This window comes from Hoeflea prorocentri (assembly GCF_027944115.1).
GTDB lineage: Bacteria > Pseudomonadota > Alphaproteobacteria > Rhizobiales > Rhizobiaceae > Hoeflea_A > Hoeflea_A prorocentri.
Map to the genome: position 1 here is coordinate 2,860,947 of NZ_JAPJZI010000001.1, position 230,686 is coordinate 3,091,632.

General features: G+C 57.7%; 197 protein-coding genes, 1 tRNA gene and 2 pseudogenes (1 of these 200 running past the window's edge). 83 read left to right on the forward strand and 117 right to left on the reverse strand.

The features are described from left to right. Positions 1 to 17: 17 nt before the first annotated feature. The 4 genes from OQ273_RS13425 to OQ273_RS13440 are packed head-to-tail and all read right to left on the reverse strand — an operon-like array spanning position 18 to position 3,493. Positions 18 to 821, reverse strand: a complete 804-nt coding sequence (locus OQ273_RS13425) for a 3-methyl-2-oxobutanoate hydroxymethyltransferase (RefSeq protein WP_267991006.1) — start codon at positions 819 to 821, stop codon at positions 18 to 20. A 27-nt stretch (positions 822 to 848) separates the two neighbouring features. After that, positions 849 to 2,054, reverse strand: a complete 1,206-nt coding sequence (locus OQ273_RS13430) for an NAD(P)/FAD-dependent oxidoreductase (RefSeq protein ID WP_267991007.1) — start codon at positions 2,052 to 2,054, stop codon at positions 849 to 851. 18 nt (positions 2,055 to 2,072) lie between these two features. Next, the gene (locus OQ273_RS13435) at positions 2,073 to 2,390 is read right to left on the reverse strand and encodes a MocE family 2Fe-2S type ferredoxin (RefSeq protein ID WP_267991008.1); all 318 of its coding nucleotides are present in this window, start codon (positions 2,388 to 2,390) and stop codon (positions 2,073 to 2,075) included. Between the two features lie 23 nt (positions 2,391 to 2,413). Beyond that, on the reverse strand, positions 2,414 to 3,493 hold the full coding sequence (locus tag OQ273_RS13440; protein WP_267991009.1) for a fatty acid desaturase family protein: 1,080 nt from the start codon (positions 3,491 to 3,493) through the stop codon (positions 2,414 to 2,416). Positions 3,494 to 3,678: 185 nt separating this feature from the next. Here OQ273_RS13440 and OQ273_RS13445 point away from each other — a divergent pair, with 185 nt between their 5' ends. Beyond that, positions 3,679 to 4,716: a LacI family DNA-binding transcriptional regulator gene (locus tag OQ273_RS13445; protein WP_267991010.1), complete on the forward strand. Its 1,038-nt coding sequence runs from the start codon at positions 3,679 to 3,681 to the stop codon at positions 4,714 to 4,716. Further along, the gene (locus tag OQ273_RS13450; RefSeq protein ID WP_267991011.1) at positions 4,713 to 5,810 is read left to right on the forward strand and encodes a hypothetical protein; all 1,098 of its coding nucleotides are present in this window, start codon (positions 4,713 to 4,715) and stop codon (positions 5,808 to 5,810) included. The genes OQ273_RS13445 and OQ273_RS13450 overlap by 4 nt, the downstream gene beginning before the upstream one ends. Before the next feature lie 6 nt (positions 5,811 to 5,816). Here the strand turns inward: OQ273_RS13450 and OQ273_RS13455 are convergent, their stop codons facing one another. From OQ273_RS13455 to OQ273_RS13510, 12 genes are all read right to left on the reverse strand, one after another. Continuing rightward, entirely contained in the window at positions 5,817 to 6,797 is a 981-nt protein-coding gene (locus tag OQ273_RS13455; RefSeq protein WP_267991012.1) for an ABC transporter permease, read from the reverse strand. Next, entirely contained in the window at positions 6,794 to 7,768 is a 975-nt protein-coding gene (locus OQ273_RS13460) for an ABC transporter permease (RefSeq protein WP_267991013.1), read from the reverse strand. The genes OQ273_RS13455 and OQ273_RS13460 overlap by 4 nt, the downstream gene beginning before the upstream one ends. Positions 7,769 to 7,775: 7 nt before the next feature. After that, positions 7,776 to 9,290 (reverse strand): sugar ABC transporter ATP-binding protein, encoded by a 1,515-nt coding sequence (locus OQ273_RS13465; protein ID WP_267991014.1) that lies wholly within the window; start codon positions 9,288 to 9,290, stop codon positions 7,776 to 7,778. 86 nt (positions 9,291 to 9,376) lie between these two features. After that, positions 9,377 to 10,405, reverse strand: a complete 1,029-nt coding sequence (locus tag OQ273_RS13470; RefSeq protein ID WP_267991015.1) for an ABC transporter substrate-binding protein — start codon at positions 10,403 to 10,405, stop codon at positions 9,377 to 9,379. Positions 10,406 to 10,461: 56 nt separating this feature from the next. Then, positions 10,462 to 11,376 carry a sugar phosphate isomerase/epimerase family protein gene (locus OQ273_RS13475; RefSeq protein ID WP_267991016.1) on the reverse strand — a complete coding sequence of 305 codons (915 nt, stop codon included), beginning with the start codon at positions 11,374 to 11,376 and terminating at the stop codon, positions 10,462 to 10,464. A gap of 32 nt (positions 11,377 to 11,408) precedes the next feature. Then, a complete protein-coding gene (locus OQ273_RS13480; protein WP_267991017.1) occupies positions 11,409 to 12,572 on the reverse strand; it encodes a Gfo/Idh/MocA family protein in 1,164 nt (387 codons plus the stop codon). Next, a complete protein-coding gene (locus tag OQ273_RS13485) occupies positions 12,565 to 13,293 on the reverse strand; it encodes an SDR family NAD(P)-dependent oxidoreductase (RefSeq protein WP_267991018.1) in 729 nt (242 codons plus the stop codon). Before OQ273_RS13485 ends, OQ273_RS13480 begins: the two co-directional genes overlap by 8 nt. A 144-nt stretch (positions 13,294 to 13,437) precedes the next feature. Continuing rightward, positions 13,438 to 14,304, reverse strand: a complete 867-nt coding sequence (locus tag OQ273_RS13490) for a MurR/RpiR family transcriptional regulator (RefSeq protein ID WP_267991019.1) — start codon at positions 14,302 to 14,304, stop codon at positions 13,438 to 13,440. Between the two features lie 77 nt (positions 14,305 to 14,381). Beyond that, positions 14,382 to 15,167 (reverse strand): SDR family oxidoreductase, encoded by a 786-nt coding sequence (locus OQ273_RS13495; protein ID WP_267991020.1) that lies wholly within the window; start codon positions 15,165 to 15,167, stop codon positions 14,382 to 14,384. A 229-nt stretch (positions 15,168 to 15,396) separates the two neighbouring features. Then, the gene (locus tag OQ273_RS13500; RefSeq protein ID WP_267991021.1) at positions 15,397 to 16,641 is read right to left on the reverse strand and encodes an HlyD family type I secretion periplasmic adaptor subunit; all 1,245 of its coding nucleotides are present in this window, start codon (positions 16,639 to 16,641) and stop codon (positions 15,397 to 15,399) included. A gap of 117 nt (positions 16,642 to 16,758) precedes the next feature. Then, complete coding sequence (locus tag OQ273_RS13505) at positions 16,759 to 18,531, reverse strand: type I secretion system permease/ATPase (RefSeq protein ID WP_267991022.1); 1,773 nt, start codon at positions 18,529 to 18,531, stop codon at positions 16,759 to 16,761. Positions 18,532 to 18,568: 37 nt separating this feature from the next. Further along, entirely contained in the window at positions 18,569 to 27,931 is a 9,363-nt protein-coding gene (locus OQ273_RS13510) for a tandem-95 repeat protein (RefSeq protein ID WP_267991023.1), read from the reverse strand. 370 nt (positions 27,932 to 28,301) lie between these two features. On the opposite strand from OQ273_RS13510, the gene OQ273_RS13515 reads away from it, so the two are divergent. After that, a complete protein-coding gene (locus tag OQ273_RS13515) occupies positions 28,302 to 28,964 on the forward strand; it encodes a response regulator (protein WP_267991024.1) in 663 nt (220 codons plus the stop codon). Here the strand turns inward: OQ273_RS13515 and OQ273_RS13520 are convergent. Both OQ273_RS13520 and OQ273_RS13525 read right to left on the reverse strand, forming a co-directional pair. Next, positions 28,952 to 30,901, reverse strand: coding sequence for a sensor histidine kinase (locus tag OQ273_RS13520; RefSeq protein ID WP_267991025.1), 1,950 nt, complete (start codon positions 30,899 to 30,901; stop codon positions 28,952 to 28,954). The genes OQ273_RS13515 and OQ273_RS13520 overlap by 13 nt on opposite strands. A 265-nt stretch (positions 30,902 to 31,166) precedes the next feature. Further along, positions 31,167 to 32,054: a hypothetical protein gene (locus OQ273_RS13525; RefSeq protein WP_267991026.1), complete on the reverse strand. Its 888-nt coding sequence runs from the start codon at positions 32,052 to 32,054 to the stop codon at positions 31,167 to 31,169. A 474-nt stretch (positions 32,055 to 32,528) separates the two neighbouring features. On the opposite strand from OQ273_RS13525, the gene OQ273_RS13530 reads away from it, so the two are divergent. Beyond that, positions 32,529 to 33,041 (forward strand): DUF3592 domain-containing protein, encoded by a 513-nt coding sequence (locus OQ273_RS13530; protein WP_267991027.1) that lies wholly within the window; start codon positions 32,529 to 32,531, stop codon positions 33,039 to 33,041. Positions 33,042 to 33,178: 137 nt separating this feature from the next. On the opposite strand, the gene OQ273_RS13535 is transcribed toward OQ273_RS13530, so the two are convergent. Continuing rightward, a complete protein-coding gene (locus tag OQ273_RS13535; protein WP_267991028.1) occupies positions 33,179 to 34,486 on the reverse strand; it encodes a type I glutamate--ammonia ligase in 1,308 nt (435 codons plus the stop codon). Next, positions 34,483 to 35,373 carry a MurR/RpiR family transcriptional regulator gene (locus OQ273_RS13540; protein WP_267991029.1) on the reverse strand — a complete coding sequence of 297 codons (891 nt, stop codon included), beginning with the start codon at positions 35,371 to 35,373 and terminating at the stop codon, positions 34,483 to 34,485. The genes OQ273_RS13535 and OQ273_RS13540 overlap by 4 nt, the downstream gene beginning before the upstream one ends. A gap of 104 nt (positions 35,374 to 35,477) precedes the next feature. On the opposite strand from OQ273_RS13540, the gene OQ273_RS13545 reads away from it, so the two are divergent. Continuing rightward, entirely contained in the window at positions 35,478 to 36,242 is a 765-nt protein-coding gene (locus OQ273_RS13545; protein ID WP_267991030.1) for an N-formylglutamate amidohydrolase, read from the forward strand. Here OQ273_RS13545 and OQ273_RS13550 read toward each other — a convergent pair. The 6 genes from OQ273_RS13550 to OQ273_RS13575 are packed head-to-tail and all read right to left on the reverse strand — an operon-like array spanning position 36,226 to position 44,598. Next, a complete protein-coding gene (locus OQ273_RS13550) occupies positions 36,226 to 39,264 on the reverse strand; it encodes an aminotransferase class III-fold pyridoxal phosphate-dependent enzyme (RefSeq protein ID WP_267991031.1) in 3,039 nt (1,012 codons plus the stop codon). The two genes, OQ273_RS13545 and OQ273_RS13550, sit on opposite strands and share 17 nt — an antisense overlap. Next, positions 39,261 to 39,926: a cysteine hydrolase family protein gene (locus OQ273_RS13555; RefSeq protein ID WP_267991032.1), complete on the reverse strand. Its 666-nt coding sequence runs from the start codon at positions 39,924 to 39,926 to the stop codon at positions 39,261 to 39,263. Before OQ273_RS13555 ends, OQ273_RS13550 begins: the two co-directional genes overlap by 4 nt. Positions 39,927 to 39,936: 10 nt before the next feature. Then, positions 39,937 to 40,824: a branched-chain amino acid ABC transporter permease gene (locus OQ273_RS13560; RefSeq protein ID WP_267991033.1), complete on the reverse strand. Its 888-nt coding sequence runs from the start codon at positions 40,822 to 40,824 to the stop codon at positions 39,937 to 39,939. Between the two features lie 9 nt (positions 40,825 to 40,833). Continuing rightward, positions 40,834 to 41,553 (reverse strand): ABC transporter ATP-binding protein, encoded by a 720-nt coding sequence (locus OQ273_RS13565; protein ID WP_267991034.1) that lies wholly within the window; start codon positions 41,551 to 41,553, stop codon positions 40,834 to 40,836. A gap of 17 nt (positions 41,554 to 41,570) precedes the next feature. Further along, a complete protein-coding gene (locus tag OQ273_RS13570) occupies positions 41,571 to 42,719 on the reverse strand; it encodes an ABC transporter substrate-binding protein (RefSeq protein ID WP_267991035.1) in 1,149 nt (382 codons plus the stop codon). A gap of 1 nt (position 42,720) precedes the next feature. Then, the gene (locus OQ273_RS13575) at positions 42,721 to 44,598 is read right to left on the reverse strand and encodes a branched-chain amino acid ABC transporter ATP-binding protein/permease (RefSeq protein ID WP_267991036.1); all 1,878 of its coding nucleotides are present in this window, start codon (positions 44,596 to 44,598) and stop codon (positions 42,721 to 42,723) included. 179 nt (positions 44,599 to 44,777) lie between these two features. Here OQ273_RS13575 and OQ273_RS13580 point away from each other — a divergent pair, with 179 nt between their 5' ends. Both OQ273_RS13580 and OQ273_RS13585 read left to right on the forward strand, forming a co-directional pair. Further along, positions 44,778 to 45,083, forward strand: coding sequence for a hypothetical protein (locus OQ273_RS13580; RefSeq protein WP_267991037.1), 306 nt, complete (start codon positions 44,778 to 44,780; stop codon positions 45,081 to 45,083). 131 nt (positions 45,084 to 45,214) lie between these two features. Next, positions 45,215 to 45,394, forward strand: a pseudogene (locus tag OQ273_RS13585) (aldehyde dehydrogenase family protein); the annotation flags it as partial. Between the two features lie 221 nt (positions 45,395 to 45,615). Here the strand turns inward: OQ273_RS13585 and OQ273_RS13590 are convergent. Beyond that, positions 45,616 to 46,272, reverse strand: a complete 657-nt coding sequence (locus OQ273_RS13590; protein ID WP_267991038.1) for a GntR family transcriptional regulator — start codon at positions 46,270 to 46,272, stop codon at positions 45,616 to 45,618. Positions 46,273 to 46,416: 144 nt separating this feature from the next. Here OQ273_RS13590 and OQ273_RS13595 point away from each other — a divergent pair, with 144 nt between their 5' ends. The 7 genes from OQ273_RS13595 (at position 46,417) to OQ273_RS13625 (ending at position 54,314) form a co-directional block, all read left to right on the forward strand. Further along, on the forward strand, positions 46,417 to 47,181 hold the full coding sequence (locus OQ273_RS13595) for a class II aldolase/adducin family protein (protein WP_267991039.1): 765 nt from the start codon (positions 46,417 to 46,419) through the stop codon (positions 47,179 to 47,181). A gap of 52 nt (positions 47,182 to 47,233) precedes the next feature. Continuing rightward, positions 47,234 to 48,784, forward strand: coding sequence for an ABC transporter substrate-binding protein (locus tag OQ273_RS13600; RefSeq protein WP_267991040.1), 1,551 nt, complete (start codon positions 47,234 to 47,236; stop codon positions 48,782 to 48,784). A gap of 77 nt (positions 48,785 to 48,861) precedes the next feature. Beyond that, positions 48,862 to 49,839 (forward strand): ABC transporter permease, encoded by a 978-nt coding sequence (locus OQ273_RS13605; protein ID WP_267991041.1) that lies wholly within the window; start codon positions 48,862 to 48,864, stop codon positions 49,837 to 49,839. Further along, positions 49,836 to 50,675: an ABC transporter permease gene (locus OQ273_RS13610; RefSeq protein WP_267991042.1), complete on the forward strand. Its 840-nt coding sequence runs from the start codon at positions 49,836 to 49,838 to the stop codon at positions 50,673 to 50,675. The genes OQ273_RS13605 and OQ273_RS13610 overlap by 4 nt, the downstream gene beginning before the upstream one ends. After that, complete coding sequence (locus tag OQ273_RS13615) at positions 50,638 to 52,329, forward strand: ABC transporter ATP-binding protein (RefSeq protein ID WP_267993100.1); 1,692 nt, start codon at positions 50,638 to 50,640, stop codon at positions 52,327 to 52,329. Before OQ273_RS13610 ends, OQ273_RS13615 begins: the two co-directional genes overlap by 38 nt. Next, the gene (locus OQ273_RS13620) at positions 52,326 to 53,273 is read left to right on the forward strand and encodes a 2-hydroxyacid dehydrogenase (protein WP_267991043.1); all 948 of its coding nucleotides are present in this window, start codon (positions 52,326 to 52,328) and stop codon (positions 53,271 to 53,273) included. Before OQ273_RS13615 ends, OQ273_RS13620 begins: the two co-directional genes overlap by 4 nt. A gap of 15 nt (positions 53,274 to 53,288) precedes the next feature. Beyond that, complete coding sequence (locus OQ273_RS13625; RefSeq protein ID WP_267991044.1) at positions 53,289 to 54,314, forward strand: histone deacetylase family protein; 1,026 nt, start codon at positions 53,289 to 53,291, stop codon at positions 54,312 to 54,314. A 19-nt stretch (positions 54,315 to 54,333) separates the two neighbouring features. On the opposite strand, the gene OQ273_RS13630 is transcribed toward OQ273_RS13625, so the two are convergent. The 3 genes from OQ273_RS13630 to lhgO are packed head-to-tail and all read right to left on the reverse strand — an operon-like array spanning position 54,334 to position 58,421. Then, entirely contained in the window at positions 54,334 to 55,770 is a 1,437-nt protein-coding gene (locus OQ273_RS13630) for an aldehyde dehydrogenase family protein (RefSeq protein WP_267991045.1), read from the reverse strand. Positions 55,771 to 55,785: 15 nt separating this feature from the next. Continuing rightward, on the reverse strand, positions 55,786 to 57,141 hold the full coding sequence (locus OQ273_RS13635; protein WP_267991046.1) for an aspartate aminotransferase family protein: 1,356 nt from the start codon (positions 57,139 to 57,141) through the stop codon (positions 55,786 to 55,788). 17 nt (positions 57,142 to 57,158) lie between these two features. Beyond that, positions 57,159 to 58,421, reverse strand: a complete 1,263-nt coding sequence (lhgO, locus tag OQ273_RS13640; RefSeq protein WP_267991047.1) for an L-2-hydroxyglutarate oxidase — start codon at positions 58,419 to 58,421, stop codon at positions 57,159 to 57,161. A 126-nt stretch (positions 58,422 to 58,547) separates the two neighbouring features. Between lhgO and OQ273_RS13645 the strand changes: the two genes are divergently transcribed. Then, complete coding sequence (locus OQ273_RS13645; RefSeq protein ID WP_267991048.1) at positions 58,548 to 59,462, forward strand: LysR family transcriptional regulator; 915 nt, start codon at positions 58,548 to 58,550, stop codon at positions 59,460 to 59,462. Between the two features lie 337 nt (positions 59,463 to 59,799). Here the strand turns inward: OQ273_RS13645 and OQ273_RS13650 are convergent, their stop codons facing one another. The 16 genes from OQ273_RS13650 to OQ273_RS13725 form a co-directional block, all read right to left on the reverse strand. Further along, on the reverse strand, positions 59,800 to 60,855 hold the full coding sequence (locus tag OQ273_RS13650) for a hypothetical protein (RefSeq protein WP_267991049.1): 1,056 nt from the start codon (positions 60,853 to 60,855) through the stop codon (positions 59,800 to 59,802). Next, positions 60,855 to 61,607, reverse strand: a complete 753-nt coding sequence (locus OQ273_RS13655; RefSeq protein WP_267991050.1) for an SDR family oxidoreductase — start codon at positions 61,605 to 61,607, stop codon at positions 60,855 to 60,857. Before OQ273_RS13655 ends, OQ273_RS13650 begins: the two co-directional genes overlap by 1 nt. Before the next feature lie 3 nt (positions 61,608 to 61,610). Then, positions 61,611 to 61,904 (reverse strand): fumarylacetoacetate hydrolase family protein, encoded by a 294-nt coding sequence (locus OQ273_RS13660; protein WP_267991051.1) that lies wholly within the window; start codon positions 61,902 to 61,904, stop codon positions 61,611 to 61,613. A 200-nt stretch (positions 61,905 to 62,104) separates the two neighbouring features. Further along, complete coding sequence (locus tag OQ273_RS13665; RefSeq protein ID WP_267991052.1) at positions 62,105 to 62,977, reverse strand: SMP-30/gluconolactonase/LRE family protein; 873 nt, start codon at positions 62,975 to 62,977, stop codon at positions 62,105 to 62,107. Beyond that, positions 62,974 to 63,705 carry a GntR family transcriptional regulator gene (locus tag OQ273_RS13670; RefSeq protein WP_267991053.1) on the reverse strand — a complete coding sequence of 244 codons (732 nt, stop codon included), beginning with the start codon at positions 63,703 to 63,705 and terminating at the stop codon, positions 62,974 to 62,976. Before OQ273_RS13670 ends, OQ273_RS13665 begins: the two co-directional genes overlap by 4 nt. Further along, positions 63,702 to 64,583 (reverse strand): carbohydrate ABC transporter permease, encoded by an 882-nt coding sequence (locus OQ273_RS13675; protein WP_267991054.1) that lies wholly within the window; start codon positions 64,581 to 64,583, stop codon positions 63,702 to 63,704. The genes OQ273_RS13670 and OQ273_RS13675 overlap by 4 nt, the downstream gene beginning before the upstream one ends. Beyond that, positions 64,583 to 65,422 (reverse strand): carbohydrate ABC transporter permease, encoded by an 840-nt coding sequence (locus tag OQ273_RS13680; protein ID WP_267991055.1) that lies wholly within the window; start codon positions 65,420 to 65,422, stop codon positions 64,583 to 64,585. The genes OQ273_RS13675 and OQ273_RS13680 overlap by 1 nt, the downstream gene beginning before the upstream one ends. Positions 65,423 to 65,544: 122 nt before the next feature. Continuing rightward, positions 65,545 to 66,768, reverse strand: a complete 1,224-nt coding sequence (locus OQ273_RS13685; protein ID WP_267991056.1) for an ABC transporter substrate-binding protein — start codon at positions 66,766 to 66,768, stop codon at positions 65,545 to 65,547. Positions 66,769 to 66,801: 33 nt separating this feature from the next. Next, positions 66,802 to 67,905 carry an ABC transporter ATP-binding protein gene (locus OQ273_RS13690; protein WP_267991057.1) on the reverse strand — a complete coding sequence of 368 codons (1,104 nt, stop codon included), beginning with the start codon at positions 67,903 to 67,905 and terminating at the stop codon, positions 66,802 to 66,804. Beyond that, positions 67,893 to 69,140: an enolase C-terminal domain-like protein gene (locus tag OQ273_RS13695; RefSeq protein ID WP_267991058.1), complete on the reverse strand. Its 1,248-nt coding sequence runs from the start codon at positions 69,138 to 69,140 to the stop codon at positions 67,893 to 67,895. The genes OQ273_RS13690 and OQ273_RS13695 overlap by 13 nt, the downstream gene beginning before the upstream one ends. 12 nt (positions 69,141 to 69,152) lie before the next feature. Next, complete coding sequence (locus tag OQ273_RS13700) at positions 69,153 to 69,911, reverse strand: SDR family NAD(P)-dependent oxidoreductase (protein ID WP_267991059.1); 759 nt, start codon at positions 69,909 to 69,911, stop codon at positions 69,153 to 69,155. 866 nt (positions 69,912 to 70,777) lie between these two features. Continuing rightward, the gene (locus OQ273_RS13705; protein WP_267991060.1) at positions 70,778 to 72,331 is read right to left on the reverse strand and encodes an ABC transporter substrate-binding protein; all 1,554 of its coding nucleotides are present in this window, start codon (positions 72,329 to 72,331) and stop codon (positions 70,778 to 70,780) included. 57 nt (positions 72,332 to 72,388) lie between these two features. Beyond that, positions 72,389 to 73,363: an ABC transporter ATP-binding protein gene (locus OQ273_RS13710; protein WP_267991061.1), complete on the reverse strand. Its 975-nt coding sequence runs from the start codon at positions 73,361 to 73,363 to the stop codon at positions 72,389 to 72,391. Beyond that, positions 73,360 to 74,346 carry an ABC transporter ATP-binding protein gene (locus OQ273_RS13715; RefSeq protein ID WP_267991062.1) on the reverse strand — a complete coding sequence of 329 codons (987 nt, stop codon included), beginning with the start codon at positions 74,344 to 74,346 and terminating at the stop codon, positions 73,360 to 73,362. The genes OQ273_RS13710 and OQ273_RS13715 overlap by 4 nt, the downstream gene beginning before the upstream one ends. Beyond that, on the reverse strand, positions 74,346 to 75,248 hold the full coding sequence (locus tag OQ273_RS13720; RefSeq protein ID WP_267991063.1) for an ABC transporter permease: 903 nt from the start codon (positions 75,246 to 75,248) through the stop codon (positions 74,346 to 74,348). Before OQ273_RS13720 ends, OQ273_RS13715 begins: the two co-directional genes overlap by 1 nt. Before the next feature lie 10 nt (positions 75,249 to 75,258). Further along, positions 75,259 to 76,200: an ABC transporter permease gene (locus OQ273_RS13725; protein WP_267991064.1), complete on the reverse strand. Its 942-nt coding sequence runs from the start codon at positions 76,198 to 76,200 to the stop codon at positions 75,259 to 75,261. Between the two features lie 201 nt (positions 76,201 to 76,401). On the opposite strand from OQ273_RS13725, the gene OQ273_RS13730 reads away from it, so the two are divergent. Then, positions 76,402 to 77,442, forward strand: coding sequence for a LacI family DNA-binding transcriptional regulator (locus OQ273_RS13730; RefSeq protein WP_267991065.1), 1,041 nt, complete (start codon positions 76,402 to 76,404; stop codon positions 77,440 to 77,442). Positions 77,443 to 77,537: 95 nt separating this feature from the next. Next, the gene (locus OQ273_RS13735) at positions 77,538 to 78,845 is read left to right on the forward strand and encodes an amidase (protein WP_267993101.1); all 1,308 of its coding nucleotides are present in this window, start codon (positions 77,538 to 77,540) and stop codon (positions 78,843 to 78,845) included. Positions 78,846 to 79,294: 449 nt separating this feature from the next. Here the strand turns inward: OQ273_RS13735 and OQ273_RS13740 are convergent, their stop codons facing one another. Continuing rightward, positions 79,295 to 80,197 (reverse strand): LysR family transcriptional regulator, encoded by a 903-nt coding sequence (locus tag OQ273_RS13740; protein ID WP_267991066.1) that lies wholly within the window; start codon positions 80,195 to 80,197, stop codon positions 79,295 to 79,297. Positions 80,198 to 80,372: 175 nt separating this feature from the next. Here OQ273_RS13740 and OQ273_RS13745 point away from each other — a divergent pair, with 175 nt between their 5' ends. The 5 genes from OQ273_RS13745 (at position 80,373) to OQ273_RS13765 (ending at position 87,400) form a co-directional block, all read left to right on the forward strand. Beyond that, entirely contained in the window at positions 80,373 to 81,374 is a 1,002-nt protein-coding gene (locus OQ273_RS13745) for a TAXI family TRAP transporter solute-binding subunit (RefSeq protein WP_271292108.1), read from the forward strand. Positions 81,375 to 81,448: 74 nt separating this feature from the next. Further along, the gene (locus OQ273_RS13750; protein WP_267991068.1) at positions 81,449 to 83,392 is read left to right on the forward strand and encodes a TRAP transporter permease; all 1,944 of its coding nucleotides are present in this window, start codon (positions 81,449 to 81,451) and stop codon (positions 83,390 to 83,392) included. Between the two features lie 21 nt (positions 83,393 to 83,413). Then, positions 83,414 to 84,292 (forward strand): MBL fold metallo-hydrolase, encoded by an 879-nt coding sequence (locus OQ273_RS13755; protein WP_267991069.1) that lies wholly within the window; start codon positions 83,414 to 83,416, stop codon positions 84,290 to 84,292. A 309-nt stretch (positions 84,293 to 84,601) separates the two neighbouring features. Then, positions 84,602 to 86,104 carry an L-piperidine-6-carboxylate dehydrogenase gene (gene amaB, locus OQ273_RS13760; protein ID WP_267991070.1) on the forward strand — a complete coding sequence of 501 codons (1,503 nt, stop codon included), beginning with the start codon at positions 84,602 to 84,604 and terminating at the stop codon, positions 86,102 to 86,104. Between the two features lie 12 nt (positions 86,105 to 86,116). Next, complete coding sequence (locus OQ273_RS13765) at positions 86,117 to 87,400, forward strand: NAD(P)/FAD-dependent oxidoreductase (protein ID WP_267991071.1); 1,284 nt, start codon at positions 86,117 to 86,119, stop codon at positions 87,398 to 87,400. Between the two features lie 752 nt (positions 87,401 to 88,152). Here the strand turns inward: OQ273_RS13765 and OQ273_RS13770 are convergent. Together OQ273_RS13770 and OQ273_RS13775 are read right to left on the reverse strand one after the other, a co-directional pair. After that, entirely contained in the window at positions 88,153 to 89,709 is a 1,557-nt protein-coding gene (locus OQ273_RS13770) for a GMC family oxidoreductase (RefSeq protein ID WP_267991072.1), read from the reverse strand. A gap of 84 nt (positions 89,710 to 89,793) precedes the next feature. After that, on the reverse strand, positions 89,794 to 90,486 hold the full coding sequence (locus tag OQ273_RS13775) for a FadR/GntR family transcriptional regulator (RefSeq protein WP_267991073.1): 693 nt from the start codon (positions 90,484 to 90,486) through the stop codon (positions 89,794 to 89,796). 127 nt (positions 90,487 to 90,613) lie between these two features. On the opposite strand from OQ273_RS13775, the gene OQ273_RS13780 reads away from it, so the two are divergent. The 9 genes from OQ273_RS13780 to OQ273_RS13820 all read left to right on the forward strand — a co-directional run bounded on the left by OQ273_RS13780 (position 90,614) and on the right by OQ273_RS13820 (position 99,465). After that, positions 90,614 to 92,272, forward strand: coding sequence for a GMC family oxidoreductase (locus OQ273_RS13780; protein ID WP_267991074.1), 1,659 nt, complete (start codon positions 90,614 to 90,616; stop codon positions 92,270 to 92,272). 66 nt (positions 92,273 to 92,338) lie between these two features. Continuing rightward, positions 92,339 to 93,487, forward strand: coding sequence for a cupin domain-containing protein (locus OQ273_RS13785; RefSeq protein WP_267991075.1), 1,149 nt, complete (start codon positions 92,339 to 92,341; stop codon positions 93,485 to 93,487). Positions 93,488 to 93,557: 70 nt separating this feature from the next. After that, complete coding sequence (locus tag OQ273_RS13790; RefSeq protein ID WP_271292109.1) at positions 93,558 to 94,685, forward strand: LVIVD repeat-containing protein; 1,128 nt, start codon at positions 93,558 to 93,560, stop codon at positions 94,683 to 94,685. Between the two features lie 7 nt (positions 94,686 to 94,692). Next, positions 94,693 to 95,085 carry a RidA family protein gene (locus OQ273_RS13795; RefSeq protein WP_267991077.1) on the forward strand — a complete coding sequence of 131 codons (393 nt, stop codon included), beginning with the start codon at positions 94,693 to 94,695 and terminating at the stop codon, positions 95,083 to 95,085. Between the two features lie 37 nt (positions 95,086 to 95,122). Further along, positions 95,123 to 95,722, forward strand: coding sequence for a glutathione S-transferase family protein (locus tag OQ273_RS13800; RefSeq protein ID WP_267991078.1), 600 nt, complete (start codon positions 95,123 to 95,125; stop codon positions 95,720 to 95,722). 27 nt (positions 95,723 to 95,749) lie between these two features. Beyond that, positions 95,750 to 96,664, forward strand: coding sequence for a 5-formyl-3-hydroxy-2-methylpyridine 4-carboxylate 5-dehydrogenase (fhmpcd1, locus tag OQ273_RS13805; RefSeq protein WP_267991079.1), 915 nt, complete (start codon positions 95,750 to 95,752; stop codon positions 96,662 to 96,664). After that, on the forward strand, positions 96,661 to 97,161 hold the full coding sequence (locus tag OQ273_RS13810) for a TRAP transporter small permease (protein ID WP_267991080.1): 501 nt from the start codon (positions 96,661 to 96,663) through the stop codon (positions 97,159 to 97,161). The genes fhmpcd1 and OQ273_RS13810 overlap by 4 nt, the downstream gene beginning before the upstream one ends. Next, a complete protein-coding gene (locus OQ273_RS13815) occupies positions 97,158 to 98,432 on the forward strand; it encodes a TRAP transporter large permease (protein ID WP_267991081.1) in 1,275 nt (424 codons plus the stop codon). The genes OQ273_RS13810 and OQ273_RS13815 overlap by 4 nt, the downstream gene beginning before the upstream one ends. Positions 98,433 to 98,451: 19 nt before the next feature. Next, on the forward strand, positions 98,452 to 99,465 hold the full coding sequence (locus OQ273_RS13820; protein WP_267991082.1) for a TRAP transporter substrate-binding protein: 1,014 nt from the start codon (positions 98,452 to 98,454) through the stop codon (positions 99,463 to 99,465). A 2-nt stretch (positions 99,466 to 99,467) separates the two neighbouring features. Here the strand turns inward: OQ273_RS13820 and OQ273_RS13825 are convergent, their stop codons facing one another. Beyond that, positions 99,468 to 99,980 (reverse strand): hypothetical protein, encoded by a 513-nt coding sequence (locus OQ273_RS13825; protein WP_267991083.1) that lies wholly within the window; start codon positions 99,978 to 99,980, stop codon positions 99,468 to 99,470. Here OQ273_RS13825 and OQ273_RS13830 point away from each other — a divergent pair. The 9 genes from OQ273_RS13830 to OQ273_RS13870 all read left to right on the forward strand — a co-directional run bounded on the left by OQ273_RS13830 (position 99,972) and on the right by OQ273_RS13870 (position 109,999). Beyond that, positions 99,972 to 100,988, forward strand: coding sequence for a putative B6 ABC transporter substrate-binding protein (locus OQ273_RS13830; protein ID WP_267991084.1), 1,017 nt, complete (start codon positions 99,972 to 99,974; stop codon positions 100,986 to 100,988). The two genes, OQ273_RS13825 and OQ273_RS13830, sit on opposite strands and share 9 nt — an antisense overlap. Before the next feature lie 4 nt (positions 100,989 to 100,992). After that, a complete protein-coding gene (locus OQ273_RS13835; protein ID WP_267991085.1) occupies positions 100,993 to 102,561 on the forward strand; it encodes a putative B6 ABC transporter ATP-binding protein in 1,569 nt (522 codons plus the stop codon). Further along, positions 102,558 to 103,646, forward strand: a complete 1,089-nt coding sequence (locus tag OQ273_RS13840; protein ID WP_267991086.1) for a putative B6 ABC transporter permease subunit 2 — start codon at positions 102,558 to 102,560, stop codon at positions 103,644 to 103,646. Before OQ273_RS13835 ends, OQ273_RS13840 begins: the two co-directional genes overlap by 4 nt. Positions 103,647 to 103,649: 3 nt before the next feature. Then, positions 103,650 to 104,585, forward strand: a complete 936-nt coding sequence (locus tag OQ273_RS13845) for a putative B6 ABC transporter permease subunit 1 (RefSeq protein WP_267991087.1) — start codon at positions 103,650 to 103,652, stop codon at positions 104,583 to 104,585. Between the two features lie 27 nt (positions 104,586 to 104,612). Further along, a complete protein-coding gene (gene pldA / locus OQ273_RS13850) occupies positions 104,613 to 105,419 on the forward strand; it encodes a 4-pyridoxolactonase (RefSeq protein WP_267991088.1) in 807 nt (268 codons plus the stop codon). An 11-nt stretch (positions 105,420 to 105,430) separates the two neighbouring features. Further along, entirely contained in the window at positions 105,431 to 106,609 is a 1,179-nt protein-coding gene (gene ppaT, locus OQ273_RS13855; RefSeq protein ID WP_267991089.1) for a pyridoxamine--pyruvate transaminase, read from the forward strand. Positions 106,610 to 106,636: 27 nt separating this feature from the next. Continuing rightward, positions 106,637 to 107,380, forward strand: coding sequence for a pyridoxal 4-dehydrogenase, SDR-type (pldH, locus tag OQ273_RS13860; RefSeq protein WP_267991090.1), 744 nt, complete (start codon positions 106,637 to 106,639; stop codon positions 107,378 to 107,380). A gap of 100 nt (positions 107,381 to 107,480) precedes the next feature. Beyond that, a complete protein-coding gene (locus OQ273_RS13865; RefSeq protein ID WP_267991091.1) occupies positions 107,481 to 109,016 on the forward strand; it encodes an acyl--CoA ligase in 1,536 nt (511 codons plus the stop codon). A gap of 2 nt (positions 109,017 to 109,018) precedes the next feature. Further along, positions 109,019 to 109,999, forward strand: a complete 981-nt coding sequence (locus OQ273_RS13870) for a 2-dehydropantoate 2-reductase (protein WP_267993102.1) — start codon at positions 109,019 to 109,021, stop codon at positions 109,997 to 109,999. Positions 110,000 to 111,276: 1,277 nt separating this feature from the next. Here the strand turns inward: OQ273_RS13870 and OQ273_RS13875 are convergent. Beyond that, positions 111,277 to 112,338, reverse strand: a complete 1,062-nt coding sequence (locus OQ273_RS13875) for a GntR family transcriptional regulator (RefSeq protein WP_267991092.1) — start codon at positions 112,336 to 112,338, stop codon at positions 111,277 to 111,279. A gap of 334 nt (positions 112,339 to 112,672) precedes the next feature. On the opposite strand from OQ273_RS13875, the gene OQ273_RS13880 reads away from it, so the two are divergent. The 8 genes from OQ273_RS13880 (at position 112,673) to OQ273_RS13915 (ending at position 119,175) form a co-directional block, all read left to right on the forward strand. Beyond that, positions 112,673 to 113,038 (forward strand): DUF1330 domain-containing protein, encoded by a 366-nt coding sequence (locus tag OQ273_RS13880; RefSeq protein WP_267991093.1) that lies wholly within the window; start codon positions 112,673 to 112,675, stop codon positions 113,036 to 113,038. Positions 113,039 to 113,386: 348 nt separating this feature from the next. Beyond that, a complete protein-coding gene (locus OQ273_RS13885; RefSeq protein WP_267991094.1) occupies positions 113,387 to 113,509 on the forward strand; it encodes a hypothetical protein in 123 nt (40 codons plus the stop codon). Between the two features lie 50 nt (positions 113,510 to 113,559). Next, complete coding sequence (locus tag OQ273_RS13890; RefSeq protein WP_267991095.1) at positions 113,560 to 113,709, forward strand: hypothetical protein; 150 nt, start codon at positions 113,560 to 113,562, stop codon at positions 113,707 to 113,709. Then, positions 113,706 to 114,695 (forward strand): aldo/keto reductase, encoded by a 990-nt coding sequence (locus tag OQ273_RS13895; RefSeq protein WP_267991096.1) that lies wholly within the window; start codon positions 113,706 to 113,708, stop codon positions 114,693 to 114,695. The genes OQ273_RS13890 and OQ273_RS13895 overlap by 4 nt, the downstream gene beginning before the upstream one ends. A 78-nt stretch (positions 114,696 to 114,773) precedes the next feature. Continuing rightward, positions 114,774 to 115,688 (forward strand): amidohydrolase family protein, encoded by a 915-nt coding sequence (locus OQ273_RS13900; RefSeq protein WP_267991097.1) that lies wholly within the window; start codon positions 114,774 to 114,776, stop codon positions 115,686 to 115,688. A gap of 92 nt (positions 115,689 to 115,780) precedes the next feature. Beyond that, on the forward strand, positions 115,781 to 116,308 hold the full coding sequence (locus OQ273_RS13905) for a 2,4'-dihydroxyacetophenone dioxygenase family protein (protein WP_267991098.1): 528 nt from the start codon (positions 115,781 to 115,783) through the stop codon (positions 116,306 to 116,308). Between the two features lie 201 nt (positions 116,309 to 116,509). Beyond that, positions 116,510 to 118,747: a propanediol/glycerol family dehydratase large subunit gene (locus OQ273_RS13910; protein ID WP_271292110.1), complete on the forward strand. Its 2,238-nt coding sequence runs from the start codon at positions 116,510 to 116,512 to the stop codon at positions 118,745 to 118,747. Then, a complete protein-coding gene (locus tag OQ273_RS13915; RefSeq protein ID WP_267991099.1) occupies positions 118,744 to 119,175 on the forward strand; it encodes a diol dehydratase small subunit in 432 nt (143 codons plus the stop codon). The genes OQ273_RS13910 and OQ273_RS13915 overlap by 4 nt, the downstream gene beginning before the upstream one ends. Positions 119,176 to 119,467: 292 nt before the next feature. Here the strand turns inward: OQ273_RS13915 and OQ273_RS13920 are convergent, their stop codons facing one another. The 7 genes from OQ273_RS13920 to OQ273_RS13950 form a co-directional block, all read right to left on the reverse strand. Next, on the reverse strand, positions 119,468 to 120,544 hold the full coding sequence (locus tag OQ273_RS13920) for a glycerol dehydrogenase (protein WP_267991100.1): 1,077 nt from the start codon (positions 120,542 to 120,544) through the stop codon (positions 119,468 to 119,470). 943 nt (positions 120,545 to 121,487) lie between these two features. Beyond that, complete coding sequence (locus OQ273_RS13925; RefSeq protein ID WP_267991101.1) at positions 121,488 to 123,026, reverse strand: sugar ABC transporter ATP-binding protein; 1,539 nt, start codon at positions 123,024 to 123,026, stop codon at positions 121,488 to 121,490. Further along, a complete protein-coding gene (locus OQ273_RS13930) occupies positions 123,019 to 123,987 on the reverse strand; it encodes an ABC transporter permease (protein ID WP_267991102.1) in 969 nt (322 codons plus the stop codon). The genes OQ273_RS13925 and OQ273_RS13930 overlap by 8 nt, the downstream gene beginning before the upstream one ends. A 12-nt stretch (positions 123,988 to 123,999) precedes the next feature. Continuing rightward, the gene (locus OQ273_RS13935) at positions 124,000 to 125,097 is read right to left on the reverse strand and encodes an ABC transporter permease (RefSeq protein WP_267991103.1); all 1,098 of its coding nucleotides are present in this window, start codon (positions 125,095 to 125,097) and stop codon (positions 124,000 to 124,002) included. A gap of 18 nt (positions 125,098 to 125,115) precedes the next feature. Further along, a complete protein-coding gene (locus OQ273_RS13940) occupies positions 125,116 to 126,126 on the reverse strand; it encodes a sugar ABC transporter substrate-binding protein (RefSeq protein ID WP_267991104.1) in 1,011 nt (336 codons plus the stop codon). A gap of 129 nt (positions 126,127 to 126,255) precedes the next feature. After that, entirely contained in the window at positions 126,256 to 127,404 is a 1,149-nt protein-coding gene (locus OQ273_RS13945; RefSeq protein WP_267991105.1) for a glycerol dehydrogenase, read from the reverse strand. Positions 127,405 to 127,428: 24 nt separating this feature from the next. Then, positions 127,429 to 127,764, reverse strand: a complete 336-nt coding sequence (locus OQ273_RS13950) for a DUF1330 domain-containing protein (protein ID WP_267991106.1) — start codon at positions 127,762 to 127,764, stop codon at positions 127,429 to 127,431. 179 nt (positions 127,765 to 127,943) lie between these two features. Between OQ273_RS13950 and OQ273_RS13955 the strand changes: the two genes are divergently transcribed. Next, positions 127,944 to 128,948, forward strand: coding sequence for a GntR family transcriptional regulator (locus OQ273_RS13955; protein ID WP_267991107.1), 1,005 nt, complete (start codon positions 127,944 to 127,946; stop codon positions 128,946 to 128,948). A 137-nt stretch (positions 128,949 to 129,085) separates the two neighbouring features. Here the strand turns inward: OQ273_RS13955 and OQ273_RS13960 are convergent. The 4 genes and pseudogenes from OQ273_RS13960 to OQ273_RS13975 form a co-directional block, all read right to left on the reverse strand. After that, positions 129,086 to 129,337, reverse strand: a pseudogene (locus OQ273_RS13960) (integrase core domain-containing protein); the annotation flags it as partial. 815 nt (positions 129,338 to 130,152) lie between these two features. Continuing rightward, complete coding sequence (locus OQ273_RS13965; RefSeq protein WP_267991108.1) at positions 130,153 to 131,562, reverse strand: carbohydrate porin; 1,410 nt, start codon at positions 131,560 to 131,562, stop codon at positions 130,153 to 130,155. 235 nt (positions 131,563 to 131,797) lie between these two features. Next, the gene (locus OQ273_RS13970) at positions 131,798 to 133,327 is read right to left on the reverse strand and encodes a hypothetical protein (RefSeq protein WP_425493380.1); all 1,530 of its coding nucleotides are present in this window, start codon (positions 133,325 to 133,327) and stop codon (positions 131,798 to 131,800) included. Between the two features lie 18 nt (positions 133,328 to 133,345). Next, on the reverse strand, positions 133,346 to 135,037 hold the full coding sequence (locus OQ273_RS13975; protein WP_271292111.1) for a multicopper oxidase family protein: 1,692 nt from the start codon (positions 135,035 to 135,037) through the stop codon (positions 133,346 to 133,348). 602 nt (positions 135,038 to 135,639) lie between these two features. Between OQ273_RS13975 and OQ273_RS13980 the strand changes: the two genes are divergently transcribed. The 3 genes from OQ273_RS13980 (at position 135,640) to OQ273_RS13990 (ending at position 138,527) form a co-directional block, all read left to right on the forward strand. Then, the gene (locus OQ273_RS13980; protein ID WP_267991110.1) at positions 135,640 to 136,671 is read left to right on the forward strand and encodes a helix-turn-helix transcriptional regulator; all 1,032 of its coding nucleotides are present in this window, start codon (positions 135,640 to 135,642) and stop codon (positions 136,669 to 136,671) included. Positions 136,672 to 137,773: 1,102 nt separating this feature from the next. Continuing rightward, the gene (locus OQ273_RS13985; RefSeq protein ID WP_267991111.1) at positions 137,774 to 138,163 is read left to right on the forward strand and encodes a DUF3592 domain-containing protein; all 390 of its coding nucleotides are present in this window, start codon (positions 137,774 to 137,776) and stop codon (positions 138,161 to 138,163) included. 118 nt (positions 138,164 to 138,281) lie between these two features. Next, positions 138,282 to 138,527 (forward strand): transposase, encoded by a 246-nt coding sequence (locus tag OQ273_RS13990; RefSeq protein ID WP_267993105.1) that lies wholly within the window; start codon positions 138,282 to 138,284, stop codon positions 138,525 to 138,527. Positions 138,528 to 138,642: 115 nt separating this feature from the next. Here OQ273_RS13990 and OQ273_RS13995 read toward each other — a convergent pair whose 3' ends face one another. The 29 genes from OQ273_RS13995 to OQ273_RS14135 form a co-directional block, all read right to left on the reverse strand. Continuing rightward, positions 138,643 to 139,284, reverse strand: a complete 642-nt coding sequence (locus tag OQ273_RS13995) for a class II aldolase/adducin family protein (RefSeq protein WP_267991112.1) — start codon at positions 139,282 to 139,284, stop codon at positions 138,643 to 138,645. Continuing rightward, positions 139,277 to 140,575 (reverse strand): four-carbon acid sugar kinase family protein, encoded by a 1,299-nt coding sequence (locus OQ273_RS14000; protein WP_267991113.1) that lies wholly within the window; start codon positions 140,573 to 140,575, stop codon positions 139,277 to 139,279. The genes OQ273_RS13995 and OQ273_RS14000 overlap by 8 nt, the downstream gene beginning before the upstream one ends. Before the next feature lie 36 nt (positions 140,576 to 140,611). After that, positions 140,612 to 141,877 (reverse strand): aminotransferase class III-fold pyridoxal phosphate-dependent enzyme, encoded by a 1,266-nt coding sequence (locus tag OQ273_RS14005; RefSeq protein WP_267991114.1) that lies wholly within the window; start codon positions 141,875 to 141,877, stop codon positions 140,612 to 140,614. Positions 141,878 to 141,936: 59 nt separating this feature from the next. Further along, a complete protein-coding gene (locus OQ273_RS14010; RefSeq protein WP_271292112.1) occupies positions 141,937 to 143,064 on the reverse strand; it encodes an ABC transporter ATP-binding protein in 1,128 nt (375 codons plus the stop codon). Positions 143,065 to 143,166: 102 nt separating this feature from the next. Next, entirely contained in the window at positions 143,167 to 144,474 is a 1,308-nt protein-coding gene (locus tag OQ273_RS14015; RefSeq protein WP_267991115.1) for an ABC transporter substrate-binding protein, read from the reverse strand. Positions 144,475 to 144,627: 153 nt separating this feature from the next. Beyond that, positions 144,628 to 146,040, reverse strand: a complete 1,413-nt coding sequence (locus OQ273_RS14020; protein ID WP_267991116.1) for an aminotransferase-like domain-containing protein — start codon at positions 146,038 to 146,040, stop codon at positions 144,628 to 144,630. Positions 146,041 to 146,141: 101 nt separating this feature from the next. Beyond that, complete coding sequence (locus OQ273_RS14025) at positions 146,142 to 146,993, reverse strand: phosphoenolpyruvate hydrolase family protein (RefSeq protein WP_267991117.1); 852 nt, start codon at positions 146,991 to 146,993, stop codon at positions 146,142 to 146,144. Continuing rightward, on the reverse strand, positions 146,962 to 148,221 hold the full coding sequence (locus tag OQ273_RS14030) for a Tm-1-like ATP-binding domain-containing protein (protein WP_267991118.1): 1,260 nt from the start codon (positions 148,219 to 148,221) through the stop codon (positions 146,962 to 146,964). Before OQ273_RS14030 ends, OQ273_RS14025 begins: the two co-directional genes overlap by 32 nt. An 18-nt stretch (positions 148,222 to 148,239) precedes the next feature. Next, positions 148,240 to 148,656 (reverse strand): cupin domain-containing protein, encoded by a 417-nt coding sequence (locus OQ273_RS14035; protein ID WP_267991119.1) that lies wholly within the window; start codon positions 148,654 to 148,656, stop codon positions 148,240 to 148,242. Between the two features lie 46 nt (positions 148,657 to 148,702). Next, entirely contained in the window at positions 148,703 to 149,734 is a 1,032-nt protein-coding gene (locus tag OQ273_RS14040) for a Gfo/Idh/MocA family protein (protein WP_267991120.1), read from the reverse strand. A gap of 19 nt (positions 149,735 to 149,753) precedes the next feature. Continuing rightward, entirely contained in the window at positions 149,754 to 150,569 is an 816-nt protein-coding gene (locus OQ273_RS14045) for an SDR family NAD(P)-dependent oxidoreductase (protein WP_267991121.1), read from the reverse strand. A 19-nt stretch (positions 150,570 to 150,588) separates the two neighbouring features. Continuing rightward, positions 150,589 to 151,506 carry a carbohydrate ABC transporter permease gene (locus tag OQ273_RS14050; protein WP_267991122.1) on the reverse strand — a complete coding sequence of 306 codons (918 nt, stop codon included), beginning with the start codon at positions 151,504 to 151,506 and terminating at the stop codon, positions 150,589 to 150,591. Continuing rightward, positions 151,503 to 152,444 (reverse strand): carbohydrate ABC transporter permease, encoded by a 942-nt coding sequence (locus OQ273_RS14055; RefSeq protein ID WP_267991123.1) that lies wholly within the window; start codon positions 152,442 to 152,444, stop codon positions 151,503 to 151,505. Before OQ273_RS14055 ends, OQ273_RS14050 begins: the two co-directional genes overlap by 4 nt. A 25-nt stretch (positions 152,445 to 152,469) precedes the next feature. Beyond that, the gene (locus OQ273_RS14060; RefSeq protein WP_267991124.1) at positions 152,470 to 153,774 is read right to left on the reverse strand and encodes an ABC transporter substrate-binding protein; all 1,305 of its coding nucleotides are present in this window, start codon (positions 153,772 to 153,774) and stop codon (positions 152,470 to 152,472) included. A 245-nt stretch (positions 153,775 to 154,019) separates the two neighbouring features. Beyond that, complete coding sequence (locus tag OQ273_RS14065; protein WP_267991125.1) at positions 154,020 to 155,018, reverse strand: ABC transporter ATP-binding protein; 999 nt, start codon at positions 155,016 to 155,018, stop codon at positions 154,020 to 154,022. Continuing rightward, positions 155,015 to 155,989: an ABC transporter ATP-binding protein gene (locus OQ273_RS14070; RefSeq protein WP_267991126.1), complete on the reverse strand. Its 975-nt coding sequence runs from the start codon at positions 155,987 to 155,989 to the stop codon at positions 155,015 to 155,017. Before OQ273_RS14070 ends, OQ273_RS14065 begins: the two co-directional genes overlap by 4 nt. Then, a complete protein-coding gene (locus tag OQ273_RS14075) occupies positions 155,986 to 156,798 on the reverse strand; it encodes an ABC transporter permease (protein ID WP_267991127.1) in 813 nt (270 codons plus the stop codon). The genes OQ273_RS14070 and OQ273_RS14075 overlap by 4 nt, the downstream gene beginning before the upstream one ends. Then, entirely contained in the window at positions 156,798 to 157,730 is a 933-nt protein-coding gene (locus OQ273_RS14080) for an ABC transporter permease (protein WP_267991128.1), read from the reverse strand. The genes OQ273_RS14075 and OQ273_RS14080 overlap by 1 nt, the downstream gene beginning before the upstream one ends. Before the next feature lie 66 nt (positions 157,731 to 157,796). Next, positions 157,797 to 159,302 (reverse strand): ABC transporter substrate-binding protein, encoded by a 1,506-nt coding sequence (locus OQ273_RS14085; RefSeq protein WP_267991129.1) that lies wholly within the window; start codon positions 159,300 to 159,302, stop codon positions 157,797 to 157,799. A gap of 105 nt (positions 159,303 to 159,407) precedes the next feature. Then, a complete protein-coding gene (locus OQ273_RS14090; RefSeq protein ID WP_267991130.1) occupies positions 159,408 to 160,616 on the reverse strand; it encodes an enolase C-terminal domain-like protein in 1,209 nt (402 codons plus the stop codon). Positions 160,617 to 160,625: 9 nt separating this feature from the next. Beyond that, entirely contained in the window at positions 160,626 to 161,819 is a 1,194-nt protein-coding gene (locus tag OQ273_RS14095; protein WP_267991131.1) for an enolase C-terminal domain-like protein, read from the reverse strand. Positions 161,820 to 161,963: 144 nt separating this feature from the next. After that, on the reverse strand, positions 161,964 to 162,632 hold the full coding sequence (locus OQ273_RS23735; RefSeq protein ID WP_425493418.1) for a GntR family transcriptional regulator: 669 nt from the start codon (positions 162,630 to 162,632) through the stop codon (positions 161,964 to 161,966). Positions 162,633 to 163,315: 683 nt separating this feature from the next. Next, positions 163,316 to 164,359: a M42 family metallopeptidase gene (locus OQ273_RS14105; protein ID WP_267991133.1), complete on the reverse strand. Its 1,044-nt coding sequence runs from the start codon at positions 164,357 to 164,359 to the stop codon at positions 163,316 to 163,318. Between the two features lie 36 nt (positions 164,360 to 164,395). After that, positions 164,396 to 165,400, reverse strand: a complete 1,005-nt coding sequence (locus OQ273_RS14110) for an ABC transporter ATP-binding protein (RefSeq protein ID WP_267991134.1) — start codon at positions 165,398 to 165,400, stop codon at positions 164,396 to 164,398. After that, the gene (locus tag OQ273_RS14115) at positions 165,393 to 166,406 is read right to left on the reverse strand and encodes an ABC transporter ATP-binding protein (RefSeq protein WP_267991135.1); all 1,014 of its coding nucleotides are present in this window, start codon (positions 166,404 to 166,406) and stop codon (positions 165,393 to 165,395) included. The genes OQ273_RS14110 and OQ273_RS14115 overlap by 8 nt, the downstream gene beginning before the upstream one ends. Further along, entirely contained in the window at positions 166,403 to 167,257 is an 855-nt protein-coding gene (locus tag OQ273_RS14120; protein ID WP_271292113.1) for an ABC transporter permease, read from the reverse strand. The genes OQ273_RS14115 and OQ273_RS14120 overlap by 4 nt, the downstream gene beginning before the upstream one ends. Then, entirely contained in the window at positions 167,254 to 168,183 is a 930-nt protein-coding gene (locus tag OQ273_RS14125) for an ABC transporter permease (RefSeq protein ID WP_267991137.1), read from the reverse strand. The genes OQ273_RS14120 and OQ273_RS14125 overlap by 4 nt, the downstream gene beginning before the upstream one ends. A gap of 84 nt (positions 168,184 to 168,267) precedes the next feature. Continuing rightward, positions 168,268 to 169,833 carry an ABC transporter substrate-binding protein gene (locus tag OQ273_RS14130; RefSeq protein WP_267991138.1) on the reverse strand — a complete coding sequence of 522 codons (1,566 nt, stop codon included), beginning with the start codon at positions 169,831 to 169,833 and terminating at the stop codon, positions 168,268 to 168,270. Continuing rightward, a complete protein-coding gene (locus tag OQ273_RS14135; protein WP_267991139.1) occupies positions 169,827 to 170,840 on the reverse strand; it encodes a GntR family transcriptional regulator in 1,014 nt (337 codons plus the stop codon). The genes OQ273_RS14130 and OQ273_RS14135 overlap by 7 nt, the downstream gene beginning before the upstream one ends. 187 nt (positions 170,841 to 171,027) lie before the next feature. Between OQ273_RS14135 and OQ273_RS14140 the strand changes: the two genes are divergently transcribed. Continuing rightward, positions 171,028 to 172,029 (forward strand): asparaginase domain-containing protein, encoded by a 1,002-nt coding sequence (locus OQ273_RS14140; protein ID WP_267991140.1) that lies wholly within the window; start codon positions 171,028 to 171,030, stop codon positions 172,027 to 172,029. Between the two features lie 35 nt (positions 172,030 to 172,064). Further along, positions 172,065 to 172,640, forward strand: a complete 576-nt coding sequence (locus OQ273_RS14145; protein WP_267991141.1) for a peptide deformylase — start codon at positions 172,065 to 172,067, stop codon at positions 172,638 to 172,640. 210 nt (positions 172,641 to 172,850) lie between these two features. On the opposite strand, the gene OQ273_RS14150 is transcribed toward OQ273_RS14145, so the two are convergent. Next, the gene (locus OQ273_RS14150; RefSeq protein WP_267991142.1) at positions 172,851 to 173,606 is read right to left on the reverse strand and encodes a DeoR/GlpR family DNA-binding transcription regulator; all 756 of its coding nucleotides are present in this window, start codon (positions 173,604 to 173,606) and stop codon (positions 172,851 to 172,853) included. Between the two features lie 163 nt (positions 173,607 to 173,769). Between OQ273_RS14150 and OQ273_RS14155 the strand changes: the two genes are divergently transcribed. The 3 genes from OQ273_RS14155 to OQ273_RS14165 are packed head-to-tail and all read left to right on the forward strand — an operon-like array spanning position 173,770 to position 177,918. Then, on the forward strand, positions 173,770 to 175,230 hold the full coding sequence (locus OQ273_RS14155; RefSeq protein ID WP_267991143.1) for an NAD(P)/FAD-dependent oxidoreductase: 1,461 nt from the start codon (positions 173,770 to 173,772) through the stop codon (positions 175,228 to 175,230). Continuing rightward, positions 175,220 to 176,467, forward strand: coding sequence for an FAD-dependent oxidoreductase (locus OQ273_RS14160; protein ID WP_267991144.1), 1,248 nt, complete (start codon positions 175,220 to 175,222; stop codon positions 176,465 to 176,467). The genes OQ273_RS14155 and OQ273_RS14160 overlap by 11 nt, the downstream gene beginning before the upstream one ends. Next, positions 176,467 to 177,918 carry an FGGY family carbohydrate kinase gene (locus OQ273_RS14165; protein ID WP_267991145.1) on the forward strand — a complete coding sequence of 484 codons (1,452 nt, stop codon included), beginning with the start codon at positions 176,467 to 176,469 and terminating at the stop codon, positions 177,916 to 177,918. The genes OQ273_RS14160 and OQ273_RS14165 overlap by 1 nt, the downstream gene beginning before the upstream one ends. A 523-nt stretch (positions 177,919 to 178,441) precedes the next feature. Here OQ273_RS14165 and guaA read toward each other — a convergent pair. The 5 genes from guaA to OQ273_RS14190 form a co-directional block, all read right to left on the reverse strand. Further along, a complete protein-coding gene (gene guaA, locus OQ273_RS14170; RefSeq protein ID WP_267991146.1) occupies positions 178,442 to 180,004 on the reverse strand; it encodes a glutamine-hydrolyzing GMP synthase in 1,563 nt (520 codons plus the stop codon). A 79-nt stretch (positions 180,005 to 180,083) separates the two neighbouring features. Beyond that, entirely contained in the window at positions 180,084 to 180,722 is a 639-nt protein-coding gene (locus OQ273_RS14175) for a 5'-methylthioadenosine/S-adenosylhomocysteine nucleosidase (RefSeq protein WP_267991147.1), read from the reverse strand. Next, the gene (locus OQ273_RS14180) at positions 180,719 to 181,177 is read right to left on the reverse strand and encodes a PaaI family thioesterase (protein ID WP_267991148.1); all 459 of its coding nucleotides are present in this window, start codon (positions 181,175 to 181,177) and stop codon (positions 180,719 to 180,721) included. The genes OQ273_RS14175 and OQ273_RS14180 overlap by 4 nt, the downstream gene beginning before the upstream one ends. Before the next feature lie 9 nt (positions 181,178 to 181,186). After that, on the reverse strand, positions 181,187 to 182,476 hold the full coding sequence (locus OQ273_RS14185; RefSeq protein WP_267991149.1) for an RsmB/NOP family class I SAM-dependent RNA methyltransferase: 1,290 nt from the start codon (positions 182,474 to 182,476) through the stop codon (positions 181,187 to 181,189). A gap of 103 nt (positions 182,477 to 182,579) precedes the next feature. Then, positions 182,580 to 182,996: an MAPEG family protein gene (locus OQ273_RS14190; RefSeq protein WP_267991150.1), complete on the reverse strand. Its 417-nt coding sequence runs from the start codon at positions 182,994 to 182,996 to the stop codon at positions 182,580 to 182,582. A 229-nt stretch (positions 182,997 to 183,225) separates the two neighbouring features. Between OQ273_RS14190 and OQ273_RS14195 the strand changes: the two genes are divergently transcribed. Then, on the forward strand, positions 183,226 to 183,597 hold the full coding sequence (locus OQ273_RS14195; RefSeq protein WP_267991151.1) for a hypothetical protein: 372 nt from the start codon (positions 183,226 to 183,228) through the stop codon (positions 183,595 to 183,597). A gap of 12 nt (positions 183,598 to 183,609) precedes the next feature. On the opposite strand, the gene OQ273_RS14200 is transcribed toward OQ273_RS14195, so the two are convergent. Next, on the reverse strand, positions 183,610 to 184,749 hold the full coding sequence (locus OQ273_RS14200) for a hypothetical protein (protein WP_267991152.1): 1,140 nt from the start codon (positions 184,747 to 184,749) through the stop codon (positions 183,610 to 183,612). A 221-nt stretch (positions 184,750 to 184,970) separates the two neighbouring features. Here OQ273_RS14200 and OQ273_RS14205 point away from each other — a divergent pair, with 221 nt between their 5' ends. From OQ273_RS14205 to OQ273_RS14215, 3 genes are all read left to right on the forward strand, one after another. Next, a complete protein-coding gene (locus OQ273_RS14205; protein ID WP_267991153.1) occupies positions 184,971 to 187,259 on the forward strand; it encodes a glycoside hydrolase family 2 protein in 2,289 nt (762 codons plus the stop codon). A gap of 171 nt (positions 187,260 to 187,430) precedes the next feature. Further along, positions 187,431 to 188,681: an ABC transporter substrate-binding protein gene (locus OQ273_RS14210; RefSeq protein WP_276562325.1), complete on the forward strand. Its 1,251-nt coding sequence runs from the start codon at positions 187,431 to 187,433 to the stop codon at positions 188,679 to 188,681. A 95-nt stretch (positions 188,682 to 188,776) separates the two neighbouring features. After that, positions 188,777 to 189,892 carry a LacI family DNA-binding transcriptional regulator gene (locus OQ273_RS14215; RefSeq protein WP_267991154.1) on the forward strand — a complete coding sequence of 372 codons (1,116 nt, stop codon included), beginning with the start codon at positions 188,777 to 188,779 and terminating at the stop codon, positions 189,890 to 189,892. Positions 189,893 to 189,914: 22 nt separating this feature from the next. Here OQ273_RS14215 and guaB read toward each other — a convergent pair whose 3' ends face one another. After that, positions 189,915 to 191,417, reverse strand: coding sequence for an IMP dehydrogenase (gene guaB / locus OQ273_RS14220; RefSeq protein WP_267991155.1), 1,503 nt, complete (start codon positions 191,415 to 191,417; stop codon positions 189,915 to 189,917). A gap of 1,211 nt (positions 191,418 to 192,628) precedes the next feature. Here guaB and OQ273_RS14225 point away from each other — a divergent pair. The 4 genes from OQ273_RS14225 to OQ273_RS14240 all read left to right on the forward strand — a co-directional run bounded on the left by OQ273_RS14225 (position 192,629) and on the right by OQ273_RS14240 (position 197,107). After that, complete coding sequence (locus OQ273_RS14225) at positions 192,629 to 192,901, forward strand: hypothetical protein (protein ID WP_267991156.1); 273 nt, start codon at positions 192,629 to 192,631, stop codon at positions 192,899 to 192,901. 504 nt (positions 192,902 to 193,405) lie between these two features. After that, positions 193,406 to 193,735, forward strand: a complete 330-nt coding sequence (locus tag OQ273_RS14230) for a hypothetical protein (RefSeq protein ID WP_267991157.1) — start codon at positions 193,406 to 193,408, stop codon at positions 193,733 to 193,735. 220 nt (positions 193,736 to 193,955) lie between these two features. Next, positions 193,956 to 196,400 carry an ATP-binding protein gene (locus OQ273_RS14235; protein ID WP_267991158.1) on the forward strand — a complete coding sequence of 815 codons (2,445 nt, stop codon included), beginning with the start codon at positions 193,956 to 193,958 and terminating at the stop codon, positions 196,398 to 196,400. Next, positions 196,397 to 197,107, forward strand: a complete 711-nt coding sequence (locus tag OQ273_RS14240) for a response regulator (protein WP_267991159.1) — start codon at positions 196,397 to 196,399, stop codon at positions 197,105 to 197,107. The genes OQ273_RS14235 and OQ273_RS14240 overlap by 4 nt, the downstream gene beginning before the upstream one ends. A gap of 345 nt (positions 197,108 to 197,452) precedes the next feature. Here the strand turns inward: OQ273_RS14240 and OQ273_RS14245 are convergent, their stop codons facing one another. Beyond that, a complete protein-coding gene (locus OQ273_RS14245; RefSeq protein ID WP_267991160.1) occupies positions 197,453 to 198,148 on the reverse strand; it encodes an RlmE family RNA methyltransferase in 696 nt (231 codons plus the stop codon). Then, the gene (locus OQ273_RS14250; RefSeq protein WP_267991161.1) at positions 198,145 to 199,650 is read right to left on the reverse strand and encodes a Ppx/GppA phosphatase family protein; all 1,506 of its coding nucleotides are present in this window, start codon (positions 199,648 to 199,650) and stop codon (positions 198,145 to 198,147) included. Before OQ273_RS14250 ends, OQ273_RS14245 begins: the two co-directional genes overlap by 4 nt. Before the next feature lie 206 nt (positions 199,651 to 199,856). Between OQ273_RS14250 and OQ273_RS14255 the strand changes: the two genes are divergently transcribed. After that, positions 199,857 to 199,930 (forward strand) — tRNA-Gln (locus OQ273_RS14255). Between the two features lie 4 nt (positions 199,931 to 199,934). Here OQ273_RS14255 and OQ273_RS14260 read toward each other — a convergent pair. Further along, positions 199,935 to 200,225 carry a hypothetical protein gene (locus tag OQ273_RS14260; protein ID WP_267991162.1) on the reverse strand — a complete coding sequence of 97 codons (291 nt, stop codon included), beginning with the start codon at positions 200,223 to 200,225 and terminating at the stop codon, positions 199,935 to 199,937. A gap of 86 nt (positions 200,226 to 200,311) precedes the next feature. Between OQ273_RS14260 and OQ273_RS14265 the strand changes: the two genes are divergently transcribed. After that, positions 200,312 to 200,962, forward strand: a complete 651-nt coding sequence (locus tag OQ273_RS14265) for a TetR/AcrR family transcriptional regulator (protein ID WP_267991163.1) — start codon at positions 200,312 to 200,314, stop codon at positions 200,960 to 200,962. Positions 200,963 to 201,776: 814 nt separating this feature from the next. Continuing rightward, positions 201,777 to 202,358, forward strand: coding sequence for a hypothetical protein (locus OQ273_RS14270; RefSeq protein WP_267991164.1), 582 nt, complete (start codon positions 201,777 to 201,779; stop codon positions 202,356 to 202,358). A gap of 131 nt (positions 202,359 to 202,489) precedes the next feature. Here the strand turns inward: OQ273_RS14270 and OQ273_RS14275 are convergent, their stop codons facing one another. The 10 genes from OQ273_RS14275 to OQ273_RS14320 all read right to left on the reverse strand — a co-directional run bounded on the left by OQ273_RS14275 (position 202,490) and on the right by OQ273_RS14320 (position 212,533). Next, the gene (locus tag OQ273_RS14275; RefSeq protein ID WP_267991165.1) at positions 202,490 to 203,578 is read right to left on the reverse strand and encodes a lactonase family protein; all 1,089 of its coding nucleotides are present in this window, start codon (positions 203,576 to 203,578) and stop codon (positions 202,490 to 202,492) included. Positions 203,579 to 203,598: 20 nt separating this feature from the next. After that, positions 203,599 to 204,543: an ABC transporter permease gene (locus OQ273_RS14280; RefSeq protein WP_267991166.1), complete on the reverse strand. Its 945-nt coding sequence runs from the start codon at positions 204,541 to 204,543 to the stop codon at positions 203,599 to 203,601. Between the two features lie 7 nt (positions 204,544 to 204,550). After that, entirely contained in the window at positions 204,551 to 205,501 is a 951-nt protein-coding gene (locus OQ273_RS14285; protein ID WP_267991167.1) for an ABC transporter permease, read from the reverse strand. Then, positions 205,498 to 206,259 carry an ATP-binding cassette domain-containing protein gene (locus OQ273_RS14290; RefSeq protein WP_267991168.1) on the reverse strand — a complete coding sequence of 254 codons (762 nt, stop codon included), beginning with the start codon at positions 206,257 to 206,259 and terminating at the stop codon, positions 205,498 to 205,500. Before OQ273_RS14290 ends, OQ273_RS14285 begins: the two co-directional genes overlap by 4 nt. After that, positions 206,252 to 206,992: an ATP-binding cassette domain-containing protein gene (locus OQ273_RS14295; protein ID WP_267991169.1), complete on the reverse strand. Its 741-nt coding sequence runs from the start codon at positions 206,990 to 206,992 to the stop codon at positions 206,252 to 206,254. The genes OQ273_RS14290 and OQ273_RS14295 overlap by 8 nt, the downstream gene beginning before the upstream one ends. A 24-nt stretch (positions 206,993 to 207,016) precedes the next feature. Next, a complete protein-coding gene (locus OQ273_RS14300; protein WP_267991170.1) occupies positions 207,017 to 208,195 on the reverse strand; it encodes a substrate-binding domain-containing protein in 1,179 nt (392 codons plus the stop codon). Between the two features lie 326 nt (positions 208,196 to 208,521). After that, the gene (locus tag OQ273_RS14305; protein WP_267991171.1) at positions 208,522 to 209,652 is read right to left on the reverse strand and encodes a CaiB/BaiF CoA transferase family protein; all 1,131 of its coding nucleotides are present in this window, start codon (positions 209,650 to 209,652) and stop codon (positions 208,522 to 208,524) included. Further along, positions 209,649 to 210,767: an extracellular solute-binding protein gene (locus OQ273_RS14310; protein ID WP_267991172.1), complete on the reverse strand. Its 1,119-nt coding sequence runs from the start codon at positions 210,765 to 210,767 to the stop codon at positions 209,649 to 209,651. The genes OQ273_RS14305 and OQ273_RS14310 overlap by 4 nt, the downstream gene beginning before the upstream one ends. 62 nt (positions 210,768 to 210,829) lie before the next feature. Further along, positions 210,830 to 211,648: an IclR family transcriptional regulator gene (locus OQ273_RS14315; RefSeq protein WP_267991173.1), complete on the reverse strand. Its 819-nt coding sequence runs from the start codon at positions 211,646 to 211,648 to the stop codon at positions 210,830 to 210,832. Positions 211,649 to 211,696: 48 nt separating this feature from the next. Next, positions 211,697 to 212,533: an amidohydrolase family protein gene (locus OQ273_RS14320; protein WP_267991174.1), complete on the reverse strand. Its 837-nt coding sequence runs from the start codon at positions 212,531 to 212,533 to the stop codon at positions 211,697 to 211,699. A 121-nt stretch (positions 212,534 to 212,654) separates the two neighbouring features. Here OQ273_RS14320 and OQ273_RS14325 point away from each other — a divergent pair, with 121 nt between their 5' ends. The 11 genes from OQ273_RS14325 to OQ273_RS14375 all read left to right on the forward strand — a co-directional run bounded on the left by OQ273_RS14325 (position 212,655) and on the right by OQ273_RS14375 (position 221,948). Beyond that, positions 212,655 to 213,962 (forward strand): ABC transporter substrate-binding protein, encoded by a 1,308-nt coding sequence (locus OQ273_RS14325; RefSeq protein WP_267991175.1) that lies wholly within the window; start codon positions 212,655 to 212,657, stop codon positions 213,960 to 213,962. Between the two features lie 103 nt (positions 213,963 to 214,065). After that, complete coding sequence (locus OQ273_RS14330; protein ID WP_267991176.1) at positions 214,066 to 214,962, forward strand: carbohydrate ABC transporter permease; 897 nt, start codon at positions 214,066 to 214,068, stop codon at positions 214,960 to 214,962. A 2-nt stretch (positions 214,963 to 214,964) separates the two neighbouring features. Further along, positions 214,965 to 215,831, forward strand: coding sequence for a carbohydrate ABC transporter permease (locus OQ273_RS14335; RefSeq protein ID WP_267991177.1), 867 nt, complete (start codon positions 214,965 to 214,967; stop codon positions 215,829 to 215,831). Positions 215,832 to 215,834: 3 nt separating this feature from the next. Beyond that, entirely contained in the window at positions 215,835 to 216,923 is a 1,089-nt protein-coding gene (locus tag OQ273_RS14340; protein WP_267991178.1) for an ABC transporter ATP-binding protein, read from the forward strand. A 4-nt stretch (positions 216,924 to 216,927) separates the two neighbouring features. Continuing rightward, the gene (locus OQ273_RS14345) at positions 216,928 to 218,040 is read left to right on the forward strand and encodes a mandelate racemase/muconate lactonizing enzyme family protein (RefSeq protein ID WP_267991179.1); all 1,113 of its coding nucleotides are present in this window, start codon (positions 216,928 to 216,930) and stop codon (positions 218,038 to 218,040) included. A 19-nt stretch (positions 218,041 to 218,059) separates the two neighbouring features. Then, entirely contained in the window at positions 218,060 to 218,389 is a 330-nt protein-coding gene (locus tag OQ273_RS14350; protein ID WP_267991180.1) for an L-rhamnose mutarotase, read from the forward strand. A 2-nt stretch (positions 218,390 to 218,391) separates the two neighbouring features. Then, a complete protein-coding gene (locus tag OQ273_RS14355) occupies positions 218,392 to 219,447 on the forward strand; it encodes a Gfo/Idh/MocA family protein (RefSeq protein ID WP_267991181.1) in 1,056 nt (351 codons plus the stop codon). Further along, positions 219,444 to 219,893, forward strand: a complete 450-nt coding sequence (locus tag OQ273_RS14360; protein ID WP_267991182.1) for a MaoC/PaaZ C-terminal domain-containing protein — start codon at positions 219,444 to 219,446, stop codon at positions 219,891 to 219,893. Before OQ273_RS14355 ends, OQ273_RS14360 begins: the two co-directional genes overlap by 4 nt. Further along, on the forward strand, positions 219,893 to 220,195 hold the full coding sequence (locus OQ273_RS14365; RefSeq protein ID WP_267991183.1) for a UxaA family hydrolase: 303 nt from the start codon (positions 219,893 to 219,895) through the stop codon (positions 220,193 to 220,195). The genes OQ273_RS14360 and OQ273_RS14365 overlap by 1 nt, the downstream gene beginning before the upstream one ends. Next, entirely contained in the window at positions 220,188 to 221,390 is a 1,203-nt protein-coding gene (locus OQ273_RS14370; RefSeq protein ID WP_267991184.1) for a UxaA family hydrolase, read from the forward strand. Before OQ273_RS14365 ends, OQ273_RS14370 begins: the two co-directional genes overlap by 8 nt. A 48-nt stretch (positions 221,391 to 221,438) precedes the next feature. Next, entirely contained in the window at positions 221,439 to 221,948 is a 510-nt protein-coding gene (locus OQ273_RS14375; RefSeq protein ID WP_267991185.1) for a MaoC family dehydratase, read from the forward strand. Between the two features lie 29 nt (positions 221,949 to 221,977). Here OQ273_RS14375 and OQ273_RS14380 read toward each other — a convergent pair whose 3' ends face one another. Continuing rightward, complete coding sequence (locus OQ273_RS14380) at positions 221,978 to 223,108, reverse strand: CaiB/BaiF CoA transferase family protein (RefSeq protein ID WP_267991186.1); 1,131 nt, start codon at positions 223,106 to 223,108, stop codon at positions 221,978 to 221,980. Positions 223,109 to 223,261: 153 nt separating this feature from the next. Between OQ273_RS14380 and OQ273_RS14385 the strand changes: the two genes are divergently transcribed. Then, on the forward strand, positions 223,262 to 224,290 hold the full coding sequence (locus OQ273_RS14385) for a zinc-dependent alcohol dehydrogenase (protein WP_267991187.1): 1,029 nt from the start codon (positions 223,262 to 223,264) through the stop codon (positions 224,288 to 224,290). Between the two features lie 4 nt (positions 224,291 to 224,294). Beyond that, the gene (locus OQ273_RS14390; protein WP_267991188.1) at positions 224,295 to 225,062 is read left to right on the forward strand and encodes an SDR family oxidoreductase; all 768 of its coding nucleotides are present in this window, start codon (positions 224,295 to 224,297) and stop codon (positions 225,060 to 225,062) included. Between the two features lie 350 nt (positions 225,063 to 225,412). Here the strand turns inward: OQ273_RS14390 and egtB are convergent, their stop codons facing one another. The 4 genes from egtB to OQ273_RS14415 form a co-directional block, all read right to left on the reverse strand. Continuing rightward, a complete protein-coding gene (gene egtB, locus OQ273_RS23695; RefSeq protein WP_333781690.1) occupies positions 225,413 to 227,674 on the reverse strand; it encodes an ergothioneine biosynthesis protein EgtB in 2,262 nt (753 codons plus the stop codon). 299 nt (positions 227,675 to 227,973) lie between these two features. Beyond that, positions 227,974 to 228,321, reverse strand: coding sequence for a hypothetical protein (locus OQ273_RS14405; RefSeq protein WP_267991189.1), 348 nt, complete (start codon positions 228,319 to 228,321; stop codon positions 227,974 to 227,976). After that, positions 228,318 to 228,875 (reverse strand): RNA polymerase sigma factor, encoded by a 558-nt coding sequence (locus OQ273_RS14410; protein WP_267991190.1) that lies wholly within the window; start codon positions 228,873 to 228,875, stop codon positions 228,318 to 228,320. The genes OQ273_RS14405 and OQ273_RS14410 overlap by 4 nt, the downstream gene beginning before the upstream one ends. 17 nt (positions 228,876 to 228,892) lie before the next feature. Further along, entirely contained in the window at positions 228,893 to 229,336 is a 444-nt protein-coding gene (locus OQ273_RS14415) for a hypothetical protein (RefSeq protein ID WP_267991191.1), read from the reverse strand. A gap of 125 nt (positions 229,337 to 229,461) precedes the next feature. Here OQ273_RS14415 and OQ273_RS14420 point away from each other — a divergent pair, with 125 nt between their 5' ends. Both OQ273_RS14420 and OQ273_RS14425 read left to right on the forward strand, forming a co-directional pair. Beyond that, entirely contained in the window at positions 229,462 to 230,370 is a 909-nt protein-coding gene (locus tag OQ273_RS14420; protein ID WP_267991192.1) for a DMT family transporter, read from the forward strand. Between the two features lie 221 nt (positions 230,371 to 230,591). Then, a protein-coding gene (locus OQ273_RS14425; RefSeq protein ID WP_267991193.1) for an SDR family oxidoreductase crosses the window boundary here: on the forward strand, positions 230,592 to 230,686 show its beginning. Its footprint extends 652 nt past the window's final position; only the first 95 of its 747 coding nucleotides appear in the window; its start codon is at positions 230,592 to 230,594; the stop codon falls past the right edge of the window.

The following is a 230,686-nucleotide window of genomic DNA, read 5'->3' on the forward strand; positions in this document are numbered from 1 at the left end:
CCGTTGTGCCCGCGTTATCAGCCGGTTCTTTTCATCTCTTCAAGGAACGCCTTCAGTTCCGTCTCGTCCATGGGAACAAGGTTTTCAGAGCCGGGGAACTGCGCCGATGCCACATCGGCTGCATATTCCCTGAAGGCCTCGACCCTCATCTCCTGAAGCCTTGCATATTCGCTCATGAGATCCCGGTATTTTCGCGCATGGCGCGGATAGTGCCCCTCATGGGTGCCCAGAATATCGCAGGCAAAGAGATATTGCGCATCGCATCCGCCGCCCGCACCCATCGATATCATCAGCATGCCCGTCTCAGCAGAAATGGCCGAGGCGACATCGGGCGGCACCACTTCAATTTCAGCAGCAAAGGCGCCCGCCTCTTCAAGCGCCTTTGTCTGCTCCCAGACCCAAAGAGCGCTTTTTGCCGTCTTGCCGACGGCCTTGAACCCGCCTGTCCAGGTGCGGCGCGACGGGATCAGCCCGACATGGCCGACAACGGGAATGCCCTCGTCCCGCAGCCTGCGGACGATGGGCAGGCTTGCGCCGCAATAGACGGCGTTTGCTCCCGCATTGAGCAGTTTGAAGGCGATGCGCAGATAATCCTCCTGCGTAATGAAGAGGCCGGGCTCCAGCCCGCCGACAACAAATGGCGCCGGACAGGCATCGCGAAATCCGTCCTTAAGGATAAGTTCCGGCGGAACCGACAGCATGTCGATCGAAGCAGCGTTTGCGGCGGCGGCTTCATCCATGGTTTCAACCCGCAGCTTCGTCAGTTGGCGCTTGCCTTTGGCGGCAAGCATGTCCGCGACGGTTGGCGATCGGTCTGTCATAATTCCTCCCTTGAATGCGTTGCCACGTCAGGCGGCGAGCAGCGCCTTCAAACGCCTATCGGCAGCAGCCAGAAACGCAGCGTCCGGTTTGGCCGATGCCGCGATCAGACGCTGTGAAACCAGCATGTCCTTGGCCAGCGTGCGCAGATACCCATAGGCGGCAGCCCCGACCAGCGTTCCGTTCTTCGAAAGATAAAAATAAAGGATGGTCTCGCTATCCAGCCTGCGCTCGACAACCGTTGCACCGAGATCAGGCATGCCGGCAACCTGAAGCTGGCAATCATATTGGTCCGACCAGAACCAGGGGACGGCGCTTTGCGGCACTGGCGGCAGCACCATGTTACGGCCGACCAAGGCGCCCTGATCCCGGGCCACCTGCCAGCTTTCCATGCGCCGCGGCCTGTCGCCGAATAGCGGATGTTTGGCGCAGGCGCAGTCGCCACAGGCAAAGATATCAGGATCGCTCGTCCTCAGGAACGCATCGGTCAGGATGCCGTTATCCACCTCGATATCCGCATCCTCGGCCAGTGCGACATCGGGCTGCGCACCGACAGCAGCGACAACCACGTCACCCTCAATGCGCTCACCGTTTGTCAGCGTCACGCTGTCACGCTCGATACTCTCGACGTCCACGGCGAAACGGAACCGGTTGCCGCGTTGTGTGTGGGTTTTCTGGATCGTTTCGGCGATCTGCGCTTCCACGCAGCGGGTCAAAAGCCTTTCGCGGTTTTCAATGATCGTCGCACATGCCCCAAGCTCATTGGCGCTGGCGGCGAGTTCCAATCCGATGAGCCCGCCGCCGACGATCAGCACATGCCGGCCCTTGCCGAAGAACTGACGCAACGCCCAGACATCTTCATGCGATCGCAAGGTGAGCGCATATTCTCCGCCGCCGACAAGGAGAGGCCTTGCCTGTGCGCCGGTGGCCAGAAGAAGCTTGTCATAACCGATCGTCTCACCGTCAAGCGTGTGGATTTGTTTTGACGCCCTGTCGATCCTGACGACACGCGTATCGGATTTATGGACGATACCGAGCGCATCGAAACGCAACGCTTCGGCGCTTACCCGCACCTCCGGCTGCTCCTCATCCGTCAGGGCCGATTTTGAAAGAGGCGGGCGCTCATAGGGACGATGGCGCTCCTCTCCGACGATCGTGATGGCACCCGTCCAGCCGGCATCGCGCATGGCTGCCGCCGCGCATGCGGCGGCCTCGCCGGCTCCTATGATCACCATTCCCGAGGCCATGACGCTCTAGGCCGTCTTGACGAACAGGCGTCCGTCTCGGACTTGTGTCTCATAGGTTTTGAGGTGTTCGCAGACCGGGCCTCCGCGTGTCTCACCGGTGGTGAAATCAAACCGGCCATTGTGCTTGGGGCATTCGATGATCGTGCCCATGACCAGCCCGTCAGCCAGTGATATCTGCTCATGGGTGCACAGACCGTCGGTGGCGAAGAAGCGGTCATCCTCGGTGCGGTAAAGGGCAAACGCGTGCCCGTCATGCTCGAATGCGATGACGTCTTCCTCGTCGATGTCGTCGGTCGCGCATGCGTCGATCCACTGACCTGTCATTTATCCCTCCCAAACAGTTCCAGTTATTGTGCCGGTTTGAAGACGGCTCCTGGATTATGCGGCACCGCGTCGACGCCCTCGGGCAACTTGCGGTGTATATAAAAACCCGGGTCCTTTACCTGTTTCAGCAGTGTCGGAATAATCTCGCGATAGGCCGCGGCAGTGCTCGGATAAGGCGGCGGACAATCATGTTTGATCGCCTCATGCAGTTGCGGCAGCGCGTGATAGGGAACCATCGGGAACATGTGGTGTTCGATGTGGTAGTTCATGTTCAGGTAAAGGAAGCGGAAGATCGGATTCATGTAGATGGTGCGGCTGTTCAGCCGGTGGTCGAGCACGTCTTCTGCAAGTCCGGCATGCTGCGTCAGACCGAAAAACACGGTCATGAAGCCCCCATAGATGGTGGGAAGTCCAATGAGCATGGCGGGCAGGATCGAACCGGTCGCAATGCATGCCAGCACGACAAGCGCAATGATTGCGATGTAGATCCGAGCGATCAGATAGACCTTCGGGCGCTCGTTCTGCGGAACGAACGTCTCCTCATCCGGGCTGAGGCTGCCGCCGGCATGGCGAAGGAGGCTGCGGATCGTTTTCCACGTGCTGACCAGAGCAAAAAGGTTGAGCAGGAGTGTTTTGATATCCGGTGGACGCGGCGCGGCTATCTCCGGATCGCGCCCGACAATAATCGTATCAGTATGGTGCCGGGTATGACTCCACATCCATATGGTGGGCTCACGAAAAATCATGAAGCTGGCAATGTAATAGAGCGCCACATTCATCCAGCGGGTCTTGAAGGCCGTTCCATGTCCGCTCTCATGCCAGCGGCTATCGGACGAGGACCCATATAAAACGCCATAGACCAGGAAGAACGGAACGCACCAGAGCGTTCCCCAGAAATAGACACCGCCCGCCCCCGACAGCAGGAGCGCGGCAAACCAGATCAGCGTGTCGCGAATTGCCGGCCCGTCCGACCTGCGCATCAGGCGCTTGAGTTCTTTCCTGTCGATCTTGACCGCATACCATTCAGCGGCCACCAGGCCGTTCTCTTCCGCCAATGTGCTGTCGCGGCCTACCAGACTGTAGTCTCTCGGTGTCGGCTTCATCTGCAATTCCATCAATGGTGATGCAACAGGTCAAATAGTGGCGGCAGGTTAAAATGAGTCAAGATTTTATTGGGCAAGAATGCCTCATCTTGATCTATTATTGTATCAACACGTTGATTATTTGATCTGTATGCATCAAATTGATGCAATACATCGGCCCGATCCACCCTCAATGGAAATGCTTCATGCCCGGCTCACCGCCCCGCCGCCCGAAAGTGAAAGACATTTGCGAACTGTCCGGCGTATCGCGTGCGACGGTTGACCGGGTCATCCACAACAGAAGCGGTGTGCAGAACCACACAAGGAGTCATGTGCTCGCCGTCATCGAGGAACTGACCGGCAAACACGGGGCCGGCATGGGCAGGCCCGCGCAGGAAACCCTGCCTATCGATTTTATCATCCCGGATCAGGGCAACGCTTTCCTGGCAGACCAGAGCCGATATCTTGCCGACTATGCAAAACGGTCCGATGCGGTGAGCATAACCATTCACCGGCCGGCGGCGGCCACGGAAGGCGAACTTGCCGCGATGCTTCAGGAGCTGTCAGCGACAACCCGGGCCGTCGGCATCGTCGGGGTGGACAGCCATAAAATCCGCGAATTGCTGCGCGGCCTTTGCCGAAGAGGTATTCCCGTTGTCACGCTCGCTTCCGACATCCGCAACGTTCCCAAGGCCAACTATGTGGGCATTGATAATCATGCAGGCGGCCGACTTGCCGGCTATCTCACCGGGAGGCTTTTGGGTATAGCGAAGGGCAAGGCGGCCCTCATTCTCGGATCGCGGGCCTATCGCGGCCATGAGGAACGGGAGATGGGATTTCGAAGCGTTCTGCGAGAGATGTTTCCCGGCCTGCGCATTGTCAATGAGCTTGAAGTGCAGGAAAATGCCGATCGCGCGCGTGAAGCAACGCGCGCCTTGCTGGAACAGTATGACGATCTCGACGCGATCTACTGTATCGGCGCCGGACAGGCCGGCATCGCCGAAGCTCTCATGGAGGCAGGACGCGAGAAATCGGTCCTTTTCATCGGGCATGGCCTTTCGTGGGACACCCGCGCCTATCTGACCGATGGAGTGATGGATGTGGTGATCGACGAAGATGCAAAATCCGAAGCCGAGACTGCCGTAGATATTCTCGTTTCCCGGCTTAAGGGTGCAGCCGTGCCGTCCTCTCCGACCTTTACAATCAACCCGATCTTTCGTGAAAACCTGCCACCTGAATCATGACCGGACATCTCGACCACATCGCTTCCGACTGCATTGCCTTGGATTTCAACCGGTTGGGCGGCAACTTTCAGAACGTTGTTTTCACGTCAACAAACGGAGAAGTCGTTCGACCGCTCCATACCGCACCCTGGGCTCAGGATGCCGCTTTGCATGCGGACGACATCGCGCTTGTCGAAGGGCAATTGTCCGGCGACTTTTTCTGCGCGCCCTTCGGCGCCAGTCAAGGCCAGCCCATTCATGGCTGGACAGCAAACGGAACATGGCATGCCGGTGAAAAAACGGGCGATACGGACGGTGCGCGTAGACACACATACAGGCTGAGGGAAACCGTTCAGGGTGCAAGTGTGACGAAAACACTGACCGTTCGCCCCGGTCACCCGTTCATCTATCAACGTCACACGTTCAACGGCGGAACCGGCCACCTGCCGGCCGGCCATCACGCCATGATCCGGACGCCCGGTGGTGCAAGGCTGAGCTTCTCACAAAAGCTCTACGGCATGACCCCGAATGCAGAACTGGAATCGGATCCGACACGGGGCCGCTCGATCCTGACATACCCGCAGAGGATAACACGCCTTGATCAGGTCGAAGGCAAAGGCGGGGCGACGCATGATATTCGCGACTACCCGTTTTCAAGCCGCCACGAAGATATTGTCCTTCTGGCAGGCGATCCGGAACTCAAGATCGGCTGGTCGGCGGCGCTGGCCAAGGCCGACGGCTTCCTGTTCTTCGCCGTCAAGGACGCCACCGCCCTGCCGGAGACGGTTCTTTGGATGAGCAATGGCGGGCGCGACTACGCGCCATGGCTCGGCCGGCATACGCATGTGCTCGGCATCGAGGAGGTCGTCTCAAGCTGCCACGAGACGGGAGAGTTCTCCAGCACAGCCGATGTTTCGCGTGCCGGTCTGGCGCAGGGTCTTTGTCTTGGCGAAGATCGCACCAGCGAGATCGCCTACGGTTTCGGCGCCATCCCGGCGCCCGACGGCTGGCGCGACATTGCCGATATCGCGGTTGATAGGACCTCACTGACGCTGTTGGATGCCGGCGGTGACAGCGTCACGTTGCCCTTCGATGGCGCGCATTTCGGTCTTTGAGACCCGTCAGTTTTCCTCGGTGATGCGCACATAGATCGCGGTGACCGCCAGAATGATCAGGCCGAAGAAGATGCGTCTTGTACCCTCGGGGATCTGCATGACGGTGAGCATGGTTGTCAGGACGGTCAGGATCAGCGCGCCGACAATGGTGCCCGAATAGGTGCCCCGCCCGCCGAAGATCGAGGTGCCGCCGATAACGGCCGCCGCCACGGACGGAAGGACCCTTGGCTCCACCAGGGAGAGTGACGGCGCCTTGATCAGCCCCAGATAGATCAACCCGGTGATGCCGGCGATCAGGCCGGACAGGACATAAAGGGCAATCAGCACCTGCCATGTGCGCACTCCCGCCAGGCGCGCGGCATCTTCGTTTTCGCCGATGGCGTAGAGCAGACGGCCGAAGCCGGTACGGCGAAGGCCGACGATAATGACAATCGCAAGCGGGATGAACACGATCAGCGAGTTGGGAAACCCACCGGTCCGGCCGGTGCCGAGCCAGGCCAGTATCTCCGGAACGGACGATCCTGACGCAATCACGGTACGCTGATAAACCTGCAGGCATCCCGCCGCGATCAGACCTGTTCCAAGGGTCATGATCAGCGGATGAACCCTGAAAATCCCGACGCCGATGCCGTTGGCAAGACCGACGAGGAGCGGCGGGACGAGCGCAATCAGGATTGCCCCGGCGGGACCAAGGCTTGAAAGCTGGGTCGCCGCGACAAAGGCGCTGACCGTCGCCGCAACACCGACGGACAAGTCGATGCCGCCGGTCAGCATGGTCAGCGTCTGACAGGCAGCAAGCATGGCAAGCGGAATGGCGAATTTGATCGTATTGCCGATCCAGCGTTCGTTGACGATACCCGGACGCATGATCTCCAGCGCAACGACAAGGGCGATCAGCAAGATAATCAGCGGCACCAGCGGATAGTCGCGCAAGAACCGTCTTATGATGTTGCCGGTGTTGGGTTTTGGCTGCGTTTGCGTTGTCATTTGTGTCGCGACCTTACCGCTATCAATCCTCCGGCCATCACGACAACGACCATGATTGTGCCTTCAACAATGGCTGTGACATTGGGATCGACCGACAGCAGCGCCAGATCCGTGCGCACCAGGCGCAAGATGATGACCGCGATGATCGGGCCGATCAGGCCGCCACGCCCGCCTCCCAAGGTGACGCCGCCGAGAACGACGGCCGCGACACTGGCCAACAGATACGGCCCTGGAATGGGCGCTCCGATGCCGGTGCTTGCCGTCAGCACCAATCCGCCCATGGCGGCGAACAGCCCGGCCATGGCATAGGCGGCGATCTTCGTTCTGTTGACCGACACCCCGGAGCGGAACGCGGCGAGGCTGGACGAGCCGATCGCATAGACCGACAGGCCGAAGCGGGAGCGGCGAAACGGCCACCACACCACGCCGATGCACACAACAAGCAAAATGAAAGATTTCGGAACAAACTGCGTGATGCTTTCCGGAACCCCGTAAATCGAGACGGAACCGACCAGAAGGCCCATCAGCCAGTCAGCCGCCCCGCCGCCAGGCGCCTTCAGGATCATCAGCGCAACACCCTCCCAGACGAAGAGCATGGCAAGGGTTACGACAATGTCCGGCACTCTGGTGAAGACAATCAGCATGCCGTTGATCGCACCCATGCAGACCCCGACCAGCAGTACGAACGGAACCACCCAGAGGGCCGCCTGCTCGCTTGCTCCGTCCATCAGCACTGCCGCCGTGACGCTGGCGACAGCCATCATCGAGGCAATGGACAGATCGATGCCGCCGGCGATCACCACAATCGCCTGTGCGGCCGTCGCGAAGGCGAATGGCAAAGCGGCGCGCGCCAGTGCTTCAAGCCCGGAGGCGCCGTAGTTCGGCTGGATGATCTTGGTGAAAACAAAGAGCATTGCGAGGATGACGCAAAGCCCGATATTCCAGTAATGGCTGCGAAGAAATTTCAGCACCGCGCGCTCACACTACAGTTTCTTGTTCTGGGGAAGGCGAGGCCCTGCTCAAGCCATAAGCGGCGCGCATGAGGGTCGGCTCATCGGCGTCCCGGACATGCATCTGATCAACAACCCGGCCTCCGAAGATGACAATGGCCCGGTCACAGGCCAACTGGATCTCCTCAAGCTCCGAAGTATAAAGCAGGACGGATGAACCCTGCTCGGCGAGCTCGCGCAAGAGCGGGTAGATTTCACGCTTGGTCCTGACATCGATGCCGCGGGTCGGATCGAAACACAACAATGTGCGGACACCGAGGGCGATCCAGCGCGCAATGGTGACCTTTTGCTGATTGCCGCCCGAAAGCCGCTGGACCTCGCCCTGCGCACGGGTATCGATCTGCAGCCGCTCGATGGCGGCGTCCACCTTGTTCTTTTCAGCGGACATATTGATCAGCCCCCATTGCGAGGGGTGCGTATGGAAGGGCATCGCGATGTTCTCACGCACGGAGCGCTGCATCAGCAGGGCGTCCGCCCGATCGCCCGGCACATAGACATGGCCGGCTGCGATTGCATCGGCGGGATGGTGAAATTCCTGAATCGCGCCGTCGATTTCGATGGTTCCGCCCGTCGGGCGGATCATGCCGGCGAGGGCTTCGAACAGTTCGTCCTGCCCCTGCCCTTCAAGCCCGGCAACACCAAGAACCTCGCCCGCGTTGAGGTCAAAGGAGACATCAACCAGCTTGCTGGCAGCCGCGAGGTTACGCACACTCAGGCGCGGCACTGCGTCGGAACCTGCGAGTGCCTCCGGCTTTGAAATAGCCGAGGCCTTTCTTGCCGCTTGTACCGGTGCGCCCAACATCAACTCAACGATGTGATCTTCAATGCCATCCTCGATGGCGACATCACCCACCGTCTCTCCGTCGCGCAACACGTTGGCGCGATCACAAACGGCGGAGATTTCCGGGAAGCGATGGGAAATGTAGATCACCGAACGATCAAGCTCTTTCTGCTTGCGCACCACATCCAGAACCTTGTCCACCATGTCGGTGGGCAGAGCTGCGGTCATCTCGTCGAGCAGCAGAACGTCCGGCTCGCTGGCAAGGGCACGCGCCAGATCCAGCACGCGCTGGATGGCCAGCGGCAAACGATAAGCCGCTTCGCTCATATCCAGTTTCTGGACGCCCAATTCATTGACCCAATGACGGAAGGCCTCAACCGGCGTGTTGCCGAGACGCAGATTGTCGAGGACATCCAGATCGGGAATGAGGGAAGGCTCCTGGTAGACGGGAACCAGGCCCGCTGATCGCGCATCCGCAGGTGATCTGACGGCATGTTTCCTGCCCTTGATCAGAATGTCGCCGGAACTAGGCGCGATCGCACCGGTCAGGATTTTAACGAGTGTCGATTTTCCCGCTCCGTTGGCTCCCATCAGGGCAACGATCTCGCCGCTCGCCAGCTCCAGCGAGGCGTTGCTCAAAGCCACGACAGCACCATAGGTCTTGCTCACGCCCTTGGCACTCAAGAGGGGGCTGTTTGCCATGGAGCCGGCCGTCCTTGTCATAGAGGGAAAAACAGGACCGGGCCGGCGGGTTCTTCGGCCCGCCGGTCCGTGTTTTTTCTATCAGCCTACTCGCCGGGGCCCTTACAGGCGATGATCTGTTCCTTGGTGTAGTTCGTCCATCCGGGGATGAAGATCGAAACAGGCCACTCAGGGTCCAGCGACGGATCGGCAGCAGCCATGAGCTGCTCCTTGCCTTCCTTCGTTGCGTTCTGCCAGAGTTCCGGGTCCACCAGAACCGTACGTGCAGCCGGTTTTTCGCCTTCAAGCAGCTTGATGGCCAGCGCCACACCGGCACCGCCGACCGAGCCGGGGTTCGTGACGGCTGCACCGACAAGACCATCGACACTGTTCAACTGGCCGACAAAACCGGCGTTGTCGGCACCGACAATCGGAACCAGCGGCGTATCGGATTCGACGAAAGCATCGACGATCACATTGTCGATGCCGGACGTCCAGACGCCATCAAACGGGATGCCTGTGGCGATGTAGTCGAGGATCTGCTGCTTTCCCTGATCCTGCTGCCATCCGGTGAAGACCTCATGGGCAACCTTGACATCCGGAAACTCCGCCAGGGCGCGCTTGAAGCCCTTGTCGCGATCATCATCCGCCGATGCGCCCGCAGCGCCGCGCATATAGACGACCGAACCCTTGCCGCCGATCTCCTCGAACAGCCATTTGGCGCCAAGATAGGCATATTCTTCCTGGTTGTTGGACAGCACATAGGCCGATTCCTCGGATACCGACTGGTCAACGGCGACGACAACAATGCCCTTGTCCGTGGCAGCCTTGATCGCCGGGCTCACGCCGTCCGGGTTTGCCGGATTGATAACGATTGCATCGACGCCCGCCTGGATCAGGTTGTTGATGTCCTCAATCTGACCAGCGGCATCGGTGTTGCGATGCGCAATGTTCAGAGACTTCACCTTGCCCGATGCCAGCGCTTCGGCCTTCATGGCGCAAACCATTTCCTCGCGCCAGCCATTGCCCTGCACGGTGTTGGAAATGCCGATCGTGTAGTCCATCGCCATTGCCGAACCCATCAGGCTCATTGTGAACGCCCCCAACAGGGTGGCTTTCAGAATTTTCTTTTTCATCTTGGTCTCCTCCTTGTCATATCCCTAATTTCGGCCGGCCCGGGACGGGCCTGTTTTCATTTTACAAACGGCCGCAATACATCCCGCGCGAGCAGGAATCCTCTTTTCACCAGTTCCTCCGTTCCTTCAAAATCGCGATCTTCGTGTTCGATGATGACGGGGCCGTCATAGCTAGCCCGATAAAGTCCGGCGAAGAAGTCGGCCCAGTTCACATCGCCGAGGCCCGGCAGGCGCGGCACCTGCCAGCCCATGCCTGCCGACAGGATTCCACGATCATAAAGACCGTCGCGGTCGATCATCAGATCCTTGGCGTGGACATGGAACATATGGCCACCGAATTCGCGGATGAAGCGATCCTGATCGATCATCTGCAAAATCAGGTGGCTCGGGTCGAAATTCATGCCGACCTCGCCGTCCCAGCTCTCGATGATACGGCGCCAGATACGTGGCGAATAGGCAATGTTGTGTCCGCCCGGCCATTCATCGTAGCTAAAGATCATCGGGCAGTTTTCGAAGGCGATCTTCACACCGCAATCGCGGGCGTGGGCAATGATGTCAGGCCAGACCTGAAGCGCGCTTTCCCAGTTTTCGTCAATATTTCTGGACGCATCGCCGCCGCAAAACGTGTTGACGACGGAAAGCCCCATATGACCGGCCGCGGCAATCACCAGCTTGAGATGCTCGATGACCGTGTTGCGGTGATCCTCGTCCGGGTGGAGCGGGTTGGGGTAGTAGCCCAGAGCCGACACTGTCAGACCCTTGTCGGACAGCGTCGCAACAATATCGCTTGCCTCTGACTTGCCGATATTGGCGACATCGATATGGCTGGTGCCCGCATAACGCCGCGTCGGGCCTTTGGATACCGGCCAACAGGCAATCTCCAGCGCCTCAAAACCCGATGCGACGGACCAATCGGCAACGTCCATCAAGGGCACATCGGGAAAAGGTGCTGTCAGTAGTCCAAGTTGCATGCTTCCTCCATCGGTCTGTGCATGACGTTTTCCTAGTGGCGGATGTCGACCCAGCGCCCCTGGCGCGCGCTTTCAAGAACGGCATCACATACGAGCATCTCGTAGTGGCCGTCGGCAAAACTGGCGTAGCCCGCTTCGGACGGCGCATGCCCCGCAGCAACCGCCGCGTAAATCTCGCGGAAAAGGGCGAAAAATGAATCGGCAAACCCCTCGACATGACCGCCCGGCAAGGCCGCTGCCGCCGCTCCCCTTGCATTCATCAAGGCGGCATCGCGCTGCAGGATCTGGTTGGGTTCATCCCTGTGACCGATCCACAGATGATCGGGCGTTTCGGAATTCCATGCGGCAGAGGACTTCGATCCATCGATCTGCCATTGCAGCGAGTTCTTTCTGCCCGCGCTGACCTGGCTGATCACAACAGAGCCGCGGGCGCCGTTTTCGTAACGCAGCAACAGCAGCGCCGTATCATCCGTCGTGATTTCTGTCGGTTTTGTGTTGGTGGAGCGCTCCTTGGAAAAGGTCTCGACCGGCCCGAGCGGTTGCTGCCTTGTCTTCAAGAATGTCGACAGTTCGGCCATTACGGATGTGACTTTCAGACCGGTGATATAGCTCGTCAGGTCGATCCAGTGGGTGCCGATGTCTCCGACTGCCCGCAAATGGCCGCCCTTGTCGGCCTCCAGCCGCCAGTTCCAATCGGTGTCGTGCAGCAGCCAATCCTGCATGTAATGGCCGGAAATCAGCCGGATATCGCCGAAAGCGCCAGTTGCCGCCATCCCGCGTGCATGCTGATTGAGCGGATAGAACCTGATGTTGTAGTTGACCGCGGTGATCAGATTGCCGGCCTGTGCCAACTCCACGAGTTCGGCGGATTCCGCTGAGGTCATGGTCAGCGGTTTTTCACAGACCACATGCCGGCCCGCCGCCAGGATCTGCTTGACCTGCTGATGGTGAAACTGGTTGGGGGACGTCACATGAACGACCTGAACCGCCGGGTCTCTCAACAATTCGTCCAGATCCGCATAGGCTTTTGCAACGCCTATCGCATCCGCCGCCGTCCTGCCCCGCTCAGGTGAGGAACCGAGCAGGCCGACCACGTTCACACCCAAACGGCGCAAAGCCTGAGCATGCACCGTGCCGATAAAACCGGTGCCGATCACCGCCGCTCCAATAGCGCCGATATCACTCCCCTCACGCAACCGAATAGCCTCCGTCTACACTCAGACATGTGCCGGTCATGAAAGACGCGGCGGGCGACGCCAGGAACAGTGCCGGGCCGGCCAGATCTTCCGGCGCGCCCCAACGGCCCATGGGCGTGCGGGCATTCACCGCTTCAACATGGCTGGAATTGGTTCTGCTTTTTGCCGACTGCTCGGTGATGATGAAGCCCGGTGCGATGCAATTGACGCGAATATTGAACTGCGCCCAGGCCATCGCCAGGGATTTGGTCAGCTGTCGGACAGCGGCTTTCGATGCGCCATAGGCCGGGTTCATCGGGCTGCCGAAGGAGGCATACATCGACGCGATGTTGATGACGTTGCCCTGGCTGCGTTTGAGATGTTCAAGAAAGGCCGACGACATGCGGAAAGTGCCTTCCAGATTGACATCAATGACCTTGCCGAAGAACTCCGGGTCCATTTCCTCGCCCCGGGAGGTTATGGCTGCGCAGTTGACCAGAACATCCAGCTCATCCGTCTCGGCTGCCAGATCTGCGATGTCGGAGGCATCGGTGACATTGATCTGCATGTAGCGATAACGGCCACGGTCCGCCTCGGCGGGCTCCGGCTCCACCCCGGTAATCGTGACATCCGCACCGCCTGCCTTGAACGATGCGGCAATCGCCGAACCGATCCCCGCGCGGCTTGCGCCGACAACCAGAACATTGCGTGAGGAGAAATTAAAAACACTGTCGGGGTTCATGTCCGTCTCCGTTTTCGCTTTCACTCTTCCACGCAAAAAAAGCTTATGCAACAATATTTTCATTTTTACGAATATGAAAATATCCGTGTCCCCTCCATTGCTCCGCCGCTGCTGATTTCCTTTTATTTTCAAAATTTCAAACTGTTACGCCAGTTTCCTGCTAAGACTCACAATCAGGCTCTGGCACAAAACAAAAGCCGGAACCTGTGAACGAAAGTGCCCGAGATGCGCTTCCTTGACGTAGAGAACATGATCAGCAAGTCCGACCACCGGGCTCAGTTCATTGTCGGTAATCGCGAGCACCGGAATTTGTCTTTCCGCCGCCATTTCGGCGACATCGACCGTTTCTGCGGTGTAGTCGTCGAACGTCAAAAGCAGGACAGCATCGTTTTTCCTGATGGCCCTGACCTGCTCAACGCGCATGGCCCCTAGATTATCAATCAGGTGAACAGGCTTGCCGACCTTGGCGAGACCGTAAAAGGAATAGGCACCAATGCCGAAGGCACCGCGCGCCGCGCAGATATGGATCGCCTCACAGTCGGCCATCGCGTCAACAAAGGATTGCAGCGCGCCGTCATCGACATCCTCTCTCAGCCGCAGCAGTGAATCGACAGCCGTCTGGACGAAGGTATCGAATATGGCCCGTGGCTGCTCGAGATCGAGTTCGTTCTCGCCGCTCTTTATGCGCGCGTCTCCAAGCGCCTTGATGCGATCGGCGTAGGTCATGCGCGGTCCGACGAGTCGCTGACGGAAAACGTCCTGCAGGTCCGCAAAACCGGCAAACCCCAGTTCCTTTGCGAAACGGGTGATGTTGGCGGCTGGCACGCCGGCGAGTTTCGATAGTCCGACAATGTTGTAAATCGCCACGTCCTCGGGATTGTTCAGAAAGAACTGGGCAATCTGGTTGAGGCGTTTGGGCAGGCTCTTTTGCCTGACCATCAGCGTTTCGACGAGGGACGCATAGTCCTCGATCGGTTTTTGGCTTTTCGGTGCCTGTTTTGTCTTCGGCATATTTGCGCCTGTCTCCTGCGGCGAACAATCGCTGCTTCAATCTTGTTTCCGGGGGGCCGTTACCCGGCTGGCGGGTCTCAGCTGTCCACACCTCCTAACACCCATTGTTCCTGGTCCACGATGGATCCGGTCATCGGCGACGATACGTCGCTGAGGAGAAAAACGGACAGGCTGGCCACATCTTTGGGCGACAGCAGGCGTTTGAAAGGCTGCTGCGCCGCCGCCTCGTCAAGCCAGCCGGGCCCTTTGCCAAGCAACTCAGCCTGCATCGTGCGTTCGGCGGGGGTATCGGTCCATCCGACGTTGATGCCGTTGATGCGAATGCGGTCAAAACGGTGCTGGTGCGCTGCGTTTTTCGTGATCAACGAAAGCGCGGCCTTCGTTGCCGAATAAACCGTCAACTCGCCGCCACCGCCATGGGCGTTCATCGAAAGGATGTTCAGGATTTCGCCCGGACGCTTTTGCCTGCGCAACGTTCCGATCATGCGCTGCATCAGAAAAAACGGTTCCTTGGCATTGATCTGAAACAGTTCATCCCAGAGCTTGCGGGTGGCATCGAGCGTTGATCCGCGAGTCGTCAAACCGGCGCAATTGACCAAGGCGTCGATCCGGCCAAACCGGCTGGAGGCCTGATCGAACACGCGATCGGCCCCGCCTTCGATGGTCAGGTCTTCCACAACCAGATACGCCTCGGACCCGAGATCCGTCAATTCGGACACCGTCTGCTCTCCAGCACCGGTGTCGAGCCCCGATACGACAATTGCCTCTGCACCGCTTTTTGCGCATTCGACGGCAATCGCCCGGCCAATGCCCTGCGTTGAACCGGTAACAAGAACGATCTTGCCGTCGACACGTGCTTCCATCGGCTGCCACTTCCTCTCGCTTCACGGGTCCGAGCAATAGTAGATGAAAATTTTCAAAATTATCAATATGAAAATTTCTGCGTATAAGACAGTGTGTCCGGACGGGATGGAGCCGCCGTCCGGTACGTGCCTGGCGCCAGTGGTTTGAAAGCCGGTGAAATACGCCGTGCCGTAATTTAAGACACCGGCACGCCGCGCTGCGCAAAAGCCTTAAATATGGAGCGCCATTTTACCGCTCGCGGAGCGCGTTCTGGAAATTGTCCGTCAGCGGCTTGAGGACGTAGCTGAGGGTTGTTCGTTCTTGTGTGCGAATGTGAGATTCAACGGGCATTCCGGGCACCAATCGCACATCTCCAAGTTTTACGAATTCCCCCTCGGTGAACGTAAAGCGCACCTTGTAGTAGCTCAGCCCGGTGTTTTCATCCACCGTCGTGCTGGGTGAAATCGACGCCACCTCACCCATCAGTTCCGGGGTGGTCCGCTGGTTGAATGCTGAAAACCGCGACACGACCTCCTGACCGATCCAGATCTGATCGATGGAACTCGGCTCCACACTGGCTTCGACATTCAAGTCACTGGTTTGAGGCACGATCTGCATAACAGGCGCGCCCGGCGCCACGACCCCTCCAACCGTAAACATCGAAAGCTCGTGCACCATACCGCTGACCGGAGCCCGGATATCCGTACGCGCGATCTGCGAACGGGTTGCGATGAGCTGTTGGACCATGTCACGGATTTCGGTTTCGGTCTGTGACAGTTCGGCAAGTGCGTTCTGTACGAATTCCCGCCGGGTCTGAGAAATCTTGATTTCAGATTCGGTGATGGCGTTTTCGATCCGCGCCAGTTCAGCGACCATTTCGCCGGACTGGCCTTTCATTTCCGCGATCTGTCGGCGCAGGGCGCGAACTTCGGACGCCGAGATGAAGCCCTGTTTGTCCAGCTTTTCAAACCCCGCCAACTCTTCCTCGAGGAGTGCGATTTGCTCGTCTGCAGATTGTTTTTGAGCCTCAGTCCCAAGCAGCTGATTTTTGTATTGCGCGATCTGCTCGCGATACTGATTGGCCTGCCCTTCCAGCGTATTCCTGCGTGCCGCAAACAATGATGCGTGGTCCTCCTCGACGCTCGCCGAGACCGGAATATCGTGCTCGTGGAGGACGCCATGGTCCCAGGAAATCCGATCGAGGCCGTCACGCTCGGCAATCAGCCGGCTGCGCTGCGTTGCCGCCTCCTGCAGCCTGTTGGTGTAAATGTTCAAATTCGCCCTCAGCAAGGTATCGTCCAGCCGGAGGAGAAGATCGCCCTCTTCAACAAAGCTGCCGTCATTGACCAGCAATTGCGTGACAACGCCGCCGTCGGGATGCTGAACAGTTTTCGCATTGCCCGCGACGGTGACGGAGCCTGACGCAAGGACTGCGCCGGACAACGGGACGGTGGCCGCCCAGTATCCGCCGATGCCGAACAAGAGCGCAAGCATGAGCAAACCCGTCACCAACCATCTGGTTCCGCTGGTCTTCACGCTGATAGAGGGCGGTACAGTTACAGTTGCTGCAGCCTTCGTGTTCATGGTGTTCTCCAACTCCGCTTGACCGCGCTATTCAGCAGGTGCCGCTTTTGTGTGTGGTTTGAGGACACGCACCTCGTCTGCGCCGGGATTGACGCGCTCGGAACTCACCGCCCGCGTCGCGCGCTGCAGAACCTCCTGCTTGTCACCGAAATCGACCTGACGTCCCCCTTTGAGCATCAGGATCTTGTTGACCGAAGCGATCGCGCTCGGACGATGCGCCATGACAATCACGGTCGAACCCGATGCGCGCAGCGCCTTGATGCAATCGGACAATGCCGCATCGCCTTCGGTATCCATGTTGGAATTCGGCTCGTCCAGCACCACCAGCGCCGGCTGCTTGTAGACTGCCTGCGCAAGGGCAATGCGCTGCGCCTGCCCACCGGACAACATCGTGCCGCCCTGCCCGATTGTGGTGTCGTAACCTTCGGGCAAGGCAAGCACCATGTCGTGCACGCCCGCCAGTTGCGCAGCGGCAATCACATCATAATCCTGGGCTTCCGCATCAAAGCGGGAGACATTTTGCCGGATGGTGCCGTTGATAAGGCAGACATCCTGCGGCAGATAGCCAATATGCCTCCCAAGCGCTTCCTGATCCCACAGGCTAAAGCCGGCACCATCCAGGGTGACCGAGCCGCGATCCGGCAACCAGATGCCAGTCAAGAGGCGCGCAAGACTGGATTTGCCTGCGGTACTCGGCCCGATCACCCCGAGGCCGTCACCGGGCCTCAGCTTGAAGTTGATGTCCTGCAAAATGGGCGGTCTGTTGTTTGCCCCAGCCTGTTCGGCCTCGGGCATGAGCTTGATCAGCCCGCTGACGTCGACGGTTCCCTCAGGCTCCGGCAGTTGGGTACGCGTCTCTTCGAGGCCGATATCGCCGATCGCTTTTTTCAAACGTGAAAACGCCAGCCGTGCGCGCACAAAACCCTTCCATTGACCGATGGCCTGATCGACCGGTGCAAGGGCGCGACCGGCAATGATCGATGCTGCCACAATGGCGCCGGCGGAAATCTGCTGATGGATGGCAAGGTAGGCGCCCAATGCCAGGATCGAGGATTGCAAAAGCAATCTGAAGGCCCGCGAGGACGCCGAGACCATTTCGGCGGTGCCCGTCGCCCTTTGCGTGTGCGCCAGGGCAAGGCGACGGATTTCACCCCATTTGTCCGTCATGCGCCCCGCCATGCCCATGGCGACCAGCGGCTCCGAATTGTCGTGAACCTGCTGACCGATCAGGCTGGCGGAAAACTCGTGCCCAGCGCCCTCGCGAATGGCACCGCGCGTCGCAAACTCATTGATCAGGGCCAGGGTGATCACGATCAACGCACCGGCCAGAGCCAGGAACCCCAGCCACTGATGCAGCAAGAAAACCAATGCGAGGTAAAACGGCACCCAGGGCAAATCCAGCAGCGCGACCGGCCCGTTGCTTCCGACAAACTGACGCACGGCGCTCAAATCCTGCTCGGGACGAGAGGATAAACGACCGGCTGCAAGACCCTGATATATCAATGTTTTTTGCGCCAGCGGCATCAACTCAAGATCAAAGCGATGGGCGGCGCGTGACAAAAGCCGCACGCGAATGAAGTCGAAGACCGCCATGAACGCATAGAGCACGCCAACCAGCACAACCAGCGCCACGAGCGTCGGCACCGAACGGCTGGACAGGACCCGGTCGTAAATCTGCAGCATGAAGAGCGGGCCGGTCAGCATGAGAATGTTCACGGCTGCGCTGAACAGGCCGACACCAATGAATGACGAACGCAGGCGCCGCGTCGCTAGCTGAAACTGGCTGTCTTTGATGCTCATTGGCGCGTACTCCGAAATGCCACGTTCTCACCCCGCATCAGAAGAAGCTGAACGCGTCGCCGTCCAGCGCGGAAAGCCTGGTGTGGTTGAGCACGAGCAGATCGCCATTACCGAAATCAAACACCGTGTGACGGCCAACCTGGCTGGCATGGGCCAACAGGGCATCAAAGCTGTCGACGCCGTCGACATCGATGGTGATCCTGTCGCCACCGGATGAGAACCAGCGTCGGCCGGTGTCGAAGTCGGCAATAATGTCGATACCCGCGCCGGAGGCGTAATTGAACGTGTCGCGCCCGGCTCCACCGATGAGGAAGTCCCGTCCGGCGCCGCCCGTGATGTCGTCATTGCCAAAGCCACCGAAGATCAGATCGTTGCCATCGCCCCCGGCCAGTTCGTCGGAGCGGAAACCGCCTATGATGAGGTCGTTGCCGTCGCCGCCATAGATCTGGTTTTGCGCAAAGAGACTACCCAGCAGGACGTCATTGCCATCGGTGCCCTGCCGCCAGCCCTCATAGGGATCGGTGGCCGTGCCGATGACATTGATCTGAATTTCGCCCTCACTGGTTTCGGTTCCGTCGAAAACTTCATAGGTGAGCGTTTCAACGCCATCAAAATCAGCGGCCGGCGTATATATGATCGTTCCGTCGCTCGCCACCTGCAGGGAGCCGTTTTCGGCGCCGGTGACGGAAACCACGCTGAGCGCGTCACCATCGGCGTCCGTATCATTGGCAAGGATATCGGCGGTTGAGAACACAAGGCTCGCACCGGCATCCACCTCGAAACCTGTATCCGTGTTTGCAACGGGTGCATCATTGACCGGCGTGATTTCGAGCGAGAAGGCACTGCGGGCTTCCAACTCGCCATCACTGGCAATGACTACGACGTCCAGATTTCCGTTGAAGTTGAGCGGCGGTTGGCCGGAGAACGTGCCGGTTGAGGCTTCAAAGCCCAGCCAGCCTGGAAGTGCTTCACCATTTGCAAGCTCGACGCTCAGGGCCAGCGTATCGCCGTCCACATCGTCGAAGGCATCCGCCGGGAGAGTGAAGCTTACAGCCGTATCTTCATCGAAGGACTGATCGGCCAGTTCCTGCCCCGTGACCGGCTTGTCGTTGACCGGGGTGATGTCGAGCGTGAAGTCGTCGCTGACCGCATGTTCTCCGTCAAATGCGGTGACACGCACATCGACCGGGCCGTTGAAATCCTTTGGCGGGAGGCCGGAAAACGTTCCGGTTTCCGCATCGAAATCGAGCCAATCGGGCAAATCGGACGCATCGGTCAGCGTTGCCGAAAGCGCCAGTTCAGTACCCTCGATATCCGCAAAAGCGTCGGGCGGAATTGAAAACTCAAGAGGTGTGTCCTCGGCCGAGGAGACATCGGCCAGCGGCGCCTCAAGCGTGGGGGCATCATTGACCAGATCAATGGTGATTTCGACGGTCGCCGTGTCCGTCAGCTGGCCGCCATCGGTTGCCAGCGTGACGCGATAGGTGAAGCTGTCCGTGCCGAAGAAGTTCGCATTGGGTGTATAGGTATAGCTTCCGTCGGTTTCCATCACCACATGGCCATTGGCCGGATCCGTCTCGACGGCGAAGGTCTTTGCATCGCCGCCGATCTCGGACACATTGTCCGCGACTGTGCCGGAAATCTCGGTATCCTCGTCGCCCCTTGCACCGTCTATCCCGGCGTTCAATCCTTCCGGCAAGGTAAAGCGCGCGAGCTGCTCAAGGACGGGCGGCTCGACGTCTCCGATGAGGTCGGGATTGCCCCAAAGGGTCAACACGCCGTCCTCATCCCTGGTGATCGACAGGCGGTCCGTCGCCATCGTGCCGTCATCGTTGATGTAGGCGGGGATGGAGATGGCGATCCGGTCGCCATCATAGGGATTGAAATCCTCCAGCACGGTGTCCGTGCCGGCCGCGCCGATCACAAAGAGGTCCGCATCAGCGCCACCCTGCATGGCGGCGGCACCAAGAGCGATGATTGCGTCCTCGCCAGCGCCGCCGGACGCGGCGGCGCCCTGCGTTTGAACGACATCGTCACCGCCCTCGCCTGCAACCTCCGTGTTGGCTTCACTCGCCTGCAAATCGTTATCGTTCGGCGATCCGTTCAGCAGTGGGTCAGGACCGGTGGTCGGCTTATAGGAGATGGCGACATTGCCTTCAGGGGTGTTAACGGCTTCGAACGTGCCCAGATAGGCGCCGTTGAGCACGATCGTGCTGACCTCTGTGCCGGTGCTGATTTCCAGCATCGTGTTGCCGACAAAGGCCGACCGGAGCTCTTCCACGGTCACACCGCCAAAGAGGCCTGCAACGGACGGGATTTCCGTCAACGCCGCGACAGAAATCACCGGCGGCTTTTCCGTGCGGATGCGGCTTGTGGTGATTGTGATGTCGTCGGCAGACAGGCCTTCCACAATCAGCGTGTCGTCGGGATCGAAATCGTAAATCTGGTCGCCGTCCAGATTTATCAGTGTTCCCTGAACGCTGTCCGCGCCGGCACCGAGGAAAAACTCTTCATTGCTTTCCCGAGCCGCAACGTCATCGGCGTCATTCGTTCCGAGCCGCAGGGCAGGCGCTTCAGGTGACGTCAGTTCGATAAAGACAGCAGCGCGCGAGGTCGTGCCGTCATTATCCTGCACTTCGTAGTAGAACACATCGGTCTGGCCGAACAGGGCAGGATCGGTCGGCGCCGTATAGATGAACGCACCATCGGCAACGGACCATTCAACGCTCCCCAAGAGCCCGGGCGCTGCGTTGGGGTCCAAGGTCTGTTGCGGATCAAGCGCCTGTGGCAAGCCGTCCGGCCCGAGTACGTAGCTGACATCGCCGTCGCCATCGGTATCGTTGGTAATTGCGTCGATCAGGATGCGCTGCCCCGGCGCTGTGATGATCGCATTGTCGTCCACCGCTTCGGGCGGCTCGTTGACATCAAGATAGACTGTTCGGGTTTCGGACCGCAGGCCGGCTTCGTCCGCGACAGAATAGGAGAACTGAGTCGGTCCGCTGCCGACACCGGTTATCGTCGCGGTGCCGTCCGGTGAGACGGCAATGGTTGCAACAAGCGGATCGGGCGCATTTTCGATGACCACCGAAGCCGGGTCGACATTTCCGTCGACATCGGTGACGTCGTCCAGAAGGTTCAGTTCCAGGTCACTGGCGACATCCAGCGTTTCCGGCGCATCGGATGTTGGATCGTCGGTCGTGAATATGGGCGCGTCATTGATGCCGGTCACATCGATATCCCAGACCACCGATCCGGTTGTGCCATCCGGGGCGACCCAATCGATGGCGACGCTGTCCGAGCCCTCAAAATCAGCGGCCGGCGTATACTCGTAGCTATAGACCAGCGGCGAAGCAGACGCGGTAAGCTGGAAGGAGCCGCCCTGCGTCGTCACAATTGGTCCCAGATCGGCCGGCGCCAGGACCTTGTCCGCGATCAGTGCCAGATCAGCCGGATCAATCAGTTCGGGCGTGTTGTTGCGCAACGCTTCGGCCATATCGAGCGCTGTCTGAACGCCGAGGACCGCCGGATCGAGTTCGTCGAGATCAAAGAGGGTTACAAGACCCTCTACGGCTGTATCCTCGTCGGTCGCTAGGCTGTTTGCGCCGCCGGTCGCCGAGAGGTTGCGAACCTCGGGCGCATCCTCGCTTGGCGTGATCTCGATGCGCACGGGGATCGTCTCGGTGCTTCCCAACTGGTCGGCCACAACGACGTCGATCAGCGCGGTGACGCCGAAGATATCAGGGCTCGGCGTGAAGATGATGCCGTCGCCATAGATTTCGACGGTTCCGACTTCTGTCGTCGTGCCTTCGCCAAGGGCGGCGGATGCAGACAGGATTTCAACATCGCCGAAGCCGCCGCTGCGGCCGGATACGATATCGAGAGCGATGCTGGCGTCTTCAGCAACACTGACAGTGCCGTTGGGGGCAAGAGCGAAGTCTGCTGCGACAAATACCTCAACATGCGCTTCGTTCGAACGGCCCGCTTCGCCCGCATCCTCCAGCGTATAGGTGAAACTCGTGCTGGCGCCTGTCGTGCCTGTCGGTGACGTCGCCCCGGCGCTCAGCGCATCGATCAGGGATCCGCGCAGGAAGACGCCATATTCGCCGTTGCCCGGATAACGTCCGAAGGCAATGTCTGTGCCGGCCCTTATGTCTTCGAACGGGTCTTCACCGAAGGGCGGTCTGATGAATGAAGCACCCGTCACGTCAAAACTCTGGGAGTTCAAGGCTTCGGCCAGATCCGGATCGACATCGTTTGCGGTCAGAACGCTGAGCGGAATGAAACGCGTGCCGCCGGGCAATAGTTCGGCACTGCCAACGGCATCGGAATTGGCTTTGAGCACGATGCGATCATCACCCAGTACGGGAGCCAGTCCGGTAACATTGATGCTGACCGACTGTGCCTCGCTTTGATATTCGCCGTCGGTGGCGATGTAGGAGAAGTTCACATCGCCGATATAGTCGGGGGCGGCAACATAGGTGACGATACCGGTTCCAAAGCCGGTATTCGGATCGGTTTGCAGGATCAATTCGCCATTGGATGTGTCACCATCCAGCAGGTCGGCCTCCTGCCCGGCGCTCTCGAATTCGATGTCGAACAGTCGCAGCACGTCGCCATCCGCATCGGTGTCGTTGGCCAGCAGGTCAAAGGTGACCGCCCGACCGCGCGCGAGCTGCGCGGTGTCAGCGACGGCGACCGGCGCCGAGCTGTCGTAACGGATCGACAGGGCGATGTTCTTGCCGAGGGCTTCTGCGGCGCTGATTTCGTCATCCGTCACATACTCATAGGCATAGGGTTGATCGGAAAAATGCGTGCCGAGGTCGGTGAAAATCAACGGCGCTTCGCCGGCACCGCCGGCCATGCCGCTTGTCACGTCAAGCACGAACCGGTCCTGATAGGCGCCATCCAGGATCATCGAGAATGAGACGTGAGCTCCGGGGATCAGGTCTGTCGCTCGCGAGATATTGGTGTGGAAAAACGGGTCATTGTCCAGATTGAACGGATCAAGCAGTTCCGGGTCTTCTATCAGGTCTGCATAGATGTGGGACTGCAGCCTGTTTTCCACGTCAAAGCGGAAACTCTTGAGCGAAATCGTCAGCTCTGTCTGGGGCGCGGCGGCACCATTCTCATCGATCGCAACCGCCTCGATCGCGTAGCTTACAATTTGCGGAAACCCATCGAAGCCGGGCTGCTCATACCAAAAACTGCCCTGACCTTGTGGACCGGACAGGGCAAAGTCGAATGTTGTCTGGAAATCATGGCCTTCGAAAAAGCCGTTCTCGTTGATAAACCGGCTTTCACCGATGATATCTTTGTTCCGCTTGCCGAGTTCGGACGTCATGTCCAGTTCCGTAAGGATCATCCCCGTACGCAGCGGGATGAACACGTTCGGCGCGACATAGGCCTGCGATGTGAACCCGACACCCGTCAGCGTGTCGTCCGACAGGGCGAGTGCGATCTGGTCGTCATTGTCGAAGCCGATAATCCGGTCGTCCTGAAGGGCCGCGGCGCCCATTTTTAATCCGAAGAACGGGTCAAAATTTACCCCGTCGCCCGATCGAGACGTAAGCGGGGTTCCGCTGATGGTCTCGGCGCCGCCATTGAGAATATAGGTCGTGTCACGGGGCGCTTCGACCAGCCATTGCGTCTCACCGGCAGTACCGCCTGAACTCGCGCTGTAGACATTGTTGCCGCCATTGCCGATCAGGATATTGCCCTGTTCGGGGGCATCACCTTCTGCGCGCATGGATTGCGGATTATAGCTGTCGCTGTAGCCGCCGCCACTGAGGAGATCGTCGAAATCGCCTCCTTCCACCCAGTCGGCGCCTGTGCCGCCAAAAAGCCTGAGCGCCCCGGTCGCATCCCGGCCATCCATGACATCGGTGCCGCCCAGGCCCTGATAGCTGCCTGGGTCGGTGATGTAAAAATAGTCATGTCCGACGGCGTGATTGGAGGAGTCGGCGTCGCCGGAACTATCGATCAGATCCTGCCCGATATTCTGTCCGGTCTGGTCCGTGAGGGTGGCCACATAATTTCCCGGGTTCGCCCCGGTGGCCGTTATGCCGACACTCGGCAACGCACGTGTTCCATCCGCAAGCGTCACGCGGTCGGGCCGGATCAAAATGTCGACATTTGCTGTGTTCGACAGCTCTCCGTCCAGATCGAACACTTTGTAGCTGATCCGGTCCCACCCGAAGAAAGGCAATGCTTCGGAGGTGTCGTAGAACCCTTCTACGCCGAAAAATCCCAAAAGTCCGGCGTCTCCTGCCTGGGAATCGCGGAATGTCACGCTTTGCTCCGGCGCCTCGTAGACAATGCCGTCCGCCGTGAAGATCAGCTTGTTGCCGGCCTCGGTCAGCAGTTCCGTGCCAATGGCAACCGGCGTGATCCCGTCCGCAAAGGCTTGCCGGGCAGCGTCCTCATCGTCGATATCGATCGTGCGGAAGAGTGCCGCGAGACTTTCGGTGACGGCAATCTGGCGGCGCACGATACCCTCGGACGGATCGGCCGGTGTATCCACGTCAAAGTCATTGGCAAACGGATCAATGACCTGCGGTGTATCGCCTTCACCCTGGTATCTGGAGACAACAAGATCATTGACCGCGGTGGGAGGCACATTGTTGTTGAACACCTCCACATAGGAGGTTTCCGTGCCGTCTTCGGCGATGTAGCTGCCGCCTTGCGAGAACAGTTTCGGGTAGTCGCCTTCAAGCGTGAAGCTGCCGAGCGCGGCGTCTCCGGCATCAAAGGCAGCCTGAGAAAGATAGACTGCAACGATGGTCTGACCCGGCTGCGTGTCGAAGGTCAGATGGTAGTCTTCGCTGCCCTCGATGCGGACCTTGTCAACGCGGTTTGACAGATTGCGGATGGTATCGCCGTTAAGTTCCTCGACCGTGCCAAGAATGACATCGCCAACGGCACTCTCAAGGTCGAACCGGTCTCCGGTATCGCTGCTGCCACCGTCGAGTATGTCGGCCCCAAGGCCGCCGCGAATGACATCGCTGCCGGCACCGCCGACAATCAGGTCGTCCCCGTCGCTCCCCTCGAACACCATGCCGAGCTTGGTGCGCTGCGAGCCGATGACCGTGCCGCCTGTTTCTCCCAGATTTCCGTTGAGCTGGAAGGTGACCGGAGCAAGCAGGCTGATGGGACGCCCGCCCTGACCTGCGGACGGGCCATTCTGTGCGTTGCTGACAGGTGTCAACGAAGACCAGTCGATGAGCAGGGACTGATCGGTAAACATCATGTCGGTGTCGAAGGTTCCGCCGCGTATGTCGAACCTGAAGGCGCCCTCGCCCAGCAACTCCACCTGATCGAAGGATCGCAGGCTTTCTGCCTGCAGGGCTATGGTTTTTTCTTCGCCTGTCTGCGCGGTGACCTTCAGGGTTTCAAAGTTTTCGAGCACGGCCGAAAGCCGGTCGAGATCGATATTGCCCACTTCAACGATATCGGTGTTCGCGCCGCCATCGAAAAAGGCACCCGGCGTGGCGTCCGACCCAACGGCGAGAGCATCGCCGAACTGCAGGATTTCGCGACCGGCACCGCCGCGCAGCACGGCCGTTGTGTCCAAAATGGTGTTGACAGCGCTTACATCGCCAAGGGTGCGGATTTCATCCAGCCCCTCACCGCCATCCAGAATATTGTTGCCTGAGGTGTCGATCAGGATGTCATTGTCGGCCCCGCCGTTCAGGATGTCGTCGCCAAGGCCGCCTTCGAGCGTATCCTCGCCGTCTTCCCCATCAAGCAGGTCGTTGCCATCATCGCCGAAGATCTGGTCGTTGCCGGAATCGCCATATATGGCGTCGTTTCCGGTGCCGCCGATCAGGAGGTCATTTTTGTTCGAGCCGAAGATCGCATCGTTGCCGGCGCCGCCACTGATAATGTCGCCCTCATCGCTGAGCGGGTCTTCGCTGCCCGTGCCGCCGAAGAGTTTGTCGTCACCCGCAAGTCCGGAAATGATGTCCGAGCCGGCGCCGCCATTGATGATATCGATGAGGGACGTTCCGGTAATACGGTCATTGCCGTCGCCGCCAAGCGCCATGCCCCCGTGGCCGTCCGAGAAACGGCTGTCGAGTTGCAGCATGATGATGTCGTCTCCGGCACCTCCCGCAGCCATGGCTTCACCATTCAAAACATCATTGGAGATACCCTGGCGGTCGCCGACCTCGATACCCGGATTGAGAGCGAGATCAAGCAGTTGGTCCTTGATATCGACAAACTGATTCAACAGGTCCGACATGGCGTTGACGATCGAACCGGTGATTTCATCCACCGCGTCGTCGATCTTGTCACGAATGGGCTGCGTCAGGTCGTCGATCTGATCCTGAATAAGTTCCTTGATCTTCGCCTCAAGCGCGGACAGGCCGAGCGCGTCTGACAGACCATCAATCACCTTGTCGATGATGCTGAGAACCGGACCGAAGAAATCCAGCACGGGCTGGATCGCTTCCTGAACCGCTTCCAGAACACCGACGATATCGTCCAGCGGCTCGAGTATCTCGGCGAACTCATTGATCGCATCAAGCGGCAGATCGGTTTCCAGGATAGAGGAAGCCCGGTCGATGGCCGCGATAATCTCACCTTCCAGATAGGCGGCCGGATTGTCGAGATTGGCCTCTGGCACCAGGTTTTTGATCGTCTCGATCAAATTCGCGAAGGACTGGTTGAGATCGTCCATCTTGTTGGTGTGAACTTGCAGCCGGGCGCTGAACACATCAAAGGACTGGCCGACCTCATCGGCAACATTCTGGTTGGCATCGGCAACCGGTAGCGCCACCCCCGGCTCGCTGCCGCCTTGCGCTGTCGGATCAGGGATTTCAAATCCGAAAGTGGGAATGAACGTATTGAGAAACACGCCAAAGACGGTTCCTTGTTCTTTGACGACGGCGTTGTAGAGATCGTAGATGAGCTCGGCCACACCTGCGACGCTGCCCACATTGTCAACGACCTTGAGCACCTTTGCGAGTTTTGTATCAAGGACCTTGAGCCCGGCATCGAGCTCCTTCAACGCGAACTGGAATTGATCTTCTGTGGTACTGAAGGTTTTTTGTCCGGTGACAATGGCCGTGGCCAGCTTGTTGATCAGCGGATTGGGTATCTTGCCGATTTCAACCAGGGCACGCCCGAAGGCCTCCCCGGCTTCATCGGCCTCCTTCAGTATTTTGATTGCCTTTTGCAGCTCCTTGCGCGTGTCCTCGGTCAGCCCCTTGTATTCGCGTATGGTCGCGGCAATGGCGCCGAAGGTGGAAAGGATTTCAAGCGTCGTGCCAAGCGGATCGGGATCGTCCTCCGACAGCGTGCTGACGGTGCCGGCGACTGCGCTGGTCGCATCGACCAGGTTTGCCGCGTTGTCGAATGTCGACCCCACCTTTCCCAAACGACTGACGATGCGTACGGCCATGCCCTACCTCCAGGCTCATGCGCCGCGAGCATTTGCTCCACAGCAGCGGATAAATCTCTCACCAAGGTCACGCCTGCAGCCGCCAAAGCGGCCAACAGTGCACGCGCAGCATGTTCCGGGCACAGTCCCGCAACCGGACGCTGTCAACCTTTTGTTCACAATCATGCCGGTCAGGCGTTGAATTCCTATGGGGTGAATCCCCCAATTGCCGTATGACGGTTAACCGGAATGAGAGGGTTGATGTTTCATGGACCGCGCGACGGAGGGACCGGCATTGGAAAGTCGGGGGGCGGCGCTAATTTGGTCTCACGGACATTGCTCTTAACCGGCAGTTCATGCCAGCCAGTGAAAGCTCGACGCCGGAGACCGTATGACGACTAAATCACCGCAGTTCACCGCACTCATCGCGGACGATCATGACCTGATCCGATCTGCGTTGCGCCTGGCGCTGGAAAAACCCGGGTCAATCGAGCCCGATGGCATTGGTGTTGTCGCAGAAGCATCCAACGGTATTGAGGCCGTATCGGCAGCCAAACGTTTCAAGCCCGACCTGATTATTCTCGATATTTCCATGCCGCTTGCCTCCGGCGCGGAAGTGTTTGAGGACATACGCCGCTGGTCGCCTGATTCGCGCATTGTCATTTTGACCGCGGTTACCTCGCCTGGCCTTCTGGCCAGCATAAAAGATGGCGGTGCTGCCGGCCTCTTTTCAAAGGCAGGCAGCAATGAGGAACTGTTTGCCCAGCTTCCCCACATCCTGCGCGGCGGCACATATTTTGCCGAGAGCATGACAAGAATCATCAGCAGGAGTGAAAAACACATAAACCTGACCGCGCGCGAACGGCAATATCTGACAATGGTTCTGCGCGGCAAAAGCAATGCGGACATTGCCGACGGGATGGGCATCAGTGCAAAAACTGCCGAAAAACATCGCGCCAGCATGATGAAGAAGCTCGGCGTGCATTCGGCCGCGCAATTGTTTCACCGGGCCAACGAGCTTGGGATGATTGAAGCCTCCGATCAGCCTGACTGACTGACCGGGACCGGCATATTCAAGGAAATCGCGGCCCCCTTTCCCTCCGGCGCGAGCAATTGCAGATCAAAGTTCAAGGACTCCGCCAGGTCGTGGGCAATTGCCAGGCCAAACCCCTGCCCCTCGATGCCGTCAGAATGACGCTCGAGGCGCACCTTGCGTCTGATCGCCAGCTGGAATTCTTCCTGGGTCAGGCCGGGACCATCATCACGCACTTCTACCGCAATCGTTTTGCCTCTGCGGCTCGCATGCAGGCGTATGGCGCCCTCGGTAGAATATTTGATGGCGTTGGCAACCAGATTGCTCAGTATGCGCATGACCTGCAAAGCCGGCACCTCGACATCCGGTATATCCGGATCAAGCAAAAGGTTCGTGCCTTTTTGCTGAGCGTCTTCAATAAACATCGCGTGGATCGTATTGAGCAGTTCGGGCAGGCCTATCATTTCGGAACTGGCTGGCGCTTCGTTGTTTGCCGACACATGCTCCGCCAAAAGGTTCTCCAGATAGTCCAGCGTCGTCTCGGCCGTTGCCCATCCATCGCTGAGTCTGTCGTCGCCGGTCAGCGAGTTCACCGTCAGGCGCAGGGCATTCAGCGGTTGGCGTAGATCATGCAGTGCATTCTGTGAGGATATATCCCGGTCGCGGGCCGCCTCTTCCGCCTCAGCATATTTGTTTTCCAGCGCCTGCAGGCGGCGGCTCAAATCAAGGTTCTCGCGCGTCTGGGCGAGGTTCTCCTGCAGGACCTCCTGCTGCAGTGTACGTTCCTGGAGATACCGGTCGGCGATGGCAAGGCCCATCAAGCCAGCGTCCAGGACCATCACAAGCCGCATGAAGTCGAGTTGCGCTTCCTGCGAAATGTCCAGGCCGATCCAATGCTGCAAGGTCATGATGAGCGCCGCGAACGCGCCGCCAATCCAGGCAAACATGAAAAACCGGACCATCTTGAAACGTTCAATGGCCGCGACGACACCGGCGGAAATACAAGCAATGATGGATATCAGAGCAAACAGCACCATGAGCTTCTTGGCCATCTGCGTGTCAATCAGCGCATAGATATCAAGGCCAATGGCGGCGGCGATCACCGCGTAGAGAACCTTGTTCATGACCGGGTGGTACTTCGCCGTTTCCAGAAAAAGCCGCGTATATATCGCGCCGCAGATAATGAAGCTGCTTCCCCACACGAGGCTCGCATTGGTGTTGAACCATGGGGCGTTTGGCCACAGATATTGGAACCCGGTTCCATCGGAATGCACGATGTACATCAAAATGCTGCCGGCATAGGCGGCATAGGCCGGAAAAACACTGAGCCGCAATATCGCAAACGCGATCAAGGCAGCCACGACCATGATCGTCATCATGCCGTAGAATACGAACTTCTTGGCCGTATTATTGGCTGCCTGTCCTGCAAATGACTCTCGGCTTTCGAGGGTCATTTTCGCCTCCGACGAACCGCCGGATGCATAACGGACCAGGATGGTGGCTGTTTCGTTCGGTTGGAGATTGAGCGGTGCGACCAGTTGGGCATAGGGGACGGGCCGTTCGGAAAATGTGCTTTGCGGCGTCAAATCCTCAACGGTGTCAACGCGGCCATCCTCGTGGACAACGAAAACAGCGAAATACTGGAAGAAATTCTCGCGAACCCAAAGACGGGTTTCCCGTTCCCTGTCCTCCAGATTCTGGACTTCAAAGCGCAACCATATGCGCGCACGGGTATAACCAAAACGCGGAAACGGATCCTCGACCTGCTGAAAATTGATTTGAGGCCCGAGGACATCTTCAACGGACAGGTCCCGGTCTTCGTCCAGGAAATAGCTGATTTCCCCGATCAGGTCGCTGCTTGTGAAGTCCGGCCCCACTTCAACGGCTGCCTGGGCCGCTGCGCCAAGCAGACAAATCTGCAGCCAAATCGAGGCGATCGTCAAGCCAAATCTAGACATTCAGTATGACGTCGCGCCCCCAACCAAGATCCCAGTATTGTGTGTGTCCAATCCCGGGTTCACCGCTCTTTTTACTGTCAGCTTGGCACTTTAGACAACAACTGACAATCCGTGTTGAAAAGCTCTTATCATTGTTGGGCGGTGAGGTTCTCTCTTGATCCGTTTGCAGACGGCTGTTCAACCAACGCCTTTTTCATCGCGGCACAAACAGACAGAGGCGCACCGGGGGACGGTGCGCCTGTGTTGATTGATGTTCGCGAAGAATTCAGCCAGCGAAATTCTTGGCGCCCTTTGTGCAGTTCACCTTGAGCGGGATCCACTGCGTTGACCCCTTATGCCCGATGGCGACCACTTTGTACTTGCGGTTTGTGGTCTTGTTGAACTTGTAGGTTTTGGCCCAACGTTTTGAGAAACCTCCGCCACCTCTGGAGGTTGTGACGCTCGCTTTCTGCTTTTCGCCGTCGCCGCGATAATAGAGGAACTCAACCTTGCCCGGGCGGGTGGTGTGAAACTCCGCCACCATCTTGACCGGCTTGCCGCATTTGGGTCTTGCGGGGATGGTGTAGAGCTTCAGGCCCTTGAGCTTCATGGCAACGGTCGAATTGCCCGTGCGCTTGGGACCTTTCCCGTGGCAGACAACTTTTGCCGTCATGACCGAACTGCGCTTAACGGTCTGCTCATGCTTTCCAAAATGCGTATGCTTTACGGAGAGCTGACCTTTCAGGCCCAGGTCCCTTACGACTTTCTGGCCGCCGCCATGGGCGTTGCATGCAGCGCGGGCTGCCTTTTCCTGGCCTTTCATGACATTGCTGCCGATGTTGAGCGTAACGAGCTTTTCGCTCTTGTTCTTGATGTGTGACAGTGAGCCGATCAAAACACCTTCAAGCAGGAACTCGGCATCGACAACATGGTGCGCAATGCCGCCCTTGTTTTGCCTGATCCGGTATTTCATGCGCGGCTTGAAGGCCCTTCCCTTGTTCGCCCACACCCATTTGCCATTTTGAAACTTCATCTCGTAAACGGGATAGTCTTCATAAGCGCTCTTCACGAAATGAAATTTGACTTCCTTGATCTTGGCGCTTGCCTGCGTGGCACCCAAAGCAGATACCAGCACAATTGCCGCCAATGCGGATTTAAAGATCTTATTCCTCATTTTGCGTTTCCTCTTGTCTCCAACCAGGCCACGGGGCCTGACGGTTTCAATCATGGCGACGGTGAACGTTTTCGTGTCCATCGCGGTGACATCCGACAGGTAGGAAGCGTTTGTTTCGATACATTTTCAGAAATAGGCGAACGTGTTTCAGTCATGTTTCAAATCATATGACGGAAGAGCCATGTCTGCCTTGGACAGTGCTTCGGCCCTCGCGCAGCCTTCCGTCACACAGCCGCATTCAGTCATTTTGGGCGGGTTCAAATCGCAAGCTCGCAGCCACCGGGACGAGCACTCGACAACAGAATCCATCCAATAGTTTGGACGGTAGGATACAACCGGTCGAAACCCCTTCCGCCAAGGATAGCGGCCCTGACGGTCGCGACGCCTTGCGCCCAGAAGCGGGAACGCGCCGCGTTCACAGTCGCTGCCAACCCGCTTAAACGATTATTTACGACTTTCTGACAGCTCTTGCATATGATGGTGAATACAACGTCAGGTAGGTCTGGAAGGCCTTTCAGAGACCGCAATTGGCCGGGCGTCCTGATCGCGGCCGCAATTGTCAGCCTGTTTTCCCATTGGTTCTGGCACTATTCTCATTTGAAGGCTCAGTTTTCCGGCGAAACAGCGCAAGCTTCAGCGACAATCAAGGAGATCTCCTCACGTGGATGCCGTGTCCTTGATCGTTGCAATGGCGCGCAGGCGCGGGTCTTTGAGGCGCGCATTCAGTACCAAACAACACATGGTGAAGCGGTTACCGCATTGATGAAATTCGGGTCGCGGTTTTGGAGTGAAGGCGACACAATCGACATCGTCTACCCGGTCGCTAATCCTGACGTGGTGACCTTCGATCTGGATAGCACTCTAAGGTATTGGACTTTTCGGCAAATTGAGGCTCTTGTGATCCTTTTCATTGGTATCGGTATTGGATTGCATCAATGGTTCAGTCCAAACAGTAGCGACAGCAGGATCGCGTTTCGCTCTGATTGAACCGGAAGGGATTGAACGAACCCTGTCGCTTTCAGCAGATCCTCTTTGCCATCCAAGGTAAATGTCGGTAACGGCCTGTAATGAACATTCGCCCGCCACTCCGGATGCTGCCGATCAGTCCCATCTGGGTGGGATGATCAGTAACTCTCGCGATAAAGCGTGAATACGTCTTCCGCTGGCATGCCGTCGACATGGGCCATTTCGCTGGACTTGTGTGCGGCATAGACTTTCACAAAAGCTTCGCCAAACCATTTTACAGCAGAATCTGAGCTGGAGAACCGCCCAAGCGCCGCACCCAGGGATTGAGGGAGCCGTTCCACCCCAAGCTCTGCCAGTCCGGCGCTGTCAAGTTCGGACAAATCTTCTTTCGTTGGCAGCGGCGTAGGAAGGTCATCCTCGACACCCTGCGCCATCGCGTGCATCAATGCGGCCATCGCGATATAGGGGCTGGCTGCCGCATCAACAGACCGGACCTCCCAGTTGAACTTAGAATCCGCATTGGGGTCCTCCGGCTTTACCGGGCAAATGCGCACAGCTGCCTCGCGATCGCAGATGCTCATATTGTTGAAGGCAGCGCTCCAACGATGAGGGACAAGGCGGGCATAGGAGATCACACTCGGTGCCAGGAGCGCTTGTATCTCAGGCAAATGGCGCAGCAATCCCGCAACCATTGCTCCGGCGGGCGCCGACAATCCGCCCGGGCCATCGACGTCTCGAGTAGCCGGCGTGCCGTCGCTCTGTCGCAGACTGAGATGGATGTGCACGCCATTCCCGACCGCGCCTGGAGAGGAAAGCGGTGTGAAGGAGGCTCGCAGTCCGTGCCGCTCCGCAAGAGTTTGTACCAGCGCACGGAACAGCACCGCCTCGTCGGCTGCGCGCAGGGCTGGTTTCGGCCCCATAGTGACCTCAGCCTGATCAGGGCCGAACTCCCGGATCAACAGCTCGGGTGAGATTCCTGCCGCCTCCATTGCGCTGCCAAGATCAGTGCCGAACGGTGCAAGTGCTCGGAAGCCGTCGTGTGTGAAGCTGTCACCCGGACTCCGGTTTAACCCCTCGACCAGAAACTCGTGCTCAAATGCCGCGATCACATCGAGGCCCGAAACCTCTCGAAGCCGCTGTATGGCAGCCTTCAACATCGAACGGGGACAGCATTCGAACGGTGTGCCGTCAAGATGTGTAATGTCGCCGAGTATCAACTCGGTTTCCGGCATATCTGCTCCGCCCGGCATTGGGCAGACCGCTTCGGAATCACCGGCCAGCACCAGATCGCCGAATGAGCCATAGGGGCCTTCTCCAATCGTGTCGAAGCAGGTGATCAACGAGTTGGTCGGCACCCATCCCACCGACAAAGCCTCGGAGCGCGCCGATCGGCCGATCACCCCCTTGCCGCGCAGCTTTCCGGCCAGATCACTTGTAGCCACAAAGCTCAAGACCTTGCCCGTCATCCGGCGTCTCCCGTATCGGCATCCGGTGTCCCTGCCTCCAGTGCGGTGCGCAGCCTGTCCCAATCCACAATGCGCTTGTGCGCCGTACCCCAGGCACTCTCGCTCAGTTTGATAATCATTGCCTCCACTAGCGCGAGCACCGGCACACCCGTATCCCAGGCCGTTCCCGTTTCGACCGGAACAGCGAAAATGTGCTGCGCATGACTGGCGATAGGCGAGATCCAGCGATCGGTGATCAGAATGGTCGTCGGCGACGAGTGCGCCTCGATCTGTTCGGCCAGCCGCAAAAGACTGTCCTGATAGCGGCGGAGATCCGCTATCAGGACCACGTCCTTGCGCCGTATGGAAAGAATTTTATCAGCCGCCGCGGCCGGCGTCGTATCCAGCCAAAAAACGCCCGATCGGATCTGCTGAAGATGCAGCGTTAGATAACTCATCAATGTCCCGCTGATACGGCCGCCTGCGACGTAGATTCTGCGGGAGGGATCGGCGAGAAGTGTGCAGACAGCATCAAGTTCTGTTGGGGAAACGGTCGATGCCAGATTGTCCAGCCCTGATCCAACGCGATCAAGAAACTCGGCGTAAAAGCCCTCTGCGGACAACGCCCGGGCACTCTGCTTGAGATCAACCGGCGAGGCCGGCGAATGACGAAGCTCGCTGATCAGCAGGCGCTGAAACTCGGCAAAACCTACACAACCAAGCTTGTGAACGAGCCGTGTGACGGATGCGGGACTGACTTGGGCATGGTCACTCAGCTCCTGGATCCCGACCAATCCGGCAAAGGGATAGTCTGCAAGGATCACGGTTGTGATGCGGCGTTCATTCGGGGTCAGCCCTTGTTCAAGTGCAGCAATTTGCTGGCGTATGGTAAGTCCGTCACCCGACATCTTTTCTCCACTGCGACATGATGAAAATTTTCCCGCACTATTGATCAAATACATCAGCTGTGCAAGTTTCTTTTCAGAAACGAAAAGAGCCTTGACCGATGTCTATGAACTTGCGACCACTGCTACAGGATGACGAACCAAATCCGGTAAGGGTGGTCAATCCCGATGCAACCGGCCCCTTTTTACTGGTCTGCGAACATGCGGGCAATCTCGTGCCTGCCGCGCTGTCTGGCCTGGGTATTGCAGCGACCGACCTCGACAAGCACATCGGGCACGACATCGGCGCGGCGGCCGTCGCCGAAGACCTTGCCGACAAGCTGGGCTCGGCGTTGATCCTGCAGCGCTACAGCCGCCTGGTGATTGACTGCAACCGGCCTTGGGGCGCGCCCGACCTGGTCCCAGACGTGGCCGACGGCGTCGTGGTATCCGGAAATCACGACTTGTCCGAAACTGCCCGCCGACGCCGGTTTGACGAGATTCACGTACCGTTGCACGACACCATCGCCGAACGGATCGACCGTCTGCGTCCAAAGGCACTTGTTGCGGTCCACAGCTTCACCGAAGCGCTGTCCGACGGAGTTTTGCGAACCCTGGATCTGGGCCTGCTCTACAATCGCGATTCTCGTTTGGCCGAAGCGCTGCACAAAGCCGTCCTTGCGATTGCCCCCGGAACCCATGTTGCGATGAACGTACCCTATCATGTTGAAGACACTTCCGACGTCACCATCCCGGTCCACGGGGAGGCACGCGGACTTCCCCATGTATTGATCGAAATCCGCAATGATCTCATCGCCGATACCACCGGGCAAAGGGCCTGGGGCGAATTGCTCGCAAACGCCCTCCTGAAGGCACTCAGCAGCGTCCGTTGAGATCATCAAGCGGCGTTTCTTGCAATATCTCCGAGAGCACTGAAAGCAAATACTCCGCGTCACAACGCGAGAACGGCAGCGGCGGCCTGATTTTCAGCACATTGTCTGCCGGACCGTCCGATCCGATAAGGATACGGTGCGCGCGCAGCCGGTTAACGATATAGGCGGCCGCTTCCGTCGCCGGAGATCCATCCGGCTGGGCAAGGTCGACGCCTAGAAAAAGGCCCATGCCGCGCACATCCGCCATCACCGGATGTTCCACTGCCAGCGCCTTCAATCCATCCAACAGGTGGGCTCCGACCGTCTCAACCTGCTCTGCCAACCCTTCGCTTTCCAACACGTCGAGCACCGCGAGACCGGCTGCACAAGAAACCGACGAGCCACCAAAGGTCGAGAAGAACTCCATCCCTGTCGCAAAGGTATCCGCAATCACACGTGTGGTGATGACGACGCCCATCGGATGGCCGTTCGCCACCGGTTTGCCGAGGACAACGATATCCGGTCGGGCGCCCTGCGCCTCGAAACCCCAGGCTGTCCGACCAAGCCGGTGCAGCCCGGTTTGCACTTCGTCAGCAATGCAAAGACCGCCCGCCGCTCGCACGTGATCATAAACCGCCCGCAAATATCCGGGCGGCGGCACAATCTGGCCGCCTACGCTGGGGAAAGGTTCCGATATGAAGCAGGCAATCTTCTCACTGCTCTCAACAATCTGCGCGACAACGCGTGCCGCATCGGCAGCGTAGCGACGGCCCGCCTCGGGATCATCCGCGCCGTACGGACCACGAAAGGTGTCCGGAACCATGACTGTATGAACATGATCGGGCTGTCCCGCTCCACCCGGTCCGGCGAATTTGTACTCGCTGATGTCGAGAGTCGCCTGGGTGATGCCATGATAGCCTGACTGCGAGACAACAATATCGGAGCCCCCGGTGGCGGCCCGTGCAAGGCGCAAGGCAAGATCATTCGCCTCGCTGCCGGAATTGACCAGGAACACAACATCAAGCTCGTCCGGCAGCCGCGCGGACAGCGCCTGCATATAGGCTCCATGGATCGGTTGAAGATAACGGGAATTCGTATTCACCAGTCGCATCTGCCGGCTAACCTGCTCAACCACATGAGGGTGGGCGTGCCCCACATGCGGCACATTGTTATAGGCGTCTAGATAGGGCCGGCCACGATCGTCATAGAGGATCGTTCTGCGCCCGCGGAGAACCGGTAGCGGCGCGCGGTAGGAGAGTTTCAAGTTGCTGGCAGTGTACCGTTTGCGCCGCCGCAGTTCTGCTTCCCGATCGAGCACCGGTGCCTCGACCGATGCCGGATCGAGACCAAGAAGCCCGGCGGGGTTGGGAAAGACAGCACGTGCCGCCAACTCCATGTCGGGGTCGAAGACGCCTGGCCACGTCGATGCGGCTACATCCGGGCAACCCATCTGCAGATGCAGGTGAGCGGGCCAGTCGCCATTCTCGTCTGCGCGGCCAAGAATGGCGAAGGTGTCTCCGCGCCGGACCATCTGCCCGATGCTCAACGCCTGCGCCGAAGCAGGAGCAAGATGGCCGTAAAGCGCCGCAAAGACTGTGCCGTCAGGCAGGCGGTGACGCAGGACAACCACCCCGCCATAACCCTGGCGTCCGGAGTCTTCTCCCGAATGCAGCACTTCGCCGTCAAAGGGAGCGTTGACCGCCGTGCCTGCAGGAAGAAAGACGTCGACGCCGACATGCACGTTGCGGCGTCCACTCGCTGGATGCGGTCCGGCGCGAAACTGCGGTTCGGTGTAAATCAGGCGTGCTTCACCATATCTGCCGATCACCGGTCGGGTTGCTGTCGCAGCGTCGAAAAAACTGCTGTCGAAGTCTGATAATTCGCAGGCCTCGGGATCATCCGGCGCATCCGTCCCGGTAACACACAAATCCGCTGTTCGCATATTGTCCGGCAGTGGCCCCAGCACCGGATACGGGCCGGCGGCTGCGACCGCATCGGCAAGTTCTGCCCCGACCTTCGACGGCACATGGCCCGCAGCAGCCCGTAGATGAACGCGAACCAATGCAGCATCGACCCCCCGCACCAGATCAAGAAGCGCCCAGGCCGGCTTTTCGGAAATGGTAATGTAGGGATTGTCCGGGTCGGCCTGCTTCTCGATCGCCGCGTTGGTGACACTGACCGCCAAACGGGTCAGGACAAGATCCCAAAGCCCGTCAACCTCTTCCTCTGAAAGCGGCCGGCCTGCGGCAAAGCCTGCAACGAGCTGCGCCAGTGCATCGAGCGGTCGGTCGGTATCGAGAACCGCATAAGCACCGGCAATCGCCACATCGCAAAGCACAGGCGCGCGGATCGCATCGCCAAAGTCGATCAGGCCGGAGAGCCGCAAGTCACCGCCATCGTCGACGCGGGCCAGCAGATTATAGTCGTTCAGATCATTGTGGATCGCCTGAACCGGCAGCCCGTTTAGCAAGGGACCGCCCCGCTTCTCGAATTGCTCCAGGATCGTCTCGATCTGTCTGCGTCGCTCCGGCACGTCGATCAGTCCGAGGTGCGGCGCGATCCAGCCCGACCGGCGCAGGTCCCATTTCAGCTCCCGTTCGAGTCCCGGATGATCGAAATCACTCAGTGCGCCGGCTAGTCCGGCCATCGCCACTCCCACATCGTGAAACAGCCGTGGCTCACGGGGTCTAACCGTTCCGATTACCTGGCCCGGCAGGCGCTCGACCATCCAGGCAAGGCGAGACTGGCCGTCCGGCCCCTGAAGCATGACCCGCATCGTACCGTCGCAGGCCGGGATGACCGACGGGACAGGCACCCGAGCACCCGCGGCCTCGCTCACATGGGCATGTAAAGCAACCTGAAGATCTATCAGTTCCGGAGCACAGTCCGGGCGCATCACTTTCAGAACTGCCGGTCGCGGGCCGCCGACGGCAAAGTTGAGGTCAAGTTCTCCCGGCAGCGGCGCGAGATCTGCATCGATCCCCCACGCGTCTCGCAGTTGCGATTGCCAGTAATTATTGTCGGAGCCCGGCGGCTTGTTCATGCCGCCCCCAATTCGGTAAGAACGTCCGCGGTCGTACAGATGCGGGCATATCCGGACATGGCGGCGAGTGCGGCACTGTGTTGTTCGGCGCTGTCGGTGGCGCATGCGTCCGACACAACAGTCACAAGGTAGCCGATATCGGCCCCCTGCCGAACGGTGTTCTCCACGCACTGATGGGTCACAACGCCGACCACGATGAGTTGCGTAACACCCAGATTGCGCAATATGTAGTCGAGATTTGTCGCACCGAAAGCGCCGGACGCCGTCTTTTTCAAGACGATCTCATCCGGCGCGGGCGCCACCGCATCGATTATCCGGGCCTCGGTGCTTCCAGGAGCCAGATGGATACCCGAAACCTTGTGGTCGATGCCCCGGTCGCGGCCGTCACGTGTAAGGCTCTCGATAGCGACATAGATCGTCTCGGCTCCCGCCGCCCGGATTGCGGCGTGCAGCCGTTGCTGGTTCGGGATCACGATATCGGCCACGGCCTCATAAAAATGCACCGTGCGGGGTGGCTTGACGCGGCCTGCACGTCCTTCGGCAAGCATGTCCGCTCCGCAATCGGCGTTCTGCATGTCAACAGAAATCAGCGCGGCAACCCCAGGGTCGAGCGGTAACTGGCGCGAGCGCATGGTGCGTGGATCAAATGCATTGGGAGGCATGGCTCTGTCCTCAGGCTCGGCTGGCGACGCGCGTGGGAAGCAGGCCCCGCGGCCGCACCGCAAGGATCGCGATGACGATGAAAAGTGCAATGGGGTCCTTGAACACCGCCCATTCGATCGGCAAGCCTGCCTGCAACGCAGTCTCGATTATGCCGAGCACGAAGCCGCCGAGCACGGCGCCCGGCAAGCTTCCGAGCCCGCCCAGAACGGCGCAGATGAAGGCCTTCAGCACCGGCAGGAAACCCATCATCGGATCGACCGAGCCGCGCTGCGCCACCCATAGCAGCCCCGAAACTCCCGCCAGCAGGCCGGAGATCGCAAAAGCCATGGCGATGACCCGGTTGGCTCTGACGCCCATCAGACGGGTCATAGGAAAATCCATCGACGCAGCCCGGATTGAAATACCGATCATGGTGAAACGGAACAGGATAGCCAGCCCCGCCAGCATCATCAGCGTGACGATGATTGAGGTGAACTGGATCGACCCGATCAGGAAATCTCCAATACCGATCGCCCGCCCAAGAAAATCGGGCATCGGCGCCGGCTGCGGACGCGGCGAGATAAGACTTTGAAAAAGCGTTTGCAGCACCACCGCAACAGCGAAACTGGTGATAAGCAGAGAAGTCGGCGAAGCGCCTCTCAACGGCCGGAATGCAACACGCTCCAGCAGCAGAACCAGCGCCACGGCGGCGGCAATACCCGCCACCAGGGCAAGTGCAAAGGGAAACCCTGCCGCAATGGCGAACGCATAGGCATAACCGGACGCCGTCATCAATTCGCCATGGGCGAAATTGATCATCCGCATCACGCTGAATACGACCGCCAGCCCGAGGGCCAGCATCGCATAGGTCCCGCCAAGCGCAAGGGCGTTCACCGCCTGCTGGATCGCAATGTCCATCGTTACCCCCTAGGCCACACCAAGATAGGCACGCGCCACCTCGTCCGAGGCCACCAACTCACTGGCCGTGCCCTCGGCCGCGATCCGCCCCTGGGACATCACATATCCGCGGTCGGCGACCTCGAGCGCCATACGCGCGTTCTGCTCGACCAGCAGGATGGTCGTACCCTGTTTGCGCAACAGCACGATCAACTCGAAAATCTCCTCGACAATCCTTGGCGCCAGGCCGAGTGAAGGTTCATCAAGCAACAACACCCGAGGCCTCGACATCAGCGCCCGCCCGATGGCCAGCATCTGCTGCTCACCGCCGGAAAGTGTGCCGGCAAGCTGAAACCGGCGTTCGGCAAGAATGGGGAAAAGGTCAAAAGCCTTGTGCCACTCGTCCTCCACCTTGCCGCGAGGCAGCGAGGCAGCGCCCATGAGCAGGTTCTCCTTGACTGTCAGCCCTTCGAAGACATGGCGTCCCTCGGGCACGAGCGCGATCCCGCTGCGGGCGATCCGCTCAACCGCCTGCCCTGTGATCGCGATGCCGTCGAACCGTATCTCGCCTGCCCGCACCGGCAGCACACCGGCGATGGATAGAAGCGTCGTCGTCTTGCCGGCACCGTTCGAACCCAACAGCGCGACGACTTCCCCTCCGTTCACCTCCAGCCCGACGCCCCGCAGCGCCGCGATTGGGCCGTAAAAGACTTCAAGGCCAGAAATAGAAAGGAGGGGATTGTCACTCATTGGACGTGACTCAAGCCTCAGTATTTCGGCTTGGGCACCAGGTCGCCCGGAGGCGTTTCCTGACGCACGAACTCGCGGTCGCCGCCCTTGACCCGCACAAGCGTCACGTCACGCAACGGCATCCGGTCCTCCCGGCCCGCATAGGTAATTGAACCGGCCGCGCCCTGAACGTTCTCAAGCCCGGAGATAGCGTCCCTCAGCGCTGCACCATCAGTCGATCCGGCCTTCATAATGGCCGCTGCAATCACCTGCATAATGTCGTATCCGAGCGCCGTGTATATGGTCTCGGAGGGACGGTTGAACTTCTTCTCATAGGCTTTGTAGAAGGTGGACAGCGGGTTGCCTTCCTCTGCAAATCCGGCGGTCGAAAACACCACGCCCTCGGCCACATCGCCGAGCGAGAATGTCGTCGGGCTGTCGATCCCGTCAGAGCCGATGACCGGGATATTCACACCCGAGGCACGCAACTGGCGGATGAAGGCCGGGAAATCGGGTTCATAGGCCGCGGTCATGATAACGTCCGGCGCCGGGTCCAGTGAGCCGATTGTCGTCACGATCGCGCTGAAGTCCTGCTGGCCGAGATTGTAGACCGCCTCGCCGGAAACCTTGCCTCCAAGTCCCTCGAAAACCTCTTTGAAGTAAAGCGGAAGTTGCGTGTAGGAGCTGTCTTCCGAATAGAGGATGAAGGCCGTGTCATAGCCCGTATCGCGGGCGTACTGCGCCGAAACCGCGGACTGCAGGTTGTCGCCCGGGAAATTGCCGAACATGTACTCGCCTGCCGAAAGAGGCAGAGTGGGCGAGGAGGCAACTGTGGTAAAGGCCGGGACCTTGGCTTGCGCCGCGATCAACCCGGCTCCGATCGACGGGTCGGCATCCGCCGGTGTGATCAGGATGTCAATGCCCGATGCAATCAGCTCCTGGGCGACCAAAGTGGTCTGCGCCGGGTCGGAGCGGCCGTCGCGAATATCGATCTCCACCATGTATTTGCCGTCAATTCCACCGGCGGCGTTGATCTCGTCTATGGCGACCTGAAGCCCTTCAATGGCGGGTACATCGGCATAAGCCAGCCCGCCGGTCATGCTGACCGCGGCTCCGATCTTCAAATCCTCGGCCGCTGCCGTCTGCACCAGCAGAAGGCCGGCAGCCATTGCAATGATGTGTCTCATGTCAGTTCCTCTCTGTTGTCGTTTTTTGCTTGGGATTTTCGGTTTCTTCCTGCCCGTAAACTGTATTGAGGTCGCTGGCCGCTCCGCGGCCCAGATATGCCTCTATCACCTGGCTGTTGCGGCGCACTTCATCAGCCGTGCCTCCGGCGATTAGCTCACCCTGGTTCAGAACCAGCACCCTGTCGGAAAGGTTACGCACAAAGGCCTGGTCGTGCTCGATCACCAAAAGGCTCAGCCCGAAGCGCGCCTTCAGCCGCGTTATGATATCCGCCAGATCCGCCGACTCCGTCTCATTCATCCCGGCTGTCGGTTCGTCGAGCAGCAACACGGATGGCGCCAGCGCCACGGCGCGCGCGATCTCCACCCGGCGGCGGCGGCCGTAGGAAAGCTCGCCGGCCGGCGTTTGCGCGACGTCCGAGAGGCCGAGTTCTGCAAGCAGCTCGAACGCCCGCGACCGCGGGTCGTCCGCCACGTCGAGTGCGGCCAGTCTGACGTTGTCGGCAACGCTCATGGTTTCGAACAGGCGAATATTCTGGAATGTCCGCGCAATGCCCCTGCGCGCCACCAAATGCGGCACATCGCCAGTAATCGCTTCGCCATTGAGATAAACGGCGCCGGCATCAGGCCGGATAACCCCGGTGACAAGGTTGACCAGCGTGGTCTTGCCCGACCCGTTCGGTCCGATCAGGCTGAGGGTTTCCCCCCTTTTCAGCGCAAAGCTGACATCCGAGAGCGCCTTGACACCGGCGAAGCTCTTCGACAATCCGCGAAGCTCAAGCGCCGGTTGGGTACCAGACGCGGTGACTGATGCGGCGGGCTGCACTGAAGCGGCCGAGGCATTGGCAGATGTCGGCGCTGGCAGCCTGGCGAACAATCGCGACGACGGCTCCCGCCAGGCGATCAGCCCGCTCGGGCGACGATACATAATAAAAAGGATAGCGCCGGCCAGCACCAATTGGCTAAGCCCAAAGAGCGGAGGCAGCCCCGCGGCCTCGAGCCAGGGCGCGCCCTCGATGCGGCGCGTCAGCTCCGACAGCGCCGTGACGAGCCCTGTCCCGACCACCGCGCCGGTGACCGTTGACACCCCGCCGACAATGGCCATCGCCAGCAGCGCGAACATTTGCACGAAATAGAACTGCCGTGGGCTGATGACCGTCAGGTAGTGAGCAAGCAGAAGCCCGGATCCGGCGATCAGCATTGCGCTGAGTGTCCAACCGACCAGACGGACCCGGAAAACCGCGACACCGGACGCGGCGGCCGACAATTCGTTGTCCCGGGACGCCTGCAGTTTCAGCCCGGTCGGTGTAACCCGGAACACAAGCGCCACAGCAACTGTGAACAGGGCAAAGCCAAGCGGCAACCACAAGCCGTCAAGCGCGCCGAAGCCAAAAAGCGGCTGGATACCCCGCGTCAGATCGCGCGCGCCGATCAGGACGCCATGGATAATGACAAGGATACCGATCGTCGCGATCGGGGCGGTATCGACGGGTAGCCGGCAAACCGACAGTCCGATAACCACGGCAACAAGACCCACGACCAGCATCACGATGGGCACGGCAGCAATGACCGGCAAATCAACGGCGATAAGCCAGTCCGGCAAGCCAGGCAGGAATTGCGCCTTCATGACGGTCGGCAGGGTCAGGTAAGCGCCGAAATAAGCTCCGAGCGACATGAAACCGATGTGGCCAAAAGTCATGACCCCGGAAAAGCCCATGAAGACCACGATCGAGAGCACCGCAGACAGGTTGATCAGGAAAAGCGCCGCGACACGCATGCCGGTTTCGGGGATCGCAAAGCTGAGGACCGCACAGGCCACGAGCACCGCCCCCCCTATGATGAGGAAGTCCATCACCGATGATCTGATGGCTAGTCGATCCATTGCCTCACATGCGCGTTTGCTTCATCGACGGTAAGTCTGATGGAGGTTTCAGCGTATGTCAATATTTTTTCATATCAGCACATTTTGATCGCCATCGAATGTTTTTTTCATTCACTGACATTGCCTGACTGCGCAATGCGCGGATGCCGCTCCGTCGAAAAAACTACAAAAAGACGCCAGTGGAACTCGCTATCGCCACGTGGTGGACCTCTCGTGCGGGCGAGCACCGTGCGAGACTATTGGTCCTTCATTTGAGTTCACCGCTGGCGGCTGCAATACGTTTACAGCCGGCATCCAGCTCGCTTTTGAACAAGCGAGCGATGGGCGAAAATAGCGGACAAATGAACTGTCCCGCCGGGCACAACCGCATGCCCGCCGGCCATATCATCGAAAACGATACGGCTTTTTATACTTTCCTGCCGGCGGAGACCGGCCTCGCTGTCGTGCCCGGCTGCGTCTTCGGACAATCCAATCATTTCCGGTAGTGGTTTGCCTATTCGGAGGCCGACATAAAGGACGGGTGTCGCAGGATCAATGAGGCGGTCAGGCGACATGCGCTTCCTTATTGAATGAACGACCCCATGAAACACCATGAGCTTTGCAACGCCATAGCACTGCAAACGTGAATATCGGTCCGTCAGGCGCGGAAATCGGCGATGCCGTTTGGCGATGAAAAGACAGGTGGCAGGTGCGAAAGCGGATCCGATGCATGGCGCAGGTATATGCGCCGTCAAACCAGTACAGTCAGCAATTCCTGCGACCTTCCTTGGCGCTGTCAATTTCGTTTGAAATCCGACATCGAGATGAAGCGTCACTATCCGGATCGGCGATCCCCGCAGACCACTTGCTGAATGCTGTGGTGAAGCCCTTCCCGCACCGCCGAATTGCAGCTGGCCGGCCGCCGTTGTCATGATTGTTCGGTACGTTTGTCGGACCAGGCACCCTGAGATGTATCAAATTAGGGAGCGACAGGTTTAGTCGAATAATTCCAACCTCCAGACCCGCATCAGGGCATCATTAGGAATCGACCGCAGCGACAAGTTTGTCACGAGCCTCATCAAGGTGGCGTTTGAGGTAGTTGCAATATGTAACAGCATCGCGGCTCTTTAACGCGTCAAGAAGCGGAACGTGAGAAGCAGCAAGCGCCTCCATATCATCATGAAAGCCGCTGAGATGCACCATCGAATATCGTATTTCACAAGCGATCTGATCAAAGAACTGCAGCAAGCGTGTGTTACCGGACATCTCGCAAATGAGCCGATGGAACCGAAAATCTTCTTCAGTTTGACGGAGCGGATCGTTGTTGCTGGCTGCTTCACGGATTGCTTCATATTGACATTCAAGCCGGCCGGTTTCCGCTTCAGTGATGGATTGCACCACCTGCTGACCAGCAGCGTGCTCCAGTGCCAATCGTACCTGGAAGAGTTCTGCGATCTTTGGCGCAGATATTCTGCGAAGGAAGAAGCCTCGACGCGGATGCGATTCGATTAAACCCTGGCTCTCAAGCCGCCGCAGCGCCTCCCGCAATGGCGCGCGACTGATCTCGAACTGCTGTGAGAGATGCACCTCGTTGAGCCGGGAGCCCGGTTCCAGATCGCCCTCGAGAATGGCCTTGGTCAGGGTTTCCGACACCTGAGAAACCAAGTCCTGTCGTTTGAATGCTGCGAATGTCATCGTCCGGGCTCCGTGTGTCTGGCTCAATCCTGGCCGTCAAAGCCTGCTTAGGCGAATAATCCACTTCTGTCGAATAGTATACTGTCGACAGTATGTAATTTTATTGTTAAGCGTATCGCAATGGGATGCTTAAGGGAGAACGACATGGGGGTGGAAACGACAGCCCGTGAAGTCGCGCATTGTAATCGCAAGGACCTGGCGGCCGCCTACCGGCTGGTCGCCCATTTCAACCTCGACGACAGTATCTTTACCCACATCTCCGCAAAGGCGGCGCCAGATAAGGAAACCTTCCTTATCAACGCCTATGGGCTGCGGTTCACAGAAGTGACAGCTGAGAATCTGGTCGAAGTCGATCTGGACGGAAACATCGTTCACGATCCGCTGGGCGCGGGGATCAATGCAGCCGGCTTCCTGATCCACTCGGCTGTGCATGCTGCCCGTCCTGATTTGGCATGTGTCATGCACACGCATACGGTTGCCGGGGTCGCGGTTGCATCGCAGGCAGGCGGACTTCTGCCTCTCAATCAATGGTCCTTACAGTTCCATGACCGGCTGGCCTATCACGCCTATGAGGGTATCGCGCTGCTTGAGGGTGAGAAGGATCGTTTGGTGGCAGATCTGGGCACCAGATTGGCGATGGTCCTTCGCAATCACGGTCTCTTGACTTGCGGGCGCACGATCTCGCAGGCCTTCAAGCTGATGTACAATCTTGACCGCGCCTGCCGGGCGCAGATCGCGATTCAGTCGAGCGGATCGCCAACCGTTGCCGTGTCAGACAACATTCGCAAGCTTACCGCAGATCAATACGAGATGTGGGAGACAGATCTGTATTCCAGGGACGTCGAATGGGAAGCCTATTTGCGGCTGGTGGAAGAGGAATATCCTGATTTCTGCAAGTCCAGCGCTTAGAGCCAACAACACAATAAAAATCCGCACAACAAACTAGGAGGAACTTTCAACAATGCTAAAAACAATAATCCTGTCGACAGTGATCGCGCTAACCGCAGGGCCGGCCCTGGCCGAATCGCCAAAGTCCGGCGGTCGGGTAAATGTCGTTGTCCAACCTGAACCGCCAGGGCTGATGCTTGGCCTCGTGCAAAACGGGCCGACACAGATGGTTGCGGGAAACATCTATGAGGGCCTGTTGCATTATGCTCCGGATCTTTCGCCACAGCCGCAATTGGCGGAGAGCTGGACAGTCAGCGATGATGCCACCACGTACACCTTCAATCTGGTAAAGGATGCGGTCTGGCACGACGGGACGCCCTTTACCTCGGCCGATGTCGTGTTCTCGGTTGACACGTTCCTGCGCGAGACCCATGCCCGGCTTCGTGCCTCTCTCGTGCATGTGGAGAGCATCACTGCGCCCGACGATCATACCGTCGTCTTTCAACTGAAGCAGCCATTCGGTCCGTTCCTGGGTATTTTCGAAGTTGGCACAATGCCGATGATCCCCAAACATATCTATGACGGCACCAAATATGCCGACAACCCTGCCAACAATACGCCAATTGGAACCGGGCCCTACAAGTTCGTGGAATGGCAAAAGGGTTCGCATATTCTTCTGGCCAAGAATGAGGACTACTATGTCGAAGGCAAGCCTCATATTGACGAGATTTATTATCACGTTATTCCCGACGCAGCGTCACGGTCCGTTGCCTACGAGACCGGCAAGGTTGACGTTCTGCCAGGTGGATCGGTCGAGAATTTCGACGTTCCCCGTCTGACAGCGCTGGAAAATACCTGCGTAACCGATGCCGGGTGGGAATTCTTTGGACCACTGTCCTGGCTGTGGATCAACACAAGGTCGGCGCCTATGGACGATTCTCGTTTCCGCCAGGCAATCATGTACGCAATGGATCGGGAGTTTGCAAAGGACGTGCTTTGGAACGGTCTGGGCAAGGTTGCAACCGGCCCGGCTTCATCGGCGACCCGGTTCTACGACAACAACGTCAACATCTACGATCACAATCCAGAGAAGGCCAAGCAACTCCTGGCTGAAATGGACTATGACGGCACCCCGATCCGGCTCCTGCCACTGCCTTATGGCGAGACCTGGCAGCGCTGGGGCGAAGCTGTGAAGCAGAACCTGGAGGAGGTCGGCATCCCGGTCGAGACGGTCGCGACCGACGTGGCAGGCTGGAACCAGAAAATATCGGAATGGGACTTTGATCTCGCCTTTACCTATCTCTACCAATATGGCGACCCGGCGCTTGGTGTCTCGCGAACCTATATCTCGTCGAACATCGCCAAGGGGACACCATGGAACAACGTTTCGGGTTATACCGATGACGGCGTCGACAAACTCTTTGCCGATGCGGCGATCGCGCCAAGCGATGGCGAACGTCAGGTCCTCTACACCGAAGTCCAGCAAAAGATCGTTGACGATGTTCCTGTCGCGTGGCTGCTGGAACTCGGTTTTCCGACTATCTACCGTTGCGACATCAAGGACCTGGTGACCACCGCTATCGGACTGAACGACGGTTTCCGGGACGCCTGGCTGGACCGGTAACGCGATTTATCGCTAACATTTCGAGCGAACGGCTGGGCGGCAACCAACCGCCCAGCCCTTAAGCTGAAAGAGGGCCGATGACGACCATCCGCTTCCTGGCATCGCGCCTTGTGAAGTCCATTGTGATTTTGCTGTGCATTGCGGTGCTGAATTTCTTTCTTATTCGTCTTGCGCCCGGCGATCCGGCCGCAGTGATGGCCGGGGAAGCCGGCGCATCGGACGAGATTTTCCTACAGCAGTTGAAAGAGAAATTCGGGCTTGACCAGCCATTGCTGGTTCAGCTTCGAATCTACATGTGGGATATCGTCAGGTTTGATCTTGGCTTTTCCTACCGTCAGCAGATGCCCGTGTCGCAACTGATTTTCGAGCGGCTTCCCGCGACGCTTCTGATGACCGGAACTGCCTTTGTCCTGTCAATCCTGTTTGGCGTGGTCGGCGGTGTGCTGGCCGCGCAAAAGCCCGGAAGCTGGCGCGACACCGGGATCATGACGGCGGCGATCATCTTCTATGCGACCCCGCTTTTCTGGATTGCGCTGATGGCCGTCCTGCTTTTTTCGGTCCAGTTGGGTTGGTTGCCGGCCTTTGGGTTCGAGACGGTGGGTTCGGGCTACACCGGCCTCCAGAGGGCGCTGGACATCGCAAGGCATCTTGTCTTGCCGTCAATGACGCTGGCGCTGTTTTTTATGGCGGTCTATGCGCGCATGACGCGGGCATCGATGCTTGAGGTTGCCAGCATGGATTTCGTCAAGACCGCTCGCGCCAAAGGGGTGCCCGACAAGCTGATTCAGCGACGGCATATTCTGCGAAACGCGCTCTTGCCCGTTGTGACGCTTGCCGGCCTTCAGGCCGGACAGATGATTGGCGGCGCGGTGCTGACCGAAACGGTTTTTGCCTGGCCGGGGATTGGGCGCTTGATGTTCGATGCACTCCTACAAAGGGACTACAACCTTCTGCTTGGCGTTTTCCTCGTCTCTGCAATGCTGGTGATTGCCGTGAACATCCTCACCGACATTGTCTACCGCATGATCGATCCGCGAATTGGAGAAGGAGCATGAAGGAATTCTGGAAGGCTTTCCGGCGCAACAAGGGCGCCGTCATCGGGCTTTGCCTGCTGCTTCTGGTGCTGGCGGTTAGTGCGACCGCGCCGCTTCTCGCCCCGGATTCCCCTTGGAAAATGGTCCAGCGTCCGTTCCTGCCGCCGCTGGTGGACCCGCACTTGCCGTTGGGCACAGATACCCTCGGCCGCGATGTCATGTCCGGTATACTCCACGGTGCCCGGATTTCACTTATGGTCGGCGTCGTTGCAACAACCGTGGCGCTCCTCATCGGCATTCCTCTTGGAGCCATCGCCGGTTACTACAATGGGATTGTCGACGATGTGCTGATGCGGATTGCCGAATTTTTTCAAACAATCCCGAGCTTTGCGCTTGCGCTGGTTCTCGTGGCAATCCTCGAGCCGAGTGTCTGGTCGATTATCCTCTCCATCGGGATAGTCAGCTGGGTGCCGATCGCCCGGCTTGTCCGGGCCGAAGTTCTATCCCAGCGGTCACGCGAATATGTCGAGGCGGCGGTCCTTGCCGGGCAAAGCGACCTGAAGATCATCCTGCACCAGATCCTGCCCAACACACTCTCGGCCATACTGGTGATTTCCTCCCTGACAATCGCGTCGGCGATTTTGTTGGAATCGGCTTTGTCGTTCATAGGGCTTGGCGATCCCAATCTGATGTCATGGGGTTACATGATTGGCGCATCCCGGACCGTTATCCGTACAGCCTGGTGGCTCAGTTTCTTCCCGGGCCTGGCCATCTTCCTCACCGTCCTTGCCTTTAACATGATTGGCGACGGGCTGAATGATGCGCTCAATCCGCGTCTCAACCGAACGGGTCGCTAAGATGGAAACGCGTAACAACACTCCGGTCCTCGCCATCGAAGACCTTGACATCTGTCTGCCCCCAGGCGCGGACAGACCCTTTGCCGTCAAGGGTTCGTCTTTCGAAATTTTCCCCGGAGAAATCCTTTGCATCGTGGGCGAAAGCGGGTCTGGCAAATCCATGTCCGCGAATGCGGTCATGGGCCTGCTGCCGCCCGGAGTTCACGTCGATAGCGGCAAGATCATCTTTGACAAATCGCCGTTGCTCGACCTCAGCGAAGAACAGATCCGCGAAATCCGCGGTGCAGAAATCGGGATGATTTTCCAGGAACCCCTGAGCGCTCTCAATCCTCTTCTTCGCGTTGGCGACCAGATCAAAGAGGTATTCGAGGTCCATGGCCGCTATGATGCGGCCGAGCGTGAGGAGCGGATGCTTTCGCTTCTGGCAGAGGTTGGAATTCCAGAGCCCGAGCGGAGCGCGCGTGCCTATCCGTTCCAATTGTCGGGTGGGCAGCGTCAGCGGGTGATGATTGCAGCGGCGCTGGCCCTCGACCCGGTTCTCCTGATCGCGGACGAACCGACCACGGCGCTCGACGTCACCACTCAGGCGCAGGTGCTCGACCTGATCAAACGGCTGCAGGAGAGCCATGGGACGGCCGTGTTGTTTATCACCCACGATTTTGGTGTCGTTCGCGAGATAGCGGACCGTGTTCTGGTGATGCAATATGGCGAAATCGTCGAAGCCGGGACGGCCGAAGAGGTGCTGACGCGTCCGCAACACCCCTACACGCAGCGGCTGATAAACGCGATTCCCAAGGATACGGATCACCAGGCTGCCGATCTTGATGCATCGGTCCCGCTGCTTCGGATCGAGGGGCTGCAAAAAACCTACTCGACCCGTCCCGGAATATGGACAAAGCGCCGGGTTGTTCAAGCGGTCAAGAATGTCTCTCTTGACGTCATGAAAGGTGAAACACTGGGTGTTGTGGGCGAAAGCGGTTCAGGGAAATCAACTCTTGGCCGCTGCATACTGCGGCTGGTGGAACCCACTGCGGGTAAGGTCCTGCTGGGTGACACCGACGTTACGGGATTGCCCAATAGAGAGCTGCGTCATGCGCGCCGGGATATGCAGATGGTTTTCCAGGACCCTTTCAGCTCGCTCAATCCGCGGCATAAAGTGGTCAACATCATTGCTGACAACGCTGTCGCGCAGGGGGCCGGCAAGGCCGAGGCCCGGGAAAAGGCGCTGGCGCTTTTGGAGACGGTGGGCCTGGGGGCTGCTGCGGCCCATCGCTATCCGCACGAGTTTTCCGGTGGCCAGCGCCAGAGGATAGGCATTGCCCGCGCCCTGATCACCGATCCCAAGCTGGTGATCGCGGATGAGGCTGTTTCGGCCCTCGACGTCTCGATCCAGGCGCAGGTTCTGGAACTTCTGGAAAGGCTTAAGCAGGATCTGGACCTGACGCTGGTCTTCATAACGCATGACCTTTTGGTGGCGGCGGCAATCTGTGACCGCGTTGCCGTGATGCAAAAGGGCGAAGTTGTGGAACTCGGGCCGGCGCGCCAGGTCTTTTCCGAACCAGCCCATCCCTATACGCGCAGCCTGATCGCAGCGATCCCGGGTCGGCAAACCCAGGAAAACTCAGGGCAGGTTGCGGATATAGGTGAGGCATGACGGCCCTCAAAGGGGTTTATCTGAGCGATGTCCTGGATCTTGCAGGACTGTATGCGCGGGCGTTTGAACCTTACAGCGAGACCCTGACGCTTGCTCAGCCCGAGGCGGTGGTGGATCCCGAAGCAATAACCTTCGCGCTTGCCTGGAAACCTGCGCCGGAGGCATTCGCGCCCTACCCCAATCTTCGCCTTGTTTCTTCCATCGCGGCTGGTGTCGACAATATTCTTTCATGTCCCAGCTTGCCGCCCAATGCGCAGGTCATGCGGCTTCGCGATCCGGACCAGGCAAAGGAAATGGCGGGTTTTGCACTCTGGCACATAATCGGCTGGCACCGCGAGATGGCCCGATATGGCGACCAGCAGAGGGCAGGCATCTGGCAGCGTAATCCCTACCATCCGGCCTCGGATATTCGCGTCGCCATCCTCGGCTTCGGATTGATGGGGGAAACGCTTGCGAAGTCACTACTGGCGCTGGATTACCAGGTTATCGTCTATGCCAAACGGCCTCGGGAGGTGGTGCCGGACAATCTTACCATTGTATGCGAGGCCGACGGCAAGCTTGCCGCCGCGGGCGGCGCTGACATAGTGGTCAACCTCCTGCCTGCAACCCCGGAAACGATCGGCGTGCTTGATGCCGAACTCATGTCGGTGATGGCTGCCGGCGGATTGCTCATCAATCTCGGTCGTGGAAATCACCTGGTTGAGGACGATCTGCTTGCCGCGCTTGACGAGAGGCACTTGTCGCATGCAGCGCTTGACGTGACGACGGAGGAACCATTGCCGCCGGCTCACCCCTTCTGGACCCATCCCGCAATTGCCCTGACGCCTCACATTGCAGCCGAAACACCGCCCGGAAGGTTGACGCGGCTGGTTGCGCGTGAAGTTGAGCGGGCACGCTGCGGAAAGCCTCCACTCGGCCTTGTCGACCGGGTTCAATCCTATTGAATAAAGGCAGAAAAGATGAAATTTTTCTTTGACGAACGGCAACTTGCGCACGCTCCGGAACACTACTTCCGCTGGGGGAGCCCAGTACCGCACCCCGAACAGCCCGAACGGGCTGTCCTGCTGCGGGATGCGTTGTTGGCTGCGGGTCATGTTTTGGAGAAGCCCGGCGATTTCGGGCAAGGTCCGATCAAGGCGGTTCATGATCCGGAATTCGTGGACTTCTTCAAGGATGCGCGGGCGCGCTGGGACGAGGCGGTCGGGCCGGATGCGCCGGCGGTCCCGAACTACCATACGGCTCGCACAAGCGCTTGGCGGCCGACCGGCGTTGTCGGCCAACTGGGCTACTATAGCACCGGAACCTCCTGTCCGGTCACGCACGGCACCTGGGAGGCGATATACTGGTCCGCGCAATCCGCGCTCGCCGCTGCAGACCTTGTGATGAAGGGAGAGAGAATCGCCTACGGCCTCTCACGCCCACCCGGGCACCACGCCTACCGGGATGCCACTGACGGTTTCTGTTTTTTCAACAATGCCGCCATCGCTGCGCAACATATCCGGCAACGGTTCGAACGGGTCACGGTTCTCGATATCGACACCCATGCCGGGAACGGCACGCTGTCGATCTTTTTCAACCGCGGGGATGTACAGGTTATCTCGATGCATGTCGATCCGAGCGACTACCCGCCTTACTTTAACGGTTATACCCACGAAATCGGCGAAGGTCCGGGTGAAGGTGCTTCACTCAATGTCACCCTGACGCCCGGAGCCGAGGAGGCATTGGTCCTGCGGTCTTTTGGCACCTGTATTGATGCCTTAAAAGACTTCGCACCGGAGGCTGTGGTTGTATCTCTTGGCTTTGATCTGTCGGAGGACGATCCGCTGTCGGTCGTGAAGTTCAGCAGTCAAGGGTTCGTGGAGATGGCCGGTGCGATTATGGATCTTGGCCTGCCGACCGTTCTGATTCAGGAAGGCGGCTATCTCGGCCCCTCGCTCAGCAAGAATGCGGTCGCGTTTTTGGAAACCTGTGACGGCGCGCTTTAAGGCGCGCCGTCGTCATGTCTCACGCGTGGTTCGTATAACACGTCTTCGAGCTGGTGTAGAAAGCCCGCGCGGCGCGCCCCTGTTCGCGCGGGCCGTAGCTTGAACCCTTGCGGCCACCAAAGGGCACGTGAAAATCCACCCCGGCTGTGGGCAGGTTGACCATGACCATTCCGGCAGTGGAGCGCGCCTTAAAATCCTCAGCATATTTGAGAGAACGGGTGCAAATTCCCGATGAAAGGCCCAAAGGACTGTCATTGGCGATCGCGACCGCCTCGTCATAATCGGCGGCTTTCAGCACGCTGACGACCGGGCCAAATATCTCCTCGCGCACATGCACCATGTCGTTGGTAGCCCCGGCCACGACGGCCGGTGACAGATAGAATCCGGGCGTGTCGCATTCGACCAGTTCGCCGCCACACAGCACCTCACCGCCTTCTTTACGGGCCATTTCCAGATAACCGAGATCTATCTCAAGCTGCCCCTTATCCACCACCGGCCCCATCTGGGTCTGCGGATCAAGGGCGTTGCCGACTCGAATTGCGGCAGTCCTTCTGGCCATCGCTTCAACCAGTGCATCGTGGATACCCGGCGTGGCGATCACCCTTGTGTTCGACGTACAGCGCTGACCTGTAGAGATGACGGAGCCCGAGACTGCGCAGTCCACAGCCTGTTCGAGATCGGCGTCGTCCATTATGATGAGAGGGCTTTTGCCGCCCATCTCCTGCTGGATTGGCGCGCCCCGTCCCGTGACAATCTGTCGGATATGGGCGCCGGTTGCAACGGAGCCGGTAAAGCTGACTGCAGCAACCCGATCACTACGAACCAGCGCATCGCCCACAACACTGCCGCGGCCGGTGACAAGATTGGCGACACCAGCCGGCAGACCCGCCTTGTGCAGAATGTCGATGAGTTCCCAGGCGCATCCAGGTGTCAGGTCGGCTGGCTTCAGAACGGCCGTGTTGCCGTAGGCCAACGCCGGAGCCAGTTTCCAGGCCGGGATGGCAATCGGGAAGTTCCAGGGGGTGATCAGGCCAATGACACCGTGCGGCTCGTCTCGGGTTTCAACCCGAACGCCGGGGCGAACCGAGGCGATTGCGACGCCGTCCACGCGCAAAGCCTCCTGTGCATAGAACTTGAACACCTGAGCGGCACGTGTGGCCTCGCCGATGCCCTCGGCCAGAATCTTGCCTTCCTCGCGCGACAGCAGGCGGCCCAACTCCTCGCGGCGCTCAAAAATAGCCTGGCCAGCGCGTTCCAATATTTCGGCGCGGAACAGCGGTGATGCGGTGGCCCAGGCCTCAAAAGCATCGGCGGCGGCGCAAATGGCATGCTCTGTGTCATCAACCGTGCCAACGGCAAACTCATCGATGACATCATTTGTATCGGATGGATTGATATTGGGTTTAACCTCGTCGGTCGATTGATACTCGCCGCCAATGATAAGTGTTTTTGTCATCGATCGTCCCCGGCCCTAGAATTCGTGCTTTTCAAGTGCTGTCAGACCGGCTTCGACCGCATCGATGATCAGATCGGTTTCATCGCGCGAAATAATGAGCGGTGGACAAAATGCGCAGGCATCCATCATCGCGCGGGAAACCACGCCTTCCTGCAGAAGATAGTCCGCCATTGCCGCTCCCATTTTGCCTGGTGCGATATCCTGGTTGGGATGCGCGACTTCAAGGGCCGCAATGAGGCCTATGCCACGCACCTCTCCAACCAGCGGGTGATCTGCAAAGGTCGACAGCCTGCTGCGAAAATAGGAACCCACCTCTGCGGCGTGTTTGACCAGTTCACGCTCTTCGATGATCGCGATGTTTTCCAGTGCAACTGCCGCGCCAACTGGATGACCACCGCCGGTGAAGCCGTGCCCCAGAACGCCAATGCGGCCGCTCTCTTCGGCTACGGGTTCGTAAAACCGGTCATTCACGAGAAAGGCGGAAAACGGCACATAGCTGGAGGTAATCTGTTTTGACAGCACCATGACGTCCGGTTTGATGTCATAAGTCTCGCTGGCGAACATCCTGCCGGTCCGGCCAAATCCACAGATCACCTCGTCCGCCACAAGCAAAATGTCGTATTTCGCCAGGACCGCCTGGATCTTTTCCCAATATGTGGAGGGGGGCACCACAACCCCGCCGGCGCCCATGACCGGTTCGGCGAAGAAGGCAGCGATTGTATCGGGTCCCTCGGCCTGGATCATCGCGTCAAGGTCCTGCGCGCAACGGGTGGCGAACTGGTCTTCGCTTTCGCCCTCCAACCCTTCTTTCCAATAGTGCGGGCAAGTGGTGTGCAGCACGCGGTCGATCGGCATGTCGAATGAGAGGTGGTTGTTGGGCAAACCGGTCAAGCTGCCCGAGGCGATCGTGACGCCGTGATAACCCCGGTTACGCGAGATCAACTTCTTTTTCTGCGGTTTGCCGAGGGCGTTCGAGCGATACCAGATCATCTTCATGATCGTGTCATTGGCCTCTGAGCCCGAATTGGTGAAATAGGCCTTCGACATGGGAACCGGCGCCATGTCAACGAGCTTCTCGGCCAGTTCGATGATAGCCGGGTGCGCGCGGTGCCCGAAATTGTGATAAAATGACAGGTTTTCCATCTGCTGGGTCGCTGCCCTGACCAGGCGCTGCTCACCCCAACCCAGGGCTACGCTCCACAGGCCGGCCATGGCTTCAACGTACCGCTTGCCGGTGTTGTCGGTTACAAAAACTCCCTCGCCGTTTTCCATGATGTGCGGACCGATCTCAGCATGACGGACAGCATTTGTGTAACCGTGGAAATGGTATGCGATATCCCGTGCTTCCATGGAGTTGGGTAGATGTGTCATTGGGTGCTCCTTTCGCGTCAGGTGGTGAGCAATTGTTCAGCGGCTTTTGCGGGGTCCCGTTGCGGTAACCGGTGTGCGGGTGTCTGGCGTGCCGCGATGCGGTCACACACATGTTCCGCGATTGGCAGGGCGGAAGTCGCAGCCGGCGACGGTGCGTTGCAGACGTGGGTTGTGCGCGCCGTCTCGCGAATGAGGAAATCCTCGATCATTTGACCGTCCGCTCCTACGGCCTGCGCACGGATCCCGGTCGGCCAGGGCGTTAGATCGTCCAACGTCAGCGAGGGACAATAGCGCTGACAGCGATTGAGAAAAATCCGCTTCGACAACGACCCGGCCAGCTCCGACATTGCGGATTTGCGGTGCCGGAGCATGAGTTTCCAGTACCCCGGAAAGGTGACCGCGTCCAGGAGGTCGCGTGGGTCGGGAATGTTGCTGCCGTAGCACTCACGACCGAATGAGAGCATCGCATTCGGGCCGACTGTCAGCCTGTTCCCGACCATCCGCGTCAGGTGCACACCGAGAAAGGGCAGCGAAGGGTCCGGCACCGGGTAAATCAGGTGCCGGACTTCGTTAGGCCAGGCAGCCCGCACTTCGTAGTATTCACCGCGAAAGGGAATGATGCGAAATCCTTCACCCACGCCGCTCATAGCGGCAATCCGGTCGGCCTGCAGGCCTGCGCATGCCACCATGTGTTTGGCCAGAACCTCCTCACGATCGGTGATCAGGCGGACTTTGCCGCCCTCTTCCCGAATGTCCAGAAGCTTTGTGCCAAGCCGGATTGTACCGCCGCTTGCCTCGAAGCGTTCCGCCATGGCTCGGCACAGGCCTGGAAAGTCAACGATACCGGTAGAAGGGCTCAGATAGGCGGCACGTCCGGCGACATGGGGCTCGCGCTCGCGCAGGCCATCCCGGTCTATGCGGGTCAGCGGCACGCCGTTCTGAGCCGCCCGCTCGGCAATGGCAGCCAGCCCCGGCAGTTCCTCATCGTCAGTCGCGACGATCAATTTGCCGCAGATATCAAATTCGACACCCATGGCTTCCGCAAGCCACTTTGTCATAACTGCGCCGCGCCGACAGTATGTGGCCTTCAGACTTCCAGGCGCATAATATACGCCAGCGTGAATGACGCCTGAATTCCGACCGGTTTGATGGCGCGCGAGGCCTTTGTCCCGTTCGACAAGAACCACCGAAGTGCCCGGATATCGGGACTGATATGTCCAGGCCGTTGCCAGCCCCAGGATACCGCCACCGACAACCGCCAGAGAGAAGGTGTGTGACATAAACGTCCATGCGTTTGTTTACAAAAAACCAAACTTGATCTTGAATATCTGAATAAAAACCATAAAAAAATCCCAACTTCCCAAACTTAAGTTTTTAGAAAATGAAACTTACGAAGAGGCTTGCATATGACCAACCCCTTCTCGGGCACACTTGGCGATGGAGAGATAGCCCTTTTGAGGGAGTTTGTTGTCATCGTTGAAGCCGGCGGTCTGAGCGCGGCCGAAGCACGCCTTAACAAAGGCAAATCTGCAATCAGTCTAAACCTCAAGAAGCTGGAGACCCGGTTGGGGATGACGCTTTGTCGGCGTGGTCGAGGCGGTTTCAGTTTGACCGAAGAGGGGCGAATAACGCATTCAGCCGCAGTTCAGCTGCTGGAAGAGCTCCATCGCTTCGGTGCACATATAGCGAATGCGTCAGCTTCCTTGAGTGGCTTCGTTAGATTTCATGCGGACGACAGCTTCCTGTTCGGTTTCCAGCGTCCGATCTCAAACGCTATCGCAAGACTGGCTGCCGATCATCCTCGACTGCGCCTGGACTTCAGAATGGGTGATCCCGAACAGGTGTTGATTGCGGTTCTGGACGGCGCAGCTGATCTTGGATTAACCGCGGCACCACGGCAAAATGACCTATTGTCCTACTCATCCGCATTCACCGAGGACATGGGATTGTTTTGTGGTAGAGGCCACCAACTTTTTTCAGAACGCAAGCTCGTGTCGCTGGAAGAAATAGGACAGCACAATGCGATCGCCACATATATGGATCACGCACCGATAGCCCGTGACCTTCTCGCGCATATGAGTTTCACGGCTCGCGCGCCAACAATCTTGTCGCGGATTCAACTATTGTTGTCAGGGGCATATATCGGGTTCTTGCCCACCGATGTGGCCGCACTTTGGGTAGAGCGCGGTGAATTGTCGGAGGTGAACGCTCCTGGCTCACGATTTCAGAATCCTTGTTTTTTCATTCGACGGAAGTCAGAGCCTGAGAAGCTAATTGTTCGACTGCTGAAGCAGAATTTAATGCATGAGGCCAGTGTATAACCGGCAGATTTCTTTTCGAGGCAAGCCTATATTGAGAATTCACACTTCGGATCGAGGTTTTTACCATTCGCAAGGGGCCGGAAGGTGAAGGCAAACCAAAGATGGCAATGGGATTGGGCGCCAGCTGCTCTTTCTTGAACCCGTGGCCGTCATGGTCTCATCTTACGCTGAGAAAGTGCTTCCCCTTGAGGCGTATCCGACAAGGGATGCAAGTGTCTTCTGGCTGAGGCAATCAATTCGGATGCCAGACCGGTCTGCGCGGCCGACTTGATCGCGTCAACAAAGAGTACCCCGGCCGGAAACAGCGTTCGGTCCGCGGCAAGGGGTCTCCGTGCGTTTATATGCCGGATGAAGCTCGGCTTACCACAAGCGTGTAGGACGTCTCGAACACCGCGTCAGCAGCAAGCTTCAGTGCCGTTTTAGTGTCATCCTGCCGCAAGGGCGATTCGAGATTTGTGCTGTGAATTTCCCCGAGGTCAAACGCGGCGGCCACCGGCTCTATCCCGATCGCGTTGAATCTGCCATCCCATGGGTACTGCGTGCGGCCACGGTTCGAGACCCACAGCAGGCATTGTGGAAAATCCTGAACGTCCCAAGCCAGTTCGATTTCGGTGTTTGCATCGTGGTCGGCAAGGACAGCTCGACCATCCGTGAGCGAGACCATCACCAGTTCCTCCGTGGCAAACTCAAGCGGAAGCGCGGTGAGATCGAGTGTTCCTCCCTCCTCTGTTTCCAAATCGGTCAGGGAGACCGTGGTCTTGTCCGGCACCAGACGAGATGTCCCCGGTTCCACGGCGACCGGAAAGGTCCGCGCCATCGTCATAGACGGAATTTTCAATGTGGCGCTCCCCGGGTTTTGCGGCAGCGCAAAAACAGGATGAAGACCGACCGGGAGTTCCGCGTCACGCCGCATCTCGATTTCGAGCGTGACAACCAGAGACAACCCCTCACCACGGCTGATCCTTCGGCGAAGGCGGCGTACAGGGTGATCCGCCGGATAGTCGACCGCGAGCACGATCTCGTTCCCGGACCGGCTCAAAACATTCCAGCAATGATTGGACGCATAGCCATGCACATTGTCATCCGCAGCGCGCATATTTCGATCAACGCCCATAATCCACCGCGCCGGCAGATCCATGCGGGCATCGGGCATTCCGAACGGAACGCAGGGCCACTCCCCCCTCAGGCCGCGAAGAACGGGAGGCAGTGTTGCAAGCCTCTCAGGCGGATCGGAAGCCCATGGCGCGATAGCAAATGGCTGCACCTCTTCGCCGTCGGGCAGCGTGAATGTGACGGGGCCGAGCATACCCCCGAGAGCCGATACTTCACCTCGGATGTTGCCCCACTCAAACGTCCAGACCCGGCTTTCCCTATCCCTCCCCTGCCCGTTCATCAGATTGTAATGCCGCCATCGACGTTGATGGCTTGTCCGTTGACGAATGCACCCTCGTCTGAGGCAAGAAACGCGCAAATCGCTGCGATTTCCTCGGCTGTACCAAAACGTCCCGCCGGCTGGCGGTCGATAAAGAAACGATAGGCCTCTTCCCGGCTGTTCATCGATTTCGCAAGATCATCGATACGACCACGCAAGCTTGGGCTGTCAACCACACCGGGGCAGACCGAGTTACACCGGATTCCGTTGCCGATATAGTCCGCCGCCACGGCCTTTGTCAGTCCGATGACACCTCCTTTTGCAGCGCAATATGCGGCGCGCTTGGGAAAGCCCTTGATGGAGCTCGCCACCGAACCGATGGTGACGATGCTTCCGCCATTCTCCTTCATTTTCGGAACCGCCGCGCCGATGACGTTGAAGGCGCTGGTAAGGGTGATGTCGACCGACCGTTGCCAGTCGGTGGCGGTGCATTCTTCTATGGTTCCCTGATGGACATACCCAACAGCATGAACCAGAACATCGATCTGATCGAACTTGGAGAAATAGCTCTCGACAGCGTCCGGATCGGTGGCATCCAGTTGCACGGTTTCCGCAACGGACAGATCCGCCACAGCGGCGCCGTTCAGATCAGATGCATGGACATTTGCGCCCTCGAAATGCAGGCGCTCGGCTACAGCACGGCCAATGCCCTGCGCGGCGGCGGTGACGATCGCGGTCCTGCCCGAGAGCCGGTTGTTCAATTCTTTCATCATCTCCTAAAACTCCACCACGGTCTGGGTCTGAGACCCAAGCCCATCGAAGCCTGGCGAGACCTTGCCGTCGATCTCGTCGGGAGTCACCGGTAGCGGGCCGGTGGGACGGAAGTCTGGGAAAGACTTGCCCTTAACCCACTGACCAGACCGCTCGAGCTGCCTGGCTTGGTCGGACACGTCGCTGACCGGCACAAAACCTGCGACTTGATCCATCGCCGCGGCTTTGTCGATGTTGATCGCCGGTTTGCCACGCGAATCCCGGGCGCGACGCCCGGAAAAGGATTTGATGGCACTCACAGTACTTGCTCCTTCAATTTCTGGTTTGTGCGCTACGGGAAACCCGAGGCGGTGATAGCAGAGCCGAAAACAGGATCAGCAGCGACGGCGTGGTCGGCGTGGACATCGGTTGCGGCACCAGGGCCAAACTCTTCAACAATGGCAAAGCAATGCCTCCGCATATTGGCCGAAGCAAGCATGATTCCTCCGCGGGCTTACGCCTAACCGCCAAACCAGTTTTCCGGCTGACCCGTGACGTCCGTGGCGATCTTCAGCGTGGCGCCGTCAATTGCGGATGGATCGTCCATCGCGAACCGGGCCGACGTGACGATGAGTGTTGACAGGTCATCGCCTGCGAAAGTCGCCGCGGTGGGGTTTTCGACCGGCAGATCGATAACACGATCAACACGACCATCCGGCGCATACCGGATTACCCGTCCGGCTGAAAAGCGCGCGGTCCACAAACAACCATCCGCATCCATCGTACTGCCATCGGGCAGACCGGGACCGCCGGACACAAAGACACGGCGATTGTAAATGTCGCCGCTGTCATTGTCGTAATCCCAGACCCAGATCGTGTTTTGCAAACTGTCGCCGAAATAAAAGCGGGTCCGATCTGGAGACCAGGCCATTGTGTTGGGTATGCCGAGATCGGCCTCTCCGAACCCTGTCACATTTGTCCCATCCAGCCGATAAAGCCGTCCGCGAGCCGCCGCCTGTTCGCGAGGTTCGAGATCGGGCGTCAGATTGTTTTCCATGCTTGCGACCCACAGGCGTCCGGCGGGGTCGCATTTGCCTTCGTTGAGGCGCATATAGGGATCGCGTTCGGGCACGATTGTGGTCGCGGTCGGCCCTTCCCCAGGTGACCAGCGGGCAACGCCGCCAGCAAACGAGACGGCTGCGGGGCCTTCGGGCGAAAGGGCAAGCGCTGTCGGGAGGTCATCGGTCTGCCAGGTTTCGGTTTGTCCGTCCGAAAAGCGTCGGCGCCGGATGCGCTTGCCAACGATATCGACTGACCAGATGTGACCGGCGCCATCCCAGAACGGACTTTCACCAACTTCGTCTCGCTCAGGGCCCAGAACTTCAGGTTTCATGGCCGGACCCTCAAGTTCGGCTCTGGCGAAGAATCAAAATAATCCGGGTATTTGCTGCGCGCCTCATCGACATAGGAAAAAATTCTCCGCAAGTGCGTGAGCATCGCTGCTTCGGCCGCATCAGCGTCACCCGTCTCTATGGCGTCCGCAATCTGGGTATGCTGATGTATAACGACGTCAAGATCCTCGACTGCCTGCACCATCAAATGGCGGAATCGGTCCATATGCACTTTCATACGGCGGATGTCGGGCAGAACGTCGGACCTGCCGGCATAGGCGGCAATCAGCCCGTGAAATTCCTCGTCAGATCCATAGAACCCATCCTTGTCGTCGAATTGCAAATACGTTCTTTGCAATGTGATTTCCTTGCGCAGGCTCTCGATCAGCTTGTCACGCGCCGGCAGGGCCACGACCCGGCGCAACAGAGCCAACTCGAGTGCTTCGCGCATGAATTGCGAACGTTCCAGATCGGAATTCCTCAAAGGCGAAACCCTGCTGCCACGCTGGGGCATGACCTCGACAAAACCACGCTCGGCGAGCAAGGCCAGCGCTTCCCGCGCAGGAGTTCGGCTGATGCCGAGCATCTCCGAAACCGATGCCTCAGACAGCGATTGATATGGTTCGAGCTCGAAGGAAATGATGCGATGCAGCAGGTCCTGATAGGCATGCTTGGCAAGCGGCAGACCAGAACCTTTGGTTGGATGTCTCATCTTCTGAACCTTGCTCATGCTTGCTGCACCCTGAGACCTTGCATGAAATACTTCCTCAGCAGAAAGAACAAAACCAACGAGGGCACTGAAGCCAACAGCGCGGCAGTCAGAACCACATTCGGCCCGATTGATGAGTAGCTGCCCTGAAAGACCAGCAGCGCATTCATGATGGACCGAGTTTCCAGCCGATTACCCAGCACAGTTGAAAACAGCATATCATTCCAGATCCAGGTGAACTGCAAAAGGAATACAGCGATCATCGGACCGGTCGTATTGGGCAGAACGATGCGGAAAAATACTGTGAACTCTCCGGCACCGTCCATGCGGGCCGCCTCGTCCATTTCACGAGACAGCCCTGACATAAAGTTGCGCAGCACCAAGGTCGGAAAAGGTACGCAGATCGCGGTGTAAAACAGCAGCATACCTGCGTGCGAATTCAGGAGACCCAGCTTCTGATAGCCGAAGAAAAGCGGAATCAAGTACATCTGGAAAGGGAATACTGTGCCGGCAAAGATGAGCATGAACCAGCCATTCCGCCACGGGATATCGATGCGGGTTATTGCAAATGCAGCCATAGCAGCGAAGAACACGGCCAGCGCGGCGCCAAATGTACCGTAGATGGCCGAGTTGAACATCGACTGACCCATATTCCCCAGTTCCCATGCTTGCCGCATGTTCTCGACAATCGGGCTAAGCCCTGAAGGCAGGGACAGGGGCGGATTCAGGGCGTATTCCGTGTTCGACTTGAAGATCGAAATAGCCAGGAAATAAAAAGGAAGCACCCAGACAAGCGAGAAGACAATCGCGACGAGAAACTTCCAGCGGCCGCTGCGATGGCGGGCGTTTTCTCGCCGGGCGATGGCATCAAGGTCGAGGAGATGCAAATCCACAGCCATCAGCGCACCATCCTGTCCACGCGGGACTGCAGCAGTGTTTGAATCCAGGTCACGCACAGAACCACCAGCCCGATGATCACGGCAACCGCCGATCCAAACGCCCAGCTGCCTTTCTGAAAAGCTTCAAAATACATGAATACCGCCAATGCCAGACTGCGCTGTCCCGGATAATTCACACCCATCACCCAAAGCAGATCGAAGACGGTAAATCCGGCCAGAACCGACAGGATCGTCACCATCAACAAGGTCGGCATCAAAAGCGGCAGCGTAATGCGTCGAAATATCTGCCAGCTGCTCGCTCCGTCGATGCGGGCAGCTTCGATCGGGTCACGCGGAATTGCAGCCAGTCCCAGCAGCAAAAGTACCATGACAAGACCGGCGGTCTGCCAGACAAAGGTGGCGATGATGGCCGGGGTCACGGTGTTATCCTGGTAAAGCCAACCGATTTCCACCTGGCTCCCCGAAACCAGTGACAGCCCGCGGTTCAAGAGCCCCGCTGGTGCATAGACATAAAACCACAGAACACCGACGGCGGTTGGAGCGAGAATCCTGGGTATGAACACGATATTCTTGAACAGCTCCGCGCCACGCATGTTGCGTAGAAACATCGCCATGCCCAGCCCTAACGCGATGGGAAAAACGATTGACGCCACCACCCAGATCGCCGTGTTCAGCAACGCCTCGGCAAAGAACGGGTTGCTGGCCATCTTCTCATAATTGGCAAAACCGGCATACTCGCCAAACCCTTTGAACTTCTTCCACTTGGTGAAACTGAGCCAAACATTGTACCCCACCGGCGCCAGAAGCAGGCCGAGCACAAGAAGAAGGGCCGGGGCCATGAATAACAGCCCCACCCCAAGGCGACCGCGCCGTCTGACCCGTTCCCTGCGAGCGATTTCGTCAAGGCCGATACGATCAAGTATTGCGGAGTCTTTTGCGGCGCGATCCATCGGTGTCTAACTCACTGATCGGCCCAGTATTCGGCGTTGAGCGCCTGCATGGTCGCCATCACGTCCTCAGCAGTCTCCATGGTCGGATCCAGCATGAACCGGTTCATCTCGGCCACCAGTTCACCCTGAAGATCCGGGGGAACCGCCTCCCACCAGCGCAGATATGCGCCGGTACCGGCCGCAGCCATATCCGAATTCACTTTCGACACGACAGTATTTGGAGCGTTCGCCGCGTCGTTGCCGATGTAGTTGCCCGAGGCTTCACCCCAGACATTCGCGCCATCGACCGAAACGAAGTATTTGAGCGCCGCCATGGTATCTTCATCTTCAATGCCGGCTTTCGACACGACGATCGGCGCACCTTCCACGATGACTGCGCTGGCGTTGCCATCAACGGCATTGGGCATGATGAACACGCCGACATCGTCTTTCGGCACACCCGCCGCCGTGACAAGTCCGTAGGCCCATTCGCCGATCAGGTACATGGCTCCTGCACCGCGTGCATAATCATTGACTTCCTCAGTCGAACGCGCGTCGGAGAACCAGCCCTTTGCGTACATGTCAGACCAGGTCTGGAACACTTCGCGGACCTCGTCGCTATCATATGCGACGGAACCGTCATTCAGCCCGTTATAGGCCTCGGGATGCAGCCGCAACAATAGTTCCTGAAACCAGATGAACCCGCGCCATCCCTCTTGAACCGTTGCCAGAAAAGGCGTGTGTCCTGCGGACTTGATCGTCTCGGCGGCGGCCATCAATTCAGCCCAGCTTTTCGGCTCCGAAATCCCCAGCTCGGCAAAGAGCGGCTTGTTGTAGAGCACCACCCAGCGTGCCATGACCAGCGGAACCGCATAGGGCTGACCGTCGACCATAAACAAGTCCTTGGCCGAAGCACCGTAGTCGCCGCTCTCGATCATTTCCTTCCAAAGGTCGTCAAGTGGCGCGATTTGTCCTGTGCTAACCAGTTCATTGAAGGTTTCGCCGGTCCACCAGGTGAACAGATTCGGGGTCTGCCCGGAAGCCACCGAGGCCTGAATGAACGCCTTGTATTGTTCAGCGGTCGCATAGGGCGTCTCGACAATCTTCACGCCCGTGGCGGCTTGCGACCCGGCACCCACTTTTTGCAGCTGCTCGGACCAGAAGCCCTTGTCGTGAAACAGCTGGACCTCACCGGCGATCGCCGAGGTTGCAGCAAGGATTGCCCCGACGGCAGCTCCTATCAATATCTTTTTCATGTCTTCCTCCTCCATTGGGAACTGGTTTGTCGTTTATTCTCGAAGGCTGAGCTCCGTTTCAGCATCGAACAGGTGCAGGCGATCGGAATTGATGTGAAATCGCACTGTTTCTCCGTCTTCGATCCAGCGAGGTTGCTGCATCCGCGCCACGAATTGCGTGCCGGACAGTTGAGCGAACAAAAGTGTTTCGTTGCCGAGAAATTCAGACAACATGACCTGCGCTTCTATACCGGCCGCGTCCGCCGGGTGCAGGCCGTGGCCAAGCGGCACAATGTCCTCGGCACGCAGACCGGCGATAACCCTTTGCCCCGCAACGAGGCCTGCGGCAAAGCGGTCTTGCGGCACCGCGATCCGCAACGCATCGTTGACCACACTCAGGCCACCGTCGCCGTCCGGTTCCAGAACGCCGTCGAAGAAATTCATCTGCGGTGTTCCGATGAATCCGGCGACGAACCTGCTCGCCGGATTTTCGAAGACTTCAAGAGGCGTGCCCTTTTGGGCAATCTCACCGTCTTTCATAACCACGATAATGTCAGCCAGCGTCATCGCTTCGATCTGATCATGGGTCACATAGATGGTCGTAACTCCAAGGCGATGTTGAAGCCGCTTGATCTCCACCCGCATCTGATTGCGCAGCTTTGCGTCCAGGTTCGACAGGGGTTCGTCGAACAGAAACACCTCCGGTTCACGCACGATTGCCCGTCCCATGGCGACACGTTGGCGCTGGCCGCCGGAAAGCTCGGACGGCCTTCTGTCCAGGTAAGGTTCAAGTTCCAGCGCCTGAACGGCGCCGGCAACCCTGCCCTCGATCTCATCGGTCGACATTTTTGCCAGCTTCAACGAAAAGGTCAGGTTGTCGCGAACCGTGAGGTGCGGGTAGAGCGCATAGGTCTGAAAGACCATTGCCACCCCGCGGTCGCGAGAAGGCAGATCATTTGCCAACGTATCACCGATTCGCAGTTCGCCGTGGCTTATGCTCTCGAGACCCGCAATCATCCGCAGGGTCGTCGACTTCCCGCATCCCGAGGGCCCGACAAGCACGACGAACGAGCCGTCCGGAACATCCAGATCGATACCGCGGACTGCAAGGACCTTGCCGTAGACCTTGACCAGATCACGCACCACTACTTCGGCCACGATTGATCCCCCGATACCGTTTTCACATCTGGATTTGCGAAGTTCTTTTCAGGCCAGATGGAATACCAGCCTGGTCGAGCCGGATCGCGGTCATAGGCATAACCACCGGTCTTTCGGAAAAACTCGGAATACTGGGCGATCTTGTCCCGGCAAGGCTCCACGCCAAGACCTGGATCGGTCGGCACGTCGATACAGCCGTTCCTGTAAGGCAGCTTGCCGCCTTTCAAGATATCATCGGTCAAATGGTGGTAGTGGGCATCCGCCGCAAAGTTCAGGTTTGGAAGCATGGCCCCAAGATGCAGCATCGACGCTAGTTGAATCCCTAACTCACCGGACGAATGCACAGCGGCCGAACGCTGAAAAGTCTCCAGCACGTGCGCCGCCTTGATAGACTGGCGGATACCGCCCCAGAAGGTGGTGTCCAGAAGGACAACATCGACCTGGTCGTGCAGGATGCACTGGGTCAGCTGCTCAAAATTCACCACGACCATATTGGTTGCGGTCGGGATCGGCTGCCCCGCACGCACCCTCCGCATCCCTTCCAGCCCCCAGGTCGGGTCCTCAAAGTAGTCGTTGTTGAGATCGGCGATTGAGCGCCCGATTCGGATGGCCTCCTCGACCGACCAAACGCCGTTCGGGTCCAGTCTTAGCGTGTCTTCGGGGAAAGCTTCCGCGAGGGCACGAATTACCGCAACTTCGTGCTTGGGATCAAAATGCCCACCTTTGAGCTTGTGGGTGCGAAACCCGTGCTTTTCTTTGAGATTTCGGGCGTGAGCAACGATTTCGTCGGGATTTGTTTCACCGCCGGCGCCGCCTTCTTCGTAGCGAAAAAACAGATAGCTGGCGAATTCGACTTTGTCCCGAAGAGCACCGCCAAGAATCTGGTGAGCAGGCAAACCGAGGCGTTTCCCGGCCAGATCGATGCAGGCCATTTCGATTGCGGCATGCAGTTGCAGGCGGTTGTTATAGAGTGTCGCCGTGGGATTCATCAGTTTCCAGCGCAACTGCTCCAAATTCAACGGATCGTGCCCCAACAGATAGGGTTTCAGCGATATCACCGATGCTTCCGCACTCTCGCCGCCACCGCCAAGCTCACCCCAGCCGGACAGACCGTCATCGCCGACAACTTCGACGATTGTCCGGATAAAGCGTCCCCAGTGCGCGCCGGCGGAATGCCGTAGCGGCGCCTCAAGCGGAACCGCGACAGTTGTCGCCTTGATGTCGGTAATCGTCACGCAGAGTTACTCCTATCTGGGGGAACCGCCCAGGCGGGTCATCAGCCCCCCGTCGATCCGGATCACCTCGCCGGTTATGAACGAAGCGCGCCCGGACAAAAGGAAAGCCACAAGTTCGGCCACCTCACCGGCCTCCGCCGCGCGGCCCAGCGGATGCATTGCATCGATTTCGCCCCAAACTGCGCCCGGATCATCTGCCAGCCCAACTGCCCAATCGAGCATTGGCGTCTTGACTGATCCCGGAGCCACTGCGTTTGACCGGACCCCGACATCTGCAAAATCAACCGCAATCGACTTGGCCAGCCCGATGAGTCCGTGTTTCGAGACGGTGTAAGCAGCAACGTTTTGTTGAGTCGCCAGTCCTTGAACCGAAGCCATGAACACGCATGCGCCCTTTGACTTGACCAACTGCGGCAGCAAGGCGCGCGACATCAGATAGGCGCCTCGCAAATTGACGTTCAGAACCTCGTCCCACTGCTCGGGCGTGGTTTCGGCCGCGGATCCATACCTTTGAATGCCGGCGTTGTGAGACAACCCGGTTGCTCCGCCCATATCCATCGCGGCCCTTGCGGTGTGTTCAGATGTCGCCTCGTCCGCCACCGAGCCGGTGATGCAGGTAACTTGGGTTGTCCCGGAAGCAATTTCTGTTTTGACCTTGTCCAGGCCGGCAGCGTCGACATCGACCAAAACCAACGCCTCGCCGTCCCGGGCCATCCGCTCGGCTACGGCGCGCCCAATTCCATTGCCGGCCCCGGTTATTACCACGCACATTCTCAGAACCCCGTCGATTCTCGTGTCACCGCGACAATTACCACGCTACCATGGTAGTGTCCAGCACAAGGCGTTACTCGGTTCCAATTCTCGCAAAACGGAATGGCTAGTCTGCTCTGATCCCCGAAAGTCATCCACAAGCGCCCTGGCGTGGAAAAGGTGAGCCCTCTTGACGGATTGGTATTCTTAAACTGACGAGCGCTGGGTGAAGTGTCGGCGCTCCTTGCCGCAGTATCGCTTTGTGTCAGCCGATCAGATACTCAGTTCGTTCGAAGAGACAGACACTCGTGTAGTGACATCAATTGCCGACTTCTGCACCGCTTCGGCAGCGAGCCGGTCAAAACAGGGCGTTTGATCTTTAATGATTACGCTGCCCGAACAACCATCGCCCCGGCCCTTCGAGCACAGCTCTCAGGGTGTTCAATGGTCAATCAGGCGCCTAACGCTCTGAGATTGTTGCGGATGCAAAACCTTCAATTTGCCCGGCGCATGAAAGGGATACCGAAACAACAACAAGACACTTCCGGAACCCGTGATACCAAAACTATAACTGACGAAACAGTCCGGGGGACTTCAACTCTATCAAGACAAAAACCTCCAAACATCTCGTCGCAAGGGATTGCGGACCTGGTCTGCAGTTTTGCTGTTTGACGCCGGATTTCGTTGTCTGGGCGGGGTTCTCGTGGGTCGCCGTTGTTCCTCCTTAGAGGATGATGGCGAAATAGGCCGCAAATTTTCAGATCACGCTCGGGACCAACAACCTGATTCAGTGGTGGTTCGTAACAATTGTTCCGCGAGGCAGACATGCGGCCCCGGCCGGGGCGTGAGCTGTGCACCACGAATGACGCGGTGCACAGCAAAGTGATTTAGTTGGTGGAAATGTTCCAGTAAACTGGAATAGGCGTTGTCAGCACACCATCCAGATCAGCACTTGCCGCACGGATCAGGAAAAGCGTGGCTGCCGGCATATAGGGAACATAATCCAAGGCCCGAACCTGGATCGCCTCGGCAATTGCATTCTTTTTGGCCTGATCGGTTTCTACTGCAAATTCCGCACGCATCTCTTCGATCTCCGCATCACAAGGCCAGCCAAACCAGGCCTTATCGCAATTGGACCGCAAAGAAAGATGTCCCGAAGGCTCCATGGCATCTGCGCCGGACGGGCCGGAGAGGAACAAGGACCAGCCGCCATTTGCGACCTCTTCCTTGGACGCGCGGCGTGACGTCAGCGTGCCCCAATCCATCGCTTGAGGCTCGACATTCAGGCCAATCTCCCGCATCAGCTGAGCTGCAACCAAGCTAAAAGTATTGGTCGGGCCGCTCTCGGTGGCGTGAAGAATGACCACCGGTGTTCCGTCATAACTGCTCTCCGCGATCAAGGCTTTGGCCTTTTCCATGTCCGGCTTCGGCCATGACGCATCTGTGAAATATGGCGACGAGCACATGTAGAAGCTGGGGCACGCCACGTAGAGGTCAGGATCGCTGACGTAGGCCTGTGCAAAGACTTCCTGATCAACCATATATTTGATCGCTTCGCGCACTTTAGGATTGCTGAACGGCGGAACCGACAGGTTCATCCGAAAAACCATCTGAAGCCCAAGCGTGTCCAAAGGCATGGTGTTGATCGACGGATCGTTCTCGACCAGTGGCAGGAAATCCGGCGGCATTTCCTCGAAAATGTCAATCTCGCCCGCCTGAAGTGCATTCAACGCCGTCTGGGCGTCCGGAATATAGTGCCACTCCACACGATCGACATTCGCGACCTTTCCGCCGGCAAGACCACTGGCCGGCTCGGCGCGGGGGACGTAGTTGGGGTTCTTCACGTAGACGACCTTGGAACCGGGAACCCACTCGTCCTGCTTCATGATGAATGGGCCGGAGCCTGTCGGATCAGTGATACCAACGTCTGAAGGCGTCGATGCGATTTCTGCGGGCATGATGAAGGGCACGTTCGAGCTGGGTTTGCCGAGCGCGTCCAGTACAAGTCCCCAAGGCTCTTTCAGGACAAGTTGGAAGCTGTCTTCATCGATGGCCTCAAGGCTCTCAGTCAGCGCCATGAGCTGCTGGCCCAAACCGTCCCGTTCACCCCAGCGTTTTAAGGAGGTCACAACGTCCGTGGAGTCCACGACATCGCCATTGCTGAATGAAAGATTGTCACGCAGGTCAAAAGTGTAGGTCAAGGCGTCATCGCTGACGGAATACGTGTCCACCATCTGCGGCTGGATGTTCATATCGGCATCCACCGCGAACAATGTGTCGTAAACCATATAACCGTGATTGCGCACCATGTAGTCGGACGTGATGATCGGATCGACCTGCTTCAAATCGCCAAATGGCCGTATACGAAGCGTCGAGTCCTCAGCCTGAGCGCTTAGCGCCATGACGTTGACAGAGAGCAGTATCGCTGTCGAAATTTTCAAGAATCTGTATCTCACTTTATCCTCCAATGTACTCAATGCTGAGCTGGCCTTGGTTGTTTATGTCGCCAGCGAATGATGGCAGGCGACGGACATATCGGGGCCGCGACTGCGCATCTCTGGCCTTTGCTCGGCACAGAGATCTGTGGCCAGCGGACAGCGGGTTCGAAACCTGCAGCCGCTGGGAATGTTGTAAGGACTTGGGACTTCGCCACTGAGGGCGGCGCTTTTTCCCCTGCGTGACGGATGCGTGGCCGGAACAGACGCAATGAGGGCGCGCGTATAGGGGTGGGAAGGAGCGTTGAATATCTGGTCAGCAGTGCCGGTTTCGACGACCGCACCCAGATACATCACGGCCACATGATCGGCGAGATAGCGCACAACCGAAAGATCGTGCGAGATAAACAGATAGGCAACGCCCGTTTCTTTCTGGACCTCTTTGAGCAAATTAAGCACCTGAGATCGGATCGAAACGTCCAACGCCGCGACGGCCTCGTCCGCCACAATGACACGCGGATTTGCCGCAAGGGCACGTGCAATGCCAAGACGTTGGCGCTGTCCTCCTGACAATTCGCGTGGACGGCGTTCCTTGAAAGCCTGCGGCAACCCGACCTGATCGAAGAGCTCGGAAATCCGCCTTTCTCGCGCTTGACCTTCTGCCAATTTCAGGCAATCGATCGGTTCCGCAACAATTTGTGCTGACGACATGCGTGGATTGAGACAGGCGAACGGGTCCTGAAAGACCATCTGAATCCTGCGTCGCCATTGGCTCAGTTCATCCGGTCCGCCACCTTTCAATGTCATGCCGGCCAGGCTGACGGAACCATCCGTCGGTTCGGTCAAGCGAAGAGCGAGACGACCAACGGTGGTCTTTCCGCAACCGGACTCGCCAACCAGACACAAGGTCTCTCCCGGATGCAGGGTCAGCGATACGTCATCCACGGCCACCACATGCTTTTGTTCACCAAGTCCGAAAAGACCGGAACGTTCGGTGTAGACCTTGCGCAGGTTTTTGATTTCAAGCGCCGCGGTCATGTTGCCTCCCGAGGCTCTTGAACACGCCAGCAAGCCGCGCTGTGGTCAGGTGAAATGTGAATTGAAGTCTGTGCGTTTGAACAACGCTCCGATGCCAGGGCACATCGACCCCGAAACTGGCATCCATGGCGGCTCGCAGATGGCAGAGGCACAGTTCCGGGTATTTCCATAAGCCGCGGCATACGGTCTTCGGTCTGCAGCTGCTGAACGGAATTCAGAAGACCTTGTGTGTAAGGGTGACGCGCATTGTCGAAAATCTCCAAAACCGGGGCTTCTTCGACTTGCTGGCCCGCATAAAGAACCAATACTTTGTCGGCCATTTCGGCAACCACGCCGAGGTCATGGGTGATCAACAGGAGACCTGTACCGCGTTCACCGCACAGGTCACTCATCAAGCGCAACACCTGCGCTTGAATTGTCACGTCCAGCGCCGTTGTCGGTTCATCCGCGATCAAAACAGCAGGGTCCAGCCCCAAGGCCATCGCGATCATCGCACGTTGCCGCATCCCCCCTGACAACTCATGCGGATAGGCGTGCACGCGTCGTTTTGCGTCTGGAATCTGGACCATGTCCAGCATGCGCTCAGCTTCTTTCAGCGCGTCACGGCGGGAGCCACCGCGATGTTCAATGAACACTTCTGCGATTTGATCACCGATTTTCATCACAGGGTTGAGCGACGTCATCGGCTCCTGGAAAATCATGGCAATCCGGTCGCCTCGCAACATGCGCAGTTCCCGGGGACCAGCTCGCACCAAATCCGTGCCTTCGAAAAGAATGCGTCCCTTGGTGACCTTCATTGCCGGATTTAGAAGACCCATAATCGCGAGAGACGAGATGCTCTTGCCGCAACCGGATTCGCCGACCAGGCAAAGGGTTTCGCCAGCGGCAATGTCAAAACTGAGGTCTTCCACCAACGGGATTTCCTGATCGTCCGGATTCAGCGAGATTGTCAGGTTTTCGACTGAAAGACGTGGTGTGGACATCACATTCCGTCCGTCTTCTTCACCGCCAACGACGCAGCAGGGTCCAGAAGATCACGCATGGCATCGCCCAGCAGATTGACCGCCAGGATGATCAGAGTGAGGAAAATTGCCGGGAACAAAAGGATCCAAGGCGCGATCTGCAAAAACTGACGCCCTTCGGCCATCATATTGCCCCAGCTGGGCACATCGGGCGGTGTACCCGCGCCCAGAAATGACAGGATCGCTTCCAGAATCATTGCGGACGCCAGCACATAAGTGGCTTGAACCAGGATCAGGCCCGCTGCCCCGGGGAGGATGTGGTGCCGCAAAATCCACGGCACTCCCGCACCACACGTGATGGCGGCTTCAACATAAGTTTGCGCGCGCATCACAAGAACATTGGCTCTGACCATGCGGGCCATTCTGGGGATTTCCGGCAGGCTGATGGCAATAACCAGAACCAGGGGTGATGATCCGATCATGGCGACGAGAGCAATCGCCAGAAGCACAGAGGGAATTGCCATCACTGCATCCATGGTCCGCATGATGACGGCATCCAATCGGCGAAAATACCCGGCACACACTCCGATAACCACGCCTACAACCGTTGTGGCAATCGCCACCAACGCACCAATGACCAAAGAGACCCGTGCACCCCAGACCACGCGCGCAAAAACCGAGCGTCCGACTTGGTCAGTCCCAAACCATTCTTCCGCGCTTGGCGGCTTGAGGCGTTTGATCGGGTTCAACTGAGCAGGATCGTCCGCCAGGAGCGGAGCAAACAAAGCCATGCAAATGGTCAGAAGCAGGACAGCGCAACAGAAGATCAGCACAGGTTGGCGAACCGCAACCGGGCGGATACCGAAGCGCCATCGGCCGGCGGGCATCGCCTTGTGTGTTGAGTCGGTTTGAGCAGCTGACATGCGAGGCCCATCAATATTTTATACGGGGATCAAAAAACGCGTAAGCAAGGTCGACCCCGAGATTGACCAGCACGTAGATTGCGGAAAACAGAAGGATGAGCGCCTGCACGACCGGATAGTCGCGACGCAAAATGGAATCAGCAGCCAGCCGACCCAGCCCCGGAATGTTAAACACGGTTTCCGTCACCACAACGCCGCCCAGCAGTGCCGCAAATCCGATGCCGATAATTGTGACAATCGGAACGGCGGCATTGCGCAAAACGTGCCGCAGGGCGACTTTCCAGACAGAAAGCCCCTTTGCATGGGCCGTTCTGACGTAATCCTCGCTGAGGATTTCCATCGCGGCCGCACGCGTCACCCGCGCAATCAATGCCGTATAGAGAGACGACAACGACAACGCGGGCAAAACCAGCGCTATAAGCGCACCGTGGATGCTCGTAGAAAAGCCTGGATAGCCCTGAACCGGAAACCAGCCCAACCTGATTGCGAAAACGTAGACAAGGCCGAAGGCAACAACAAAGACGGGTACGGAAAAGCCAATCACCGCGGAGGCCATGGCAACACGCGCGATTAGGCCGCTTGGCCACCATGCGGCCGCCAAGCCAAGCGGCACACCCACCGCAACAGCAATTGAAATTGCCATGAGTGCCAACACCAGAGTGGGCTCGATGCGTTGGGCGATGAGTTGGGAAACAGGCAGCCCTGAAAACAAAGATTCCCCGAAATCGCCACGCACCATTTGGCCGACCCATGACGCGAACCGCTCATGCGCCGGCCGCTCCAAATCCAGAGCGACACGGACCGCCTCAACTTGCTCCGAGGTCGCAAAGTCACCTGCAATGATCTGCGCCGGGTCGCCGGGCGTTAGCTCAAGGAGCAGGAAAACAAACAGCGCCACACCGAAGAGGACCGGTATCGCCGTGACCATGCGACCAACCAGATAACCAGCCATATCTCCTCCTCAGTTCTCAACATTTTCTGTCGCCAGCGGGTTTTTCCACCATTAAGAAAACGTTTTCCTAAATTCATACCCATTAATATTTTAATCGCAACAAAAAAGATGGTTTTTCAGGTAAAACTTTCCTATTGACCTTTGAGTTCGAACCAGCGCATTAATAGGAAAATGTTTTCCTAATGTCGGGATTTAGTCCGAATGGCTGCAAGCTCTTCTCCTACAATCAAGGAAGTGGCGCGTTTGGCGGATGTGTCTGTTGGAACGGTGTCTAAGGTGTTGAACAGGACCGGTAGTATCAGCGAACCGGTCAGGAAGCGGGTTCAGGACGTCGCCGAAAGTCTGGGCTACGCACCCAATTCGAATGCTCGTAGCTTGCGCAGTGGCACAACCCGCCTTCTTGGGCTGCTCGTCGCCGATCTTTCCAATCCGTTTTTCCTGCAACTCGTCGAAGAAATCGAACTTCTGGCAAGCAATTCCGGCTATTCCGTACTGCTCTACAACAGTGCCGAAGATCCCGTGCGCGAAAGGCGCAATATTCATGTTCTGTCAACGCAGCGCGTTGACGGCGTCCTGGTTATTCCCACACGAGAGCCATGGCAGGGACGCACGGCTTTTCTGTCGAACCTGCCCTGCCCGACCGTCCAGGTGGACCGATTGGTTGATGGGCTGGACGCACCATCGGTCGTGATCGACAATCGTCTGGCCGGCCGCCTTGCCGCAGAACACCTGGCTGATCTTGGCCATAACCGTATCGGGGTTCTTTCCGGCAAATCCGACCATGCCATTGCACGTCACCGTGTTGAAGGCATCCGATCCGTTTTTGCAGAACGGGGCGTGATGTTGGACGAGACATTGATCATTCGTGATCTGTTTGCCGTCGACACCGCCAGGGAAGCAACATTGCGCCTCATGGCATCTGCCAAACCGCCCACGGCAATATTTTCATCCAACAACCATCTGACCCTTGGAGCGCTGCAGGCACTTTCCAACATCGAAGCTCAGATCCCGCAGGATATTTCGATAATCGGAGTGGATGAATTGCCTTGGGCAGGTCCATTGTCAGGTGGGTTAACCGCTGTGGTCCAACCGAGCGAAATGATCGCAAAACATGCTGTCGACTCGATCCTCAAAGAGGCAAAAAGCGCAACACGACAAGAGCGGCACCCGGACGCTCCCGTTGTTCTGGCCCCTCGGTTGATTGTCCGCAATTCAACCTGCGCCCCGCGTGCAGAGCCATGACACAAGAACGAAGCGAAAGCCTCGTCTGGACAGGACGCTCCGCTTGCGACGCAATTTCCGACATCAGATCAGGCCACCTCTCCCCGGTGGATGTTATGGAAGAGACTATCGCTCGGATCGAGCACATCGAACCCCAGGTGAATGCATTTACATCCCTCCGCCTTGAATATGCATTGGATCGTGCCAACGAGATCCAGAATCAGGCTGCCAACGGCCGCCCGCTGCCGCCCCTTTGCGGCCTACCTCTGGCCGTTAAAGACAATTCCGATCTGGCAGGACTTCCGACAAGTGGTGCAAGCACTCTGGCGCAACGCGGGATCGCGGAAGCATCGGACCCGTCGATTGCAGCTCTTGAAGACAAAGGCGCAATCGGGATCGGCAAAACGAACCTCTCCGAACTGGGTGGCGCCAATACAACCAACGCGCTCTTTGGCTCTACACTCAACCCGTATGATCTGCGCTTGACCGCGGGCGGCTCATCCGGCGGGACCGCCGCGGCTTTGTCCACGGGGTGCGCCTATCTCGGACATGGAAATGATGTAGGCGGAAGCCTGCGCACGCCCGCTGCTTTCTGTGGTCTTTTCGGATTGCGACCCACACCAGGTTTGGTGCCGCGCCGCACAGGCGGCGATGCCTTTGACACAGTCTTTGTTGAAGGGCCCATGGCGAGGACTTTGGCAGACTTGGGCCTGACCTTGGACGCCATGCTTACCGAGGACAACGCTGATCCGTTTTGTCGAGGCCCGGCGGGCACCTATGAAGGGTTTTATGCTGCAGCGACATCGCCGAGGCCGATGGGACGTTTCGCTTTCAGTGAGGACATGAATATTCTGCCTTTGGAAAACGGGGTCAGATCCGCCTTCAAAGACGGCATCGAAAAACTGGCCAACCAAGGTGTTCCCTTGGAACAAGACACACCGGACGTTGCCAGTTTGGTCGCGCATGTGCAGGTCCTGCGCAGCATGTCCTACGCCGCACACTGGGGTCATCACCTGCCCGAGAATGCGGACGCATTTACCAAAGACGTCTATCGCGACATCTCTTTAGGCCTGTCACAAAGTGCACGCACAATTGCACACGCCCAGCGCATCCGCACAGACACGTTCCATGAACTGCGTGATTTCTTCAAAACGTATGATTTGCTGATATGCCCGACGGTCCAGGTCGCTCCCTTTCCGTTTGAACGGGCTTGGCCAAAAACCATCTGCGGTGTCCAATGTGAAAGCTACATTGACTGGATCATGATCACCTATATCTGGAGCCTCGTCGGCTGCCCCTCAGTAGCAATGCCGGTTGGATTGAACTCGGATGGGCTCCCCCTCTCATTGCAATTGGTCGGCCCGCCAAAATCAGAAAAGAAGCTGCTTAACGCCGCCGCATTCATTTCAGATATCCTGACCTAAACACCTCTTTTCCTGTTTGGGGCAAGGTAAGAGCACCTGGTCGAATGCGGGCCGCACACCCGAAACTCACCCTGCCCCAAATGTACAATGTCCTCGAAAAACTCCGCGCAGATGAGCCGGCCGAAGGCAAAGACAAGGACGTTTATCGCAATGGTTTCGTCGGCATCCCAGATGCATTGCACCAGTGCCCCAGCCCTTCGAGCACAGCTCTCGGGGCGTTCGTCGCTCGTGAAGTGCGGCTAGCACGTCACATTGAAGCGCGTTGCGCTTCAGCCGCTCCAGCGCTTCGCTATGGCTTCGCGCGTTCGTCAGAAAAACCGTCAAATCGCTAAGCTATTCAATTACTTGTCGAAAATCGAAGTGACATAGAACCTAGTGAAGTCCCACCTCACACATCTCTTGTTCACGCTACCAAAGGCCGGTCTTAGGCGCCAATTTCCCACGTGACCTTAGCCCAGCCCATCTTCGCCGAGTTGAACAATGACATCCCGCACCACGGAGCTCGCACGGCTTAGTGGCAACGATTTTGGCCAAGCGACGAGATAGTCTTGATCAACTCCGGGCTCGACTATGCGCCGCGCAGTGATGGTTCCTGCCTTAATCTTGTCCAGAACCGCACATCGCGGAAGAATGGAGCATACCGAACCACTGTTGACATGACTGAAAATCATCAACAATTCATCGGACTCAAATCGCACTTCATGAGGAAGCCTGGCGGAACTTATCTGAAGTTCCAGGTCGTTCCTGAAGGGCTGACCTTTTGGTACACTGACCATTGGATACTCCATCGCATCCGCCAGTGAGATGACATCGGGCGTATTCTGCGCGGCCGGATGTGCGGGGTCGCACAAAAAAAACAAGGGTTCCTTGGAAATCCGTTTTGCATTGACTTTTGAAAGATTCTCGCGATCCGGCAGCACCCCCACATCCGCCCGACCGTTTTCAACGTTGAGCTGGACTTGATGGCTTGGCAGCGGCGTCGCGCGAAGCTCGATCTGCGGATAACGCTTGTCCAACTCTTTGATCAGCAGCGGCAACAGCCGAACGGCCATGGCATTGTTAATATGCAAAGATACCTTACCGACGACTTGCTCGGATTGCGAGGCGATATCCATCCGCGCGACGTCAATCCGGTTCAGAATGTGCTCGGCATGATCATGCATGATGGTTCCTGCTCGGGTCAGCGTCGCACCCTTCTGGGTTCTATGAAAGAGTTTTGTCTCCAGTTCAGTTTCCAACGCTCGAAGCTGCTGGCTGATCGCCGGTTGCGCGACTGACAATACGCTGGCAGCGCGTGTGAAACTGCCCTCCTTTGCGACGACCACCAGATATTCAAGCTGGGTCAATTTCATTTCAGGACTTTCCTATCCCCTAATTCTATTATTGAAATCAAGTGTCCATAAGTATTCCTTATGAACTTCATAACATGAAACCGGCTATCCCAAGGAGGCAAAATCACCAAATTTCTGGAATGGATGCCGCGCCCCGCTTCCAGAGGGCGAATCCAGAAAGGGGTTCTTTGAAATGATGAAGCTGCTCACTAACCGCCGCATGTTCCTCAAAGGTACCGCCGCAGCCGGGATCGTCGCTGCGTCAGGCGTGCCGGCATTTGCTCGCGATGGCGCGCTGCGATGGGGCTCATCCAGCCTCGGGTCATCCGGATATGTCATACTCGAGGCGATGGCGAATGTGACGAACAAGCATACGAACCTGCACAACGCCGTGCAGGCCACCGCCGGAACCACGGAGAACTTCGCGTTGCTGGGATCGGGTGAGCTGGATATTGCTCACACAACCTCGATCGATTGGGTGGCCGCGTTCCGCGGTGACAAACCCTATCCGGGCAAAATCGAGGCAAATCAGCTTTTATCCTATGTGAAATGGCTATGTCCGCCGCTCGTGCACAAGGATTCGGACATTCAGACGATTGCGGACCTCAAAGGCCGCAAATACAGCGCGTCCAAGCCGGGAAGCGGCGCGGCGGCCCTGTCGCGCATCCTGCTGGAATCGGCCGGACTCGGTTCAGATGGGCGCGATGTGGATTGGGTCTATGGCGGTTGGAAAGAGGTGTACAACAACTTCCAGCTGGGCCAGGTCGATTGCATCTTCGGGATTTTCACCAACGGAGCGCCGATCGGCCTGATCACCCAAGTGAACACCGCCGTTCCGCTGCGGGCACTTGAGTATTCGCAAGACGTTCTGGACGCCGCGATCGCCAAGAACCCCGGTATCCTGGTGGCCGATCTGACGCCTGAGGATTGGTCGGCTCTTGAAAAGCCGGTTCGCAGTCCAGTCTTTACCGGCATCCTTGGTGCGGCCACCTCCGTATCGGCCGAAGACGGCTACGAGATCGTGAAATCGGTGCTCGACAATGTCGAAGAGGTCAAATCCTTCGGTAAACCGCTTGCTGGAGTCGGCCTTGAAGCCGCGGTCAACAACCTGTTGGTTGCCTATCCCGTCAACGCCGGCGCGGCGCAATACTATAAGGAGAAAGGCGTCTGGCGCGACGAACTGAAGATCGCGTCGTAAATTCGATCCAGCAAAAAAGGTAGAGCCATCAAAACACGACTGGTGGCCTGCCTTGTATTGTCAGGAATGCCGACGTGACTGCGATCATCCCGAAGGATTTCCTAAGAGCCGACGACGGCCGATTGCGTCCGCTTTCCGTGGTGATGCTCGGGCTGGTTCTGTTCATGGCAATCAGCCACGTCATGCAACTCTGGTTTCTCTACATCCCGTCCAGCCTGTTTAAAACCCTGCACCTCTGTCTCAGTATTGTTACGTTATTCATCTGGTATGCGCAGCGGCGCGAGAGTAAGTGGCGCGGTGCCTCCGATCTGGTGCTCGCCTTTGTCGCGACCGCATGTCTTGCCTACGTCTTTCTGTCTTTCGAGGCTCTGATCCACGAGCGCATGTTCGGCCCTTCGACCGCCGATGTGATCGTCGGGGTGGCCCTTCTGATCGCGGCAATCACGGCGGCCTACAATGTCTGGGGCATCACGATACCGATCATTGCGATCGGTGCACTCCTATACGGCTATTTCGGCAACCTTTTTAACAGTGACCTGCTCTATCACAGTGGGATCAAGTTCGAGCGACTGATTTCCTATACGTCCATCCCATTTTTTGAAGGTCTTCTGGGCTCGATGACCGGACTCTCGGGCGGGCTCATTTTCGTCTTCATGCTGTTTGCCGGGCTGCTGCGCACAACCGGTGGCATAGATTTCATCCTGACCCTGGCAGAACGGTTGGGAGGGCGATCGCGCGGCGGACCGGCCAAGGTGGCCGTGGTTGGCAGCGGGATCATGGGTATGATCTCGGGCAGCACAGTGGCCAATGTCGCCTCGACCGGATCGATTACGATCCCGCTCATGAAGAGGAACGGCTTTCGTGGCAGTTATGCCGGCGCAGTCGAGGCCGTGGCCTCGACGGGCGGGCAGTTCATGCCGCCAGTGATGGGGCTGACGGCCTTTTTGATTGTCGGCATCACCGGCATTCCCTATGGCTCCGTCATGCTGGCGGCTCTGTTGCCGGCGTTGATCTTCTACGGCAATCTTTTTCTCGCAGTGCATTTTCAGGCGGTTGCTTCAGGCATGAAACCGCAGTTTGAAGAGGCCGCAAAACGCACCTCGCTGATACAGGACATCAAGGAATACGGTCACCTTCTGTTCGCCGTCGGGTTGCTGGTCTACCTGCTGATCGGTCGAATGCCGCCGGGGCACGCGGCGGTTATCGCTGCCTTGTTCATTGCCGCAGCGGAGCTGGTCAAACAATTGCTGCTGCACCGTGCGGCGCCGGGTGAAGGGCTGCGTATCGCCATAAACCGGATCGTTGCGGGTCTGCACGAGGGTGTCCTCAATGGCGCCCAACTCGCCGTTGTGATCGCCGTGATCGGCGTGCTGGTCGACATGATGACCATCACCGGATTCGCCCAGAAACTGTCAAACCTGATGCTGGGTGTCGCCGACGACAACCTCATCGTGCTGCTTTGCCTTGCCGCGCTCTCCTGCCTGGTCTTCGGACTCGGGATGCCGACGCCTGCCGCCTATTCGCTGGTAGCGGTGGTCGGCGCACCTGCGCTGGTCGATTTTGGAGTCGAAATGCTGACCGCGCATATGTTCGTCTTCTTCTTCGCCAATATGTCAGCGGTCACACCACCGGTGGCTCTGGCCGCCCTGGTTGCCTCGAAACTCGCTCAGGCAAGTTATGCGCGGACTGCGTTGATTGCCTCGATGCTCGGCCTTCCCGGTTTTGTTATCCCTTTCCTGTTCGTGGTTTACCCCGAACTGCTGATGTTGGAGGGCGCGCTGCCGCAGCGCTTCCTGACCTTTATCGCTTGCCTGGTCGGGTTCGCAGCAGTGAACGTGGCGGTTTCCGGCACAATGCTGACACCGAACCTTCCGGTCCGAATGCGCTTGGCAGCAGCTGCGACCGGAGCTTTGCTTCTTTGGCCGTCGCTCATCGCAACACTCATCGGATTTGTTGCATTTGCAGTCCTGCTATTTGTCGATCGGGCACGCAGCGCAAGCGAACCGATGACAACTTGAGAAGGAAAAAGAATGAAATTTATGCTCCTGGGGTCGGGAACGCCCGCGCCATCATTGACACGAATGTCATCAGGCTATGCTCTGGAAATCGGCGATGATTTGATTGTTTTCGATCACGGCGGTGGTGTGCATCAACGCTTCCTGGAAGGCGGGTTTCGCGCCAAAGACGTGACCCACTGTTTCCTGACCCACTACCACTATGACCATATAATGGATCTGCCTCGGCTTGTTCTGACCCGCTGGGATCACGGCGGTCCGGATGTCCCTGCATTGAACATCTATGGTCCGGATCCTCTTCAAACGACCCTGGATCGCTTTTTTGGGCCTGAAGGCGCGTTTGCACTCGATATCCAGGCCAGGATCGATAGCCCTGCCAGCCAAGCGGTGTACAAGGTTCGCGGCGGCGAGGGTGCCCGCCCCGGCCCGAAGTTCACTCCAACCGAGGTGCGTGTCGGCGATGTGATTGAGGGCGACAACTGGACAATCAAAGTAGGTCCGACGCGCCATGTCCAGCCTGCTCTGAACTGCATCGCTTACCGTATCGAAACCGACCAAGGGACGATTGTCTACTCCGGTGACAACGGGGGCGTCTATGAGCCGTTCATTAAATTTGCGAAGGGTGCTGACGTGCTCATTCACATGAACCATTTTCTCTCTGGGACGGAGCTGACCCCTGAATATCGGGTCATGTCCGGTTCGCATTTAGACAATGCGGCGACGGCCAAACAGGCCGGAGTTGGCATGTTGGTTCTGACGCATCTGCAACCCGATCTGGACCGCTTGGGTGTAAGAGAGCGCATGGTCTCCGAAATTGCCGACATATACAACGGTCCAGTGATTGTTGGACAAGACCTGATGGAAATCCCGATGCGGGTTGGGGAGCAAAAGACAGCCGACTGACTACCGGAACGTCTGTCAAGTGCGTTAATTAGATCGCCGTTTGCGGGGTTCATTTCGTCGTCTCCAGCCCGGCAGAACTCAACCACAAGGACCTCCGCATCGTCAGGCTCCATAGTTGGCGCAGGTGACGGAACCGAAAGCCAACTCTCCGGCGCTGTCGTCGTAAGGCAATCGCTGATCTTGGCAAAATGGCGGTCAACGGCTTCGAAAACCGGTTTTCAGACCCTTTAGAAATCAGAACCCCTACTGCTTGCAATCGGGATGGAAGAACAACGGGCGTTCATTACCCGATGCTAGAAAGGAGCCCCCATGACATATGAAAACATCTTGAAAGACGCCGGACTAACCCGCGCGGAATTTACCGGCGGCGAATTGAAAGTACATACGCCCGTCGACGGATCAGAAATCGCAGCGCTTAAAGTCCATACGATTTCTGAAGCCGACGCACAGATCGCCGGTGCCAATAAAGCTTTCAAGGCTTGGCGCACAGTACCTGCGCCGCGGCGCGGTGAACTCATTCGGCTGCTTGGTGAGGAGTTACGCAAAGAGAAGGAAAACCTAGGTCGGCTGGTCACCCTGGAATGCGGAAAGATCTATCAGGAGGGCTTGGGCGAAGTTCAGGAAATGATCGATATTTGCGACTTCGCCGTTGGCTTGTCGCGCCAGCTTTACGGTCTCACTATTGCCTCCGAACGGCCGGGCCACGCTATGCGTGAAACCTGGCATCCCATGGGCGTGTGCGGCGTGATCACAGCGTTCAACTTCCCCGTTGCTCCCTGGTGCTGGAACGCGGCATTGGCCATTGTCTGCGGCGATCCGGTTATTTGGAAACCCTCGGAGAAGACACCGCTGACAGCTTTAGCCGTGCAAAAGATCTGCGAACGCGTCTGCCAGAAGTTCGGTGATGACGCACCCAGGGATCTCTTCCAAGTCCTCGTGGGTGAGCGCGAATTGGGTGAGCTGTTGACGGCATCGAAGGATGTGGCAATCGTTTCGGCAACGGGCTCGGTGCCAATGGGACGAGCTGTGGCCGGTGACATGGCTAAGAGGCTGGGACGTACGATCCTTGAACTTGGTGGAAACAATGCAATGATCGTGGCGCTTTCCGCCGATCTTGAAATGGCTGTTCGGGCAATCGTGTTTTCGGCCGTCGGTACCGCAGGACAGAGATGCACAACACTGCGGCGCCTGATCGTGCACAAAGACGTTTATGACCAACTCATTCCACGCCTGACGAAAGCCTATTCGACGCTGCCAATTGGTAGTCCGCTTGAAGAGGACACGCTTATCGGCCCGCTTATTGACGATCAGGCAATGTCAGCCATGGAGCAGGCAATCGAGCAGGCCAAATCGGAAGGTGGCACCGTTCATGGGGGCGGTCGTGCGCTGAACGACCAATTCCCCTCAGCAGCCTACGTGCATCCGGCCATTGCTGAGATGCCGGAGCAATCTCAAATCATGCATCTTGAGACCTTTGCACCGATTCTCTACGCGGTGAAATATTCAACAATTGAGGAGGCCATTGAGATTCATAACGCCGTACCGCAGGGACTGTCTTCTTGCATATTCTCAACAGATATCCGCGAAACCGAACTGTTCCTATCCGGAGTTGGCTCGGATTGCGGAATCGCCAATGTGAATATTGGACCCTCCGGCGCTGAAATAGGTGGTGCTTTTGGCGGCGAAAAGGATACCGGAGGCGGCCGCGAAAGCGGCTCAGATGCCTGGAAGGGCTACATGCGTCGACAGACCAACACGATCAACTACTCCACCGAACTGCCGCTTGCGCAGGGCATCGTGTTCGACATCTGAGCAGGAAGACCATTGGCACAAGATCAAGCAATCATGAAGAAAGGGAACCTCTGGCGCGCGACTATCAAACACGCGCTGGAAACTGAACCTTTGAACGAAGAAATCACCACGGATGTTGTTATCATCGGTGGTGGCTTCACCGGACTTTCAGCCGCACTTTACATCGCGCAGAAGCACTCAGACGTCTGCGTGCTCGAAGCCGAAACGATCGGCCATGGTGGCTCAGGTCGCAATGTTGGATATGTGAATGCGGGGCTATGGACACCCCCCGACGAGGTTGAAAAACTTGTCGGCAAGGAGTCCGGGCAAAAGCTCAACTCCCTCCTTGCTGACGGTCCAAATGTGGTGTTTGATCTCATCGAACGGCACCAGATTGAATGCAGCGCCACCAGACAAGCGACACTGCATTGTGCAGATACACAAAGCGGTAAACGCGACCTGGAGATGCGTCATAAGCAACTGAGTGCCCGCGGCGCACCCGTTGAATTGTTGAATCAAGAAGCTACCCAAGAGCGCACTGGCGCCAGGCATTTCGTGGCTTCGCTAATGGACCCCAGGGCAGGGACAATTCAGCCGCTTGCCTATGCTCAGGGCCTTGCCCGGGCGGCAGTCAATGCCGGTGCGCGGTTCTTCCAACACACCCAAGCTATCAGCCTTGAAAATCTTGGCGACACATGGGTCGTCAAAACAACCAACGGCTCAGTGCGAGCTCGGAAACTCATTCAAGCAACCAATGCCTATGGTACAGAAGGCCTACATGAAAATGATTTTGTACCGGTCTATTACTTCCAACTGGCAACCGAGCCGCTGAGCGAAGATCAGCGGGCTGAAGTTCTTCCGGGTTTAGAAGGATGCTGGGACACGGCAACCGTCATGTCGTCTTTTCGATTGGATGAAGACGGCCGATTATTGGTTGGCGCCGTGGGCAATCTTAACGGTCCCGGTGCTGCAATTCATAAGGCATGGGCGAGACGCAAACTAAAATCGCTCTATCCAAAGCTAGGTCACCTGAAGTTTGATCATGAATGGTGTGGTCGGATCGCAATGACGTCCGACCATCTGCCGAAGGTTGTCTCAATTGGTCCAGCAGCGATTTCTATTTTTGGCTATAGCGGTCGTGGCATCTCTCCAGGAACAGTTTTCGGTCGCTGTGCAGCCAAATGGGCCACAGAAAGTACCGAGGATGCATTTCCCATTCCGATAAAAGCGCCCAAGGCCGACCGGTTCAAACGCTTCAAATCAATTTTTTACGAAACAGGGGCCACGCTGACGCATCTGTTCAAAGCGTGGATTTGAGAATGGCGTTACATAGTGCAGGAAGGAAATGACAATCATGGAATGGGGAGACAATCGGCATCTAAATTTTTGATGCATGGTATCCGTGTGTCCCTGGTAATGTCAGGAACGCCTCGACATTTCGCTTTCCCGTGCGCTACGAGGAGCTGGAATCCTTCTTCCCGATCACAGGTCCGTCAAATATACCGTCAATAATCCTAGCTACGCCGCTATATTCGCACATGGTCGACATCGGATGAGGATGGAAAATTATTTGACATCAATTACTTGTGATAATTCCGGTCAATCGCGCGACATCCAGATCCACGTGTAACTGCCCTTCGAGCACAGCTCTCCGGGCGTAGCCGACCGCACCGATCTCTATTCGTTTAGCTCCTGAAGAGCGGGCCATGCTTCAAAAGGCAGCAGGCCATATGCCTTTAAGCAGGTACATCCCGGAACAGGCTTTGGGGTCTGCATCGGCACTTCGACGACGATACAGCCCCCGGCCTGTTGAAGACTAGGAAGCCCTACCGCGCATTTTGGCCGCGCTGAGTCAATCACATCCGCCCACACCAGCGCTCAGTATGCGCGCTCCCGTGCCTGAAACTTCTGATAGAGAAAACGCAAATTAGTGGCCCAGACCTGCAGGGCTAGACAAACAATCAGCAACCCGATGGTTGAGTAAAATGAGGCATATCCCGCTCTTAGAAAACGTCTACATAGTCGGCTAAAGCGGGTGGGCTATCCGGCACGCCATGGAGGTCGGTGTTTCAACTCAAGGTGCGGGGATCAAAAGGCGTTCGTGGTGCCTGAGCTCGGATCAGGTCGCTCTTGCGTTCCGCCATTGCAACAATTGCTGCATTGTGCGGCCCCGTTGTGGCCTGCGGAATGATCGAGCCGTCGATCACATGCAGCCCTTCCGTGCCGCGCACCACAAGAGCTGGATCGACCACGGCTTCGTCGTCGGAGCCCATCCGGCATGTCCCGACAGGATGGTGATGAGTAAAGGCGGCTTTCTGAAGAAAATCCAGCTTCTCCGCGCGTGTGTTGAGTTCAACACCCGGCAGAAACTCTTCCTTGCGCCAATCGGCAAAAGCCTGCGAATGCCCGATCGCGCGGGTTCGCTCCATCGCTTCTATGTAAATTTCGCGATCGTATTCTTCGGCCAGATAGTTTGGATCGATGTCAGGAGCCACCGTTGGATCGGCGGACCGAAGACGAATGGCGCCGCGGCTCCTGGGATGTGTGAAGCCGAACATCAGAGTATAGGCTTCCCCAAACGGTGGCGGATCAAAGGCATCGGTGGCAATGGGAACGACGACGCAGGCGGCCACCATCTCGGGCGCCAGTTTGTCATCGCCGTTTCGCGATGAATAAAGCAGCGACTCCGAGTGCTGGGTCTGTGTGAACGGAACCTCGTCTTTGGACAGATAGACATTTCCACCTGAAAGTAAGTGGTCCTGGAGATTCTGCCCGACACCAGGCAGGTCGACCCGTGTGGATATTCCCAGCTTGGCCAGTTCGTCCGCCGACCCGATGCCGGAACGCATCAGGATCGCCGGCGAATTGATGACACCGGCGCACAGAACGACCCCTTCCCGAGCCTCGATATGCACAGGCTTGCCGTCGACGATCAGATGAAGTCCCGAGCATCGCGTGCCGGTAAAGGCTAAACGGTCGACCAGACAACCGGTTCGAACCGTCAGATTCGCTCGTGAAAGCGCCGGTGTCAGATAGGCATCAGCAACGCTCTGGCGCTTACCGTCGACGATCACCAGGGTATTGAGGGTCGGCCCCGTCATCCGGGCGCCGTTGTGTTCGCGCGTCGGCACATGCCCCTGCTCTTCAGCAGCGGCCATGAAGCATCGCGTCAGGGGATGCGGATCGCTCGGAACCATCTGCCGGATCGGTCCCTGATCGCCGTGGTAGGGCGACGGTGCAAAGGGCGATGTTTCCGATGCGATGAAATAGGGCATCAGATCAGCATAACCCCAGCCCTCACAGCCAGCCGCAGCCCAGCCATCGAAATCGCTGGGATGGCCGCGCACATGCGCCATCGCATTGATGCAACTCGATCCGCCCACGACGAAACCCCTTGCCCAATCATGGATGCGATTGGCGGTGTGGCGCTGCGGCACCGTCTTGAAGGCCCAGTCGATGTCCGAGCCTTCCAGCATTGGCCACATGGCAGGCTCCGAGATTGCTGGTTCGTCGGCCTCACCACCCGCTTCAATCAGACAGACGGTTGCGTCTTCGTCCTCGCTCAGGCGCGCCGCCAGAACGCATCCGGCCGTGCCGGCGCCGACAATCAGATAGTCATACTGCATTCCGTGCTGGTCCTCGCGCGACACTATTTTCAATTCTCTTGCGGCCAGTCTGGCAACTCCGACGCGTGCCCAAGCTGCGCCCTTTCATTCGGCAGCCGTGGACGTGCCCGCGCTAAAGTCAGGTGACATGCGGTCGAAGATCACGGCGCGCACGGCCAGCAGATGCTGGCGCATGCACTCCTGTGCCAAGTCCGGATCTCGGGCAGCGATCGCCCGTGCGATCTTAAGATGCTCCGCATCCCGCTTGCGTCGCCGGTCCGGGCATGGCGGGGCACGATCCGGCAACCGAACCCGCGCATCACCGCCAACCTGGCGAAGAATCCTGTAAAGCTCGCGCGCTAGTGTGTTGCGTGTCGCACTTGCAATTTCAAGGTGAAAGGCCAAATCCGGTGCGCCGTAGGACTCTTCCTTCTGGCTGTTGGCCGCTTTGACAATCCGCTCCGCTTCGAGCGACGACGCCTTCAGCGCCGCCAGTCGCGCAAGCTGCGGTTCGATAATCAGACGCAGTTCAATCACATCGGTTGGATTGGCGAGGCGCACGAGGTTCTGGACCTGGGGATTTGTTTCGCGAAAATTGCGGCGTCCGACACGTGCCGGCGGAATCAGGTTGTCTTCTCTCATCTCCGCCAGAATGCGCCGCAGGCGCGAGCGGGTGATGCCGAACTCCTCGACCAATTCCCGTTCTGGCGGAAGCGTGCCGTCTTCGCTGGCCAGATCCGCGATCGTTTCCTTCAACTCTTCCGCAGAAAGCCTGGCTGACTTTCGGTCTTCAGTCATAACGTCCTTTGAATCTCCCTGGAAACCATTTGAAACATAATACGGTCGCGGACACTAGGCAACCGTATTGACATAATTGGTTGCACAATGGTTTGCTTTGTGAACAGACTTTTTGGGGGTGACGGGAATGGCCACGGGTTTCGACTATGTCATTGTTGGCGCGGGATCGGCCGGCTGCGTTCTCGCCGACCGGCTGAGTGCCGATCCGAGCTGTCGCGTCTTGCTGCTGGAAGCGGGAAACTGGGATCGTGACCCCCTGGTTCACATACCTCTGGGCTGGGGCATCATATTCAAGGAGCGCCGCCACGATTGGGGCTACGACTGCGAACCCGAGGATGCAGTCGACGGTCGTGCCATCGAATGTGTGCGTGGCAAGCTGGTCGGCGGCTGCTCGTCCACAAACGCAATGGCGTGGGTCCGCGGCAGCGCTCATGTCTACGACCGCTGGGCAGCGGAAGCTGGTTTGGAAAACTGGAGCAGCCAAGCCACCCTGCCCTACTTTAAGAGGCAGGAAAGTTGGGAAGACGGCGCGAACGGTTGGCGCGGCGGCGACGGTCCGGTAACCGTTCAACGATGCCACTACCAGGATCCCCTGGTGGAAGCTTTCGGCGAAGCCGGCCAAAGGGACTTCGGCTGGACGGACGACTACAACGGCGCCAATCGCGACGGATTTTCGCGACTTCAGATGTCTATCCGGAAGGGACTTCGCGCCAGCACGTCAAACGCCTACCTTCGGCCCGCCGCCAGCCGAAAGAACCTGACGATCAGAACCGGCGCGACTGTGCGTGAAATTCTCTTCCGGGGGGACAGGGCAACGGGTGTCGTTCTCATGAACGGGAGCGGCGGCGAAACAATTCATGCTGAACGCGAGGTGATTGTTTCGGCCGGCGTCATTAACACACCGAAATTGCTGAAGAATTCCGGAATCGGCGCAGAAGATGAACTGCATGGACACAACATCGATATTCGAAAGCCGCTGGCCGGCGTCGGCGCGAATCTGATGGATCATCCATCGATCATTGTGATGTATCACAGAGCCGGACAAGGACCGTTTCACCGGATGATGCGCTATGACCGTATCGTTCCTGACCTCGTGCGGACTTACCTTGGCGGAGAAGGGTTTTCAGGGGATGTACCGGGCGGCATCACCGCCTTCCTCAAATCCAGCAAGGCCACCGATACGCCTGACATCCAAATCCTGTTCACCGCTGCTCCGTTGGCATCCTGGCCCTATCTTGCGCCGTTCAAAAAGCCGTTTCCGGATGGCTTCGCAACGCGCCTGGTGCTGACGCAGCCAAAGTCCCGCGGCGAAGTTAAGCTGGCCTCGTCCGACCCGCACGGCCTCCCGAGGATCCATCAGAACTTTCTCGATGCAGAGTATGATCGGCGGGTTCTCCGAGAGAGTTTCGATATCGCCCGGTCGCTGGCCTCGTCACCCGAGATGAAGCCATTCGTGAAAGCGGAAGTCGCACCCGGACCCGATTGTATCAGCGACGAGGCCATCATGGACTACACGAGAAAATCGCTGATTACGGTTCATCACCCCTGTGGGACATGCCGCATGGGCAGCGCCGCCGACGAACGGTGCGTGGTCGGCCCGGATTTGAAAGTGCACGGTTTCGATGGCCTCCGTGTCGTCGATGCATCGGTTTTCCCGGAGATTCCGAACGGCAATATCAACGCCGCGGTCATCATGGTGGCCGAACGGGCCGCCGATATGATTCTGCAGGGAACCGAACCAACCAGCCCTCCGTTGGCGAACCATAATTCAACCATTAACAAATAATTATGTTGTAATTATCGGTTTTTGGGTGTCTACTCTGATCAGCAGCGTGAACCAGAGGAGTGAATTATGTCAGCAACCGCGACGTCTGATACCGGTGCCAACAGGAAAGAAGCGCTGAAAGGTCTGCACTCCGACGTGTTCAGCGCGAACATGCATCCTTTCTGGGCAACCACCAAGGACGTGGAGCATGACGAAGTGGCGCAATTGATGTCGCCGCAAAAGGCCGTTCCCTGGGTGTGGAAATATTCCGATATCGGACCTTTGCTGGAACGGGCCGCCGAGCTGATCACCATGGCCGACAGCGACCGACGCTCTCTCGTTTTGGTCAATCCCGGGCTGGCGCCGCGGCGCGCTTCCGTCACGACCATGTATACAGCCTACCGTTTCAACGGGGTCGACGAGATCATGCCCCCGCACAAACATTCGGCGAGCGCCTGCCGTTTCGGTCTTCTGGGCGGCGGCAATTTCACCAGCGTTGAAGGCGAAAATGTCGTTTTCGGTCCAGGTGACATGATTTTGACGCCAAACGACGCCTGGCACAATTTCGGCAGCATCGGCAACGAGGGCGCCCTCAACCTTTCGGTTCTCGACTTCCCATTGGTGGAGACGCTGCACGCGCTGGAATTCCACCATCACTACACCGAGATGGAAAACGGAAAGGAAGTCGAAAAGAAGGAACAGTCCGCGCGCTATCCCGTTGACTACTCCAAGCTCGTTTATGGCCAGGGCGGTATGATGCCGCGCTTCGTGGATCATCACCGGGCGGGTGGCTTTGCATCCCCTCAGGTCGTCTATCGCTGGGAGGCGATGGAAACGCTGCTTGATGCTCACAAGGACCACGACGGCGATCCACATGACGGTATCATCATCGATTACGTCAATCCGCGAACCGGCGGACCCGTGTTCGAAACGATCAACTATTACATTCAGATGCTGCGCCCCGGCGAAAAGACGGCACCGAAGCGGGAGACAGCCAATCTGTTGCTGGCGCCATTCAAGGGCAAGGGACACTCCATCGTCGATGGAGAGCGATTTGACTGGGAAGAATTCGACACGCTGGCGGTTCCGGGTGGTTGCTGGGTGGAGCATGTCAATCCGTCCCAGACCGAACCGGTGATCCTGTTCGGCGCCACCGATTCTCCAACTCAGAAGAAACTCCATCTCTACAAGAGCTGGGGCCGCAACCAGGCAGGCGACCTGCTTCGTCTGGCATAGATCCGTAATCAGCCGGCGCCACATGGCGCCTAAGACCTCCCCACAAAACAGGCGAGAAAGCGACTATCCTTTGGCAGATGCTCTCAACACCACGCTTCTAGCGCATATTGACTGCCCCGGAGGGGGGCAGGTCTGGGTGGACGGCACGACCCTCTATATTGGACACATGCGTTTTCCCTCCGGGACAACCATCGTGGACGTGGCGGATCCGCGGCAACCGAAGGTGATCAGCAAAATCGGCGTTCCGGATGGCTGGCACTCACACAAGGTGCGCGTTGCAAACGACCTTATGCTCGTCAATCACGAAAAGATCGGTCAGGAAGGCGATCATAGCTTCGGCGGCGGTCTCGGTATCTATGACGTGGCCGATCCGTCCAACCCGCGCCTTCTGTCCAAATGGCGAACCGGCGGTCGCGGCGTTCACCGATACGATTTCGACGGGCGCTATGCCTATATCTCACCGACCGCCGACGGTTATGTCGGCAATTTCGTGATGATCCTGGACCTCAAAAACCCCGAAAAACCTGAAGAGGTCGGTCGGTGGTGGATCCCCGGGCAGTGGCAGGGAGGTGGCGAAGACTACCCCTGGGACGATTGGGTTCCGCCCCGTTGCCATCATCCGATCCGGCGTGGAGACCGCCTCTATGTCAGTTACTGGCATCACGGATTGTTCATTCTCGACATTTCCGACATGTCGAAACCCAAGGCGATCTCGAGTCTGAATACGAGCCCGGTGTATCCCCACCCGACCCATACCTGCCTGCCGTTCAAGGAAAAGATTGCAGGCCGTGACATCATGATCGTAGCCGATGAAGATGTCGCCAAACTCTATCCCTCGCCACCGGCGTTCACCTGGGTCTACGACATCACGGTGGAGACCATTCCGACCTCGATCGCGACATGGCAGGTCGAAGGACTGCATGGGGATGGCTCCCCGCAGGAGCCGATGACCGGCTGCCACCAGCCATCGGAGCGCGTGGCCGGCACGATCGTACCCTTTGCCTGGTTTGCCCAAGGCCTGCGGATTGTCGATTTTGCCGATCCGTACAGTCCTCGCGAGCTCGGCCACTTCCTTCCAGACGTGCCGGAGTCGCAGGCGCGGCCGTCATCAAACGATGTGACGATCGATGACCGCGGCATCATTTATCTGATCGACCGGATCCACGGCGTGGACATCATCGAAACCAGCGTTTTCTGAGGAACCAATGGCCAAGATCTCCGACAAGCACTACGCCATCGGCAAGAAAAACCCGAACCTGCCTTTTCATCCGGCCGTTCGCGCCGGCGATTACATTTTCGTGTCGGGCCAGGTCTCCAAGGATGAGAACGGCAACATGATGGTGGGCTCGATCGAAACCGAGACGGCTGGAACCATCGAGGCCATTCAACGCCTCATCGCCGAGGAAGGTGCGACGCTGAAGGACGTCGTCCGCGTCTGCACCTATCTCGAGGATCCACGTGACTTTGGCCGCTACAACGCGGTTTTCAAAAAGTATTTCGACGGCGCGGTGCTGGCCCGAACCACGGTCGAAGCACGTGCAGTGATCACGACGCGGATCGAAATCGACTGCATCGTCTACAAACCGTTGGAAGACTGAACGTGAAACCTGGGAAACCGACAATCAGGAGAAACCCATGATCCGGGTATTGGGACGCAAGACATCGGGAAACGTGCAGAAGGTTCTGTTTTTTCTGGAGGAAACCGGGACGGAATACGATCGCGAGGATTTCGGTCGGCTGTTTGAGAATACCAAAACGCCGGAATACCTCGCCATGAATCCGACAGCCAAAGTGCCGACGGTCATTGATGGCGACACGGTCACGTGGGAGAGCAACACGATCCTGCGTTATCTCGCGGTTACCCGGGCGCCTGGGCTAACCGGCTCCAATCCGGCCGAGTGTGCCGAGGTCGAACGGTGGATGGACTTTCTGCTCGCCGCGATCAATCCCGGTTACCTGGCGGCCTTCAAGGGCGCGAAGCTCGAACCGTCGGAACGGCCTGCAGGCTTCGACGCACAATTAGCCGACCTTCACGCCCAGATGACGATCGTGAGCGACACTCTGGACGGCAATGAGTTCGCGGCGCTCGGAAAGCTGACGATCGCCGATATTGCAATGGCGCCCATCATGGGCCGTTGCCTGAATTTCCCATACCAACGTCCGGCGATGCCCGGGCTTGAAGCCTGGTTCGAACGGATGTCCGCGCGCGATGCGTTCAAAGCGGCAACGGGGTGAACGGGGAGTCATGACAGGGGTGCGCTGATGCAAATCGCGATCATAGGCATGGGTTCCATGGGCCCCGGGATGGCGGCGCGGATTGCGCGCGGTGGGCATGATGTCCGTGCCTTCGATATCGCCGAAGCCGCTCGAGGGCGGGCGGCATCGCTGTTGCCGATGATCGTCTCCGCGCTCGATGGCCTGGAGATCAAAGATCAGGGCGGCAATCTTTCCTTTGCCGGGTCACTCGAGGAAGCGGTAGCGGGGGCTGACCTGGTCATCGAGAACATTCCCGAGAACATCGATACGAAAGCAGCGCTTTATCGCGAACTGGACCCGCTTCTGGCTGCCGACACGATTGTCGCGACAGACACCTCCGGCATCCCGATCACGAAGCTTCAGGCACACATTTCGCACCCCCGGCGATTTGTCGGCATGCACTGGTCAAATCCGCCGCATATCGTGCCGATGATCGAGGTCATTGCCGGCGAGCAAACGGCGCCGGACGTCGTGACCGCAATACAGACCCTGATCCGCGATCTTGGTTTGCTGCCGGTGACCCTGAAGAAGGACGTGCCCGGGTTCGTCGAGAATCGCGTGCTCTACGCGCTTTTGCGAGAATGCGTCGACCTGGTGGAACGCGGTGTTATCGACCCGGAAGATCTCGACACCTGTGTCAACTGGGGTATCGGCTACAAGTTAGCTGTCATCGGTCCCATGCGGCTCCTCGATATGGCAGGCCTGGACATCTACCAGTCCGTATCCTCGTTTCTGAACGCTGAGCTATGCAACCGCGACGATGTCTCGCCGATGGTGACAACAGCAACCGAAAAGGGCCAGCTTGGCATGAAAACCGGTGGCGGCCTTTTCGACTACACGGAAGAGGACCTCACTGCTTTTCCGCGCGAACGCGCACAGACCTTGATCGCGGTACGCAAGATCCTGGAGGATCGGTCATGACTCGTCCATCCGGAAGCTTGGGCGCGCGGGCACTTGAGACACTCAAGCTCCTACTGGGTCTTGCACTTGTGTTGATGGTGGTTCTGAACATCGTCAATGCTGCCGGACGCTATGGCGGCCTCCCCGTTCCGGGCGGCATGGACGAACTTCTGGTAATCGCCATGATCTGGGTCGTCATGATCGGCTGCATTCTGGCGACGCATGACCGTACGCACCTGGCGATCAATCTTCTGCCCCAGTCGCTGAACAACGACCGCCGTCGCGTCCTCGAAACACTTGTGACCTTTCTGACGGCTGGCGTCTGTGCGTTTGTTGCCTGGCATTCATGGACCTTCATCGAACGCATCGGTGCGATCGGGCAAAAGAGCATGGGGCTCGGGGTTCCGATGGTCGTGCCGCACCTGGCCATTTTTGTCGGATTTGCCGGTACCGCCCTCGTTTCGTTGGTTCTTGCGGTCACGGACTGCCGAGCCTTCTTCCAGGATCGGGCCAAATGATATGGGCCATCGCGCTAACAATCGTGTTGCTGGTTGCGCTTGGCGCGCCGATCTTCGTCGCACTGCTGGCAGGCGCGGCTGTAGGGCTCTCGATGTTCAACGGACCCCCGCTGATCGCCTTGCAGCAGACAATTTTCGGCGGACTGGATGCCTACGCGCTGCTGGCCGTGCCGTTCTTCGTCTTCGCAGGAGAGCTGATGGCCGCCTCGGGTATCGCGAACCGGCTCATCGCGCTGGTCCAGGCCTTGTTCGGTCGCGTTCCGGGGTCGCTGGGTATCGCGGCACTCGGCGGTTCTACCCTGATCGGGACGATATGCGGTTCCTCTGCTGCCGCGGTCGCGGCTGTAGGCAAGAACATGTACCCGCGGCTTCTGGACGCCCAATACGGTCAGCGTCGGGCGTCCGGGATCATTACGTCATCAGGTGCGATCGACATTGTCATCCCGCCGTCCATCGCCATGATCCTCTACGGAGCGGCCGCGGAACAGAGCATTCCCAAACTGTTCATCGCCGGGATCGTGCCGGGACTATTCGTGGCACTTTTGATGGGTATTTACATCTCAGCATCAGCTCGTTTCTCCGGCCTGCCGACGGAAGGCCGGTTCGACCCACGTTCGACGATCATCGCGTTTCAAAAGGCGATCGGCGCGTTGTTCATGCCGGTTTTTATCCTGACGGGAATTTACGCGGGCGCCTTTTCGCCGACAGAGGCCGGTGGCTTTGCCTGCGCCTATGCCATCATTCTCGGGCTGGTCTTCTACCGCAGCCTGACTTTGTCGGACATTCTGGCCGCAGCTGCCCGTGCAGCGATGATCACAGCGCAAATCATGGTCGTTGTTGCCGCAGCAAGCGTGATTTCCTGGCTGCTCACCGTCAAGGGAGTGCCGCAAGCGCTGATTGCCGGAATTATCGACGCCGGCCTGTCACCGCTGATGTTTCTATTGGCGGTGAACGTTTTTTTGCTCGCCACCGGCTGCTTCCTCGATCCGACTTCGGCGATTTTGGTTCTGGCACCACTGCTGGTCCCGATCGCCATCGCTCTCGGTATCGACCCCATCCATTTCGGGGTCATCATGACGGTGAACCTTGCGATCGGAATGTTCACACCGCCATTCGGGCTCAACATTTTTGTCGCCCAATCCGTCCTCGGCGTGTCGGCAGCGGACATCTATCGCGGAGTCCTGCCCTTTGTAGCCGTGCAAACCATAGCCCTGGCAGTCATCACGCTCCTGCCGGTGCTGTCTCTGTGGCTCGTCCGCGCAATGTCATAAAAACCAGGGAGAAGAGATCATGAATTTCGTCCGGAGCTTAATTGGTCGCATGCTGCTCGTAGCGGCAGCGACAGCCATGCTTTGCGCTCCTACTCTTGCTCAAAGTACGATGAAGCTGTCTTCGGCCACCATCAATGATGTCCAGCACGAGTGGCAAAAGGTCTTCGCCCAGGAAATGAACAATCGTGCTGGTGATGCGGTGACAGTAGAGATCTATCCCGCAAGCCAGTTGGGTGCGATCCCACGCATGACCGAGGGCGTGCTTCTTGGCACAATCGAGGCCTTCACCACACCAACGTCCTTCGTGACAGGCGTTGATCCACGTTTTCAGGCTTTCGACATTCCGGGGCTCTTCCACGACGCTGACGAAGTTCGCGCAGTGATCCACAATCCGGAGTTTCGTGATCATCTGGAAACCTTGTTCCTGGACAAGGGTGTGCGCATCATCGGCGCGATCTACAACTCGCCAATGCTGATGCTGACGTCCAATCCGGTGACAGAGCTGGCAGGAGTCGACGGGCTTAAGATCCGCACATTCGCCTCGCCTCTGCAGCAGGAGCCGATGAAAGCCATCGGAGCCATTCCGACGCCGCTCGCCCTTTCGGAAGTCGTGCCCCAGCTTCAGTCGGGCGGTATCGACGGCCTGCTTGCCGGCATGCCTATTCTGACCGCGTTCAAATTCTATGACACGGCTCAGCATGTGACCGACTTGAACTTCTCGCATCTCATATCGATCACACTTGTCAATGAAGCATGGTTCCAAAGCCAGACGCCGGAGGTCCGTAAAGCCATTCGTGCCGCCGGACGAGCGGCCGAAGAAGCTGTGTTCGACTGGGGCGTTGCCAATGTCGAGCGTGCCAACAAGGCCTGGATCGACGCCGGAGGCAAAATCCACAATCTTCCGGAAGCCGAGCAGTCGCGCATGATGGACACCTTCGCCGACGTCGGCGCCAAGACGATTGCTGATCAGACCGACGTCGTGGCCGAGTACGATCGCATTGTCGGCGTTCTCGACGCCCACAGGTCCAAATAGGCTCAGTCGGAGGACCCGTGTTCGACTTCCCGGCATACCACGCGACTGTCGCTTCCATCGGTACAAATGTGCCGGATCAAGGCAGGCGTCCGGCCTGTGCGATAGTCAAGACGAACCATCGATCGGGTTGCGTACGTGCGCGGCGGGCGCCCGCACCAGATCGCTTCAACCGGCATTCGGTCCTCCAACTCGTTCAAGAGATTAAACACACCGGTTTCGGGATTGTGCCAAAGCTCGAAGCGCACGGTTCCTTGCGTTTCGGCATCGCCGACAGGCGCCGAATACCAGTGTGCAAGGCTCGCCGAACAACGGAGCAGCCCATCGCTATCGTTCCTGATTTCAACCGGCACGGCGTTGACGCCTTCCGTTCCGCGTTGAAGGTTCGAGTATGGGATGTATTCCCTTTTCTCGTTCGCTTCACCGGGGCCAAGGGCCGAGCCGGCAAAAACAATGAGAACCGCCAGTGGGCGGCGAAGGTTTGTCGTAAAGCAAAGGAGACGTAGGAAATGAAACATCTGGTTTTCTCACTGGTGCTGGCCGCGGCTGTAACCGCGACATCGGCCCATGCGCAGGACATCGATACCATAGCGGTTCTGACACCGGAAGTCGGCTCCGACTTTGGCTGGAATCAGCAGGGCGTCGACGCCGCCAAGGCCGCAGGCGAAGCTGCGGGCGTTAAGGTGGTCGTGGCCGAAGGCCTTGGCTATGGCGATGTCCGTGCTCCCATGCGGGAACTCGCCTCCGAAGGTGTGGACCTGATCATCGCCCATGCATCGGGCTACATCACAGCGGGCATCGAGATCGCCGAAGAGACCGGCATTCCGGTGGCTATTGTCGACAGTCCCGAAGCCCTGAAGAAAGGGCTCGTCGCCGACTACACCTTGTCGGGACATGAAGGCGCCTGGCTTGCCGGACGCATCGCCGCCAAGATGACCAAGACGGGTACCGTCGGCATTGTCGTTTCGGGTGAACCACCATCCTGGAACTCGCAATCGGCTGGCTTTGCACAGGGCGTGCGCGCTGAAAACCCAGACGTGAAGATCCTCTACGCAGTCATCGGACCGGCAGCTTATGCGGATGTCGCTGGTGGCAACCGGGTGACAACCTCCGTCATCGCAGCCGGCGCCGACATCATCTTTGGTCAAGGCAACGGATCGACCTTCGGTATGCTGCAGGCTGTCGAGACCAACAAGGCGCCCGACGGCTCCGATGTCCTGTTCATCGATGTGATCGGCGACAAGACGTCCGTCGACAAGGGCCACCTGCTGACGTCGGTCCTGTGGGACATGACTCCGGTCTACTCCGCAATGATCACCGACTTGAAGGCCGGTTCGTTTGGGACCAAGCACTATGCCATCAGTGTCGAAGGCGATAGCGTGAAGCTGATCAAGACACCGCAGATGCCGGACGATGTCTGGGCCGCTGCTATGGATCTGCGAGAGCAGATCGTGTCGGGTGATGTTTCGCTCGAGCCGATCTTCGATGCCGAAGAAGTGCGCAAACTGGTCACCTTGACAGAGTAATCCGATGGAGAATGATCTTTCCTGCAATGAGGAGCGTGTATCACTCGTCAATGTGACCAAGCGGTTTCCCGGTGTGGTCGCTGTCGACAAGGTGTCGCTGTCTTTCCATGCGGGAGAGGTTCATGTCCTTCTGGGAGAAAACGGGGCTGGCAAGTCCACGATCGTAGGCATGCTTGCCGGCCTCCAGGAGCCCGACGAGGGCCACATCACAGTCGATGGGCGTCAAGTGCGCCTGTCGAGCCCAACCGAAAGCCTGGCCCACGGAATCAACACGGTCTTCCAGCACGTCATGCTGGTGCCGACGCTCACGGTTTTCGAGAATCTGATACTGGGAGCCCCATGGTGGACGCGTCCACCGCGCAGTGAAATCGAGCATCGGGTCAAAGAGTTATCACGCGAATTCGGATTGTCGGTCCCACTGGATGCACGTACGGGTGACCTTTCGCTCGGAGAACAGCAACAGATTGAGATCGCACGGGCGCTGCTGCGCGACAGCAGAGTGCTTATCCTCGATGAAGCGACCTCGATGCTGACCCCGCGAGGTGCCGATGAGCTCGGTGATCGAATGCGAAGACTTGCAGGGCGGGGCATCTGCGTCATTTTCATCACCCACAAGCTGAGTGAGGCCTATCGTTTTGGCGACCGTATCAGCATCCTGAAACAGGGCCGTTTCGCCGGCGCCATCGCTCCGGAACGCCTCTCCGAAATGACCGAGGAAGAGGCCATCGAGGAGAAGGTCCGGTTGATGTTCGGACAGAGCGATCAAGGCCGGGCAGAGACAACCAGGACAAGCCAAGATCCCGGAGAAATGTGCCTGGCTGTCGAAGGCCTTGCGACGGAAGGCGAAGCGGAGATCCTTGCCCTCTCTGACATTTCCTTCGAACTGCGTGTCGGAGAAATTCTCGGCATTGCCGGTATTGACGGCAACGGACAAAAACAACTTGCGGAAGCTCTCGCCGGGCAACGGACGGCGACAGCCGGGAGGATCGCGCTGGACGGCGTGGATATCACCCGCCTACCCGTGGGGCGCCGCCGTAAACTCGGGCTGCGCTACCTCACCGACGACAGGCTGCGGGAAGGCAGCGTCGGCGAGTTTCCGGTCTCCCACAATGCCGTGCTTAAGGAGATCGGTGCGCGGCCCTTTTGGGTGCGCGGCGTCGAGCAGGCCCGCAAGATCGCCGATCATGCCATCCATCTCATCCATCAATTCAGCGTCAAGACGCCTGACGAAAAGACGCCGATTGGCCACCTCTCCGGAGGCAATATCCAGAAGTTGCTGCTCGGCCGCGAACTGTCGGGCGAGGCGCGTGTCGTGGTCTTCAACAAGCCCACCTATGGGCTTGACCTGCAGAACATTTCCGCCTCGCGGAAGCGGATCCGCGCCATCGCCAACGCCGGCATGGCCGCCCTGCTCATTTCGACGGATCTCGATGAGATTCTCGAACTGTCCGACCGCATTATGGTGATGGAACGCGGACGAGTGCGCGGCATTGTCGAAAACGACCCCGCACGGCCGGATGAGTTGCGGCAAACGGTCGGGCGGCTGATGGTCGGCGAGGATCTGGCGGCATGACGGAAACCCAGGTGCCGCAGGCGTCGACCGAGGACATCGGATCCGTCCAAAGACCGGAAAACCCGTGGAAGCGGGCCGCGATTACCTCGCTTGGACCGATTGTCGCAGCCGTCGTTCTGTCGGGATTGATCCTCCTTGCCTTCGGCGTGGATCCGATCGCCTATTACGGCTTCGTCATTGAAAAGGGTCTCTTGTCGTCGCTTGGCTTGCAGCAAACCCTGACCCGCATGGCCCCTCTGCTGTTTCTTGCGGCCGGCTTGATCGTCGCCTTCCGGGCCGGGATATGGAACCTCGGCGTGGACGGGCAGTTCCTGCTGGGTGCCGTCGGCGCGGCGGCGCTGGCGCCGGTGCTGGTCGAGACGATGCCCGGCTGGCTGGTGTTGTTGCTGGGCTTCCTGTTGGCCGGACTGATCGGAGCGGCATGGTCGGTGATCCCTGCCCTGCTTCGGGCCTATCAGGGCGTCAACGAGATCATCACGACGCTGATGATGTCTTTTCTTGGCGTTTCCATCGCGAACGCGCTCGTAAAGCTGGTGTTCTGGGACCCGAACACGACGGTTCCTCAGACAAGAACCCTTCCCGTGGCCGATCGGCTTCCGCGGTTGTTCGATACGACGATTTCATCTGGCGTGCTCTGGGCGCTGCTTGCCATCCTCGCCGTCCATTTCGTCATGACCCGAACTGCCTTTGGCCTGCGTCTCCGCACCGTTGGCGCCAATCCGCGCGCGGCCACCCATGCCGGGCTCTCCGTTCCGCTGCTGACCGTTGCCGTATTTGCCATTTCGGCCGGATTTGCTGGCCTGGCGGGCGCAACGGAGATCCTCGGCGTCAACGGAAACATCCGCACGGACTGGAATCCGGCCTACGGGTTGACGATCATTCCGCTGGTCTTTCTGGCACGGTTCAACGGACCGGTGTCGATCATCCTGATCTTCTTCTATTCCGTAATTCTGATCGGCAGTGAAAGTGCCGCTCGAAGAGTGGGCGTGCCGCAGGATTTCCGGCTGATCCTGGTCGGGATGCTCATGATCTTTCTGGGACTGGCGGAATGGCTGGATACCAGAAGCAGAAAGCGGGCGGGTTAGATCATGGAAGCTCTTCTGACATCGGCCTTCATTTCGTCGCTGCTGACCGGGGCGATCATTGCCGGAATTCCGCTCCTGCTGGCGGGCCTTGGCGAGCAGATGTCGGAGAAGGCCGGCGTCCTGAACATCGGCATCGAGGGCATGATGATCATGGGCGCCTATCTGGGCTTTCTGGTCGCCTGGGCCACCGAATCGATATGGCTCGGCTTTCTCGGCGGCATGGCGGGCGGCATGTCGGTGGCGCTGTTGATGGCGGTCCTGTGCGTGCGTCTGGGGCTGAACCAGATCGTCATCGGAATTGGACTGACGCTGAGCGCTGAAGGGTTGACGTCGCTCCTGCACCACTTTCAGTTTTCGCGAACCTACCCGCGTCTGCCGGCGCCGGTCAGGCTCGATATTCCGATGCTGACGGATATCCCCGTCATTGGGCCATCGTTCTTCGGCCGTCATTTGTTCGTCTATCTGGTGTTCTTGGCGGTGATCGTCCTGGCCGTCCTTTATCGCAAGACCGCCCTGGGACTGACACTGCGCGCTGCCGGCGAAAAGCCTGCGGCTCTCGATGTCGCGGGTGGGCATGTCACCCTTTTGCGCAGCGCCGCGGTGCTTTTCACGGGTGCCATGGCCGGCCTTGGCGGCGCCTACATGGCAAATATTGCGGCAGGCATCTTCATTCCGTTCATGACTGGTGGCGCCGGGTTCATCGGCATCGTTCTGGCCATGCTGGCCCGCGACCGTCCCGTCTGGGTGTTGATCGGCGCCATGATCTTCGGATCGACTCTTTCCATGACCACCGCGTTGCAGGTGGCCGGGTCGAACATACCCACCGACATCATTCAGACGTTGCCGTTCGCGGCCGTCATGATCGTCCTCGTAATCTTCGGCCGCCGTGCCCACCTGCCCTCCGCGCTCGGCCTGCCATACGAACGGGGAGCCCGATAGGGCAATGTGCTAAGGAAAGGAAGCAAAATGACGGATACAAAAGTCTATCTGCTCGATGGGGGATCGCTGGTTCTCGACGGCTTTCACATCTGGTGGAACAAGGGGCCGGGCGGCGAGGTCCGTTTCCCGGTCTACTCGGTTTTGGTTGAACATGCCGAAGGCAACTTCCTGATCGACACCGGCTACGACTACGACCACGTGATGAAGGTCCTGCCCTTCGAAAAGCCGCAACAGACGGAGCAGCAAACCATACCGGGCGCGCTGAAGTTGCTCGGGATGGAACCGAAGGATATCGGCGTTGTTTTCAACTCCCACTTCCACTTCGATCATGTCGGCGGCAACAAGTTCTTCCCGCATGCCAAGAAAATCTGCCACAAGGCCGAAATCGAACAATCAGCCAAGCCGGAGCCATTCGAGGTGCTTGGCTATTCTGACATGACCTTTTCAGCGGAAGCTGCCGAAGCCCGCGGCATGTCGGAGCAACTGGCCGACGGGCAGACGGCAGCCAATACGAGTTATGAACACGTCGAAGGTGACGTAGAACTGGCAAAGGGCGTCAAGCTGGTCTTCACGCCGGGACACGCGATCGGCCATTACTCGCTCTATGTCGAGCTTGCGAACCGCCGCCCCATGCTGTTCACGCTGGACGCGGCCTATACCCGCAAGAGTTACGACAACCTCATCAATGCCGGCTTCCACATCGACCCCATCGCCGGGGTGGAAAGCATGAAGAAACTCAAAAAGATCGAAGAAGAAACCGGCGCCGAGGTTCTCTTTTCCCACGATGCGGAGAGCTTTGCCAACTACCAGACCGGCGTAAACGCCTACAGCTGAACAGGTGACGCATGCGATATTCCAAAACACGCCCGCCGGCCTTCACGCTGTCCGCTGGCCCCGTCGACGCCTATCCCGAGGTTCTTCGCGGAATGGGCACGACCGTCCTTTACGACTTCGATCCGGCATTCCTCCATGTCTATGAAGGCGTCGCCAGGAAAGCCCAAACAGCCATGGACATGAACGAACCACCGGTGATCCTTCACGGTGAACCGGTGCTAGGACTGGAGGCTGCAGCCGCGTCGCTGATCGCCAGAGAAGACGTCGTGCTTAATCTGGCTTCCGGTGTTTACGGCAAGGGTTTCGGCTATTGGGCCACCCGCTATGCCAGCCGGGTGGATGAGATTGAAACCGACTACGATGATGCCATTGACCCCGGCGCTGTTGCCGAGCATCTGAAGAAGCACCCGGAAACCGCAGTTGTCTCGGTGGTGCACCATGACACGCCTTCTGGGACGCTCAACGACATCAATGCCATCGGTCAGGTCGTCGCCGACGCCGGCGCCCTGCTAATCGTCGACGCCGTGTCATCCTGGGCCGGGATGGAAACGTCCCCAGCAGCATGTCAGGCCGGCATCTACATCACCGGCCCGAACAAGTGCCTGGGGTGTCCGCCGGGGTTGACGATGGCGGCCGTGTCCGATGCCGCTTGGGAGAAGATGGAAGCGAACAAGGACGCGCCCTTCGCCTCCATGCTGTCCTTTACCGACTGGAAAAATGCCTGGAAGGCGAGCGAGCCGTTTCCGTTCACGCCATCCGTTGCCGAGATCAACGGGCTGGACACGGCGCTTGACAGGTATCTGGAAGAAGGGCCGGAGGCTGTCTGGGAGCGCCACGCGCTGACGGCAGCGGCCACCCGCGACGGCGTTCGTGCCATGGGCGTCGACATATGGCCCAAACGGGAAGAGATCGCTTCCCCGACCTGCACCGCGGTGCGGATGCCCGACGGAGTGGACGCCGGTCCAGTTCTGGCCGAGGCCCGCGCCCGGTATGGCGTCAGCATGTCCGCGGGTCGCGCTGAAACGCTGGGCAAACTGATCCGCATCGGCCACATGGGCCCGACGGCGCAACCGGCTTACGCCCTTGTGGCGGTCGCCGCGTTGGGTGGAGCGCTGCAGGCACTGGGCACAAACGCTGACATTGCCGCAGGCCTCGGAGCTGTGCAGGCTCGAATGGATCAAGGTCTATAAAGTCAAATACGAAGGGAGATCAGGCAAATGGCTGCAAATCTGGATGGAAGAACCGCTGTCGTCACGGGCGCCGCGCAGGGAATCGGTAAAGCGATCGCCAAGCGACTGGCCGAGGACGGCGCCACCGTGACCATCGGCGACATCAATGCCGAGGGAGCGGCCGCCGCTGCCGCCGATATCGGTCATGGGGCCAAGGGCATGGCCTGCGATGTATCGGATCCGGCCCAGGTGGATGCATTGATTGAAAGCGCGGCACGCGAAGGCGCACCGGATATCATCGTCAACAACGCCGCCGTCGTTCCCTTCATTGCCTGGGACGATGTGGATCTGGAGCACTGGCAGAAACTGATGGACGTCAATCTGACCGGTGTCTTTTTGACCAGTCGCAAGGCTACCGACATGATGCGCGCGGTAGACCGCAAGGGTCGGATCATCAATATTGCCTCGAACACTTTCTTTGCCGGCACGCCCAACATGGCCGCCTATGTCGCAACCAAGGGCGGTGTGATCGGATTCACTCGCGCGCTGGCGACGGAAATCGGTCAATATGGCATCACCGTGAATGCGGTTTCGCCCGGACTGATCGAATCCGATGGGGTGAAGGCCAGCCCCCACAACGAGGCCTTTGAATTTGTCGGCATGCTCCAGGCCCTACCCGGAAAGGGTCAACCGGAGCACATCGCCAACGTTGTGTCCTTCCTGGCTTCCGACGACGCGGGCTGGATGACGGGCCAGACGGTGAATGTCGACGCCGGAATGATTCGCTGGTGATTGCCTTTGCCAGAAGCTGCTTCTCGAGTATCGCGCCAGTAACAGTGGCACCAACCTCCATCCGGTTGGTGCCGCCCAGTCCACTTGTGGGTGAACAATAATGCCAACGACAATCGCCTCCCTGATCGCTGACCATGCGGACGACAGTCCGGCAATCGGTGCGCCGGGTCGCTCTTGGCTGACCTACGGTCAATTGCGGTCGCTTACCGATGACGTTTCCCAGGCACTGGCGGCCATGGGAATCGGACGTGGTGACCGCGTGGCGATCGTGCTCGACAACGGACCTGAGATGGCCTGTGCGTTCATCACGATTGCTCAGGCGGCGACGACGGCGCCGCTCAATCCGGCGTACCGTGAAGAGGAATATGCCTTCTACCTGGAGGATCTTCAGGCCAAGGCGCTTGTGGTGGCGGAAGACTATGGCGGCCCGGCGCTGGCGGCCGCCGAAACGAGCGGGGCCATGATCGTGCGCCTCGCGTCCGACGCCGATGGACCGGCGGGCGTATTCCGGCTGTCCAGACCAGCAGTCGATGGTGCAAAGGCCGCCGGCAACCCGGACGAAAACGATGTCGCCCTGATCCTGCACACCTCGGGCACCACGTCGCGCCCCAAGATCGTACCGCTGACCCAGTCCAATATCCACGCTTCGGCAAACAACATCCGGTCATCGTTGGCGCTGACACCCGAAGATCGCTGTTTGAATGTCATGCCGCTGTTTCACATTCACGGCTTGATCGCTGCGGTCGCTTCGTCGCTGGCCGCAGGAGCATGCATAAGCTGTGCCCCCGGGTTCAATGCGTTACGCTTCTACGCTCAGCTCAAGGAAGTTGCACCCAGTTGGTACACGGCCGTTCCGACCATGCACCAGGCGGTCCTTGCCCGCGCAGCGCGCAACCGGGAAATCATCGATAGCGCCGGTCTTCGGTTCATCCGGTCGTCGTCCGCATCGCTGCCGGCACCGGTCATGGAGGAGCTGGCCGCAACCTTCGGCGCGCCCGTGATCGAAGCTTATGGCATGACTGAAGCCACCCACCAGATGTGCAGCAATCCCTTGCCGCCCCGCGCACAAAAACCAGGATCCGTGGGCTTGGCTGCCGGCCCGGACGTGCAGATTGCCGCCGAGACCGAAAATAGTCTGCTCGAGCCGAGTGCAACCGGTGAAATCGTGATCAGCGGCCCGAACGTGACACCCGGGTACGAGGGCAATCAGGATGCCAATGCCGCCAGTTTCTTCATGGCCGATGACAAACGCTGGTTCCGCACCGGTGATCAGGGATCGTTTGATGAAGAGGGCTATCTTCGCCTGACCGGACGGCTGAAAGAGATCATCAACCGGGGCGGCGAGAAGATCAGTCCGCTTGAGGTGGACGCGATCTTGCTCAGCCATCCTGATATTGCTCAGGCTGTGTGCTTTGCTGTGCCGCATCCGAAACTGGGCGAAGACATCTCGGCCGCAATCGTTCTGGCCGAAGGCTCCGAGCTTGATGAAAAGACGGTTCGCACGTTTGCTGCAGAACGGCTCGCCGACTTCAAGGTGCCGCGTTCGGTGGTGATCCTGGAAGAAATTCCCAAGGGGGCGACCGGGAAGATCCAACGCATCGGCTTGGCTGAAAAACTCGGCCTCGGGAGGACCTAGCTATCAGGATCTGTGTATTCGGCGCCGGTGCCATCGGCGGATATCTTGGGGTCAAGCTGGCGCAAGCCGGAATGGATGTGAGTCTGGTGGCTCGCGGCCCGCACCTGAACGCCATGCGCGAAAAAGGTCTGACCCTGATCGAAGAGGACCAGGCGCCGGTCACGGTGCCGGTCACTGCGTCTGACGATCCTGCGGAGCTTGGCGTCCAGGACTATGTCATCGTCACGCTCAAGGCGCATTCGGTTCCGCCCGTGGTCGGACGGATGCAGCCGCTATTCGGTGACAACACCACTGTGGTCAGCGGCGTCAACGGAGTGCCGTGGTGGTATTTCCACAAGCTCGGCGGCCCGCTCGAGGGCCGTCGTCTTGCCTCCGTCGATCCGGGCAATGCCCAGTGGGACGGCTTCGGGCCGGACCGCGTCCTGGGATGCGTCGTGTATCCGGCGGCAGAGGTGATCGAGCCGGGAGTGATCAGGCACATCGAGGGAAACCGCTTTTGTCTTGGCGAACCCGACGGATCGAAGTCCGATCGGGCGAAGGTGCTGTCCGAAGCAATGATCAAAGCCGGGCTGAAGGCGCCGGTGCGTCCGCGCATCCGCGACGAAATCTGGGTGAAGCTATGGGGTAACCTCTCCTTCAATCCGATCTCGGCTCTGACCCATTCGACGCTGGACGTGCTGTGCACCGATCCCGGCACCCGGGCGGTGGCGCGGGCCATGATGGTCGAGGCGCAAGAGATCGCTGAGAAACTGGGTGTGCGCTTCCCGATCGACGTCGATCGCCGCATCGACGGCGGCGCTGCTGTCGGCGCCCACAAGACTTCCATGTGGCAGGACCTGAATCTCGGCCGCCCAATGGAAATCGACGCGCTGGTCACAGCCGTCCAGGAATTGGGCCAGCTGACCGGGACACCAACACCGACCATCGACACGGTCTTGGCTCTGATCCAGCTACGAGGGCGAACGGCTGGGCTTTACGGCTGACATCGCGATTGGTGGATTGATCCTGTGAAACCTTCGGGTCCGGTCCCGCCCGGTTTTAGATCTTTTTCAGGCCGGGCTTCGCGACCGGCTCATGGCCCCCGGAGGTCGCTGCCGAAGCAATACGCGCCTATGTCGGGGAGACCAACCGGCCGAACAGGGAACGGCGGCTACAGCCGCGCTCTCACCGATCGTCTCCGCAAGTTGGAGGCCGGGCACGAGGAACTGACCGAGAGGCTCTCATGCACTTCCGCCGCCATCCCGGACATTCATCCGAATTGCAGCACCCAACCATCGTCAAGCGAAAGCGCAATGATGGACGGACACTGGATGATGATGGAAAACTTCTTGATATCAATTACTTCTGAGAACACCGGTCAACCGCAATCAACACGGATTCCTCGCAACCCCTACTCCCATTCGATGATCAATGAGCTGATTAAATCACTGTTTTCATAATGAATTTGTCTGCGACAATTCGCACATACCGTCAGAAGTACCGTCATTGGTGTAAGCTTCTGATATTGCTTTATTATTCCTGCAAGCGAATTCAGAATTATCTGAATAAGAAGAAAAGAAATCTAGGTGAACCGGACGTACCGACACGCGGATTATGATTGAGGTCAGGATCTGCAGCAAACCGCCCTGCCCTGCCCCAGTCTGTTTCATGGACTGATTGATATGTTTAGGGAAAAGATCCTCAAGCCAGTCCAAACTGTTTCAGGCTGCCTCATTCAAGCTCCGCACTTTTGCAGCTCATTTGAATCCCAGCTTGATCGATAGCGTCACGTCTCTGGAAATACCTCGCCCGTCTCACCTTCTATTTCCTTGTTCACGCCGCGGACGGTTCATTTGCATCAAGATGAGCTTCCAGTTTTTGTTGATCCCAGGTTAGGGTACAAAACGCAAGATTTTGCCTTGAGGGTGTCCCCTTAGCGAAAACTCAGCGTCGTCGCCTTTGTCAGCCCAGGCATCGAAAAAGGTTCCGATCGGATACCTATCAGCCATGTCCGAAATAAACTTCCAAAACCAATGTGGTCAAAGTCGCTCAAACTCCGAGTTCGATGATGGAAATTCGGGCCGTGTGTGACAAAAGATAGACCCCAGTAATTTCGCTAAACCGGAAGAAAGTTGCGGCCGACGTCAAAAATGATAGTCGAAAGGGGATCTGCAATCAGCTGGTTAGTACCGCTGAGGTCGCGACATCTAACAATGGCATCAAACAGTTTCTTTGAAGCCTAGAACACTGGGGATCATTGATTTAAAGTAGTTTTTCGTTATCAATTCAGATCAGTTGATTGATGGACAGCGCTTTGTTGAGTACGTGCGGTCTTGTCGTCAACAAATGGCAAATCGACGCTACTAAGCGCCTCCTTCGCAGACTGAACTCGGTGAATCACTTTTGGCATGGCTATGCGAAGATGGTTGATCGCCTGCTGTCTGATTTCGTACAGATCCAAGTTCTGCATGGCCGAAATTATATTCAAATGCTCTTCGAAAAACGGCTCTTCGGCCGGTAGATCAACTTCATTGCCTAATACATATCGGCTCGCCAAATGCAGACAATTTGTGCGGCGCAAAGACTCCGATATCTCCTGGTTGGGGCACTCCTTTACACAACCTATATGGAGCTCTTCTTCCATCTTGTAGAGTTCCGCGGGATCGACGTTTGGGTAAAACTTTATTGCAAGCTCCAGGCGCGACGCGATTTTATCCAGTTTTTCAGGGGAAAGCTTTTCTGCAGTCAGTGCCAGCGCTTCAGGTTCTAGCAAAATACGGAGCTCATAAAGCGCGGCAATGCGTTCCTGATCGAGCGCAACCGTGTGCCAGCGTGAACTCCCATCACGAATAACAAGTCCGTTGGCTTGGGCCTGCAGCAAAACTTCATGCATGACCGTTCTACCCACGCCATAGTAGCCGGCTGCATCAGATTCATTTATCCGAAGTTGGCCGCGAATGGCGCAACGAACAAGATCTGGTTCGACTTGGTCATACAGTTTTTCGGATAAACGGACTTTAAGTGCACCCGTTTCGTCAGAAGCCAACCCAAGTGTTTCGGCAGTAATGGGCCGACGGTCGACAGTGCCATCAGTCGTTGGAACAAGAAAACCACGCCCCGAAGACCGAGTTACCAAGCCTTCAGAATGGAGCTGGGCTATTGCCGCTTTCACTGGCGTACGGCTCGCTCCGATCAATGTTGCAACCGAAGATTCAACGATTACTTGCCCTGGACTTAGCCTTCCTTCTTCGATGGCTCCCTTCAGTAGGGCATGAGTTTTTGATACCAGATTTTGGTTCCTACCCTTTTTGTGCACCAACTTCGCTCCGACGGTAACGCCCAAGAGGCTGTTTCGAAAACCTAACCGATGTTGGATGATCGTGCTTAAATGCTAGTCCAAACTGTCGTTAAAGACAACTTGGAAGATCTCACAAACATCACCGACCATCCACGGTAACATAGCCGTAATAAGCATCATTATGAAAGCGATCCGACCGATACAAAGGCAAATGCTCCAATTCCCTTTGTGCCGCAACCCGCTCGAACAGGTCGACCGCAATATCTCATATTATTAGTGGATATTGTTGACAAAGGCCATAAATAGAAGATAACGATTGTTTGGTCACCTGATCCCCAGCACATTTCATGAGGGATCTCGCAGAGGGCAGGAGGGAAGCTTGACCGGCAACATCTACACCATCGCGTTTCATGATGAGGTTGATGGTGAGGCAGCCTTGCCGGCTTATGCAGAGTTGGTAGCACCCGCAGTTCTGGCCGCTGGAGCCCGATATCTTTGTCGCGGTGAACCGGTCGCTATCAACGAAGCCAGATTGAAGGCGAGAGCAACCTTGCTCGAATGGCACTCATTGGAGAAAGCCTTAGCACTTTATTCAGATCCTCAGTACTTGGCGGCGCTTGAAAAGCTCCGAGGAATGGTCGAGCGCGACATTCGCATTGTCCCGTCGTTTGATGCAGGAGCTTTGTTTTCAGAAAAAGATCAGACCAGCAGCATCGATGTAGCCACGTCAGAAAGATCGGATTGAGATGCTCAAGACCATGGGATTTCCATCGCGTTACATTCAAGGGCCCGGGGCTCTTGCACAGGCCGACAGCTTGCCGAAGGAGCTTAGGCACAACAGGCTGGCGCTGCTTTGCGAAAAAACCGTGCGAGAGGTTGCATTGCTGGGGCTGCTTGACAGTTTCAATACTGCCGGGCACGCCTCGGACGTTGTTCAATTCTTCGGTGAAATAAACCTCGAGACCATCGCTGACTGCAAACATAAGATCGCCGACCATCAGCCGGATGTTGTCATTGGTCTTTGCGGTAAAAAACCCCGTCCATCAACCAAAAGGTCGGGAATCTATCAGGCGGGAACCAACAGAAAATCGCGATGCCCAAATGGCTGGCTGCCAGCGTCGAGGTGCTGACCGTGGAAGAACCCACGGTGGGGATCGATGTGAAAAGCAAGGCCTATCTGCGGGAGCTTGCCGATGATGCACCGCTCTTCTGCTGATAACAAGTGACTTACCAGAAATGATCTCTCTGGCGGATCGGATTTTGCTGATGGATGAATTTATTTTGAAAGGCGAAGTCAAAAATACTCGTGATTGCAAAGCGATGCGTCAATGCGGGATGGAATATTTCCATCATTCCGAGGATGAGCTGCGGGCAGCGAACGCCGCATCATCAGCTGAGGAAGGAAGAAAGGCGTGAAGTTTAATACAACGGCAAACGATCACTTGACGCTATCACAGATCGGCCTGGGTACCGGACCACTTGGCGGGCTATATGCTGAAAGCCCGCGTAGCCGGGCCATGCAGGTACTGGAATGCGCCTGGGAAAATGGGATTCGTTACTTCGATACGGCGCCATTTTATGGCTACGGATTGGCCGAGCGTCGGGTTGGGGACTTTCTTCAGGGGAAAGACGGTGACAGTTGGGTTCTGTCGACCAAAGTGGGTCGATTGCTTAAGCCAGACGTTGGCCCCCCAACCGATATCGCTGATTTTGTAAACGGTCTGAAGTTCGGCGTCGAATTCGACTATTCCTATGACGGCATCATGCGGTCCATCGAAGACAGCTATGCGCGTTTGGGATTAACCAAAATCGATATTGCTTATGTGCATGACATCGGCCGCTTCACTCATTCTCCAGAGATGAACGACCACCACATGGCACAGTTGAAAGACGGCGGTTTTCGGGCGCTGGATATGCTGAAAGACAGCGGTACCATCAAGGCCTGGGGAATTGGGGTCAATGAAGTTGCAGTTTGCCTTGATGTTTTGGAACGAACCGAATTGGACTGCATCCTGTTGGCCGGGCGCTACACATTGCTGGATCGCTCCGCCGAAGCAGATTTGCTACCGGCCTGCCGGGCACGCGATATTTCAATCATCGTCGGAGGGATATTCAACTCCGGCATCCTGGCAACGGACGCTGTCGAAAACGGGTATTTCGATTATCGCCCGGCGAGCTCTGACATCAAAGCCAGAGTGAGCGCCATGCAGGCGGTCGCGGAGAAAAATGGTCACCAGCTTGCGCGCGCGGCACTGCAGTTTCCTTTGCGGGAGCCGTTGGTTGTCAGCATGTTGCTCGGCACTGACACAGCAGAAAAGCTCCAGCACAATTTGGACGAATTGGCCGCTCCATTGCCAGACAGCAATTGGGACCAATACAGCAACCACGCACTGATGGATTAACACCGGCTTCGACATACCAGGCCATTGGCCGACCAGACAGGAACGGCACGTCTCACGACAGATCAAAAGGACCTGAACATGACAACACGTGATATAATAGACGCTCATCACCACCTCTGGTCCTTGGAAGGGAACATGTATCCGTGGCTGCAAAAACCCGTGCAAATAGGTGTTGGTGGTAACGTCGATAGTATAGCGTCAGACTATTTGTTGAGCGATTACCGCGAAGACACGAAAAGCTATAATCTTCTGGCCTCCGTGCACATTGAGGCACATTTTGATCGACGCTTTCCTGTGGACGAAACCGCTTGGCTTTCCCAGATGGCTAAAGAATCAGGAGGTCCGGCCGCAATCGTTGGATATGCCGCGTTGGAGGATCCGAATGTTAAGGAGATTCTGGAGCGGCATCTTGAACACGGCGATTGCTTCAAAGGCATCCGCCAAATCCTTTGCAATCACGAAAACCCGGAGTTTTGCTTTGTCCAGCGTGACGATTTCATGCGAGATGCGCAATGGCGCAAAGGCTTCGGGCTTCTCGCCGAGCTTGGGTTGTCTTTTGACCTGATGGTGTACCCGCACCAGCTTCCGGATGCCATCGATCTGGCTGCCTCCTTCCCCGAAACCCAGATTATCATAAATCATGGAGCCATGCCGCACGACCGAAGCAAGAACGGCCTGGCGCAATGGCGCGCGGATCTCGTAAAGCTTGCGGGATACGAAAACGTCTCGATGAAGGTGTCAGGTCTCGGGCAGACGGATTGGAATTGGACGGGGCAAACGATACGTCCAATGATCCGGGATCTGATCGAAATTTTCGGCCCGAAGCGAGCCATGTTTGCAAGCAACTTCCCGGTCGATAAAGCCTACAGTAGCTTTGACGTTTTGTTTGGAGCCTTTGAGAAGGCCGTTGAAGACCTGTCCAAAGACGAACAAGACGCGCTTTTCTGGGGCACTGCAAACCGGGTCTATCGGCTGAACGCCGCTCCAGCCTGATACCAGTTGGTAAACGCCGTTAAAAAAAAGCCCAAGCCCGTGGCAACCTACACACGAAAGCCCACCAGGTACCGTAGACCGGAAGAAAACATATGCCCGTAGAAGCTCAAGATGACAATCCACGTATGCCCTACCAGCACGATAATCCATCAGAGGTGCTGGCGGATATCGTCATTCCCGACGGTATTCCGGACGACGAACGCGTTTGGGTTCCTCAAGCAGAAAACGTGGATTTTCGCCCACTCATCCTCAACCGCAGTCAGGGCTATTGGATGAACTTGCTGCGCGTGCGTAAATCCGGAGTTCTGTCGCGCCATCGTCATCCACAGGCCGTGCACGGTTGGGTCCTGAAGGGCCATTGGCACTATCTTGAACATGATTGGGTTGCACGCGAAGGCGGTTTCGTTTTTGAACCACCAGGTGAGACGCATACGTTGGTTGTGCCAGACAGTGTCGATGAGATGATTACGCTGTTTCAGGTTCAGGGTGTGATGTACTACGTCGATCCCTGGGGAAAGGGCATTGGCTTTGAAGATGTCTTCACCAAGATCGAACTCTGCCGCAAGCATTACGAATCTGTCGGATTGGGCGCTGATTTCGTCGAGCAGTTCATCAGATAGGTGTAGGCGGGCTCCATGTTTGAACCTTCAACCGGACAATTCGCATGACCGCTAGGTCCGTAAAGCTGCTGAGGTGCAGATGTGCCGCGCAAATAGCGCTGGTTGCGGCCGGCATGGCAGGGTGGACGGAGCGGCAATTCGATCCGGCATTGTCCCGGGAAGGTGTGCGGGAGATCCGTGATCAGTGGCAAAGGAGCGACCATGCAGCGGAATGAACAATCCAAACGTTTTGCAAAGCTCAGCCAAAGAGACATCAACAAGGAAGTCTTTGTTGATGAATTGCCGGAATTGGGACTGATTGTCATGAACAGTCCGACGGATCCCAGTCCGTCGATCAAGATCCAGGATGGAAAGATCGTCGAGATGGACGGCCGGGATACGGCGGATTTCGATGCCATCGACCGCTTCATCGCCCAGTACGCCATCGACGTGGAACGGGCGGCAGACGCCATGGAACTGGAATCAGTGGAGATCGCTCGCATGCTGGTCGATATTCACGTCCCGCAGCGCCGGGTGATGGATATATTTGCCGGACTGACACCCGCGATGATCGCCGAGGTCATGGGCCATTTGAATGTCGTCGAGATGATGATGGCCATGCAGAAGATGCGCCAGCGCAAGAAACCCGCAGACCAGGCGCACGTTACCAATTGGAAGGAGAATCCGACCCTCCTGGCCGCCGATGCCGCCGAGGCCGGCTTGCGCGGATTTGCAGAAGAAGAAACCACGGTACGTGTGGCGCGCATGGCGCCGTTCAGCGCCCTGGCTTTGCTGATCGGATCACAGGTGGGTCGTCCCGGCGTCATGACGCAAATCTCCTGTGAGGAATCGCTGAATCTGAGGCTGGCGATGAAGGGTCTTGCGACCTATGCGGAAACACTTTCGGTGTACGGGACCATCCCCTCGTTTCTCGATGGCGATGACACGCCCTGGTCCAAGGGTATTCTGGCCTCAGCCTACGCTTCGCGCGGGATCAAGTCGCGCTTCACCTCCGGTTCCGGATCAGAGGCCTTGATGGGCTATGGGTTTGGATGGTCCATGCTGTATCTGGAAATCCGCTGTATCCTGATGGTCAAGGGGGCCGGGAGCCAAGGTGTGCAGAATGGCTCGATCTCGTGCATTGCCCTGCCTGAAAGCCTGCCAAATGGCGTGCGCGGCGTGCTGGCGGAAAATCTGGTGGCTGCCGCACTCGGACTTGAGGTCGCCGCCGGCAATGACGCGATGTCGTCACATAGCCAGATGCGCAAGACCGCCAAGCTCATGCTGCAAATGCTGCCCGGAACCGATTTCATCACGTCGGGCCATTCGGTCATGCCGCGCAAGGACAACTTGTTTGGTGGCGGCAATTTTGATGCCGAGGACATGGATGACTGGCTGGTAATCCAGCGGGACATGCAGGTCGATGGCGGCCTGAGGCCGGTGCGCGAGGAAGATGTGCTGTCAATAAGGCGCAAAGGCGCGCTGGCGATCCAAGCCGTGTTTCATGAGATGGGGTTCCCGGAAATCTCAGACGAAGAGGTGGAGGCCGCCGTTACCGCCTTTTCATCGGACGACATGCCGGATCGCAATTCGGTCGAGGATCTCGCGGCTGCTGATGCCTTTCTTGAGAGCGACAGGACCGCGTTGGATGTCGTGAAGGCACTCGCCAAGAACGGATTTGACGATGTGGCCGAAAGCGTTCTCGAGATGCAGCGCCAACGCGTCCTGGCGGATTACCTGCACACTGCGGCCGTGTTTGACGAAAAGTTCAACGTGCTCAGTGCGGTCAATACTCCAAACGACTATGAGGGTCCTGGAACGGGCTATCGCGTCGAGGGCAATAGATGGGAAGAGATTTGTGCGCTGCCGCAGGCACTCGATCCGAAATCGCTAGTCGAAGCCGAGACCGGTGACGAAAGGCTTTTGTTAGAGCCGGTGGGCCCGGCCGTTAAGGGCGAGGGTGACGAAGTGGTCGTCGCGGTTGGTGCGGCATATGGCACTGTAATGAACCGCACGCTGGCGGATTTGTCTCACGCCGATGTTCTCAAGGCAATCCTCGACGGCATTGCAGCCGAGGGGGCACGAGCCAGGATCGTCAAGGTCTGGCACGGCGCCGATGTCGCCAATATTGGTCTCTCCGGTGCAAAGCTGTCTGGGTCGGGGATCGGTATCGGTCTTCAATCCAAGGGTACAGCACTCATTCACAAGAAGGGCCTACCACCGCTGAACAATCTCGAACTGCTTTCCATGGCTCCCAACCTGACGTTGGAGAGCTATCGGTCGCTGGGCCGCAATGCGGCTTGCTACGCGACAGGGCGCTCACCTCACCCCGTACCAATGAAGATCGACAATATGGCACGTTTGCGGCTGATCGTTCATACAATGCTGCTACATCACCGCGAGGTGCGTCAAATAGATCCGGATCGTGGAATAGAAGAATTGGAGGTGACGTTCCAATGAACGACGCATCGAAAAGGAATTCATATCAGTTTCCGCTAGGAAAGCACCACCGATCGGAGATTACCACGAAATCCGGTCGCCCGCTCGAGGAGCTCGGGATCGAACAAGTATCGTCCGGACAGGTGGATTCGGACGATGTTTCGGTAAGCGCGGAAACCTTGGAGCTGCAGGCTGCCTTCGCGCGCGAATCTGGTTACGCGGAAGTTGCCGCGAACCTAACTCGTGCCGCCGAAATGACGCGGATACCCAATTCGGAAATTCTTGAGATCTACGAAGCTCTGCGCCCGGGGCGGTCGACCTATTACGAACTCTTATCGGTCAGCCAACGGGTCGCCAGCATGTACTCCGCTCAACATACCGCCGCATACATCCGTGAGGCAGCTGACGCCTACCGAGATACCGGTATGTTGAAGGTGGACGAAAAGTGAGCGGCATTCCCGATCCTATTGTTTTTGTAAGCATGTTTAAACTACACGTGATGATTGATACCACTCAGGGCCGATATTGAAGGCTTTTCCTGCAGCATGCGGTTTCCTCAAACCTAATACGTTTTCCTCTGGAACATGGTTGAGAATAGTTCATCCAATTTGCGGCTGACCGTGCATGAGACGATCAAAGACGACTTGATTCCACTTATCCTGTATAAAGCCGTGACTGCCGTTTGGGGATGCCTGTATCCCAAAAAACGCATTGGACCAATAAGACTGCGCTGCGCAGACCCTACTCCAGGGAAGACCCAAGCAACTGCGCGCGGAATAATGCTGCTTCGGCCAGGTCCTGAGTCACGGTCATCGGCTCATTATGCATGATCTCGCCCGGGCGGATTGCGCGGGTGGCTATTGTTGGAATTGCAGCTTTGACCGAATTTATGCCCAGTGCACCCAGACTGACTGGCAAATCTACCGATTTGCAAAAGCGAGCCACATTGACAATTTCTTCGTCAGAATAGTTATTCAACGCCAATTCAGCCAAGACGCCGAATGCGACCTTCTCACCATGCAGCATGTGATGAACTTCGGGCAACTCAGAGATGCCGTTGTGGAACGCATGCGCTGCGCCGACACCACCACTTTCGAATCCAATTCCGGAAAGGAGAATATTGGCTTCCAGTACCCGCTCAAATGCATCTGTTATGGAGTGGTTTTTGCAGTCCTCGACAGCCTGTTCACCGTATTTTATTACGGTCTCCAAACATAGTCGCGCGGCCGCATAGGCCAATTGCGTGCCAGTACCACCACACAAGTTACCCGCACCGGAATTGATGCAGGCATTACATTCGTAAAAGGTCGCAAGGGCGTCCCCGATACCAGCAGAGAGAAATCTGGCAGGCGCCGCACATATCACCGCGCTGTCCACAAGCACCAGATCCGGGTTGCGCCAGACGAAATGGTCATTGAGGACCCTGTCCTCTTCGTCATAAATCACCGCCAGCGCGGAACAGGGCGCATCAGATGCCGCGACAGTTGGAACGGACACAAATGGTATCCGCAACACATCCGCTGCGGCACGACCGAGGTCGATGACTTTCCCCCCCCCAAACCCGGCAACAATATCTGCACCCGACTGGCGAATCTTTTCCGTTGTGGCTTCGATGGCGGCAGGCGTGCAGGCTGGCTTAACGACTTTCTGTGACACTTTGCAATCACCCGTCACTCCCAGCCCCTCAAGCACGCTGTCAGGCAGGTTGGCATCCATTAGCGCAAGTGCATGATTGCCAAACCTCCCCGCTTCTTCAGAAAATCTTGCCAGTGCGCCGGCGCCTTGAACATAGCGAGAAGGGAAGACTGAAGTTTTCATTTGATTTCCTCATTCAAGATTTCCGATCCAAGCGGCATCGTTCCGTTGAAAGGAGTCCAGGCAGAAGCCTGCGCCCTTTCCCTACTACGGTGCTCTGCACATCATTTCGCCTCGGGCACCGAACATGTGGTCGTTGATGTCGGGATCAGCGAATGAATAGGTCCACATAACCCGCCCCCAGCCCAACCTCCTGGCAGGGCATTCTACTTGTGTCCTGGATGTCTGCTGTTTCCGACATAGAGAGCTCCTCGTTCTTTCCATTCGGATTTTGGTGCCAACATAGAATTTGGCGTACACCCCTTACGTGCCGGCTGCTGAATAGATGCGCGTCCACAATGTCCTCGACGTCTTCGTCCTGAAGTGGCGCATAAACAACGAGCCCGGTTGGCAGTTCACTGTCTTCAATAATGGACTGCAGCCAGGGATAGGGGTTGGACAGATCCCACAGATGGTGATGAGTATCGATATTTTTTTTTCATGCGGTCCTCCTACCGATGATCTTCTGAATAGCCCGGTCGCCTCGCTGGTCAGTGACTGCGTTAGCGTGTAGCTGTCGAATGGCTCGAACTCCCGGCTATCCTTTCTGTTTTCCAAGATTCCGGGTTCTGGGTTAGGCTTTTGTGTTTCGCCGTCCCTACGAGAAAGCCGCTAACCGCGCAGTGGTTCAGTGGGAACTGAAACACCACTTCCGCCAGTGTTCGGTTGGCGGCAATGGCAAGATCTTGCATCGCGGAATCTTTGCTAAGCATTTCGGGCGTGGCCGGAGCACAGTCAAAATACCGAATTCCCGCCATCTATGCTGTGTCCAAAACGGTCATTGCGTTTTCACGGTTGCACGCCCAACAAAGCCCCAAGATTGAAGAAGTCCCGAAGCCAATTTCCGAGATTCTCAGCCCAGTTTTCGCTATTTCGCTTTGTTTCACACCGAACCCCTCAATTTCTGTCAAGTATCGTCAGTTTCAACCAACTCCGTATCATCATTGTGAATAAGGTCGATGATCTGCTTGCTCATTGACAGGTAGTCTCCATCATTGAGAAGTTCCCCGGAAATGGCGAACTCCGTCATGACGGCGATCCGGTCTGCGAGTTGGATCATCTCCGGCATGTCGCTTGTGATCAGAATGATCGCCGTGCCAGAGGACGCCAGATCTCTGATCAAGTCATGCAGATCAGCTTTGCTTTTGATGTCGATGCCAACCGTAGGCTCATCAATTATCAAGACATCGCAATTGGCGGCCATCCATTTGGCAAACCCAACCTTTTGTTGGTTACCACCGGAAAGCTTGCCGACTTTCTGACGCAGTGAAGGTGTTTTGACCTGAAGTTTCTTGAGATAAGGTTCCGTTATGCGGCGCACTGACTTTCGCGTAAGGAAACCAAGTCGATTTTCCGAACGCCGCCAAACGGTGATACCGGCGTTATCCAACACAGAGTGGTCCAGTATAAGTCCTTCGTGTTTGCGGTCTTCACTGACATAGCCAATCCGATGTTTGTGGATTGCCTCGGCAGGACTATTGATCGCAATTGGATGGCCGTTGCGCTTTAGGGTGCCACCTATCTTTGGGACCAAGCCTACGATCGCCTTGGCGAGTTCCGAACGACCCGCTCCGACCAAACCGTACAGGCCCAATATTTCGCCTGGCGCAACAGCCAGACCAACCCCGCGATGCCCAATTGACGTGCTGAAGTCTGAAAGCTCCAGCGCATTTGCCTTCCTATCTATCTCACGGGGCTGATAGGCTGTGGTGAGCTCGGTACGGCCGATCATCATGCGGACAAGATCCTGCCGGTCCAGCCCATTCATGCTCAGATTTTCACATGCGTTCTTACCATCTCGCAGGACTGTTACAGTGTCGCAAATCTCCTGCACCTCTTCGAGCTTGTGGCTCACAAAAAGGACACTAACGCCCCTTTTGCGCAGCTCTCCCAGGACTTTGAAGAAGGCGATCGTCTCATGCGATGTCAGTGCTGCGGTAGGCTCATCCAAGAGTAGAACATTGGACTGCAGCGACAAAGCCTTCGCAATTTCAACCATCTGCATCTGGGCTACGCTCAGTTTCTTGACTGGCGTCGACGGGTCTGCGCTGATACCTAATGTTTCAATCCAAGGGCGTGCGGCGGCGTTGATCGCGGCAAAATCTATGGGCTTCAACCATTGATCCCCTAGACGCTCCAGCATGATGTTTTCTGCAATTGAAAATCGGGGGATCAGGTTTCGTTCCTGATGCACGACACCAATGCCTGCAATTATCGCATCCCGAGGGCTGTGAAACCGCGCAGATTGTCCGCCGATATACAACGCGCCGTCATCCGGCGCATAGGCGCCAGTGATGATCTTTATCAGCGTGGATTTACCTGCGCCGTTCTCTCCCAAAAGCGCATGGATTTTGCCCGGTACCATCGCAATAGATGCCGCATCAAGCGCCTTAACGCCCGGAAAGGACTTGCTCACCGCTTGGACTTCAAAGCTGAGATCAGCCATTTTTGACCACTAGGTCTTGTTTACTTGTCTGGATGTCTTTCCACCGGTTGAAGCCGACGGCGGCAAGAATAAGCGCACCCAGAACCACCTGAACGAGATACGGGTCAACTTTGAAAAGCACTAAGCTTTGCGTTATCAGCGCGACAATGACTACACCAAAGACGGTTGCGATGGTGCTGACGTGCCCACCGGCTAGAACTGCCCCCCCGATCACCGGCGCGGCGAATGACATAAGCAGCCAGTCATCACCAATTGTCGGTTGCCCCAATTGTAGTCTGGCAACCAATGCAACACCCGCCGCCGCAGCAAGAAACCCCGAGATACAATGAGCAACAATTACCGTGCCCGAAACATTGATACCCGACAGCTTCGCGGCATGTTCGTTCGCGCCAACCGCCAATAGCTTCCGGCCCAATGGCACCTTGTTCAACATGAAACTGACAAGAATAATGATGGTCAGGGCCGGTATGAAAACCCATGGCAATGGGCCGAAAAACGTCGTATTTCCGAATGCGCCAACAGCCGCAGGGATTTCATAAAATGGCTGTGCTTCAGTAATTGCCAGATTGAGGCCCTTGAAAATGGCCAGTGTTGCGAGCGTCACCACAAATGCCGACACGCCGGTCCAAATTATGAAAAACCCGTTCAAGGCTCCAGCCAAAATGCCGATCATTATCGCTAAAGCGACGGCCAAAGGTGCGGGAACTCCCCAGACTTCCATCATTCCAGCAAAACTGATGGCAGCCAAACCGCCAATAGCGCCAACTGAGAGGTTCATCTGCCCGATAGCGATAATCACCATTTGTGACAACGCGATCAGAATATTAATAGAGATCGCCTCCAAAAGCACCTGTCCGTTGAGAACGGAAAGGAAAGCCGGGCTTTTGAGACTGATGATGCAGGTGGCAACAGCACAAACCAGTGCCAGGCCAGCCCAATCATGTTTCAGAAGTGATGGCATAGCTCTCCCTCGCTAGGTTTGGACGAATGACCGGCGGAACTTGTCCAAAACGACCGCCAACAAGAGCATGAGACCCAAACAGGCCTGCACCCAAAACTCACCAACCTGGACCAACAGCAGACCGTTCGACAAGATGGAAACCAAGGCTGCACCAAGAACCGCGCCCAAAACTGAGACCTGCCCCCCCAAGAGCAACGTCCCACCAAGGACCGGCCCAAGGAACGCAATCAGCAACCAGTCTTGTCCAAGATTACCCGCCATAGCTGGAATGGCCGCGCCGTTGCGCGCCAAGAGCATTAGTCCTGCACATCCCGCGACCGCACCGGACAGGGCGTGACACATGACGAACAGTCTGCTGACCCGCAGTCCAGATTGTTCAGCCGCCGCCGCTTGGGCACCCGCTGCCAACATTTCTTTACCAATCCGGGTAAAGTGATAAAGAGCACCCAAAAGCACCGCGACAATCACCGTTGGGATCAACATCGCAGACAGGATTCCGAAGAACTTTAGGCGGCTGAACTCCGTGAAGAGTTCTGGCATCTCTCGAAAAGACTCGGCTCGAGTCAGAAAGATCATCCCACCAAAGAAGATACTCATTGTAGCAAGCGTGACGATGAAGCTGTGAAGCCCTGACCAAACGACCCCAAAGCCATTGATCGCTCCCAAACCGGCTCCAACACCGATTGCAAGAAGCATCGCCAGATACCAAGGCAGGCCGATGTCCTCGATAAGCCAGCCGCATGTCATAGCAACACAAACCCCGATGGCGCCGACCGCGAGATTGAGCCCACCTGTGACGAGAACGACCATCATAGAAAAACCTATCATCGCATTGACCGCTATGATCCTCCCCAACAGGTAAAGGTTGAAGTTCGAGAGGAAACCACTTGCGAGACTGGCGAACACAAGCACGGCAATAACAATCAATGCGAAGAGTCCAAACTCGTTACTCAGCGCGATCCGCTTGAGTAACCCGGAAGCCCCTCGATCAAACTCCCCAAATTTTTCTGAATCGGTCGTCACGCAGCTATCCGGTTTGTTGTCAACTTGGAGGCGGCAATCTGCCGCCCCCAGTTTTTGATCTCGAGCACCTGCAACACGAAAAAGCACGCCTTGGATCTCCGTTGGTTAACAGTCGAGATAGGTGTCTTCGAATGTTGCCAACAGTTCCTTGGTCATGGCCTCGTCAACGGCTGCACGGTTTTCTACGTTGCCAGCATGCAGATAAGGTGCGCCGGAATCGATGAAGCGCTCAGTTAATGGGTGCGGCGTGAACGGCGCATCAGCCTTTACAGTGCAGCCACTCCGCAAACGATCTGCAGCAAAAGCGGCAATGTAGGACTGCCCATACGGATTCTGGAGCATCGAGCCGACCACAAAGCCATCTTTGATCGCCTGAACAACAACGGGGTCATGATCAATACCGACCATTTTGATACGCTTGTCACCGACTTTGCGTAACGCATTGGCAGCCACAACTGTAGGAACCCAGCCAGTTGTGATGATGCCATCAGTCTCTGACCCATAGGCGGCCATGTAGGCGCTGATCTTCTCTTCTGCCGGTTCGGGTGCGTCAATGTCAGCAATCACTTGAAACAGCTCGACATTGTCATGTTCCGCGACAGCACGCTCAACACCTTCGATACGCAGCTGTGTATTAGGCTCCACGAGCCAACCCGCAAAATGCACGATTTTCTTCGGTCCGTCCCCCATCGATTCAATCAGCTTTTTGGTTCCCCGATACGCGGAGTCCCGCGCTTCGGTCGCGATGCAAAAGGCCACGTCCGACGGATCTTTCAAGCAGGCAGAAGCAATCACGACCGGGGCACCAGTTCCAACGATCTCATTCAACGTTGGTGCGCTGCCGACCGGATCGCCTGGATGAATAACAAAGGCATTGTACCCTTGGACAACCATACTGAGCAGCAGGTCATTTTGCAGATTCAGTTCCCATTTTTGCGGAACTTTGTAGTCGCCTGCTGCGAGGCCAAAGTCCTCACGCGCGGCAATCCCGCCGGGTTCCCAATCCGCGAAGAACGGATGCGGTCCGCCAGGGACAAGCCCAACCTTCGAACCATCCGCCGCGGCTGAAGTAGCCAACAACGCACTCACTGCAATGGTAGTAATGAACTTTAACATTTTTTCCTCCCTAAGGATGCTTTGTAAGGTTGTAAGGTCGTTTCGCCCAAACTGGCGTAAATCTTATATGTCCATCGGCATTCACTCTTCCTCCAACAAAAAAAGCTCTCTACCTAGCCACTCGCGTCATCAATCCAAGGGGACCTTGAACTCTGCGTTAGCGTTCCTCCTGACGTGAGCATCTCGGACGTATTCCTGCCCCACCGCATCAGCCCGTTCCAATGCTCTTGAGAGGGTTGCGTGCGTCAGTGCGGGGTGCATATTTTTGGCGTATGAATGTGCCAGAGTCGCATCGACCATCCGGCCAATGTTTTCTTTGAATTGAGGTCTATCCCCGCCGAGCTGCTCGAATGTCACGGGCAATCGAACTTCGACCAAAACCTTCAAAAGTCGCTCAATCTCTTCCGTGGAGCGTTCTTCGACGACCATTTGAGTGAAAGCGCCAAAAGCGACCATTTCCCCATGTAGCATATTGCTGGTCGACGGCACCGAAGTAATTCCGCGGATCAAAGCATGAGCTAATGAGAGGCCGCCACTTTCAAAACCAATGCCACTTAGCAGAACAGTAGCCTCAACTAACTTCTCGACTTCGGTACTGACTTTTCTATCGCAGACAGATCGATAGGCACTGGCTGCACTTTGTAAGATGATCTCGTAGCAGTGATCCGACATCATTAGAGCGGTCGTTGTCGGCGGTGTTCCAAAGAAGTTTTGACCATTAGACGCAGCGCATTGGTGAGCTTCCAGGCTTTTACTGACAGCATCTCCGATTCCCGCAGCAAAGAACCGTGGCGGTGCTCTGACGATCACTTCAGTATCGACAAAGACAGCCAAAGGGTTGAGTTTCAGATACTCAATGCTTGTCGGCTTGTTTTCGCGATCGTTGATTACAATCAGGCGGCTTGTTGGCGCATCATTTGACGCAATAGTTGGCACAACGATGATAGGCAGGCCTTCGTGAACGGCCGCAGCTTTTGCGGCGTCTATCGCCTTGCCACCACCGAGGCCCAATACCACGTCAGCTCGGTGTTGGCCGATGTCGGCCTTACACGATGTCAGCGTTTCTTGACTAATTTGCCCAGGAAAGTTCACCAAACCCACCTGGAGCCCACACTGTTGCAGACTTTCTGCCAAGATAGGCACCACTGCCGCCCGCACAGTTTCGTCGCAAAGAATGACCGGGCGTTCCAATTGCAGTTCCCGCAGAAATCTGCCCACCTCTGCCAAGGCCCCAGGTCCCTGAACATAGCGTGAGGGAAAGCCCATTATCTTCAGCATGGTGCTATTCCAATTGCCAGCATTTCAATTTGAGCTGACATCGGCCTTGCCCATAAACGCACCCGGTTTCACCGATGTCACGATGCGGATGTCCCGCCGAACACTTCCCTCAAGCTTTTCGAACGCAGCGACGTAGGCCGGATCGGAGTAAAGTGCCTCCGCGTCTTCCAATGAATCCCACTCAAGAAGCGTCACTCGAGCATTCTTGCCGGCTTCACGCGTCATGACTGGAAAGTCTCGCGCCAGGTAGCGCGCACCGGCGTTTATAACTGCCGGAGCAGCAAGTTCTGCGTAAGCGTCAAAGGCATCGCAATCAGTAATCTCGTCATAGAAAGCAATGGTGTAAACCTTGTCCGACATTCCGTTTTTGTGCTCCCCGCACTCAAAAAATCTGACATTTCAGTCGTCGTTTGACTATTTCTTACGACGCAAATTTGGCTTTTGTCAACAAAAACCATTTTACAAGAAAACGCAACCTAAGTTGTAAGAGAAGAGAATTTGACTAGAATCCTTGTGATCGCCAAAGCGAGGTTGACGCCATGCAGAATTCTGAGAACAGCGAAAGTCTGGCTGTCAAAACGCGCGCCATTCTCCGAAAATCCATCGAAAGCGGTCGGCTGAACCCGGGCCGTGTTATTGTTGAATCCACCATTGCCGAATTGATTGGTGCAAGCCGCAGCCCGGTGAAGACTGCACTTGCCGCATTGCATGCAGAGGGCCAGCTTGCACGATATGCCGGACGCGGATTCATCATTCGACCGGATGGGGCAGAATTGGATCGACGCCCGATCACTGCCGCTACACTTGGCTTAAAGCCAGACGAAACTGGCGCGCTTAAAGTCAGATCTTCTGAAAAACTATATGCGATTGTAGAACCCGATCTCGTCCGCTGCGCGATAAGAGGAAGAATTGGGTTCAGTGAAGCCGACGCAGCCACCTATTACGGGGTCGGGCGCACAATCATGCATGAAGTTCTTTTAACGGCGCAGGCGAATGGTCTTGCGCGTCGTGATAGACGTTCCCGCTGGAAGACCGTGGCCCTCAATGAAAAACGCGTTATATCGCTTTATGAACTGCGCAGATATCTAGAGCCCCATGCATTGGCATCTGCAATCGAGCGATTGTCCACGGAAGGCATCGAAAGAATGGCCGCCGACTTACGGCGCGCGGTAAAATCATATCCAGATGTATCTCCGTCTGATCTCTTCAAAATGGAAGAAGAATTGCATATCCACTGCGTCGAAAAATGCCCAAACAAAGAGATCGTAGAGGCTTTGCGCAGGACGCGTTGTGTGCACATCGCAAGTCGCTATGTCCTCGGCAACGAAGTAAAATTGCCTAAGGATGAGCCCTTTTTTGAAGAACATTTGAAGATTGTACGAGCGCTCGACTCGAAGGATGGTCCGGCGGTTCTGGAAGAAGCCAATGCTCATATTGAGACAGCATTGCCAAAACTCCTTACGCGCGTGAAACTTGCCAAAGAAGCACTTGGGCAACCAAACCTACCGTTCTTACAATCACAATGTTCGAGTGAGATTCTTTGATCCAGACGAGAGCTAAAACAAATCTGGTCGGTCGTTTTTCAACGCAAAGCAATCGATCTATCGTTTTCTAAATTCAAAACCCAAAAATCTGCTTTAGCAAATTTGAGCAGCCCAGTCTGATTGGTTCAAAATTGATGTTAGTGCATGGGCGGTGTGCGATGCATTGGGACGATGGTTTCCGGCGTTGGCAGGCGGTAGGCCAAAGCACTGTGTGGTTGTTTGTTGTTGAAGTGTTTCCCGCATTGTTCGATCAGAATTTGCGCCTCATTGCGGCAGGAGAAGATCTCACCGTTGAGCAGTTCGTCCCGGAGCCGCTGGTAGGAGCTCGCGCAGTATCCGTTTTCCCAAGGTGAGCCGGGTTCTATGTAAGCGGTTTTGGCACCGACGGCTCAGGTCCACCCCTCCCGCCGCCACACCTTTCAACCCGGCCATCGCTCACAGACCACCCTGCCTGTCTGAGCAGGGCTGCAATCCTGCGATAGCCGTGTCGACCAAATCAAAGCCCGTGAAATGATCCTAACCACCTCAACATTGACGTTCCATGAGCTTAGGCCAGAGCTACATTTCGTCGAGGTCAAGCAATCAAGCAACAGGGGCAGCCATTTGTGTATCGGCCCGTTCGTATACTTCGTCAGGAGTCGCCGAAATCAAGGGTGTGGAGGTCCGTCGAATATACCGTCAATAATTCTCGTTTCATCGCGATGTCAGCACATAGCCGGCATTGGATGGCGATAGAAAATTATTTAACATCAAATGCTTGTGAGAACTTTTATCTATCGCACGAAAACCAAATCCATGCACATCCCTACTCCCATTCAATAGTAAATCAGCCGCCTAATATGCTGATATTCTTACGGATTTTTCTGCGACGATTTGCGCATACCGTTCGTTGTACCGTCAAATTCTCAAGTTGTTGAAAAATCTTGGTTTAATCTGCGCCCTCAATTGCGCGACCCGATTTAGTCATGTTGATCGGACTCAAATCGATGGTTCGACACCAATGCTGTCTGCACGGCATTTTCCAAGCGGTGACATAATGATCCAATTTGGCCGTGTTGCTTTTCAGTTGCAGCAGGCTACAGGGCGTCTCAACTGCCTCGAACAACAGCATTTGAGTGCTGCCACGGGTTTGAACCCAGCCGTCAACTAGTCGACGCTCATTCGATGACAGACATTTCATTAAACAAAGAGGCGACTAAAAAATCTAAAATGTCGAACCAACGGAAAAGCCTACCACTATGGCGTCGTCAATGCTGGATTTGCCGTCTGGGTTGAGAATGAACTGCACATCTGGTTGTACATAAAATGCCGGAAGGATCTGGGCGCGATAATTGACTTCAAGGATGGTTTCCGCAGTCTGGCCGGCAAGATGCTTGCTGAATACACCCATGGCCGCAATGAAGGAGAGGCTGTCTTCGGGACGGCTGTTGAAGGGCCCGACATAACTCAAGCCTCCTGCAGCCATGAACATGATTTCATTAAGATCGGGCGGTGCGTAGCTTAGGGCCAGCCAGGCCCATAGTCCCCGTGAGTAGCTGTCGTCCATGCTGTAGAGCATCTGCTCGCCCATCGCGTAGATGCCCCATGTGTTTCGCTCACTGGCTCCCGTCTGCAGATTGGTCAGACGCTCGGTGTCGTAATAGCCGCCAACCTTGTAGGTGCCCGGCAATCCCGTTTGTGACGCCCTATTACCGACATTCACACCAACCTCCGAAATTGCAAGTACACCTGACCCGTCCGGTGCTCCAAACTCGACGCCATGCTCGCTGGGATCTCCGAGTGAGGGATAAACCAGATATGCGCCGGTCTGTGCGTACCAGCTATTTCCGGGCTTCACCTTCACTCGGCCACCCCAGACAGCATTTGGATAGGTTGGAAAGTTAATGCTACTAGCCCCGGCAATCGGGTTGCCGCAGATACCCTGATTAACCGACGTACAGGCAGTGGCAAGCGTGGCAAAGTCTTCGCCAGTTATGATCCGACCACCAACCAATTCCGTGGTATTGTTGAACAATTGTGAACCAACAGCGAGATGAACGAGACGCGTCGAAGGTCCGGGCTCTCCTGAAGAAGACAATTGGACAGGAAAGTGGTTTCCGACGTTGTTTGGCGTCAGGCCGATGTTTCCCGTACCCAGGTTGAACGAGGCCGTGAAATAAGTCCGTTGCTCTATGTCAAGCAGGCGCGAGAAATCCACGAACGTCCCGAAGTTCCAACTACCGATCCAGCTTGCCCCGTCCGGTGTCTGTCCACCGATCGGATTTGCAGCAAACTGGCCAGAGTAAGCTCCAGAAAATGAGATGCCCATCAATTCCAGATCGTCTCGCAGGCCGCCCCAGCTTCCAAGCACATTGGGAGCTTGCGGATTACCCGAAAACCATCCCCAGCCCTGATCAGGCGTCCAAGTCCCCGGATGCAACCAGGGTGTCGCTGTTTCCGGTCCTGCCGTGTCCCATCTTGCAGGATTAAACTGGCTAGCCTTGATCCAGGGATTGATATCCGCCAAAGAAGCGGTCACCCCTGCCAACAATCCTGTGATAACCAGTGTTGAGGCGAAGGCTCGCAAACGAAGTTTCTGTAGATGTGCCGACATTGGATTGCGCTGGCCCTTCATTTGCCCAGCGACCTGCCTTGCTAAACTCCGTGGCGGGGCCGTGGGCGATTTGTGGTTCATGAACCGGACGTCGCTAGCCTGGGCAAGCGGCGCCGCGAGTGGGTTTTGAATGGTGTTTCCAACGCTGTATTCAACACGCTGCAGAGTTCTGACGTTTGAATGCCTCAAACCGCTTATCCTTCCCGTCCGGCAACGCCTCAAGCGTTTCAGCATCCCGCTCGTCCCAAAATGGTTTCTAATCGCTTCTCGGGGTCAGGGGCGCACCGCCGGGTCCGGGGGTTCCAAACGTGAGAACGTTGTCGACATAAGCGCGCAACGCATCCGCCCAGTCCGTCAACGTCTTACATATCTTCGGCTTGTCTGCGACGTCGACCGAGCAACGCAGCGACACAAAGTTGTTCAGGCTCATTGATAGCTGCAGCGAAAAGTCCGACGAGTACAGCTGACTATCGCTGAACACCGCCCCGGCGGAAACGTTGCGATAGAACGTCATACGAAAGTCCTGATGATCACCGGCTGTTTTCGAATCGTCCAGGCCCAGAATAGAGCTAAGGGTCGAGAACTCCGGCAAGATAGCAACCGGTGGAAAACCAGCGGTCTGATGGCACCCGATGCAAGAGGCCTGAGGATTGTCCACTGGACCTGCCAGACGGCCACCGAAACCGAGGTGATCGAGTGTCACGGGAGCAGTCGTCAGTTCCTTAAGCGCTTCCTCGTCAATCCACTGTTCGGTTAACTTCTCCTGGCTGCAATTTCCGTTGGCGTCACACGTTTGCGAATAGGTGACTTTAGGGCTGTTTCCCCATTGAAGGCCGAGTGGCACCATACGGTCCCAGACCGTTGCCCCCGTCTGGGTGCCGTCATAGGCAAACGTTCCAAAAAGCCAGCCGGTAACGCTGCGATCATCGCGAACGGCAACATCGATCTGCAACAGGCGGACGGTTTGAACCTTCCTCTCATAACGTGAAATCGGCCCCTGATTGCGGACAGCCGGTTCTGTCTCGACAAATATATCCGCTTCCCACTCCAAGGCATCCTTCATAGTTGGAAGCTCAGATTCTTCGATTGTCGAAAACAGAAGTTTGATGATGTAGGAACCGTCGGCGAAGTTGTTCAATCCGGCAGGATCAGGATTGAGTGCCGACGGGTCGGGTGAATTGGGATCACAATAAACCTGACCGATACCGAAAGCGCCTCTGTCGTTGTAGTAGGCTCCTGACCAGGTATCGACTGATCTGGTCTGCAGTGTCGATAAGGTCTTCGGATTGGAATCGAATTCGTGAGTCAGGCCATGGACGAACTCGCGACCGTCGGTACCGGGCCAGTCGGCTGCGACTTCGGAGTTCCAATCCATCCAGGGCATCGAGTACCAAGATCGGACTTTGTTGTCTTCAACATAAAAGTCGACCTCGACATTGCCCTCAAGACCATAGTTCAGGAGTTCAACTAAGTAGGTTTTCGGGTCGGTAGGGGCGCCATTTTCGAATGGTATCGCCATCCATGGATAGTCTTCCTTGGGCGGCAGTTTGTCGGGGTAGTCCTGGCTTAGCTTGAAAACTCGGCCGGTATAATCGGCCGGCGGATCGCCACCCTCCCCTTGCAGGTAATAATCTTTAAATTCACCCCGCACGCACCCCTGTTTCGCGTGCGCGTTGCGTTCATCATCTGACGAAGCCAACGCACTGACAGGCGCAGCAATCATGACAAGAGAGACAACCGGGAAACAAAGACATAATGATCGTTTGAGGATGTTGGTCAATCTCATGGCTATCGTTTCCTCTTTCTATGAGTGATCATGCCTGGACGCCGGATCGACGATCAGGAAATTTTGCATCATGCCCGTGTCTTCATGCGGCAAGATATGGCAGTGATAGACTGCCTTGCCGGTGTACTGCTTGAAGCGCATGCGGACGACGACGGTTTCATTTAAGGGGACCCAGATCGTGTCTTGGATCAGGCCCGGCGGCTGCTTGATGCCGCCTATCGATACCACCTCGAATGCATTGACATGGATATGGAAGGGATGGCCTTCGGCACCGCCGTGATGCGCGTCCTTCAGAGACAAATGCCATTCTTCAACGCCGTCCAAATCGACGACGGTCGGCACTTCCATTTCACTGTAGATCGCATTGTTGATGAGGTAATCGCCACCAACCACCTTGTTGATGATCCCAGGAACGCTTCCAGTGAAGACGATCTGGCGGACGCGACTTACCTCCTCGGGTTTGATCAATGGATATTCGCGGTTGGGGACTGGCAGTTCCCCTGGCAGCGCCATGTCTTGGGCCGGACCCTTCACCTCGATTTCCGCAATCACCTTGGCCGCACTGTCAAGAAACTGCCGATCGTGAGGGATTTGGCGTATCTGATAGACGCCGGGCGTCGCGTTTGCCTTGATCAAAAATTCGGCCCGGTTGGCTGGCGCGAGGAGAAGCTGTCCATCGGTTTCGCTGTAGCCGGTCGCCGGAATGCTACGCACCTGTGGGAAATTCACACCGTCCATGGCGAGCAGATGGACCTCATGCCCGTCGACGACGATCGGCATGAGATTGTCCGAACTGCCATTGAGCATTAAAAAACGAACCACCTCACCGGGTGCAAGAGTGAAGCGCTGCGGTGTCAGTTGTGCAGGGACCGGGCTAGTATCCTCGTTGGTGCGGTCGTTGTGCGTTTCTCTGAAAAACGGCTCACCATTGAGAAGATAGTACCGGAGCTTGTAATCGCCGGTGGTGAAGCCACCGTTCAGGGATGTCCTCTCGCCATTAATGGTGACGTATCCACCATAGGTCTGCCAGATGGCGTTTTGAACCGGCTCATAGGTCCACAAATCCGGGTCATCCTCACTCGGAAACAGGCCAATGTCCTGAATTACCAGCGGGATTGAACGTGCAGCTTTGATTTCCGGAACTTCGTCGAGTGCGCCCTTTACGATGAGCGGTCCCGCCATTCCGCTTACCGCCTGAACCGCCGTCGCACCATGTTTGTGCGGATGATACCAGTTGAGCCCGGGCGGGTGATCTTCGGGAATTTCGAAGACATAGTCGAGATGTTCACCGGGCGGGATTTTGATCATCGGTGCGAGCGGATCGGAGGTCCCAAGCGGAACGAACAGATGCGGCAGCACATCCATGCCGTGAAGATGAAGGGCGGTATGGTCGAGGCCATGCGGCACATTGTGGTCGCCGTCCCAAGCGGATGAATCATATGGTGGCAACGAATTTTTCATTCGAATTCGTAGCGTCGATCCCGGCGTTACTGTGATCGTCGGGCCAGGAATCTGATCATTGTATGCCCTCAGCCTCACGCGATTGCCGTCAAGGACCATCTCCTTTATGGCGCATTCGAGCTCAATCCAATCGTCGCCGCTTAGGGGCGCTGTTTCCCCTTCCTCGTTAGCAAATGAAGAAGTTCCCGCGACACTAGCCACTGCTGCGAGTGAACCGCCGAGGACTTCCCGACGTGTTACCCTTTCCATCTCAATTGCCCCTCAACAGATGCTTCCCCAACGGCGGGAATTGCTGCTTTAAGCTGTATTCCAGTCTTCGGTCGGCCAAAAAAGCAAAACGGCTCAGACCAAAGACGGTCGCCCTTCCTTAGGTTATCTTGCACGCTTGCCGGCTTTGTGCGCCGCGATTCGCTCCGAAAACCTATTGATAAAAATCCAGAGTTTATGCGTTAAGCGCAAGGATCAATCGCTGGACGACAGTTTCAATTTTCATAGGTCAATCGTATCACCGGACCCTACAAATCCCCTGTCTACGACGTCACAGCAAAGCCAAGATACCATCTGCCGTACCGACCAGCTCATCGTCGGCAAGACCGAGGGCAGGCATCGCAATCATCCAATGACGTTCAATGCTCAATTGGCTTCTTCTTACTCGACGTTTGTCACTTCCGGTTTACCTCGATCCCGCACATGTGGCCGTGAGGAATTCGGCGTGCTTCAATTCCTCCTTTCTGTCGGTGGCGATCAGCGTCGTAAAGGCCGCTTGTTGTACAACTTAATGTGGGAAAACGGATCTTTGTAACTTACGAGAGCTGCCATCTGGGTCGTTGTCCGGTAAAATCAAACGCACCATGGGACAAGCTGACCTGATTCCTGCTTTCAAATTCGATGGCGCATCGTTGGGTAGCAGCCATTGCTTTGACGCATGGCGGGAGACCATTCGATGTGTTTATGACGTAGCGCCTCTGGAGGAGGCTGCAACCGAATTCGAAAATGTGGATGGCTGGCTAGTCAACTCTCTTATATTCTCCGAAGTTTCTTTCTCAAGACAATCGTTCCGACATCACGCCCGCCACCTTCAAGATGCCAACTACTTGAGTGTACAAATTTACAGGTCAGGGGGAGCAAGGGGTGTCCTCGCGGATCAATCCTGGATTATGAAACCGGGGGATGTTCATATCCATGATTTTTCGCGAGAGTTTCGCTCAGTAACTGAGAAATCTGTGGTTTCAGGTGTAACAATCCCACATGCGGATGTCGGTTATGATCCCGCAACACAACCGGCACACATGATGTTCTGCGGTGACTCTGCCATTGGTAGTGTATTGAGAGAGAGCTTTTACGCGATTCAGCGCCGCTTGCCAGAACTCAACAAAGAGGAAGCCGCGGTCTTGGCGAACGGATTTTGCGGACTGGTACGCGGCGTTATCAGTCCTCAAAAGACAAAAGAGCTATCCCGAGCGAAAGCATTTTCTGCTGAACGGCGCGTTGCCATGCGATCTTATCTGGACAAGCATCTATCGGATCCCGGCCTGGGTATCCACAATCTTTTGAATACGTTTGGTGTTTCGCGACCATCAATCTATCGCGACTTCGGCGATGTTGGTGGAGTCACGGCTTACATTAATGAGCGTCGTCTCAATCGAGCCTTTCATCAGCTTATTTCAGCAAACCCCTCACACGGACGCGTCAAGGAAATTGCCCACCATATCGGGTTTAAGGACACATCATATTTCAATAAGCTCTTCCGCAAACGCTTCGGCATCACGCCTAGAGCCGCAATGACAGGTCGGCAAATTGTGAGGGCATATTCGCAGCAGTCAAATCAGATTGCCTCCTCACCCAATACTTCTCAGCTAAACGACTGGTTCAATAGTATTTGATCACTGATTGTATCGCAACTTCAGCTTTTCAGATCTGGATCATGTGAACAACCTCCAGAGAACTCACCACTGGAACAGTTCCCGGTTTGAAAGGTCGATCAACTGAATGAATCGATGGCCGGACCCGAACGGGTCGTGACTCCAATCCCCACCTTCCTGGTCTTCGGCATTTTCCTTTCAGCGTCTTCCGGTGCCGTCATCCGAACGCCGCCTACCAGCGGCAAGCTCCTTGAATGCAGCGCTGAGGGCGTTCGCGGTTTGTAAAGTCCCCTCACCTCGCGTTGAAACGCTCCAGCGCTCCGCTACGGCTCTGCGCGCTCGTCGCTCGTGAAGTGCCACTGGCACGTCACATTGAAGCGCATTGCGATTCAGCCGCTCCAGCGCTTCGCTATGGCTTCGCGCGTTCGTCGCTCCAAAAGGTCCACCGGACCTTTTGACCGGCTACGCCGACCGCTCCTCACTCCCATTTCAATGGTTAACCGGTTGGTTAAGCTTCTGATTTTACGACATATTATACTGCGACACTTCGCGCGTACCGTCAGAAATACCGTCGATATTCTAAACCTATGAAATTGCTAGCGTATTTTCTTCACACTACCAATGAAGACATGTGGAAAATCGTCAAAGGCACGCCCAGGCCTTTGAAACGGCATCGGGCAGGCATCACAGGGTCAATTCAAGGGCTCGCAGCCACCGGGAGCAGCACTCGATAACAGTATCCGTCCAATAGTTCGGAGGGTAGGATTCAACCGGTCGATACCCCCTTCCGTCGAGGATAGCGGCGCGTTGCGCCCCACTAGGTCACCAGCACATGCATTGCTTCTTTCCCATGCGGATGTTGGCGAGTTCGTTAGCCCGACCTTCCACTCGGGATGTCGAGACCGCTTTGCGTTACGCACCGGATCTGGCAACGCGTAGAGTTCACAACGCTGCCAACTCGCCTAAACGATTATTTACGACTTTCTGACAGCTCTTGCGTATGGTGGCGAACACAACCTCAGGTAGGTCTGGAAGGCCTTTCAGAGACCGCAATTGGCCGGGTGTCCTGATCGCGGCCGCAATTGTCAGCCTGTTTTCCCATTGGTTCTGGCACTATTCTCATTTGAAAGCTCAGTTTTCCGGCGAAACAGCGCAAGCTTCAGCGACAATCAAGGAGATCTCCTCACGTGGATGCCGTGTCCTTGATCGTTGCAATGGCGCGCAGGCGCGGGTCTTTGAGGCGCGGATTCAGTACCGAACAACACATGGTGAAGCGGTTACCACATCGATGAAATTCGACTCGCCGTTTTGGAGCGAAGGCGACACAATCGACATCGTCTACCCGGTCGCTAACCCTGACGTGGTGACCTTCGATCTGGACAGCGCTCTAAGATTTTGGACTTTTCGGCAGATTGAGGCTCTTGTGATCCTTTTCATTGGTATCGGTATTGGATTGCATCAATGGTTCAGTCCAAACAGCAGCGACAGCAGGATCGCGTTTCGCTCTGATTGAACCGGAAGGGATTGAACAAACCCTGTCGCTTTCAATCGCCGAAAACACTACCTTTAGTAGCTGAAACTGGGCTGAACAGCTAATGTCAGAGATACCGTAAACTATCTAGGCTGTTGAAATATGCGGACGACCTGTTTTTGTTGAGCGAGAGCCAGATGGCTCGGATACATCCGCATTTTCGGCTGGCCCACAGAGCCGCAGGGTCGAAGTCCCCCACGACAAGGAGCTCTACCGCCAACGCCACAAGATCGAGAACATGTTCGCCCGTCTCAAGGACTGGTGGCGTATCGCAACACGCCACGACCGATGCGCCCACTTCTTCTGTGCTATATGCATCACCGCAACCGTCACATTCTGGTTGTGATCAATGAGCCCTGAGCCTAAAGCCCAATGGGATCTCTAGAAGATCAAATCCGCTTTCTTGATGGAGATGAGGTAGACTTCAAAGCCCATCCTCGGACTACTTCTTCGACAAGCTGCTAACCGTATTTCAATGTCTTTGCCGTCCGCCAGTAGTCGCGGAACTCCGCAAGTGTAAGCAATACGGGTTCGCCCGCCTGACAGGCCGCCAAATACTGCTCGGCAAGAATCTCGATACGATGAGCGAACAGAACTGCCTGATCCAGCGACCGGCCCCAGGCAATCGCGCCGTGATTGGCGAGCAGGCAGGCATAACGGTTTTCCAAACTGTCTACGACATTGTCGGCCAGTGCCCGGCTGCCAAAGCAGGCATAATCGGCACAAGGTATGTCCACACCACCGAAAGAGCCGATCAGATAGTGAAAGCCCGGTATCGGTTTGCGGCAGCACGCCAGACCAACGCAGGCGCTGGAATGGGTGTGCACAACCGCCATGGCCTCGGATTTGGCCCGGTAGATTGCAAGGTGCATGAGGATTTCACTGGAGGGCGTACCGCCACATTTGACCTGCCCTTCCAGATCGATCCGCACGAATGCGTCTGCGCAGATATCCGGTCCGCCGGCACCGCCCGGCGAGATCAGGATATGATCGTTGCAGCGTGCGCTTATGTTGCCGGACGCCTGTTCGGTCAAGCCATGGTCATGCAGATAACGATACGTATTCGAGAGTTGCCGGCGCACTGCCGTTTCGGATTCAATCATCGTCAGCGCCCTGCCCCATGATCTCGACAAGATCGAGCAATATCGTCTCACTCCCCATCTTGCCGGCCTTGAAATAGCAGCAAAGCCCGCTTTCCGCGTCGCCAAGACACAAGCCGCCGGGAATGTCCCTGAGCGGATAAACGTGCATGGCATCAAGTCGGATCGCATCCGCGACCGCGCCCGATGTCTCGCCGCCAGCCACGATGAAACGGCTCACACCGAGCGCCTGCAACCCGCATGCCATCGCCCTGCAAACGCGCTCCCCAAGCATTTTCGCTTCGGTGACGCCAAGCCTTGCCTGAATTCGCTTCACGTCTTCGGGCCCCTGCGCGACGCTTAACGCAACCGGACCCTTTGGCAATTGCTGCCCCGCCCATGCCATCGCATCCGCCACCGCGCTGTCGAAATCTTCAGCCGCATCGGCCAGAACGACCTGCCTGACCGGATAGCTATCCGCAAATCGTTCGAGCTGTCGCAGCGTCGCCCCGGCGCAGCTGCCGGCAATGACGGCAGTGGCACCAGGCGGCAAAGGCGGGATAATTGGAACGGACTTCCTGTCCTTGATGTGGCGTGCCGGCAGTGCGGCCAGCAGGGAATCGCCACCGGTCATAGCGGGCCATGTCTCGGTGACCTCGGCGCAAACGGCGATATCGGCGTCATCGATCGCATCGAACAGAAAATAGGCCGCGCCCCGATCAACGGCGGCGTCAATGAAACAGCGGGTTGCTTCGACCCCATCGGCGAGGACCGATCGCGGAACCAACATCACCTCGCGGCGTGTCTGCCGCCCAAGCACCGCCACCAAATCGGAATCCGGCATCGGCGTGACTGGGTCGAAGCGCTTATCGGAATTGCATAAAAGCTCCGATCCCAGAAAAATATGGCCCTGGTAGACCGTGACTCCACGCGAGGGAAATGCAGTGCAAAAGCCCAGGCGGTCGGCCCCGGTGGACTGCATCAGCGCATCTGCGCAGGGGCCGATATTGCCGCAATCTGTAGAATCAAAGGTTGCACAATATTTGTAAATGATGTGGCACGCGGCTCTTTCGGTCAGCGCCCGTTGCGTCTCATCGAACCATTGCACGGCTTCCTCCGGCGGTGCCAGGCGAAAGCGTCCTGCGACTACACAGGCAAGTGAGTCGCCGAGGAAGTCGAGAGCGGAAGGACGGGTAACGATCGGACATAAGATCCCCTGCTCGACCAGTGACGACGCCACAAGAACCCCACCTGTCAGGTCATCCGCGATGATGCCTGTTATCAGGGAACCGGACTGCCGCTCGCCATCAGTCATGGCGCCACCATGAAAACGCGCTCCGGCGTGCTGCACTCATCCGAACACATCGGCAACCGCCTCAAGCGCGGCATCCGTCGCTTCAAGTGTGAGGTCTATGTCCGCATCGGTATGGGCCGCCGACAGGAACATATTGTGCCAGGGATGCAGATAAACGCCGCGTTGCAGAGCCTTCGTAGAGAAGAGATAGGCCTTCTCCAGCGTGTGGTCGTCATCAAACAGAATAAGCGGCATCTGCGCTGGTCCGGTCTGGCGAATGCCGATCCCGCGGGCTGCCGCCTGGCTTTCGATCCCGCTGCGCAGCTTCTCGCCCAACCGCGCCATATGCGTAACCGCATCGCCGCGGTGGAGCTTGCGCAGTGTTGCCAGTGCGGCAGCCATCGGGGCAGCGGCACACCAGAACGATCCGGTGACATAAACCGTTTGCACCGCCTCGCGGAGCCAGTCCTTGCCCGTCACCGCGGCGATGGGATAGCCGTTGCCGAGCGCCTTGCTCCAGGCCGACAGATCAGCCTGAACGCCCAACGGCTCCCAACTGCCGCCAAGGTCCAGACGAAAGCCGGCCCTCACATCATCGATAATGAGCACGGCCTCGTTTCGGTCCGTCACAGCCCGCGCGGCGTGGGCGAAATCCGCTGTCGGCATCTCCTGATCGATGCGCGCGTCGTGACGAAAGGCACTCACGAGCACGCCTGCCAGATCGTCGCCGGCCTCACCCACAGCGGCCTCGAGCGACGAGACGTCGTTGTAGTCATAGTAGAGCAGATGCGCACGGTCCTCGGCGACAACGCCGCCTGGCCAGGGCGTACACCACGGGACCGCACCGTGATAGGCACCATTCGCCACAAGTATCTTCCGCCGTTTGGTCGCCGCCCGGGCAATCGAAACACAGGCCGTGGTTGCATCAGTGCCGTTCTTGCCAAAGATTGCCCAATCTGCGGCAGGCACGGTCTCGACCAGGAACTCCGCCAGATCGACCATCACTTCGCCCGGACCATTGGCGATACCCATCCTCGCCTGCTGCCTGCCGGCGGCCTCTTCGACATCAGGATCGTTGTAGCCCACGATCATCGGACCATAGGCGCACACGAAATCGATATAGCTGTTCCCGTCGACATCCGTCAGATGCACACCTTCTGCTGACCGGAAGAATTGCGGATAGGCGGGCGGCAGGCTTTTGGCGCTCATATGCCCCCACATGCCGCCGGGAATGACTTTTGCTGAACGCTTGCGTAGAGCGCTATCGCATGGCAGTGACCTCCGCGCGCCGTTCAACTGGTTTGTTGGATGTACGTCGGACATGCACATCTCCCATCTTTGCCCATGAGCTTTTTTTCTCGCACGGGGTACACGATTGTAACTTACGTGCCTGTGACACTAAGCGGCTGTCGGCCACCGTGGGCCGCATACCGTGTATTATTGCCATGCTCATCAAAAAGCAGAAAGGTCTCCTCGCTTGCACGAAAGGCAACGGACTGGTTGAGTTCAACTGCGCTGTCCCCATCCAGGACAGCCATCCATGGCTCGCCCGTCTCAAGCTGAAAGTTGATGATGGTTTCATGTCCGAGCCGTTCGACCAGATCGACTGTTCCTTTTACCGGACCGGTCGCGTCAAGTTTCAATGCATGTGGGCGAATCCCGAGCTTGAGGAACTCTCCGACCTCCACCTTCCTGGAACCGGTCGGCAAAGACACCGTCGTGTCGCCAATTCCGCTCGCCCCGACGACGACCTTGTAGCCTTCCACGGATTTGACCAGCACGTCGAGAAAGTTCATTGACGGCGAACCTATGAAGCCGGCCACGAACAGATTTGCTGGATTGGTGTAGAGCTCGATCGGCGAACCATATTGTTGCACCGTACCGGCGTCGAGAACCATAATCTTGTCCGCCATGGTCATGGCTTCTACCTGATCGTGTGTGACATAAATCATCGTGGCGCCCAGTTCATTGTGGAGTTTTGAAAGCTCCTGTCTCATGCTGACACGAAGCGAAGCATCGAGGTTGGACAAGGGCTCGTCGAAGAGGAAGACGTCCGGCTCACGCACGATCGCCCGACCGATAGCGACACGCTGGCGCTGACCGCCGGAGAGCTGCCTGGGTTTTCGGTCAAGCAGCTGCTCCATCTGCAAAATGTGGGCAGCCTGCCGGATACGTCCGTCACGCACGCCCTTGGGCGTCTTGCTCATCTTAAGAGCGAAACCGACATTGTCGTAAACGCTCATATGTGGATAGAGCGCATAGTTCTGGAATACCATGGCGATGCCACGGTCTCGCGGCTCGACTTCGTTGCACAAAAGCCCGCCGATAATGAGATCGCCTGAGGTGATATCCTCAAGCCCGGCGATCATTCTCAGCAAGGTTGACTTTCCGCAGCCGGAAGGGCCGACGAAAACGACAAACTCGCCGTGTTCGATCTCGAGGTCGATCCCCTTGATCACCTCGACATCTCCGAAGCTCTTGGAGATCGATTTCAACGTGAGTTCTGACATTTCCTGCCTTCGTCCCGTCCCTTTTTCCATCGCCTCCCAGCCCGACTGCCGCAACAGTTACGGCAGCCGACGGGGAAGGAGCGCTGACGCTCAGGTATCGCTTTAACCTTCGTTCAGGGCGCGTTGAACATCCTCAACGAAAAGGTTAGCTGCTTCCTCGGCCTCCATCTGACCGAAACCGACCTGCTCATAGAGATTGGTGAACTCGTTGATCAGATGTTGGGTGTTGTCCGGCCAGACATCGATGTTTACGCCATAGGTATCGGCAAACCCCTTATACATCTTGATCCGGTCGACCAGTGTGGGCGGCGATGCCGGATCGACGACCTGTGCGTCGAGCAAGGTCACCGTCGGCGTCAGGCCCACCCGCGACTGCATCTCCACGCCCGCATCCTTGTCGTTCAGCCAGAAGTCGACAAAAGCCGCGGACGCATCGACATTGTCGCAATTGGCCGAGATCGACAGCGAGTTGCTGCCGGAGGTCAGAGGGTTGTTGCCGTTCGGCGGCTTTACCTGCAGGGCAAAGCCGCCGTCGACAGCGTCCAGCGCAGACTGCAATTCGGACGCTGTTATGTCGCCTCCGGTCCTGGAGAGAGTGATCCCCTGTGCCATGAATGACTGAACGGTCGCAGACGGCTCCTCGGCGCTCATAGCCATATTCGGCGTCAAGCGTTCCTCACGCGCGCGGTTCCATAATTCAAACCAGTCGGCCAGCGTTTCCGTCCGGAAGCCGGGCTTGTCACCGTCAAAGAGATCCTCGCCACGGCCCTGAGCATATTGTTGGAATTGGAGAATCTCGCCGCCGAGCTGCGTCAGCGGATAGATATCTTCATCCTCGAGTTTCTGGCGCGCCTCGGCAGCCCACTCGATGTAATCCTCATAGGTCCAGTCATTGGCCGGCTCCTTGACGCCGGTCGGTTCAAGTTTTGGCCAATTATACTGGAAGGTCTCGAACCACAGGCCCACCGGCAGAACATAGAGATTTCCGTCGGCGTTGCGGTGCCCCTCGACCACATCCTCAGGGATAGCCGAAATATCGATCTTGCCTTCCTTGATCAGATCATCGAGCGGCAGCAGAACGCCGAGGTTTTCATAGCGTGTCTGATAACGGGTCTGCATCATCGGCACACAGGGCAAATGGCCGGCGGCAGCCTGAACCGTCACCCGGTCCCAGTGCCTGAGAAAGTCTGTGGGCTGGGGTAGGATCTTTGCCTCAGGATAGGTTTCCTCGAACGATTTAATCATGCCGTAAACGGCACGATTGCGCCCTTCCGAACCCCACCAGGCGAAAGATACTTCACCGTCGATCTCCTGGGCCTGAACGCCGGTGCCCAGGCCGAGACCGGTTCCGCAGGCAATCGTCAAAACCGCCATGCTGGTCATCAGTGACATCGTGACTGGTCGTTTCATACGACTTCCTCCCTGTTTCGCTCAGCGCTCTTTTTGAACGCCGGAAACAGCAAACAGCCGGCCGGCCAACCGGTCAAAAGCCAATATGACGTTTGTGGCCTGCCGTTCGCAGCAGTCTAAAACGTCAAAGGCCGCATAAGGCCCGCGCCGGTTTTAGCGGGCCCAGCTGTTCCAGACATGAGCAAGACGCTGCAGCCCTGTCTCAAGCTTTTCCCTAGGGGCAGAGATTGCGAGACGAAGGTGATTATCGCATTCGTTCGAGATGCTGAAGGTCGGACCGGCCAGCAGATCGACGCCGGCGCGTCTTGCCTGCTCGGCGAAAGCAAGAGCCGAACGGCCTTTAGGCAGCTGGATCCAAAGGGACGCGCCGCCCTGGTTTGGGTGGACGTGCCAGTCGGGCAACAGATAGGCCAGGCGCGCCAGAACTTCGGTCAACCTGTCCTCAAGAAGCGCCCGCCTTAGACAGCGCGCTTCAGGAACTCGCCTAAGCAGCCGTTCGGTAGCTATTTGCGACGGGATGGACGTTCCGAGATCCTCGGCGCTCTTTGCCGCCACAAGGCTGGACAGGACATCGGCCTGAGCGCGGATCCAACCGATGCGCAAGCCACCCCAGAAAAGCTTGCTCGCCGACCCGATTGTGATCGTGTTGCTGCAGAAACCCGCAATCGGTAATGGACGGTTGTCACGACACAAGGTGTCGGCCGTCGACGCATCGTCGATGATGGTGACGTTATACTCCCCGGCAAGACTTGCGATCTCCAAGCGCTTGTCATTTTCCAGGCAGGAACCGGTGGGATTGTGCACCGTTGACAGAATGAGCGCCATCTTCGGCCTGTGTCTCTCCAGTGCGTCGGCAAAAAATCCGACGTCCAGCCCCTCATCACCGCTCTTGACCGAAACAAGCCGCGCCCCGGCGGCACGCAGCGATTCAATACCACCGCGATAGGTGGGCTCTTCCACGACGATAACATCACCTGCTTCGATCAAACTTCTGGTGATGATGTGAACCGCCTGTTGGGCACCGGCTGTTACCATCACCTCTCTGGCGGACGTTGCCAGGCCATCGGCTACATAGTATTGCGCGATCGCTTCCCGTAGGGCCGGAAGCCCTTTCGGATAGTAGCCGTGATTACCCAGCAGAGGCTCAAAATCCGCCGCTGACAGCCGGCCCAGTTCCTCGGCCACCATCGGCAGCGCCTGACCCGCTGCGCTGCGCAGATCGACCCTGCCCATGATACGTCGCTCGAGGAAGGACTGGAGCCTCGCATCACCCCGCGCACCAGCCGTTCGGCCCGCTGACGAAACAAAGGTGCCGATCCCGGCACGGCTGTTCAGGCTGCCGTCATCGCGTAATTCGTCGAACGCCGCACCGACGGTCGTCCGGGCCAAACCCATCGTCGCAGCCAGTTGCCGCTCCGACGGCAATCTGCAGCCGGCTGGAAGCTGACCGTTCTCAATCAGAAGGCGCAGACCGGATGCAAGATTGTTGGACAACGTCCCGTCCGAATCCTCCCAGGATCCAAGCAATCTGGTCAGCCGATGTGTGTTGACTAGCTCTCCCATCATTTGAATGTTCCTCCTATAGAATATCACCGCAGTTCATCGAGGAAAATCAATTAAACTGAGGTGCTTAGGTCGGCGTTTTATCTTTCTCAGTCCGGCCGTTGTTAGACTGCTCGCGTGACCTGAGGCAGCGACATGTTCAGAAACTGGCGTGCCCGCTCCTTTACAGCCGTTTCGACCGGCAACCGTTCCATCGAGGACGCTCCGAAAAAACCGTTCAACCCTTGCGCCCGGTCAAGAACGTCCTGCGCATCGGCCGGCTCGGCGATCGGCCCACCGTGGCAAAGAACAATTATATCCGATCGGACGCGACGCGCCGCCGAGGCCCAATCGGCAATCCGCTCGACGCAGTCATCCAACGTCGGCGATGTCAGGGCACCGATCCGACCGCCGGTGGTCAATCCGAGATGACAGACGATCACATCGGCTCCCGCCTCTGTCATTGCAACCGCATCTTCCATGGAAAAGACATAGGGCGTGGTCAGAAATTCCAGATCCCTCGCCTTCCCGATCATCTCCACTTCCTTGTAATATCCCATCCCCGTCTCTTCCAGATTGGCCCTGAATACCCCGTCGATCAGTCCGACCGTCGGGAAGTTCTGAATGCCGGAAAAACCCAGCCTCGCAAGCTCCGGCAGAAAGACGTCCGGATCGTAGAAAGGATCGGTGCCGTTCACACCAGCCAGAACCGGCGTATGCTTGACGACAGGCAGCACCTCCCGAGCCATCTGGAACACGATATCGTTTGCGTTGCCATAGGCGAGCAAACCGGCCAGCGACCCCCTGCCGGCCATACGGTAACGCCCGGAATTGTAGATAATCAGGAGGTCGATCTCCCCGTCTTCCTGAAGTTTTGCCGTTATGCCGGTGCCGGCACCGCCACCAACAATTGGAACACCTGCCGCCATCTTTGACCTTAACTGCTCAAGAATCTCGGATCGTGCTATTCTCGCCATGGACTTGTTCCTTGTTGGTCGAATCTAAGAGAAGCTGCAACTCGGCAACGGCGCGAGCGGCAAATCGGGGATCGTTGATATACGTCTCCATCTCCACGAGCTTTACGCGATCCCGGTCAAGATGTTCCCGCACCGCCGTAAACAGGGCTTCGTCGGCATCGGCATCATGGAAAACGCGCCCCTCAACCGCGATTTCCGATATTCCGAGCAGCGGCAGCAATAAAGTGCACGGCCCCTCAAGGCTTGAGACGCGCCGCGCAAGTCTCTTGCCGAGTTCACCGCACTCCTCGCAATTGGTTCGCATCAGCGTGATGCTGGCATTGTGAACGTAGAGGTTCCTGTTCTTGAAACGAGCGGGAATGGATTCCTTTGGTCCGAAATTGACCATGTCGAGACCGCCGGGCGATACGACGCGCGGCGTTGCATTCGGCGTTGATGCGGCAAGCCTGCCAACGCCGGCCGAAAACACGCCGCCGACCAACTCGTCGGCAAGCTCGGTCGTGGTAATGTCAAGGAGCCCGGCCAGCATGCCCTCGCCTGCCAGTGCCTCCATTGTCCGCCCTCCGGAGCCGGTCATGTGAAACGTGAGAACCTCATAACCGGCCTCATCGAGCAGCCGGCGTCCCTCGGTCACGCAGGGTGTCGTCACCCCGAACATACTGGCGGCAACCAACGGCCGCCCTGCTGCGATGTCAGGCGGCTCAGACAACACCATACCCGCGAGCGCCGCTGCGGCATTTGAAAGGATTCGCGCCGAGATACAATTGACACCGGCAATGTCTACGACACTCGGAAACAGCACCAGGTCCGTTTCGCCGACATAGGCGCTCGTGTCGGCCGACGCCGCGGTGGATACGATCAGTTTCGGCACGCCAAGCGGCAGGCTTCTGAATGCCTCTGCGGCGATCGACGTTCCACCGGTCCCGCCGAGACTGATGCCGCCGCCGATCACGCCTTTGCCGTGAAGATCGGCGACAATACGCCGCGCGCCTTTGGCCATCGCGACCACGGCCGTCCCACGGTCATCGGCCTTCGCCAGATCGTCAATAGAGCTGCCGGCGGCTTCAGCAACCTCGTTCCGGCTCACATCGGCCGGTATGGTGGGTTCGCCCAGAATACCGCAGTCCACGACCGTGACCCCAACACCGCCACCAAGCAGACGGTCGCGGACGAACGCGGACTCAGCTCCCTTGGTGTCCAAAGTACCCAGCATCACGACATTGGGCATGTCACGCTCCCTGGACAGTCAACCGAGGTTACCGACATCTGGTATAGTGCCGACGGCGGCCTCCCGGTAGTCCGGCAAGGTGCGCAACGCCCGCTCGGCGCCACCCGGCGTGTAAACCACCAGCAATTGCAACGTGGTCCAGCCAGTGTTCACAGTCGAATGGTAGATCGTGCGGGGAATGTAGAACACGTCGCCGGCGGCGATGTCGAAGGGCTCCCTGTCGTCGATCATCTGCCGGCCGCGACCGGAGATGACGTAGATCATCTCATCGTCATCCGGATGATTGTGGCGGTCATGCCCCTTATTGGGAAACAGCATGACGTCACCCACGGTCATAGTAGCGCCGCCCTCGGTCACGTCGGGGCTGATACGCCATTTGATCCGCCCCCAGTCAAAGATATCGGTCGTAAAATCATCCGGTTTCAAATTATGCACTTGATGCTCCTCCTCAGATATCGTTAAGCGCCTGCAAACATGCGCTCTAGATGCTGAACTCCTGGCGCGCACCGCCGGATCGCGCCGACTTGTGGGCCAACTCGATAATCCGGACCCCGATAGCGCTGTCGCGTGGGTCAACCGGCGGCGGTGCGCCCTCGGTGATGGCCTGAAACAGGCCGTCATAAAACGCATCGCACCCCCGCAGCACCGGCAAGTCCCTGATGAGCTCCGGAGGCGTGCCGGGCCGATGGATATCGAGACTACGCAAATCTCTTCCGACGATGGTGCCCCTGTCCCCTGACACGACCCATGCCGGCAGTTCATCCACGGCTTCCCGGTAGACTTCGATGCGCGACAAACCACCGCCCGGAAAGTTCATCCTGATGTCGACGTAGTGCTCCACCACATCGCCGGGATAAGTGTGCATAACCGCGGAGACATCCAGCGGCGCACCCCCGAACAGATGGATCTGATGATCGATCAGGTGGGGCGAGATCAGGTATGTCACGCCGCCGGCGCCATCCGTGGTGTGCGCCCAGGCCGCCAGATCTGATCCGGTGTGCGGTGAGCCCGCTCCCGCCACCACATATTTGCCGCGATGCATGCGGCGCTCCTCGACGCGCCACACATCACCGATGGCCCCGTTGCGGATAACTTCCAGAATACTCTGATACTGCTCTTCCCATCTGCGGTTCTGGAAGACGGAAAGCACGACCCCGGCGTTGTCGGCGGCAGCCATCATTTCGGCCGTTTCCGCTGTAGACTTCGCCATCGGCTTTTCGACGACGATGTGTTTTCGGGCCGCAGCAGCAGCCAATGTCATTGGAAGGTGCAGGTCGTGCGGCGTCGCAATGACGACCAACTGCACCTTCGGATCGTCGATGAGTGCACGCCAGTCATCATAAGCTTTTGCTCCAAACCGCTCGGCGGCCGCCCGGGCACGCTCGACCGTGCGGCTTGACACGGCAACGAGTTCGTAATGCGGATGGCGCGTCAGTGTGCCCTCCGCATGATAGTACCATCCGCTGTTGCCAAGGCCGATAAGTCCGACGCCGATGGGTGCTGCTGCTGTCATTATTCTTCCCTTCGGCGTGTCACGAAAGTTTCTGGAGGCCGCCGTCCACCTGAAGCGTGGTCCCGGTGATGTATGATGCATCGTCGCTGGCGAGAAACGCGATGGCGGCGGCGATCTCATGTGGCTGAGCCAGCCGGCCCAGAAGACATGGCGTCTTCAGCTTCCCCATTTGCTCGCGCATCGCCTCCGGATCGGCGGCGTCATTTGTATGCATCTCGGTGATTGTTCCACCGGGGGTTACGGCGTTCACCCGCACACCCTTCTCTGCCAACGCGGCAGCCATCGACCGGGTCATGGACAAAAGTCCAGTTTTGGTCATGTCGTAGACCCACTTGTAGGGCCGTGCCTTGAATGCGGACTCCGAGGAGACATTGACGATGGAAGCTCCGTTCTTCGTCAGGGCGGGCAGCATGCCATGAACAAGGACGGCAACCGCCTTGAGGTTGACGTTGACGAGGAGGTCCCATCCCTTGAGCCCGTTTTCAACAAATGGGCTGTTCTGCTGGCCTTCGACATGAACGACACCGGCTGAGTTCACCAGGATGTCGATCTCACCGAGGTCATCAGCCAGTGTTTCGGCTGCCCGACGCGTCGCCTCTTCCCGGGAAAGATCCAGCTCCAGGAAGCGCACATCTGCCTCTTCGTCATGAAACTCGGCCATCATGGCGTCGGCGGCTGTCCGGTTGCGATCGATAGCAATCACCCGGGCTCCCTCCCGGGCGAACCGGTCGACACAAGCCCTGCCAATTCCGGACACCCCGCCGGTCACCACCGCGGTGCGGCCTGCAAACCGTCCGGGCGTCACTGGCGCCGGGTGGGTAGTCGTTTCAGTCATTTGGGTCCTCCGTTACTCATCACTTCAACCCGGTCGTCGCTATTCCGGCCACCAACAACCTCTGGAACGACAGGAAAAAACCGATCACCGGAAGCAGCGACAGAAGTGACATGGCAAACAGCGCGCCGAAGTTGGATTCAGCCGTGGAGTCCAGAAAGAGCGAGAGACCGATCGGCACGGTGTAGTTCTGCGGGCTGTTGAGATAGATGAGCGGCTGCAGGAAGTCGTTCCACGTCCAGATGAATGAGAACGCCGCTGTGGTCGCGATCGCGGGCAACGAAAGCGGCACGAAGATGCGCAGGAAAATCTGGAGATGGCCGCAACCGTCCAACCGCGCGGCTTCCGACAGTTCACGCGGAATGGCGCGGAAGAACTGGACAAACAGGAAAACGAAAAATGCCTCAGTGGCAAGGAACTTCGGCACAACAAGAGGCAGGAACGTGTCGAGCCAGCCCAGTGTGCTGAAGAGAATATATTGCGGGATAAGCAGAGCATGCAACGGCAGCATGATCGTGCACATCATCAGGGCAAAAAGGGTTCGCCGGAACGGAAATCTCAGCCGTGCAAACGCATAGCCTGCAAGCGCGCAGGAGAAGATATTGCCCACGACGCTCAAGCCGGTGATAACAAACGAGTTGATGAAAAAGGTCGAGAAACTTACAAAACCAAGCCCTTCCCAGCCATGGGTGAAGTTCTCGAGCGTAAAATGCTCACCTGGCCAAAGTCCCGGCGAAACGAAGATCGCCTCCGGGACACGGAGCGCCGAGGCCATCAACCAGAGCAACGGATAAATCATGATGAAACTGGTGGCCAGCAAGCCGGTATGGGCCAGCATCGTGCGAACATTATCCGGCAAGTGGGACAACCCGCTCTTCCCGGTCGAGCGATCGGATATCGCTTCGGCCATCCGCGGCCTTGTCGGACTTGGCGCGCTCATTGTTCATCTCCGTAGTGGACCCAGTAGCGGGCACTGAGAAAGAACAGCACGGTGATCGCAGCGATCAGAATGAGCAGCACCCACGCCATGGCGGACGCATAGCCGAGCTGTAACTGAGTGAAGGCGCGCTGATAAAGCAGAAGCGTATAAAACAGTGTCGAGCCGGCAGGCCCGCCTGTGCCGTCACTGACGACATAAACCTGGGTAAATGCCTGGAAGCCTCCGATCATGCTGAGAACGCCATTGAAAAGGACCAGCGGCGAAAGCGAGGGAAGCGTGATATGCCAGAACCGCTGCCAGCTTCTGGCGCCGTCTATAGTGGCGGCCTCGTAAAGCTCTGTCGGGATCTGCCGAAGTCCGGCCAGGAAAATGACCATCGGCGCACCGAACGTCCAGACATTGAGAACAATGATGGTTCCGAGCGCCGTACGCGGGTCGCCGATATAGCTGAAGCCCTCTATGCCGAACACGTCAAGAACGTGGTTGATCAGGCCATGCTCGCCAAACACGTAGCGCCACAGTACTGCTATTGCGACGCTTGTGCCGATGAGGGAGGGAAGATAGAAAATCGTTCGATAAATACCGAGCATGCTCAGCCCGCGGTTCAGCGTTATTGCGACCGCCAGCGCAAAAATCAGCAGGATCGGGACCGAGATGAAGACATACTGGGACGTCACCTTAAGCGATCCCCAGAACGCCCGGTCGGCTGTAAACATGCGCACATAGTTGTCAAATCCGACCCAATCAGCTCGTGCGAACGACCCGCTGAAATTGGTGAATGACAGGGCAAGAGACGCCAGGATTGGCCCAAGCGTGATACAGATAAAACCTATGAGCCAGGGCAGCAGGAAAAGGTAACCTGCAATGCCCTCGCGGGCGCGGGAGCTCAGCGGTAAAAACCGCACACGCGAGGGGCTTTTGGTCGTGGACCGGGGCATCGAAGCACTCTTCGGTTTGGTTTGACTAACCGCCGGCCAGCGAGCGCCGCACATCCTCTACGAAGAGGTTTGCGGCCTCCTCAGGCTCCATCTGTCCGAAGCCGACCTGTTCGTAAAGGCTCTTGAACTCGCGGACCATGTGCTGGGTGTTGTCCGGCCAAACGTCGATGTTAACGCCATAAGTCTCGGCAAACCCGGTGTACATTTTGATGCGGTCGATCAAAATGGGCGGTGAAGCCGGATCGACGGCCTGCGCTTCCAGGAGGGTCATCGTCGGGGTCAGTCCCGCCCGCGACCGCATCTCCACGCCGGCATCCTTGTCATTCAGCCAGAAATCGATGAACGCTGCCGCTGCATCGACATTGTCACAATTGGCTGAGATCGACAGTGAGTTGCTGCCGGAGGTCAGCGGATTGGTGCCGTTCGGCGGCTTGACCTGCTTGACGAAGCCACCATCAACGGCATCAAGCGTCGCCTGCAGATCGGACGCCGTCACGTCGCCGTCCGTCCTGGACAGGGTGATCCCCTGCGCCATGAAAGATTGGACGGCCTGGCCCGACTCCTCGGCGCTCATCGCCATATTCGGGGTCAGACCTTCGTCGCGCGCGCGGTCCCACAGCTTGAACCAGTCAGCCAACGTTTCCGCCCGGAAGCCGGGCTTGTCGCCATCGAACAGATCTTCGCCGCGGCTCTGGGCAAATTGCTGGAACTGGAGGATCTCGCCACCAAGCTGCGTCAGCGGATAGACGTCCTTGTCGAGTTTCTGGCGCGCCTCGGCGGCCCACTCAATGTAATCCTCATAGGTCCAATTGTTGGCCGGCTCCTTAACGCCAGTGGGTTCGAGTTGCGGCCAGTTATACTGGAAGGTCTCGAACCATAGGCCGACGGGCAGCACGTAGAGTTTGCCGTCAGCACCGCGGTGCCCGTCGACCACATCCTGCGGGATGGCCGAGATATCGATCTTGCCCGCCGCGATCAGAGGGTCGAGCGGCATAAGGGCACCGAGATTCTCATAGCGCGTCTGATAGCGGGTCTGCATCATCGGCACGCAGGGCAGTCGGCCGGCAGCGGCCTGTACCGTTACCCGGTCCCAGTGATTGAAGAAGTCGGTGGGCTGTGGCAGGACCTTAACCTTGGGATGAGCCTTCTCATACGCAGTGACCACACCCATGACGGCTTCGTTGCGCCTTTGAGAGCCCCACCAGGCAAAAGACATTTCGCCATCGATCTCCTGCGCCTGCACGCCGGTGCCGAGCCCGATACCGGTTCCGCAGGCAATCGTCAGAACCGCCACGCTAGTCCCGAGTGACATCGTAATAGTTCGTTTCATACGACTTCCTCCCAATTTTCACTCCTGCACGCTCCATTCAAGCGCCGAGACAGAAAACAACCGGCCAGCTAACCGGTCAAAAGCCAATATGACGATAGTGGCCTGCCGCATCGGACACGCCTTCTGAAGAAGAAGATGCGGACGGACGACGCGTCAATCTCGTGCAGCCATCTCTAATGGCTGGACGTAAAAGGTCCGGATCTGATCGCTCACTCTCTGACGGTCGAGAGCGATCCCAACAGATGTCAAGGCACATCCAGTTTGCTATCGGCTGAGCGCTCACCCGCACCCAACGGATTGGGGGCGGCAAAGTGGCAAGCCACTTGATGATCGTCCCCGACGTCACGCAATTGCGGCACATCACTGCGACATCGCTCGACAGCCATCGGACAGCGGGGATGAAACCGGCAACCGGACAGTGTCTTTGCTGGTGAGGGCGGATCGCCCGGAAGAACGAACCGTTTTCGCTTTCGCAATGGGTGCGACGAGGGAACCGCGGAAAGCAATGCCTGAGAATAAGGATGATGGGGCACCTTGAAAAAAACCTCCTTTGGCGCCGATTCCATGATCCGGCCGAGATACATCACAGCGATCCGGTCCGCGATGTGCTTTACTGTGGCCATGTCATGCGAGATGAAAAGATAGGCCGTTCCCACGGTCTCCTGCAGATCCTGCAGAAGGTTGATGACCTGGGATCTGACCGAAACATCAAGGGCCGACACAGGTTCGTCCGCGATGATAAGCCGGGGCTCCATCGAAAAGGCTCGAATGATACCGAGCCTTTGACGCTGACCACCGGAGAACTGCCTCGGCCATTGGTCGACATGTTTTGATGACAGGCCGACCTTCTCCATGAGTTCGCCGGCTTTTTGCCGACGCTTGGCCCCCAATCCGACCAGACCATGTACAAAAAGCGGTTCGGTCACCGACGCACCGGCCGTGACACGGGGATCAAGCGAGGAATAGGGATCCTGGAAGACGAACTGAAGTTTCCTGCGGATCGGCTTCAACTTCCATTGCGAGAAACCTGTAATGTCTGTGCCCTCGAAGGCTATGGTGCCTTCGGTCGGCGCGGTCAATCTGAGCGCCAGGCGCGCGACAGTGGATTTTCCGCATCCCGATTCACCGACCAGCGCAAGCGTCTCCCGCTGCCGCACCTCCAGGTCGACACCATCAACTGCGTGGATTTTACCTCCGAAAACCTTTCGCAGGTTCTTGATCTGGAGAACGGGTCCCTTGCTCATGATCCATCCCTCGCCCAACACGCCACGCGTCGGCTGTCGCCCAAACGTATCTCCAAGGGCTGTTGTTTGCTGCAAATGTCCAGGCTTTCCGGACAGCGTGGATGAAATGTGCACCCGGACGGCAATTCCGTTAGATGCGGAACGGCCCCTGAAATGGTCGCAAGCCTGCTGTCCGCCGGCATATCGATATCAGGCGTGGAGCGCAGCAGCCCCTTGCTGTAGGGGTGCAGCGGATCATCGAAAAGGTCGGCGACCGGACATTCCTCAACCACCTGCCCCCCATACATGACCGCCACCCGATCAGCCATCTCGGCGACCACTCCAAGGTCATGTGTGATCATCAGTATGGAAAGGCCCAGCTCACTGCGAAGCCGGTTCAGCAGTTCGATAATCTGCGCCTGGATCGTCGTATCCAGCGCCGTTGTCGGCTCGTCTGCGATCAGCAGCCGAGGCTCGCAGGCCAGGGCCATGGCAATCATTGTACGCTGCCGCATGCCGCCGGACATCTCATGGGGAAAGTTGTCGACGCGGACACCCGGATCGGGGATACCGACAAGGTCCAGTTGCTCTATCGCCCGTTCGCGGGCGGCTTTACGAGACAGCCCGAGATGTCTGCGCAATGGGGCTCCGATCTGCTCGCCCACATGCATGACCGGATTGAGAGCCGTCATCGGCTCCTGAAAAATCATGGACAGATCGTTGCCGCGCAGCCGCTCCATTTCCCGTTCGTTCATTTCAAGCAGATCATGGCCGGCGAACATCACCTTGCCACCGGTCACGCGAGCCTGCGTTGGCAACAGCCCCATGGTCGCGAAAGCGGAAAGGCTCTTCCCGGAACCGGATTCGCCAACCAGTCCGAGGCATTCTCCGGGTCCGATGGACAGATCCACCCCTCTCAGCGCCTCAACCTCGCCATTGCCGGCAGGGAACGCGACGCGCAGGCCATCAAGACAAAGCAGGGGGGCCGTCATCCGCTTTTCCTGTCCGGATCGAGCCAATCGCGCAGAGCATCGCCGAGCACGTTGAACGAAAGCACGGTCAAGGTAATCGCCAGGCCGGCGAAAAGGGCCGGCAAAGGTGAGCCGAAGATATCGGAGACACCCATCCTCACGATGTTGCCCCAGGAGGGTGTTGGCGGTTGGGCGCCGAGACCGATAAAGCTCAACGTCGCCTCGAGGCGGATTGCGGTACCGACCCAGATTGTCGTCATCACGATCAGCGGCCCCGAAATATTCGGCAGAACATGGCGGACGATCGTCCCGGCAGTACCCCTGCCCATTGCAATGGCTGCATCCACATAGGCCTCCTGGCGCACGGCCAATGTCGACCCACGCGACAGTCGAATGAAGGACGGGACCAAAGCAAAGGCGATCGCGACCGCAAGGTTCTGCAGTCCAGGGCCCAGCAGTGCAACGATCAGAACTCCCAGGAGCAGCGGATCGAACGACATCATCACATCGGTAATGCGCGTGATCACCCTCTCGATCCACCCGCCAAAATAGGCTGCCGTTGTCCCCATGGTAATTCCGATCACGGCTGCTATGAGCGGCGATGCGATCCCGATAATCATCGAAAGACGCGCCCCTTCGATGATACGCGAAAAGATGTCGCGTCCCAGCGAATCCGTACCGAGCCAGTACTCCGTACTTGGCGGCGCCGACCGGGTCAGAAAATTCTGCGCCAACGGGTCGTGAGGTTGGATGAACCCGGCAAACAGGACCACAAAGGTCAGCAGGGCCAGGAAGACGAGCGAGAAATTGATGAAGATACGGTCGAGCATCACCCTGCCCTCACTCTCGGATCGATGACGGCGTAAAGAAGGTCCGTAATAAGGTTCACGAAAACGACGAGGATCGAAAGGATCACAATACCGCCCTGAATCAGCGTGTAATCCCGGGACGTCACGGCCCCGACAAGCAGCTGCCCTACGCCGGGTCGGTTGAAGACAAGTTCCAGTGCGATTGTCCCGCCAAGGGTCGCCACGATCGAAAGCGACAGATGTGTCGAGATGGGGATCATCGCGTTGCGCAGGATATGGCGCCAGACGACATCACGACGGGGTAATCCGAGAGCTCTCGCTGTGCGAACGAAATCCCTGCCGGCGACATCCAGGACGGCGGTCCGTGTCAGGCGAACGAAACCGAAGCCCTTGAGCATGCCCAGCGCCATCGCGGGCATTGCAAGGTGATAGAGGTCAAACGGCGAGCTCCCGCCCCCCAGAAGCGGGAACCATCGCAGGGTAAGTCCGAAAAATAGCAGGAAGAGAACACCGACGTAGAAGTCCGGCAGGGCTGACCCGAAAAGAGACACGACGCGTGTCGTATGATCCGTCATCTTTCCGGCACGCATGGCCGAAAGCACGCCCAGTGGAAGGCCAATCACGATGCCAACCACCGTCGATGCCAAAGTCAGCATGATCGTGTAGGGCAGGTTGCGCGCCATCATCTCACCGACCGATGCGCCGTTGATCAGCGACGTCCCAAGGTCGAAGTGCAACAAATCCCGCAGGAAGTGGCCGTACTGGACGAGAAGCGGTTGATCGAGTCCCAGCGAGCGGCGGACATTTGCGATCGTCTCGGCGCCGGCGCGATCGCCCAGCATCGCCACGACCGGATCTCCCGGCAGCAGCCGCATTGCGAAGAACACGAAGGTAAAAACCAGGAATGCCGTCAAAATGGCATCGCCCGTTCGCTTCAATACAAAACCCAGCATTGGCGTCCTTGTGTAGAATGCTCCGAGCCGCTTTCGCGGCCCGGAGTTACAATCTGGCGTCGTTGGTTAGTTTCCAACTCGCCGCGCCGTTGCCAACTCGTGCTGGCCAAATCCACCTTTGGGCTCATAGCCGAGGTCGATGTCTCCCTGCACCACCGCAATCAGCGGAGAGGTCTGCATCGGAAGGACAGGCACATCGCGCTGAATCTGCAGTTGCGCGTCGTGGAGAAGCTTCAACTGTTTCTCCGTATCCGTCTCGACGACCGCCGCTTCAATCAGCTCGTCCACACTGCCGCCGATATTTCCATAGTGGGAAAAGTTGCGCAGCGAGGATGGTTGCCCGACCGCACCGGCCGAGTGCAGAAATTCGTTGATCACCGCCGGAGCCGTGGGCGCAATGCCGGTCGACAGTTCCACTATCGTACCTTTGTCCTCTCGGATGTTGGCGTGATACGTCGCATGATCCTGCACCTCAAGATTGATGGTCACGCCGATTTTGCGAAGCATATCCTGCGCCATAAGCATATTGGTCAGGTAGTCGTCGCGCTCAGAGATTATCGCGTCAATCTCAAATCCGTCCGGATAACCAGCTTGCGCAAGGAGTTCCTTAGCCCTTTCCGGACTGTAATCGTAACGCAGTTCCCGCGGCACCTCTTCCAACGGGATCGCTCCGTAGAAGGACTGGGGAACAATGGTCTCCAGCGGGCCATGAACCTCGCCGAAGACCTTACCCCAGGCGCTCCGGTCGATCCCGTGTGCAAGCGCCTGGCGAACGCGAACATCGTCAAGCGGCGGGACTTTCATATTGAGATGGAGGAACTGCAGGCTGCCGGGCTGGATCGCGATAAGCTGCGCATCCGGCACGGCCTTGGTCACCTGGTCCACCCATTCAGTAGTCCGCTGCCCACTGGTCAGATCAAGCTCGCCGCCGATAAAGGCGATCGTTGCCGCGTTGATGTCCGGGATGTAGTGAAAGCGAATCTCGTCCATCGGCGGCCGTCCGAGAAAATAGTCCTCATGCGCCTTCAGCGTGATCCCCTCCTGGGGTTGATATTCAACCAGTTCGAATGGCCCGCTGCCGACCGGGCCGGTATTGAAATCGTTACCCAGCGCCTCAACAGCGGCTTTCGGAACGATGAAGCGCCCGAAGCCGGGCGTCAGGGCCTGCGCATGAAAGAATGCGTTCCCCTGCTTCAGATTAAACCGGACAGTCAGAGGATCGATAACCTCGATCGACTCGATATCCTTGAGGTTACCGCCGTGAACGCCTCCCTGGTCCGGATCAAGCTGACGTTCAAAGGAGAACTTCACATCATCCGCGCTGACCTCGCCATAGCCTTTGTGCCATTTCACACCGGGGCGCAAGCGGAACGTCCACGTCTTCTTGTCGTCAGATATCTCCCAGCTCTCCGCAAGCTGAGGCTGGAGCTGATCCAGCCGTATATCCATTGTGCCGCGCGGCGGCGCAATCAGTGAATTGAAAATCTGGAGCGCGACATATTCGTCTGAACCTGTCTTTGTTTTTGCCGGATCCAGCGAACCGACGTCGCGCGCTCCCAGTCTGATGTCCATAGCGTCTTGTGCCCAAGCCGGAGGTCCGGCCATTGCCAGGGCCACAACGGCGGCCCCTAACAAAGACTTGCAATAATGAAGCATTCGTTTTCCTCCTTCTTTTGGTTACTGGATGACGACGTGCTTGACGAGATTCGCCCGCACCTGCTCCCAGTCATAGACAACGCCGAGACCAGGTCCCTTTGGCACGGCGAAGCACCCGTCGTCTCCAACGGAATCCAACGCGTCCGAGTAATCGCACGCATATATCGAGGTGACCGGCCCGCCCCGCGACGGCCCGACCAGGCCGAGCTCGTAGAAATTCGTATTCCGGATCGCCGACATGCAGTGGCGATGGGCCGGACCGCATCCGTGCAGTTCCACATCAAGACCAAATGCCTCTGCAAGCGCCGCGATCTTCATCGTTCCGGTTATGCCGATGTCCAGGTCCGGATCGGCCCGGATAAAATCGGTTCCGTCTGCCGCGACGAGATTGGCCATGGCTTCAACACCGCGCACATGTTCGCCGAGCAGGATCGGCGTTTTGATCATCTGGCGAAGACGCCGGTGCGCGTGCGCGGAAAGTCCGCCGTCCGAGTACGGATCCTCACACCAGAAGAACTCTGCCCTGTCGCACGCCTTGCCGACCAGCAAAGCATCACCGAACGTCTTCAGATGACAGGCACTGTCATACATCAGCGACATTCTTCCCCCGAGGCGCTGCCCAAGCTCCTGAATGGCCGCGATATCGCGTGCCGTCTGGCCGTCGGTCCAACCGTGCATCTTGAAGCCGAGATAGCCGAGTTCGAGGCACTCCTCCGCAAAATCCCCGAACTGCTCTGGCGAGGAGAGGCCGCCCTCATCACCGCCGAACCAGGTGCTCGCATAGGCCGGCAGACGGCTTTCAACATTGCCGCCGAGGAGCCTGGCGACCGGAACACCCGCGGTCTTGCCGGCAAGGTCCCAAAGGGCGTTATCCAGCGCGCAGGCGCCGATCCGGTCCTCCTTGCGCAGGTGACGACGCGAGACCTCATAGATGTGTTCCCGGCCAAGGGCGTTCATCCCAAGCACCTGTTCGGCCAGAAATCGGGCTTGCATCCAGATATGGGGCCGGCCGCCGATATACTCGCCGGAACGCCCGTCCTTTGTCGTGACAACGATCCCGAAGCGACGTCTCTGGCTTTCAGCCTCCGGCTTGTCGATACCACCGGAATGAACGTCGAACGCCACGCCCCTGACATCCTCATCAAACAGGAAGAGCTCTATTTTCGATATGGCAACGCCCTTGTGCTGCTCGCTCGAATGGTCCTCTGTTGCAAGGAACTGGTCAGCCATTTTTCCGTCCTATTGAATGACCACGGTTTCGACCGCCAAAGCGTGAATGCGCTCCCAGTCATAGGTCACGCCCAGACCGGGACCTTCGGGAACAGGGAAAGTCCCGTCACTCGCGACAGCGTCGAGATCGTCCGAGTAGCCACAGGCATAGACAGGGGCGTTGAAACTGCCCTTGGACGGCCCGACCATGGACAGTTCGTAGAAATTCGTGTTGCGGATCGCGGCCATGCAATGGCGATGCGCAGGACCTGGAGCATGAAGCTCGACATCAAGACCCATCGCCTCGGCAAAACGAGCCAGTTTCATGGTGCCGGTGATGCCCATATCGAAATCGGGATCGGCGCGAACGAAATCCGTACCATCGGAGAGGACGAGGTTGGCATGCAGTTCCAGCCCGCGCAGATGCTCTCCGATCAGCAATGGTGTCTTCACCATCTCGCGCAGGCGCCGGTGAGCATGCGCCGATAGTCCGCCGTCCGAATAGGGATCTTCAAACCAGAAGAACTCCGCATCATCACATGCTCTGCCGATCGCCAGCGCATCGGCAAATGTGCGAAAGAAACAAGCGGCATCATGCATGAGGGCCATTTTTTCACCGACCCGCTCTCCAAGCAGCCGAATCGCGGCGATATCGCGTTCCGTGCCACCATCCGTCCAACCGTGAATCTTGAAGGCCTGGTAACCGAGCTCATGACATTCCTCGGCAAAATCGGCATAGGCTCCCGGCGAACTCAGACCGCCACCATCGCCGCCAAACCAGGTGCTCGCATAGGCTTTGACTTTGGTCTTGGTGCCGCCGAGCATTTCGGCCACGGACAGCCCATGAGCGCGACCGGCAAGGTCCCACAGAGCGCAATCAATCGCGCCGGCGCCCATCCGGTCTTCCTTCCGCAGATGCTGGCGGATCTGCTCATATATATATTCCCTGGCGAAAGCGTCTTTGCCCAACAGTCCGCGCGCGCACAGGACCGATTGCGCCAGGGAATTCGCCTGGCCGCCGACATAAGCGCCCACGGCTCCACCCGCTGTCCAGATCTGAACGGCCAGACGCCGCCGTTCCGATATTGCGCCCGGACAGTCTATTCCTCCACGCGCGACATTCTCCATCGGGTAGGAAAAGAGCGTGATTTCGATTTTTTCGATGCGATCCGTCGTCTCGAAGGCATGCGTCTCCGATCGAGCCATGACAGCCTGAACGCTCATGGCCACGCTCCTCCCTGATACTATTTTCTCCCAGATTTTATAAAATCAGAGAAGACAGACCTTTGTCAATCTGAAAGCCGACAGGAGCTGTTTTTCGCCTGGCACAGGAACGCACACAAGGGTGGGAACGCGTTCCGGCAGGGTTCAGGAGATGGATTGACCAATCAAGTCTACGACCGAGTTCCGGATATGGCTGGTTGCAATTGCCGCTGCCAAATCGGCATCGCGATCACGGCAGGCCCGCAGGAGCGCATGATGCTCATATATGATCTGCTGGAGTCGATCATCCTTATAACCAAAGCGAATACGCATGGTTCCGATGACCGCATCGTGCTGCCGCAGGAGGCGTATCGCTTCATGGTTGGGATTGATCTGATAGATTCGGTGATGAAATTCATCATTCCCGGCGAGGATGCCGGCGCGGTCCCCGGCGGCGATCGCATTTTCGAAGTCCTGCTGGATCCCGTAAAGGTCCGCAAAGTCCGATTCCGACAACGCCGGCATGCTCCGAACGAGAAGGGCTGGCTCAAGGAGAATGCGGATATCGAATATATCTTTTATAAAATATGGCGTGATTTCGCGAACACGGGCGCCGCGATTGGGTTCGATGATCACGAGCCCCTCGACCTGAAGCTGATTCAATGCTTCGCGAATTGGCGGCATCGAAACCCCGTAGCGTTCGCAAAGCCCGGCAAGGACCAGACGTTCGTCTCCCTTGAAGAGGCCGTCGACGATATCGCGGCGAAGTTGGTCCCTGACGCGGGTATACTGTGGCAGCCCAACGGCGTCCGAGGATCTCAGAGATTCACTCATGTCTGTTCCATCATTGCCAACAGCACTGGAGGCTAACTCAGCTCTTGCCGCATGCCAAGTTTCCACTAACCGGAAAAGTCGACTGCGATTGATCTCCGCCGAAAAGGAGCTTGCGGTCAATGAATTGGCGAGTTGGTTGTCTGCTTTGTTGGTACGAATACCGCGCCCGTCGAGTGTGTTCGGCCAAACAGACTTCAGCCAAGGAAGAACGGCCTCTACCCGGCCAAATACAACCCGGTTTGTCCGTAATCTCGAGTTCGATGATTGTTAGCCGAACGCTAGCGCCAAATGTCGCCGCGAGATTTCGCGGATCGACTTCCTGAACGCTCTCAGGATTTGAGATGTCTCGAAACGACACAAGAAACGAATAGTCTGCCCGGGATAAAGTCCTGGAACGGCCCATATCCGTCTCAGGAGCCTTCAACTGATCAACGAAGTGCGTCTGCGGCAAATCCTTAGTCAGCAAGCCGGTATTGTATCCGTTGGCTTCGATGTCCGGTTGTATCTGGCTGCGTAGAGGCGGCTTGACAATACTCAGCGAGCAGGCGTTAGCGCATCACAGCGCCGCGCCCACGTGGATTGTTTAAAGACCCATACGGCTTGCGCAATCCGCGCATGTCTGCGGGCGACGATGTCGCTGAACCTTGGTGACAATTGATATCGGCGCGACGGGCGGGCAAGTACTATGAGGTCAGAAATGCGGTCACAATATCTCGCGCGCCGGCCAGATCGTCCTTGTCGATCATTTCGGTCGCCGTGTGAATGTATCTCGTACCAACCATTATTCCCACAGCCTTGGCCCCACCCCTTGCCTGTTGAGCCGCCGCACCATCTTGTCCGCCGCGACGCAAGACATGGCGTTGGCATTTCAGCCCCAACTCGCGGGCGAGGCCCTCGACTTGTTCCACTAGGCCCACATCCGGAATGAACGTATCATCCTTCAGCAGAAGACCGAACCCATCACCCAGTTTCAGGATGCTCTCCTCATCTGGGATACCGGGTGTGTCACAAGCAAGCGTAACATCAATTCCGATCGCCACGTCGGGTGCCACCCGAAACGCGGTTGCCGCGGCACCCCGTAGTCCAACTTCCTCCTGAGCGGTGAAGGCCACACATATGTTGTATGCGTGCTTTGTCTGGTCCGCGACAATCTTCCGGATTGCCTCAATCCCGATCCAACAAGCCACCCTATTGTCCAGCGCCTTAGACATGATGCGGTCGCCAAGGTCCACGAACCTCTCATCGACAACGACATAATCTCCAATCTTGATGAATTCCTTAGCGCGAGCGCCTAAACCAGTATCGACAACGAAATCGGTAATTTTCGGAACTTTTTGAAGTTCTTTGCGCGAGGCAATGTGAATGGGGCGTCCCTTTGCATTCATCGCCCCGGGGAAGTCGCCGGCTTGCGCGCACACGAGAACCCGTCGCCCAAAAAGGTGGCGGGGATCGAATATCCCCGCAGGATCGACATGAACAAAGCCATCGTCGGAAACGTGCGATACGTAAAAGCCGATTTCGTCCATATGGCACAGCACCATAACTGTCCTGGCATCACTGGCTCCATCGCGGGTTGCGCGACGCCAGCAAATCAGTGAGCCAAGCGGATCGACCTCGACGTCATCGAACAGATCGTCAACTTCCCCGAGAATCAGGTCGCGAACCCGAGATTCGCGCCCTGAAACCGCAGGCGTCTCACAAAGTCGCTTAAGGAGATCGATGTTCATTAAGATGTCACCCTATGGTCTCGCAAAGACTGCGCGTTAATCATCGGAAACCGGATTGTGGCACGCGACATATCCACCGGTTTTTGTCTGCTGCAATTTCGGGTCGACTTCAGCGCAGATGCCCTGAGCGCGAGGGCATCGCGTCCGAAACCGACAGCCGCTTGGTGGCGCAAGGGGACTTGCGATATCGCCGGTCAGAAGCTGACGTTTCCTGCTGCGGCGGCGGGGGTCGGGTACCGGTACCGAGTCCAGCAACGAGACGGTATAGGGATGGCGTGGATTCGAAAAAATAGTATTGGAATCTGCCTGTTCGACAATCCTTCCCAGATACATCACGAGAATTCTGTCGCACATGAAGCGCACGACGCTGATGTCATGTGAAATAAACAGGTAAGATAAACCGAGTTCGTTCTGCAGATCCTTCATCAAGTTCAGCACGGACGCCTGAACCGACAAGTCCAGCGCGGAAACGGGCTCATCAGCGATCACCAGCTTCGGCGATAGGCTCAGGGCTCGTGCGATCGCCACTCGTTGTCGCTGGCCACCAGAAAACTCATGCGGATATTTTCCGGCATGATCGCCACCAAGCCCGGTACTCTTGAGCAGTTCAAGAACGCGTTCGGCCCGTTCAGCCCTGGTGCCGATATTGTGAACCACCATGGGCTCGGCAATGTAGTCTCCCACAGTCATACGCGGATCGAGCGAGCCATAAGGGTCCTGGAAGATAATCTGCGCCGTTCGGCGGTGCCGCGCCAACGCCCGTTCGCTGCATTTTGTGATCTCCTCCCTGCCCAAGAGGATATCGCCGGACGTGGATGGCACAAGACGCATCACCAACTTGCCGATTGTCGACTTTCCGCAACCACTTTCACCGACCAGCCCGACAGCCTCACCTTTGCCGATCTGGAAAGAGACGCCGTCCACCGCCCGGAGGGCCTTTCTTCCTCGACCAAAAAAAGAGCCGCCCACATGATAGGTCTTTCTCAGATCATCCACCGAGAGAATGGGCGTCTCAGGTTCAGCCATATGTTCGTCAGTCATTTGCATCCCCTGAGTTCCAACATCTGATGAGATGTCCTTCACCGATCTGGCGCTCCTCCGGTCTCTGCTCGGAACAGGTCTTACTTGCCAGCGAACACCGTGGAGCGAAGTTGCACCCTGACGCCCGATCCAGCGGAGATGGCATCGAACCGGGAATCTCCGTCAAGCGGGCCTGAGCGCCTTCAGAAGCATCCATCATGGCTTCAAATGCGGGGTTCGCAGCAAGCAAGCCCTGTGTGTAAGGGTGTTGGCAGTCTTCAAAGAGGGTGAAAACGTCGGCTTCTTCCATCTTTCGCCCGCCATACATGACGACCACCCGATCAGCCATCTCCGCAATGACGCCCAGATCGTGCGAAATCAGAATAATCGACATCCCTTGCTCGTCGCGCAGATCGCGGATCAACTGCAAAACCTGGGCCTGAATGGTGACATCAAGCGCGGTTGTCGGCTCGTCTGCGATCAGTACTTCAGGGTGGCAAGCCAGCGCCATCGCGATCATCGCACGTTGCAGCATTCCGCCGGAGAATTCGTGTGGATACTGATCAAACCGCTTATCGGCTTCAGGCATCTGTACAGCCTGCAAGGCAGAGATGGCTCGGTCTTTGGCGACGCTTTGTGAGCAAAGCCCGTGCGCGGTCAGTGCTTCTGCGATCTGGCTTCCGACCGTCAAAACCGGATTGAAGGACGACATCGGTTCCTGGAATATGAAAGCTACGCGATTTCCACGGATATCGCGCAGCCCGCCAAACGGCATTGCGATGAGATCACGACCGGCAAAAACGGCGGAACCGGCTTCAACTTTGGCAACGCGCTCTGGAAGCAGTCCCATGACGGACAAGAGCGTGACGCTCTTTCCCGATCCGGATTCACCAACAATTCCCAAAATCTCACCTTTGCGAAGGTTGAAGCTCAGATCATCGACAACCACCGCACGTTTGCTGCCCGCCAAGAAAGACGTGCGCAACCCACATATTTCCAGCACGTTTTCCGCCTGTGCCCCAGTCATTGCAAAACTCGCCTTTGCGTTGGATCCAAAGCTTCGCGCAGCCCATCGCCGAGCAGATTGAAGCCAAGCACCGTGATAGCAATGGCAATGCCGGGAAACGCCGACAACCACGGAGCACGCGAAAATGCGTTGCGGCCTTCCGCCAGCATCGCGCCCCATTCCGGGGTCGGCGGTTGCGCGCCAAGGCCGAGGAAGCTCAAACCAGCTGCAGCCAGTATCGCTGTGGACACGCCCAGCGTTCCCACAACGATCATCGGCGGCAATATGTTGGGCAGCAGGTGTCGAAACACCAGACGGGCCGTACTCGCCGAAATGGCCCGCCCGGCGGCCATGTATTCCTTGCCGCTTTCCACAACGACCGCCGAGTAGGCGATGCGCGCGTAGACGGGAATAGTTGAAATCCCGACGGCGATCATCGCGTTTTGCAGGCTGGGTCCAAGCACGGCCACGGCAGCCAGCGCGATAAGCGTGTCGGGAAACGAGAACAGCACGTCAATTCCGCGCATGAGCAGATTGCCTAAAATCCCTTTGTTGTAGCCGCCGAAAAGACCAATCAGAACGCCGATCACCATGGATATGGAAACCGCGATCGCACCGATAACCAGCGTCAGCCTGGCGCCGTGCAACACTCTGGTCAGCATGTCACGGCCAAATTGATCGGTGCCAAAGGGGTGAGCGAGGCTAGGAGGAGAATAACGCGGCCCGGCACGCATCTGAGCCGGTTCGAACGGGGTTAAGATGCTTGCAAAGACTGCTGCCAGTACAAGACAAATCACAATGATCATACCGATGCGCGCGCTCGAGCTCCTGGTGAGCCGTCGCAACATCAATGCGCCCGAGTTGCGTGTCATGTCACGTCCCTTCTCAGGCGCGGATCGAGCACCATGTGCAAAACGTCTACCGCGAACGACATGCTAACGATGACGATGGAGAAAATCAGGATGAAGCCTTGGATCAGCGGAAAATCGCGCTGAAGAATCGCCTGAACGGCCAGCCGTCCCACACCGTTCAGCGAGAAAACGTTCTCGATGATCACAGCACCACCCATCATATAGCCGAACTGAAGCCCAAGCATCGTTACGATCGGAATGAGCCCTGAGCGCAACGCATGCCGGGAAAGCACCATCGCACGCGGAAGCCCCTTGGCGTAGGCGGTACGAATATAGTCCTGCGCAAATATCTGGATCATCGCCGAGCGGGTAAGCCGCGCCACAATGGCGGCATTGGTCACGCCGAGTGTCAGGCTTGGCAAGATAAAGCTCCGCCAGTCCGATCCGGCTATTGGTACCCATCCCAAAGAAACGGAAAAGACCGACAAGAGCATCAACCCGAGCCAGAAATGCGGTATTGATACGCCCAGTATCGCGCCTATCATCAAAGTGGTGTCAGTCGCTGTTCCCTGCCGGTAGGCGGCCAGAAATCCGAGCGTCAATCCAACGATCGCGGCGATTATCAAGGAACAGGTCGCCAGGACCAGGGTAACAGGAAGCCTTCCCAAAATGAGATCAAGGACAGGCTGCCCACCTCGAATGGTGGTGCCGAAGTCTCCCTGCAGAATTCGCCCCATGAATAGAAAATACTGCTCGTGTAGGGGGCGGTCCAACCCGAGGCTACGGCGTATCTCTTCAATCTGTTCGGCGCTCGTTGCCTGCGATTCAGCAAACAAGAGCCGAACCGGATCACCGGGTACCGCATGAATGAGATAGCCGGCAACCACTGTGGTCGCGAGTACCGCCAATACCGCGCCTAAAAGCCGGCGTATGAGAAACTGTGCCAAAACTCATTCCCCGAGGTGCAAACCTGTGATCCCGCTGCAAGCGGGATCACTGTTGTTTGGCGTCAATCAACTGACGTCCGAAATTTATTTGATCTGGACGTCGTTAAAGTACGGTCCCGATCCATTGCCGACGAGATTGGCAAATCCATCGACATTGGCTGCTGACACGTACAGCCAGGACCATCCGGGCGTGTAAACGGGATAGTGCATGACCTCTTCGATTAGTATCTTCTGGATGTCATGAATGATCGAACGGCGCTCTTCTACATCGGTCACGGTACGCTGCTTGTCGAGCAGGGCATCGAGATTTCCGTTTTCATAAGCGTGCTTGTAAAAACCGGGTGAGCGCCAGAGCACATGAAGGATGTCGGGATCAGCCGACGACCATCCCATCAAGTCCAGGGTGCCAACACCTTCGGATGCCTCGTTTTCCGCCGCAACGCGAGCATTAAGGGTTCCGATATCCATGACCTCGATGCTGGCCTCGACACCGATCTCGGCAAGTTGGCTCTGAAAGACTTCCAGAACCTTGTTACGATTGCCGCCCGTCCAGGTCATCATCTTTATCTCAAGCGGGTTGTCGGCGCTGTATCCGAGCTCTTGCAAGAGGACCTGCGCCGCGCCCGGATCGTATTCATACAGCATGGGCTCGCACACATCCGCGTCGGCGCCCAGAATCGGTGGTGCCAGAGGGCATTTGAGATGCTGAACCGCGCCCTCGAAGACCACGTCGAGGGCAAACTCGATGTCGAGCGCCTGAACGATTGCCTTGCGTGCGCGCAGGTCATCAAATGGTGGTCGCGACGCAGCAAACTCCAAGAACATGCTGGCTCCGGTATCCTTGGCAGCATGAACCTTCACACTTTCATCAAGCAAAAGCTGCGGCAGTTCCTCCAGCGGTGGCCCGCTGGCGATGTGCGCTTCGCCCGACTTGATCGTAGCGACGCGCGGCTGCGCCTCCGGTACTTGCTTGGCGATCAAACGCTCAGCATACGGCGCACCCGGATTTTCAACGGGCATCGCATAGTTCGTAAAATCAGCATTCCTGTCGAGCACCAATTCATCGCCCTTGGTCCATTTTGACAGGCTCCATGGACCGGTCCCTATCGCAGCCGAAACGCCGAATGCGTCACCCAGATCCGCGACGCTGTCACAAATCATGAACGCGCTGCCCAGCTTTGCGACCACGCCGGGGAATGGTTCGTCATACTTCAGAATGACTGTCTTCTTGTCGGGCGTTTCGACACCTTGTATCGGGCCCCATTGCTCGGCCAGAAGCGATGGCAACTCGATAGCGCGATTGATGGTATAGGCTGCGTCCATCGCGTCAAACTGCGTGCCGTCATGGCATTTGATGCCGTCACGCAACGTGATCTGGACGTCGTTACCACTCCCGGTGAACTCAAAGCTCTCGGCAAGCTGTCCCTTATAGGTGCCGTCAGGCTGAGCAACGAGAAGCGTGTCGTAGAGTTGCTGGAATACTTGCCATGACAGCGTCGAGGTCGCCCTGTGGGGGTCAAGCGAATCGGCATCGCCATCCCGTGCCCAGACAAGGTCGAATGCAGTTGCCGGATAGACCGCGGAGACGGTCAGGGCGCCAGCAAGGGCAATCGATGCAATACCGGCCTTGCGGCGTTTTGTTGTTAACATTCTTGTTCTCCTCCATTTGATGATTCATCGTCTGTTTTGGAAATTGGATTGTGTGTCGCTCGAATACCTAGACCGTCTCGGCGCGTGGTTCTCGTCGATGCGCGAAGGGACGCAAGGCGGCCGATGTCATTGCCGAGATGCGCCTCGTAGTGCTCGGTCGCCCGACGCAAGTGACGGCGAAGTACGGCTGCTGCCCACTCGCGGTCATCGACTTTGAGAGCTTCTATGATGTCGATGTGCTCGCTGATCGACTCTCGGACGCGCTGATGGCCCATGAAGCCGACATACTCGGTGATGCGGCGAATGATGTTTTGGCGCTGAATCACCTCGATGATAAACTGATTGCCACTGCATCGAGCAAGAGCCTCATGAAACTGAACGTCCTGCTCAAAGATGTTGGGCCATTCATCAGCCAAACTTTCAGCGCTTTCGAGCCTCAGATGCTCTTCGTAGACCTGATCAAAAAAGGCCTGGTTGAACTCGAACTCGGGCAGACTGATCATTTCGGGTTCAATCAGCAGGCGCAGCTTGAAACCTTTGACGAGCGCAGCGGCGTCTACCTCGATAAACGACCAGCCGCGACCTGCTGCCGGCTGCACAAGCCCTTCTCGATTCAGGCGGCGAATGATCGATGTTATCGCCGCTCGCGGCCCGCCATAGCGTTTCAACAGCTTTTCAGTGCTGATTGCCCTGGGCAGCTCTTGGGTGAGCATGTCCGTTATGACGCTGTTGTAGAGCTTTTCGTGCTCGTCAAAGCTCTTCGAGGCAATCTCGTATGACGTGTCCGGGATTTTGAGTACGAAGAAGCCCTTGTTCCGCTTTCTTTCCAGAATGCGCTGATCGACCAGGAAATGGAGCGCCGAACGAACCGGCGTACGCGACACGCCAAGGACACGGGAGCACTCACCTTCATTGACCCGATCGCCAACGGCGAACCCGCCCTCTCTAAGAAATTGGACGAGTTGCGATGCGACGCGCTGTTGAAGGGGTGACTTGAGTCCATCCATGTTTGCGATGTTTAACCACTAATGTAAATGCAATTGAATGAAAGAAAAAACGATTCTAGCTTCTTGTCAAGATATCAATCGTTTTTAATGGTATACAAATACGATCTTGAAAATGAAAAATATGTCGGTACCATTCAGAACCAATTGGTAAATGTCGCTGTTGCGGGCGCGCTAAGAAGAAGTCTTTATGCAAAAATTACTTGTCGTTCACACCGGTGGCACCATCGGAATGACAAGGCACTCAGGTGCCTGGGTTCCGACGGATGAAGGCCGCGCGCTGGTGGAAACCAGTGTTGCGCGCTTCAGCGATCAGTCGGGAATCGACGTGGCGTTTCGCGTCGCAACTCGACAATTCGACAGCAGTCAGGCCCGGCCCGAATATTGGGTTGCCCTGGCTAGGGAAATCAGAGGTCTTGCGTCCGACCATTGTGGCGTTGTTCTGATCCATGGAACCGACACGCTGTCATATGCCGCTGCCATGCTGTCCTTTCTGCTTATTGGATTGGACAAGCCGCTTGTTGTCACCGGGTCTCAGAGACCATTAAGCCTCGAAGGCTCCGACGCGGGCCGTAATTTGCAGGACGCTCTGACCGTTGTGACGGAACTCGAACCAGGCGAAATCATGGTGTCTTTTGGTGGGCTTGTTCTGGTTGCCGAGCGCGTGCGCAAAACCTCTTCCAAGTCTGATCAAGCATTCTCCACGCCAGGAACCCGAACCGTTGGCAAAGTGTCGGGGGGTGTCTTTCAACGCTTTGATAAACGGTCCAGCCTATCTGGCCGCGCACCGCTGAAAATCGACGCCAACAAGAGACCACGTTTGACCAGCCTTGTCGCCAGCCCCATTCTCGATCTGCCGACCATGGATGGCATTGCTGCGAGCAAGCCATCAGGTCTAATCCTTGAGCTGTATGGACTGGGAACCATACCGGTCCACGAGCGCGGTATGCTGGAAAAGCTGCGACGAATGACGGCATCCGGAATGCGCATTTTAGCGATTTCGCAGTGTTGCGATGGCGGGTTGGAATTGTCGACATATCCGTCAGGAAGAGCACTGCTTGATCAGGGTGTAATCGACGGCAAGACGCTTACCCGATCAGCAGCGGTTGCCAAACTGTGGTGCGCCTTGGCCGAGGCAGACGAGGCGCCGCCGCATCTCATCGCGTCGCGCTGGCGAGGCGAAATCGATTAGTTCTGGGAAGACCCGCAAAGGAGACTTTAAAGCATATGTCGATCCTGAAGATTGCACGTATGGGGCACCCCATTTTGGCAGCGGTCGCAGAACCGGTCCAAGATCCGACCTCACACGCCATAAAGGCGCTCGCGAACGATATGATCGAAACACTGTATGACACCGCCGGCAACGGTTTGGCGGCGACACAGGTTCATGTGCCGCAAAGAGTCATCATCTTCTTCCAGACGAACGAGGAATGGTCCTTCGATCGGCTGGACGAACCGCCAGCCCGCCGGTTCAGGCCGCCGGCGGATAATCGGCTCTCGGTCCCGCTTACCTTACTGGTCAATCCCGAGTATGAGCCGGTCGGCGATGACACAGTCGAAGGCTACGAAGGTTGTCTCTCCATCCCGGGACTTGCGGGCAAGGTACGTCGTTACCGTACGATCCGCTATCGAGGGATAACGCCTGATGGACAACTCGTCGAACGTACTGCCGAGGGCGCTCATGCACAGGTCGTACAGCACGAGTGCGACCACCTCGATGGCATTCTCTACCCGGAGCGGATGACGGACTTGAAAGACCTGACATTCATGACCGAATTGAAGCTGCGCCAAGGCGAAGCCTGAGGTTGGCAACGGTTGAAAACCGGCCTGCTGGAGATGCGCTTGGTACTGATGTGTCTGACGTCAGACAATCATGGTGATCAGGTAGCGCCTGGCTCTATTGTGTCAGACATACGGTCGATCCACCGCGCGGGCCCTTATCGTCGCCCTATATGCGCCGCCCGTCACTGGTCGTCTTCAACAGTGCCTGACGGTAACAGGGCTGAAAAATGATCATCTTACTTCGACGCCCGCTTTTGAAAGCGCAGTTGCAAAGGCCTCGTCGGGCGCGCGATCGCTGACCAAAACGTCGATCTCATCGAGCATGCAAAGACGATAGGTCGCGGTCCGCCCGACCTTGGCTGTCGTGGCAACGATAACGGTATCGCGCGCGTTGCGTCGCATGGCGAGCGCGATTTGTGCCTCGTCGAAATTGGCGTCCATCGCCCCGGTCTCGGCATTAAGTGCCGCGACGGTCAAAATCGCATGATCGGCCTGGAAGCTGCCGATCTGCTCGACGGCCATGGTGCCCAGCGTCTGGCCATTGCCGGCACTGAACTGGCCGCCGAGAAGAAACACGGACGAGCCGTTGTGCGCACGGTCAAAGGTGAGCGCGATATGGATCGAGTTGGTAATCACGGTCAGCGGCCCTTTCTCGGCCAGTGCCGCCGCGCAGGCCAACGTGGTCGAGCCAGTGTCGATGAAAATGGTGTCTCCAGGCTCGATCATGTCGGTTAACTTACGGGCGATCAGCATTTTTCCATCAGCCTCCTCGCCCATCCGTTCTTCGAAAGAAGCTTCGGTGAACAGTCGGGCGCGCTTGGCCCCTCCATGGACCTTTTGCAACCGCCCCGCGCCATTCAGGAAAGTCAGATCACGGCGTATGGTTTCGGCCGACACGTCGAACAGCGTTGCAAGTTGCTCTACGCTCACCCGTCCATGGCGGTTGACGGTGTCGAGAATGTCTTCATGGCGTGTCTTAAGCGTCATCGTAGGCTCCTTCGCTTAAAGGTTAAGCGAGCGCGCCGCGCCCGTGTCAACAAAATTTGGACAAAACGGGCTTTTTTCGGGCAAAAAAATTCGGAATTATTGACCGAGCGGACATTTGGTGTCACTGCTTGGGCTGGTATGCAACAAATTCGATTGCCAACACATGATGCCAGCACAGCAAAGCACCCTCTCAGATGTATACGATGTCGTTATCGTCGGCGGCGGTGTGGTTGGATGCGCAATCGCGCGCCGGATGACGCTGGAAGGCTGGCGTGTCGTGCTGACCGAAAAGGCGCCAGACATTCTCGACGGCGCCTCTAAAGGCAACAGCGCCATTCTGCATACGGGCTTTGATGCGCCACCGGGCTCGCTTGAAGCCAGGTGTATCGCCGAAGGTTACGATGAATTTCGTTCCATCCAAGAAAGGCTCGGTTTACCGCTGGTCGAGACCGGAGCGCTGGTTCTTGCATGGACCGAACAGGAACTGGCCAGGTTGGATGGGTTGATCGAGCAGGCACACGCCAATGGTGTTGACGATGTGGCGCGACTGGATGCACACCAGGCCCGTAATATGGAACCGGAACTGTCCGAGGGTGTTATGGGTGGATTTCGGGTGCCGGGCGAACACCTAATCGATCCGTGGTCGACACCTTATGCGTATCTGCTCCAGGCGGTGGAAAATGGCGCAACTGTGTTACGCCAATGCCGCGTATCAGACGGAGAGTTTGACGGTGCACGCTGGCAGCTCGAAACCAGTCAGGGCTGTCTTCACGCTCGTCTTGTCATCAATGCCGCTGGGCTCTACGGCGACCGGCTCGATGAAACTCTGATCGGGCACAGCGATTTCACGATCCGGCCGCGTAAAGGCCAATTCATTGTTTTTGACAAACCCGCGGCACGCCTTACAAGACATATCCTCCTCCCCGTGCCAACCGAAAAGACCAAAGGGATTGTGGTCTGCCGAACGGTGTTCGGCAACGTGTTGGTCGGACCGACCGCCGAAGAGCAGGAGGACCGTTCGTTCGCAACGGTTGATGCGCAAGCATTGCAGGACCTGCGCCAAGCTGGCGAACGCATCCTGCCGGCACTTGCCGGAGAAGATGTAACGGCCTTCTATGCCGGATTGAGGCCGGCCACCGAGCACAAGGATTATCAGGTCCGCACGGATAAGATGCGCAATTATGTTACGGTAGGCGGCATCCGCTCAACGGGCCTGAGCGCCGCGCTGGGCCTGGCTCGTCATGTGCACCAGCTCTGCGAGCAGATCGTTGGCCCATCCGAACCGATGGCTGATCCGGCTTGGCCCAAGGTCGGCAATATCTCCGAATATGCGCCACGCGACTGGCAGGCGCCGGGTAACGAAGGCATCGTCTGCCATTGCGAACTGGTCACGCGGCGTGAGATCGAAAAGGCGCTGGACGGCCCGCTGGGTGCCCGCAGCCTGGCTGGGTTAAAGCGCCGAACCCGTGTAACGATGGGGCGCTGCCAGGGGTTTTACTGCACGGCGCAACTGGCGGCGATGACCGCCGGGCGTTTCGCGGAACCGATTGCGACGGGTGAAAGTCCACCGCCGTCCATGCCCTCACATATGCGCGATGCAACGGATCTGACCGATGTCCGGTGAGCACTTGGATCATGCGGACATCGTGATCGTCGGCGCTGGACCTGCCGGACTTTCCGCCGCCGTCCGGCTACGTCGCCGGGGCTTGGGACGAGTTGTCGTTCTCGACCGCGAGCCATCGGCCGGCGGTATACCGCGTCATTGCGGGCATTATCCTTTCGGCGTTCGTGAATTCGGCCGGCTGATGAAAGGGCCTGCCTATGCCCGGCGCAATGTCGCTTATACGCGGGCCGCTGGTGTTGAGGTCATAACCGGTGCGACTGTCACCGCGTTGGGGGAAGGACCGGTGCTGACGCTGTCGATGGCGGACGGTGTCCGTTCGATCAGCGCCAGCCGGGTGCTGCTCAGCACCGGCGTGCGCGAGACATCACGGGCACAGCGCATGATCGGTGGCACCAAACCGGCCGGGGTGATTTCGACCGGCGCGCTGCAGGGGTTGGTCCATCTGCAATCTCTGCGGCCGTTCTGCCGTCCCGTCGTTCTTGGCACTGAGCTTGTCTCGTTTTCGGCGTTGATGACTTGCCGCCATTTGGGGATTCGGCCGGTCGCCATGATCGAACCCAACGGGATGACGACAGCGCGGGCTCCAGCCGGTATTTTCCCTCGGCTTCTCGGCATTCCTCTGCTGCTCGGCACGCAGATTGAGGAGATTCGTGGCCGTGACCGGGTCGAGGCGGTGGTCGTGCGCCGGCGTAGCGGGTCGACACAGACCATTGAAGCCGATGGTGTGATCGTTTCAGGCCAATTCCGGCCCGAAGCCGCACTGCTGAAGAACAGCCATTTGAGGATCGATCCAGGGACCGGCGGGCCGCAAGTGGACCAATATGGCCGGTGTTCCGACCCCAATTATTTTGCTGCCGGCAACATGTTGCATCCTGTGGAGACAGCTGGATGGTGCTGGCGCGAAGGGCAAGCCGTCGCGGACGCGATTGCCGACAGCCTTGAAGGACGCATTCCATTGCCTGAAGGCGCCCTCAGGCTCGCCATTGAGCCCGATCCGTTGAAATATGTTGTCCCTCAGGTGATCGTGCCCGGTGAGGGAACTGCGCCGTTGGGGCGGTTGCAAATTCGCCTCTCAAAGCCGGCGCGGGGACGGCTGGTGCTCACAGCCGCTAATGGTGACACCACCATGCTGGATCGCGTTGACAATCGTCCGGAGCGACGGATCATCGTGCCGATCAAAAGATTGAAAGCCGTGGATGCCGGAGAGGCGCGGATTGCAATCGAGGAAGGTCGCTGATGCGCATTCTTGCGGTCGACCAGGGTACGACGAGCACCCGCGGTATCGTCTTCGACCGTGATGGCCGGTCGCAAACCGTTTTCTACCGTGAGCACCGACAATCTTATCCCCGGTCGGGTTGGGTCGAACATGACCCTGACGAACTGTTGGGCAATGTCCGCGCGTGTTTCGAGGCGGCTTTGGCATCGAGCGGGGTCATGGCAGCCGGAATAGCCAACCAGGGTGAGAGCTGTCTGGCCTGGGACGCTGAAGATGGCGCGCCTGTCGGCCCAGTCATCGTTTGGCAGGACGGTCGCACAGCAGATGATTTGGCCCGTCTGAAGGCCGAAGGCGCCGAAGCGATGACGCTGGAACGCGCAGGCCTGCCACTTGATTCCTATTTTTCGGCCTCCAAGCTGGGTTGGATCGCGCGGAACAATGCGCGGGCCAAAGAGCTGGCCGCTTTGGGGCGCCTGCGACTGGGAACCACCGATGCCTTCTTTCGCGACCGTTTGACCGGCTGCTTCGAGACCGATCTTACCACCGCCTCGCGCACATCGCTGCTCAACCTCGAAGCTTGCCAATGGGACGAAGAGTTGTGTGCGCTGTTTGGCGTGCCGGTGGACGCTCTGCCATCGATCACGCCGACCTCAGGGGCACTCGGTACCGCTGCATTCGACGGCGGAATAACGCCACTGACGGCGAGTATTGTTGACCAGCAGGCGGCGCTCTACGGTCATGGCTGCCGGCGACCCGGGGACGTCAAGATAACCTTTGGTACCGGTGCCTTCGCGCTTACGGTGACCTCGACCGGCAAGCCGGCATCGCGACACGGCCTGTTGCCGACCATCGCCTGGCAAGAGGCGGGCGAACGCCCCGTCTATGCGCTCGATGGCGGGGTGTATACGGTCTCGGCTGCAGTCAACTGGGCCCGCTCGATCGGTCTGTTCGATGATTTTGACGAGATCGCCGTTTTTGACGGCCCGGCGGCCGCTGAACGTGGGCTCTATTTTGTGCCGGCACTGGCCGGCCTTGCCTGCCCGCATTGGGATCGCGATGCGCGGGGAAGCTGGATGGGCCTTTCACTGGATACGACCAAGCAGGATATGGTGCGCGCGATTCTGGAAGGCATCGCCTTCCGCACAGCGGAGGTGGTCGAAGCGATCGACGCAGTCCAGCCGATAGCCGGGCCGATCACCATCGATGGCGGCATGAGTGCCAATACTTACTTCGCGCAGTTTTTGAGCGATACGCTGGCGATCCCGTTGCGGGTTTCTGACGAGCCCGAACTATCCGCGTTAGGGGTCGGGATGCTTGCCGCCGAGGCATCAGGCATGATCATCGACCGACCGCAAAAGGGCGCTATGGTCGCGCCGCGTCCGCAACCTGTGGCATGGCGAAAAGGGTTTTTGTCGGCACGACAGGCGGTGCAGGCGTTCGGCGCAGCTTTTGCTGCCGAAGCCACGTCATGATGATCCCGTATGCAGATCGCCCTGATGTGACTGGCAAACAGGTTTGTCTGCAATAATCTGGCCAAGTAAGGATCATGCCGTGACTGGGCCCCCGCAGCCATCGACCATGCAAGCAGCGCCTCGCCGGTCGTGCCGGTCTGCAAATGCGTCGAACCACATTCCGCTGCTCCATGGAGATTTGCAGACTGATGCGGCCGTGCTTTTGAACCAGATAACTTATGGCCCGGGCGCCCTCCCAGTGGCTCAACGGTCGAGCGGGGCATCTTCGATGCGCCATTGGTCGCCGGATCAGTCTCCCGCCTCATCGCGGCTTCGTCGCTTCAAAAAGGTCTATCGGACCTTTTCGCTGGTTACGCTCACCACCCAGGCCCCTTGAGCGCAGCGCTCAGGGCGTTCGCTGCTCTTGAAGTGGCACTTACCTCGAGTTGAAACGCTCCAGCGCTCCGCTATGGCTCTGCGCGCTCGTCGCTCGCGAAGTGCCACCGGCACTTCACTTTGAAGCGCGTTGCGCTTCAAACGCTCCTCACTCCCACTCGATCGTGCCGGGGGGTTTTGAGGTGACGTCGTAGACGACGCGGTTGATGCCGCGGACTTCGTTGATGATGCGGGTCGCGGCGCGGCTGAGGAATTCCATGTCGTAGTGGTAGAAATCGGCCGTCATGCCGTCGACGGATGTCACCGCCCGCAGGGCGCAGACATATTCATAGGTACGTCCATCCCCCATGACGCCGACTGTCTGAACCGGCAGAAGCACGGCGAAGGCCTGCCAGATCGTATCGTAGAGGCCGGCTGTGCGGATTTCGTCGAGATAGATGGCGTCCGCCTCGCGCAGGATGTCGAGCTTCTCGCGCGTCACGCCGCCCGGACAACGAATGGCAAGGCCCGGACCGGGAAACGGATGGCGGCCGATAAAGCTGTCCGGAAGGCCGAGTTCGCGTCCGAGGGCGCGCACCTCGTCCTTGAAAAGTTCGCGCAACGGCTCGACCAGTTGCATGTTCATGCGTTCCGGCAGACCGCCGACATTGTGGTGTGACTTGATGGTGACGGATGGTCCACCCGTGAACGAGACGCTTTCAATCACATCGGGATAGAGCGTTCCCTGAGCCAGGAAATCCGCACCGCCGATCTTTCTTGCCTCTTCCTCGAAGACGTCGATGAAGAGTTTGCCGATGGTCTTGCGTTTGACTTCGGGGTCGCTTTCACCCTCGAGCGCATCGACAAATGTGTCGGATGCATCGACCAGCGCAAGCGGAATATTGTAATGCTCGCGGAACATCGCCATGACGTCCGCCGCTTCGTTTTTGCGCATCAGCCCGTGATCGACGAGGATACAGTTGAGCTGATCGCCGATCGCTTCATGGATCAGCAACGCCGCAACGGAGGAATCGACGCCGCCCGACAGGGCGCAGATGACCTTGCCGTCGCCGACCTGCTCGCGGATGGCCGCAATTGCCTGCTCGCGATAGGCCGCCATCGTCCAGCTTGCGTCGAGACCGGCAATATGATGGACGAAATTGCCGATCAGCTTGGCGCCGTCCGGTGTATGGATGACTTCCGGATGGAACATCATTCCATAGGCCTTGCGCTCGACATTGCCGAAGACCGCATACGGTGCGCCCTCGGAACGGCCAAGAATTTCAAAGCCCGGCGGCAGGTCGATGACGCGGTCGCCGTGGCTCATCCAGACCTGGTGGCGCTGGCCCTGCGTCCAGACCCCGTCAAACAACGGGCAATCCTTCAGCACTTCGACATAGGCGCGTCCGAACTCGCGATGATCGGACGGTTCGGCCTTGCCGCCCATCTGCACACACATGGTCATCTGGCCGTAGCAGATGCCGAGCAGCGGGACGCCCGCATCGAAAATCGCCTGCGGCGCGCGGGGCGAGCCGGTTTCCGCCGTTGAAGCCGGGCCACCCGAGAGGATGACGGCCTTGGGCTTGATACGCTCAAAACCGGCCTCTGCGGACTGGAAGGGGACGATCTCGCAATAGACGCCGGCTTCGCGCACGCGACGGGCGATCAGCTGCGTGACCTGTGAGCCAAAATCGATGATAAGGACGGTGTCGGGATGGGATGCGCTGTTCATGACAAGGCTTTAGACCGATTCCCGCCCGGATTGAAGCGCCGCGCGCCGGAAAATCGGTTCATTGCGCAGGCCCGCGGCTTCAGAGCGCAATTGTGTCGTCCGCAATCGCCTGTTCCAGCCGGTCGACCGCGGCGGCGAGTTTTTCATCGACGATGTGCAGATACTGGGTCCAGTCGTCGATATGGCCCAATTCGGCCTTGCCGTCGGAGATGCCGCGCAGGCCAAGAAGCGGAACAGCAAACCGGTTGCAGGCCCGCAGCACGGCAAAACTTTCCATATCGACCATCTGAGCATCGATCGTGTCGTAGACATCACCCGAAATGATGTTGGCGCCGGTCGACAGCGTCGCCGCAGCAATCCCCGGAACCGTGATCGGCAGGTCTACGATGACCGGAAGATCGAGAAACGGTGTTGCGCCCTTTTCAAATCCGAGCGGGCTTGCATCCATGTCGCGATAGGACACGGAAGACACCTGGTAGATGCCGGTCTGCTCCAGCTGGGCGGACCCGGCGGAGCCAAGCGATATGACAAGATGCGGCTTCTGATCCGCCATGGTCAGTTCCTGCAGCGCCGCTGTAAGGCCGACAGCCGCCTCCACCGGTCCTACTCCGGTGATCAGCGGCCTGAAACGCTGCTTCAGTTCCGGTCCGTATTCCTGCTCGGCCGCCATGACATAGAGCAGCTTCTTGCCTGAAACACTCTTGATCAGATCCATCATCCTTCAATGCCCTCCCGCCCAACAATCGCCATCATCGTGCCGGTCATCGTCGCCACCAGTTTTTCAGTCCCATCGGGGCGGACCGCGAAGGCTTTGCCGTCAGCAACCGTGATAGTACTGCCCGGCTTTGTCACTTCGGCGCGGAAAACGAACCGCTCCCCCCTGGCCGGAGACAGAAGGTTGATCTTGAATTCGATTGTCAGGACGGCAGCGTCAGCGGCCATCAGCGTGAAGGCGGCATAACCGCAGGCGGAATCAAGCGCCGTCGATACGATCCCGGCGTGCAGAAAGCCGTGCTGCTGGGTGAAATCCTCGTGGAACGGCATTTCCAGTTCCACTTTGCCGGGCTCCACACTGTTGAGCATCATGCTCAGCGTCGCCATCACCTTCTGGCGGTCAAAGCTTTGACGGGAGCGCGCTTCAAAATCCGGATTGCGTGGCTTTAGTTCCGTCATGCGTGTACCTCATTGTCCCTTTTGCATTACCGCAAAGAAGAAGCCGTCCGTCTCGGTCGCGGCCGGCGTGAGCGTCACCGTCTTCATATCGGCGGACCATGGCTGGCGCTTGTTCTCGCCAAAGAGGTCTTGCCAGACTTCACCCGCCGAGACGATTTCGAACTCTCCATTGTCCTCGCAAAAGCCGTAAACCTGCGCCTCATTTTCCTGCGGCAGGACTGAGCAGGTAATGTAGATCAGGAACCCGCCCGGACGTACAAAGGGCGCAGCGGACGCCAGCACTTCCTGCTGCTGGTCGATCCGTTCCTCAAGGTTTTTCTGCGTCAGCTTCCACTTGGTATCGGGCCTGCGCCGCCAGGTACCGGTTCCTGTACAGGGTGCGTCGATCACCACCCTGTCCATCCTGCCCGCAAGGGCGCTGAGATCCTCATCGGGCTGATGAACCTGCACATTGCGTGTCCCTGCCCGCTTCAGACGTTCGAATATGGGCGCCAGGCGCGTTTTATCGATATCGTAGGCATGGATCTGACCGCTGTTTTCCATCGCCGCCGACAGCGCCAGCGTCTTGCCGCCCCCACCGGCACAATAGTCCAGCACCTGTTCGCCAGAACGGGCGAATATCAGGTCGGAGACAATCTGGCTGCCTTCGTCCTGAACCTCAAACCAGCCCTTTTGGAAGGCCGGCTCCGCGGTAACGTTCGGAAGGCGCGACGGCCCTCCCCGTGGCGCGATGCGAAGGCCATAGCGTGCCAGCGTCGACCTCGCCGCGCCGCTGCGCGCCAAAGCCTTTTCCACCTTTTCCGGCGACGCCTTCAGCGTATTGACCCGCAAGTCCAGCGGCGGGCGCTTGCCGAAGGCCGCCGCCTCGGCGATCCAGTCCTCGGCGAAGTTTTCCTCGAAGGCGAACTGCGTCCACTCGGGAATGTCGGCCTGTACATGTTTGGGCGCATTTGAAAGGTCTCGCGTCCGGTAGGCCGCCAGCATCTCCACGGGCAACGGATCCGGTGCAAATTTGTCACCTTCGAGCTGCGCCTGAAGTTTGTCGGGACTGATGTCCCAATCGCGATAAAGCACGGCATGGACCTGAGCCGCGGGCGTGTCCGCGTCCATCAGATAGGCATGGGACAGTTTCCTGCGCAGCGCGTCATAGACAAGATTGCCGATGGCGGCGCGGTCACCCGAGCCGGCAAAGCGATGGGAAAGACCCCAATCCTTCAACGCATCGGCAACCGGCCTCTTACGCTGTTCGATGTCGCTCAGAACTTCGATGGCCGCCGCCATCCGCCCGCCTAACCGCATGTTGTAAATCCCGTGGTTCGCAATTGGGCGGAGCCATAGCGCGGCTGACGGCTAAAGGAAAGACGAGCGCCGCAAATGCACCCGGCGGCAAGAAACGCCGGTATCAGATGCCAAGCAGCACCCATGCCAGCCAAAGCCACAGGATCGCATTCACCACATAGCCAACGATAAAGAGCGGCCGGCGTTTTCGGAGGTCGTTGGTGGTGATGTGAACGTAGGAATGCAGGATCCGGCTGGCGACAAAGGCCCAGGCCAGGATAAGCACCGCATAGTTCACGCCGTTGACCATTGCGAGCGCGATGCAGACGGCATAGAACAGAAACGGCAGTTCAAACTGATTGACAAGGTTGCGGGCCACGGTTGCGCTCGGTTCCGGTTCGACAATCGGCACCTTGTATTCTGACGCTTTGACCTTACCTGCCCGCACCGCGCCGGAACGGCGAAGCGAAACGATATAATAAATGACATAGATGAGGCCCGTCTGGACGATCAATGGCCAGAAAATCGCTGTGTTGCTCATGGCTGTTCCCCGCTGCGAATCTGCAGCAAGAGGTTAGAGACTAAAAAGCCGGCTGAAAACAGCCCGGCGACACTTCGATAAATTGACACATTTTTGCGGCAGGGTTGAACAAGCCCGTTTTTTAGGAAAGCCAGTAGCAAGACTGAACGCACCTCATAATCAATGCGAACCCGTCGTTTGATTGTGCTGAAAAGACAATAAAAGCGTATGTCTGAAAGGGAGCGTAGCAATGGTTGAATCAGGTACGAGAACCGGACATCACGTGTTGAACGCCGCCGACAAACAGCGGCTGAAACGTCATCTGACACATCTTCGGCATTCGCTTGATGCCCTTCCGATCCGTTCCGAGCGCGACCAGACCGCCGGTGTCGGTGAGTGGGCGCAATCCACCATGAAAACAACCTACGACATCATCTACCAGCTCAGCCCCGGCCGCAGCCAGGCGCCGGAGGTCAATCAGGCGTTCCACCGCGCCATGAGCGCCTATGACGCCACGGCCGATATAGCGGATCGCAGACATATTGGCCTGCGACACGAGGATTTTCAGATCGCCCGCACTGCGATCCGTCGTTGCATTGAATCAGGCAGCCACCTGCTTTGACGGCGTTGCAGTTCAGAACTGCTTCAGTGAATAGACATTATAAACACTGTTTCGATTGCAGGAACTTGATGAGCCTTTCGGCTCGGCCCCGTCCATGAGCACATAGGCTTTTCCGGCAGTCACCACGAGGCCTTCGGCGGAGGTTGGCAGATCGACGCTCAGCCTTTTGGGCCTGATCCTCAGTTCCCCGTCACTCACACTCTTCGCCGCGAGACGCTTTTTGGGGAAGCGCCACAGGCTGTGCTTTTCGCCTCCATCATTGGACGGGCCGCTGATGATCCAGACATGGGTTTTGTCAGCGGCGATCTCACGGATACCTGCTTTATCGAGATCGAGACGGACAACGGCGTCAAACGCGAATCCATTCGGGCTTGTCTGGCGCATCAAAAAAGCGTCCCCTTCCGCGTTTGCGAGCGGCGCACGCAATCCGACCCAGATATCCTGACTTTTGCCGCCGAGGACAACCGCGCCCTCCAGGTTGAAGTCGTCGATTTCGTTGCAGGCCCTGGCGGCGGCCTCCTTGCCCAGTTTTGCCGCCTTGTCGGCATCCTGTTCTGCAACGTGAAGCGCATCGCACAGCATCTTCATATTGCCCGCCGCCTTGCCGCGCTTAACGCCGAACAGCCGGTTGCAGGTCATTTTCCTCGACCTTGCTTCCGATACACGGCGGGCGTCAAAACCGGCAGGCTCGAGCTTGCCGCTCAAAATCCTCTGGCGCTTGGTTTTAAGTTCGCACCGCCGATTGCGGCTGTGTGAGCCGTAAACGAGAATTTCCCCCGAGTTCAGCAAAGCCATGGCCTCGATATCCGACACCCTGTCCTTTTTCTTGGTGTTGATCGGAACCTCACGCCGCTCGGAAAGCCGGCCGTCTTTGCCGTCAACTGAAAAGAGGAAAAGCTTGTCCCTGATTTCATTGTCGGCGACCAGAAGGCAGGTTTCACCTTTCGCCTCCGGGCAGTCGGCCGCAAGCGCAGCGGACGCCTCACACAGCGGGTAACCGCCAAGGCTCTTTTTTGAAAGCTCCTGGGATGCGGCAGGCGACATCATTGGTGCCGCAAGAAACGCAGCGAGCGCAATCGCCGTGACACTGCCGGGACGCGCCGGCTTTTCGACGGAACAGGTCCTAAATCCCTTTGGTGCTGTCCAGGCCATGACGTTTCACTTCTTCCAGTCTCCGTCTTTTACCATCAAGGAGCTTTTGTGTCTGCCGGACCTCACATGTACCGGCTCAAAGACCCGCCAGCCCCCGGCTTTAAAGGTCTTGACCGATCTAAACGGCCTTCTTCATCGACAGTTTTAGTAAATAATTTGACAATATTTAGTAACGTTACTAATGTTGCGCGCAATGAAGACAAACCACATCCGGGCGAGGCATGCGGCAGATCAGCGAATTGAATGAGGGATGGCTCTTTCGAGCCCCCCTGAACCAGACAACCAACGGCGGAAACGGAGCGCAGAAGGTTTCGTTGCCGCATTCCGCGGTGGAGCTTCCGTTCAACTATTTTGACGAGGAGTCCTACCAACGCGCCTTTGAATATGAGCGTGAAATCCCCTGGCAGGCGAATTTCGAAGGCAGGGAAGTCTATCTTCATTTTGAAGGTGTGATGGCTGACGCCCGCGTCCTGATCAACGGTATCGAGCGTGCACATCATGCCGATGGCTATACGCCGTTCAGTGTTCGGCTCACCGAACATCTGGCACCTGATACAAACCTGTTGACTGTCGTGGTGGACGGCGCGGAAAATCCGGACATTCCGCCGTTTGGCGGCCGGATCGATTACCTGACCTATGCCGGGATCTATCGTGATGTCTGGTTGATGTCCTTTGCGCCGGTGTTCGTGAAATCAGTCAAGATCGAGACGCCTGATGTCCTTGCCGGACGGAAAACCGTGCAGGTGAAGGGCACGATCCACAATCCGCGATCCCTGCCCTTCGACGGCACGGTCAAGCTGACACTGCTTGATCAAAAGGGCGAGGCGATTGCTCAGGAAAACCACCAAGTCCGGTCTTGCGACAGCTTCACTATCACCTTGGCGGATCTGGGGAATATAACGCTTTGGGACATTGATGACCCCGCCCTTTATTCGCTCGAGATTGTACTGGAAACGGAACACGGTCTCGACAGTTTCCACGAGCATTTCGGGTTTCGCGACGCTCGGTTTACCTCAACCGGCTTCTCGCTGAACGGCAGGCCGCTGAAGATACTCGGTCTCAACCGCCACCAGTCCTTTCCCTATACCGGTTATGCGCAGGGGCGCGCGTCGCAGGAAAAGGACGCCGGAATCCTGAAATTCGAGCTCGGCTGCAATCTGGTGCGGACGTCACACTATCCCCAGTCAAAATGGTTTCTGGATCACTGCGACCGTATCGGCCTTCTGGTGCTCGAGGAAATACCCGGCTGGCAGCACATAGGCGGAACGGCGTGGAAAAAAGAGGCGGTGCGCAACGTCCGCAGGATGATCGAGCGCGACTGGAACCACCCGTCGATCGTTTCGTGGGGTGTGAGGATCAACGAGTCGCCCGATGATCACGCGTTCTACAGCGAAACCAACGCGCTTGCGCGCCTGCTTGATACGACACGGCAGACCTGCGGCATCCGCAAGTACCGCGAGAGCGAGCTTCTCGAGGATATATACACAATGAACGATTTCTCGCTGTGCAGTGACCTTCTGCCGGAGAGAACACCGCTTCTGCGACCGCGCACTGCGACAGGCCTGGAAAAGGATGTGCCCTATCTGGTGACCGAGTTCAACGGACACATGTTCCCCACCAAGGCCGAAGACAATGAACTTCGTCAGGTCGAACATGTGACGCGGCACCTCGAAGTCATCAATGCGGCCTTTGCAAATCCGAACATTGCCGGCTGCATCGGCTGGTGCATGTTCGACTACAACACACATAAGGATTTCGGCTCCGGTGACAGGGTCTGCCATCACGGCGTGATGACGATGTTCCGCGAACCGAAATTTGCCGCCTATGCCTATGCCAGCCAGCAGGATCCGGGCGTCAAGACCATCATGAAACCCGTAACCTACTGGTCGCGCGGTGAGCGGGACGTCGGCGGCGTGTTGCCTTTGATGGTCCTGACAAATTGCGATGAGGTGGAGTTGCGTTTTCCGGACGGGACCAGATTCCGCAAAACAGGCGACCGCAACCGCTTTGCACATCTTCCACATCCGCCGGTGATTTTCGACAGGTCCGATATCCCGGAAGATGTGCTCGGAAAATGGGGGCTGAAATGGCACGGAGTCACCATCAACGGATATCTCGAAGAGAATATTGTTGAAACCGTCGAATTTGCCGCCGATCCGATCGCTTCCAGGCTCGACATCACCCCTGACAAAACGACGCTGGACGCAGCGGAGCGCGAGGAGGTCCGCGTGATCATTCGCGCACTGGATCAGGCAGGCCGGGTGTTGCCGTTTCTTTCCGACCAGATCTGTATTGCCATTGACGGACCGGCCGAGTGCCTGGGGCCTGCGCAATCACCCTTGAGAGGCGGAACCACCGGTTTCTGGCTGCGGGCAACCGGCAAGGAAGGAGACATTCAGGTGAGCGTGACCTCGGGCAGGTTTGAAACGCAAGTGCTCAGCCTTGAGGCAACGCTCGGCGAAAGACCAATCGAACGCCAGGGCGTTCGGCACATTCGGGCGCTGGCCTAGCCGGCTCCCGCACTTCCGGTTCCACGACCCGAGGCAAAGCAAGCGCTTTCCTTGAACCCTTCAGGCTACACGGTGCCGGGAACAGATTGTGCCGATCGCTTCACAGGTCATCGAGGACGCTCTGGCCGATCAGACGAAGTTTCAAAAGGTTCGTTCAAAGGAGGAAAACGAATGAACATTCAAAAAAGACTGAGCACGACCATTTCGGTCGTCGGCCTGCTGATCGCAGGCAGTTCGGGAGCCATCGCGGCAGACAAGCTGAGCGGGGAGTTGAAGATATTCCTCGACACCTCCAACCCCACGCCCCGGGCCACGATGGAGCGGATGATAGAGCGCTTCCAGGCCATGCATCCGGACATGGACATCTCGACGACCATTATCGACAGCGAGGCCTACAAGACGCAGATCAGGAACTTTTTGAGCGCCAATCCTCCCGATGTGACCACCTGGTTCGCGGGCAATCGCATGTTGCCCTTTGTCGAAACCGGCCTTTTTGAAGACGTTTCGGATATATGGCAGGGAGAGCTTGCCGAGGATCTGGCCTCGACCAAAAAATCGATGACCATCGACGGCAAACAATGGGGCGTTCCCTATACCTATTATCAGTGGGGCGTCTATTACCGCGAGGACATCTACAAGGAACTCGGGCTTCAACCGCCAACAAACTGGCAGGAGTTCAAGGATAACTGCCAGAAGGTGCTGGACTCCGGCCGGAAGTGTTTTTCGATCGGCACCAAGTTCCTTTGGACCGCCGCCGGCTGGTTCGACTATCTGAACCTGCGCCAGAACGGCTATGAATTCCACATGGACGTGACGTCGGGCAAGGTCAGTTGGGAAGACCCTCGGATCCGGGACGTGTTTGCGCTGTGGCGCGAATTGATCGACATGGGCGCATTCATCGACAACCATACCTCCTATAGCTGGCAGGAAGCCCTTCCCTTCGTGGTTCAGGGAGATGCTGCCGGCTATCTTCTCGGCAACTTCATTGTCGCGCCGCTTCGCGACGGGGGCCTGACGGACGAGCAACTGGGTTTTTACCAGTTTCCCATGATCGTCGAGGGCATTCCGCTGGCGGAGGACGCACCGGCCAACACGTTCCACATTCCATCGAATGCGGAAAACAAGGACAATGCGCGCGCATTCCTGAAATATGTCGCGGATGTCGACAATCAGTCGATCATCAGCAAGGAGCTCGGCCAGCTCGCGGTCAACTCCAGAAGCGAGGTGCCCGATGACAAGTTCATGCGCCAGGGCTTTGAAATGCTGAGCAACGCCTATGCCCTTGCACAGTTCTTTGACCGGGACGCGCCGGCCCAGATGGCTAAAGTCGGCATGGAGGGTTTTCAGGAATTCATGGTGCAACCGGATAATCTCGATGCGATCCTGAAGCGCCTGGAAAACACGCGCAAGCGCGTTTATTGATTTCGCCCGCATCACGAAGGGGCGTGTGCCTGCACGCCCCTTCATCAACCGCATAAAGCAGCAGTGTGTTGCGTCCGGTCCGTCAGAGCGTGCATTTGACTGATCGGACCGGATGCGCCATCACGTTTCAGGCAGAAGCAGCCGGCTGGATCGGATATCGGGTAAGCTACGTGGCAACAATCAAAGACATTGCGGACAAGGTCGGCGTCTCGCCAACCACCGTTTCCAGGGTTCTCAATGCCGATCCGACATTGTCCGTTTCCAAGAAAGTGCGCGTTGAGGTCACCGAAACCGCCGCCGAGCTCAATTACGAGGTCCGCGGCACGAAGCGCAAAACATTCGGAAACGGCGAAACGGTTTATCCCCACCTTGACGACGTGATCATCCTGCAGGGTCTTTCCGATGAGCAGGAACTGGAAGATCCCTATTATGTTGGCCTGCGTTTGGGGATCGAGAGGGCCTGCCGGTCCGCAGGGCTGCCGGTCCGGATCGTCTATGCCAATGAAAGCAACGGGTTTAACCCGGGCAGCAGAACCGGCATCGCGGTCGTTGGCCATCACGATATGTCATCGCTACAGGCCGTTCTGAACCGGCGGACCAATGTCGTGTTCGTCGGGACCGAATACGAGAAATACGACCGGGACGTCGTCTATCACGATCTTTCAAATTCCATGAGGAAACTTCTGAGCGGTCTGACTAAGGCCGGGTACAGGAATTTCGGCTTCATTGGTGGCCGCTATGACGCCGACGAGCCGGAAGCGATCGAGACCGGTGAGCGCCTCAGCAGTTTCAGGGACTGGCTGACGGCCGAGGGCCTGTATGACAAATCGCTTGTACGGCAGGAGGGCAAGACGCCCCAGAACGGTTATCAGCTGACCCGCGATCTCATCGATCAGGACAGACAACCCGACGTAATCGTCGCGGCGACCGATAGTCTGGCAATTGGCGCCTACATGGCGCTGAAGGACGCCGGTAAACAGATTGGCGGCGACATAGCCGTGGTCGCATTCAACGACATTCCAGCCGCCCGTCATCTCGTGCCGCCGCTGACCACGGTGAAGCTCCCAGCCGAACTCATCGGCAAAACGGCCTTTGAGCTGCTGCAGGAACAGGCCGAAGGTCGCGTCACGACCAAGCGGGTCATCCTCGGCTCAGACATTGTCTGGCGCGAGAGCTGCAGGACACCCGAAAACACCGACGATGTGTTTTAGAATATCTCCACAGGAGAGCGCGTTAGACGCTGCCGGGATAGTTGGGGCTTTCGCGGGTAATGGTCACATCATGGGTGTGGCTCTCGCGAAGGCCGGCGCCGGAAATGCGCACAAAGCGTGCCCGCTCATGCATCTCATCAAGGTTGGCCGCGCCGACATAACCCATCGCCGCCTTCAGGCCACCGCCAAGCTGGTGCAGCACGGCGGCCACCGGCCCCTTATAGGGCACCTGCCCTTCAATGCCCTCCGGCACGAGTTTGAGTGTATCGCGCACCTCCGCCTGGAAATAGCGGTCGGCGGAGCCGCGCGCCATCGCGCCGACGGAGCCCATGCCGCGATAGGCTTTGAAGGAACGCCCCTGATAGAGATAGACCTCGCCGGGGCTTTCATCCGTGCCGGCAAGCAGCGAGCCGATCATCACCGCCGATGCGCCGGCGGCAATGGCCTTGGCCATATCGCCGGAAAACTTGATGCCGCCATCGGCGATCACCGGAATATTGCTTTTCTGGGCGACCTCCACGGCGCTCAGGATTGCCGAAAGCTGAGGAACGCCGACGCCGGCGACAATGCGCGTGGTGCAGATTGAACCCGGGCCAATGCCAACCTTGATGGCGTCCGCGCCCGCATCCATCAGCGCCTTTGCGCCATCGGCCGTGGCGACGTTGCCGGCCATGATGCGTACGGAATTGGAAAGCTTCTTTACCCGCGCGACGGAATCAAGCACACGCTGCGAATGGCCGTGGGCCGTGTCGACGACCAGCAGATCGATGCCCGCATCGATCAGCCGCTCGGCACGGGCAAAGCCGTCATCCCCGACCGTCGTTGCAGCGCCGACGCGCAAACGTCCCTGCGCATCCTTCGAGGCATGCGGGTTGAGCTGCGATTTCTCGATATCCTTGACGGTGATCAGCCCGACGCACTGGCCGTCCGGATCGACGACAAGCAGCTTTTCGATACGATGCTGATGAAGCAGCTTCTTGGCTTCCTGCTGCTCGACGCTCTCATTGACCGTCACCAGACCTTCGGCGGTCATGAGTTCGCTGATACGCTGTGACGGATCGGATGCGAAGCGCACATCACGGTTGGTCAGGACGCCGACAAGCCGGCCCGTATTATGGCCGCCCGTTCCGCCATTTTCGACCACCGGAATGCCTGAAATGCCGTGCGTCTTCATGAGCGCCTGCGCATCGCCGAGCGTCGCATCGGGCCCGATCGTCACCGGATTGACCACCATGCCGGATTCGAACTTCTTGACCTGCCGGACTTCCTCGGCCTGCTCGTCGGGGCTCAGATTGCGATGGACAATGCCTATGCCGCCGGCCTGTGCCATGGCAATGGCGAGCCGCGCCTCGGTGACCGTATCCATGGCCGAAGAAATGATCGGAAGGTTGAGGTCGATATCCTGGGCGATGCGTGTGCGGATATCAGTTTCACCGGGCATGACGGAGGAATGACCGGGCTGCAGCAGCACATCGTCAAAAGTAAGGGCTTCGTGTCCGGTCGCCGATTCGATAATGCGCGCCATGGCCAATCCTCTAAGGTATGGAAATTGCGACGGTTCGCCTATCCGGCGCCGCTGCATATCCGTTGGTCGATAAGAAGTTGGCGTTGGCTGGTACCACGGAAAACGGACATTGGGAACTGAAAAAGCAGTACCGCAGTCGGGTTTACCTGAAAACCTGCACAGATTTCATCAATCCGTCATGCATCATCATCAGAACGCCCGCGAAAACCCTTCGCCAGCAGATATATCCGGCGTCGGAGAGCGTGTGTCTCATGTTCAAGGCTCCTTTCGGAGCTTAAATCACGCCGGCATGTCAAACTTCAAAGGCTGCTTTACCACTGGAGGCTGTGGCTCGACGTTTGGGTTGATCGGCTGCTCTAAGCCCGAAATGGTTCGCTAAATCGAGCGACATTATCCTGACGGCGACGCAAATCTGTTCACATAAAAAAGGTTATGGATAGACATCGGGAACTACAGTTCCTGCAGCCATTCAAGGCAATTCGGTGGCGGATCATAAGATATGAGATGGCTTTAACTCCATAGCACCGATCCGAAGATGGCTGAGATCGCGATGGCAGACTGAATCCGGTACTGTACCCACTCCGCAGTAGGGTTTGTCTTCCATACCCATTTGCCCTCATCCGAACGTTTATAGTATTTTGCGAGCGGGCTTAGTCGCTCAATATCCGAGACGACTACCCGAGGCTCTCCCGTGAATCGCGATAGCCTGTAGTCTCTCACGTGCTGATCCGGCTGAAGCGCGCCGGTCGGAGGAAATCCAACTAGCCGGCACAAAGACCAAATATCACTCACGCGACAGTAGCCCGGGTCGGCAAACCGGCCCGGGTTGTTTTGGGGTGCGGGCCGGGCAAGGTTCCATAGCTGTCGAATGTCGCCAGCAAGAGACGCAATAGGCTTCCCCAGAACACTCTTACACGCGAGTAGCGTTTCGCTGACCGGGCTCCCCGCAATCATGCGTAAGCCGCCACCACAAGGCTACGATTCGCGCACCCTCTGTGCCTTTGCTGTAGTACCGGTCGACGGATTCCTGCTTGTGCGAGGCCATGCCCAGTCCTCTTGCCGAAACCGATACAATTGAGACGAACAGCGAAAATTCCCTGATACACGCACGATCCATCTTGGCGGTGTCGTCAAATTATTGGCGACAAATTCAACCGCCGTTTTGCTCGCTGTTAGTTCAAGCAAGTCGGCAAACCAAAAAGGAGAAAGTCATGACTTTCAAAGTCATCCTCGCCGCCGCCGTCCTGGCCACCTCGTTCACGAGCTTCTCGTCATCGGCTGCCTATTCGGCAGATGAAAGCAAACCCGCCGCCGCAGGAAATCTCACGACCGGCGAGAAAGGAAGAAAGATTTCCGGGAAGCCGGATGGTACATATGGGGGCAAAAATGTTGCAACTGCCTTCACGAACTTTTGCTACTCCCAGTTTGGACCGAAAGCAAAATATCCGGATGCCGGTCTGCTTCAGAAGTGCCTAAGCAAATAACCGTGTACTCCAACCCGCCAGGGAATGCCGCAAGACGCTCGGCATTCCCTGGGGAACTTTGTAAATGACCGTTTTTCTCCCGTAGTCCGGTTTCGATCGCATCCGTCTTTGACGGAGACAGTCTATTTTTTGTTTGCTCGCGGCAGTTTGGCTAGCAACAGACGCCTGCCCACATCCGACGGATAGGAGCGCGCCACATGAGCGGCTGTCAGCACGTCGCCGCATTCGTGTTTCCGACAAAGTCGGAAACGCTCTGGCGGACCGCCCCGCCCGTCATTTCTTTTCGGAAAGCTTTCGTAACATCGGCAAAAATTGTGCGGGGGAGTCAGTTTTCGCCTCAGAAACGAATGTATCAAATATTTCCGACGAGGGACGAAGCGGTACAATTGAGACAATCGACAACATCCGAACGACAAAGGGCGACGTCAGATTTCCGATACAGGCAAGCGCCGGCCGTGGTGGCCGGTGGCATCCTGGACAACACACTGAAAAGGAATCCTGACGATGACATACCCAACAAAAAATGCCCGCTTCGGTGGGCTGTTTGCAACCATGGTGGTCGCGGCAACGGTTTTGAGCGTCGCACCGGCATCAGCCGAATATGCCTGCAAAAACGGGCATCACTACAAGAACGGCACGGGCGTTAATGCAAACCTCATCGCTGCTCAGACCTATGCCAAAAAACAATGGCAAAACAAGATCAAAGATGAGTACGGACTCGCCTGGTCGACTTGGAGTATCGCCAAGGGCAAGCAAGTCATCTGCTCCGCCGGTGGCGGTGGATCGAAGATATGCGTGGCCCGTGCGCGTCCTTGCAAATACGTCACCGGCTAATGGTGACGCGGTGCGATAGGCTCGGATACGAACCAAGTTGCAGGTGGATCATCGTCCCTCCGGTCCGCCTGCAACACCTTTCACTTCTGCGTAGTTGGGCATGGGCTGATACAATTGTTACAATTAGCGAAGCCATACGGATACGCTGTCGGGGCAAGGTCGCAATGTGTACGGCGCGCTAGCTGTGTCCAGTTTAGGGTATGCGAAGGGAGATTTACCGTTGGCTGCGAAGGATCAAGAACATGTCCGCACATTTTCAGCTGACGAGAAGGTCCGGCTTGTGCTCGAGAGCTTACGGGCAGACAAAAGTGTTGCCGAACAGTGCCGCGAAGTCGGAGTTCCCCAGGACATCTTTGAACAGTGGCGGAATAGCTTCCTTGAGGGTGGCAAAAGGCAGCTTTTTGAGGAAACCGCTCCCGCATCCAATAGTATTGAACTCGATGATGATCTTTGCCGTATGATCGTCGAATCCTTTCCCGCCAACCTGCTCGTCTCAAGACCTGCCGATGGCAAGATCCTGTTCCGCTCGGGGTCTACGGAAGCAACATATGGCAAGCGCGAGCATACAAGCGAACACTGGGCATGCCAGAAGGCTCGCAGGAAGTTTGTCGAACAATTGAAAGAGACCGGTAAGGTCGATGCCATGTTTTTCGTCGGACGAAAATTCGATGATACCGAATTCCCTGCTCAGCTTTCCAGCCGGCTGATCGAACACCGCGACACAACGATAAGTGTCACCACGTCGACGGACCTGTCCAGATTCTATGCCATGACCGAGGAGATCGAAAAGATCAATGCCCGGTTCGAGGAAGCACTGGAGGCTCTGGACGAAGGTCTCATGCTTTATGATTCCGAACTCCGCTTGGAACTATTCAACGAACGGGCGAACGAACTTTTCTTCGATGGGAAAGGAAGATTCGAACTCGGCAAGACATTCCAAGAGATTTGTGATCACTTCGCCAAGACAGGTCTATTGGTCATGCCGCCGGGACTGGCAAAAGAAGACTGGGCTCGGTTCGCAGAACAGGATGTCCGCAGTTTGGCGCAGAACTCAGAACTGACAACAGCGGCTGGCCGCCTTCTGTTGGGAACCTCGCATAAAACTGATCAGGGAGGATACCTGCTTACATTCAGGGACATCACTGAGCAACGCAAGGCGCAGGAAGCAGAGCGCGAGGCTGACTCTCTTCTGAAACTCATTGTCGATGCCTGTCCCGTCAATTTTATGGTATCGCGCGTCGAAGATGGCGAGATTGTCTACCGTTCGCAGGCGTCGAAGGAGCGGTTCGGAAAAATCGATTCAGCCCGGTCGTTTTTTCTGAAACCTGAGGACAGACTGGCCTATCTTGATGCGTTGCTGCCGACCGGTGTCGTGAATGACTATCCCGTCAAGTTCCGTAAGGGCAACGGATCGATCACCGACGGCCTGACATCGGCGCGTGTCACGACCTACAAGGGCAACGACGTCATTGTCTCCTCGACACGGGATGTTACAGAATTTCTCAAGCTGCAGGAGGAACTTCGGCATCAGCGCGAGATCGCGCATCAAAACGAGAAACTGTCGGCTTTGGGAGAATTACTGGCCGGTGTTGCACACGAACTGAACAATCCTTTGTCTGTTGTGGTCGGTTATTCCATGATGCTGAAGGAGAAGCTGGAAGATCCGATTCATCGCGAGCGAATCGACCGCGTCAGTCAAGCCGCTGAGCGCTGTGCGCGGATCGTAAAGACCTTTCTCGCAATGGCGCGTCAGCGGCCCGTCAATCCGGAGCCATTGTCGCTCAACGATATCATTGAGGTGGCCGCCGACGACGCTGGTGTTGCCGTTCGCTCGAAGGGTGCGCGGATTGTCTTCGATCTCAATTCCACTCTCCCTCTGGTCGATGCCGATGAAGATCAACTTATACAGGTTTTCACCAATCTGATTTCCAATGCCCGCCATGCTCTTGCCGATAAAGGCAAGGAAGGCATTCTCACGCTGAGAACCTATGTCGATGATAAGCTAAATCGTGTAGTGGCCGAGGTAGCTGACAATGGACCGGGCGTCCCCAGGGAGCTGCAGTCGCGCATCTTCGAGCCGTTTTTCACGACGAAAGAGGCCGGTGCGGGAACCGGTATCGGCCTCGCCTTCTGCCACCGTATCATCGATTCCTATGGTGGACGGCTTTCCTTAAAATCCTCGCCGTCAAACGGAGCGCGCTTTATCGTCCGTTTGCCAGAAAGCGCACGGCAAACCGGCTCCTTTGCGGAGCCGGGTGCGGTCGGCGCAAAGGCGGGCGAAACCCGCCGGATTCTGGTGGTGGACGATGAAGTCAGCGTGACCGATATGCTTGTGGATTTGCTGGAAGCAAATGGTTGCGAGGTTGAGGCGCGTAACGATGCCCAGACCGCCCTTTCGCTTCTGGAAAGAAAATCATTCGATGCTATCCTCAGCGACATCAGAATGCCGGGACTCGACGGGGAAGCATTCCTCAAAAAGCTGAAGGCTTCCCACTCAGAATATGACGGCAGACTCGCCTTCGTGACCGGCGACGTCATGAGCGCGGATGTGGCAGATTTTTTGAAGCGCTCCGGTGTTCCCCATCTGGAAAAACCGGTTGTTCCGGGGGATCTTCAAGCCTTGATTGCCGAACTCTGTGCAACGGGTGAGGGGCTCGAGAGATGAATGCCGCCCAATCCCACATTCTGGTTTGCGACGACGAAACTCATCTGCGCGAGATGGTTGGCGAGTATCTGATCGAACGCGGCTATCGGGTTACCGAGGCTCCGGACGCATCCTATTTGCACGAGGCTATGGAGGATGACGCAGCTGATCTGATTGTTCTCGACATTAACATGCCTGGCCAGGACGGGCTTTCCGCACTTCGCACGCTTCGTACCAGTTCCACCGTTCCGGTCATCATGCTCACTGCATCAGCAGAAGTTGTAGACCGTGTTGTAGGTCTTGAAATGGGTGCGGATGATTACGTCGGCAAACCGGTCGATCTCCGCGAACTGGAAGCCCGGATAAAGGCCACATTGCGCCGTCACGCCACAATCGAGGAGGAAACCAAGCGCAAAGAGCTGGTTTCAGGCACGGTTCCATTCGGCGTGTGCCGGCTCGATCTGGACGCGGCCAAACTTTATGGATCCAATGGAAACGAGATAGCCATCACAGCCATGGAATTTAGCCTCCTACGGGTTTTTGCTTCCAATCGCGGCCGCATTCTCAATCGCGATCAGCTGTTGGAGCAGGCGCATGACAGAGGCTGGGAACCGTTTGACCGATCGATCGATCTGCGCATTTCACGGATACGTAAGAAAGTGGAAAAGAATCCGAAGAAGCCCGAGTGCATCCGGACGGTCAGGGGAATAGGCTATATTTTTGACTAACCAGATTTTGGAAATGCCGCATTTCTCTTTCTCGCGGCTGCACCCAAAAAGTTCCATTAGAAACCTTATCGCTCAAATGCGACACTGAGCGAATGTCCTATCGGTCCGCATTGCGGACCTGCGCCGTTTGTGGAACGCCTTCAGGGGTTCCACCAAAAAGCAGACATCGACGGTCATCTATTTGTGAGTACATGCCGAAGCTCACCAACTCCGCCAGACACGCCGGCAGTGCCTCAGGTTCATGCCGTTGCGCTACGGATAGCGCCATCAAATGATCCCATTTAAACCAGAAGCGCTCTGGAAGAGCTCGTGGTGAACGGCAGTTCGGCTCAGCGATTCTGCATATTAACCCCGACCGCGAAAACCCTTCGCTAAGAGATACATCTCGACCGATTCGGCGCGTGAGGCGGGCGGCTTGATGTGGATGACCTGTTTGAAATTCTTCTTCAGCATGTTGAGAAGATCGGCTTCCGTGCCACCCTGAAAGGTCTTGGCGAGAAAGTGTCCGCCCTTGTTGAGCACATCGACGGCGAAATAGGCCGCGACCTCGCACAGATGCATGGTGCGCAGATGATCGGTACGGCGGTGGCCGGTGGTGGGCGCCGCCATGTCGGACAGCACCAGATCGGGCGCGCCGCCGCAGGCCTCTACCAGCTTTTGCGGCGCCTCGTCGTCAAGGAAATCCATCTGCAGGAAATGCACGCCGGGCACCGGGTCCATCTCGAGGAAATCGATGGCTGCGACCTTCGGGTTCTCATCGGTCGAGGCGGTGACCTTGGCGGCGATCTGCGACCAGCTTCCGGGTGCTGAACCGAGATCAACAATGCGCTTTGCTCCGGAGAGGATCTTGTGCTTCTCGTCGATCTCCAGCAGCTTGAAGGCAGCGCGGGCGCGATAGCCTTCAAGCTGGGCGCGCTGCACGTAAGGGTCGTTGATGTGACGTTCCAGCCAGCGGCGCGACGAGGCTTTCAGCTTGCCGCGTTTCTTGATCTTCTGGCCCAGTTTGCGCCCCGTCCGGCTGCCGCCTGTTGCACGTTTCATCGGTTGCCGCCCCCCTCGCCCGGCCTTGGCCCGCGGCGATGGCCCTGCCCGGAAGGCCGCTTGAACTGGTTGCGCCGGCCCCGCCCGCGACGCCAGATGCCGTCAGCGGCCATCATTTCAGTCAGCAGGCCTTCGCGCAGGCCGCGGTCGGCAACGCGCAGCCGCTCGGACGGCCAGCGGCGGCGGATGGCTTCCAGGATGGCGCAGCCCGCCAATACAAGGTCGGCACGGTCCGATCCAATGCAGGGGTTGGAAGACCGGGCCTCGAAATCCCACGAGAGGAGCTTTTGGGTCATCCGGTCGACATCGTTGCTCGACAGCCAAAGGCCGTCGACGCGCCGGCGGTCATAGCGCGGCAGATCGAGATGTACTCCGGCAAGCGTCGTCACGGTTCCCGACGTTCCAAGCAGGTGGAAAACGCCGTTCGGGGAGCCGGAGCAGCCGGGAATTTCCGGACAGGCAAAATCTTCCAGCAGGCCGCTGACCTCATCGACCATGTCGGCAAAGATCTGCGCGGTGACATCGCGCCCGCCATGACGCTCGGACAGGGTCACGACGCCGACCGGCAGCGATGTCCAGGCGGCGATGTGATTGGCGAGCCGGTTGGAGCGGCTTCCCGAAAGGTCGATCGCGGCAATCTCCGACGAGCCGCCGCCAATATCGAACAGGACGACACCGTCCGTCTCGCGCCCGACCAGCGATGAACAGCCGGACACCGCAAGCCTTGCTTCCGTCTCGCGGTTCACGATCTCCAGATCGAGACCGGTTTCCTCCTTGACCCGGTCGAGGAATTCCGAGCCGTTGCGCGCGGCGCGGCAGGCCTCGGTGGCGATCAAGCGGTGGCGGCGAACAGGACGGCTGTCCATCTTGTCGGCGCAGACCTTCAGCGCTTCGACGGCGCGGTCCATGGCCGCTTCGGAAAGCTCGCCGCGCGCGCCCAGCCCCTCGCCCAGCCGCACGATACGCGAAAATGCATCCACGACACGGAACTGGCCCGGCCTTGTCGGCATGGCGACAAGCAGGCGGCAATTGTTGGTGCCAAGATCAAGCGCGGCATAGAGCGGGCCCTTGCCGTGATGCCGCTTCGGCTTCCAGAAACGCTGCTGCCCGTCCTTGTTGCCCTCGCGGCCGCGTTGCTGCGGCTGCGGGGCGCGGCTGCCATTGAGATGCTGAGGTTGCTGGCTGTCCGCCGATTGCTGCTGGGCAGCCTGACCCTTGGCGGATTTGCCGCCCTTGCCGCGCCGTCTGCGACGACGACGTTTGCCTGACCCGCGCGCCTGTCCGTTTCCGGGAGCCGTATCGCCCGGACTGGCCTTGCCGTTATGTTGCGGGCGCCGGGACTCCTCGCCTTGGTCGGATCCCTTGACGGCTTCGCGTCCGCCGGGCTTGTTGCCTGCGGCGCTGTCGGCGCTGGAGGGACCTTCCCGGTCCTCGCCATGCGCCTTGCCGGTTTTCAGCGCCCCGTTTGCGGACGCATCCGCGTCCTTTTCGGGGTCTGCCACTTTATATCCTGTCGCGCCGCGCCAAGCGAAATCTGCGGCAGCGGGCGCGCTCTGTTCTTCGTTGAAGAAACTGTAACAGCGCGCTCAAGGTTCGCCAAACGATTTTTCAGGGCCGTTTCCGGCAGTGTAAATTAATTTTGCCGGGGCGTTTGCATCGCGCTATAATTTTGTCTATAACGCCGCCGCGCCCGAGCAGGCGCGCAGCTTGGGGAATAGGTTAACGGTAGACCCACGGACTCTGACTCCGTTAGTCCTGGTTCGAATCCAGGTTCCCCAGCCAAAGCTTACCAGTGAATGTGCAAGGCTTCTTCAACCGCTATACAGGAGCCCGCCGAAGCTTTGAGGCTTTTCGACCGCCTTCTGTTCACTTCAGCCTCAAAGTCTTTAATCGAGCCGATGCGTTTTCCGAACCGATTTGAACGCTTGGAATAGTGCTGCACCCTGTTGATGGCGCGATGCACGGCGGCTTTCATTTTGGAAATGAAGCCAGCCCAACCCGGCACTGAAGACCAACTAAATGCATAAATAACAACGTTCTGTAGAAAACGCCGGTCAGTTTTGTTGAAGTTCTTCACTTTCAATCCGAAAATGCCTCTCGATTTTGTTTCCTCAGTGCTAATTTCTTCTACCGAAACGGATGATGGGCGTTTTGGGGGGATGAATGAGCACCAATCCAAATGAAGACAACCAGACCGAGGACAAGAAAACGCAGATCCTGAACGCTGCGACGAGATTGCTCACGGCTCAGGGATTGCAGACCCTCTCATTTGAAGCGGTCGCCAATGAAGCGGGCCTCTCCCGTCAATTGGTCCGTTACTATTATTCCGATCTTGATGTCTTGATGGTGGATTTGTGCATCCATCTTCAGAAGGTTTACCAGGAGGTTCTGGTTACAGGAATTGTGGAGGTCGCCGAAGTCGAACGTCTCGGGTTCTTTCTGGACTTCCTCTTCGGTCTCTCCGCAGACCATCCCATGCCTGACAACCTCGAGGCCTATGACGCTTTGTTTGCCTATTCCGTAGGCTCCGCGGCCTTGAAAGAGCGTTTGTGCGAAAAATATAAAACCCTTGGCCAGGTCATTGTTCACGAGTTGGCGATTGCGCATCCCGGACTTGACCACGCCGCCTGTCAGGAACTGTCGTTTCTCATTGTCTCGATGATGCATGCGCATTGGAGTTATGTCGCGACATTGGGCTTTTCGCCCAACCACAACCGGTTGGCACGGGGCGCAATCGACCGCTTGATCGCATCTTATGTCGAGGATTCGACCGCGGTTCCATCCATGGAGACCCCCTGGTCCCGTGATGGTTGATTTCTGTCTGTTAAGGCACTTTCAGGCACATTCATGAAACCTCATTGCCGTTTCGAATCCAGGTTCCCCAGCCAAATCTGTTCAAAGACAATTCCGACACGACTATTTCTTGGCAACGCTCTAGGTGGGCAAGAATTGAGCGAAGGCATAAGCACTGCGAGCAGTTGCCATTTGTTCACACAGCTGCTTGTCAGTTACACCTGCTATCCATACGGTCAATCTGCAAGCGCACTTCTTGCGGGGGTTGTATTGTGTTATACATCAGCACAATGGCCTATTGCTAAGGTCTATGCCAGTTCATCGGATAACGACATGAGAGTAAGTGCACAATGCGAATATTCAACATCTTGGCTCTTGGACTATTACTTGTGGCAACTGGACCCCAAGTAGCCTCTTCGGAGGACGACTTCACGTTGTTCGTAAAAATCTGCAGCAATAGCCCGAAAACGATTCGTAGAAACTGCTCTGGTGTAACAACACTACCTGTGGAGAATACGCGTATAAGACTGTACGCTTATTTAGAACTGACTTGGTTATCGCCAAATCAGAAGGAGCGGTCGCTTCGCCCTCTTTATCTTCGTTGGGAATTCAACTCGGCAGATGGGAAAACGGTACCTCTTGCTAATCCCGATAACAGGAGGACGTACATTTGGCGACCAGCTGTATGGAACAGTGTGACATTCTGGGATGTAAACCAACGTGCGTATCAGGATATGCCCGGCATCTATCGTTTCGTTGTATATAGCGACCGCGGCGACTGGAAAAACTCAATAGTGGAGGAGGTTCTAGTCTCGATAGGATCGGACGCCAGCTGATGTGGAAAGTCTTGTTTTTCTTACTGATTTGTATCGCTTCAATGCCATTGGCTGTCCTTGCTCAGGATGCAAACATAGACGTGAAAATAAACGCATTGGAAGCCCAAATCCGCGCGATTGAAAGCGATATCGACACTGTGAACGATGGTCAGGATGCAGAAATGGCCAAGTTAAATGGCTCCATTGACGAGCTACGAAGACGCATTCAGCGTTTCAATGAAGATTACGAGAGGCTTCAGTCCGCACTTGCTACAACTGAAGCCTTGCGAGGGCAAATAACAACTCTGACCACAGATGTAGCAACCGCAAAAAAAGAGGCTAACCAATCCTCTGAAGCTGCAAACTCCGTCCGCTGGATTGTCTCTATCGCTGCAATTCTCATCACGGGTATGACTGCTGTGCTCGGCCTTCTGTTCTCGCAGCGCTTTGTTGATCTCAAGGCTGACGCTCGCGTCGCACAGGAAGTCTTGGCTAGAGTTGAAAAACGCATGGACGAGTCTACTGACACAAATCAAGTGCTCGCCCGGATTGAGAGATACACTGAGACGATAGTCAGTTCTCTTGAAGAGAAGCCAGGATAGCAACTGAAGACAGGGTTATTGCCCGAGCTGGTTTTGAGGCCACTGAATTCACTGTTGACCGTGCAAACTGGCGTAAAATGCTATTTCCGTTTGATTGAGGCCATGACGGCTCACAATCGCCGTGCCATCGCCTATCCGCAGACGGCGAATTTGATGCACATCGGCGTGCCGATTTCGATGTTTTCCGGGCCTGGGGTCAGCCTCCCGGTTTGTTCATCACGGGAGAAAACGGCGATGTGATCGGAATCCTGATTGGCTGAGAACACCCAGCGTCCGCAGGGACTCAATGCCAGTGCGCGGGGTGTCTGACCACCGCAGGGCGTGCTCTCCACATGTGTAAGCCTGCCATCCTCGCCGATCGCCAGAACGGCAATCGTGTCCTGCCCGCGATTGCCGACATAGAGGAACCGGTCGTCCGGCGAAATCTGGATGTCCGAACAATGATTGCCGTCAGCAGCAACGCCCCGGACGGCGGAGACGGTCTCCACCAGTTCCGGGGTTTGCCCTGCCACAATGGACATGCTGGCAACCGTGCTGTTCAATTCTCCGGTAACAAACAGGCGTGTCCCGTCCGCCGTCCATGCCAGATGGCGCGGCCCCATGCCCTGCGGCATGTCGGTGGCCGATTCCAGTTCCAGATCCCCGTCCTTGCTCAAGTGGTAGAGCAGGATCTTGTCGATCCCGAGATCGGCGACGGCAACCCGTCCGTCAGGCATCTGGCGGATGAAATGAGCGTGGGATCGTTCCTGCCTTTCGGGATGTGTGCCCGAACCCTCATGGGCAGCGCTGGAGGAAGCGGGATGGATGCCTTCAGCTTCGGAGATCGGAAAAACGGCGACGGATTTGTTCGGCCCTTCCGCACCAAGCGCATAGTTGGTCACCAGAAGGTGCCGTCCGTCATTGCTGAGGGAATTGTGCGACGTGATGCTGCCACGGCTCGGAACAATATCGAGATGCGTGATTTCCGCCCCGTCCGGATCAAATTCAAAGGCCGTGACATGGCCTTGCGCGCGCCCGAAAAGCTCCGAGTTTGCAAAAATACGCCGTCCGTCCTGTGTCGTGGACAGATAGGTGGGATTGTCGATCCCCTCGTAGCGCGCGACCAGCGCCGCCTTGCCCGTGGCCGCGTCGAAGCGGAGAACGGAGATGCCCTCGCCATTCGCTGTCGCAAAGTAAGGCGTCGGAACGTTGCAGCTGCCGACAAACATATGAAGAGACATTGCTTGACCTCCTTATGCGCTCAGATCGCGGTGCGCAGATGCGCCTGGCGACCATAGATTGCCACCACGGCGACGATCAACACACCGAGCAGCGCCTGTACGACCGATTGGTCGAAGCCGAGCCCGATCAGCACCGTGTTGAGTTGGGTGAGCACCAGTGCTCCGGCAACAGTGCCGGCAATGCCGCCCTGCCCGCCCGACAGTGCCGTGCCTCCGATCACCGCAGCCGCGATGGTCTGAAAGAGATAGTGCCGGCCGACATCGGCAAAGGCCGCACCTGAAAAGCCCAGAAGCAGAATGCCGGTGACCGCGGCCAGACCTGCGGAGAGCCCGAAACAGAAGACCCAGACCTTCAAAGCGCTGATGCGCACCAGCGGTGCGGCGGTTGGATTGGCGCCATAGGCAAAGATACGGCGGCCCAACAGGGTGCGCCGCTCCAACAGGAACAGCAGCACGGCAAGCAACAATGCCGCCGGAACCAGCATCGGCACCGGGATCGGGCCGATGGACTGCCCGATCGATACAAACTCGCTGATATAGGCCGGCGCGCTGCCGGTCGGGTAGCCCCTGGTCCACAACAGGACGCCGCCGAGAAGCGCCGTGCCCGTTCCCAGTGTGATGATCAGGGGATGTACCTTCAACAGCGACGAGATGGCACCATTGAATGCGCCGACGGCGATGCTCAAGACGAGGACGACGAGTATCGCAACGGGAAACGGCATGCCTTGTGAGGACAGTTGCGCCACCGCCACATTGGCAAAACCGACGACAAAGGGAATGGACAGATCAATGCCGCCGATGAGCATGACGATGGTCTGACCGGCAGCGGCGATGATCAGGAAGGACGCGATGACCAGCATCGCCCTGATAGAAAAGACCGATGTGTAACCTTCAACCGTGGCCGCGCCGATGGCGAAAATCACAGCAACCATGCCATAGGCCAGAACCGTCTTGTTGGTGGTCATGCGCATATCAGCCGGCCCGCCTTGCTCTGAGTTTGTCTGCAATCACCTGCGAGTTCAGCGCCACCGCGACCACCAGCACCAGACCGTAGGTGATCTGCAGGAAGAAGGGCGACACATTCAGATAGGTGATCAGGTTCTGGATGAGGAAGATATCCAGCGCGCCGAGGGCAGCGCCCGCAATGCCCCCTTTGCCGCCCGCCAGGCTGACCCCGCCAAGCGCCGCCGCGGCGATGGCCAGAAGCGTATAATTGGGGCCGACCTGCGCATCGGCTGAACCAAGCAGCGCGGTCAGCGAGATGGCGGCAAGCCCGGCAAAAAGCCCGCCCAGCACATAGGCCAGAAAGCGCACGCGAGCGACATTCAGCCCGGCTGCATAGGCCGCGCGGTCCTCGCCGCCGATGGTCATGATGTGCCCATGCAGCGGCGTTGACTTGACCGCCAGCCACAGTCCGGCGCCAGCCAGAAGCGGCAATATGGACCATTCTTCCGACAGGGACACCAGCCAGGACGGAACCGGGCCGATCGGCGACGGCAGGTACCAAGTCGCAATGCCGGCAAGCACCAGATAGGTCCCAAGCGTTGCGACAATGGGTTGGATGCGAAGGACGATGGCGAGAAATCCGTTCACCGCACCGCCGATGGCACCGACCGCAATCGCAAAGGGCACGATGATGAGGGGCGAGCTGATGCCGAGATCAAGGATCAGCCCCTTGACGGTGAGCACGGAGATCATGCCCATGAGCGGACCGATGGAGATGTCGATGCCTTCGCGACCGGCCAGAATGACCGGTGTTGCGGCCGCCGCAGCCAGTATCAACGGCGCGACGAGGCCAAGTGTTGTACCGAGATTATCAGGCGCAAACCGGTTCGGCGTCACCACCAGGGTGATCAGCATCAGGACCACAAAGAGGCCAAGGGCGAATTTGGCCTCCAGAAGGCTGGCCAGCGTTGATTTCATGCCGTCGCACCCTCACCCTGACCGAACATGGATTGCATCAGGCCGTCGAGCGACAGCTCAGCCCGAGGCAGTGTGGAAAAAATGCCCGCATCGCGAAAAACCAGCACCTCATCGCACAGCTCCACCAACTCATCGAGCTCGGTGGAGAAGAGAACGATGGTCATACCGAGTTCGTTCACCGCACGGCGGAAGTAGTCGTAAAGGGCATGGCGGGTCTGGATATCGACGCCGCGTGTCGGATCGTTCAGCAAAAGGACGCGCGGGTTCGCGGCCATGATGCGCGCCAGCAGAACCTTCTGCTGATTGCCGCCCGAAAGATTGCGGATCGGCGTGGTGTAGGATGCAAACGACATGGAGAGTTCCTTTCGGAAGGCCTCCAGCTTTTCACGCACATGTTTCGAGCGGATCCAGCCACGCGGCGCGAATTCCTCAGCGCTGCCGAGCAGGAAATTGTCCGCCACGCCCAGCATCGGGAATATGCCGTTCTTTTTGCGGTCCGATGGCAGATAGGCCAGCCCCGCACGCCCGGCCTCGGCATAGGTCCGCACCGGCTGCCCGCCTTTCTCCGTCATCGCCTCGATCGACCCTTCGGGCGAGGCGTGCAGGCCGGCAAGCGCCTGTATGAAAAGATCCTGGCCGTGACCGTCGAGCCCGGCGAGGCCAACAATCCGGCCTGCCTCGATCTCCACATCGATCGGCGGGCTGTCCGGCTCCAGCCGCAACCCCGAAACCGAGAGGACCGATGGGCGATCAGACATCAACCAGCTCCTGTGTGAGATGCGCCAGCAGCGTTGCCGGGTTGATGTCGGCTCCTTCAAGCTCGGCGATCAGAACCCCGTTTTGCATAACGTGCACCTGATCGGAGAGTTCCACGATCTCCGGCATCCGGTGCGAAACAAAGACAACGGCGCTGCCGGCCTCGCAAAAGGCCTTCAGCGTGTCGAACAGTTTTCCGCGGTCGGCGAGATCCAGCGCCGCCGTCGCCTCGTCGAGGATCAGCACGTCGGGGCGCCGCGCCAGCCCGCGCGCAATCACAACAATCTGCTGCTCATGAAGCGGCAACTCCCCCGCCGGGCGATCAAGCGCAATCGACCTGTCCGTCAATTGCGCCAGTGTTTGCCGCGCAAGCTCTGTCTTTTCGTTCACACTCATGCAGCGGTGAAAAACACCGTCCTGCCCGAGAAGGATGTTGTCGAGAACCGAGCGGTTCGGGACAACCAGAACCTCCTGCAACACAATCGCAACGCCATGCGCCAGCATCATGCGCGGGTCAGGCACGCCCTGAATCAATTGCCCGCCGACACGGATTTCACCGTTGTCGGCGGGCAGAACACCGCAGAGCACCTTGGCAAGCGTGCTCTTTCCCGATCCGTTTTCCCCGAGAATGGTATGGATCCGGCCGGATTGGATATCGACCGAAACATCGCGCAGTGCCTGCGTCTCGCCGAAACGCTTCGACACGCCACGACAGCCAAGGAGAATCTTGTCCATACCTCTTCCCGCAGCCAGATGTGCTTAGTCGCAAGCTCCCGGCACATCGGCATAGTTCCAGCCCGGAGCCAGCTCGGAACTGTTGAAGTATGCATTCATAACTTCAGAAGGCACAGGGTCTTCCGGATTGACCGGGAAGATTTCCGCTGAATCCGGCTTCATGCAATCGCCGTACCAGGCATCGAAAGATGACATGGGCACCTCCGGAATCGGGATCATCAGCGTGCTGAGCTTCGGCTCCTGACCGGACAGGATACGCGACGACACGCGGAACAGGTTCTGTCCCATCCATTGCGGCAGCACCGCATGGCCCGTGAACTTGAACGCATCCGGATTGGCTTTCCAATAGCCAAGCGCGTCGCCGGTCACCGATCCGGTGATGACGGGGACCGGCCGGCCGGCCTGAGCGAATGCCTCGGCGATGACGCGGGTTTCCGATCCCGTGGTCCACACGCCGTCGATCGGAGCTGGATTGGTAGCCAGTGTCTGCAGGATCACAGATTTCGTGACGCTAGGCGTCCAGTCGCCATTGACCATGCGAACGACCTTGACGTCCGGATATTCGGCAAAGGCAGCCTGGGCGCCCTGACGCTGCTGATCGACAATGGAGACACCGGCAATGCCTTCAACCATGACGACATTGCCCTTGCCGCCGATGGCTTCGGCCAGGCTGCGCGCCATGTCGTAGCCCCATTTGTAGTAGTTCGAGTCGACATTTACCGCATTTGGTGAACTGACCGTCGAGGCTGCTGTCACAAACGGAATTCCGGCCTCTGCGGCGGCTTCAACGGCGGCATTCAGGCCCGTGGGTGAACCCGGAACCGAGGTGATGATGTCGCATTCGGCGTCGATCAGGCTGCGGATGTTGGATATCTCCAGACCCACGTCGCCATTCGAATCCGTCATCTGGAAGGCTGAGACCTTGCCTTCGTCGATCAATCCCTGGACCAGTCGCTTGAGCTCGTTGGTCAGGGCCACACGCCACGGATTGCCCTGATAGCTTTCCGAGTGGCACCAAAGCACCGCACCGTCATTTTTTACTTTCGGCACCTTCGGCAGCCCGACCGGGGTTGCCGAATTCTCATATTCCGCCTGCAGACCGCTCGGCAGGGAACCAATAACATCGTCGACGCCCTCAGCTCCTGCCGAGACCGTCATGGCAGCCAGGGTGAAACCCACTGCGACGTGCCTGAACAATTTCATGATCTACTCCTCCTGTTTTGATGCGCCTGCAGGTTTTCGTCTTGGGCGAAGTTACCCGGAAAACCGATCCCGATCTCCTGACAGGATCGATAGGCGACTATTTCGATTTATCAGCATTAAATTCACTTGTAAAACTAATTTTTACATGTGGTTGAATACGCCTATGAACAAAGTGCGCAAACAGTTGAAAAGGCAGCCATTGGTTGCCGCGAAGAAAACATCTCGACGCGCCAGAGCGATCCTTCGGCAATGTCTTTTGATACAGGCGGCGGGCAGAGCCGTTCCGCAGGCGGCTCAGGAGTGCTGGCCGGTCAATGCAAGCAGCTTCAGTCCCGCGACCAGCCTATGGGCGTCTCGCCAAGATAGGGGGCAGGCCCGTGGGCGGACGGCCGACTTCCGTCGACACGGATCGGCGACAGGAGAGCGCCGATCTTTTGCCCTCCCCTTTCGGTCGCGCCGATCATTCCGAGTTTCTGCAAAATGCCGGAATCAATCAATTCCTGCCAGTTCATGACCGGTGCCGCCCACATATCCGCTTCCGCGAGTTTGGCGATCCAGTAATCGGTCTTGTCCTGGACGATCCTGTCGGCAATGCGGGCGGCGATTTCATCTCGGTGACCGAAGGGATCGAGCGTGTCTGACGGAAACTCGAGCCCGAGATTGCCGAACAATTCCGTCAGGTCATTCATGGCAATGGCAACGTGGCCGTCGGCCGTTTCATAGACGCCATAGGGCGCTGCGAGGAAAGCGTGCGCGGCATTGTTGCTGGGGCGGGACGGCAAACGCTGACCGTCATTGAGGAATGTCGACAGCAACTCGAACTGGAGGTCGACGATGGCTTCCATAAGGCTTGTTTCCACATGGCCGCCCTCGCCCGTCGTCCCGCGTCTGACAAGCAGCGCGAGAACACCCTGCGCCAGGGCGGCGCCTGCCAGGATATCGGCAACCGGAAGGCCGATCGCCACCGGGCCATGCTGTTGAGCACCCGTCAGCCACATGACGCCGCTGCGCGCCTGTGCCAGTAAATCCTGTCCCGGCAGGGCGTCCCATTCATTGCCACCGCCATAGCCGGACACAGACCCGTAAACCACTTTCGGATTTCGCTCGCGAACGGCGTCGTAGCCAAAGCCGAGCCGCTCAATCACGCCCGGGCGGAAATTCTGAATCACCACGTCCGCTTCATCCACAAGCGCCCAGATCTTTTCACGATCCACCTCCGATTTCAGATCGACAGCCAGGGAGCGCTTGCCCCGGTTGATGGCATGAAAGACGGTGCTTTCCCCATCGATCTGGACATCGGACACGTAGAGATAGCGTGACAGGTCTCCCTTGCCCTTGCGTTCCACCTTGATGACATCCGCTCCGAGGTCGGCAAGGCGGAGACTGGCGTACGGGCCGGCAAGGAACTGGCTGAAATCGAGGACTTTCAGCCCCGACAAAGGCGCAACCGCAGTCAATGGACCACTCCTTTAAAACTCTCGGCAAAGGATCGATTGAGCGACTTTACGGCCTGCGGAACCGGTCTCTTGCCTGTGAGCGCTTCGTTGACGATCTCCGCACCTTCCGCCTGAAACGCCATATAGCCGTCATGACGCGGTCTGAGCCAGGCTGCCTCATGGGTCAGGCGCGTGTTCCGGTAAGCATCCAGCACCGGCGCGTTGACCTCTTCGCTCGCCCAGGCAACCGCATTGCCCGGCTGGCCGTTGGATGCCGCATAGAGGCCGGACTGGCACTCGGCTCCCGCTGCCCAGGCGGCAAATTGTGCGCAGAGTTCAGGCGACCCGGTCCGGCTTGAGACGGCAATTCCGGTGCCGCCGAGCGCCGAACCGACCGGCCCGGAACGCCCAAGAGCCGGGATATCCGAAAAGGCCAGGCGGTTGGCGCGGTAGCCTTTGTTGGAATAGCCCTTGTAAAGATACGTCAACGGGGCAATTCGCAACGTGTTGTCCTCGGCCAAACGATCCATGGCGGCAATGGGGTCCATGCCGAAACACTCCGGATCGATGTGGTCGCTCACCGCCTTTAACTCGGAAAAGACTTTGCCGAGCACATCTTCAGGCAGCAATCGGTCCTGTTCCGACCCGCAAGGGTGGCCGATGTTTCCGGCAAGGGTAAAGATGCAGATGAGTGAATGGGGAGGACGCATCGGGAGAATGACCGCTCTGTTCTTTGCAACCTCCTTTACGTCGGACCATGTCCCCACACGATTGCCAAGATCGGGCCGGTGGGCCTGAACCTGCGTCGCCGCGTCAACGGGCAGCGCCCACTGGTGACCGTCAATTGCATAGCTGATGAAGCTCTTTCCGACCGTTTCGTTGGCAAGGGCGGTCATGGCCGTTTTCGGAAGCAACTCGTCCAGTGCCAGCAGGCAGCCCTGACGGGCAACGGCTCCCACATGCGGATGGTCGATAATCAACAGATCGTAGTCGGCGGCAAGCTGGTCAACCGGTGTACTCTCAAAACCCTGCAGCGAACGTTTGTCCCAGGTGATTTTCACACCGGGATTTTGCTCCTCGAAGGCAGCCGACAGTGCGATCATCGGATCGTATCCGCGCGGGTCGGACCATGTCATTCCTTTAAGCGTATGCCTTGCATTCATCTTGTCTTTATTTGCCTTTCAATGTTCGGGTCTGCTTACGACCTCGCCGAGGCGCCCGCACCGATTTTTTCCGATATTCGTTTGCCCGCTTCAATCAGCTCCGCCTTGCAGGCGTTGATATCGGGTTCGTCCACGGCCATGAGGCGGTTGACATAGGGGATCGTCAAAGCAGCGGAGACTTCTCCCCCGTGGCCGAAGATCGGCACGGCGATGTTGTAAACGCCTTCGATGACCGGCGACGGGCTCTGACAAACGCCTGTATCCTGGACCTGTTTCACCGACGCCTCGAAACGGTCGATGGTCTCGCGGCTTGCGTTGTCCGTCAGCGCATAGATTTTGTCGCGCCTGTCCGGCGCCAACCGATGGGCGAGACAGGCGCCCGATGCAGTAAACATAAGCGGCACTCGCGCTCCAAGACGAACGGAAGTGATGTTGTTGCCTGGCGGGTCGACCTGCGCGATGACGAGAATGTCGGTATCGTGCAGAATCGCCATGTGCAGCGACTGGTTGAGCTTGCGCGCAGTGTTTTCCATGATCTCGCCGGCAACTGCGGTCAGCCTTTTTGTCGGCGGATGACGATGGGACAATTCAAACATGCGCATGGTCAGCGAATAGCGTTCGCTATCCGCGTCCAGAAGGACGTAATTGCGATCCTGCAAAACGGCCAGCATGCGATAGATTTCGCTGATGGATCGATCAAGGGCATGTGCGATCTCGGCCTTTTTCAGACCTGATGTCTGGCTTGCCAGCAATTCGAGTATATCGAGCCCCTTGGACAGGGCCGGCGCGCTGTATTTTTCGGATCTCGCCGCCTCTTGCGCCCGCCCCTTCTTGTTCTGTTTGGTTTCTGTCATACCCACACCGTGTTTCTGGTCGCTATCCCGGGGTTGTACTTCAACCCGTCAGATCTGCCAGAGCTTTCTGGCATTGGCACTGTATAACCCATCGCGCTCGGGGATTGACCAGCCCGCTGTCAGCGCCTGGGTGGCCGCAACCCAGGTCGCCATGCCACCGCCAAGGTTGCAAACGGGAATGTCCGAGCCCCAGACGATGCGTTCCGGCCCGAAAGCCTCAGCCGTATGCTCAAAGTAAGGTCGAATATCCGCCAGCGCCCAACTGCCCGGATCGGCATAGGCAACGATGCCGGAGATCTTGGCAAACACGTTGGGGCGCCTGGCAAGTTCGCTGATACTATCCCGCCAGTCCTCAAAACGCCCGGACGCGATATCCGGCACGCCGCAGTGATCCAATACGAATGTGACGTCCGGACAATGATCGACCAACTGCTTTGCCAGGCCGAGCTGGCGGGCAAGCACGCATATGTCGAAGGTCAGTCCGGTGTTTTTCAGTCGATTGATGTTGTCCCGGAAAAGCGCCGTTGTGCTGACCTCGTCCGGCACCACGTGCAGGACGCGGCGAAACCCCTTTACCGCCGGGTTCTGCCGATTGTGCTCCAGAAAAGCGGCAAATCCATTTTCTTCGGGGCGGCAGGATGAGATAACCCCGCGCATCAGACTGTCCGGCCGGCCGACAAGGCCGGCTCTCATATCGGTTTCTTTCTGGATGTCAGATTCTGCGACATCCACCTCCATGTGAAGACACCCGCCAATGCCGAGCCTGGCCGCGTCACGACTGTAATTTTCGAACGTGTTGTCGCGGTTCAGCGCCTCAACATCTGCGAGCCATGGGTAGTCGAGACTGTCCCGATCGATGAGATGCAAATGACTGTCAAAAAGCATGGGTCCGTCCAAAGTTTCTTCCTTAACGTAAACGTTGACTAAATATGAAAGTCAAGTTTATATACGAAATACTGCCACACAGCGCAGCGCTGCAGAGACTGCAGCCAACCGGGAGGAAACTATGAAAAAAGCGAAGTTAACACTATTACTTGGCGCATCGGCGCTGATGGGGCTTGCCGGCCATGCGGTGGCAGGCGAGTTTGACGGGATTACCCTTCAGGCCAAGCTGATCGGCGGGCAGCAATATGAGGCTCTCTATGCCCGGATCGCGGAATGGGAGGCCGAAACCGGCGCAAAAGTCCAGGTCATTTCAAAGAAGAACCACTTTGAACTGGACAAGGAGTTCAAGTCCGATCTGGCGGCAGGCACCCTTGGATGGTGCGTTGGCTCCAATCACTCCTCATTCGCTTCACAATATCCGAGCCTCTATACCGATCTGACACCCTATCTGTCGGATGAGTTCATCGCCGAGTATGTGCCTTCGAACATCGCCGCCTCAAAAATCGGCGATGCGCTGGTGATGCTGCCACGTGCTCAATTCGACGTCTCGGCTCTTTATTATCTGAAGTCCGTTTACGAGAACGAGGACAACAAGAAGGCCTATATGGAAAAGACCGGCCGCGAACTGACGCCGCCGGACACCTGGGACGAATACAAGGAACAGGCGATCTTCTTTACCGATGCGCCGAACTTCTACGGCACCCAATATGCCGGCAAGGACGAGGCCATTGTCGGCCGTTTCTACGAGCTTGTGGTGGCCGAGGGCGGCCAGCTGTTCAACGAAGACTGGTCGCCGGCCTTTAACTCGGACGCGGGCAAGCGGGCTCTGAAATGGTTCGTCGATCTTTATCAGGCAGGCGCCGTGCCGCCTGGAACCACATCATATCTGTGGGATGACCTTGGCCAGGGCTTTGCATCAGGCACCATCGCCCTCAATCTGGATTGGCCGGGCTGGGCAGCCTTCTTCAACGGTGAAGACACCTCGAAGGCCGCAGGTAATGTCGGCGTGAAGGTTCAGCCTGCCGGCAGCGCCGGTGTGCGCACCGGATGGTCTGGTCACCATGGCTTCTCGGTTACCGAAGCCTGCGACAACAAGGAGGCTGCCGCCTCGCTCGTCGCCTGGTTGACCAACGAGGACAGCCAGAAGCTCGAGAGCTCTGCCGGCCCGTTGCCGACCCGCACGGCGGTTTGGGACCATGTCGTGGCTTCGGCTGAGGGCGATGCTTATCGCAAGGAAGTCCTGGAAGCCTTCCAGACGGCGGCCAGCCACGCCTTCCCGGCTCCGCAGACCCCGTACTGGATCGAAGCGACCAACCTGATCTTCCCGGAATTGCAGGCCGCGATCCTGGGTGACAAATCGATCGACGAGGCTCTCTCGGATGCATCCGAAGCCGTTGACGAGATGATGCAGGAAAACGGCGTCTACTAAGTCTCCCAAGACTGGAGGGGCGCACCGCGCCCCTCCGACCGCCTGACCGCCGGGCACGACCCGAATAGAGAAACCTTCCGGTTCGAAACCAAGGACTCGAGCAATGGTGCGCTCCCGCCTACCCACTTGGTTCGTGCTGCTGCTGCCGGCAATCATCATTCTGGTAGCGGTTGTACTGATCCCGCTGATCCTTTCGCTGTATTCGAGCTTCACGCCATATCGGTTGACGCGGCCCGAAACGCTCTACAAATGGATCGGCCTCTTCAACTATGAAAAGGCGGTGACAAGCGCCCATTTCTGGGCCGCATTCGGACGCACGGTCCTTCTCCTGACCATTGCGCTCAACCTTGAAATGCTGATGGGCCTCGGCCTGGCGCTGCTTGTCAACAAGGTGACCTACGGCCAGCGCGCCCTGCGCACCATCATGATGTTTCCGATGATGTTCTCTCCGGTTCTGGTCGGCTTCCAGTTCAAGTTCATTTTCAACGACAATGTCGGGCTGGTGAACAATGCGCTTCAGTCACTCGGCCTGACCGATGTCGCCATTCCCTGGCTTGTCGACGGGCAACTGGCCTTTATCTCGATCCTTGTCGCAGAGATGTGGTCTTCGACATCCGTCTTCGCGATCCTCATCCTCGCCGGGCTTTTTGCCGTACCGCGCGACCCGATTGAGGCAGCAAAGGTGGACGGATGTACACCCTGGCAAAGCTTCAGGCACATCACCCTGCCCTACATCATGCCGTTCATCTATATCGCTCTGGCGATCCGCTCGCTGGACGTGGCGCGCGCCTATGACATTGTGCAGATCATGACCAATGGCGGGCCTGCCCGCCGGACCGAACTGCTTTGGACGCTGATCGGGCGCACCGGCTATGTGGACGCGAAAATGGGCTACGCCAATGCCATGGCGTATGTTTCGATTTTCCTGGCCATCGCATTCACCATCTATTTCTTCCGCAAGCTCAACGCCGCGCGCGCTGAACTCGGAATGGCGAGGTAATCATGGACCAGAACCTCAAACACCGCATACAAGCGCAGACCGCCAAGGTCCTTCATCTGGTCGCCCTGTTCATCGCCATGTGCATTATCTGCATTCCCGGTCTTTGGGTGGTGCTGAATTCACTGCGGCCGACCGTGGAGATCATGGCCAAGCCACCGGTGTGGATACCGAGCGAACTCAATCTCGACAATTACCGCGCCATGTTCGGCGCCGTCGGCGAAGGCGGCGTGCCGGTGCTGCAATATTTCACCAACTCGCTGATCATCTCGGTGACGTCGACGCTCATTGCCGTTCTGATCGGCATGGCCGGCGGCTACGCGTTTGCGCGCTATCAATTCAAGGGCAAGGCGGCCATCTTCATCGGGCTCATGCTGACCCGTGCCGTTCCGGGCGTGTCGCTGTCGTTGCCCTTGTTCATTGTCATGGCAAAGACCGGGCTGATCGACACCCATATCGGCCTGATCCTCGTCTATATCGCATTGAACGTGCCCTTCACCATCTGGCTGATTGACGGCTTCTTCCGCCAGGTTCCGATCGATCTCGCCCATGCGGCTGAAATCGACGGCTGCACACGATGGCAGGCTTTCTGGAAGGTGGAGTTTCCCGTGGCGCGCGCCGGGATCGCGTCAGCCGGCATTTTTGCTTTCCTGACATCGTGGAACGAATATGCGCTTGCCAGTCAGCTGACCCGATCGACCTTTTCAAAGACGATGCCGGTCGGACTGCGCGATTTCACCAGCGAGTTCACCATCAACTGGGGCGGCATGTGTGCGCTGGCGGTTCTGATGATCATACCCGCGCTCATCCTCACATTCATCGTGCAGAAACACCTCATTGCCGGGCTGACCTTCGGCGGCGTGAAAGGATAAGAAATGGCACAGGTTCGCCTGCGGGACGTCGTTAAGAGTTATGGCTCGGTTCAGGTCGTCCACGGCATCAATCTTGAGATCGAGGACAATGAGTTCGTGGTCCTGGTTGGGCCTTCCGGCTGCGGAAAATCCACCACGCTTCGGATGATCGCCGGGCTGGAAGCCATTTCCGACGGAAAGGTGTCCATCGGAGAAAGGGTCGTCAACGACCTGCCGCCGCGCAAGCGGAACATCTCCATGGTGTTTCAGAACTATGCGCTCTATCCGCACATGACCGTGCGGGAAAATCTTGGCTTTTCGCTGCAGATCGCCAAACGGCCACAGGCGGAGATCGACGAGGCGGTCAAGGAGGCTGCCAACATCCTGAACCTGAGCGAATTCATGGACCGCAAGCCCGGCACGCTTTCCGGCGGCCAAAGGCAACGGGTCGCAATGGGCCGGGCGATTGTTCGCCATCCCGATGTGTTTTTGTTCGACGAGCCACTTTCCAACCTTGATGCCAAGCTGCGCACGCAAATGCGGACCGAGATCAAGAAACTGCATCAGAAAGTCAAATCCACCATCGTCTATGTCACGCATGACCAGGTCGAGGCGATGACGCTGGCGGACCGGATCGTGATCATGCGCGACGGCCATATCGAGCAGGTCGGCACGCCGCTCGACGTTTTTGAAAATCCGGCCAACACCTTCGTGGCCACCTTCATCGGTTCGCCGCCGATGAACCTGCTCTCCGCTCAGGTCAAGGAAGGGCAGCTTGCGCTCGACGGCGGTCCGGTTTCGAAACTGCCGCAGCAGTTTGCCGGCAATGTACAGGAAGGACAGCAGGTGATCCTCGGCTTTCGCGCCGACAATTTCATGCTTGCCGGTCATGCCATGCAGATGGAAGGCGAATATGCCGAATTCGACATGACGGTGAACCTGTCCGAGCCGCTCGGCACCGAGACCCTTCTCTTCGGTTCGCTCGCCGGCAAGGAGGTTCAGGCAAAGATGCTGAACCCGCGCCCCGTCGAAGACGGTGAACGGCTGACCTTTCAGCTCGACCTGACCCGCTGTCACCTGTTTGACGCCGAAACCCAAAAGAGCCTGAGATAGAGCCATGGCCCGGATCACCGAGATAGAAATCTTCATGGCGAACCTTCAGCCCAAGGTGAAACGGGTTGACGCCATTCAGAGTTTCGTCAGTCAGGAGACGCCTTTCGTGCGGGTGACAGACGAGGACGGCGCGAGCGGTCTTGGATATTCCTACACGATCGGCCAGGGCGGACCAGCCGTGATGTCGCTGCTGCGCGAGACTCTGGTGCCGCAGCTCATCGGCCGGGAGGCTGAAGATATCGGGCGCATCTGGCGCGACCTGCTGTTCTCGACCCATGCCACTGCAGTCGGGGCGATCACCTCTCTGGCGCTTGCGGCGATCGACACGGCCCTATGGGACCTGCGCTGCAAACGGGCCGGACTGCCGCTATGGCGCATGCTGGGCGGCGCCAAGGCGTCCGTACCCATGTACACGACCGAAGGCGGTTGGCTGCATATCCCGACCGAGGATCTTGTCTCCGACGCCGTCGAGGCGAAATCTCTGGGCTTTTCAGGATCGAAGATCAAGATCGGACGGCCGCATCTGTCGGAAGACCGCGAGCGTCTGGCAGCGGTACGCGAGGCGGTCGGCCCGGATTATGAAATCATGGTCGATGCCAATCAGTGCTTTTCCCGGGCCGAGGCCACGCGGCGGGCAAAGGTGCTTGAGGAAATGGGCATTGCCTGGTTCGAAGAACCGATGCCCGCAGACGATGTTATGGAACATGTACGGCTCGCGGCCTCAACGTCGGTTCCAATCGCCGTAGGGGAAAGCATGTATTCCCTGTCGCAATTCAAGGATTATCTGACAACCGGCGGCGCAAGCATCGTCCAGGTGGATGTTGCCCGCATCGGCGGCATCACGCCGTGGATGAAGGTTGCGCACATGGCTGAGGCCTTCAACGTGCCCGTCTGCCCGCATTTTCTTATGGAACTTCATGTCAGCCTTGTGTGCGCAATCCCCAACGCACCGTGGCTGGAGTATATTCCGCAGATCGACAACCTGACGGCCGAGCCGATGCGCATGGAGGCAGGCCGCGCTTTTGCGTCCGATGCACCGGGCCTCGGGATTGCGTGGGACGAGGACTTGTTGAACGCGGCGCGCATTGACGGGCTCAGCGCCCGGGTGACCAACTGACCGGAAAGGTGGAGCGGCAATGCAGAGAATGGGAATGGCAATCGGCCTTAACGCCGAAAAGGTCCAGGAATACAAGACGCTGCACGCCGATGTCTGGCCGGGTGTCCTGAAAATGATCACCGAATGCAACATCCGCAACTATTCGATTTTCCTCAAGGAGCCGGAAAACATTCTCTTCGGTTATTGGGAATATCACGGAACGGATTTTGCCGCCGACGCGGCCAAGATGGCCGCTGATCCGGAAACCCAGCGCTGGTGGGATGTGTGCATGCCCTGCCAGAAACCCTTCGAGCATCGCGGACCGGACGAGTGGTGGGCGATGATGGAGGAGGTCTTTCACCTCGATTAGCCATGACGCAGAATTTTCGACAGCACTGGCCAAAAGCAACGGATCCGAAACCGATCGTCATTTTCGGGGCCGGTTCCATTGTGACCGACGCACATCTGCCGGCCTATGCGAGGGCCGGCTATCGGGTGGCCGGTGTCTTCGATCCGGATCTGGACAAGACGCGCGACCTGGCAATGGCCCATGGTATCGCTGCCTATGGCTCACCGCAGGAAGCGGCATCGGCAGGCGATGTCGTCTTTGACCTTGCCACGCCTCCGGCCGCGATTGCCAATATCCTGGAGATTCTGCCCGAGGGTTCCGCGGTGCTCATTCAAAAGCCGATGGGCAGTGATCTTGAGGAGGCTACAGAAATCCTTCAAATCTGCCGCCGCAGAAAGCTGAAGGCGGCGGTGAATTTCCAGCTCCGGTTTGCCCCCATCACACTGGCCTTGCAGGATGCGATAGAACGCGGGCTTCTCGGCGACATTGTCGATTTCGATGCCTGGCTTGCACTCGACACGCCCTGGGGCCTGTGGAAGTTTCTGGAGCCGCTGCCGCGCGTTGAGATCAGTCTTCATTCAATCCACTATCTGGATCTGATCCGAGGATTGCTCGGCGATCCGAAAGGCATCCACGCCAAGACCTTGGGGCATCCATCCTCAAAGATTGCCCAGACACGCACCGCCGCCATTCTGGATTATGGCGATGAGTTGCGCTGCGCCTTGTCGATCAATCACAATCACGCGTTCGGCCGCAAATATCAGGCCTGTGAATTCCGCATTTGCGGCACCAGGGGCGCTGCCTACCTGCAGCTTGGCGTTAATCTCGATTACCCCAAAGGCGAGGCGGACATATTGGAGATCAACACAGGAGACGGCTGGGAAACCGTCACGCTGAGCGGAACCTGGTTCCCGGATGCGTTCGCCAGCCGGATGAGCCAGCTCCAGCGCTTTGCAAGCGGCGAGGACGACACGCTGATCGGAAGCGTTGAAGACGCCTGGTCGACCATGGCCCTTGTCGAAGCCGCCTATGAAAGCAGCGCCAGCGAAGCCCACCCAATCGCAAGGAGACCGCAGTGAACATTCAGGAAATCTATTTCGAGGACTATGAGATCGGCCATTTCCGGGAGACCTTCGGGCGCACGATCACCGAAACGGATTTTGTCGTTCACGCCGGACATACAGGCGACTTCTTCCCGCACCACATGGACAAGGAGTGGTGTAAGACACAGGAATTCGGACAGCGTGTCGCACATGGCACGATGGTGTTTGCGATCGGCATCGGCCTCAGCGCAAGCGAGATCAACCCGGTCGCGTTCTCCTATGGTTACGACCGCCTGAGATTTGTGAAACCGGTTCATATCGGCGACACGATCCGCACGCGGCTGACCATCGACCGCAAACATCCCGACCCGAAACGCGAAGGGATGGGTCAGGTCTTCGAGAAAGTCGAAGTGCTCAATCAGAACGATGAAACCGTGCTTGCTACCGAACACATCTATCTTGTCGAAATGCGGAAAGCCTGATGAGCGCGTTTTTGAAACTTCACCCGAAGGATAACGTCCGTGTCGCGCTGCGTCCTGTCGAACGGGGCGACCGGTTTGAAACCGATGAGGGACCAGTTACATGTTTGTGTGCGGTGGGCATGGCCCACAAGGTCGCCGAGCGCCTGATCGAAAAGGGAAGTCTGGTGATCAAGTACGGTATGCCCATAGGCACGGCGATCACCGATATTGCGGCCGGCGAACATGTGCACGTCCACAATATCGAGAGCCGATACACACCGACCTATCATCATGAAGACCAGGCGGAATCAAGCAATGAATAAGACGTGGCAAGGCTATCTTCGAAAGGACGGGCGAAAGGGTATCCGCAATGCGGTCGCGGTTGCCTATCTCGTCGAATGCGCACATTTCGTTGCCGACAAGATCGTTCGACCCTTTGACGATGAGGAGGTCCACCTTATCGGCTTTCCGGGCTGCTTTCCGAACGCCTATGCCCAGACAATGATGGAGAAGCTCTGTACACACCCGAATGTCGGCGCGGTGCTTCTTGTTTCCCTTGGCTGCGAGAGCTTCAACCGCCGGCGGCTTTCAGAGGTCATTGAAGCCTCCGGCCGGCCGGTCGAGACGCTGGTCATTCAAAGAAACGGCGGCACCGCCGCTACGATCAAGAGCGGTCGGGACTTCGTCCGCGCCGCGCTTGAGGAAATCGCCGACGTGCCAAAGGTGGAGATGGGTGTCTCCGACCTTGTTGTCGGGACCATCTGCGGCGGCTCGGACGGAACCAGCGGCATATCTGGAAATCCGGCGGCAGGACGCGCCTTTGACCGCCTCGTTGCCGAAGGCGCAGCCTGCATATTCGAGGAAACGGGCGAGTTGATCGGCTGTGAGCATCTGATGGCGGAGCGCGCGATCACTCCGGAACTTGGCGAACTCATCAAGCAATCAGTCGACAAGGCGGCGGCCTATTATGCGGCCCTTGGATATGGGAGCTTTGCTGCGGGGAATGCCACTGGCGGATTGTCGACAATCGAGGAAAAGTCGCTGGGCGCCTATGTGAAATCGGGTGAGGCACCGATCAGCGGCATTTTAAAGCCGGGAGACACGCCACCGAAGGGCGGGCTTTATCTGATGGATGTCGTGCCCGACGGACCCGTCCGTTTCGGCTTTCCCAATATTGCCGACAATGCGGAAATCACCGAGATGATTGCCTCTGGCGCGCATCTGACCCTGTTTGTGACAGGCCGCGGGTCGGTTGTCGGATCGGCGATCGCCCCGGTTATCAAAATCTGCGCAAATCCGGAAACATACCGCTCACTCGAGGCGGATATGGACGTAAACGCCGGTGCGATTGTCGACGGGCACATGAGCATCGACGGTGTCGCCGACGAGATCTTTGAACTGATCCAGGACGTTGCGGGCGGCGAGACGACAAAGTCCGAGGCCATCGGCCATCGCGAATTCATCCTGACCTACAAGAGTTTTGAACCGATCGGGCCGGCATGCCTGCCCGTCACGTAAGATATGCATGAGCCGGAAGCCAACCGGCCCGACACCATGGAGGCAAAGTTGTCCGAAGCAAGCTACTACGCAGATCAAGATGAGATCCCTCTCTACAATGTGGAGACATGGCTCTACGAGGATTTCAAGGTCGGTGAAAAAGTGCGGTCCATCCGGCGCACGATCTCGGAGGGCGAGTGCATGCTCTTCAACAGCCTTGTGATGGACAACCACCCTTATGTCGCCGATGACATTTTCACCTCAAACGAAGGATTGTTCGGCAAGCGGCTGGTCGCCGGAGCGATGGTTTTCAGCTATGGCCTCGGCCTGATGGCAAACAACAATGTCAACACGTTTTCATACGGTTACGACAAACTGCGCTTCATCAAACCGGTGTTCATCGGTGACACGATTTTCACAGTCCGTACGCATCTGGAAAAACGGCCGAAATACAAGGAACTGGGCCTCGTCAAGGTTTCCTATGAGGTGTTCAAGAATGAGGGCGAACTGGCGCTCTATGCCGAACATCTGCAAACGGTCAAATACCGTCATCCGGAGAATTTCGAGGCCGAGGGCTGATCCCGCCGGCCTGTGGAGGCATCAGGTTTTTACGTCAGAAATTCACCCGTATCGGCGCCCAGCGCCGGGCCGCCGCGGCCGGATTTGAAAACCTCGCCATCGATACGGATCGGGCAGCGGGTCGTTGACGCGGTCGCGCCGTCAGGTGTCGTAATGTCCTGCACCATATCAAGTGCGGCAAAACCTTCCGTTTCGAGCAAGGCCGGCCAATCAAGAACCGCGGCGCACCAGATATCGGCCGGCTCCAGCCGGTCCAGCCAATAGCGCACGTCTTGCGTCAAGAGGTGATCGCGCAGGATAGCCTTGATATCATCGCGCAGGCGAAGTGCATCATCCGGGTCTGCAAACGGCTCCAGTTCCCTGCAGTCGATCAGTTCGGCAAGCTTTGCGATCGGCGTCATGGCAATCGCCAGATAACCGTCCTTGCATTTGTAAATTCCGTAAGGCGCACCAACGGAGATATTCGCATTGCTGACCTTGCCGCGCGGTGCCATTGCACCGTCACCGTTGAGAAACGCCGTAAACAGTTCGAACTGCATGTCGATTGACGAAGACATCAGGTCAACCTCGACAAGACCACCCTCGCCCGTCCGCTCGCGCCTGAGCAATGCGGCCATGATGCCCTGTACCAGATGGTTGCCGCATGTGATGTCGAGGGCGGCAAAGCCTGCGGGCACGGGCGGCATATCGCCGTCTCCCGACAGCCAGGGCATGCCCGTCAGCGACTGAACCAGCAGATCCTGCCCGGGTTTTTCGACCCATGGCCCCTCGGTGCCATAGCCGGTCACCGCACCATAGACCAGCCGCGGGTTGACGGCACGGACCGTCTCCCAGTCCAGACCGATCCTTTCCATGACACCCGGCCGGAAGTTGTGGATCAGGACATCCACGGACTTCAGCAGTTCCTTGATCCGTTCAAGATCCGCCGGGTTTTTCAGGTCCGCCGCAACGCTCTTCTTGTTCCGGTTGATCGTATGAAACAGGAGACTGTCTTCACCGGCCTTCTGGTCTGCAATGACCAGCGATCGGCACAGATCGCCCACTCCCGGCCGTTCTACCTTTATCACTTCCGCACCGAGATCGGCGAGCCTGAGCGCCGCCATCGGGCCGGCCAGGAACTGGGCGAAATCCAGAACTTTAAGTCCTTCCAGCGGCTTCATTTGAACTTGACTCCGATTGAACCGTATATAAAACATATTTTCATATACTGATTAGTCAAGCACTCAAATCCGAGTGCACGTTTGAGCCGCCGGACCCCGCACGGGTCAGCCGCAGCGGGAGCGGCCTACAGGGCCAGGAGGATCAGGACCGCGATGACGACCAAGCACAAGGCCGGCTACTACAAGGGCAGCAAGAGCTTTACGCTTGACGCGGCCGAGACCGTTTCACCAGGAGCTGGAGAGGTCGCCATAAAGGTTGCCTATTGCGGGATATGCGGGACCGACATGCATGTCTTTCACGGCAATATGGATGCGCGTGTCGGTCATAACAGGGTACTCGGCCACGAAATGTCCGGTACCGTGGCCGCCCTTGGCGATGGGGTGGATGGATTTTCCGTCGGCCAGAAGGTGACTGTCAGGCCGCTGAGCCACTGCGGAAAATGCCCCGCCTGCCTCGCCGGCCATGAACATATCTGTCACAACCTGAAATTTCTCGGACTGGACACCGACGGCGCGATGCAGGAAGTCTGGACCGTGCCGGCCTTTACCGTGCATACCCTGCCCGACGACATGCCCATGGACCATGCGGCCCTTGTCGAACCCGTCGCGGTCGCCTGCCACGATGTGCGCCTGTCCGAATTGACCAAGGGCGAGGATGTTGTCGTGATTGGCGGCGGGCCGATCGGCATGCTTGTGGCGCTCGTAGCGCGCGATGCAGGCGGCAAGGTCATTGTTTCAGAAGTCAACCCGAACCGGCTGGCGATCGCCGGGGCGCTTGGGTTTGCCACGATCAATCCGGTCGAACAGGATCTGAGCGCAGAAGTCCTTTCAGCCACGAACGGCAAAGGCGCGGATGTCGTGTTCGAGGTCTCCGGAACGCAAAAAGGTGTCGATGCGATGACGGCCGTCGCCGCCACACGGGCACGCATCGTCATGGTCGCCATCCATGCGACCAAGCCGCAGATCGATCTCTTCCAGTTCTTCTGGCGCGAATTGCAGCTGATCGGGGCGCGGGTCTACGAGCCCGTGGATTATGAAAAGGCCATCGCACTTGTGGCATCGGGCGCAATGAGTGCCGATACCATCATCACCGATATCAGCCCGCTTTCCGAAATCCAGGGCGCTTTTGAATCACTCGATACAAATCCGACGGCGATGAAAAGCCTGATCAAGGTGAGTTAAGCACATGAACGTCTTGCAGTCTTTTGATCTCAGCGGGAAAACAGCACTCGTAACCGGCGCAAAGCGCGGCATCGGACGGGCCATGGCCGAAGCCCTTGCCGGTGCGGGTGCCGATATAGTCGGCGTCAGCGCGACATTGTCCCCGGGAAGTGAAGTCGAACAGTCCGTGAGTGCGATGGGGCGGTCATTCACCGGTTATAGTTGTGATTTCAGCAACCGCGGCGCACTACTGGATTTCACAGGCCAACTCAGAGCCGACGGGATTGCGCCCGATATCCTGATCAACAATGCCGGGACCATCAAACGAAAGCCGGCGGCGGATCATCCGGATGAATGGTGGGACGAGGTGATCGAGGTCAATTTGTCATCGCAATTCGTCCTCAGCCGAGAGATCGGCAAGGACATGGTCAAACGCGGACACGGCAAAATCATCTTCACCGCATCCCTGCTGACTTTCCAGGGCGGAATTACCGTACCCGGCTACGCCGCCTCCAAGGGCGGCATTGGCCAGTTGACCAAAGCCCTCGCCAATGAATGGGCTGGCTCCGGGGTCAACGTCAACGCCATCGCTCCCGGCTATATCGCCACCGACAACACAGAAGCGCTTCGGCAGGACCAGAACCGCCATCAGGCGATCCTGGAACGTATACCCGCAGGCCGCTGGGGCCAGCCGGAGGACTTTGCCGGACCGGTCGTATTCCTCGCATCGGCGGCATCGGATTATGTCAACGGTGAAATCCTCGTCGTCGACGGCGGATGGATGGGCCGTTAGGCGACCGTTTCGGACGGGTTTCCGGCGCAATCGATCAGATGGGCCAACGCTTCCACGCGTTCGGCATTCTACTTTCGTGGCATGTGCCTTGTATCGCCGCAATTCGGTCCGCAACTGTGTGGCACGCGGCGAGCCGCAGCGCTCTGCGCACCGGCTACGCCCGGTAAAGGAGACATGTCATGAACAGCATTTTTGCTACTTCCTACCGCCTGATTATGCGGCTGGCATCGTTCTTGTCGGTCACCGGTCGTACGCGGCCACAGCCACTGCCCCAACAGCATTATCCATGAGGAACAAACAGCCCCGACCGTCATTGAAGACGGTCGGGTACCGGATTGGCCTGGAACCGGTCAGGTGAGAACGGCAACCGCGAAATGGTTGTTTTCGTCCATCCACAATTCGGCAAGGCTCCAGCCTGCTTCGTTCGCAATGTCCTCGAAGCGTTCCGGTGTATATTTGTGAGAATTCTCCGTATGGATCGTCTCGCCCTCGCTAAACCGCACCGTCTCGCCTGCTATGGTGACGGACTGATCGCTACTGCTGACCAGATGCATCTCGATTCTGCTCCTGTCTTCATTCCAGCAGGCCTGATGGGTAAAAGCTGAAACATCAAAATCGGCCTCGAGCTCACGATTGATGCGGCTCAGAAGATTGAGGTTGAAGCGGGCCGTCACACCGTCGCTGTCGTCATAGGCACGAAGCAGCGTCTTGCGCTCCTTGACCAGATCAAACCCGATCACGAAAGTGTCGACGTCCTCAATCTTCCTCAAACGGGCCATCAGTTCCGCGGCCTCGTCAATTTCAAAATTGCCGATGGTCGAGCCGGGAAAGAACAGCACCTTCGGGGCCGATTCGACCGCCTGCGGCATGGCAAAGGCGCTTGTGAAATCGGCAACGACCGGATGCACGTCCAGCGACACGTAATCCGCCGCAAGACGCTCGGCCGCCGCCTCCAAATGCGTCACCGAGATGTCCACCGGCACGTATGCGCCCAATGACGGCAGCGCATCAAGCAGCAGGCGCGTCTTCACGCTCGATCCGCTCCCAAGCTCCACAAGCGCCGCGCCCTCGGGAACATGTGCGGCCAGCCGGTGTGCCTCATTGCTCAGGATGGCAGTCTCTGTGCGGGTCGGATAATACTCCTCAAGTTCGGTGATCTGATCGAACAGGGCCGAGCCTTCAGCATCGTAAAGCCACTTGGCTTCTATCGTCTTGCGCGGCGTTGTCAGCCCGGACAGGATCGAGGCGGCAAAGTCCTCTCCCACATCACCTGTTTGTGTCGAGATCTTCTTGCCCCTCGGATGTCCTGAACCGCCGCCAACCGTATCATCCGCCAGGCGCAGGCCAAGCATCTGCCAGCGCTGGTGCGGGTAAAAGAAGGTGCGGTACGAGTCCCGCATCTGCTCCAGCGGCGTTGCGCAGGAACCGCCGCGAAGAACGAACTGATTACACATGAACTTGCCGTTATATTCGCCGATGGCGCCTTCGGGCGGACGAAATCCCGGATAGGGGGTAAACGGGCTTTGCGTCCACTCCCAGACATCGCCCCAGAATTGCTCTCCATCTTCCGGCTCACCGGCAGAGCGACGCGGCCTGACATCGGTCGGCATCGGCCTGTAGTTGGAAGATTCGAGGAAATTGCCGCGGATCGGCCGCTCGCGGGCGACCACTTCCCACTCCGCTTCCGTCGGCAGGCGTTTTCCCGACCAGCGGGCAAAGGCATCGGCTTCATAATAGCTGACGTGCACGACCGGCGCTTCGAGATTGACCGGTTGCGGGCCACGCAGCGTGTAGCTCCACCATTCACCGTCCTGACGCCACCAATAGAGCGGCGCATCCCAGTCCTCCTGCTGACATCTTGCCCAGCCGTCCGAAAGCCAGAGCGTTGCGGTCCGGTAGCCGCCATCATCCATGAAGGCGATCCAGTCGCGATTTGTCACCGGCCGGGATGCAAGGCGGAACGGCTGCAGATAGGTCTTGTGGCGCGGTCCTTCGCAGTCATAGGCGAAGCCGCCGCCGCCATGTCCGATTTCAACGAGCCCGCCTTCGTGATCAATCCATTGCAGCGGACGTTCACGCGCAACGCGGATCGGCTCCGGCGCGCGGTAGGCCGGCATCAGCGGATTGTGCGACAGCGCATGAAGGAGATCGGTGACCAGCAGTTCCTGATGCTGCATCTCGTGATGGCAGCCGAGTTCGGCAAGGTCGCGGATCTCGTGCGCATCCTCACGATCCTCCGACAAAAGTCGGCGCATTGTGTCGTCGACATGCGCGCGATAGGCCAGGACTTCCTCAATGGCGGGACGAGAGATCATTCCGCGCTTGGAACGCATGTGCCTTGGTCCGGCCTGGACATAATAGGAGTTAAAAAGGAACGCGAAGCGCTCATCGGGCGAGCGGTAGTTCGATACACGGGGTTTGAGGATGAATTCCTCGAAGAACCATGTCGTGTGCGCCAGGTGCCACTTGGCCGGGCTGGCATCCTCCATCGACTGGAGTGTCATATCTTCGGGCGTCAGCCCTTTGACGAGCGCCTCGGAGCGGGCGCGGACGGATTGATAGAACTTGATACCCGTTTCGGCTGAAGGGGCGAGATTCGTTGCAGGTGTCACTGTTTCAGTCCTTGATTCTGGATTGGGATTAATTTCCTGCCGTTATCTGGAATTCGCCTCCTTGCTTGTTTGCTGATGGTCCATGGCACCTGCACCTTTTGATGCCCTCCAAGCCACGGACAGCAGGTTCAAGGTGACGGTGAATTCGGGCGCGCCGGTGTCGGCGTTTTCAACTTTCGTAAACCCTGTTCAAATGTACGGGACCGCCAAAACAGGTAAAGGCGGCGCCGAGTTGCATCCTGACAGCGTTTTGTCAGGAGGCTCTGCAAGGCCGTTGGTCCGAGGGACCTGTCGCGATTTCAGCGGAACAATCGCCGCCGGGCAGCTCTCAACATCAAAAACAAGAGCGCGCAGGGTGTGGCGATGGTGTTGACCGGAAGCAACGCGGCGCCAAGGACCGGGTCGCCTATCGTAAAAAGCGGCGTTGCAAGGCCGTTCATGACCAGAATCGCTGCCTGTTGCATGGGCGCCGCAAAAAGCATTGACGCCAGCAAAACCACGACAATCACGACAAGGATTTTGACAACGTGCCGGCGGCGACCGTCTCCGGCCGACCTCATGGTCCAGGTGGCAAAGGCCTCACCGTCCAGTGGTTTGTCCGCCTCGGCAAACAATCTGTTCAGTTCGCGATCACGTTCATCGGTCATGAATGTTCTCCGTGACTGGTCGTGCCGCCATAGGCGGACAGCGCCTTTTTCAAACGCTGTGCTCCACGGCGGATATGGGATTTGACGGTGCCTGCCGGCAGGCCGGTGAGTTCGGCAATTTCGGCATGGCTCATGCCTTCACTGTACGACAGAACGATGCAAAGCCTGACAGGTTCGGACAGGCCGGCAAGTGCACGGTCAAGGTCATAGGCAAGGTCGGCGGAATGTTCTGCCTGTCCGGCAATTTCGTCAGGATCCCCGGCATTCTTCAAGGGGTCGCGGCGCCGGCAATGCTGAAGCCAGACGTTCACGGCAAGCCGCTTGAGCCATGCGCCGAAACTGCCGGGCTGCCGCAACTTCCCCATATGACGCCAGGCTTCGAGAAAGGCCTGCTGGGCAAGATCGTCCGCCAGGGCGGGATCACCGCACAAGCGTCGCATCAGGTTGCGCAGCCATGATTGACGGCGGCGCACAAGCTCCTCAAAGGCAAGGCGATCGCCGTTTTTTGCCAAGGCGGCAACGAGTGCCTCCGGGGCTTTCGCATATGTCGCCAACGGCTTCATCCTGACCGCTAGCGGCCAAGGCGGCCAGAACGGGTGTCATCGCCCTGCCCGTCACGGCGGGCAACATACCGCGCTGACGCGATCAGCCCGAAGGCCGCAAAGCCGACGAGGAAAGCCGCGCCGAGGATCGGGTAGAAAGCCGGCGCGTATTGCAGACTGACAAGCCAGGCGAGAACGGCAATGCCGGGCGCCACGAACAGGCTGATCAGACCGTAGACCATAAGCTCGCGCTCAAGCCGCGCCCCACCGCCAGTCGTCGACGCCAGGACCTTGTCCAGAACGTCTTCGTCGATCGCCTGCCCGCTTTCGACAATGCGCCGCAGGGTCTCGTGTTGCGTGCGCCGTTTGGCGATGTCGTACCAGATGCCGGCAATGATGACGGCTGCAATAAAGAACCAGAAGCCGAGCGCAGCCAGGCCTGCGCCAACTCCTTCCAGACCTGCTAGTTGCATGCGTATCTCCATGAACTGTGTGTTTGTGCCCATATAGATGCGTGGAAAGGGCTTATTGGATGCAGGACAAAAAAAGTAATTTCACGGTATTTCAATCTTACCGCGAAACGGTCTAACGTCCCGCCATGATTTCCGACCGGCCATTGCTTGGCATTGTTCTCATGCTCGGGTTCTGCATTCTCGCACCACTTGGCGATTCCATAGCCAAGTTGCTCAGCGATGCCGTTCCGCTCGGTGTGCTGCTGGCTTTCCGGTTTCTCGTGCAGACCGTTCTGCTTTTGCCGCTGGTCATATTCAGTGCACGAAACCTGCGCATGTCGAAGCGGGTTTTCCAGCTTATGGTCTTGCGCACAGTGCTTCATATCTTCGGCATCGGAGCGATGTTTGCCGCGCTGCGCTATCTTCCCCTGGCCGACGCCGTGGCCATCGCCTTCGTCATGCCGTTCATCATGTTGCTGCTTGGTAAATTCGTTCTTTCGGAAGAGGTCGGCCCGCACCGGCTTGCTGCCTGTGCGGTCGGGTTTATCGGAACGCTCCTCGTCATCCAGCCGAATTTCGCAGCTGTCGGCGCACCGGCACTCCTGCCCTTGCTGGTGGCGGTTATCTTCTCCTTCTTCATGCTGGTTACCCGCCAGATTGCCAAGGAGATCGACCCAATCAGTCTGCAGTTCTCCAGTGGGGCGGTCGGGACAGCCTTGCTCGCGCTGATTCTGATCGTCTTTCAGGGCGCCGAAATCGAGCCGCTGGTCCTGGTCGCACCAAGCGCCGAGGAGTGGTTTCTGCTCGTTCTGCTTGGCATATTCGGGACGCTGGCGCACCTGTTGATGACCTGGTCGCTGCGCTTTGCGCCCTCGGCAACGCTCGCACCCATGCAGTATCTTGAGATACCTTTCGCCACGCTGATCGGTTGGTTCATCTTCCGCGACCTGCCAAACGGGCTGGCAGCCGTCGGCATCGCCATCACCGTCGGCGCCGGACTTTATGTCATCCATCGTGAACGCATGGTTGCCCGGCGGATCGCCGCCGAAGCCTGACCTGTTGGTCTCAAGCGGTATTTTTCGCTCGAATCAAGCTCCCATGACGAATGAAATTTTTCCTTTAACCAGCTATGATTACCGCATTTTTACGCCACGTCTTGTGTATTTTTCAAAGCCCTATAGGATCGCGCCGCAACGGCAGTTCAGCCGGGCGCATGGGATAGATGAAAGCGGCAAAAGTCTACATTGCCGAAGCATGATGGAGAGCGATATTCGCCATGGCTGATGGTGGTCGTCTTGCAGGAAAAAAAGCGCTGATAACCGCCGCAGGTCAAGGCATTGGCCGAGCCGCGGCCGAGGCTTTTGCGCGCGA

Excerpts from the sequence above, each read along its gene's own strand:
- OQ273_RS13425 (WP_267991006.1), bottom strand. The coding sequence starts at position 821 with ATGACAGACCGATCGCCAACCGTCGCGGACATGCTTGCCGCCAAAGGC.
- OQ273_RS13430 (WP_267991007.1), bottom strand. The coding sequence starts at position 2,054 with ATGGTGATCATAGGAGCCGGCGAGGCCGCCGCATGCGCGGCGGCAGCC.
- OQ273_RS13435 (WP_267991008.1), bottom strand. The coding sequence starts at position 2,390 with ATGACAGGTCAGTGGATCGACGCATGCGCGACCGACGACATCGACGAG.
- OQ273_RS13440 (WP_267991009.1), bottom strand. The coding sequence starts at position 3,493 with ATGAAGCCGACACCGAGAGACTACAGTCTGGTAGGCCGCGACAGCACA.
- OQ273_RS13445 (WP_267991010.1), top strand. The coding sequence starts at position 3,679 with ATGCCCGGCTCACCGCCCCGCCGCCCGAAAGTGAAAGACATTTGCGAA.
- OQ273_RS13450 (WP_267991011.1), top strand. The coding sequence starts at position 4,713 with ATGACCGGACATCTCGACCACATCGCTTCCGACTGCATTGCCTTGGAT.
- OQ273_RS13455 (WP_267991012.1), bottom strand. The coding sequence starts at position 6,797 with ATGACAACGCAAACGCAGCCAAAACCCAACACCGGCAACATCATAAGA.
- OQ273_RS13465 (WP_267991014.1), bottom strand. The coding sequence starts at position 9,290 with ATGGCAAACAGCCCCCTCTTGAGTGCCAAGGGCGTGAGCAAGACCTAT.
- OQ273_RS13470 (WP_267991015.1), bottom strand. The coding sequence starts at position 10,405 with ATGAAAAAGAAAATTCTGAAAGCCACCCTGTTGGGGGCGTTCACAATG.
- OQ273_RS13475 (WP_267991016.1), bottom strand. The coding sequence starts at position 11,376 with ATGCAACTTGGACTACTGACAGCACCTTTTCCCGATGTGCCCTTGATG.
- OQ273_RS13485 (WP_267991018.1), bottom strand. The coding sequence starts at position 13,293 with ATGAACCCCGACAGTGTTTTTAATTTCTCCTCACGCAATGTTCTGGTT.
- OQ273_RS13490 (WP_267991019.1), bottom strand. The coding sequence starts at position 14,304 with ATGCCGAAGACAAAACAGGCACCGAAAAGCCAAAAACCGATCGAGGAC.
- OQ273_RS13495 (WP_267991020.1), bottom strand. The coding sequence starts at position 15,167 with ATGGAAGCACGTGTCGACGGCAAGATCGTTCTTGTTACCGGTTCAACG.
- OQ273_RS13500 (WP_267991021.1), bottom strand. The coding sequence starts at position 16,641 with ATGCTTGCGCTCTTGTTCGGCATCGGCGGATACTGGGCGGCCACCGTC.
- OQ273_RS13505 (WP_267991022.1), bottom strand. The coding sequence starts at position 18,531 with ATGAGCATCAAAGACAGCCAGTTTCAGCTAGCGACGCGGCGCCTGCGT.
- OQ273_RS13510 (WP_267991023.1), bottom strand. The coding sequence starts at position 27,931 with ATGGCCGTACGCATCGTCAGTCGTTTGGGAAAGGTGGGGTCGACATTC.
- OQ273_RS13515 (WP_267991024.1), top strand. The coding sequence starts at position 28,302 with ATGACGACTAAATCACCGCAGTTCACCGCACTCATCGCGGACGATCAT.
- OQ273_RS13520 (WP_267991025.1), bottom strand. The coding sequence starts at position 30,901 with ATGTCTAGATTTGGCTTGACGATCGCCTCGATTTGGCTGCAGATTTGT.
- OQ273_RS13525 (WP_267991026.1), bottom strand. The coding sequence starts at position 32,054 with ATGAGGAATAAGATCTTTAAATCCGCATTGGCGGCAATTGTGCTGGTA.
- OQ273_RS13530 (WP_267991027.1), top strand. The coding sequence starts at position 32,529 with ATGATGGTGAATACAACGTCAGGTAGGTCTGGAAGGCCTTTCAGAGAC.
- OQ273_RS13535 (WP_267991028.1), bottom strand. The coding sequence starts at position 34,486 with ATGACGGGCAAGGTCTTGAGCTTTGTGGCTACAAGTGATCTGGCCGGA.
- OQ273_RS13540 (WP_267991029.1), bottom strand. The coding sequence starts at position 35,373 with ATGTCGGGTGACGGACTTACCATACGCCAGCAAATTGCTGCACTTGAA.
- OQ273_RS13545 (WP_267991030.1), top strand. The coding sequence starts at position 35,478 with ATGAACTTGCGACCACTGCTACAGGATGACGAACCAAATCCGGTAAGG.
- OQ273_RS13550 (WP_267991031.1), bottom strand. The coding sequence starts at position 39,264 with ATGAACAAGCCGCCGGGCTCCGACAATAATTACTGGCAATCGCAACTG.
- OQ273_RS13555 (WP_267991032.1), bottom strand. The coding sequence starts at position 39,926 with ATGCCTCCCAATGCATTTGATCCACGCACCATGCGCTCGCGCCAGTTA.
- OQ273_RS13560 (WP_267991033.1), bottom strand. The coding sequence starts at position 40,824 with ATGGACATTGCGATCCAGCAGGCGGTGAACGCCCTTGCGCTTGGCGGG.
- OQ273_RS13565 (WP_267991034.1), bottom strand. The coding sequence starts at position 41,553 with ATGAGTGACAATCCCCTCCTTTCTATTTCTGGCCTTGAAGTCTTTTAC.
- OQ273_RS13570 (WP_267991035.1), bottom strand. The coding sequence starts at position 42,719 with ATGAGACACATCATTGCAATGGCTGCCGGCCTTCTGCTGGTGCAGACG.
- OQ273_RS13575 (WP_267991036.1), bottom strand. The coding sequence starts at position 44,598 with ATGGATCGACTAGCCATCAGATCATCGGTGATGGACTTCCTCATCATA.
- OQ273_RS13590 (WP_267991038.1), bottom strand. The coding sequence starts at position 46,272 with ATGACATTCGCAGCATTCAAACGACAGGACTTGGTTTCTCAGGTGTCG.
- OQ273_RS13595 (WP_267991039.1), top strand. The coding sequence starts at position 46,417 with ATGGGGGTGGAAACGACAGCCCGTGAAGTCGCGCATTGTAATCGCAAG.
- OQ273_RS13600 (WP_267991040.1), top strand. The coding sequence starts at position 47,234 with ATGCTAAAAACAATAATCCTGTCGACAGTGATCGCGCTAACCGCAGGG.
- OQ273_RS13605 (WP_267991041.1), top strand. The coding sequence starts at position 48,862 with ATGACGACCATCCGCTTCCTGGCATCGCGCCTTGTGAAGTCCATTGTG.
- OQ273_RS13610 (WP_267991042.1), top strand. The coding sequence starts at position 49,836 with ATGAAGGAATTCTGGAAGGCTTTCCGGCGCAACAAGGGCGCCGTCATC.
- OQ273_RS13615 (WP_267993100.1), top strand. The coding sequence starts at position 50,638 with ATGCGCTCAATCCGCGTCTCAACCGAACGGGTCGCTAAGATGGAAACG.
- OQ273_RS13620 (WP_267991043.1), top strand. The coding sequence starts at position 52,326 with ATGACGGCCCTCAAAGGGGTTTATCTGAGCGATGTCCTGGATCTTGCA.
- OQ273_RS13625 (WP_267991044.1), top strand. The coding sequence starts at position 53,289 with ATGAAATTTTTCTTTGACGAACGGCAACTTGCGCACGCTCCGGAACAC.
- OQ273_RS13630 (WP_267991045.1), bottom strand. The coding sequence starts at position 55,770 with ATGACAAAAACACTTATCATTGGCGGCGAGTATCAATCGACCGACGAG.
- OQ273_RS13635 (WP_267991046.1), bottom strand. The coding sequence starts at position 57,141 with ATGACACATCTACCCAACTCCATGGAAGCACGGGATATCGCATACCAT.
- lhgO (WP_267991047.1), bottom strand. The coding sequence starts at position 58,421 with ATGTCACACACCTTCTCTCTGGCGGTTGTCGGTGGCGGTATCCTGGGG.
- OQ273_RS13645 (WP_267991048.1), top strand. The coding sequence starts at position 58,548 with ATGACCAACCCCTTCTCGGGCACACTTGGCGATGGAGAGATAGCCCTT.
- OQ273_RS13650 (WP_267991049.1), bottom strand. The coding sequence starts at position 60,855 with ATGAACGGGCAGGGGAGGGATAGGGAAAGCCGGGTCTGGACGTTTGAG.
- OQ273_RS13655 (WP_267991050.1), bottom strand. The coding sequence starts at position 61,607 with ATGATGAAAGAATTGAACAACCGGCTCTCGGGCAGGACCGCGATCGTC.
- OQ273_RS13665 (WP_267991052.1), bottom strand. The coding sequence starts at position 62,977 with ATGAAACCTGAAGTTCTGGGCCCTGAGCGAGACGAAGTTGGTGAAAGT.
- OQ273_RS13670 (WP_267991053.1), bottom strand. The coding sequence starts at position 63,705 with ATGAGCAAGGTTCAGAAGATGAGACATCCAACCAAAGGTTCTGGTCTG.
- OQ273_RS13675 (WP_267991054.1), bottom strand. The coding sequence starts at position 64,583 with ATGGCTGTGGATTTGCATCTCCTCGACCTTGATGCCATCGCCCGGCGA.
- OQ273_RS13680 (WP_267991055.1), bottom strand. The coding sequence starts at position 65,422 with ATGGCCCCGGCCCTTCTTCTTGTGCTCGGCCTGCTTCTGGCGCCGGTG.
- OQ273_RS13685 (WP_267991056.1), bottom strand. The coding sequence starts at position 66,768 with ATGAAAAAGATATTGATAGGAGCTGCCGTCGGGGCAATCCTTGCTGCA.
- OQ273_RS13700 (WP_267991059.1), bottom strand. The coding sequence starts at position 69,911 with ATGTGCGTGGTAATAACCGGGGCCGGCAATGGAATTGGGCGCGCCGTA.
- OQ273_RS13710 (WP_267991061.1), bottom strand. The coding sequence starts at position 73,363 with ATGACCGCGGCGCTTGAAATCAAAAACCTGCGCAAGGTCTACACCGAA.
- OQ273_RS13715 (WP_267991062.1), bottom strand. The coding sequence starts at position 74,346 with ATGTCCACACCACGTCTTTCAGTCGAAAACCTGACAATCTCGCTGAAT.
- OQ273_RS13720 (WP_267991063.1), bottom strand. The coding sequence starts at position 75,248 with ATGTCAGCTGCTCAAACCGACTCAACACACAAGGCGATGCCCGCCGGC.
- OQ273_RS13725 (WP_267991064.1), bottom strand. The coding sequence starts at position 76,200 with ATGGCTGGTTATCTGGTTGGTCGCATGGTCACGGCGATACCGGTCCTC.
- OQ273_RS13730 (WP_267991065.1), top strand. The coding sequence starts at position 76,402 with ATGGCTGCAAGCTCTTCTCCTACAATCAAGGAAGTGGCGCGTTTGGCG.
- OQ273_RS13735 (WP_267993101.1), top strand. The coding sequence starts at position 77,538 with ATGGAAGAGACTATCGCTCGGATCGAGCACATCGAACCCCAGGTGAAT.
- OQ273_RS13740 (WP_267991066.1), bottom strand. The coding sequence starts at position 80,197 with ATGAAATTGACCCAGCTTGAATATCTGGTGGTCGTCGCAAAGGAGGGC.
- OQ273_RS13745 (WP_271292108.1), top strand. The coding sequence starts at position 80,373 with ATGAAGCTGCTCACTAACCGCCGCATGTTCCTCAAAGGTACCGCCGCA.
- OQ273_RS13755 (WP_267991069.1), top strand. The coding sequence starts at position 83,414 with ATGCTCCTGGGGTCGGGAACGCCCGCGCCATCATTGACACGAATGTCA.
- amaB (WP_267991070.1), top strand. The coding sequence starts at position 84,602 with ATGACATATGAAAACATCTTGAAAGACGCCGGACTAACCCGCGCGGAA.
- OQ273_RS13770 (WP_267991072.1), bottom strand. The coding sequence starts at position 89,709 with ATGCAGTATGACTATCTGATTGTCGGCGCCGGCACGGCCGGATGCGTT.
- OQ273_RS13775 (WP_267991073.1), bottom strand. The coding sequence starts at position 90,486 with ATGACTGAAGACCGAAAGTCAGCCAGGCTTTCTGCGGAAGAGTTGAAG.
- OQ273_RS13780 (WP_267991074.1), top strand. The coding sequence starts at position 90,614 with ATGGCCACGGGTTTCGACTATGTCATTGTTGGCGCGGGATCGGCCGGC.
- OQ273_RS13785 (WP_267991075.1), top strand. The coding sequence starts at position 92,339 with ATGTCAGCAACCGCGACGTCTGATACCGGTGCCAACAGGAAAGAAGCG.
- OQ273_RS13795 (WP_267991077.1), top strand. The coding sequence starts at position 94,693 with ATGGCCAAGATCTCCGACAAGCACTACGCCATCGGCAAGAAAAACCCG.
- OQ273_RS13800 (WP_267991078.1), top strand. The coding sequence starts at position 95,123 with ATGATCCGGGTATTGGGACGCAAGACATCGGGAAACGTGCAGAAGGTT.
- fhmpcd1 (WP_267991079.1), top strand. The coding sequence starts at position 95,750 with ATGCAAATCGCGATCATAGGCATGGGTTCCATGGGCCCCGGGATGGCG.
- OQ273_RS13810 (WP_267991080.1), top strand. The coding sequence starts at position 96,661 with ATGACTCGTCCATCCGGAAGCTTGGGCGCGCGGGCACTTGAGACACTC.
- OQ273_RS13815 (WP_267991081.1), top strand. The coding sequence starts at position 97,158 with ATGATATGGGCCATCGCGCTAACAATCGTGTTGCTGGTTGCGCTTGGC.
- OQ273_RS13820 (WP_267991082.1), top strand. The coding sequence starts at position 98,452 with ATGAATTTCGTCCGGAGCTTAATTGGTCGCATGCTGCTCGTAGCGGCA.
- OQ273_RS13830 (WP_267991084.1), top strand. The coding sequence starts at position 99,972 with ATGAAACATCTGGTTTTCTCACTGGTGCTGGCCGCGGCTGTAACCGCG.
- OQ273_RS13825 (WP_267991083.1), bottom strand. The coding sequence starts at position 99,980 with ATGTTTCATTTCCTACGTCTCCTTTGCTTTACGACAAACCTTCGCCGC.
- OQ273_RS13835 (WP_267991085.1), top strand. The coding sequence starts at position 100,993 with ATGGAGAATGATCTTTCCTGCAATGAGGAGCGTGTATCACTCGTCAAT.
- OQ273_RS13840 (WP_267991086.1), top strand. The coding sequence starts at position 102,558 with ATGACGGAAACCCAGGTGCCGCAGGCGTCGACCGAGGACATCGGATCC.
- OQ273_RS13845 (WP_267991087.1), top strand. The coding sequence starts at position 103,650 with ATGGAAGCTCTTCTGACATCGGCCTTCATTTCGTCGCTGCTGACCGGG.
- pldA (WP_267991088.1), top strand. The coding sequence starts at position 104,613 with ATGACGGATACAAAAGTCTATCTGCTCGATGGGGGATCGCTGGTTCTC.
- ppaT (WP_267991089.1), top strand. The coding sequence starts at position 105,431 with ATGCGATATTCCAAAACACGCCCGCCGGCCTTCACGCTGTCCGCTGGC.
- pldH (WP_267991090.1), top strand. The coding sequence starts at position 106,637 with ATGGCTGCAAATCTGGATGGAAGAACCGCTGTCGTCACGGGCGCCGCG.
- OQ273_RS13865 (WP_267991091.1), top strand. The coding sequence starts at position 107,481 with ATGCCAACGACAATCGCCTCCCTGATCGCTGACCATGCGGACGACAGT.
- OQ273_RS13885 (WP_267991094.1), top strand. The coding sequence starts at position 113,387 with ATGCCCAAATGGCTGGCTGCCAGCGTCGAGGTGCTGACCGTGGAAGAA.
- OQ273_RS13890 (WP_267991095.1), top strand. The coding sequence starts at position 113,560 with ATGGATGAATTTATTTTGAAAGGCGAAGTCAAAAATACTCGTGATTGC.
- OQ273_RS13900 (WP_267991097.1), top strand. The coding sequence starts at position 114,774 with ATGACAACACGTGATATAATAGACGCTCATCACCACCTCTGGTCCTTG.
- OQ273_RS13905 (WP_267991098.1), top strand. The coding sequence starts at position 115,781 with ATGCCCGTAGAAGCTCAAGATGACAATCCACGTATGCCCTACCAGCAC.
- OQ273_RS13910 (WP_271292110.1), top strand. The coding sequence starts at position 116,510 with ATGCAGCGGAATGAACAATCCAAACGTTTTGCAAAGCTCAGCCAAAGA.
- OQ273_RS13915 (WP_267991099.1), top strand. The coding sequence starts at position 118,744 with ATGAACGACGCATCGAAAAGGAATTCATATCAGTTTCCGCTAGGAAAG.
- OQ273_RS13920 (WP_267991100.1), bottom strand. The coding sequence starts at position 120,544 with ATGAAAACTTCAGTCTTCCCTTCTCGCTATGTTCAAGGCGCCGGCGCA.
- OQ273_RS13925 (WP_267991101.1), bottom strand. The coding sequence starts at position 123,026 with ATGGCTGATCTCAGCTTTGAAGTCCAAGCGGTGAGCAAGTCCTTTCCG.
- OQ273_RS13930 (WP_267991102.1), bottom strand. The coding sequence starts at position 123,987 with ATGCCATCACTTCTGAAACATGATTGGGCTGGCCTGGCACTGGTTTGT.
- OQ273_RS13940 (WP_267991104.1), bottom strand. The coding sequence starts at position 126,126 with ATGTTAAAGTTCATTACTACCATTGCAGTGAGTGCGTTGTTGGCTACT.
- OQ273_RS13945 (WP_267991105.1), bottom strand. The coding sequence starts at position 127,404 with ATGCTGAAGATAATGGGCTTTCCCTCACGCTATGTTCAGGGACCTGGG.
- OQ273_RS13950 (WP_267991106.1), bottom strand. The coding sequence starts at position 127,764 with ATGTCGGACAAGGTTTACACCATTGCTTTCTATGACGAGATTACTGAT.
- OQ273_RS13955 (WP_267991107.1), top strand. The coding sequence starts at position 127,944 with ATGCAGAATTCTGAGAACAGCGAAAGTCTGGCTGTCAAAACGCGCGCC.
- OQ273_RS13965 (WP_267991108.1), bottom strand. The coding sequence starts at position 131,562 with ATGAAGGGCCAGCGCAATCCAATGTCGGCACATCTACAGAAACTTCGT.
- OQ273_RS13970 (WP_425493380.1), bottom strand. The coding sequence starts at position 133,327 with ATGAGATTGACCAACATCCTCAAACGATCATTATGTCTTTGTTTCCCG.
- OQ273_RS13975 (WP_271292111.1), bottom strand. The coding sequence starts at position 135,037 with ATGGAAAGGGTAACACGTCGGGAAGTCCTCGGCGGTTCACTCGCAGCA.
- OQ273_RS13980 (WP_267991110.1), top strand. The coding sequence starts at position 135,640 with ATGGGACAAGCTGACCTGATTCCTGCTTTCAAATTCGATGGCGCATCG.
- OQ273_RS13995 (WP_267991112.1), bottom strand. The coding sequence starts at position 139,284 with ATGATTGAATCCGAAACGGCAGTGCGCCGGCAACTCTCGAATACGTAT.
- OQ273_RS14000 (WP_267991113.1), bottom strand. The coding sequence starts at position 140,575 with ATGACTGATGGCGAGCGGCAGTCCGGTTCCCTGATAACAGGCATCATC.
- OQ273_RS14005 (WP_267991114.1), bottom strand. The coding sequence starts at position 141,877 with ATGTCCGACGTACATCCAACAAACCAGTTGAACGGCGCGCGGAGGTCA.
- OQ273_RS14010 (WP_271292112.1), bottom strand. The coding sequence starts at position 143,064 with ATGTCAGAACTCACGTTGAAATCGATCTCCAAGAGCTTCGGAGATGTC.
- OQ273_RS14015 (WP_267991115.1), bottom strand. The coding sequence starts at position 144,474 with ATGAAACGACCAGTCACGATGTCACTGATGACCAGCATGGCGGTTTTG.
- OQ273_RS14020 (WP_267991116.1), bottom strand. The coding sequence starts at position 146,040 with ATGATGGGAGAGCTAGTCAACACACATCGGCTGACCAGATTGCTTGGA.
- OQ273_RS14025 (WP_267991117.1), bottom strand. The coding sequence starts at position 146,993 with ATGGCGAGAATAGCACGATCCGAGATTCTTGAGCAGTTAAGGTCAAAG.
- OQ273_RS14030 (WP_267991118.1), bottom strand. The coding sequence starts at position 148,221 with ATGCCCAATGTCGTGATGCTGGGTACTTTGGACACCAAGGGAGCTGAG.
- OQ273_RS14040 (WP_267991120.1), bottom strand. The coding sequence starts at position 149,734 with ATGACAGCAGCAGCACCCATCGGCGTCGGACTTATCGGCCTTGGCAAC.
- OQ273_RS14045 (WP_267991121.1), bottom strand. The coding sequence starts at position 150,569 with ATGACTGAAACGACTACCCACCCGGCGCCAGTGACGCCCGGACGGTTT.
- OQ273_RS14050 (WP_267991122.1), bottom strand. The coding sequence starts at position 151,506 with ATGAGCGCGCCAAGTCCGACAAGGCCGCGGATGGCCGAAGCGATATCC.
- OQ273_RS14055 (WP_267991123.1), bottom strand. The coding sequence starts at position 152,444 with ATGCCCCGGTCCACGACCAAAAGCCCCTCGCGTGTGCGGTTTTTACCG.
- OQ273_RS14060 (WP_267991124.1), bottom strand. The coding sequence starts at position 153,774 with ATGAAACGAACTATTACGATGTCACTCGGGACTAGCGTGGCGGTTCTG.
- OQ273_RS14065 (WP_267991125.1), bottom strand. The coding sequence starts at position 155,018 with ATGAGCAAGGGACCCGTTCTCCAGATCAAGAACCTGCGAAAGGTTTTC.
- OQ273_RS14070 (WP_267991126.1), bottom strand. The coding sequence starts at position 155,989 with ATGACGGCCCCCCTGCTTTGTCTTGATGGCCTGCGCGTCGCGTTCCCT.
- OQ273_RS14075 (WP_267991127.1), bottom strand. The coding sequence starts at position 156,798 with ATGCTCGACCGTATCTTCATCAATTTCTCGCTCGTCTTCCTGGCCCTG.
- OQ273_RS14080 (WP_267991128.1), bottom strand. The coding sequence starts at position 157,730 with ATGCTGGGTTTTGTATTGAAGCGAACGGGCGATGCCATTTTGACGGCA.
- OQ273_RS14085 (WP_267991129.1), bottom strand. The coding sequence starts at position 159,302 with ATGGACATCAGACTGGGAGCGCGCGACGTCGGTTCGCTGGATCCGGCA.
- OQ273_RS14090 (WP_267991130.1), bottom strand. The coding sequence starts at position 160,616 with ATGGCTGACCAGTTCCTTGCAACAGAGGACCATTCGAGCGAGCAGCAC.
- OQ273_RS14095 (WP_267991131.1), bottom strand. The coding sequence starts at position 161,819 with ATGAGCGTTCAGGCTGTCATGGCTCGATCGGAGACGCATGCCTTCGAG.
- OQ273_RS23735 (WP_425493418.1), bottom strand. The coding sequence starts at position 162,632 with ATGAGTGAATCTCTGAGATCCTCGGACGCCGTTGGGCTGCCACAGTAT.
- OQ273_RS14105 (WP_267991133.1), bottom strand. The coding sequence starts at position 164,359 with ATGAACATCGATCTCCTTAAGCGACTTTGTGAGACGCCTGCGGTTTCA.
- OQ273_RS14110 (WP_267991134.1), bottom strand. The coding sequence starts at position 165,400 with ATGACTGACGAACATATGGCTGAACCTGAGACGCCCATTCTCTCGGTG.
- OQ273_RS14115 (WP_267991135.1), bottom strand. The coding sequence starts at position 166,406 with ATGACTGGGGCACAGGCGGAAAACGTGCTGGAAATATGTGGGTTGCGC.
- OQ273_RS14120 (WP_271292113.1), bottom strand. The coding sequence starts at position 167,257 with ATGACACGCAACTCGGGCGCATTGATGTTGCGACGGCTCACCAGGAGC.
- OQ273_RS14130 (WP_267991138.1), bottom strand. The coding sequence starts at position 169,833 with ATGTTAACAACAAAACGCCGCAAGGCCGGTATTGCATCGATTGCCCTT.
- OQ273_RS14135 (WP_267991139.1), bottom strand. The coding sequence starts at position 170,840 with ATGGATGGACTCAAGTCACCCCTTCAACAGCGCGTCGCATCGCAACTC.
- OQ273_RS14140 (WP_267991140.1), top strand. The coding sequence starts at position 171,028 with ATGCAAAAATTACTTGTCGTTCACACCGGTGGCACCATCGGAATGACA.
- OQ273_RS14145 (WP_267991141.1), top strand. The coding sequence starts at position 172,065 with ATGTCGATCCTGAAGATTGCACGTATGGGGCACCCCATTTTGGCAGCG.
- OQ273_RS14150 (WP_267991142.1), bottom strand. The coding sequence starts at position 173,606 with ATGACGCTTAAGACACGCCATGAAGACATTCTCGACACCGTCAACCGC.
- OQ273_RS14155 (WP_267991143.1), top strand. The coding sequence starts at position 173,770 with ATGATGCCAGCACAGCAAAGCACCCTCTCAGATGTATACGATGTCGTT.
- OQ273_RS14160 (WP_267991144.1), top strand. The coding sequence starts at position 175,220 with ATGTCCGGTGAGCACTTGGATCATGCGGACATCGTGATCGTCGGCGCT.
- OQ273_RS14165 (WP_267991145.1), top strand. The coding sequence starts at position 176,467 with ATGCGCATTCTTGCGGTCGACCAGGGTACGACGAGCACCCGCGGTATC.
- guaA (WP_267991146.1), bottom strand. The coding sequence starts at position 180,004 with ATGAACAGCGCATCCCATCCCGACACCGTCCTTATCATCGATTTTGGC.
- OQ273_RS14175 (WP_267991147.1), bottom strand. The coding sequence starts at position 180,722 with ATGATGGATCTGATCAAGAGTGTTTCAGGCAAGAAGCTGCTCTATGTC.
- OQ273_RS14180 (WP_267991148.1), bottom strand. The coding sequence starts at position 181,177 with ATGACGGAACTAAAGCCACGCAATCCGGATTTTGAAGCGCGCTCCCGT.
- OQ273_RS14185 (WP_267991149.1), bottom strand. The coding sequence starts at position 182,476 with ATGCGGTTAGGCGGGCGGATGGCGGCGGCCATCGAAGTTCTGAGCGAC.
- OQ273_RS14190 (WP_267991150.1), bottom strand. The coding sequence starts at position 182,996 with ATGAGCAACACAGCGATTTTCTGGCCATTGATCGTCCAGACGGGCCTC.
- OQ273_RS14195 (WP_267991151.1), top strand. The coding sequence starts at position 183,226 with ATGGTTGAATCAGGTACGAGAACCGGACATCACGTGTTGAACGCCGCC.
- OQ273_RS14200 (WP_267991152.1), bottom strand. The coding sequence starts at position 184,749 with ATGGCCTGGACAGCACCAAAGGGATTTAGGACCTGTTCCGTCGAAAAG.
- OQ273_RS14205 (WP_267991153.1), top strand. The coding sequence starts at position 184,971 with ATGCGGCAGATCAGCGAATTGAATGAGGGATGGCTCTTTCGAGCCCCC.
- OQ273_RS14210 (WP_276562325.1), top strand. The coding sequence starts at position 187,431 with ATGAACATTCAAAAAAGACTGAGCACGACCATTTCGGTCGTCGGCCTG.
- guaB (WP_267991155.1), bottom strand. The coding sequence starts at position 191,417 with ATGGCGCGCATTATCGAATCGGCGACCGGACACGAAGCCCTTACTTTT.
- OQ273_RS14225 (WP_267991156.1), top strand. The coding sequence starts at position 192,629 with ATGACTTTCAAAGTCATCCTCGCCGCCGCCGTCCTGGCCACCTCGTTC.
- OQ273_RS14230 (WP_267991157.1), top strand. The coding sequence starts at position 193,406 with ATGACATACCCAACAAAAAATGCCCGCTTCGGTGGGCTGTTTGCAACC.
- OQ273_RS14240 (WP_267991159.1), top strand. The coding sequence starts at position 196,397 with ATGAATGCCGCCCAATCCCACATTCTGGTTTGCGACGACGAAACTCAT.
- OQ273_RS14245 (WP_267991160.1), bottom strand. The coding sequence starts at position 198,148 with ATGAAACGTGCAACAGGCGGCAGCCGGACGGGGCGCAAACTGGGCCAG.
- OQ273_RS14265 (WP_267991163.1), top strand. The coding sequence starts at position 200,312 with ATGAGCACCAATCCAAATGAAGACAACCAGACCGAGGACAAGAAAACG.
- OQ273_RS14270 (WP_267991164.1), top strand. The coding sequence starts at position 201,777 with ATGTGGAAAGTCTTGTTTTTCTTACTGATTTGTATCGCTTCAATGCCA.
- OQ273_RS14275 (WP_267991165.1), bottom strand. The coding sequence starts at position 203,578 with ATGTCTCTTCATATGTTTGTCGGCAGCTGCAACGTTCCGACGCCTTAC.
- OQ273_RS14280 (WP_267991166.1), bottom strand. The coding sequence starts at position 204,543 with ATGACCACCAACAAGACGGTTCTGGCCTATGGCATGGTTGCTGTGATT.
- OQ273_RS14285 (WP_267991167.1), bottom strand. The coding sequence starts at position 205,501 with ATGAAATCAACGCTGGCCAGCCTTCTGGAGGCCAAATTCGCCCTTGGC.
- OQ273_RS14290 (WP_267991168.1), bottom strand. The coding sequence starts at position 206,259 with ATGTCTGATCGCCCATCGGTCCTCTCGGTTTCGGGGTTGCGGCTGGAG.
- OQ273_RS14295 (WP_267991169.1), bottom strand. The coding sequence starts at position 206,992 with ATGGACAAGATTCTCCTTGGCTGTCGTGGCGTGTCGAAGCGTTTCGGC.
- OQ273_RS14300 (WP_267991170.1), bottom strand. The coding sequence starts at position 208,195 with ATGAAATTGTTCAGGCACGTCGCAGTGGGTTTCACCCTGGCTGCCATG.
- OQ273_RS14310 (WP_267991172.1), bottom strand. The coding sequence starts at position 210,767 with ATGACATGGTCCGACCCGCGCGGATACGATCCGATGATCGCACTGTCG.
- OQ273_RS14315 (WP_267991173.1), bottom strand. The coding sequence starts at position 211,648 with ATGACAGAAACCAAACAGAACAAGAAGGGGCGGGCGCAAGAGGCGGCG.
- OQ273_RS14320 (WP_267991174.1), bottom strand. The coding sequence starts at position 212,533 with ATGCTTTTTGACAGTCATTTGCATCTCATCGATCGGGACAGTCTCGAC.
- OQ273_RS14325 (WP_267991175.1), top strand. The coding sequence starts at position 212,655 with ATGAAAAAAGCGAAGTTAACACTATTACTTGGCGCATCGGCGCTGATG.
- OQ273_RS14330 (WP_267991176.1), top strand. The coding sequence starts at position 214,066 with ATGGTGCGCTCCCGCCTACCCACTTGGTTCGTGCTGCTGCTGCCGGCA.
- OQ273_RS14335 (WP_267991177.1), top strand. The coding sequence starts at position 214,965 with ATGGACCAGAACCTCAAACACCGCATACAAGCGCAGACCGCCAAGGTC.
- OQ273_RS14340 (WP_267991178.1), top strand. The coding sequence starts at position 215,835 with ATGGCACAGGTTCGCCTGCGGGACGTCGTTAAGAGTTATGGCTCGGTT.
- OQ273_RS14345 (WP_267991179.1), top strand. The coding sequence starts at position 216,928 with ATGGCCCGGATCACCGAGATAGAAATCTTCATGGCGAACCTTCAGCCC.
- OQ273_RS14350 (WP_267991180.1), top strand. The coding sequence starts at position 218,060 with ATGCAGAGAATGGGAATGGCAATCGGCCTTAACGCCGAAAAGGTCCAG.
- OQ273_RS14355 (WP_267991181.1), top strand. The coding sequence starts at position 218,392 with ATGACGCAGAATTTTCGACAGCACTGGCCAAAAGCAACGGATCCGAAA.
- OQ273_RS14365 (WP_267991183.1), top strand. The coding sequence starts at position 219,893 with ATGAGCGCGTTTTTGAAACTTCACCCGAAGGATAACGTCCGTGTCGCG.
- OQ273_RS14370 (WP_267991184.1), top strand. The coding sequence starts at position 220,188 with ATGAATAAGACGTGGCAAGGCTATCTTCGAAAGGACGGGCGAAAGGGT.
- OQ273_RS14380 (WP_267991186.1), bottom strand. The coding sequence starts at position 223,108 with ATGAAGCCGCTGGAAGGACTTAAAGTTCTGGATTTCGCCCAGTTCCTG.
- OQ273_RS14385 (WP_267991187.1), top strand. The coding sequence starts at position 223,262 with ATGACGACCAAGCACAAGGCCGGCTACTACAAGGGCAGCAAGAGCTTT.
- OQ273_RS14390 (WP_267991188.1), top strand. The coding sequence starts at position 224,295 with ATGAACGTCTTGCAGTCTTTTGATCTCAGCGGGAAAACAGCACTCGTA.
- OQ273_RS14405 (WP_267991189.1), bottom strand. The coding sequence starts at position 228,321 with ATGACCGATGAACGTGATCGCGAACTGAACAGATTGTTTGCCGAGGCG.
- OQ273_RS14415 (WP_267991191.1), bottom strand. The coding sequence starts at position 229,336 with ATGCAACTAGCAGGTCTGGAAGGAGTTGGCGCAGGCCTGGCTGCGCTC.
- OQ273_RS14420 (WP_267991192.1), top strand. The coding sequence starts at position 229,462 with ATGATTTCCGACCGGCCATTGCTTGGCATTGTTCTCATGCTCGGGTTC.